Source organism: Nocardioides cavernae (assembly GCF_013410035.1).
Taxonomy (GTDB): domain Bacteria; phylum Actinomycetota; class Actinomycetes; order Propionibacteriales; family Nocardioidaceae; genus Nocardioides; species Nocardioides cavernae_A.
Map to the genome: position 1 here is coordinate 1 of NZ_JACCBW010000004.1, position 221,561 is coordinate 221,561.

Consider the following 221,561-nt stretch of genomic DNA (forward strand, 5'->3'; position numbering starts at 1 on the left):
AAGGCCAGCAGAACAACCGATGTCAACGGGGCATAACAAACTAATTCGTCGACTAATCAAACACACTGTTGAGTTCTCAAGAATCAGACGCACCCGATCCTCGCCAGCTGTGCTGGTCTGGTCGCGGGGCAACCTGCAGAAACTTACCGGGCGTGAGGCTCACCGTCAAACTGTGGGTCTGACGCTCGGTGGTGGTCGCAACTGGTCTCCGTTCCATCCAGCCTTCTGGCCGGGGAGCGGCGCCGCTTGCGGCGACAGGAAGAACATTAGACGACGTCTCGGGGTCATGCAAAACCGGGGGTGCCCTTCACGCAAAATCGCAGGTCAGCGGCCTGTACCGCGTCTCAGTGCCGCCGGGCGGTAGGTGCTGACCGTCGGATCTCCGGTGATCCAGAACCGCCACGGACGGTCGGCGGCGTGCCGCAACCCGACCCGGGGGCCGGTGCTGATGTCGCCCGCCGGAGTGCCGCGGGCGAGCTGCGGGCGTACTCCGTTGTCGGCGAGGTCGATGCCCAGGGTTCGGCACAGCCGGGCCGGGCCCCGCGCCAGCTCGCGGTCGCGGACCCCCGGGCGGCGGGCCCGCGCCACGTCGAGCCCGTCGACGACCTCCCCCGCACGCAGCAGCACGGCACCCGGGTCCCCGTCGGGACCGGTGACGAGGTTGGCGCAGTGGTGCATCCCGTAGACGAAGTAGACGTAGAGATGACCGGGCGGGCCGAACATCACGGCGTTGCGCGGCGTGCGCCCGCGGTAGGCGTGCGAGCCGGGGTCCGCGGGGCCGGCGTACGCCTCCACCTCGGTGAGGCGCACGGAGACACCGCCGTGGGTGAGGACGGCGCCGAGCAGCCGTGGCGCGACCTCGAGCGGGTCGCCCTCAGCCCAGGCGGGCACGGTGCGCGCCGCTCGCGGCGCGGAGCTCGTCGAGCTGCTCGCGGACGCGGACCGGTGCGGTGCCGCCACGGCCGGAGCGCGACGCGACGGACCCCTCGACGGTCAGCACCGACCGGACGTCGGGGGTCAGCGCCGGCGAGACGGCGGCGAGCTGCTCGTCGGTGAGGTCGGGCAGGTCGCAGCCGAGCTCCTCGCAGCGGCGTACGCAGGCGCCGGCGAGCTCGTGCGCGTCGCGGAAGGGCACGCCCTCGCGCACCAGCCACTCCGCCACGTCGGTGGCGAGCGAGAAGCCCTGGGGCGCCAGCTCGGCCATCCGGGCGGCGTCGAAGGTGAGGGTGGCGACCATCCCGGTGACCGCGGGAAGGAGCACCTCGAGGGTCTCGACGGAGTCGAAGACCGGCTCCTTGTCCTCCTGGAGGTCGCGGTTGTAGGCGAGCGGCAGGCCCTTGAGCGTGGCCAGCAGGCCGGACAGGTTGCCGATGAGCCGGCCGGACTTGCCGCGAGCCAGCTCGGCGATGTCGGGGTTTTTCTTCTGCGGCATGATGCTCGACCCGGTCGACCACGAGTCGTGGAGCGTCGCGAACCCGAACTCGCGCGTGGTCCAGAGGATGACGTCCTCGGCGAGGCGCGAGAGGTCGACCCCGACCTGCGCGGTGACGAAGGCGAACTCGGCGGCGAAGTCGCGTGCCGCCGTGCCGTCGAGGGAGTTGCCGGAGGACCCCGTGAAGCCGAGCTCGGCGGCGACGGCCTCGGGGTCGAGGCCGAGCGTCTGGCCGGCGAGGGCACCGGAGCCGTACGGCGAGTCGGCGGCCACGCGCGCGTCCCAGTCGCGCAGCCGTTCGACGTCGCGCACGAGCGGCCAGGCATGGGCGAGCAGGTGGTGGGCGAGCAGGACGGGCTGGGCGTGCTGGAGGTGGGTGCGGCCGGGCATGACGGTCTCGCGACCGGGTGCGACGTGCTCCCCCGCCTGGGTGGCGAGGACCTCGACGAGGTCGAGGACCAGTCCGGCGATCGTGCGGGCGTGGTCGCGCAGGTAGGCGCGGAAGAGCGTCGCGACCTGGTCGTTGCGGGAGCGTCCGGCGCGGAGCCGTCCGCCCACCTCGGGGCCGACCTCGTCGAGCAGCAGCCGCTCGAGCGCGCCGTGCACGTCCTCGTCGGACTCGGCGGGACGCAGGTCCCCGGCGGCGTACCGCTCCCCCAGCACCGCCAGGCCGCGCAGCAGCTCGGCGTGGTCGGCGTCGGTCAGCAGGCCGGCGCGGTGCAGGGCGTTGGCGTGCGCGCGCGAGCCGGCGAGGTCGTACGGCGTGAGCTGCCAGTCGAAGTGCGTGGAGCGCGACAGCGCCTGCAGCTCTGGCGACGGTCCGCTCGCGAAGCGCCCGCCCCACAGGGAGCCCTCGTTGGTCGTGCCTGCCTGTGCGTCTGCCATCAGTCGGTCCCGAACTCCATCGCCGCGCTCTCCAGCGCGCTCTCGTCGAGGTCGCCGTCGTCCGCCTGGGCGGCGGCCGCGGCGCCGGTGATCCGGTCGAAGCCACCGGCCTCGATGGCACCGTAGAGGGTGCCGTTCTCGACGAGGACCTGCCCCTGGTCGAGCGGCTGGTTGGCGTACTGCTCGAGCTTGGCGCGCGAGTCGGCGATGTCGAGGTTGCGCATGGTGAGCTGGCCGATGCGGTCGGTGGGCCCGAACGCGGCGTTCTCGGTGCGCTCCATCGACAGCTTGTCGGGGTGGTAGGAGAACGCCGGACCGTCCGTGCGCAGGACCGTGTAGTCCTCGCCGCGGCGCAGCCGCAGGGTGACCTCGCCGGTGACGAGGGACGCGATCCAGCGCTGGATGGACTCGCGGATCATCAGCGCCTGCGGGTCGAGCCACCGGCCCTCGTAGAGCAGGCGGCCGAGCTTGCGGCCCTCGTTGTGGTACTGCGCGACGGTGTCCTCGTTGTGGATCGCGTTGACCAGCCGCTCGTAGGCGGCGTAGAGCAACGCCATCGCGGGCGCCTCGTAGATGCCGCGCGACTTGGCCTCGATGATGCGGTTCTCGATCTGGTCGGACATGCCGAGGCCGTGGCGGCCGCCGATCGCGTTGGCCTCGTGCACCAGGGCGACGGGGTCGGAGTAGGCGACGCCGTTGATGGCGACCGGGCGGCCCTGGTCGAAGCGGACCGTGACGTCCTCGGTCTCGATGGCGACGGACGGGTCCCAGAACTTGACGCCCATGATCGGCTCGACCGTCTCGAGCGAGACGTCGAGGTGCTCGAGGGTCTTGGCCTCGTGGGTGGCGCCCCAGATGTTGGCGTCGGTGGAGTACGCCTTCTCCTGGCTGTCGCGGTACGGCAGGCCGTTCTCGGTGAGCCAGGCGCTCATCTCGTGGCGGCCGCCGAGCTCGGTGACGAAGTCGGCGTCGAGCCAGGGCTTGTAGATCCGGAGGTCGGGGTTGGCGAGCAGGCCGTAGCGGTAGAACCGCTCGATGTCGTTGCCCTTGAAGGTCGAGCCGTCGCCCCAGATGTTGACGTCGTCCTCGTGCATGGCGCGCACGAGCATCGTGCCGGTCACGGCCCGGCCCAGCGGCGTGGTGTTGAAGTAGGCCCGGCCGCCGGAGCGGATGTGGAAGGCGCCGCACGCGAGCGCGGCCAGGCCCTCCTCGACCAGCTGCGTCTTGCAGTCCACGGCCCGCGCCAGCTCGGCGCCGTACTGCAGCGCGCGGGACGGGACCCCGGAGATGTCGGGCTCGTCGTACTGGCCGATGTCGGCGGTGTAGGTGCACGGCACCGCCCCCTTGGCGCGCATCCAGGCGACCGCCACGGAGGTGTCGAGCCCTCCGGAGAAGGCGATGCCGACGCGCTCGCCGACGGGGAGGGAGGTGAGGACCTTGCTCACGGGACGTCCTTTTCGATGGGTGGTGCGACTTCGATGGGTGGTGCGACGGGTGCTGCGTGGTGGGGGTCGTTGGCCAGGTCGAGGAAGCGCTGGGCGAGGGCGTCGCCCCCGAGCGGGTCCCGCCCGATGACGAGGAGGGTGTCATCCCCGGCGATGGTGCCCAGGATCTCGCCCATCTCGGCCTTGTCGAACGCCGAGGCCAGGAACTGCGCGGCGCCGGGCGGCGTGCGGAGCACGACGAGGTTGGCGCTCGCCTCGGCGCTGACGAGGAGCTCGGCGCACAGCCGGGCGAGGCGGTCACGACCGGCGGCCGTCTCCCGCGGTGCCGCGACGGAGCGGTCGCCGCCCTCCCCCGGCACGGCGTACACGAGGGCGCCGTCGGCGCTGCGGACCTTCACCGCGTCGAGCTCGACGAGGTCGCGGCTCAGCGTGGCCTGGGTGACGCGGACGCCGTGGTCGGCCAGCAGGTCCGCGAGCTCGGTCTGCGAGCGGACCGGGTGGGCGGCGACGATGTCGATGATCCGCTGGTGGCGCGCGCTTTTGGTCAGCGGCGAGACGGCGGTCACGACGACCGCTCCAGCAGCCAGGTGAGGACCGCCTTCTGCGCGTGGCGGCGGTTCTCCGCCTCGTCCCACACGACGGACTGCGGGCCCTCGATGACCTCCTCGGCGATCTCCTTGCCGCGGTAGGCCGGCAGGCAGTGCATGACGATGGCGTCGGCCGCGGCGTGGGCGAGGAGCTCGTCGGTGACGCCGTAGGGCGGGAAGATGCGCAGCCGCTCCTGCGACTCCTCCTCGCGGCCCATGCTGACCCACGAGTCGGTGACGACGACGTCGGCGGACCGCACGGCCTCGACGGGGTCGACGGTGAGCTCCACCGAGCCGCCGGTGTCCTGGGCGATCTCGCGGGCCTTGGCGACGACGTGCGCGTCGGGGGTGAACCCGTCGGGCGCCCCGACGACGACGTGCATGCCGGCGGAGGCTCCGGCAAGGACCCAGGAGTTGCCCATGTTGCAGGCGCCGTCGCCGACGAACGCCGCACGGACGCCGGCGAGGCGGCCCTTGTGCTCGCGGACCGTCTGGAGGTCGGCGAGCAGCTGGCACGGGTGGAACTCGTCGGTGAGCGCGTTGAGGACGGGGACGCCGGCGTACGCCGCCATCGTGACGACGTCGGCCTGGTGGGCGGTGCGCCAGACGACGGCGGCCGCCTGCCGCCCGAGGATCCGAGCGACGTCCTCGACGCCCTCGCGGGAGCCCATGGCGGCCAGGCCCCCGTCGACGGTCATCGGGTTGCCGCCGAGCTCGGCGATGCCGGCCGCGAACGACACCTGCGTGCGCAGGGTCGGGCGGTCGAAGACGAGCGCCACGGTGCGCGGCCCGGCGAGCGGCTGGTGGTCGAAGGGCTCGGCCTTCATCCGGTCGGCGAGGTCGAGGACCTCGAGGAGCTCGGCCGGCGAGAGGTCGTCGTCGCGGAGGAAGTGGCGGGTCATGAGGAGGCCTCCTGGGCTGCGGCGCGGGCGGTGTCGAGGATCGCGGGAAGGGCCGCGTCGAGGGCGTCGAGGTCGTCGGACGTGACGACCAGCGGCGGGACGAACCGCAGGCGGCTGGGTCCGGTGGCGTTGAGGATGAACCCGGCCGCGCGTCCTGCCGCGACGGCGTGGGGGGCGTACGGCCCGTCGAGCTCGGCACCGCGCATCAGGCCGGCACCGGTCACCTCGACGACGCCCGGCTGCGTGCGGAGGATCGACTCGAGCTGGGTGCCGCGGGCGAGGGTGGCCTCGAGCAGGCCCTCGGCGACGATCGTGTCGAGGACGGCGAGCGCCGCGGCGGCAGCGACGGGGTTGCCGCCGAAGGTGGTGCCGTGGTTGCCGGGCTGCAGCAGGGTCGCGGCGTCGCCGCGCGCCACCGTGGCGCCGATCGGGATGCCACCGCCGAGTCCCTTGGCCAGGGTGACGACGTCGGGCGTGACGCCCTCGAGGAGCTGGTGGGCGAACCACGCGCCGGTGCGGCCGATGCCGGTCTGGACCTCGTCGAGCCACAGCAGCGCACCGTGGTCGTGGGCGATCCGCTGGGCGGCGGCGAGGTAGTCGGGCGACGGCACGACGACGCCGGCCTCGCCCTGCACGGGCTCGAGCACGACGGCGGCGACGGTGTCGTCGACCGCGGCCTCCAGCGCGGCCACGTCGTCGTACGCCACGAAGGTGACCTCGCCCGGCAACGGCGCGAAGGGCTCGCGGTAGGCGGCCTTGGAGGTGAGCGACAGCGCCCCCATGGTCCGGCCGTGGAAGGACCCCTGGGCCGCGACCACACGGGTGCGCCCGGTGCGCCGGGTCAGCTTGAGGGCCGCCTCGTTGGCCTCGGCTCCGGAGTTGCTGAGGAACACCCGGGCGGAGTCGTCCCAGCCGAGGAGCCCGACGAGGCGCTCGGCCAGGGCCACCTGCGGCTCGGTCGCGAAGAAGTTGCTGACGTGCCCCAGCGTCGCGAGCTGCGTCGTCACGGCCTCGACGAGCGCGGGGTGTGCGTGCCCGAGGGCGTTCACCGCGATGCCGCCGAGCAGGTCGACGTACTCCTTGCCGTCGACGTCCCACACGTGGGCGCCGCGGCCGCGGACGAGGGCCAGCGCGGGCGGGCCGAAGGTGTTCATCACGGCGCCGGCGTAGCGGTCCTGGACCGAGGTGCTCATGCCTGCTCCTCCGCCCCGTAGGGCTTGCGCATCTTGGTGGCGGCACCGGGCAGCACCTGCGTGCCGACGCCCTCGTCGGTGAAGATCTCGAGCAGCACGGCGTGCGGCTCGCGGCCGTCGACGACGGTCGCCCGCGGGACTCCCCCGGTGACGGCCTCGTAGCAGGCGCGCATCTTGGGCACCATGCCCGCGTCGAGCGTCGGGAGCAGCTCACCGAGGGCCTCGGGGCTGATCTCCTGGATGAGGTCGTCGGAGTTGCCGTAGTCGCGGTACAGGCCCTCGACGTCGGTGAGGACGAGCAGCTTCTCGGCACCGAGGGCGACGGCCAGAGCTGCGGCGGCCGTGTCGGCGTTGACGTTGTGCACCCGCCCGTGGACGTCGGGCGCGACGGAGCTGACGACGGGGACGCGGCCGGCCTCGATGAGGTCGAGCACCGCCTCGGGACGCACGTGCGCGACCTCGCCGACGAGGCCGAGGTCGACCTCCTCGCCGTCGACGACGGTGTTGGCGGGCTCGGCGGTGAACAGGCCGGCGTCCTCGCCGGACAGCCCGACCGCGAGCGCGCCGTGCTGGTTGACGAGGCCGACGAGCTCGCGCTGCACCTGGCCGACGAGCACCATCCGGACGACGTCCATCGCCTCGGGCGTCGTGACCCGCAGGCCGCCGCGGAACTCCGACTGGATCCCGAGCCGGTCGAGCATCCGGGAGATCTGCGGACCGCCGCCGTGGACCACGACGGGCTTGAAGCCGGCGAAGCGCAGGAAGGCGATGTCCTCGGCGAACGCGACCTTGAGGGAGTCGTCGGTCATCGCGTTGCCGCCGTACTTCACCACGATCGTCTGCCCGTGGTAGCGCTTGAGCCACGGCAGGGCCGCGGCGAGCGTGCGGGCCTTGACCGGGTCGGGGCGGCGCGGGTTCTGGCTGGTCTCGGTGGTGCTCGCGGTGTCGGTCATGAGCTGTAGGCGCTGTTCTCGTGGACGTAGGCGTGGGTGAGGTCGTTGGTCCAGACGGTGGCGCGGGAGTCGCCGGACTTGAGGTCGATCGTCACGGTGACCTCGCGGCCGGTGAGGTCGACGGTCGCGGGGTCCTCGGCCGGGGTGGACTGCCGGCACACCCAGGTGCCGTTCATCGCCACGTCGAGGTCGGCGGGGTCGAACTGCGCCTGCGTGGTGCCGATGGAGGCCAGGACGCGCCCCCAGTTGGGGTCGTTGCCGAAGATCGCGGCCTTGAACAGGATGCTGCGCGCGACGCTCCGGCTCACCTCGACGGCCTCGTCCTCGGACGCGGCGTGGAGCGTGGTGATCGCGATCTCGTGGTCGGCGCCCTCGGCGTCCTTGAGCAGCTGCATCGCCAGGTCGGTGCACGCCTGGGTCAGCGCAGCGGTGAAGTCCTCGGGGGTCGGCGTGATGCCGCTGGCACCGCTGGCGAGGACGGTCACCGTGTCGTTGGTGGACATGCAGCCGTCCGAGTCGAGCCGGTCGAAGCTGACGCGCGTCGCGGCGCGCAGCGCGGCGTCGAGGTCGGCGGCGGGGACGACGGCATCGGTGGTGAGCACGACCAGCATCGTGGCGAGCTGCGGGGCGAGCATGCCGGCGCCCTTGGCCATGCCGCCGATCGACCAGCCGGCACCCTCGACCACGGTGTTCTTGCTGACCGAGTCGGTGGTCATGATCGCCTCCGCGGCGCTCGCACCGCCGTCGGCGGAGAGCGCTGCCGTCGCCGCCTCGACGCCCGCGAGCAGGTCGTCGCGGTCGTTGGCGAGGCCGATCAGCCCGGTGGAGCAGACGACGACGTCGATCGCACCGATGCCCAGGCCGCCGGCGACCTTCTCGGCGACGGCGTGGGTGGTCTGGAAGCCCTCGGGGCCGGTGTAGCAGTTCGCGCCGCCGGAGTTGAGCACGACGGCCCTGACCGTGCCGTCCTTGACGACCTCCTGGCTCCAGAGGACCGGGTTGGCCTTGCAGCGGTTGGCGGTGAAGACGGTGGCGGAGTCGAAGGTGGGCCCCTGGTTGACGACGAGGGCGAGGTCCTTCGCGCCGGTGGACTTGAGTCCGGCCGCGACGCCGGCGGCGGTGAAGCCGCTGGGGTGGGTGACAGTCATGGAGCGAGTCCGATCGTGGAGAGCCCGGTGGCCTCGTCGAGGCCCAGGGCGAGGTTCATGCACTGGACGGCGGCGCCGGCGGTGCCCTTGGCGAGGTTGTCGACCACGGCCACCGCCACCAGTCGTCGTACGCGCTCGTCGACGGCGACCTGGACCTGCACGGCGTTGGAGCCGAGCACGGACTGCGTCTGGGGCCACTGCCCCTCGGGCAGGAGGTGCACGAACGGCTCGTGGTCGTACGCCGCGGCGTAGGCCTCGCGCACCGCGGCGAGGTCGACGCCGTCGACCAGCGGCGCCTGGACGGTCGCGAGGATGCCGCGCGACATCGGGACGAGGAGCGGGGTGAAGCCGACCGAGACCGGCACCCCGGCAACGGCGCTGAGGTTCTGCACGATCTCGGGCGTGTGGCGGTGCACGCCGCCGACGCCGTAGGCGCTCGCGTTGCCCATGACCTCGCTGCCGAGCAGGTGCGCCTTGGCGGCCTTGCCCGCACCGCTGGTGCCCGAGGCGGCGACGACGGTGACGTCGGGCCGGACCAGGTCGGCACCGACGGCCGGCGCGACCGCGAGCGTGGAGACCGTCGGGTAGCACCCCGGGACCGCGATCCGCCGCGCGCCGCGGAGCAGCTCGCGCTGGCCGGGGAGCTCGGGCAGGCCGTAGGGCCAGGAACCGGCGTGCTCACCGCCGTAGAACGCCTGCCACTCCCCCGGGTCGGTCAGGCGGAAGTCGGCCCCGCAGTCGACGACGACGGTGTCGTCGCCGAGTGCCTGCGCGATCGCCGCCGACTGGCCGTGCGGGAGGGCGAGGAACACGACGTCGTGCCCGGCCAGCTGGTCGAGGGTGGTGTCGGCGAGCACCCGGTCCGCGAGCGGCAGGAGGTGCGGCTGCAGCGCACCGAGGCGCTCGCCCGCGTTGGACCCCGCAGTGAGCGTGCCGACCTCGACGTCGGGGTGGCCGAGGAGCAGGCGCAGGACCTCGCCCCCGGCGTACCCACTGGCTCCGGCGATGGCTGCTGAGACGGACATGTGCATGACTATACATTGCCCTGCATGACTTGTCGCACCGGGCGGGTGGCGGGTCGCAGACCACCGGAAATGACGAGGCGTCCGTCGGCGCGGCTGCCCTACGGTGCCGGGGTGACCCCACTCCACACCCGCCTGTCCCCCGACGTCTACCTCGAGCACCTGCGCGCCGACTCGGCCCGTTTCCGCGACGTGCTGGCCGACTGCGACCCCACGGCACGCGTCCCCGCCTGCCCGGACTGGGACGCCGCGGACCTGCTGTGGCACCTGGCGACCGTGCAGCGATGGTGGGCCGAGGTGCTCGCCGCGCGACCTGCGCGGCCGGAGGAGGTCGAGCCGCAGCGACCGGAGTCGTACGCCGAGCTGCTGGCCACCTACGACCTCTGGTCCGCCGACCTGGCCTCCGTCCTCGCAGCGGCGGATCCCGGTGAGGAGGCCTGGAACTGGACGGACGACCACACCGTCGGCTTCATCCTCCGGCGCCAGGCGCACGAGGCGCTCATCCACCGCGTCGACGCCGAGCAGGCGGCGGGGGTTCCCTCAGAGGTCGACCCGGTCCTCGCCACCGACGGTGTCCACGAGCTCCTCGACGTGATGTACGGCGGGATGCCGCCGTGGGGCACCTGGACGCCCGGCGAGGGACAGGTCCGTGTGGACGTGACGGACACGGGCGCGTCGTTCTGGCTCCGCTTCGGCGTCTTCGACGGCACCCACCCGGAGAGCGGCAGGCACTACGGCGACGAGGAGGACTTCCACGTGGTCGCGGCGCCCGAGGACCCCGACGTCGAGCCGGACGCGGTCGTCGACGGCACGGCCCGCGACCTCGACCTGTGGCTGTGGAGCCGGACGGACGACGCCGGGATCTCCGTCGCAGGGGACCAGGGCGTGCTGGCCCGCTTCCGCACGGTCGTGGAGTCGCCGATCGACTGAGGCCCGGCCGCAGTCCCGCTCGACGGCCACGGGCCCTCGAGTCTCCGGGAGACTCGAGGGCCCGTGCGGCTCCGGCGTGGTGGATCAGGCGCGCTGGACGGCGCCCGTCCGCTCGGCGGCCAGCGCCACCGCGGCGTCGCGGGCGGCGGCGGCCTCGCCCTCCTTGAGCGTGCGGTCGAAGGCGCGGAGGCGCAGGGCGTAGGCCAGCGACTTCCTCCCCTCGCCGACCTGGTCGCCGGTGTAGACGTCGAAGAGGCGGATCGACTCGAGCAGCTCGCCCGCGCCCTCGCGGAGCGCGGCCTCGACGTCGGCGGCCGGGACGGAGGCGTCCACGACGAGGGCGACGTCCTCCTTGGCGACCGGGTAGGTCGAGAAGGTCGGCGCCGCGCGCAGGTGGACCGCCCTGCCGATCAGGACGTCGAGGTCGACCTCGGCCGCGACGGAGCGCTTCGGCAACCCGAAGGCCTGGCACACCGTGGGGTGCAGCTCGCCGGCGTGGCCGACGACCTCGCCGTCGACCGTGAGCTCCGCGCAGCGGCCGGGGTGCCACGGCGCGAGCTCGGCCGCCGACGCAGCCACCTCCAGACCCAGCGCCGCCGCCACCGAGCGGACCGCCTCGACGGCGTCGGCCCACGAGACGGGACGCGCGTCGCCCCACCAGCCGCCGGAGACCGCGTCACCCGCGGCGACGAGGCCCAGGTGGAGCGGCTGCGCGGGAAGAGCGGCGTCGAGGGCCGCGAACTCGTCGTCGGTCGGGCGCCGGTCCACCGGCAGGATGGCGGCCGGCCCCGCGTGCCGCGGCAGCGTGACGGTGCCCGTCTCGAAGATCGCGACGTCGGCGTTCCCGTGGCCGATGTTCCGGCCCGCGGCGCGCAGGAGCCCCGGCAGGAGGGTCGACGTCATGAAGCCGGCCTCGTTGCTGAGCGGGTTGGACAGCTGCAGCAGGTCGCGACGCGGGTCGTCGTCGGCCAGGCCGAGGGCGTCGAGGTCGGAGATTCCGACGAACGGGAAGCTCACGACCTCCACGAAGCCCTCGCCGGCGAGGGTCCGCCCGATGCGGCGCCGCAGCTGCTGCGCGCGGGTGAGGCCGCGACCCGACGGCGGGGTGGGCAGGACCGACGGGACGCGGTCGTAGCCGACGAGCCGGACCACCTCCTCGGAGAAGTCCTGCGCGTCCGTCAGGTCGGGACGCCACGGCGGCGGCGTCACGGACAGGGTGCCGGACCCCGACACCTCGCACCCGACGGCCCGCAGGCAGGCGACGGCCTGCTCCTCGGTGATCGGCATGCCGGACACGCGGGCGGCGAGGTCCCCGGGCACCTCGACCACCGGCGCCGTCGGCGGCGTGCCGACGACGGTCACCCCGGGCTCGGCCCGGCCACCGCCGTGCTCCACGAGCAGCTCGACGACGCGGTCCGCCGCGGCCTCGCAGATCGTCGGGTCCACGCCGCGCTCGTTGCGCTTGCCGGCCTCGGAGGTGATCTTGTGGCGTCGCCCGGTGCGGTACATCGACGCGGCGTCCCAGTGGGCGGCCTCGACGAGGATCGACGTCGTCGTCGCGGACATCTCCGTGGTCTCACCGCCCATGACGCCACCGAGGCCGATGATCCCGGAGTCGTCGGTGACGACCAGGTCGGCCGGGTCGAGCTCGCGCGTGGTGCCGTCGAGCGTGGTGAGGGTCTCGCCGTCGCGTGCGCGGCGCACCACGATCGGGCCGCTGACCGTGTCGGCGTCGTAGCCGTGGATCGGCCGCCCGGTCTCGAGCATCACGTAGTTGGTGATGTCGACGGCCAGCGAGATCGGCCGCATCCCGGCGGCCGTGATCCGCTGGACGACGTGGTCTGGGGTCTTCGCCGTCGGATCGAAGCCCGTGACCGTCCGCGCGACGAAGACCGGGCAGCCCTCGGGGTCCTCCACGGTGACGGGGTGGCCGTCGGCGTTGGCCGCCGGGGTGTCGCGCACCGCCGGGTCGCGGAAGCCGCTCGCGCCCTCGACCGAGACCAGCACCTCGCGCGCGATGCCCCGGATCGAGAGGGCGTACGCGCGGTCGGGGTTGATCTCGAGCTCGATCGTCTCCTCGTCGAGCCCCAGCACGGGACGTACGTCCTGGCCGGGCTCGCCCGCGTCCGCGGGCAGCACGATGATGCCGTCGTGGTCGTCGCCGAGGCCCAGCTCGCGGGCCGAGCAGATCATGCCGGCGGACATGTGGCCGTAGGTCTTGCGGGCGCCGATCTCGAAGCCCCCGGGCAGGACGCCACCGGGCAGCACCGTGACGACGAGGTCGCCGGGTGCGAAGTTGTGGGCTCCGCAGACGATGCCCTGCGGCTCGCCGGTGCCGTTGGCGTCGCCGACGTCGACGGTGCACCAGTTGATGGTCTTGCCGTTCTTCTGCGGCTCGGGCTCCATCGTCAGCACGCGGCCGATGACCAGCGGGCCGGTGATCTCGCGGCCGGGGCTCTCGACGGCCTCGAGCTTGAGGCCGGTGAGGGTGAGCCGGTCGGTGAGGTGCTCGGTCGTCGTGCCCGCGGGGACGTCGACGTGCTCGAGGATCCAGGACAGGGGTGCCTTCATCTCAGTTCTCTCCCTCAGATCTCGCTGCCGAAGGCAGAGGAGAAGCGGACGTCGCCCTCGAAGAGGGGGCGCAGGTCCTCGAGGTCGTGTCGGAACATGAACGACCGGTCGATGCCCATGCCGAACGCGAAGCCGCTGTAGACCTCGGGGTCGACGCCGCAGGCGACCAGGACGCGGGGGTTGACCACGCCGCAGCCGCCCCACTCGATCCAGCCCTCGCCACGACAGGTGCGGCACGTGGACGGGTCGACGTTGCGGCACACGAAGCACAGCACGTCGACCTCGGCGGACGGCTCGGTGAACGGGAAGTACGACGGCCGGAAGCGCGTCGTGATGCCGTCGCCGAACAGCTGCGAGGCGAAGTGGTCGAGCGTGCCCTTGAGGTGGGCCATCGTGATGCCCTCGTCGACGACGAGGCCCTCGACCTGGTGGAACATCGGCGAGTGGGTCGCGTCGTACTCGTCGGTGCGGAAGACCCGGCCCGGGCACACGACGTAGATCGGCGGCTTCCGGGTGAGCATCGTGCGGGCCTGCACCGGCGACGTCTGCGTGCGGAGCACGACGTGGTCCTCGGCCGGCTCGGTCCAGAAGGTGTCCTGCATGGTGCGCGCCGGGTGGTCGGGACCGAGGTTGAGGGCGTCGAAGTTGAGCCACTCGGCCTCGACGACCGGACCCTCGGAGACCTCGTAGCCCATCGCGACGAAGAGGTCGGCGATCAGCTCGGACTGCAGGGTGATCGGGTGCCGGCTGCCGCGGCGGCGGCGCGTGGTCGGCAGGGAGACGTCGACGGTCTCCTCGACCAGCATCCGCTCCTCGTGCTCGGCCTCGAGCACGGTCTGGCGCGCGGCGAGGGCCTGGTTGACGGCCCCGCGGGCCTGGCCGACGCGCTGGCCGGCCTCCTTGCGCGCCTGCGGCGGCAGGGCGCCGATCTCCCGGTTGGCGAGGGCCAGCGGGGAGCGGTCGCCCGTGTGGTCGAGCCGGACCTGCTTGAGGGCGTCGAGGTCGGGGGCGGCGGCGATCGCGGCGAGGGCCGCCTCGCGCATCGCCTCGACCTGGTCGGCCTTGAGGGGGGTCACTTCGACGGGGTCGTAGTCGGTGTTGGGGCCGGACATGGCTCTCTTTCGCGCAGCGCTACCGGTGTCACCGCAGGAGGCGATGGCCTCCCGGCGGTGTCAGACGTCGCCGCAGAGTCTAGGAGTGGAGGAGCGTCGGGTCGGACGGGGACTCCCCGGACCCGGTGGCGTCAGCTGCCCGACCGACCAGGTCCGGGGCGCAGAAATCGCAGGCTCGTGTCCACGTGCGTGACTCTACCCGTCGTAGGCCGCCCACACGCCACGGCATTCCGGGTCCCCGCCGATGGACCCCGAGGAGGCGGCGCCCGGGTCGGCGACGAGATCGAGGTCCTCCACGACCTCCTGGGCGCGGCTGCGCGAGAGGTTCCACGCGCGGGGGTCGGCCAGCACGTCGGCGTCCAGCTCGTCGTACGGGAGGAGGGCCAGGACGCAGCGCGCCGTCTCCGGGGGCAGCCGCTCGGCGACGACCGGGGCCGCGTCGGCCGACAGCGTCGCGAGGTAGGACAGGTCGAGCCTGCCGGTCGCCTCGTAGCGGTCGAGGTTGCGGCTCGCGACCCAGGCGTCGGGGTTGATGGCCGCGAGGCCGACGAGGGCGAGGGCACCCGAGGCCAGCGCGATCCGCGGCACCCAACGCCCCCGCCCCGCTAGACCCGCGACCATGATCGCGAGGACCACGAGGCCGAGCCAGCCCTCGAAGACGTCGACGAAGAGGCGCAGGGTCGTGAAGCCGTAGGCGTCCTGGTAGACCGCCATCCCCCGCAGGGCCGAGGCCACCACGACGAGGGTCAGCGTGCAGAGCAGCCCGAGGGAGCCGAGCAGCCACCGGCGGTCCTGGGCCGTGCGCCCGGCCCGGCGGGACGCGACCCACACGACGAGCACGGTGAGGGCGGTGGCCAGGGTGAGCTGGCCGAACCCCTGGTGCACGAAGTCGGCGTAGGTCAGACCGGTCGTCTCCTGGATGTAGTCCTCCCCGCCGATGAGCGCGCGGGCCTGGGCGGTGATGAAGGCGACGAAGACGGCGTCGACGACGAGGACGGGCACGAGCCACTCGAACCGGTTGGCGAGGGCCGCCGGGCGTCTGCCGGACCCGACCTCGACGTCGGCCGGGTTGAGCGCGAGGTACGCCGCACCGAGGGTGGCGGCGAACACGAAGCAGGCGACGAAGGCGCGACCGACGAGGTCGTTGAAGGTGAGGTTGGGGACGAGCTGGTCGACCCAGCCGCCGAAGACCGGGTTGGCGGTGGCGAAGATCGTGCCGAAGACGCCGAGGCCCAGCAGCGACCACGCGGTCGTACGCACCACGGCGGGTGTGCGCGTCCCGGTGCCGGCCAGGCGCAGCGAGCGCCCGAACCACGGCAGCCCGCGCAACGACGCCAGGGGCCAGGCCAGTCCGGAGAGGACGATCCCGCGCATCGTGCGCGCACCGGTCACCCCGGACAGGAAGACTGCCGTGGCTGCGAGGAGGCAGAGCATCTGGATCCACCAGGCGTCGAGGAGCGTCATGGGCAGGACGAGGAGCAGCGCCAGCCCGGCGCACGCGAGCGTCCACCCCTCGCGGCCGTGACGTGCGGTGACGAGGGCGGCGGCGCCGCACGCGATCGCGGCCAGCGTCCAGCTCACGCCGACACCGGTGAACGACAGGGCCAGGCCGGCCACCAGGCCCGCGACAGCGGAGGCGAGGACCGTGCGTGTCCCCGGACCCAGCTCACGCTCCGGCCAGAACCTGCCGAACAGGCCGTCGAGCGCGGGCTGCGGGACCTCTGCCGTGACAGGGGCGGGAGTAGCGGGCTGGGTCGGGATCGGGGTCGGGACCTGGGTCACGGCGGGCTCCTGGGACGGGGCGGGCGTCGGGCGTCCGGGCGGCGGGACGGTCGTGGGCACCTCGAGGCGCAGCCGCGCACCGCTGCCGCCCTCGGGGTCGAGGAAGCGGAGGGTGCCGCCGTGGAGCTGGGCGACCCAGCGGGCGACCGCGAGGCCGAGCCCGGTGCCGCCCGCGCCGTCGGTGCCGAAGCGCTCGAAGACCCGTTCGCGGTCCTCCGGGGCGACTCCCCCACCCTCGTCGGCGACCTCGAGCCACCAGCCGGCCGCGTCCCCCGGGCCGCCCGGGCCGCCCGAGACCCGGACGTCGGTGCCGGCCGGGGCGTGCCGCCCCGCGTTGTCGAGCACGTTGACGAGCAGCTGGCGCAGCCGCGCGGGGTCTGCACCCACGACGAGGTCGTCGGGCAGGTCGACGACGAAGGTCCCGGTGCGGCCCGCGGTGCCGACCTGGTCGACCGACTCACCGACGAGCGAGCGGAGGTCGACGTCCTGGCGGTCGAGGTCGACGACGCCGGCCTCGAGCCGGGACAGCTGCAGGAGGTCCTCCACGAGACGCCCGAGCCGCTGCGCCTCCTCGAGAGCCCCGCCGAGGTGGGCGGGGTCGGCGGGGACGACGCCGTCGGCGAGGTTCTCGAGCAGGGCCGTCATCGCCGTGAGCGGGGTGCGCAGCTCGTGCGACACCGTCGCGATGAGGTCGCGGCGCTCGCGGTCGACGGTGGCGAGGTCCTCGGCCATCCGGTTGAACGCGGCGGCGAGCTGACCGACCTCGTCGGTGGACGTGGTGTGCACCCGCCCCGAGTAGTCGCCGCGCGCCATCGCCCGCGACACCTCGGTCATCCGGCGCAGCGGCGCCACCATGCCGGCGGCCAGGAGCTGGGTCACCCCCAGGGCGAGGGCCACGCTGACGGGCAGCACCAGCAGGGCCGGCACGTCGGCGGCGGAGCCGAGCAGGGAGAGCAGCACGGCCGCCACGACGGACGCGGCGACGAGCAGGCCGAGCTTGACCTTGAGGCTCGAGACGGTGTCGAGCCACGCGCTCGTCGGGGTGGTCCTCACGGCAGGTCCTCGAGCGCGTAGCCGACACCGTGGACGGTGCGGATCCGGGCGGCGCCGACCTTGGCGCGCAGTGCCTTGACGTGGCTGTCCACCGTGCGGGTCGCGCTCGCGCTCCCCCAGGCGTCGCCCCAGTCCCACACCTCGCGCAGCAGCCGTTCGCGGCCCAGCACCTGCCCGGGCACCCGCGCCAGGCACAGCAGCAGGTCGAACTCGGTGGGCGTGAGGTGGACGGGCTCGCCCGCGACGGTCGTACGCCGCGCGCCGGGGTCGATCGCGACACCGCCGACCGCGATCACCGCAGGACGCTCCTCGGCGAGGGCCGCGGCCCTGTCGACGCGGCGGATGAGCGCCGCGACCCGCGCCACCACCTCGCGCATCGAGAACGGCTTGGTGAGGTAGTCGTCCGCGCCCACGCCCAGACCCACGAGCACGTCGGCCTCGTCGTCGCGGGCGGTCAGCATGAGCACCGGGACGGGGCGGGCGGCCTGGATCCGGCGGCACACCTCGAGCCCGTCGAAGCCGGGCAGCATCACGTCGAGCAGCACGACGTCGGGGCGTGCCGACGCGGCGAGCTCCACCGCCGACGGGCCGTCGAAGGCCTGCTCGACGGCGTACCCCTCGGCCCGCAGGCGCTGGGCCAGCGCGTCGTTGATGGTGCGTTCGTCCTCCACCACCAGGGCGGTGCGCGCGGGCGTCGTCGAGGTCATGGCACGACCCTAGGAGCCGGGGCGCGCGGACGAGGGGGACGACTCGTGAAGGTTGTGTGGAGGCGTGCGGCCGGGAGGTGCGGAGCGCCTACTCCGGGCGCTGGTCCTCGCGGGGCCAGTCCACGTGGACGCGGGCGCCGCCGCCCGGCACGTCGTCGATGGTCACCCAGCCGCCGTGGGCGCGCGCGAGACCGCCCACGACGTACATCCCGAGGCCGGTCCCACCGGACCCACCGGTGGTCCAGAACTTCGTGAACACGCGGCGCCGGAGCTCGGCGGGGATGCCCTCCCCCTCGTCGTCGACGGTGATCCGCACGCCGTCGAGCGCCTCGGAGGCGGCGAGCCGGACGGTGACCTGCCCCCGGCCGTGACGGATGGCGTTCTCGACCAGATTGGTGACCACCTGCGTGAACTTGTCGGGGTCGGCGAAGACGTCGGGCAGGCCGTCCTGGACCTCCACCCTGATCTCCCGGGAGGTCCCTGCCTCGATCGAGGCGACGACGCGGCCCACGAGCACCTCCGCCGAGGACTCGCGCGGGTAGAGCTGCAGCCGGCCGGTGTCGATGCGGGCCACGTCGAGCAGCTCCGCGATGAGCCGGGCGAGGCGGTCGGCGTCGGCGTTGACGGTCGTCAGCATGAGCTTGCGCTGGTCGTCGTTGAGCTTGTCCCACCGGTTCAGCAGGGCCTGCACGAAGCCCTTCACGCCGGTGAGCGGAGAGCGCAGCTCGTGGGCGACGGTGGCGACGAGGTCGGACCGTTCGCGGTCGAGGCGGGCGCGGCCGCGGCCGCTGCGCAGCCCCACCGCGATGCCCACCACCTGGCCGAGCGCTCCCTCACGGACGAGGGTCGCGGTGGTCAGGACCTCCTCGCCGGAGGCGTTGAGCCACGACTGCTCGGGCATCCCGCGCACGATCGAGATGCTGTCGAAGGGCCGGTTGACCGAGAGCCAGGTCCGGCCGTCCTGGTCGAGGAGTCGCAGCACCTCGGGCAGCGGCAGCCCGAGGGCCTCCTCGGAGCCGATGCCCAGCAGGGCTGCTCCCTGAGCGTTGAGGAGGGTCACGACGCCCTCCCGGGTCGCGCCGAGGATCCCGTCGGGGTAGTAGTCCGCGAGCGAGCGCAGGCGGCTGGGCGTGCTGTCGACCCGGCGACTGAGCTCCTCGGACATCTTCGGAACCCTAGTCGCGCAACGGCTTGGGGCGGCGCAACCCGGCGGCGCGCAGCGCGGCGACCAGCTCGCGCGACGTCACCGGGACGGCGCCGGCAGCGACCATCCGGTCGTAGTGGTCGTCCGGCACGTCGTAGTGGTCCCGGTCCCAACCGCGCCCGGGGATCCCGTGGGCAGCGGCGAACGCGTGCGCCTCGTCGTACGACGTGTCGCTGGCCAGGTGCGACCAGAGCCGGTCCCAGCGCGGGACGGCCGGCGGGTCGATGAGGATCATCGCCGTCGAGCCTAGGGCACCGGCAGCCGCGGATCGCACCGGCGCGCTCCCCGCAGGGGTCAGCCGCGCTGGGCCCGGGCGCTGGCGTACAGGCACACCGCGGCGGCCGTCGACAGGTTGAGGCTCTCGGCACGACCGTGGATCGGGATGGCGACCCGGTGGTCGGCGAGGGCCGCGAGCTCGTCGGGCAGCCCCCACGCCTCGTTGCCGAACAACCACGCGGTCGGGCCGGACAGGTCCGCGTCGAACAGGTCGACCTCGCCGGCGCCGTCGGCGGCGAGCACGGTCAGCCCGCGCTGCTGGGCCGCCCGGACCGCGGCTGCCGGATCCGGCTCGAGGGCGAGCGGCAGGTGGAACAGGCTCCCGACGGTGCTGCGGACCGTCTTGGGGTTGTAGGCGTCGACCGACCGGCCGGCCAGGACGACGGCGTCGGCGCCGGCCGCGTCCGCCGTACGGATCACGTTGCCAGCGTTGCCGGGGTCGCGCACGTCGGCGCAGATCGCGAGGAGGCGTGCGGACACGTCGAGCACCCGAGCGAGCGGGGCGTCGACGTGACGGCACAGCGCGACGAGCCCGGCCGGGCTGACCGCGTCGGACAGCGACGCGAGCGCGCGGTCGTCGACGACGGTGACGGTGGCGCCGGCGAGCAGGTCGGCGTGCTGCTCGACCGCGGTCGGGGTGGCGTACACCTCGACGACGCAGCCGTCGACCGAGAGGGCCCCCTCGACGGCCTTCGGGCCGTCGGCGAGGAAGAGCCGCCGCTCGGTGCGTACCGAGCGGCGGCTCAACTTGCGCGCCTCCTTCACCCGAGCGTTGCTCGCGGCGAGGGGCTGCACGTGGTTCAGGCGGAGACCTTGGGCGCGTTGACGTCCTCGGGCAGCGCAGCCCTGGCGGCCTCGACGAGCGCGGCGAAGGCCGGCGCGTCGTTGACGGCGAGCTCGGCGAGGATCTTGCGGTCGACCTCGATGCCGGCCAGGCCGAGGCCCTGGATGAAGCGGTTGTAGGTCATGCCGTTGGCGCGGGCCGCAGCGTTGATGCGCTGGATCCAGAGCTTGCGGAAGTTGCCCTTGTTCTTGCGGCGGTCGTTGTAGCTGTAGACCAGGGAGTGGGTGACCTGCTCCTTGGCCTTGCGGTAGAGCCGCGAGCGCTGGCCGCGGTAGCCGGCGGCGCGCTCGAGGGTGGTACGACGCTTCTTCTGGGCGTTCACTGCGCGCTTGACGCGTGCCATGGGTTACTCCTTGATGCTGGTGAAGACGGGGAACGGCGGCTGGGCCACCAGGTGGGATGGGTGGAGGCTCAGATGCCGAGCATCTTCTTGGCGCGGGCGACGTCGCCCTTCTCGAGCTCGACCATGCCGGCGTTGCGGCGGTGCTTCTTGCGGCTGCCCGTGGTCGGCGCGGACGCGAACGCAGCGCCGGACTTGCGGCCGGCCTGCAGGCGCATGATCTTGCCCGAGCCGGTCACCTTGAAGCGCTTCTTCGCGCCCGAGTGGGTCTTGTTCTTCGGCATGTGTCTGCCTCAACTTCCTTGTGCGTGCGTGGTTCGGGGTCTTCGTGGCGGGTCTTGGCAGACCCTGCTCAGCGGGGTCGTCACGGCTTCGCCGCGACGTGCTCGATCGAGCCCTTCGCTCAGGCCTCGATCTCAGGATCGAGGTTCTCGGAGCGGCGACGCTCCTTCTTCTGGGCGACCGGGCCGGCGGCGTGGGCCGCCTCGCGCTCGGCGTCCTCCTCGGCCTTGCGGTCGGCGCGCGCCTGCTCCTTGGAGGCGCGGGCGGCGTCGGCGTCGATCTTGGCGTCGGCCTTCTTCTTGTGCGGGCCGATGACCATCGTCATGTTGCGGCCGTCCTGCTTGGGCGAGGACTCGACGAAGCCCAGCTCCTGGACGTCCTCGGCCAGCTTCTGCAGCAGGCGGAAGCCCAGCTCGGGGCGGTGCTGCTCACGACCGCGGAACATGATCGTGATCTTGACCTTGTCGCCGGCACCCAGGAACCGCACGACGTGACCCTTCTTGGTCTCGTAGTCGTGCTTGTCGATCTTGGGACGAAGCTTCATCTCCTTGATGATCACGTTCGTCTGGTTGCGACGGGACTCGCGCGCCTTCTGGGCGTTCTCGTACTTGAACTTGCCGTAGTCCATGAGCTTGCAGACCGGCGGGCGTCCCTGAGGGGCGATCTCGACGAGGTCGAGGTCGGCCTCCTGGGCCAGCTTGAGTGCCTGATCGGTCGGCACGATGCCAACGGTCTCGCCGTTGGGTCCCACGAGCCGGACCTCAGGCACACGGATCCGGTCGTTGATGCGCAGCTCGGTGCTGATGTTGCCTCCAGTGACTTGATGGATGGGAGCCGGCACCCATCCACGGACTGGTGGCCCGGAAATGAACAATGGCTCCCGCTGTTGCCAAGCGGGAGCCAGTCGTCACACGTCACCCCTCACGGGGAAACTGCGTCCGCGTCTGTCCCTCGACAGCCGTGGCACTGGACCGGGACCCGACGACCTGTGGTGCAGGGCGGTCGATGCGGGTGGGAGACGGGTGGTGCTCGACTCCGCTTGGCGGGATCGGTGGCACCGGTGCTGCTGGTGCCACTGATCGGTCAACACGGAAGGTTAGCCGATCATTCCGCTGACGGCCCAATCCAGCCGTGACCCGTGCCCACCGCGACCAGTCGGAAGCCTGCGGCGAGCCGGGCCAGGTCGTCGCCGTCGACGACGTGGGTGACGGGGCCGGCGAGATCCACCACCAGCGCCTCGGCGCCGTCCTGGACCGCGGCCGTGGCGGCGGTGGCGGCCGTGACCGGGACCGGCCGGGCGTCGGGGTCCCACCGGGTCAGCGTCTCGGTGGACGTGAACGCGAGGAGCGCCTTGCTGCCGTCGGCCGCCTGGACGAGGACGGCCGCCATGTCCGAGGACTTGTCGTGGGCCAGGCCCCGCTCGTCGAGCTCCACCTCGCCGAGGACCGCCACGACCGGCACCAGCAGGCGGGCGTCCTGGAGGGCGGCGAGCACGGTGCCCGACGTGGCGGCACCGGCCGCGCGGGCCGCGAGCGCCTGCGCCAGGCGTACGTCGGCGGCACCGTCGTCGTCGGCGAACCCGGAGTCCGGGATCACCCGCTCCAGGGGTGCGGCGTCGTCGTGGGGCACGTCCACCATTGTCCCCGACGCGTGGACCGCTGTGGGACTCTGGGCCCGTGGAAGGGACAACCTGGGCCGCACTGACCGCCGCGCTGACCGTCGCCGGAGCCATCTGGACGTGGATCGCGTTCCGCCGCCGAGGAGCGGCCAACGGCCTGCGCGCCCTCGGCTTCACCCTGCTCCCCGCCGCCGCGTGGCTGACCGGGACCCTCGAGATGGTCGTCGAGATCGCCGGCTCCGTCACCGACTGGGCGACCAGCCTGGTCTTCAACGTCCTGACCTGGACCGGCGTCGGGCTCGCCGGGCTCGCGGTCGTCCTCTTCGTCGTCAGCGGGTTCATCCGCGACCGCCAGCTCGGGCGCGCCCAGCGCGGCACCGGTGCGACCGCGCGACCGGGCCGCACCACCGAGCTCCCCCCGGCGGCCGCGAGGAAGCCCGGCGGCTCACCGGTCGACGACGACCTCGCCGACATCGAGGCGCTGCTCCGCCGGCGGGGCATCGAGTGAGCGAGCACTTCGTCGACCGCAACCGCCTGTGGTCGCGCCTCAACGGCGCCGTCGCGTCCCTGCCCGAGCCCCCCGCCACGCCGATCGCCGTGGTCGACCTCGACGCGTTCGACACCAACGCCGCCGACCTCGTGCGCCGGGCCGGGGGCAAGCCGATCCGGGTCGCGTCGAAGTCCCTCCGCGTCCCCGCCCTGGTCCAACGCGCGCTGGCCCGCGACGGCTTCGCGGGCGTGCTGGCGTACACCCTCGCCGAGGCGCTGTGGCTGCACGAGGCGGGCGTCAGCGACGACATCGTCGTCGCCTACCCCACCGTGGACGCCGCCGCCCTGACCCGGCTCACGTCCTCGCCGTCCGCGGCCGCGGCGATCACCCTCATGGTCGACGACCCGGCCCACCTCGACGTCGTCGACGCGACCCGCACCTCGCTCGCGGTGCCGGTCCGCATCGCGCTCGACGTCGACGCCGGGCTCCGCCTCGGCGGCCAGCACATCGGCCCGAAGCGCTCGCCGCTCTTCGACACCGCCGACGTCGTGGCGCTCGCGCGCACGGTGGTGGGGCGTGCGGGCTTCCGGCTGGTCGGCGTGATGACGTACGAGGGCCAGGTCGCGGGCGTGCAGGACGACGTGCCCGACCAGCGCACCAGGTCGCTCCTGGTCCGGCGGCTCAAGCAGGCGTCGATGGCCCAGCTCGACGTCCGCCGCAGCGAGATCTCCGAGGCGCTGTCGCAGCTGACCGAGCTCGAGTTCTGGAACGGCGGGGGCTCCGGGTCCGTCGAGGCCACCGCGGCCGACGGCGCGGTCACCGAGATCGCCGCCGGGTCTGGACTGCTCGTCCCCGGGATCTTCGATCACTACGCCTCCTTCGAGCCGCGCCCGGCCGCGTACTTCGGCCTCCGGGTGAGTCGCAAGCCCACCCCGGCCATGGCGACGGTCCACGGCGGCGGGCTCATCGCGAGCGGCGCGACCGGGGCGGACCGCTCCCCCGTCCCGTGGGCCCCGCCGGGGCTCCACCTCACCGGGCTGGAGGGCGCCGGCGAGGTGCAGACGCCGCTGACCGGGCACCCGGCCGCGCTGCTGCGGATCGGCGACCTGGTCTGGTTCCGGCACGCGAAGTCGGGCGAGCTGTTCGAGCACGTGCGGGACGTGCACCTCGTGCAGGGCGACGCCGTCGCAGAGGTCGTGCCGTCGTACCGGGGCTGCGGGCTCGCGTTCTGATGCCCGCCGACCCGTCGGAGGTCGCCCGCGAGGTGGCCGACCGCGTGCTGGCACAGCCCCCGACCCTGGGCAGCGGACGGCTGGTCTGCGTCGACGGGCCCGCCGGCTCCGGGAAGACCACCGTGGCCGGGGCGCTCGCCGAGGCGGTGCCCTCTGCCGAGGTGGTGCACTGCGACGAGCTGCTGCAGGGGTGGCGCGGGCTCCCGGGGCTCGCGGCGACGGTGCAGGCCCTGGTGACCCCGCTGGCCGCGGGCCGGGACGGCGAGTGGCGGCGCTGGGACTGGCACGCCGACGACTGGGCCGAGACGCACCCGGTCCGACCGGGTGGGCTGCTCGTGCTCGAGGGGGTCGGCTGCTGGTCGCCGGCGATCGCCGACCACGTGGGCGTGCTCGTGTGGGTGGAGGCCGCGTCCGAGGTGCGGCTCGCCCGCGGCATCGAGCGCGACGGGGAGCAGATGCGGCCGCACTGGGAGCGGTGGCGGGTCGACGAGGACGCCCTGTTCGCCCGGTTGCGCACCCGGGACCACGCCGACCTGGTGGTGACGACGGACTGACGCGCCGTGTCTAGGGTGGCGGTCATGGTGTTCCCCAGCGGCGACCAGTTCGAGATCGCGGCGGCCGGCTACGTCGCCGTCGTCACGGAGAGCGGTGCGGCCCTGCGGGTCCTGCGCCACGAGGACCGCGACCTGGTGCTCGGGTTCGGCGAGGACGAGATGTCGAGCGGCGGGCGGGGCCAGCTGCTGATGCCGTGGCCCAACCGGATCCGTGACGGCCGCTACTCCTTCGGCGGACGGGAGCTCCAGCTCGGGCTCACGGATCCCGGCAAGGGCAACGCGTCGCACGGGCTCGCCCGGTGGGCGGCCTGGACCCCGGAGGAGCACACCGCGACGTCGGTGTCGCTGGTATACCGGGTGATGGCGCAGACGGGCTACCCCTGGACCCTCGACCTGCACGTCCTCTACGACCTGTCGGCCGACGGGCTCCGGGTGACCCAGACGGCGACGAACCTGTCCCCCGAGCCCGCGCCGTACGCCAGTGGCGCGCACCCCTACCTGCGCGTGGGCGACATGATCGAGGACCTCGAGCTCACCGTGCCCGCCCGCACGCGCGTGCTGGTCGACGACCGGCAGCTGCCGACCGGCACCGAGCCCGCGCGCGGGGCGTACGACTGGACGTCGCCGCGGCGCATCGGCGACGAGGTGCTCGACGACGGCTACGGCGACCTGGTCCGCGCGGACGGTCGGACGACGGTGACCCTGCGCGAGCCCTCCGGTGGGCGCGGCACCGCGCTCTGGGTGGACGAGCGCCACCGGTGGCTGCAGCTCTACACCGCACCGAGCGACGGCCCCCGGGCCGGGATCGCCGTCGAGCCGATGACCGCGCCGGCCGACGCCTTCAACTCCGGCACCGACCTGGCGAGCCTCGCTCCTGCCGGGACGAGCGGCGACGAGCTGTCGGTGTCGTGGGGCATCCACGTGCTCTGAGGAGCCTACCCCGCAGCGTCAGCGGCCGCCCGAGGGGTCGCGATCGATGAGCGCGCGCATCTCGCGCACGCCCTCGCGGGCGACGCGGCCGTCGGAGCCCTGGAACGCCATCGCGGAGATCGTGGTGCCGTCGGCGAGGTCGAGGGTCGCCCACGGGGCGCCCTCGGGGAGGTGGATCGCGACGACCTCTTCCCACGCGAGCGTGCGCGCCCTGAAGCCGTTGACCACGACGACCTCGTCCGTGCCCGCGGTCACCCGCGCCCGGCCGAGGGCCCACCCGATCGTCGCGAAGCCGCCGCCCATCACGAGGAGCGTGAGGCGTTGGAGGATGTTGAACTTGGCGCGGGTCTCGTCGTCGAAGCCGAACCAGGCGGCGGCGCACACCACGAGGAGCATCAGCCCGAAGCCGACGACCGCGAAGCGCACGCCCATGGGCCGCCAGGTGCGCGGCAGGGACGGGAGGCTGCGACCGTCGGAGGTCGGTCGGTCAGAGGCGGCAGGCATGGATGTCCGTCAGCAGGATGGCGCGGGCCCCGATGGAGTAGAGGTCGTCCATCAGGCGCTGCGAGCCGGCCCGGGGCACCATCACGCGCACGGCGACCCAGCCCTCCTTGCCGAGGGGCGAGATGGTCGGGCCCTCGCGTCCCGGAGCGAGCGCGGTCGCGGCGTCGAGGTGGACCTGCTCGATGTCGTAGTCCATCATCACGTAGCTGCGTGCGACGAGGACGCCCTCGATGCGGCGCCGGAAGATCTCGAAGTCGTCGGGGACCGCGCCGCCGCGCGTGACGAGGACCGCCTGCGACTCGAGGATGACGTCGCCGAAGGTGGCCAGCCCGGCCGCCCGCAGCGTCGAGCCGGTCTCCACCACGTCGGCGATCACGTCGGCCACCCCGAGCTGGATGCTCGTCTCGACCGCGCCGTCGAGGCGGGTGACGGTGGCGTCGATGCCGTGGCGGAAGAGGTAGTCCTCGACGACGCCGACGTACGACGTCGCGACGCGCAGGCCGCGGAGGTCCTCCAGCGAGGAGTAGCGGCCGGCGGGCCCGGCGAAGTGGAACCGCGAGCGCCCGAAGCCGAGGTCCATGACCTCGTCGGCCTTGGCGCCGGAGTCGAGGAGGAGGTCGCGCCCGGTGATGCCGGCGTCGAGGGTGCCCTCGCCGACGTAGAGCGCGATGTCGCGCGGGCGCAGGTAGAAGAACTCGACGTCGTTCTCGGCGTCGACCAGCGCGAGCTCCTTGGAGTCGGAGCGCTGGCGGTAGCCCGACTCCCGCAGGATGTCGGTGGCGGCCTGGGAGAGCGATCCCTTGTTGGGGACGGCGATGCGGAGGGTCACGGTCGGCTCACTCGGTGTGTGCTCTGAGCCGTGCTCAGAGGTGGGCGTAGACGTCGTCGAGGGTCAGGCCGGAGGCCAGCATGAGGACCTGCGCGTGGTAGAGCAGCTGGCTGATCTCCAGCGCCGTCGCGTCCTTGCCCTCGTGCTCGGCGGCCATCCAGGACTCGGCGGCCTCCTCCAGCAGCTTCTTGCCGATGGCATGGACGCCGGCGTCGAGCTGCTGCACGGTGCCGGACCCCTCGGGGCGCTCCGCGGCCTTGGTGGACAGCTCCGCCCACAGGTCCTCGAACGTCTTCACGGGACCAGCCTACGGCGCGGTCGACGGCGGTCGGTGCCCCGGTCCCGCGGACGGACCACCCCTTCGTGCGGTGGCGTCGTCGGAGGACCGCGCTACGGTCGGAGCATGACTGATTCGAACATGCATTCGGAGACCGACCCCGCCCAGGAGACCATCGGTGGCACGGAGGGTGACACCACCCGCAAGGACCCCGAGGACTGGGTCACCGGCGACGAGCCCATGACCGGCGCCCAGCGCAGCTACCTCGACACCCTCGCGCGCGAGGCGGGCGAGGAGCTGCCTGCCGACCTCACCAAGGCCGAGGCCTCGGAGCACATCGACCGGTTGCAGTCGAACAGCGACCGGACGAGCTAGACGCCGCGGACCGCCCGCACGACCCGCGCGGTGTCGAGTGCTGCCGCGGTGGCCTCCCAGCCCTTGTCCTCCGCCGAGCCCTCGAGACCGGCGCGGTCGAGCGCCTGCTCCTCGGTGTCGCAGGTCAGCACGCCGAAGCCCACCGGGATCGCGTGGTCGACGCTGACCTGCGTCAGTCCGTCGGTGGCCGCCGAGCAGACGTAGTCGAAGTGCGGCGTGCCGCCGCGGATGACCACGCCCAGGGCGACGACGGCGTCGTAGCCGGCCCGGGCGAGGGCGGCCGCGACGACGGGGAGCTCGAAGGTGCCCGGGACCCGGATCACCTCGGGCTCGCTGATGCCGTACGCCGCCAGCGCGCGCTCGGCGCCGGCGACCAGGCCGTCCATCACCTGCGTGTGCCAGGTCGCCGCGACGACGGCGACCCGGAGGCCGCTCGCGTCGTAGGGCCGGGCGGTGGGTGCACCCGCTCCGCTCATGGGGTCTCTCCTGTCAGGTCGGGCAGCTCGTGGCCCATCCGGTCGCGCTTGGTCAGCAGGTAGGCGAGGTTGTGGTCGTTGGGGTGCGGCGTCAGCGGCACCCGCTCGGCGACGTGGATCCCGAAGTCCTCGAGGCTCGCGGTCTTGTCGGGGTTGTTGGTCATCAGCCGCACCGACGTGACGCCGAGGTCGCGCAGCACCTGGGTGGCCGTGCCGTAGTGGCGGGCATCGGCGGGCAGCCCGAGGTCGAGGTTGGCGTCGACGGTGTCGCGGCCGCCGTCCTGGAGCTGGTAGGCCTGCAGCTTGGCGACGAGGCCGATGCCGCGGCCCTCGTGCCCGCGCAGGTAGACGACCACTCCCCTGCCCTCCTCGACGACGCGGGCCAGCGCCTCGTCGAGCTGGGGGCCGCAGTCGCAGCGCTCGCTGCCGAAGACGTCCCCGGTGAGGCACTCGCTGTGCACCCGGGTCAGCACGGGCTCACCACGCTCGACGGCGCCCGCGACGTCACCGTGGACCAGGGCGACGTGCTCGCTGCCGTCGATCGTGATCCGGTAGCCGTAGGCCGTGAACTGGCCGTGGCGGGTGGGCAACCGGGTCTCGGCGACCCGCTCGACGTGGCGCTCGTGGCGACGTCGGTGCCGGACGAGGTCCTCGATCGAGATCATCGCGAGGCCGTGCTCGTCGGCGAAGGCGCGCAGCTCGGGCGCCCGCTTCATGGTGCCGTCGTCGTTGACCACCTCGACCAGCACACCGGCCGGGGTGAGGCCGGCGAGCTTCGCGAGGTCGACGGCCGCCTCGGTGTGGCCGCGGCGGACGAGGACGCCGCCCTCGCGGTAGCGCAGCGGGAAGACGTGCCCGGGCCGGGTCAGCTCCCACGGCTCGGTCGCGGAGTCGGCGAGCGTACGGGCGGTGTGGGCTCGGTCGGCCGCGCTGATGCCGGTCGAGACGCCGTCGCGGGCGTCGACCGAGATCGTGTACGCCGTGCGCAGGCGGTCCTTGTTGTGCGGCGTCATCAACGGGATCTCGAGCCGTTCGAGCATATCGCCCGGCATCGGCACGCAGATCACGCCGCTGGAGTGACGGATCGTGAACGCCATCAGCTCCGGGGTCGCCCTGGCTGCGGCGAAGATGATGTCGCCCTCGTTCTCGCGGTCCTCGTCGTCGACGACGATGACGGCGCGGCCGGCGGCGATGTCCGCGATCGCGCGCTCCACGGAGTCGAGCCGCACTGCCTCGCTCATGCGGGGATCGCGTCCTTCTCCTCGACCGTGCTCGTGTCCGACACGGTGCGGGCGTCGCGCAGCCACACGACGAAGCCGATGACGACGAAGACGGCGTAGAAGAGGTACATGCCGGCCGTCGGGTAGTACTCCGCCTGGACGAGCGTCGTCACGCCGACGACGTCGACGAGGATCCAGACCAGCCAGAACTCGACCCAGCCACGCGCCATGCCGTAGGTCGCGAGCATCGAGCCGGCGAGGATCCACGCCTCGGTGGTCGGGCCCCACGAGCCGAGGACCTGCGTCAGCAGGACGTAGGCCGCGGCGTACCCGACGACGCCGAGGACGAGGAGCTGCAGCCGCTCGGCGTTCGTCGCCCACCGCGGCGCGATGGCGCCTCCGTCGGACGCGCCACCGGCGCTGCGCACCTGCGACCAGCGCCACCAGCCGTAGACCGACACGGCGGCGAAGAACACCTGGCGTCCGGCCTGGCCCCACAAGGGCTCGTCGATGTGGCCGGAGAGCTCGCCGGTGGCGAACACGGTGAAGAGCAGGACGTTGCCGACCAGCCCGATCGGCCAGGCCCAGACGAACCGCTTCATGCCGAGGATCGCGCTGGCGAGGCCGAAGAGGTTGCCGATCACCTCGCGGACGCCCAGCGCGCCGCCGGGCACGGGGATGGTGCCGTGCACCAGCCAGTCGAGCAGGTCGTTCATCAGTCGTCCTCGTTCTCGGGGTTGTCGGAGCTGCCGGGGTTGCCGTGGCCGGTCGTGCTGCCCGGGCTGGGGAGGTAGCCGCCGAGGAGCTTCTCGACGTGCTTCGCGATCACGTCGGCCTCGAGGTTGACCAGGTCGCCGACCCGTCGGGTGCCGAGGGTCGTGCGCGCGAGCGTCTCGGGGATGAGGCTGACGGTGAAGCTGGCGTCGCGGACCTCCACGACCGTGAGGCTGACCCCGTCGACGGTGATCGATCCCTTGTCGACGAGGTAGCGGGCGAGGTGGCCGGGCAGCGAGACCTCGACGACGTCCCAGTGCTCGCTCGGGGCGCGGGAGAGGATCCGGCCGACGCCGTCGACGTGCCCCTGCACGATGTGGCCACCGAGGCGCTTGTCCACGGTGACGGCGCGCTCGAGGTTGACGCGGTCGCCCGGGGCGGCGCCGCGCAGCGAGGTCTTGTCGAGGGTCTCCTGCATGAGGTCGGCGGTCCACCGGCCCTCACCGAGCTCGGCGACGGTCAGACAGCAGCCGTTGACCGAGATCGAGTCCCCGAGCCCGGTGCCCTCGAGCACCGTGCCGGCCTCGACGGTCAGACGGATGGCGTCGCCCTGGTCGGTGACCTCGGCGATGGTGCCGAGCTCCTCGACGATCCCGGTGAACATCTAGTTCCTCCTCAGCTGGGGGCGCATGGTCAGGCGGACGTTCGTGTCCTCGCCGTCGTGACCGTGGAGCACGGTCACGTCCGAGACGTCGAGGTGCACGGCGTCGGTGATCGTGGTGATGCCGAGGTCGGCGACGGCGCTGGCGCCTGCCCCGAGCAGCATCGGGGCGACGTAGGTGACGACCTCGTCGACGAGGCCGGCCGCCAGGAACGCCCCGGCCAGCGACGGGCCGCCCTCGAGGAAGACGTGCTGCCGGTCGAGGGCGTGGAGCCGGGCCAGCGCGTCCTCGGGGTCGCGGGTGCGCAGGTGCACGGTCTCGGCCCGGTCGTTGAAGACGCGGCGGCCGGGCGGCAGGTCGCGCAGCCCCATGACGGCGCGCAGCGGTTGCACCGCGACCGGCTGGTCGTGCTCGTCGCGGACGGTGAGCTCGGGGTCGTCGACCTCGACGGTGTGCGTGCCGACCAGCATGGTGTCGCACAGGCCGCGGAGCCGGTGGGTGTCGATCCGGGCGGCCCGGCTGGACACCCAGCGGCTGGTGCCGTCGGCCGCGGCGCTGCGTCCGTCGAGGGTGGTGGCGAACTTCCAGGTGACGAACGGCCGGCGGTGGGCGACCGAGAAGCTCCAGACGCGGTTGAGCGCCTGCGCCTCGTCGATCATCTCGCCGCCGACGACCTCGACGCCGGCCTCACGCAGCCGTGCCGCTCCGCCGACCGCGACCGGGTTGGCGTCCGGCTGGGCGAAGACGACGCGCACGACGCCCGCCGCGATGAGCGCCTCGCTGCAGGGACCGGTGCGGCCCGTGTGGTTGCAGGGTTCGAGGCTGACGACCGCGGTCGCCCCGCGGGCCGCTGCGCCGGCCTCGGCGAGGGCGGCGGCCTCCGCGTGGGGCGTACCGGCTCCGCGGTGGAAGCCCTCGGCGATCGTGGTGCCGTCGGGCGCGAGGAGCACACAGCCGACGCGCGGGTTGGGACCGAGGGGTACGCCCGGGGTGGCGGCGAGCGACAGGGCGCGCCGCATGGCGCTGCGCTCTGCCTCGCTGGTCGTCATCTCCGCCTCCGGTCCGGTGGTGCGGACTCTCGGGGGGCGGGCGGCGGGGCGCACCGTCCCCGAGGGGACACGGGCGAACCGTCAGCGTGCACTTCTCATCCGGACTGTGACCGTCGGTCCAGGAGTTCCACCTGGTCAACCGGCCACTGGCAGTGGTCGGGTCGCGGACTGTGACCGCCGGTGCGGATTTCCACCGCCCCCAGAGCACGCAAGCTCTAACGCCGGTAACTGTGCCACAGCGCGGCGCATTCCCTCGTCGCTGTCCGCGGGTGACGTGCGCAACACCTGCCGAGGGGATGCTCGGGCCCGGCTGGCACCTCCCGGAGCGTCAGACCTGGCCGAGGAAGCGGTCGAAGACCCGCGCGCCGAACTCGAGCGCGTCGACCGGCACCCGCTCGTCCACCCCGTGGAAGAGCGCGGTGAAGTCGAGGTCGGCGGGCAGCCGCAGCGGGGCGAAGCCGTAGGAGCGCATCCCGAGCTTGCGGAAGTGCTTGGCGTCGGTGCCGCCGCTCATGAGGTACGGCGCGACGAGGGCGTCGGGGTCCTCGGCGAGCAGGCTCCGGGTGATCGCCGTGACGAGGTCGCCGTCGTACGGCGTCTCCCACGGGTCCTGCTTGGACTCGAACGAGAACTCGATGCCGTCGCCGGCGAGCTCGTGCAGCGTGGCGAAGAACTCGTCCTCGTAGCCGGGGAGGAAGCGTCCGTCGACGGTCGCCTGCGCGTCGGTCGGGATCACGTTGGTCTTGTAGCCCGCCTGCAGCATCGTCGGGTTCGCGGTGTTGCGGATGACGGCGCCGAGCATCCGTGCGGCGTCCCCGAACTCCTCGACGAGGGCCTCGGCGTTCTCGGGCGTCGCCTCGGTCCCGGCCAGCTCGCCGACGGTCGCGAGGAGCACCTCCATCGTCGGGGTGAGCCGTACGGGCCACTGGTGGGCACCGATCCGCGCGACCGCGCCGGCGAGGCGGGTCACCGCGTTGTCGTCGTTGATCATCGATCCGTGGCCGGCGCGTCCGCGGGCCGTGAGCCGCATCCACGCCATGCCCTTCTCGGCGGCCTCGATGAGGTAGACGCGGCGTCCGCGGATCGTGGCGGAGAAGCCGCCGACCTCGCCGACGGCCTCGCTGCAGTCGGCGAGCAGGTCGGCGTGGTCGTCGACGAGGACCCCGGCGCCGTGGTGGCCGCCCGCCTCCTCGTCGGCGGTGAAGCAGAGCACCAGCTCGCGGTCGGGGGCCGCACCCGCGGCGGCGCGGGCGCGCACGACGCTGAGGAGCATGGCGTCGAAGTCCTTCATGTCGACGGCGCCGCGACCCCACACGTGGCCGTCGCGGATCTCGCCGCTGAACGGGTCGACCTGCCAGTCCGACGCCTCGGCGGGCACGACGTCCAGGTGGCCGTGGACCAGCAGCGGGGGGAGACCGTCCCCGCCACCCCAGCGGGCCACGACGTTGGCCCGGCCCGGCCGGCCCTCGATGACCTGGCTGTCGATGCCGACCTCGTCGAGGAGCGCTGCGACGTGCTCGGCGGCCTTCCGCTCCCCCGGCCCGTCGTCGGTGCCGTAGTTGGAGGTGTCGATGCCGATCAGGTCCTGGCAGAGCTGCACGACCTCCTTCGCGGGGTCGTACGAACGGTCCTGCGAGCCGGCCTGCGGACTGTCACTGGGCGCCTGTTCCATGCCGTCCATCCTGCCCCACGAGCAGGCACCAGCCCCGATTCGTTGCTGGGGTGGGGCTTTGCTACATTTCTCCAGCACTCGTCCGGGTGGCGGAATTGGCAGACGCGCTAGCTTGAGGTGCTAGTGCCCGTATTAGGGCGTGGGGGTTCAAGTCCCCCCTCGGACACCGACACAGCCCCGAGTCTCTGCAGGTCAGAGGCTCGGGGCTGTTGCCGTGCCGGCACCGACCGCGAAGATCTCCCGCCGATCCGCGTCATGCCGTGACAGATCGGTCGTCCCAGACGCTGAGGGCCCAGGTGACACAGTCCCCCGTGCTCCGACTCCCGCTGGCGCACAGGGATCCCCCCAGCGCTGCGTCACCTGGCCTCGAGCAGCGGCCCAGCCCGATCCCCCCGAGACGGCTGGGCCGCTGCTGTGCGCCGGACGTGCTCGACCGTGCTCGGCCGGCTCCAGGGCTTGCTGGACCTGGCCCTCGGCCTGCTCGACCTGGGCGTCTGACCGCCGGGCAGGTAGAACCTGTGGTGCACGGGCCGGCGACGCTGGGGGGTGTGGCCGGCCCGTGTCCCGCCCGCGGCGCGTCCGCATGGGGTCCAGCCCCCATCTTGGCGGCCGCAGCCCCTTCGGGTGCGTGGTCCGGGCCCGCGCGCCAGTAGGTTTGCGGCAACACCCGCCCCTGCCCACTCGACCCCCGGGACCGCTTCCGTGCTCATCCTCATCGCCGTCGTGCTCGCGACCGCGGTGGTGTCCCCGTGGCTGGTGCTGCGCGCCGGCAGCCGGGCGTTCGTGGCGATCGCCCTCGTCCCGCTCGCCGGCACCGTGTGGGTCGCGGCTCAGGGACCGGCCGTCCTCGACGGTCGCGGACCCGCGGAGCTCCACCCCTGGGTGCCGGGCGTCGGGATGGAGCTCGCCCTCGCGATGGGCACGCTGCAGTGGGTCATGGCGCTGGTCGTCCTGGGGATCGGCGCCCTCGTCCTCGCCTACTGCGCGTGGTACTTCGACGGCGACGACCTCGGCGTGCCCCGCTTCGCGGGCGTCCTGGTGGCGTTCGTGGGCTCCATGCTCGGACTGGTCCTCGCCGACGACCTGCTGCTGCTCTACGTCTTCTGGGAGCTGACCACCGTCTTCTCCTTCCTGCTCATCGGCCACGACCCCGGCAGGCGGGCGAGCCGCCGGGCGGCGATCCAGGCGCTGATCGTCACCACGCTGGGCGGCCTGGCGATGCTCGTCGGGGCGATCGTCGTGGCCCACGGGGCCGACACCTACCGCATCTCCCAGATCCTGGCCGACCCGCCCGCGGGGACGGCCGTCACCGTGGGTGTCCACCTCCTCCTCGTCGGCGCCGTGAGCAAGTCGGCGCTGCTCCCCTTCCACTTCTGGCTCCCCTCGGCGATGGCGGCGCCGACCCCGGTCAGCGCCTACCTGCACGCGGCGTCGATGGTGAAGGCCGGCGTCTACCTCGTCGCACTGCTCGCGCCCGCCTTCGCCGGCGTCGCCGGCTGGCGCGAGGTGCTGCTGGTCCTCGGGCTCGCGACGATGCTGCTCGGCGGCGTCCGCGCGCTGCGCCAGCACGACCTCAAGCTGCTCCTGGCGTACGGCACCGTGAGCCAGCTCGGCTTCCTCGTGCTCGTCCTCGGTGTCGGCACCCGCAGTGCGACCCTGGCCGGTCTCGCGCTGCTCCTCGCGCACGCGCTCTTCAAGGCCACCCTCTTCCTGGTGGTCGGCATCATCGACCACAGCACGGGCACGCGCGACCTGCGACGGCTGACCGGCCTCGCCGGCCGGATGCCCGCCGTGATGGTGGCCTCGGTCGTGGCCGCCGCCTCGATGGCCGGGCTCCCGCCGCTCCTCGGCTTCCTCGCCAAGGAGGGCGTCCTCGTCGCCCTCGTCGACGTCGCGCGCGAGGGCGACGGCACCGGCCTCGGCGCGGCGAACGGCTGGGCCCTCGTGGTGGGCGTGGTGCTGGGGTCGGTGCTGACGGTCGCCTACTCGGCCCGCTTCGTCTGGGGGGCGTTCGGCCGGCGCGAGGTCGAGGAGCCCCTCACCGTCCACGCCCCGGGCCCGGCCTTCGTCGCGGCCCCCGTCGTGCTCGCGGGCCTGACGGTCCTCCTCGGGCTGCTCGGCGGCCCCCTCACCTCGCTGCTGTCGGCGCAGGCCGAGGCCTTCCCACCGGGCGCCCACGAGCCCGAGCTGGTGCTGTGGCACGGCGTCAGCCTCCCCCTCCTGCTCACCGCCGTCAGCGTGGGTCTCGGTGTCCTGCTCTTCGTCGCCCGCGAGCCCGTCGCCCGGGCGCAGACGGCGCTCGCCCACGACTGGAGCCTCGAGCGGGCGTACCGCGGCGGCATGCGGCGGCTCGACCGCACCGCCGTCGAGGTCACGGGCGTGGTGCAGCGCGGGTCCGCGGCGGCGTACCTCGCCGTCATCCTCGTCGTCCTCGTGGCGCTACCCGGGTGGGCGATGGTCCGGGCGCTCGCCGGACCCGACCGGCTCACGATCGCCGCCTGGGACACCCCGGCCCAGGCGGTGGTGGGGGTGGTCGTCGTTGTGGCGGCGGTGCTCACGGTCCGCTCGCGGCGCCGCATCCGCGCGGTCCTGCTCGTCGGCGTCACCGGCTACGGCACGGCCCTGCTGTTCGTCCTGCACGGCGCGCCCGACCTCGCCCTGACCCAGGCCCTCGTCGAGACCCTCACCGTGGTCGTCTTCGTGCTGGCGCTGCGCCGGCTCCCGGAGTACTTCACCGACCGGCCACTCTCCCGGCAGCGCTACCTGCGCGCGGCGCTCGGCCTGGCCGTCGCCGTGGTGACGGCGGGCTTCCTGCTGGTCGCGGGGTCCGCCCGCACCTCGGACCCCGTGTCGCTCGCGCTCCCGCCCGAGGCGCTCGAGTTCGGCGGCGGCGGCAACATCGTCAACGTCATCCTCGTCGACACGCGGGCGTGGGACACCCTCGGCGAGCTGTCCGTGCTCGTGGCCGCGGCCACCGGCGTGGCCAGCCTCATCTACGTCAACGCCCGGGGTGCCGACATCCGGCGCGTCAAGGACATCCCCTACCCCGCCGACGTCACCAAGATCCCGACCGGGCGGGGCCGACGCGCCTGGCTGCCGGGGTCGCGGACCCTGGCGCCGGAGAAGCGCTCGATCATCTTCGAGGTCGTGGTCAGGCTCGTCTTCCACTCGTTGGTCGTGATCTCCATCTACCTCCTGCTCGCCGGCCACAACGCCCCGGGTGGCGGCTTCGCCGCCGGCATGACGACCGGCCTCGCGCTCGTCGTGCGCTACCTCGCGGGAGGGCGCTACGAGCTCGACGAGGCGGCTCCGGTGGACGCCGGGCGACTGATCGGCGGAGGGCTCGCGGTCGCCGCGGTGGCGGCGCTGTTCCCGCTCGCCTTCGGCGGGGTGGTGCTGCAGTCCGCGGTCGTCGACGTGCCGCTGCCCCTGCTCGGCGAGCTGCACCTGGTGACCTCCGTCCTCTTCGACGTCGGCGTCTACCTCGTGGTCGTCGGACTCGTCCTCGACCTGCTCCGCGCCCTGGGCTCGCACATCGACCGTGACATCCAGCGCGCGCGACGGCAGGCCGAGGCGGAGGTGGGTGCGGCATGACGGTCAACCTCACCCTCGCCCTCACCGCGGCGGCGCTGCTCGGCTGCGGGACCTACCTCGTGCTCGAGCGCAGCCTGACGCGGGTGCTGGTCGGGCTGGTCATGATCGGCAACGGCACGAGCATCGCGTTCCTCGTCGCGGGCGGGCCGTCGGGTCGCGCCCCGATCGTGGCCAAGGACGGCGACACCACCGGCCTCTCGGACCCCCTGCCCCAGGCGATGGTCCTGACGGCGATCGTGATCATGCTGGCGACCGTCGCCTTCGTGCTCGCGATGGCCTACCGCAGCTGGCAGCTCAACGGGCACGACGACGTGCAGGACGACGTGGAGGACGACATCATCCGCAGGCTCGCGACCAGCGACGTCACGTCGGAGGCCTACGAGGCCACGACCTCCGACTTCCCCGGCGACGACTCGAGCGGCGACCCCGGGCAGGGCCCGGACGACGACCCGCTGGTCGCCGACGAGGCGGAGATCCGGTCATGAACGCACTCGTCCCGCTCCCGGTGCTGCTGCCCGTCCTGGGCGCCGGCGCCTCCCTCGCGCTCCTCCACCACCCCCGCATCCAGCGGTGGCTCAGCCTGGGCGTGTTGTCCGCCGTCGTCGTGATCGCCGCCGTGCTGCTCGTCGAGGCCGACCGCAGCGGCCCGCAGACGGTGTGGATCGGCGCCTGGCCCGAGACGCTCGGCATCGTGCTGGTCGCCGACCGGCTGGCGGCGCTGATGCTGCTCGTCAGCGCGGTCGTCACCCTCGCGGTCCTCGCGTACTCCGTCGGGCAGGGCATGACCGAGGACGAGGAGGGTGCGCCGATCTCGATCTACCACCCCACCTTCCTGGTGCTCGTCGCCGGCGTCGCCAACGCGTTCCTCGCCGGCGACCTGTTCAACCTCTTCGTCAGCTTCGAGATGCTGCTGTTCGCAAGCTACGTCCTGCTGACGCTCGGCGGCACCGCCGCCCGCATCCGCGCCGGCACGATCTACGTCCTGGTCAACCTGCTCTCCTCGACGCTCTTCCTCATCAGCATCGCGGTCACGTACGCCGCCACCGGCACGCTGACGCTCGCCCACCTCACGCAGCGGCTGGCCGAGCTCCCCGACCACGTGTCGCTGATGATCCAGCTGATGCTGCTCACCACCTTCGCCATCAAGGCGGCGGTGTTCCCGCTGTCGCTGTGGCTGCCCGACAGCTACCCGACGGCACCCGCGCCGGTGACCGCCGTCTTCGCCGGCCTGCTCACCAAGGTCGGCGTCTACGCCATCCTCCGCGTCCAGACGCTGCTGTTCCCCTACAGCCCGCTGACCGACCTGCTGCTGTGCGCGGCCCTGCTCACGATGATCGTCGGCATCCTCGGCGCGATCGCGCAGTCCGACATCAAGCGCATGCTGTCCTTCACCCTGGTGAGCCACATCGGCTACCTCATCCTCGGCGTCGCGCTGGCCAGTCGCGCCGGCACCGCCGGGACGACGTTCTACGTGGTCCACCACATCACCATCCAGACGGCCCTGTTCCTGGTGCTGGGGCTGGTCGAACGACGAGCCGGCAGCACGGCCCTCATGCGCATCGGCGGCCTCGCCCGGATCGCCCCGCTGCTGGCCGTCCTGTTCTTCGTGCCGGCGATGAACCTGGCCGGCATCCCCCCGTTCTCCGGATTCATCGGCAAGGTGGGCCTGTTCCAGGCCGCCCAGGCCGACGGTGGCTGGCTCGCCTGGACGCTCGTCGGCGCGGGCGCCGTGACCAGCCTCCTCACGCTGTACGCCGTCGCGAAGACCTGGGCGGTCGCGTTCTGGCGCACCCCGCTGGAGGCGCACGAGGCGCTCGAGGCCATCGGTGCCGACGCCGCGGTGCCCGGGCACGACACGCACGCGCGCCAGCACCGTGGGCACGTCCACACCGCCCAGGGGACGGTGTCGCGCACCGACATCGAGGAGGCACGCCGGCTCGAGGACGACGACGCCCCCGACCGGGACTTCCACAAGCTGATCGAGGCGGGCGAGGACAACCGGCACTCACCGCTCGGCATGCTGGTCCCGGCAGCGGCACTGGTCGCGGTCAGCGTCGCGCTCACCGTCGTCGCCGGGCCCCTCTACGCCCTGGGCACCCGCGCCGCCGACGACCTGCACGACCGCACGGCCTACCTCACGAGCGTGCTCACCGAGGAGCAGCCGTGAGCCCGGTCGTGCGCACGCGTCGCGACGGGACCACCCGCTCGGCCCGCTACCGCGCCCTCCAGCCGGTCCCGCTCGCGTGGCTCGTGCTCGTGTGGCTGGCCCTGTGGGGCGAGGTCACGCCGCTGCTCCTAGCCGGCGGCGTGCTGGTCGCCGTGCTCGTCAGCCTCGCGTTCCCGCTGCCGCCGATCGACCTGGGCTCGCGCGTACGCCCCGTCGCCCTCCTGGTCCTCATCGGCCTCTTCCTCGTGGACGTCGTGCGCGCGAGCGTCCAGGTCGCGCGCGTCGTCCTCGCGCGCCGGCACGTGACCAACGCGGTGGTCGCGGTCGACCTCGAGACCAGCTCCGACTTCATCACCACCCTCGTCGCGAGCATGCTCTCGCTGGTGCCCGGCTCGGTCGTGGTCGAGGCGCGGCGGTCCACGCACACGCTCTACCTGCACGTCCTCGACGTCGCCGACGAGGCCGGCGCCGAGGAGTTCCGGCGTACGGCCCTCGCGCTCGAGCAGCGGGTGCTGCGCGCGCTGCCGCCCCGGCCGGCCCCACCCAGCACCCCGTCCACGACCCAGGAGCCCACATGACAGCCGTCCTGGTCCTGGCGGCCGCGCTGCTCGCGGTGGCGGCCGTCCTGCTCGTGGTCCGGATGACCATCGGCCCGACGATCCTCGACCGCAGCGTCGCCCTCGACGTCCTCGTGGCCGTCACCGTGTGCGCCACCGGGCTCCACGTCGCCCGCACCGGCGTGACGTACGCGCTGCCGATGCTGGTCGTGCTGGCGGGTTGCGGGATGGTCGGGGCCGTCAGCGTCGCGCGCTACGCGAGCCGCAGCGACGACCTCGGGGCCGGCGAGTCGGGCGAGGCCCGCAACGGTGGTGAGGGCCGATGAGCCGGACGGGCTGGACCACCGTCGCCGACGTGCTGGCCGCGGGGTGCATCCTGCTCGGTGCGCTGCTCGCACTGGTGGCGGCCATCGGCGTGCTGCGGATGCCCGACCTGCTGAGCCGGATGCACGCGGCGACGAAGCCGCAGGTCCTCGGGACCGTGCTCGTGATGACCGGAGTCGCCCTGCGGTTGCGGGACCCCTCCGTCGTGGGCCTGCTGATCCTGGTCGTGCTGCTCCAGATGGCCACGAGCGTCGTCTCGAGCCACATGGTGGGGCGCGCGTCGTTCCGTGCCGGGCAGGTCCGCCACGACCTCCTCGTCGTGGATGAGCTCAGCGACGAGCCGGTCCGCGACGAGCCCCGCGGCGCTCCCTGACGAGGGCCCCGCTCACGCCCCGGCGGCGCGTTCGCGTCGGCGACGCAGCGTCGCGGGCAGGGTGAGCACGATCCCCAGGAAGATCCCGAGGAACATCCCGATCGAGTTGGCGGCGACGTCGCGCGGGTCGGACACGCGTCCGGGGATCTGCCCCTGGACGCTCTCGATCATCGAGGTCAGCACGATCCCCGCGGCGAGCGCCACCAGCCAGAAGCGCGACCCCACGAGCAGGATCAGGAAGACGCCCAGCGGCACGAAGAGCCCGACGTTGGCGAGAAACTCGACCCGCTCGACGCTCAGCCGGCTGGTCAGCGGGTCGAGGTCGGGATAGCGCTCCAGCCGGTCGAGGATGCGCACGGCGAGACCGGTGTAGTCGGGCTGGTCCTGCCCCGGCGTGAGCGTCACCAGTCCGACGAAGCCCAGGTAGAGCAGCGTGAGCAAGCTGAGGAGCGGATGTCGGTGCAGCACGCCGCCATCATCCCGGTGGGCGACAAGGCTCAGCCGAACCGGACCCCGGTCAGCTCCTCGGAGACCTCCCAGAGGCGTGCGGCGTCGGCGTCGCGGCGCAGCGGCGCCCACAGGGCCTCGGGTCCGGGCGGTCCCCCGGCTCTGCCCGGCCACTGGGGCCCGTAGAAGCCGCCGTCGTCCCCGGTCGTCACAGCCATGAGCGCGGGCAGCTTCGCGGTCTCGACGGTCCCGACGAGCAGACCGCGTGCCGAGAGCCAGCGGATCACCTTCACGCTCGTCGTGTCGTCACCACGGCCGACCTCGGGGCGCGCGGCGAGCAGGCTCGTCGGTGCGACGCCCGGGTGGGAGACGTTGCTCGTGAGGCCCCAGCCCCCCGCCGCGCTGCGGCGGCTGAGCTCGAGGCCGAACAGGCCGCACGCGATCTTGGACTGGCGGTAGGCGCCCATGCCGTCGTAGGACCGCTCCCAGGACAGGTCGTCCCAGTTGATCGAGCCGCGTCGTGCGGCCACGCTCGCCTGGGAGGTGACCCGCGCGCGCCCCGCCCGCAGCAGAGGCAGGAGGCGGCCGGTGAGGGCGAAGTGACCGAGGTGGTTCGTCCCGAGCTGGAGCTCGTGCCCGTCGGCGGTGGTCTGCCGGTCCGGCGGCGTCATCACCCCAGCGTTGTTGATCATCAGGTGGATCGGCTCGCCCTCGGCCACCAAGCGCTCGCCCAGCGCCGCGACGGACTCCAGCGAGGAGAGGTCGAGGTCGTGGAGCACGAGCCGGGCGTGCGGCACCCGTCCGCGGATCACGGCGACGGCCGCCTCGCCCTTGGCGCGGTTGCGCACGGGGACCAGCACCTCGGCGCCGGCTGCGGCGAGGGCCTCCGCCATGCCGAGGCCCATGCCGTCGCTGGCGCCGGTGACGAGCGCACGGCGTCCGGTGAGGTCGGGGAGGGTGAGGTCGTACTGCCTGCGAGGCACGGCGGCTCCTGTCGTCCTGGGGTGGTCGCGGTCCAGCGTGGCCGACCGCCCGGCTCCCATCCACGGCCTGACGATCCGTGGATGGGAGCGGGCCGACCCGTCAGGATGGGCGGGTGATCGATCGTGCCGGCCTCGCCGACTTCCTGCGCAGGCGCCGGGAGGCCCTGCAGCCCGAGGACGTCGGGCTGCCGCGCGGTGCGCGCCGGCGTACGCCGGGGTTGCGGCGCGAGGAGGTCGCCGCGCTCGCCCACATGTCGAGCGACTTCTACTCCCGGCTCGAGCGCGGACGCGGCCCGCAGCCGTCCGAGCAGATGGTGGCCGCGATCGCGCAGGGGCTGCACCTGTCGCTCGAGGAGCGCGACCACCTGTTCCGGCTCGCGGGGCACCACCCGCCCGTGCGCGAGGCCGCGGGCGACCACGTCGCGCCGGGGATGCTGCGGATCTTCGACCGCCTCACCGACACCCCGGCCGAGATCGTCACCGAGCTCGGCGAGACGCTGCGGCAGACGCCGCTCAGCGTCGCGCTGGTCGGCGACCTGACCGGCTACACCGGCCCGGCGCGCAGCATGGGGTTCCGCTGGTTCACCGACCCGACCGCCCGCCGCCTGCACCCGCCCGAGGACCACGAGCACTACTCGCGGATGTACGCCTCGGGGCTGCGTGGCGTCCTCGCCCTCCGCGGCCCCGGCTCCCGGGCCGCGCACCTCAGCGAGCTCCTGCTCGAGCGCAGCGAGGAGTTCCGGCACTGGTGGGCGGCGCACGAGGTCGGCATCCGCCCGCGGGAGGTCAAGCGCTACGTGCACCCGGCCGTCGGCCTGCTCGAGCTGAGCTGCCAGGTCGTGCAGGACCCGTTCCAGTCGCACCACCTCCTGGTCTTCACCGCGACGCCCGGCACGCCCAGCCACGAGGGCCTGCGCCTGCTCGCTGCCGCCGACACCCCCTCCTGGGCCTGAGCGTCGGTGCCGTGGGCGACAGTGTCCACGTGCCCGCTCCTGCTCCTCGCGTCCACCTCACCCGCCTGCCGGGCGAGCGGGTGCGCGTCGGCACCGCTGGCGGCGAGCACGATCCCGACGTCGTCGAGGACGTGGACCTCGCCGAGCTCCCGGGCCTGGTCGCCGAGCGCGAGACAGCGCACGGCGAGGGGCCGGACGGCGGGCCGCGCTGGGTGTGGGACGACACCGCCCGGTGGTACCCCGCGCTCCTCGCCGCAGGTGTGCGCGTCGCGCGCTGCCACGACCTCCGGCTCTGCCGCCGGGTCCTGTCGCGGGCACCCGCGGTCGACCAGTCCCTCCTGCGGGGCGAGGACGCGGAACTGTGGGACGGGCTTGCGCCCGCGCAACCGAGCGAGCCCGTCCTGTTCAGCGCCGCCGCCGCGAGCGAGCACCTCGACGCCGCCGTCGAGGACGCCCGCCAGCTCGGCGCTGTCGCCGCGTCCCCCGACGCCGCGCGGCTCGCCCTTCTGCTGGCCGCGGAGTCCGCGAGCGCCCTGGTCGCCGCGGAGATGACCCACGCCGGTGTGCCGTGGCGCGTCGACGTCCACGAGGCGCTCCTCACCGAGCGCCTCGGCCCGCGCCCGCCGCGGGGCGCCCGCCCGCGCCTGCTCGCCGAGTGCGCCGAGGAGGTGCGGGCCCTGCTGGGCTCCCCCGGGCTCAACCCCGACTCGCGCCCCGACCTGCTCGCTGCCCTGCGCCGCGCCGGGGTGGACGTGGCCGATACGCGTGCCTGGACGATCCGGCGCATCGAGCACCCGGTGGCCGAGCCGCTGCTGCGCTACAAGAAGCTCTCGCACCTGTTCACCACCAACGGGTGGGCCTGGATCGACGAATGGGTCAGCGGCGGCCGGTTCCGGCCGGTCTACCAGCCCGCAGGCTCGGCCACGGGGCGCTGGTCGTCCAACGGAGGCGGAGCGCTCTCCTTCCCGGTGCAGGTGCGTTCGGCCGCCGTCGCGGACGAGGGCTGGCTGCTCGTGGTGGCCGACGTCGCCCAGCTCGAGCCGCGGGTGCTCGCCGGGATGAGTGGTGACCTCGGTCTCGCCCGCGCTGCACGCGGCGCCGACCTCTACCAGGGCATGGTCGACGCCGGTGCCGTCGCGTCACGCCAGGACGCCAAGCTCGGCCTGCTGGGCGCGATGTACGGCGCGACCAGCGGGGAGAGCGGGCGGATGGTGGCGGGCCTGACCCGTCGCTACCCGCAGGCGTTCGGCCTCGTCGAGGAGGCGGCGCGCGCAGGAGAGCGCGGCCAGGTCGTGCGTACGCTCCTCGGGCGCGGGTGCCCCGCCCTCGGCGGCTCGTGGGACGAGTCGCCCGACGCGCCGCCCGACGACCTCGACGCCCAGGACCGGCACCGGCGGGCGTACGGCAGGTTCACCCGCAACTTCGTGGTCCAGGGCACCGCCGCCGAGTGGGCGTCCTGCTGGCTCGCCGACCTCCGCAACCGGCTCTGGCGGCTCGGCGACGGCGACGCCCCGCTGGAGGGCCGGCCGCACCTGGTGTTCTTCCTGCACGACGAGGTCGTCGTCCATGCGCCCGCCCACCTGGCCGACGCCGTGGTGGCCGAGGTGGAGGCCGCAGCGGTCGCTGCCGGGACGCTGGTGTTCCGCGAGCACCCGGTCGACTTCCCCCTCAACGTCTCGGTGGTCCGCTCCTACGCCGAGGCCGGCAAGCCCGGCGGCACCGAGTCGTGATGTGAGCCTTCTCTCGGTCTCCGCGGGAACCGGCCGCCTCGGCTTGCTCGACGTCGAGATTCTTGGTCTGGTCGGCGGATGGCCACAGGAATCGAACACCCGCGCGACCTGCCCACACCCGACGTGCCCGACGATCCCCACCCCGCCCTCGACGCCGCCATCGGGTCCACGACCCCTCCCGAGCGCGGCCTGGACAAGGTGGTCTTCGGCGTCACGGCGCTGGTGAGCCTCGCCTTCCTGGTGTGGGGCTTCGTCAGCACCGGCAGCCTCGCCGACGCGTCGTCCGCAGGCCTGGCCTGGACGATGGAGAAGACCGGCTGGCTGTTCGTGCTCACCTCGAGCGCGTTCGTCGTGTTCGTGATCTGGCTGGCGCTCGGCAAGTTCGGCAACATCCCACTCGGTCGCGACGACGAGGAGCCGGAGTTCCGGACGGTCTCGTGGGTGGCGATGATGTTCAGCGCCGGGATGGGCATCGGCCTGATGTTCTACGGCGTCAGCGAGCCGATCACCCACTTCGTCACCCCGCCGCCCGGCACCGGTGAGGCCGGCAACCCCGAGGCGGCCCAGACCGCCATGGCCACCACGATGTTCCACTGGACGCTGCACCCGTGGGCGATCTACGCCGTGGTGGGCCTCGCCGTCGCGTACGGCGTCTACCGCAAGGGCCGGCTCCAGCTGATCAGCTCGGCCTTCGAGCCGCTGCTCGGGCACCACGCCCACGGGCTCGGCGGCAAGGCCATCGACATGTTCGCGATCTTCGCGACGCTCTTCGGCTCCGCCACCTCGCTCGGCCTCGGCGCGCTCCAGATCGAGTCGGGCCTGCGGATCGTCGCCGGCATCGGCGACACCGGCAACGCCGTCCTCGTCGGCATCATCGCCGTGCTCACCGCCGCCTTCGTGCTCTCCGCCGTCTCCGGGGTCGCCAAGGGCATCCAGTGGCTGTCCAACATCAACATGGTCCTGGCCGTCGCGCTGGCCCTGTTCGTGTTCATCGTCGGACCGACCGTCTTCATCCTCAACCTGGTGCCGACGTCGATCGGCAGCTACGTCGCCGACCTCCCGATGATGGCCGCGCGCACCGCCGCCGAGGGTGCCGAGACCAGTGACTGGCTCTCCACCTGGACCGTCTTCTACTGGGCGTGGTGGCTGTCCTGGACGCCGTTCGTCGGCATGTTCATCGCGCGCATCTCCCGCGGGCGGACCATCCGCCAGTTCGTCACCGGCGTGCTGCTGGTCCCCAGCCTGGTGAGCGTCGTGTGGTTCTGCATCTTCGGCGGCGCCGCCATCGACCTCCAGCAGGGCGGCACCGACATCGCCGGCGCGGGGGGCCTGGAGCAGCAGCTCTTCAGCACCCTCGAGTCCTTCCCGCTGGCGACGGTCTCCAGCATCCTGGTGATGGTCCTGGTCGGCATCTTCTTCGTCTCCGGCGCCGACGCCGCGTCGATCGTGATGGGGTCGCTGTCCGAGCGCGGCACCATCCACCCGAGCCGTCCGACGGTCATCTTCTGGGGAGTCGCCACCGGCGCGGTGGCCGCCGTGATGCTGCTCGTGGGCGGGGCCGACGCGCTGAGCGGACTGCAGACGATCACCGTCATCGCGGCGCTCCCGTTCGTGCTCATCATGATCGGGCTGGCCGTGGCGCTGGTGAAGGACCTCGCCCAGGACCCCCTCGTCGTCCGTCGCAAGTACGCCATCGAGGCCGTCGAGGCCGCCGTCATCACCGGCGTCACCGAGCACGGCGATGACTTCGTGATCGCCGTGGAGAAGGACCCCGAGGCGTCGCGGAACTAGGGTCGTGCGCATGAGCGTCGACCCCCTGCGCATCGGCTTCGTCACCGGCGCGACCCCGGACAAGTGGGCCCGCCACTGGCGCGACCGCCGCCGCGAGCCGCTGGAGCTCGTGCCGGTGACGGAGGCCGCACAGGTCGACGGCGTGCGCGACGGCAGCCTCGACATGGCACTCGTGCGGCTGCCCGTCGACCGCGACGGCCTGCACTGCGTCCGCCTCTACGACGAGCTGCAGGTCGCGGTCGCCTCGCGCGAGCACGTCCTCGCGGCGGCCGACGAGGAGGTCACGACGGCCGACCTCGTCGACGAGCAGCTCGTGCGGCCGCACCCGAGCGGCTGGACGCCGGAGGCCGACCAGCTCGACTGGCCACCCATGACCGAGCAGGAGGCGGTCGAGACGGTCGCCGCCGGCACGGGGGTCCTGATCGTGCCGATGTCGGTCGCGCGCCTGCACCAGCGCAAGGACGTCGTCACCCGCGTGGTGTCCGACCTCGAGCCCACCACCATCGCCCTCATCTGGCGCGTCGAGCGCGACGACGAGGTGACGCAGGCGTTCGTCGGCGTGACGAAGGGACGTACGGCCAACACCTCGCGCTGAGGCGCTCGCGGACGTCTGCCGCGCGCGCGACGGGGTACCGACAGCCCGACGGGCCGCTGTGGTGCGTCGCGGAGGAGGTGCACCATGCGCGTCGTCGTCACGGGCGCGAGCGGGAACATCGGGTCGGCGCTGCTGCGGCGGCTGGCCCGCGACGGTCACCACGACGTCGTGGGGGTCGTACGCAGGCCTCCCCCGCCCGAGACCCACCCCGGGGTGCGCTGGGCGGCGGTCGACCTGTCCCGCGAGGACACCGAGGTGCTGCGCGCGACGTTCCAGGGCGCCGACGCCGTCGTGCACCTGGCGTGGGGCTTCCAGCCGTCCCACCGCGAGGCCTACCTGCGGGCCCTCGGCGTCGGTGGCACCTCCCGGGTGCTCGACGCCGTGGCCGCCTGCGGCGTCCGGCACCTCGTCCACATGTCCTCGGTCGGCGCCTACTCGCCGAAGCGGGACGACGCGCCGGTGGACGAGTCGTGGCCGACCGGCGGGGTGCGCACGTCCATGTACAGCCGGCACAAGTCCGCCGCCGAGCGGCTGCTCGACCTCGCCGAGCAGGGCGACTCCGGAATCGTCGTGACGCGCCTGCGGCCGGGGATCGTCGGGCAGCGCGACGCCGGCAGCGCCCTGCTGCGCTACGGGCTGCCGGCCGTCGTGCCGGCCGCCGCCCTCCGTCACGTGCCGGTGCTGCCGCTCGACCGCGGCCTCTCGATCCCGCTCGTCCACGCCGACGACGTCGCCGACGCCATCGTCCGCGCGCTCGACGGCACGGTGCAGGGGGCGTTCAACCTCGCGGCCGCTCCGCCCGTCACCGCCGACACCATCGCGACGGCCCTCGGCGCACGACTGGTGCACGTCCCCTCGGCGGCGCTGCGCGCGGCGGTCTCGGCGTCGTGGCACGCCCACCTCCAGCCCCTCGACCCGGGGTGGGTCGACATGGGCTTCGCCGTGCCGCTGCTCGACACCACCCGCGCGCTCACCGAGCTCGGCTGGATGCCCTCGCACGACGCCACGTCCGTGCTCGCCGAGGTCGTCGAGGGGATGCGGGACGCCGCGTCGTCCCACAGCCAGGTCCTGCGACCGCGCACGGTCCTCGGCGGGCTCGCGCGCGCCGTGCGCCGCGGACCGGTCAGCAACCGCCGGGTGACCTGAGTCGCTCCCTACAGGCTGCTCTCCAGCCACTCGCCCAGCGCGACGGCAGAGGCCTCGACCATCGACGCCCAGTCCAGCGCGGACTCGTCGGCCGTGTCGGAGACGTGCTTGACCAGCCGGACGGGGACACCTGCCTGCTGCGCGGCCCAGGCGACGGCGTACCCCTCCATGTCGACGAGGTGCGCGCGCCCGGCGAGGGCGTCGCGCACGACCGGGTCGCTGACGAACACGTCCCCGGTGGCGAGCACGACCTCGGACGTGCCGACCACCAGCCGCTCCTGCGGGTCGTGGCCGAGGGAGCGGATCACGTCGGCGTTGATGTCGTGGTTGAGGACGACCCCGGGCTCGAACAGGCCGGACAGGCCCGGTCGCAACGCACCCGCGGTGCCGACGTTGACCACGGTGAGCCCCGAGAGGTGGTCGTACGCCGCGAGGGCGCGGGCCGTGGCCGCCGCGGCAGCGGTCTTGCCGATCCCGGTGATCAGCAGCGGCAGGTCCGGCGGGACGTGCGCGGCCTCGGCCGCCGTCGCCGAGACGACGAGGTGGCGCTCAGCCACGGTGCTTGCCGCGGCTGGAGTGGGGCGTGGCCATCACTGCGCGGACCGCGTCGGGGTCGAAGTGCTCGCCCAACCAGTCGAACAGCCCGCGCAGCACCTCCGGGTCGGCGACGTAGTCGTCGTAGTGCACGCGGTAGGCCGCGTCGCCGAGGCCCTCGGCCGCGGCGAGCATGGCGGCCTCGTTGCGGGTCACCTGCCCGAGCGGGTCGTCCTTGTGGGTCCAGTAGTTGCTGGCCGCGACGTCCGCGAGGTTGCGGGTGTTGATCACGAACCTCGCGCCCGGGAACACCTGTTGGAGGAACTCGAGGTAGTCGGGGAGGTCCTTGTCGTACCAGCGGATCTCCTTGTAGCCCGTGACCCGGGTGCCCGGCTCGGGCCGCAGCAGGGTGGCCTCGGCGAGCGCACGGATGTGCTCGAGCGAGGCCTGCTCGGGGTAGCCCTCGATGCCGAACCACGGGTGCGTCGGCTGGCTGGCCCGGGCCGCGTCCACGCGGGCGCGCTCCCGCAGGCCGCTGCGGTGGAAGTCGTAGAGGTGTCGCATCGCGTGGCGGTTCTCCCCGCGCAGCAGCCACCCGGGGATCGAGTTGAGGATGCCCATCAGCAGGGTCGAGCCCGACCTGCCGTAGGTCATCACGAAGACGTGGTCCATGGCCGGGCCGCTCACCAGGACCTGTCGAGCGGACGGCCCTCGTGGAACCCGGCGGCCGACTGCACGCCGACGAGCGCACGCTCGTGCAGCTCGGCGAGGTCGCGCGCACCGGCGTAGGTGCACGAGGAGCGCACGCCGGAGCAGATCTGGTCGATGAGGTCCTCGACGCCGGGACGCTGGGGGTCGAGGTACATCCGCGACGAGGAGATGCCTTCCTCGTAGAGGCCCTTGCGCGCCCGGTCGTAGGACGACTCCCCCGCGGTCCGGTGGGCGACCGCACGGGCCGACGCCATCCCGAAGGACACCTTGAACGGGCGGCCGTCGGCGTCGTGCACGAGGTCGCCGGGCGACTCGTGGGTGCCGGCGAACCAGGACCCGATCATCACGGAGGAGGCACCTGCCGCGAGGGCGAGCGCGACGTCGCGCGGGTGGCGTACGCCCCCGTCGGCCCACACGTGCCTGCCCAGCGCGCGGGCTGCGGTGGCGCACTCGAGGACGGCCGAGAACTGGGGACGGCCGACGCCGGTCATCATGCGGGTGGTGCACATGGCGCCCGGCCCGACCCCGACCTTGACGATGTCGGCACCCGCCTCGATGAGGGTGCGGGTGCCCTCCGCGGAGACGACGTTGCCCGCGGCGACGGGTACGGACGGGGCGAGGCCGCGGACCGACCGGAGCGCCTGCACCATGCGGTCCTGGTCGCCGTGCGCCGTGTCGACCACGAGGCAGTCCACCCCGGCCTCGAGCAGCTGCGCGGCTCGCTGCTCCACCTCGCCGTTGACCCCGACGGCGGCGGCGATCCGCAGGCCGCCCGAGGTGTCGAGCGCCGGCGCGTAGAGGGTGGCCCGCAGGGCGCCGAGCCGGGTCAGCACGCCGACCAGCGACCCGCTCCCGGACACGGCGACCGCCAGCGGGGCCTTGGCCCGCTCGATGGCGTCGTAGACCTCGCGCGGGTCGGTGCTCGACGAGACCGTCACGACGGACCGGTTCATCACCGACGACACCTGCGCGAACCGGTCGACCTCGGCGCAGTCGGACTCCGACACGACGCCGACCGGACGCCCGTCCTCGACGACGACCGCGGCCTTGTGCGCGCGCTTCGGGATCAGCGCGAGCGCCTCGGCGACCGTCTGGTCCGGGCGCAGCTCGATGGGGGTGTCGAAGACGTGGTGCCGCTGCTTGACCCACGCGACGACGTCGGCGACGACGGGGATCGGGATGTCCTGCGGGATGACGGTGATGCCGCCGCGCCGCGCCACCGTCTCGGCCATCCGCCTGCCCGCGATCGCCGTCATGTTGGCGACGACGAGCGGGAGGGTGGCCCCGGTGCCGTCGGAGGTCGACAGGTCGACGTCGTAGCGGCTGGCCACCGCCGAGTGGCGCGGCACCATGAAGACGTCGTCGTAGGTCAGGTCGTGGGGCGGCGTGGCGCCGTCGAGGAACTGCACGTGGGGTGACTCTACGCGGACGACGCGGCCGACCCGGGGAGCTTCCTCGGGCGCAGGCCCACGTCGGCGAGCTCCAGCTCGGCGAGCCGGCGCACGACCTCCGGGTCCCGCGCCCGCCAGGCCCCGGCCGGGTCGTCGCTGACGGTCGCCAGGACCCGCATGGGCTGGTGGGCCAGGGCTCGCAGCGCGAAGAGGTCGAGGTCCTCCTGCGCGTCGATGAACCTCGCCCCGGCCGTCGCCTCCCGGACGAACCTCCACCGGATGGGCAGGTGGATCGCCGCCGCGATGAGGATCGGGATCAGCGCCACCGACAGGCCGAGGAGCAGGGCCAGCCGCTCGACCGCCTCGACCGTGTCGCGTCCCGCCGACGCCAGGCCGTCGGAGGCGTCGGCCGCCCGGTCGAACGGCACGGACAGCTCGTCACCCACCAGGGGTGCCTCGCCCAGCCGACCACCTGCGTCACGGAGCTGCTCGGCCATCGACGTCGCCGCGGAGTCGGTCTGTCGCGCCGGACCGGCGAGCTGCTCCGTCCCGTCGTGGACGGCCACGCCGATCCACACCCACAGCACGAGCCAGGCGACGAACAGGACGTCGGCGAGCACCTGGAGGGTGCGACGGACCGGGGTGTCGGCGAAGAGCTTCATGCCCCACACTGTCGCGCATGGGTGCGTCCGGGGGAACGTCGTGGAGGTGACGTCGCCGACCGGCCGCACGTACGCGGTACGCCGTCGCTGGATGCCGTGGCCGCAGCGCATCCCCGTCGACCGCGAGACGGCCATCACCGTGCTCGCCGGCATCGAGCTGCTCCTCCGCGTCGTCCTCGTGCCGCTGGTGGTCGTGCTGCGGCTCGTGCGGGTCGTGCCGTGGGTGGTGGAGGTGCGCGACCTCGGCGCGCGCCGCGAGCGCGCCGTCGTGGACGCACCGGGCTTCCCCGTCATCGTGACCCGCGACCCGGTGTCCATGGGCGACGACGCCGTCGACGACACGCGCGTCCTCGACCTCGACGACCGCACCGCGCACCGACGCTCGCCGACCTCGTCACCGCGATCCGCGACCGCGGCCCGTTCGTCTCGATCTCCGGCGGCAGCACGACCTGGGTGCTGCGGGAGAGCACCCCGACGCGGCGCCAGGGCCGCCCCCTGGCCATCTTCGTGCTGCACGGCGCGGACCGACGGGTCGACGTGCACCCCGTGGGCGACACGGCCTTCCGGGTGGCGCGCGAGGGCCGGTTCCACCTCGAGTACCTGCTGACCCAGTCGGTCGAGCGCACGCGCGAGCTCATCGCCGCCGACCCCACGGGGAGGCGCTAGCTGCGCGAGGACCGGCTCCGGAAGCTGGGCCTCCTCGACGGGTCCTGATCAGCCGCCCTGGCCGGCGGCCGCGTCCTGCAGCGCAGCCCACGCCCGGTCGACGTCCGCCTGGGTCGTGCGCCAGCTCCCGACCGCGAGCCGGATCGCCGCCCGGCCCTCGACCGTCGTGTGGCTGAGGTATGCCTCGCCCGAGGCGTTGACCGCCTCCATGGCCGCCATCGTCTCCTCGTCACCGGCGCGCAGCCGGAACACGACGAGCGAGAGCGAGGGCTCGGTCACCAGCTCCCACCGGTCGTCCGCCGAAACGAGGTCGGCGACCCGGGCGGCGAGCGCCACCCCGCTGCGCACGTGCGCGCGGAGCCCCTCGAGGCCGTACGTCCTCAGCACGGCCCACAGCTTGACCGCGCGGAACCGGCGGCCGAGCTGGGGGTGCCAGTCGCGGTAGTCGACCACCTCCCCGGACTCGGTGGCGGCGTTGCGGAGGTACTCCGGGAGGATCGACAGGGCGCCGGTCAGCGCTGCGCGGTCCCGCACCCAGAAGGTCGAGCAGTCGAAGGTCGTGAGCAGCCACTTGTGCGGGTTCGTGACGAACGAGTCCGCCGCCTCGACACCCGCCAGGTGGCCGCGGTGCTCCGGGCACACGGCCGCGACGCCCGCCCACGCGGCGTCGACGTGCACCCACACGCCCCACTCGCGGACGACCTCGGCGACGGCGGCGACGTCGTCCATCGCCCCGGTCGACGTGCTGCCCGCGGCGACGTGGACCATGACCGGCCGCAGACCGGCCTCGACGTCCTCGAGCAGCGCGTCGCGCAGGGCGTCGACGTCCATCGCCTGGGTCGACGCGTCCACGTCGATGGTGCGCACCGCGTCCTCGCCCAGACCGGCCATCATGGCGGCCTTCACCAGCGACGAGTGCGCCTGCGTGGAGCCGTACACCCGCCAGCGCGTGCCGCCCACGCCGCTGCGGCGCACGGCTCCCCCGCTTGCCCGGTGCAGGGCGGAGAGCAGCGCGGTGAAGGTCGCCGTGGATGCCGTGTCCTGGATGACGCCGCCGCCGGGACCGTCGCTGCGGTAGGCCTCGGGCAGGCCGAGCGCCTCGGCGAGCCAGTCGAGCACGACCTGCTCGACCTCTGTGACCGCCGGGCTGGTCGCCCAGATCATCCCCTGCGCGCCGATGCCGCTGGAGACGAGGTCGCCGAGGATCGCGGCCGGTGAGGAGTTGGCCGGGAAGTACGCGAAGAAGCGCGGGTGCTGCCAGTGCGTGAGACCCGGGACGACCACCCGGTCGAGGTCGGCGAGCACGGCGTCGAACGGCTCCGGCGACTCCGGCGCGGAAGGCGGGAGCAGGCCACGTACGTCGCCGGGCGCCACCTGGGCACGCACGGGCAGGCCGTCGAGCGACGCCCAGTAGTCGGCGATCCAGTCGATGGTCGCGTGCCCCTGGCGACGGAACTCCTCGGGCGACATGTGCGCGCGCAGGGACTCGTCGGGCACGGACTGGTCGGGCACGGACTGGTCGGGCATGGGGTGAACGTACCGGTGGCAGTCAGGTGCTCGTACTCAGTGGGGATCGGGTAGTCGGGCAGGTCCCGCGCCGGAGAACTCCGAACAGGCTGCTGCCATGACCTCCAAGACCGACTCCACCGCCAAGAACACCACCGCCTTCGCCGCCCAGGCCGCGATCTCCTTCGGAGCCTCGCTCTTCGCGATGCTCCTCGCGATCTACTTCATGGAGGCCGACGCCTGGATCAAGGGCTTCCTGGCCCTCGGCACCCTCTACCTCACGACCTCGACCTTCACCCTCGCCAAGGTCGTCCGCGACCAGCAGGAGGACCAGCGGGTCTTCCACCGCATCGACCAGGCCCGTGTCGACAAGCTCCTCGCCGAGCACGACCCCTTCCGGTCCGTCTCCTGACCCGTCGAGCCCGTCGACCACGAAGCCCCTCCCGGAACCATCCGGGAGGGGCTTCGTGGCGTTCGCGGCGAGGCGTCCCTCACCGCCTCGGGCGCACGACCTTCAGCGTGGTGGTGCCGGCACGGTCCGCCATCGACCCGGTGACCTTCACGACGCGCCTGCCGGTCTTGCCCGTGACCTTGACCTTGACCGTGGCCACCCCGGCCGCGTTCGCGGACGCGGTGACCCTCGTGCCCCTGACGGTCACCGTCACGGTCTCGCCGCCGGCCAGGCCGGAGACCTTGAGGACGGCCTTGCTGCCCGCGGCCACCTTCTTCGGCGCCTTCACCCGCAGCGTCGTGGCCGGCAGGGTGACCCGGGCGGTCGGGGCCGAGGTGGCGGAGGCGTCGTGGTGACCGGGTGCACTGCTGGTCACGCGCATGCTGAGCGTGTGGCCGAGGTCGGCGCCGGAGACCTGGTAGGTGGTCGACGTGGCACCGGGGACGGGCGTCGTGCCGCGGAGCCACTGGTAGGCCGCTGTGGTGGCGGACCGGTCGGCGGTCACGGAGCCGGTGAGGAGCTGGCCGACCCGCGTCGAGCCGGTCACGGTCACGCCGGGGGCGCCGAGCGTGGCAGCTGCGACCGGGACCGGCGCGCTGTCGGCCGACACGTCGACGTAGCCGTTGCGCGAGGACGTGGCTCGTGCCACGACGCTGCGACCCACGAGACCGGGGGTGAGCTCCAGCGTGCCGCCCGTCGCGCCGGCGATCGGGGTCAGCGCCGCGCCGTCGCGGGTGAACCACGCGTACGCCGTCGTGTCGGCGGCAGGCGTCGTACCGCTCGCGGTGGCGGTGAGGGTCCCGCCGACGCGAGGCGTGCCGCCGACGGTGACGACCGGCGCCGTCGCGAACGTGCGACGCGCGACCGGGGCGGTCTGCCGGCTGGTCGCCGACGCCCCCACGAACCCAGACCTCTCGGCCGTCACCGCCACCTCGAGCGTGCCGCCCGCGAGCGCGTCGGCGGCGGTGGGCGTGTAGGTCGCGGAGTCGGTGCCGACGACCTTCGCGTCGCCGCCGGTGTGCAGTGTCCACTCGTAGTGGACGTCGTCAGGCGTGTCGCTCCACTCACCGGGCGTCGCGGTGAGCTCGGTGCCGAACTGCGGCGTGCCGGAGATGGTCGGCGCCGTGACGTTCTCGAGCGCCGCGTAGGTGATCAGGGCGCGGTAGCGGTCGACGTCGACGTCGACGGCCTGCAACCCGGCGCGGACGGGAGGCAGCACCTGGTGCTCGCCCGAGCCCCAGCGGATGACGGAGCCGTCGTCGAGGACGGCCGCGGACATCCACATGCCCGCCGACACGGCGACCGCACGACGACCGGCCGGGAGGGCCGGCACCTGGTCCTCGCCGTTCTGGTAGGAGCCCCACGTGACGATCTCACCGTCGTCGGTGAGCGCGACCGCGGTGAACACGCCGGCGTCGACGGCCACGAAGGTCTCGTCGGCGCGGTCGGCGGGGAAGGGCGAGGACTGGAAGTAGGTCCCGTCGAGGGCGTAGCCCGCGGACAGGATCCGCCCGTCGGACGTGAGGGCCACGGCACTGTCACTGTTGAGGGAGACGGAGACGATGTCGGAGGCGGCGACCTCGGCCTCGTCGAAGGTCCCCTCGCGGGCGCCCCAGTAGCGCAGCTCCCCGTCGGTGGTCACGCCGATGGCGGCGCCACCGACCGCCTCGACGTCACGGTACGTCTCGGCCATGTCCTCGTCGGGGACCGGCGAGCCGTCCCCCCAGGTGCGCAGCTGCCCGAGGTCGTCGATCGCGATGCCGAAGGTCGTCCCCGCGGTGACGTCGACGACGGGGCGGTCGAACTGCGGAGGCTGCAGCACGTGCGGCCCGCCGTACCCGGCGCCGGCACGGACCTGGCCGTCGAGCGTGATGCCGAAGGTCGCGTCGTAGGCGACCTCGACCGCCGTGTAGGTGCCGGGCGGCAGCTTCACGCCGCTTCGGGTCCACTCGTCGACGACGTACGCCGACGCGACCTCGTCGGGGCGCTCGGCGGCTGCTGGTCCGGCCACCGACACGGTGAGCGGCACGGCGAGGGCCGGGGCGACGAGGGCGAGCAGGGTCAGGTGGCGCGGGAAGCGCAGGTTCACGGGTCTCCTCGGGAGGTGGCGGAGCGGCGATTCCACCACCGTCCGCTCCGGCGCACCCGGGGTTCGACGAAACCACCTACCTTCGTAGGGGCCGCCGCTCGCTGGACCGGGACCCGCTCAGCGCAGCTCGGCGCTCGAGAGGCCCAGGACCCTCCGGGCCACGATCAGCTGCTGGATCTGCTGGGTGCCCTCGAAGATGTCGAGGATCTTGGAGTCGCGCGCCCACTTCTCCAGCAGCTCGGCCTCGCTGTAGCCGAGCGTGCCGCACAGCTGCACGCACGAGAGCGTCACGTCGGAGCCCACGCGGCCGGCCTTCGCCTTGGCCATCGAGGCCTCCAGCGAGTTGGGCTGCCGGTTGTCGGCCATCCACGCGGCCTGCATCATCAGCAGCTTGGCACCCTCCCAGTCGGCCTCGAGCTGGAGGAACTTCGCCGCGGCCGCGGACTGCGACTGCGCGGGCCTGTCGTAGTCGATGGCGACGCCCGCCTGCTCGAGCAGGTCGCGGGTGAGGTCGAGCGAGGCGCGGGCGCAGCCGACGGCCATGCCCGCCACCAGGGGACGGGTGTTGTCGAAGGTGGCCATCGCCCCGCCGAAGCCGGACCTCGTGTCGATCTCGGGCGAGCCGAGCAGGTCCTCGGCCGGCACCCGGCAGTCGGTGAAGGTGATCGCGGCCGTGTCGGAGGCGCGGATGCCGAGCTTGTGCTCGAGGCGCTCGACCTTCAGGCCGGGGTTGTCCTTGCGGACGAGGAAGGACTTGATCGCGGCGCGACCCTTCGACCTGTCGAGCGTGGCCCACACCACGACGCTGTCGGCGCGGTCGCCGGAGGTGACGTAGATCTTCTCGCCGTTGATGACGTACTCGTCGCCGTCGAGCACCGCGGTGGTGGTGATGTTGGCCGAGTCCGACCCGGTGCCGGGCTCGGTGATCGCCATCGCCGCCCAGGTGCCGGCGTAGCGCTCGAGCTGCTCCTCGTTGGCGACCGACGCGATCGCCGAGTTGCCGAGGCCCTGGCGCGGCATGGAGAGCAGGAGCGCGGTGTCGCCCCAGCACATCTCGGCGATGGAGAGCGCGGACGCCATGTTGGCGCCGTTGCGCACCGTCGTGGACTCGGCCGCCCGCTCGTCGCGCCGCACGCCGCCCGCACCCGCGCCGCCGGTCGCGCCGGTCTCGCTCACGCCGTCGATCAGCGCGGCCAGCATGTCGAGCTCCTTGGGGTACTCGTGCTCGGCGCGGTCGTACTTGCGCGAGATGGGGCGCAGCATGTTCATCGCGAGCTGGTGGGCCTGGTCGATCAGGCCCGCCTGCTTCCTCGGGGTCTCGAGGTTGATCATCAGACCATCACCACGCCTTCCATCACTCCGACGGCCCGCAGGTCGCGGTACCACCGCTCGACCGGGTGCTCCTTGACGAACCCGTGGCCCCCGAGCAGCTGGACGCCGTCGAGGCCGATGCGCATGCCACGCTCCGTGCACAGCTGGCGGGCCAGCGCGACCTCGCGGGCGAAGTCCTGGCCCCGCGCGGCCCGCGACGCGGCCTTCCACGTCACCAGCCGCATCGCCTGCAGCTCGATCGCGATGTCGGCCACCATGAAGGCCACCGACTGACGGTGGCTGATCGGCTCGCCGAAGGCCTCGCGCTCGTTGACGTAGTCCTTGACGTAGTCGAGCACCGCCTGGCCGGTGCCGACCGCGAGGGCGCACCACGCCAGGCGCGAGAGCCGCACGCACTCGGCGTACGCGATCGCGTCGGTGTCCCCGAGCAGCGCGTCTGCGCCGAGGCGTACGCCCGACAGGTGCAGGCGGGAGAGCCCGGCGGCGCGGACGCCCATCGACGGGTCGGCCTCGACCTCGAGGCCCGGCGTGCCGGACTCCACCAGGAACAGCGCCGGGGTGCCGTCGAGCATCGCGGCGACCACGAAGAGCTCTGCCTCGGCACCGCGTACGACGGCGGACTTCACCCCGTCGAGGACGTAGCCGTCACCGTCTCGCTGCGCGGTCGTGGACAGCGCGAACGGGTCGAACAGCACGGTCGGCTCGGCGATGGAGAGCGCGGCGACCGGGACGCCTGCCTCCCCTCCGTCGCCGGTGAAGGCCGGGAGGTAGGTCTGCTGTTGGGCCTCGGTGCCCCACAGCCCGATCGCGGTGGCCACGGCGCCGGGCGCGAGGGTCGCGACGGCGAGGCCCATGTCGCCGGTCGCGAGGGCCTCGGCGACCAGCGTGCCGGCCATCGCCGAGCGCTCCTCCATGATGCCGCCGAGCTCCTCGGGGACACCGAGCACCGGGAGGCCGACCTCCTGCGCGGCGGCGAGCACCTCGGCAGGCGCGGAACAGGCCTCGTCGGCGCCGGCGGCGGCCGGGCGCAGCACCTCGGCCGCCAGCTCTCGGACCACGTCGACCAGCATCTGCTCGTCCTCGGTGGGCGTCAGGTCGAAGACACCGCTCGAGGTCGCGCTCGCCGGCCGCGCGCCCTGGGACCGTGACCCCGCCCGTGCGAACCGGCGGCCGGCTGCCGTGGCGACCCGGAAGCCGTTGCGGGTCGTGGAGTAGACGACCTGCTCGGCCTGCCGGCGCAGTCCGACGCGGTCGATGAGGTCGCTCTGGGCCAGCTTGCTGACCGCCGCCACGGCGATGCCGATCGGGTCGCGCTCCTCGCGCGAGGACAACCCGTGGCGGCCGCCGGGCCGGAGGCTGTTCATGAAGGACATGGCCAAACTGTAACTCTGAGTTACACCCTTGGCCAGAGACGCTCCCGTGGTGCGGGTCACCCCACCCCTCCTCGCTAGGCTTCGCGCATGTCACGTGAGTCCGCCACCGACGTCCACGCGCCGCACGGCCCACTCCCCGAGGGTGGCACGGTGCGACCCATCACCCGGTGGGGCACGCCCGTCATGCACCGGCCACAGGCCGCGGTGACGACGTACGACGAGGCGCTGGCGTCCCTCGCGGCCGACATGGTCGCGACGATGTACGCCGCCGACGGCGTCGGGCTCGCCGCCTGCCAGGTGGGCGAGGACGTCGCGATGTTCGTGTTCGACTGCCCCGACGACGACGGCGTGCGCACCGTGGGCGTCGTCTGCAACCCCGTGCTCACGCTGCCCGAGGGCAAGGACCGCACGCTCGACGACGACGACGAGGGGTGCCTGTCGTTCCCGGGCTCGTTCGAGCCGTGCGCCCGCCCGTCGTGGGCGCGCGTCGAGGGCACAGGCCTCGACGGCGAGCCGGTCGGCTTCGAGGGCGACGGCCTGTTGGCCCGCTGCCTCCAGCACGAGACCGACCACACACTCGGCACGGTCTTCGGCGACCGCCTCTCGGCCAAGTCGCGCAAGAAGCTCGGCAAGAAGCACGACGCCGCCGCCGAGGACTACCCGCTGACCTGGCCCGCCGAGCCGGCCGCGCCCGCCGAGTGATGGCCGACCTCCGCATCACCCGGGAGAACGCCCGCTTCCAGCAGTGGGAGGCACTGCTGACGAACCGCAGCAAGCGACACCGCAACCGCGAGCTGCTCGTGCAGGGCGTACGCCCCCTGACCCGAGCCGTCGAGGAGGGCTGGCGCGTGCGCGCGCTGCTCCGGGCCGAGGGGTCGGGCTCGTCGTGGGCGGAGGACCTCTGGTCCTCCACCGACGCGGAGCGGGTGGTCCTCTCCCCCGACCTCCATGCCCGGCTGAGCGGCCGTGAGGACGGCGCCGAGCTCGTCGCGGTCGTCGAGATGCCCGAGGACGGCGTCGAGCGGCTGGCCGACTCCACCCGACCCCACGGTCCGGTCGTCGTCCTGGACCGGCCGACCAGCCCGGGCAACATCGGCACGCTCGCGCGGTCGGCCGATGCCTTCGGGGCGGCGGCGCTGGTCGTGACCGGCCACGCCGCCGATCCCTACGACCCGCAGGCCGTCCGGGCCAGCACCGGCTCGCTCTTCGCCCTGACGGTGCTCCGGGTGCCGGGGCCCGGCCCCGTCGTGGAGTGGGCCCACGCGCACGGCTACCGCATCGTGGGCACGGACGAGGAGGGCACCACGCTGGCCGAGGTCGACCTCACCGGACGTGTCGTGCTCGTCGTCGGCAACGAGACCCACGGCCTGTCGTCGGGCTGGCGCGCGGCGTGCGACGACGTGGCGAGCATCCCGATGGTCGGCTCGGCCTCGTCCCTCAACGCCGCGGTCGCCGGCTCGATCGTGCTGCACCACGCGCTGCAGCAGCGAGGCTGACGCGACGTGGAAGCAGTGCTCGACTGGCTCGTCCTCGTCATGCGCACCATCGGCTCGCCCGGCGTGGGGCTGGCCACCGCGCTCGAGACGGTGTTCCCACCCGTCCCGAGCGAGCTGGTGCTCCCTCTGGCGGGCTACACGGCCAGCCAGGGCCACTACAGCGTAGTCGCCGCCATCGTGTGGGCGACCGGCGGGTCGCTGGCGGGCGCACTCGTCCTCTACTGGCTGGGTGCCGCCTGGGGGCTCGAGCGCCTCGCTGCCCTCGCCGACCGGATCCCGCTGATGCACGCCGAGGACGTGCGCAAGGCCGTCGACTGGTTCGGCAGGCACGGGCGGGCCGCCGTGTTCTTCGGCCGTCTCGTGCCGGGGGTGCGCAGCCTCGTGTCGATCCCGGCCGGGGTCGACCGGATGCCGCTGTGGACCTTCTGCCTCTACACCACCGTCGGCAGCCTGCTGTGGAACAGCGCACTGGTGCTGGCGGGCTTCGAGCTCGGCGAGCAGTGGCACCTCGTGGAGGCGTACGTCGGCCCCGCGAGCAACGTCGTCTACGTGCTCCTGGCGATCGTGCTGGTCGTCGTGGCGGCACGCAGGCTCCGCCACCGCATCACCGGCGAGCGGCGGCGTAGCACGCCACCGCAGTAGCCGCGGCGACGTTGAGCGAGTCGATGCCGGCCGCCATCGGGATGATCGCGCGCCGGTCGGCGGACGCCTCCCACCGCGGGGAGAGGCCGTGGCCCTCCGAGCCGAGCACCAGCGCCAGCCGGCCGACACCCGCCACCGCCTCCTCGATCGGCACCGAGTCCTCGGACAGCGTGAGCGCGACCGTGGTGAACCCGCGCCGCGACAGCTCGGGCAGGGCGTCGTACCAGTCGGGCAGGCGGGTCCACGGGGTGCTGAACACGGCGCCCATCCCGACCTTGATGGAGCGGCGGTAGAGCGGGTCGGCGCACCGGGGTGCCAGGAGGACGGCGTCGAAGCCGAGGGCTGCCCCGGAGCGGAAGATCGCGCCCACGTTGGTGTGGTCGACGATGTCCTCCAGCACGAGCACCGAGCGCGCGCCCGCCAGGACGTCGTCGACCGGCGGCAGCTGCTGCCTGCGCAGCGACGCTAGGGCGCCGCGGTGCACGTGGAAGCCGGTGACCTGCTCGATCATCTCCTCGGAGAGCACGAAGCAGGGGCCGTCGCTGCGCTCGAGCACGTCGGCGAGGCCGTCGAGCCAGCGCGGCGCCATCAGGAAGGAGCGCGCGTCGTGACCGGCCTCCACCGCGCGTCGCACGACCTTGGCGCCCTCCGCAAGGAAGAGCCCGTGCTCGGCCTCGAGGTGCTTGCGCAGCTCGACGTCGCGCAGGTCGCGGTAGTCGGCGAGCCGCGGGTCGCCGGGGTCGCTGATCTCGACGACCTCAGCCACGGGCGTACCGGTCCGGTCGCGCCACGGCGACCACCTCCCCGACGACGATGATCGCCGGGGGCACCACGCGGTGCTCGGCGAGGTCGTCGGCCAGGGTGCCGAGGGTCGACAGGACGACCCGCTCGGTCGGCATGGTGCCGTCGACGACGACGGCGACGGGGGTGGCGGCGTCGCGGCCGCCCGTGAGCAGCGCGGTGGCGATCGCCGGGGCGTTGTCGACCGCCATGAGCAGGACGAGGGTTCCGCGGAGGCCGGCGACGGCGTCCCAGGCCACGAGGGACTCCGGGTGGCCGGGTGGCAGGTGTCCGGAGATGACGGTGAACTCGTGGGCCACGCCGCGGTGGGTGACGGGGATGCCGACCCGGGCGGGCACGGCGATGGCGGAGCTGAGCCCCGGCACGACCGTGACCGGCACGTCGGCGGCCGCACAGGCCAGCACCTCCTCGTAGCCGCGACCGAACACGAAGTTGTCGCCGCCCTTGAAGCGGACCACCCGCTTGCCCGCGCGGGCGCGGTCGACGATGACCTGGTTGATGTGGTCCTGGGAGGCCGACCGGCCGCGCGGCAGCTTGGCGACGTCGATCAGCTCGACGTGCGGGCCCAGCTCGTCGAGCAGCTCGCGGGGGGCGAGCCGGTCGGCGACGACGACGTCCGCGCTCGCCAGCGCGTGGCGGGCCGCCACGGTCACCAGCTCCGGCTCCCCCGGCCCGCCTCCGACCAGGACGACGCCGGGCGTGCGGTCGAGCGCGTCGGAGGCCGTGAGGTGCCCGTCGCGCAGGGCGGTGACGATGTCGTCGCGCAGGGCCGCGGACCGGCGCGGCTCGCGGTTGCCGAGTACGCCGACGGTGACGCTGCCGTGGTGGCCGACGGCGGGCGTCCAGGCGGTGCCGCCGAGGGCGTCGTCCGCACGCACGCAGAAGGTGTGGCGCGCCTCGGCGGCGGCCACCACCCGCGCGTTCACGTCGGCGTCGTCGGTGGCGGCGACGACGTACCACGCGCCGTCGAGGTCGGTCTCGGTGAAGTCGCGCAGCACCAGGGTGAGCTCGGACCCGAGGCCCTCGATCGCGGGCGTCACCTCGGGGCTCACCACCGTGACGTCGGCACCGCTCGCGATGAGCGCCGGGACGCGGCGCTGGGCGACGTGGCCCCCGCCGACCACGACCACCCTGCGGCCGGTGAGCACCAGCCCGGCGAGGTAGGGGTGGGGGTCCGGCGCAGTCGTGTCGGGCATCCGGACATTCTGTCTGGCCCGCACTTCCGGGCCGTCGCTAGGTTCGAGGTATGAGCATCGAGCGTCCCGTCAGCCCCGATCCCTACGACTACCTGCCCGCCACCGCCTCCTTCACCGTCACGAGCGAGGACGTCACCGACGGCGCGCCCCTCAAGGACGACCAGGTGGCCGACAAGGGCAACACCTCACCCCAGCTCAGCTGGTCGGGGGCGCCGGAGGGCACCCAGTCCTACGTCGTCACCTGCTTCGACCCGGACGCCCCGACGCCGAGCGGGTTCTGGCACTGGTGCCTCGTCGACGTGCCCGCGGACGTGACGTCGCTCGACACGGGTGCTGCGGCCGGGGAGCTGCCCGGCGCGGCGTTCCACGTGCGCAACGACGGCGGTGAGGCCGGCTTCATGGGTGCCGCGCCGCCGAAGGGCGACCAGGTCCACCGCTACTTCTTCGTGGTGCACGCCGTCCAGGAGGCGTCCCTCGGGGTCGACGCCGACGCCTCCCCCGCCGTGGTGTCGTTCAACCTGGCGTTCAAGACCCTGGGGCGCGCGATCATCCACGGGACCTACCAGCACTAGGCGGCACCTGCGGCACAGGCGGCACACCCGTCCCACCACCCCCACGAGCCTCGTGCTCTGGACCGAGAGGTCCAGACCACGGGGCTCTTTTTCGCGATTCGCCCCCCGCAGAAACCGTCAAGCCGTTTGGATTCCTACCGGACGGTTTCGAAGCTCTGCCCCAGAACCTTGACCAAACCCATGATGTACCGGGGATCTGGCCACGGGACTCGACAGTCAGCACACGTCGTGCGTATCTTCAATCGTAGTTTTTACAAAGATTGCCTCAAGATCCGTTCGCCCGTCGCGGTGCGGATCCCGCCCCCGGAGGAACCCCCGTGCAGCACCTTCGACGCACCACCCGCCTCGCGGCGCTCGGCGCCGCGGCCGCGCTGCTGTGCGGTGTCCCCGGGACGGCCGAGGCTAAGACGTGGTCCAGGACCTGGTCCGTGCCCGCCGCCGTGTCCGTGAAGGACGCGTCCGACCTGAGCAACAGCGACCTCGAGGACGCGCTCATGGTCGAGATCAACGAGGCGCGCGCGGCCAACGGCCTCCGCAAGATCTGGAACTTCGACGTGTGCACCGATGCCCTCGCCGAGCAGTGGGGCGAGCGCATCGCACGGACCGGTCGCTTCGAGCACCGCGACCAGGGCGAGATCATCCGCAGGTGTGACAACTCGTGGGCCGGCGAGACCCTCGTACGGGGCACGGCGCTCAGCCCCGGCGACATGGTCGACCTCTGGCTCGACTCCCCCGGCCACCGCGAGATCATCCTCAGCCCGCGCGCCCGCCGCGCCGGCGTCGCCATCACCAACGACGGCCAGGGACGCACCATCGGGGTCGTCAACCTGGTCCGCCACGGCTGACCCGACGAGGCAGGTGCACGGCACCCCACGGGTGTGAGACGATCCCCGGCCCCCTCGTGGGTGGGCCGGGGACGAACTCATGTCAGGGGGCTGTGCGATGACGGGCGGTGGGACGCTGCACCTCGCCGTCGCGACGCGGGCGTTCCGGCGCTACTCCACCTACCGGGCGGCCACGCTCGCCGGCATCTTCACGAACTCGGTCTTCGGGGTCATCTACTCCTACGTCTACCTCGCCCTGTGGCGGGCGAACGAGACGGCGGGCGGCTACGACGCGCAGGACGCGGTGACGTACGTCTGGCTCGGTCAGGCGCTGCTGATGACCATCGCCCTCTGGGGCGGCGGGACCACCGACGACCTCGCCGAGCGGATCCGCACCGGCGACGTGGCGATCGACCTCTACCGCCCCGTGGGCCTGGTGGGGTGGTACCTCGCGAGCGACCTCGGCCGGGCGGCGTACCACCTCCTCACCCGCGGGCTCGCGCCGACGGTCATCGGTTTCGTCGTCTTCGGCATCGCCCTGCCCGACTCCCCCGTCGCTGCTGCGGCGTTCGCGGTGTCGGTCGTCCTCGCCGTCGTGGTGAGCTTCACGATCCGGTTCCTCGTCGCGAGCACCGCGTTCTGGCTGCTCGACCAGTCGGGAGTGAAGGTGATGAGCGGCGCGTTCGCGATCTTCTTCAGCGGGATGATGCTGCCGCTGGTCCTCTTCCCCGGCTGGCTCGGCACCGTCGCGAACGGCCTCCCGTGGGCCTCGTACCTCCAGGTGCCGGCCGACATCTGGCTCGGCAAGCACCTTGGAGCGGACCTCCTCGTCGCGCTGGGCTTCCAGCTCGGCTGGGCCGTGCTCCTGCTCGCCGCCTGCCGGGGCGTGGTGCGCCTCGCGACCCGCAAGGTGGTGGTCCAGGGTGGCTGATGCGCCCTCCGTCGCCTCGCCCGCGCAGCACCTGCGCACCTACGGGCAGATCGCCTGGTTGTGGATCCGCGCCGCGTGGCAGTACCCCACCTCGTTCGTGCTGCTCGCCGTCGGCAACGGCCTGATCACCGGGCTCGACTTCGTGGGGCTGTGGATCATGTTCGCCCACCTGCGCGACCTGGCCGGCTTCTCGCTGCACGAGGTGGCCCTGCTGTACGGCAGCGCCTCGCTGGCCCTGGCGCTCGCCGACACCGCGATCGGGAGCGTCGAGCGCATCGGCACCTACATCCGCACCGGTCGCCTCGACCAGATGATGACGAAGCCGGTCCCGCTGCTGGTGCAGGTGTGCGCCGACCAGTTCACGCTGCGCCGGCTCGGCCGGCTCACGCAGGCCGCCGTCGTGTTCGGCTGGGCCTGCTCCTTCGTCGACTGGACCCCGCTGCGGGTCGTCGTGGCGGTGTCCATGCTCCTCAGCGGCGCGCTGGTGTTCTTCGGGCTCTTCGTCGGCTTCTCCTGCATCCAGTTCTGGACCACGGACGCCACCGAGTTCGCCAACGCCTTCACCTACGGCGGCGCCACCGTCACCCAGTACCCCCTCAGCATCTTCCCGCGGGAGGTGCTGGTCGGGCTGACGTTCGTCGTCCCGGTCGCGTTCGTCAACTGGTACCCCTGTCTCTACCTCCTCGGCCGCACCGACCCCTTCGGACTGCCGCAGGCGCTCCAGTTCGCCTCGCCCGTGGCCGGCGCGCTCACGATGGGCGCGGCGCTGCTGGTGTGGCGCACCGGCGTCCGCCACTACACCTCGACCGGGAGCTGACATGGCCGCCGACCCGTCCCAGCCCCTGATCGACGTGCGCGACCTCGAGCGCACCTTCGACGTGCGCCGCAGGGTCGAGGGCCGCCGTGGGCGGCTGCGCGAGTCCGTGCGCGCCGTGCACGACCTGACGTTCTCCGTCGACGCCGGGGAGATGGTGGGCTACATCGGTCCCAACGGCGCCGGGAAGTCCACGACGATCAAGATGCTCACCGGCATCCTGGTCCCCACCGGCGGCCGCGTCTCGGTCGCCGGTCTCGACCCCAGCCGCGACCGGGTCCCGCTCGCGCGGCGGATCGGTGTGGTCTTCGGCCAGCGCTCCACGCTCTGGTGGGACCTGCCGCTGCGGGACTCCTTCGACCTGCTCCAGAAGATGTACCGGATCGCCCCGGCGCGCTACCGGGAGAACCTGGACCGCTTCGTCGACCTGCTCGACCTCGGCGCCCAGCTCGACACCCCCGTGCGCCAGCTCAGCCTGGGCCAGCGGATGCGCGGCGACATCACCGCGGCACTGCTCCACGACCCCGAGGTGCTCTACCTGGACGAGCCCACGATCGGGCTCGACGTGGTGAGCAAGGGTCGCCTCCGCGAGTTCCTCCGGGCACTCAACGCGGAGCGCGGCACCACCCTGCTGCTCACGACGCACGACCTCCAGGACATCGAGGCGCTGTGCGACCGGGTCATCGTCATCGACCACGGCACCTCCGTCTACGACGGGTCCCTGGCGGGGCTTCACGCCGAGGGCGGGTCGTCGCGCACGCTCGTGGTCGACCTGGTCGACGAGGCGCCGCCCATCGTCGTCCCCGGCGCGTCCGTGCGACGGGTCGAGGGGCCGCGCCAGTGGCTGTCCTTCCCCGCCGACGCGAGCGCCGCGCCGGTGGTCGCCGCCGTCGCCGCGGCGTACGACGTCGCGGACCTCTCGATCCAGGAGCCCGACATCGAGGACGTGATCCGTGAGCTCTACTCGCGCGGCGGGTGAGCGCCCCGGGGTCGGGGCCGGGGCTCAGACGCTGCCGAGGCTCCGCGCGCGCTCGGCGTCGATCTCGGGCGAGGTGAGCGGCTGGCGCTCGAGGACCAGCATGGCGCGGTCGTCGTCACCACGGGCGACCTTCTTGAGCACGCGGCGCGGCAGTCCGGTGAAGCCCCGCGCGTCGACCGCCCGGAGCGCCTCGGTGCGCAGCCAGTCGATGCCCGCGTCGAGGTCCTTGTCCGCCGACTCGATGACGCCGTCGGTGTAGAACATCAGCGCCTCGCCGGGCTGCAGGCGTCCGGTGCTGGGGGTGAAGTCGGCGTCGTCGATCACGCCGAGCGCCATGCCCCGTGCGTTGTCGACCGACCAGCCCCGCTCGCCGAGGTGCCAGTGCAGCGCCGGCGGGTGACCCGCGCTGGTGATCGTGTAGTCGCCCGTCACCAGGTCCACCTTGACGTGCACGGCCGTGGCCAGCGACTCCTCCGACTCCTGGCGCAGCAGGAACGCGTTGGCCGCGGCCATCAGCTGGGCGGGCGGCAGCGCCCCGATCAGGCCGCCCAGCGCGCCTGCGAACTGGAGGGCCTGCGGCCCCACGGCGGTGCCCTTGCCACACACGTCGACCAGCGCCATCTCCAGCCAGCGCCTCTCGCGCAGGTCGGCGACGAGGAAGTCACCGGCATAGCTCGGCCCGTTGGCGGTGAGGGTCGCCGACTGCGTACGCCAGCCCGTGGGCAGCTCCGGGACGACCCCCTGCCGCTGCAGGCGGTCGCGCAGCTGGGTCAGCACGGCCTCGCTGAGCGCCATGGGCAGGCCCGAGCGCTGGCGGCTCGACTGGTAGATCGCCAGCAGCAGCGCGAGCCCGAAGATCGTCATGGCCGACTCGCGGCTCGCCGGGACGTAGTCCGACTCCATCGACGTCCACACCGCGATCGCGGCCAGCACGACCGCCAGGAGCACGAGCGGGACGAAGCGCAGGAGCATCGTGCCGACCATGAGGAACAGGAACCACATGGCGATCGGGACGACCACCTCGACGAGGGCACCGAGCAGCGTGGTCAGCCCCACCATGACGACCAGCACCCCCAGCAGGAACGCCTGGCTCCCGCGCGATCCGGTCCGCCAGCCGTCGACGCGCTGCTGGACGTACGACGCGACTCCGCGCACGACGGACCCCACAGCACTCGACACGGCGAAAGGGTAGGTCTCGACAGACCTTGCCCGAGGCCGAACCGGGAAAGTGAGACCTGATGGATAGGGTCGCGCCATGCCGCTGGTCCCGCTCCAGGCCGACATCCTCGGGCCCGACTACCGGGTGGAGACGATCTCGCTCCCGCCCGACACCGAGGGTCCGGTCGTCGCCACCCTCGTCACGCTCGAGCCCGAGCGGTCCAACGGACGCGCCGTCCTCCACGTGCACGGCTTCGCCGACTACTTCTTCCACACCGAGTACGCCGAGTGGTGGGCCGCACGCGGCTACACCTTCTACGCCCTCGACCTGCGCAAGTACGGCCGGTCCATCCGCGCGCACCAGACGCCCAACTACGTCGCCGACCTCGGCGAGTACCACGCCGAGATCGACCTCGCGTGGTGGCGCATCACCCAGCGCGACGGGCACCGCGAGGTCGTCGCCTCCGGCCACAGCACCGGCGGGCTCACGGTCCCCCTCTGGGTCCACGAGCGACGACCCGCCGAGCTCGTGGCGATGGTGCTCAACTCGCCGTGGTTCGACATGCAGGGGCCGGCGTGGCTGCGCAGCCCCGCGGCCCGCGTCGCCATCGAGCGCATCGGGACCAGCCGACCCCTGCAACAGATCCCGCGCCGGATCAACGGCGTCTACGGCCGTTCCCTGCACCGCGACCACGGCGGCGAGTGGGACTACGACCTCGACTGGAAGCCGCTGGAGTCCCGTCCCGTCTACGTCGGGTGGCTCCGCGCCATCCGCCGGGGCCACGCGATGCTGCACGACGGGCTCGACATCGGCGTACCGACCCTGGTGCTGTCCTCGGCGCGCTCGTGGTTCGGCGCGCAGACGGACGAGACCGCCGCCACCCACGACATCGTCCTCGACGTGCAGCAGATCCGGCACTGGGCGTCGTCGGTGGGACGCCACGTCACGTCCGTGGCGATCGAGGGGGCGATGCACGACGTGGTGCTGTCGCGACCCGGGCCGCGGGCGCAGGCGTACGCCGCGATGAGCACGTGGCTCGACGCGTGGGTGCCCCGACCCTCAGGCGAGCAGGACGACGAGGGCGGCGACGCCGACCACGGCGATCACCGCGCGTAGCAGCGTGGGCGGCAGGCGCCGCCCGACTCCGGCGCCGATCTGGCCGCCCACCACCGAGCCGAGGGCGATGAGCCCGGCGACCACCCAGTCGATGTCGGCGACCGCGATGAAGACCAGCGCGGCCACGGCGTTGACCAGGAGGGCGAGCACGTTCTTGGTGGCCGTGTGGCGCTGCATCGAGTCGGCCACGCCGATGCCGAGGATGGCCATCAGCAGGACGCCCTGGGCGGCCCCGAAGTAGCCGCCGTAGACGCCCGCCGCCGCGACGGCCGGCCAGACCCACCACACACCGTGGTCCGGGATGCCGCCGCGCGCCTCGGCCCGGGCCGCGACCGAGCGCTGGATGCGCGGCCCGAGGAGCACCAGCACCACGCCGAGGGCGATCAGTGCCGGGACGATGGCGTCGAACGCCGACGACGGGAGCCACAGCAGGAGCAGTGCCCCGACGATGCCGCCGAGCAGCGAGGCCACGCCGAGGCGCAGCACGCGCGAGCGCTGGCCCGCGAGCTCGCGTCGGTAGCCGAAGACCCCGGACATGCTGCCCGGCACGAGGCCGACGGTGTTGCTGACGTTGGCCGTGACCGGAGGTACGCCGAACGCGAGGAGGGTCGGGAACGTGATCAGCGTTCCCGACCCCACCACGGTGTTGATGGTGCCGGCGGCCACCCCCGCGAGGGTGATCAGCACGGCTTCTGCGGGACTCACTGGCCGGCGGGTGCTCCCGGCTCGTCAGGGTCCGTGCCCAGCGGGTCGGTGCCCAGCGGGTCGGCACCCAGCGGGTCGGTGCCCGCCGGGTCGGTGGTGCCCACGTCGAGCGACCGGGCGGACTTGCCCGGGTTGGCCGCGATCTCGGCCTCGGCGATCGCCTGCTGCACCGCCTCGCTGGTGGCCCGGGTCTCCGGGTCGTCCGACCCACGCGGCAGCAGCGGCTCGGTGGAGCCCATGTCGACGCGCTTGCGCGGCGTGGCGTCCTTGGGGATGCCGGCGATCTCGTGGATCGAGGAGCCGAGGCCCTCCATCGCCTTGGTGATCTCGGACGGGATGACCCACACCTTGTTGGCGCTGCCCTCGGCGATCTTCGGCATCATCTGGAGGTACTGGTAGGCCAGGAGGGACTGGTCGGGCTGGCCGTCGTGGATCGCCTGGAAGACGGTCTGGATGGCCTGGCCCTCACCCTGGGCGCGCAGGATCGCGGCCTCGCGGTCGGCCTGCGCGCGCAGGATCTGCGACTCGCGGTCACCCTCGGCGTTGAGGATCTGCGACTGCTTGTTGCCCTCCGCGGTGAGGATCGCGGACTGCCGCTGTCCCTCCGCGCTGAGGATGAGCGCACGCTTGTCGCGGTCGGCGCGCATCTGCTTCTCCATCGCGTCCTTGATCGACGGCGGCGGGTCGATGCCCTTGATCTCGACGCGGTTGACGCGGATGCCCCACTTGCCGGTCGCCTCGTCGAGGACGCCACGCAGGCCGTTGTTGATCTCCTCGCGGGAGGTCAGGGTCTGCTCGAGGTCCATGCCACCGACGATGTTGCGCAGCGTGGTCATCGTGAGCTGCTCGACGGCCTGGATGTAGTTGGCGATCTCGTAGGTGGCCGCCACCGGGTCGGTGACCTGGAAGTAGATGACCGTGTCGATGGACACCACGAGGTTGTCCTCGGTGATCACCGGCTGGGGCGGGAAGCTCACGACCTGCTCACGCAGGTCGATGAGGTAGCGCACCTTGTCGATGAACGGCACGACGATGTTGAGTCCCGCTGGCAACGTCCCCTTGTACTTGCCGAAGCGCTCGACGATGGCCGCGCGTGCCTGGGGCACGATCCGGACCGTCTTGGCGAGCATGACGACGACGAACAGGACGACGAGCAGGAGCAGGACCAGCAGTGCTGTTCCCATGGTTTCCCCCCGATCTCGGTTGAGCGTGTGTGGTGCGTGGGTGATGCGTGGGTGGTGCTGGTGCGGGCCCGGTGGCGCCCGGCTCAGGGCTCGAGCGTGGCCACCGGGTGGACGTAGGCGGTGGCGCCCTTGATCTGCAGGATCTCGACGGTCTCGCCCGGGGCGATCCGGAGGTTCTCGTCGTAGGGCAGGGCCGTCCAGACCTCGCCGCCGGCCTTGATCCGCCCCGGCGCCAGGCCGGTGATCTCCTCGGTCACCATCCCGCGGGTGCCGACGAGCTTGCCGTGCCCGAGCGCGAGCTCGGGCCCGGAGTGGAGCCGCTTGACGAACGACGGGCGTACGAGCGCCAGCATCGCGACGGACGTGGCGACGGCGGCGAGCAGGGTGAGCTCGAGTGGCAGGCCCACCAGCGCGGTGATCATGCCGACGACGGCCCCGGCCGCGAGCATGGCCAAGATCAGGTCGAGGCTGAACATCTCGGCCACGCCCAGCATGATCGAGAGAGCCAGCCAGGTCTCCCAGAGGTGGTCGCGGATCCAGTCCATGGCCCGACCCTATCCAGTCGGTGCGCGGGTCACGGCTGGGCGACCCGCTGGGCGGGGCGTCGACGTGCGGCGAAGCGGTCGTCCTCGCGTCGCAGGAGCAGCGGCATGCCGAAGGTCTCCGAGAGCGTCTCGGCCGTCACGACCTCCTCGACGGGGCCTGAGTCCACGACCCGTCCCCCGCGCAGCAGCAGGGCGTGGGTGAATCCGGGCGGGATCTCCTCGACGTGGTGGGACACCAGGACGGTGGCCGGGGAGTCCGGGTCGAGGGCGAGCTGCGAGAGCGTGGCGACGAGGTCCTCCCGGCCGCCCAGGTCGAGCCCGGCAGCCGGCTCGTCCAGCAGCAGCAGCTCGGGATCGGTCATCAGGGCGCGGGCGATCTGGACCCGCTTGCGCTCGCCCTCGCTGAGCGTGCCGAAGGTGCGGTCGAGGAGGTGGCCGGCCCCCACCTCGGAGAGCAGGTCGCCGGCGCGGTCGTGGTCGAGGTCGGCGTACTCCTCGCGCCAGCGGCCGACGACCCCGTAGGACGCCGAGACGACCACGTCGCGGACCAGCTCGCCGCGCGGGATGCGGTCGGCGAGCACGGCGCTGGTCAGGCCGATGCGCGGTCGCAGCTCGAAGACGTCGGTCGTGCCGAGGACGACGTCGAGGATCCCGGCGACGCCGGAGGTGGGGTGCAGCTGGGCGGCCGCGACCTGGAGCAACGTCGTCTTGCCGGCACCGTTGGGACCGAGGACGACCCAGCGCTCGTCCTCCTCGACGAACCAGTCGACCTCGTCGAGCAGCAGCGTCGAGCCACGGCGCACCGTGACCCCGGCGAACTCGATGACGGCGACCACGGGCGTCACCCTATCCAGCAGCCGTCACAGGACCGGGTCGGACACGGCGGACGGACGCGGCGAGTAGCCTCGCCCGCGATGTCGACGCCGTCCCCCGCCCTGCCGCACTCCGCCTCGCTGGCGTGGTGGCTGACGGCCTGGCTGCGCGGGCACGAGCAGACCGACCACGTGCTCGACGCGCTGTCCGTCGACACCCACCTGCTGCAGGGCGGGTCCGCGCTCGACCTGCTCGTCCGGGCGCGCGGCACCGGCGCGTCGCACGCGGGCGTCGCCCTCCCCGTCGAGGGGGACCTGCTCGGCCTGGGCGGACCGCGCGAGCTCAACGAGGCCGCGACCGAGGCGGGACAGGCCGTCGTGGTCGGTGACCTCGGGCTCGTCCCGGAGGAGCAGGGCGACACGGTGCAGTGGCGCCCCCTGCCCGCCGGCCGGCGCCAGCTGCCGGACGTCGGGGAGGCCGACCGCGCGCTGCGCGAGAGCCTGCTGGGTGCGGCCGCCGACCTCGCCGACCTCGACGTGGCGCGGTGGCGCCCCGAGGCGGCCGACGCCTTGATGAACCTCCACCACCGACCCGCGCTCGACGCGCCGCTCGGCACCCCGCCGCGGTGCGTGGACCTCGCCGCGCGGGGGCTGCAGGCGTGGGCGATCGTCGACCTGGCCCTCGTCGACGACGGCGGAGCACTGTCGTCGTACGAGGTGGAGCGGCGTCGTGGCCTGCTCCAGCCGCTCGGGCGGGCCGCGAGACGCGCGATCGTCGCCGCGTGCTCGCCCGAGGTGTGGCCGGAGGGCTACTAGCCGGGCGCCACCGTCAGGAGGTCGACCAGGCGCCGAGCACGTTGCCGGCCGGGTCGCTGAACTCGAAGCGCCGCCCGCCGGGGAACTCGTAGGGCCCGGAGGTGACGGCGCCGCCGGCCGCCAGCACCGCCGCGACGGTCGCGTCGAGGTCGTCGGAGTAGAGCAGGACGAGCGGACCGCCCGGGCCGGGCGTGCCGGTGCCGTTGAGGCCGCCGACCTCGCCGTCCCCCGATGCCGCGCGGATCCCGGAGTAGGTGGGACCGTAGTCGTTGAACGCCCACCCGAAGGCCTGCTCGTAGAACGCCCGGGCGGCGGCCATGTCGGAGACGTTGATCTCGATGTAGTCGATGGTGTGGTGGACCTGGCTCATGCCCCTGACGCTAGGGCGACCCACCGACAGCGGTCAGCCGCCGTACGGGGGCGGCGGCGGGTAGGCACCCCCGTAGCCGCCGTAGCCATCGCCGTAGGGCGAGGCGGGCGCCTTCGGGTTGGGGCCGTACTGGTTGTCGGGCCTGGAGTCGGTGCAGAACCAGACGATCAGCAGCACGACCGAGACCAGGAACAGGATCAGCCCGACGGCCGGGGCCAGGAAGAGGAGCGGCAGGGAGGCGTACACGAGGGCCTGCCACCAGCCACTGCGCCCGATGTCGTGCAGCCGTCGCGCCGCCGCCGCGAGCGAGGGCAGCAGCAGGGCCAGGCCGGTCACCGTGCCGACGACCCCGTTGCCCTCGTTGAACTCGTCCGTGCCGAGGGCGTGGTCGAGGGCGCTCGAGACGATCCCGACCAGGAACGTGAACAGCGCGAAGTACCAGAACTCGGAGCGCCGTGCGCGGCCCGAGAACGTGACGTACTTCGACAGGCACGTGCGCACTGCGGTGGTGAAGCCCATGGACCGGTCCCCCTGTGTCCGGGCGGCGCCGAGGACCGGACCCGCCAGCGGGAGCACCGTAGGGCATGCCGGGCAGCGGTGCCAGCACCACCACGGCGGACGCGGTCCCCGGGTGCGCCCGAGGCGCGGACCCGGCAGCGGAGGCGACACCGCCACGACTAGCCTTCGACCACGATGGAAGACGAGCCGAAGACCCTCTTGGTCACCCTCACCGGCAAGGACCGCCCGGGCGTCACGTCGACGATGTTCGCGGCGCTCGCCGCGGCCGGGGTCGAGGTCCTCGACATCGAGCAGGTCGTGCTGCGCCGCCGGCTCCTGCTCGGCATCCTCGTGACGGCGCCGCGCGACTGGAAGAGGTTGCGCGACGTCATCGAGCGCACCGCCGCCGAGCTGGGGATGAGCGTCGAGGTCGACCGCGGCGCCGGCGACAACCGCAGGCGCAACGGCGACCGCTCCCACATCACGCTCATCGGGCGCCCCCTCAAGGCGTCGGCGATGTCGGCGATCGCCGGACGGATCGCCGACTCGGGCGCCAACATCGACCGCATCGAGCGGATGGCGCGCTACCCCGTCACCGCGATCGAGCTGCACGTGTCCGGCGCCCCGGCGGACCGGCTGCGCCCCCTGCTCACGGCCGAGGCCGCCCGGCAGGGCATCGACTTGGCGGTCCAGCGCGAGTCGCTGCACCGTCGCGGCGTCCGGCTGATCGTGATGGACGTCGACTCGACCCTCATCCAGGGCGAGGTGATCGAGATGATCGCCGCCCACGCCGGGCAGGAGGCCGAGGTCGCGCGGGTCACCGAGGCCGCCATGCGCGGTGAGCTCGACTTCGAGCAGTCGCTCCGCGAGCGGGTGGCGCTGCTCGAGGGCGTGCCCGCGTCGGCGCTCGACGAGGTCTACGACTCGATCGTCCTGGCGGCGGGGGCGCGGACGATGGTGCGCACCCTGCGTCGGCTCGGCTACCGCTTCGCCATCGTCTCCGGCGGGTTCACCCAGATCACCGACCGCCTCGCCGCGGACCTCGGCATCCACTTCGCCCGCGCCAACGAGCTCGAGATCGTCGACGGCCGGCTGACCGGGCGCATCGTCGGCGACGTCGTGGACCGGGCCGGCAAGGCCGCGGCGCTGCGCGAGTTCGCCGCGGAGGTCGGCGTACCGCTGGAGGCGACGATCGCGATCGGCGACGGCGCCAACGACCTCGACATGATCGACGCGGCCGGCCTCGGCATCGCCTACAACGCCAAGCCGATGGTGCGCGACGCCGCGCACACGTCCGTCAACGTGCCCTACCTCGACACCGTGCTCTACCTGCTCGGGATCTCCCGCGAGGAGATCGAGGAGGCCGACGCCGAGGTCGGGATCGTCACGCCCTCGCCGCCGCTCATCGACTGACCGGCCGACGGCCGATGGCGACGCAGCCGCCCGTCTCCTCGTCCACCACGACCTCGGTGGCCAGTCCGGCGTCTCGCATCGCCCCCGTCGTCAAGCCGTCCTGCCAGGTGCTGGTCTCCATGAGCAGCACGCCTCCCGGCACGAGCCAGTCCGTCGCCCCCGCGGCGAGGCGGCGGTGGAGGTCCGCGCCGTCCGCTCCCCCGTCGAGCGCGGTCCGCGGCTCGTGGTCGCGGGCCTCGGGCGGCATGTCGGCGATCCGGTCCGTCGGGACGTAGGGCGCGTTGGCGACCAGGACGTCCACGCCGGCGCGCAGCGATGCCGGCAGTGCGTCGTAGAGGTCACCCGCGTGGAGGTCGGCCAGGGGAGCGTTGACCGCGGCGCACGCCAGCGCTCCGGGATCCAGGTCCGCGGCGTGCACCTCGGCGGCCGGCGGCAGCGAGGCCGCCACCGGTGCGACGCCGCAGCACATCTCCACCACCACGGGTCGCCCGGCGCGGGCGGCGACCTCCGCGAGCGCCGTACGCGCGAGGAGCTCGGTGCGCCGGCGCGGCACGAACACCCCCGGCGCCACGACGAGGCGGCGGCCGAGGAACGCGACCCAGCCGAGCACCAGCTCCAGCGGCTCACCGGCCTCGCGTCGAGCCACGAGCGCCTCGAGGTCCGCGCCGGTCGCTGCTGCTGCGAGCAGGGCCGCCTCGTCCTCGGCCCACACGCATCCCGCCGCTCGCAGCCGGTCGACGACCGCTCCGGGAACGGGTCCGCTCATCCGTCCCCGACGTGGAAGGCCTCGAGCCGACCCGTCCCGGGCGCGAGGTCGGCCCACGGTGCATCGACCGCGAAGACGGCGAGGGTCGAGGTCGGGAAGCCCCGCGTGATCAGGTCGGTGGTGGCGTCGGCATCCCCGTCGCCGTCGTCCAGCAGCTCGGCGACGTAGGCCACCGTCGGGTTGTGCCCGAGAACGACGAGCGTCGCCACGTCCGGGTCGGTCTCGCGGACGAGGTCCATCGCCGCGTCCGGCCCGGCTGCGTAGAGCGCCGCGACGAAGTCGGGCACGAGGTCCCACCCCGCCCCGCCGGCCAGGTCCGCCCAGGTCTCACGGGTGCGCAGCGCGTCCGAGACGAGGGCCGCGTCGGGGACGATCCCGCGCGATGCCAGCCAGCGGCCTGCCTCCTCGGCGTCGGCATGCCCCTGCGGTGCCAGCGCCCGCTCGTGGTCCGACGGACCGCCCGCCTCCGCCTTGCTGTGACGTACGACGACGAGTCGCCTCACCATGCTGTCGCCTGCCTTCCCGACTGACTCCTGCATCCTCCAACCCTTCCAGCCGCTAGCCTGCCTGTCATGCCCCACGGACCACTCATGATCATCGGTGGTGCCGAGGACAAGGTGCGCAAGCCGACCATCCTCAAGCACTTCGTCGCCCTCAGCGGCGGCAGGGACGCCCGCATCGCCGTGATCCCGACCGCATCCTCGCTCGGCCGCGAGGTCGTGGACGTCTACGACGCGCTGTTCACCAAGTTCGGTGCCGCCCGGGTCGACGCCGTACGCCCCGAATCCCGCGAGCAGGCCCACGACCCCGCGCTCGTGAAGGCCCTTGACGAGGCCACCGGGGTGTTCATGACCGGTGGCAACCAGCTCAAGCTGTCCTCGATCGTGTGCGGCACGCCCGTCGGCGACGCGATCGTCCGTGCCCACGAGCGTGGTGCGGTCGTGGCCGGCACGTCGGCGGGCGCCAGCATCCAGTCGTCCCACATGGTCGCCTTCGGCGTCGGGGGCGCCACCCCGAAGCAGCGGATGACGCAGGTGGCGGCGGGCCTCGGCCTGGTCGACGCGGCCGTCATCGACCAGCACTTCGACCAGCGCAACCGCTACGGACGCCTGCTGATGATCGTCGCGCAGAGCCCGCAGCTGCTGGGGATCGGCGTCGACGAGGACACCTGCGGCCTCGTCGAGGACGTGGACGGCGACCTGCTGATGCGCGTGCTCGGCAAGGGGGCGGTGACGATCTTCGACGGCTCGCGGATGGTCTCCAACGCCCACGAGGCCAAGCGCTCGTCCCCGCTCCTGGCCAGCGGCGTCGTGTTCCACACGTTGCCCGAGGGCGCGGTGTTCAACCTGTCCACGCGCACGCTGGTGCCGCAGGAGCCGGTCGTCGACGCCGAGGACGCGGACGAGCTCGCCGAGGCCAGCCGCGACCTGCGCGAGCTCGCGCGTGACATCGCCGCGGCCGACGCCACGCCCGCCGCGGTCGCACGCCGCCTCAGGAAGCGGCGTACCCCCCGTTCGTCGTAGAGCACCCCGCCCACCCCCAGGGAGACATCCATGAGTGAACGCCCCACGCCGGACCTGGAGATCGTCGAGACGCGGGTCTACCGCGGCCCCAACGTCTGGTCCTACGACAAGTCGATCCACCTCGTGGTCGACCTGGGCTCGCTCGAGCAGTTCCCCACCAACACCATCCCCGGCTTCACCGACGACCTGGTGCAGATGCTGCCCGGGCTGCGCGAGCACTCGTGCTCCCGGGGGCGCCGCGGCGGCTTCCTCGAGCGGCTCAACGAGGGCACCTGGCTCGGCCACGTCGCCGAGCACGTCGCGCTCGCGCTGCAGCAGCTCGTCGGCCACGACATCCGCCGCGGCAAGACCCGCCAGGTCAAGGGCGTCCCCGGCCGCTACAACATCGTCTACGGCTACATCGAGGAGAACGTCGGCCTCACCGCCGGCCGGCTCGCCGTACGGCTGGTCAATCACCTCGTCGAGGGCGACCCGGACTTCGACTGGGAGACCGAGCGTGACGACTTCATCCGGCGCGCCGAGCGCACCGCGTTCGGGCCCTCGACCCAGGCCATCGTCGACGAGGCGGTCTCCCGCGACATCCCGTGGATCCGGCTCAACCAGTACTCCCTCGTCCAGCTCGGCCAGGGCGTCCACGCCAAGCGGATCCGCGCGACGATGACCAGCGAGACGTCGTCGATCGCCGTCGACATCGCCTCCGACAAGGACCTCACCACCAAGCTCCTCGGCGCGGCCGGGCTCCCCGTGCCCAAGCAGGAGTCGATCCGCACCGAGGAGGGCGCGGTCGCCGCCGCCCGCCGCATCGGCTACCCCGTCGTGCTGAAGCCCCTCGACGGCAACCACGGCCGCGGCGTGTGCCTCGACCTGCAGAGCGAGGAGGACGTACGCGCGGCGTTCCCCGTCGCGGCGGAGCAGTCGCGCCGCGGCAACGTCATCGTCGAGTCGTTCGTCACCGGCAAGGACTACCGCTGCCTCATCATCGACGGCCGGATGGTCGCGATCGCCGAGCGCGTCCCCGCCTCGGTGACCGGCGACGGGACGTCGACGGTCCAGGAGCTCGTCGACCTCACCAACGCCGACCCGCGCCGCGGGGTGGGCCACGAGAAGGTGCTCACCCGGATCAAGGTCGACGACGCCGCCGTCGAGGTGCTGGCCGACCAGGGGCACACGCTCGAGTCCGTCCCGGCGGAGGGCGAGATGGTCAAGCTCGCGCTCACCGGCAACATGTCGACCGGCGGCATCTCGATCGACCGCACCTTCGAGGCCCACCCGGAGAACGTCGAGATCGCCGAGGAGGCCGCCCGCATGGTCGGCCTCGACATCGCCGGCATCGACTTCATCTGCCCCGACATCACCCAGCCCGTCCGCGAGACCGGCGGGGCGATCTGCGAGGTCAACGCGGCCCCCGGCTTCCGGATGCACACGCACCCGACGATCGGCGAGCCGCAGTTCATCGCGAAGCCGGTCGTCGACATGCTCTTCCCGCCCGGCGCCACGTCGCGGATCCCGATCGTCGCGGTGACCGGCACCAACGGCAAGACCACCACCAGCCGGATGATCAGCCACATCTTCAAGGGGATGGGCCGCAAGGTCGGCATGACGTCCACCGACGGCGTCGTGATCGACGAGCGCCTCCTCATCCGCGCCGACGCCTCGGGCCCGCGGTCGGCCCGCATGGTGCTGCAGAACCCGCGCGTCGACTTCGCCGTCTTCGAGGTCGCCCGCGGTGGCATCCTCCGCGAGGGCCTGGGCTACGAGCGCAACGACGTCGCCGTGGTCCTCAACGTGCAGCCCGACCACCTCGGGCTGCGCGGCATCGACACGGTCGAGCAGCTCGCCGACGTCAAGGCCGTCATCGTCGAGGCGGTGCCGCGCGACGGCCACGCCGTGCTCAACGCCGACGACCCGCTGGTGCGCGAGATGCGCCGCAAGTGCTCGGGCCAGGTCGTGTGGTTCTCGATGGACGAGCCCGGCAGCGAGACGCGCGAGATGATCGACGCGCACTGCCGCCGGGGCGGCAAGGCCATCGTGCTCGACCCGAGCGAGCGCGGCGAGATGATGGTCGTGCTGCACGGCCGCCGCTCGATGCAGCTCGCGTGGACGCACCTGCTGCCCGCGACCTTCAACGGTCGCGCCCGGATGAACGTGCAGAACTCCCTCGCGGCCGCCGCCGCGGCCTTCGCGGCCGGCGCGCCGCTGCACGACATCCGGCAGGGCTTGCGCACCTTCTCGACCAACTACTACCTCTCCCCCGGACGCCTCAACGAGGTCGAGGTCAACGGCGTCAACGTCATCGTCGACTACTGCCACAACGCGCCCGGCATGCGGATGCTCGGCGACTTCGTGGACCGCGTCGGCGAGTCGCTCGAGTCCTCCCACGACCTCGCCCGGCCGTCGCGCATCGGCATCATCGCCACCGCCGGCGACCGCCGCGACCAGGACATGCGCGAGCTCGGCGAGATCGCCGCCCAGCACTTCGACGTCTGCATCGTCCGCGAGGACGTCGCGCTCCGTGGCCGTCAGCGCGGCGAGGTGGCGGCACTGGTGCTCGAGGGCGTCCACTCCGCGATGGCGGCGGGCGCCCGCTGCAAGCAGGCGGAGCTGGTGCTGGAGGAGATCGAGGCCGTACGCCACGCGATGAGCCGCGCCAACCGCGGCGACCTCGTCGTGGTCTGCGTCGACAAGCACGCCGAGGTGATGTCGGAGCTGGAGAACTGGTCCGACCAGGCGTACGCCGGCGCCGGGGCGTCGTCGGAGGCGCCGGCCGCCGACCCCGACTTCACCCCGCCCGTCGAAGAGCCGGCTGAGTGAGGGTCCTCGACCTCGCCGGACTGCCCCACCGGTCCGTCGAGGCACACGGCAGCCGGGGCTTCTCCGTCGGCGCGTTCGGCCTCGGCGCGGACACCCACCTCGTCGCGGTCACGCTCGTCCCGGGCGGGGTCATCGGGCGTCACCCAGCGCTGGCTCGCCAGCTGCTGGTGGTGCTGTCCGGCGAGGCCGAGGTCAGCGGCGCCGAGCTCGACGTGCGCCGCATCGGACCGGGCCAGGGCGCCGTGTGGGAGACCGGCGAGGTCCACGAGACGCGTTCCCCTGCTGGCATGACCGGGATCATCGTCGAGGGCGACCTCGACATCGGTGCGCCCGGTGAGCAGGTGGACCCCGGCGACGTCTAGGTCCGTCGCGCGCCGCGGGTCCCACGCCCCGGCCTCCCGAGGACGGCGCGCGGGCGTACGGGCGGTGCGTGACGCACGTTTTCGCCCCGCAGAACGTGGCTCACTCACCGCCCAGCGCCGGGCGGGCGTACGGGCGGTGCGTGACGCACGTTCTCGGCCGCCAGAACCTGCCTCACTCACCGCCCAGCGTCGGACGGGCGTACGGGCGGTGCGTGACGCACGTTCTCGGCCGCCAGAACCTGCCTCACTCACCGCCCAGCGGCGGGCCGGCGTACGGGCGGTGCGTGAGCCACATTTTCGACCCGCAGAACCTGCCTCACTCACCGCCCACCGGCGGGCGGGCGTACGGGCGGTGCGTGACGCACGTTCTCGGCCGCCAGAACCTGCCTCACTCACCGCCCCGCGGCGCGCACCTTCGCCGAGAGGATCTCGGGGCTGTCCGGGGTGCCACCGTGGGCGGCGATCCAGTCGTACGCCTGCTGCCGCTCGGCGTGGCACATGAGGCCGACGACGTCGCCGGGCCGGGCCCGGGCGACGAGCGCGGCGAGGCACTCCACCTCGGTCTCGTAGGTGTCGATGTCGGTGACGCCCACGCGCGCGGCCCCGGCACGCAGCAGGGCGTCGATCTCCTCCATCGTGCGACCGCGCAGGTAGTGCGCCTTGTGGCCGATGGCGACCACGTCGCTGCCCTTGGCGCCGATCTCGCCCAGCGCGTCGATCAGCTCGTCGGTGCGGTCCCCCACGGCGCCGAGGCCGAGGAGCAGGCGCGCCCCGGGACGGCGTACGCCCGACATGATCTCGAGCAGCGCCTCGAGGCCGGCCTCGTTGTGGGCCAGGTCCATGACCACCGAGACGCCCTCGCCGCCGGAGGCCGGCAGCGAGAAGAAGTTCATCCGGCCCGGGTTGTGCTCGGCGTCGGGGCGGAACGAGCGCAGGCCCTCGACCACGCGCTCGCGCGGCAGCCCGATCGCGAGGGCGGCGGAGGCGGCGGCGAGGGCGTTCTCGATGTTGAAGCGGGACAGCCCGGCCAGGGTCATCGGCACGTCGACCAGCTCGACGAGCGGGTCGGGGTCGGCGCCGGGCCGCAGCACGGTGATCCAGCCGTCGATGACGGTCGTCGCGCGTCCTCCGCCGTGGCCCAGCACCTCGCGGACCGCCGGCGAGTCCGGGTCGCGGCTGAACACCCACGGCTGCGCCTGCACGACCGACTGCATCGCGAGGACACGGGGGTCGTCGCCGTTGAGCACCGCCCAGCCGTCCTTGCGGGTGATCCGCGGGACGACGGACTTCACCTCGGCGAGCTGGTCGACGGTGTCGATCCCCTGCATCCCGAGGTGGTCGGCCGTCACGTTGGTCACGACCGACACGTCGTTGCGGGTCACGCCGATGCCCTTGAGCAGGATGCCCCCGCGGGCGGTCTCGGTGACGGCGAGCTGGACCCCCTCGAGCCCCAGCGCGCGCCCGGCGCCGGACGGGCCCGAGTAGTCGCCCGCCTCGACGAGCACGCCGTCGCGGTAGACACCGTCGGTGTTGGACCAGCCGACCACCAGGCCGCTCGTGCGCGCGACGTGGGCGATCATCCGGCTCGTCGTGGTCTTGCCGTTGGTGCCCGTGACCGCGACCACCGGGATCGACGGGGTGATCGTGGTGGGGCGGTCGCCCCGAGGAGCCGCGGCGACCTGCGCGGCGGCTGTGCTGACGGCTGCGTCCACGTCGGGGGCCGGCAGGGCGTCGAGGACGTGCGCGACGGCCTCGCCCAGCGCCCGCGCCCGCCCGCGGTTGCGCCACGGGAACGCGACCACGACGACGTCGGGGTCGGAGGTCGGGCGTACGCGCACCGCGAGGCGGCGCGTGCCGGCCTCGCTCGCGACCGCCCGCACGAGCCGCTCCACCGCGCGCAGCGCGAACCGCTGCCGGAAGCCCGACCCGGCCGCCCCCGGGCGGGTGGTCCGCAGACCGATCCGCCGGGCGAAGCGCAGCACCGGCTCCTCGCCGGCCTCGGTGATGGTCGAGACGTCGAGCGTGAGCTTGACCGCGGCGCGAGGGAAGTAGAGGTTCGGTCCTTCGAGGATGCGCAGCTCGACGAGTGAGGTCACCCGGGGAAACTAGCGGATCTCAGGACCCGTTCAGAGGCCCATCGCGTGGAAGCCACCGTCGACGTGGACGATCTCGCCCGTCGTCGCCGGGAAGAAGTCGCTCAGCAGGGCGCACACGGCCCGGGCGGTCGGGGTGTGGTCGGTCTCGTCCCAGCCGAGCGGGGCGCGGTCCTTCCACGACGACTCGAGGTCCTCGAAGCCGGGGATCGCCTTCGCGGCCAGCGTCTTGAGCGGGCCGGCCGACACGAGGTTGCAGCGGATGCCCTCGGGACCCAGGTCGCGCGCGAGGTAGCGGGAGGTGTTCTCGAGCGCCGCCTTCGCCACGCCCATCCAGTCGTACGCCGGCCACGCCGTGGTCGCGTCGAAGGTCAGCCCGACGATCGATCCGCCGGGCTGCATGAGCGGCTTCGTCGCGACGGCGAGCGACTTGAGGGAGTACGCCGAGACCTGCACGGCCTGCGCCACGTCGTCCCAGGGGCCCTCCATGAACTTGCCGCCCAGCAGGGTCTCCGGGTTGCCGTACGCGATCGAGTGCACGACACCGTCGAGGCCGTCGACGTGCTCGCGCACCTGGTCGGCGAGGCCGGCGAGGTGGTCCTCGTCGGTCACGTCGAGCTCCAGCACCGGCGGCTCCTGCGGGAGCCGCTTGGCGATCCGGCGGGTGATGCCGAGCGCGCGGCCGAAGTTGGAGATCAGCACCGTGGCGCCCTGCTCCTGGGCGACCCGGGCGGTCGCGAAGCCGATCGAGCTGTCCATCGTGACGCCGGCGACGAGGATGCGCTTGCCGTCGAGGATTCCCATTGCGTGTGCCTTCTCTCGGGGTCGTAGGGGGTCAGTGGCCCATGCCGAGGCCGCCGTCGACCGGGATCACGGCCCCGGTGACGTAGGCCGCGCCGTCCGAGGCCAGCCAGGTGACCGCGGAGGCGACCTCGGTCGTCGAGGCGTACCGGCCGAGCGGGACCTGCGCCTTGATCATGGCCTTCTGGTCGTCGGTGAGGACGTCGGTCATGTCGGTCTCGACGAAGCCCGGCGAGACCACGTTGGTGGTGATGGAGCGGCTGCCGAGCTCACGGGCCAGCGAGCGGGCGAGGCCGACGAGCCCGGACTTGGAGGCCGCGTAATTGACCTGGCCGGCCGAGCCGAGCAGGCCGACCACCGACGAGATCAGGATGATCCGTCCGCGACGCAGCCGCAGCATCCCCTTGGCCGCGCGCTTGGCGAGGCGGAAGGTCCCGGTGAGGTTGGTGTCGATCACCGAGGACCAGTCGTCCTCGCTCATCCGGAGCAGCAGGGTGTCCTTGGTGATGCCGGCGTTGGCGACGAGCACCTCGACCGGTCCGTGCGCCTCCTCGACCTGGGCGAAGGCCGCCTCGACGGCCTCCGGGTCGGTGATGTCGCAGCGGACGTCGAGGGCGCCCTCGGGGGCGCCGCCGTTGCGGGTCGTCACCGCGACCTTGTCGCCCTGGGCGATGAAGGCCTCGGCGATCGCACGGCCGATGCCGCGGTTGCCACCGGTGACCAGCACGGAACGGGGGGTGCTCGGGTTCTCGCTCACGTGGCCGACGCTAGTGATTACTCGGGGGTACGCCGAAACAGGCCCGCCGCACGGGGAGCCGTCACTCGTCCTCGAGCCGGAAGCCGACCTTCATGCCGACCTGGAAGTGCTCGACCGCGCCGTCCTTGGCCTGGCCGCGGATCTGGGTGATCTCGAACCAGTCGATGTGGCGCAGCGTCTTGCCCGCCCGCTCGATGCCGTTGCGGACGGCCTGGTCGATGCCGTCCGGAGAGGTCCCGACGATCTCGGTGACGCGGTAGGTGCGGTTGGTCATGGGCTCCTCCTGCGGGCCGGCCGGCCGGGTCCGTCCCGGGCTGGTCTGCTGAGACTAGCGACGTAGGATCGAGACATGGCCAAGCAGGACGCGGTGCGCATCACGACCGCTCGCAGCAGCGCCGCCGCCGACATGCGCTCGCGGCAGTGGCGGTACGCGGTGTCCATGAGCATCCGCATGGTCTGCTTCTTGGCCGCCGTGATGGTCGGTCCCGGCATCCTGCGCTGGGTCCTCGTCGCCGGTGCGGTGTTCCTGCCGTTCCTCGCTGTCGTCATCGCCAACGCCAGCGACCAGCGCGACGACGGATTCACCTTGCCGAACGGCCAGTACACCCATGAACTGACGGCAAGGGACGACGAACGCTGAGGAAAGTCCCGTCGAGACCGGCCCGGGGATGTTTGGTTTTCATCCAGTCCCGTGCCATGATCGCTGACGCGAACGCAGCATCCCCCGTCTGCGTGATCGCGTCGAGGTGCCGGACAGCTTCCCCCCGTGGCTGTCCGGCACCTCTCATGTGACGGCACCGACCTGCCCGACCCACCCCGGAGGTGAGCCCCGTGGAGCTCGACCGTGACATCTGCTCGGCCAAGGGCTGCCAGGCCGACGCCGTGTGGGACCTGCAGTGGAACAACCCCAAGATCCACACCCCCGAGCGCCGCAAGTCGTGGCTCGCGTGCGACGAGCACCGTCAGTCGCTGTCGGACTTCCTCGGAGCGCGCGGGTTCCTGAAGGACGTCGTGCCCCACCGGCCCGCCGGCTGACCCTGCGGACCCGCCACCTCGGCGACCAGTTCACGCGTTCGCCGGACGCCCACCGCGAGGCGGACCTAGCGTGGTCCCACCAGGGATCGCGACCGGCGGCCCGCCGTCGAGGGGCCCTTCCATGACGTCCTCACGCTCGTCCCGCCTGCGCGACCTGGCCGTGGTCGGCACCACCGCCGCCGTCCTGGGGGGCCTCGTCGTGACGGCCGGCCCGGCGACCCTGGCCGCAGCCGACCGGCTCATCACCGGCAAGGACATCGCGAAGTACAGCATCGGGCCCAAGAACCTCGCCCCCGACTCGGTGCAGGGCATGACGGTCCGCAAGAACGCGATCACGGGTCGCCATGTCCGCGACGGTTCCATCACGGCCGCCGACCTCGACGCCGGCCTGCAGGGCGTCGTCGGTCCCGCCGGCCCCGCGGGACCTGCGGGACCCGCCGGACCGGCGGGTGCCGCGGGCAGGGACGGCAAGGACGGCAAGGACGGAGCGCCCGGACCCTCGGGCCAGGCCGAGCCGGACGGCGTCGCCACCTGGACGATCCACCACGAGCAGAACGGCGACACCACCGTCAACCGGACCTCCGCCGACAAGGTCCCCGCCGGCGCCCTGATCGAGCCGCTGGCCTACAGCTTCGAGGGCGACGTCTCGAGCTGCGACGCCGGCCCGTTCTTCGGCAACGGCTGGACGTTCGGCACCAAGGGCTCCACGGCGTTGGTGAGCGGCTACCACGCGTCCTCGACCCCTCCCACCGCGACGATCGTGCAGACCATGGGCTCGGCGGACACGTCCCTGACCTTCACCCTGTCGTGCTGGGCCGGTTCGTCAGCGATGCCGACGCCCGCGGCGGTGCCGTCGTTCGACGCCAGCATGACGTTCCAGTGGACCGTCCGCGACACCACGACCACGCGCACCTTCAACTGACCGCCCGGCGCGCCCGGCCGGTCCGTCGGCGGAGCTAGCCGCCGATCGCCGACATGGGGCGGTCGGGCTGGAGGAACGTCTCGTCGTCGATGCCGTGGCCGGCCCGCTTGCCGCGCATCGCGACCACCCAGCGCTCGGCGATCTCGTCGTCGCTCGCACCGGAGCGGAGCGCGGCGCGCAGGTCGGACTCCTCGCGGGCGAACAGGCAGTTGCGCACCTGGCCGTCGGCGGTGAGGCGTACGCGGTCGCAGTCGCCGCAGAACGGGCGCGTCACCGACGCGATGATCCCGACCGTGGCCGGCCCACCGTCGACGTCGAAGAGCTCGGCGGGGGCGCTCCCCCGCGGTGCGCCGTGCGGCGTGAGCGTGAACTCCGCGGACAGCGCCTCGTGGATCTCGTCGGCGGTCACCATCGCCGCGCGGCTCCAGTCGTGCTGGGCGTCGAGCGGCATCTGCTCGATGAAGCGCAGCTCGTAGCCGTGCGTGACCGCCCACCGCAGCAGCTCGGCGGCCTGGTCGTCGTTGGTGCCGCGCAGCAGGACAGCGTTGAGCTTGACGGGGCCGAGCCCGGCCGCCTTGGCGGCCTCGAGGCCCTCGATGACGTCGTGGAGCCGGTCGCGGCGGGTGATCGCTGCGAACGTCTCGGGCCGCACGGAGTCGATGCTGGCGTTGATCCGGTCGAGTCCCGCGTCGGCGAGCGCCTGCGCGTTGCGCGACAGGCCGAGGGCGTTGGTGGTCAGCGACGTCTCGACGCCGAGCGCGTGCGTACGCCCGACGATGTCGACCAGCCCGCGGCGCAGGAGCGGCTCGCCGCCGGTGAACCGCACCTCCCGGATCCCGAGGCGCTCGACGCCGATGGTGATCAGCCGGACGACCTCGTCGTCGGTCAGCGTCTGCTCCGTCGGCAGCCAGTCGAGGCCCTCGGCGGGCATGCAGTAGTTGCAGCGGAGGTTGCAGCGGTCGGTGAGCGAGACCCGCAGGTCCGTGGCCACGCGGCCGAAGCGGTCTGCGAGTGGTGTCGTCACGGTCACAACTGTAACGAGGCCCCGTCTGGGGCTCAGGACCAGCCGGATAGCCTCGGCTGGTGCACTCCCTGCGGTTCCTGTTCTCGCGCCGCTGGATCGTGTTCGCGCTGGTGGTCGTCTTCCTCGCGTGGGTCGCGTGGCGGCTCGGCGAGTGGCAGTTCCACCGCCTCGAGGACCGCAAGGACCGCAACGCGATCATCGAGCGCAACGAGGAGGCCGGCCCGTCCCCGGTGGAGGACGTCCTCGCGCCCGGTCGCCCGGTCGCCCGACCGGACGAGTGGCGGATCGTCGAGGCCACCGGGACCTACGCCGTCGACGACACCGTGATCGTGCGCTACCGCACCCGCGAGGGCGAGGCGGGCGTGAACGTGGTGGTGCCGCTCGAGCTCGCCGACGGGACGAGCCTGCTCGTCGACCGCGGCTGGTACGCCACCGACAACCGCGGTGCCACCCGCGAGGACGTGCCGGCACCGCCCCCGGGTGAGGTGACCGTGACGGGGTGGGTCCGCCAGGACGCCGAGGGCGACAGCACGCAGGTCACCGACAAGTCCACCCGCGCCGTCGACAGCCAGGAGATCGCGCAGGCCCTGGACCGGGAGGTGCTCGGCGGGTGGGTCGACCTGCGCTCGGAGTCCCCCGAGCCCGCGACCGCGCTCCTGCCGGTCGAGCTGCCCGAGCTCGACAACGGCCCGCACTTCTTCTACGGCCTCCAGTGGTGGTTCTTCGGTGCGCTCGCGATCTTCGGGTTCTTCTTCCTCATCTACGACGAGGTCCGCGGCGGCCGCGGGCCCGGCCCGTCCCCTGCTCGCGGCCCGGCCGAGCGCACGCCGACGCCGACCGCCCCGCCGAAGAAGAAGCGGCGGACCTGGCGGGAGATGCTCGAGCCGGACGACGAGCCCGACGTCCCCGGGGGCGCGGAGCCCTCAGAGCGCCCGCAGCAGGCCACCGTCGACCGGGAGCATCACGCCCGTCAGGAATGACGCGGCCGGCGACATGAGGAACGCGGCCACCGCGCCGAACTCCTCGGGCTCCCCGTAGCGTCCGAGCGGGATCGACGCCTCCGCGGCACGCCGCGCAGCCTCGGGGTCGCCCGTCGAGGCGTCGAGCTCGGCGACGCGGTCGGTGGCGATCCGGCCGGGCAGCAGCCCGTTGACGCGTACGCCCCGAGGGCCGAGCTCGTCCGCGAGGGTCTTGGCGACCATCGCGAGCCCCGGGCGCAGGCCGTTGGAGATGGCCATCTCGGGAAGCGGGGCCCGCACGCTCGACGACAGGACGAGCCCGAGGGCGCCCCCTGCCGGCAGAGCGGTGCCGACCTCGCGCGCGAGGCGTACGGCTCCGAGGAAGACCGACTCGAAGGCGGAGGTCCACTGCTCGTCGGTGGTCGCGGTGACCGGGCCCTTCGGCGGCCCGCCGACGCTGATGAGCGCGCCGTCGACGCGCCCCCAGGCGTCCCGCCCGGCGGCGAGCAGCCGCGCCGGGGCGTCCCGGTCGGCGTTGTCGACGGTGACCGCCACGGCGGCGTGACGGCCGGCGCGCTCGTCGAGCTCGGCCGCCGCCCGGCCGAGGGACTCCTGCGAGCGTCCCGACAGCACGACCCGCGCTCCCTCCGCGACCAGTGCCTCCGCGCTGGCCCGGCCGAGCCCGCGCGCCCCACCGGTGACGATGTGGACGCGGTCGGTCAGCTGGAGGTCCATCCACACAACCTAACCGGCTGCAGCACCGAGCTCGTCAGCCCGGGAGGTCGACCTTCTCCGCGCGGAACTGCGTCGCGTGGAGGGTGGCGTAGAGGCCCCCCGCGGCGAGCAGCTCGGCGTGGGTGCCGGACTGCACGACCCGGCCGTCGTCGAGGACGAGGATCAGGTCGGCGTTGCGGACCGTCGAGAGCCGGTGCGCGATGACGAGGGACGTGCGGCCCTCGAGCGCGGCGTCCAGCGCCTGCTGCACCGCGGCCTCGGACTCGCTGTCGAGGTGCGCCGTCGCCTCGTCGAGGACGACGATGGCGGGCGCCTTGAGCAGCAGCCTGGCGATCGCGAGCCGCTGCCGCTCGCCGCCGCTGAGGCGGTAGCCGCGGTCGCCCACGACCGTGTCGAGGCCGTCGGGCAGCGCACGCACCAGCGGCGCGATCTGCGCCGCCTCGAGCGCCGCCCACACCTCGGCCTCGGTGGCCTCCGGGCGGGCGTACTGCAGGTTGGCCCGGATGGTGTCGTGGAACATGTGGGCGTCCTGGGTGACGTAGCCGACGACGTCCTCGAGGGACTGCAGGGTCACGTCGCGCACGTCGTGCCCGCCGACCCGGACGGCGCCCGCCCCGACGTCGTAGAGCCGCGCGACGAGGTGGGTCACCGTGGTCTTGCCGGCCCCCGACGGGCCGACCAGGGCGACCATCTGGCCGGGCTCGGCCGTGAAGGTGACGTCGTGGAGGACCTCGCCGCTGTCGCGGGACTCGGTGCGCGCGACGGTCTCGAGCGAGGCGAGGGAGATCTCGTCGGCACGCGGGTAGGTGAACGCGACGTGGTCGAACTCGAGGCGGGAGGTCGAGGCGGGGAGCGCGACCGCGTCGGGCTTCTCCTGGATGAGCGAGGGCAGGTCGAGGACCTCGAAGACGCGGTCGAAGCTGACCAGGGCGGTCATCACGTCGATGCGGACGTTGGACAGGCCCTGCAGTGGGCCGAGCAGCCGGGTGAGCAGGACCCCGAGGGCCACGATCGTGCCGACCGAGAGGTCGCCCCGGATGGCCAGCCAGCCGCCGATGCCGTAGACGAGCGCCGTCGCGAGGGACGGCACGAGGGTCATCGCGGCGAAGAAGATGCGGGTGAGGAGCGAGATGCGCACGCCCAGGTCGCGCACGACGGCGGCCTTGCGGGCGTACGCCACGTCCTCCTCCTCGCGCCGCCCGAACAGCTTGAGGAGCATCGCGCCGCCGACGTTGAACCGCTCGGTCATCGCGTTGCCGAGGTCGGCGTTGCCGTCCATCTGCTGGCGCGACAGGGCGGCGAGCCGGTTGCCCACCATGCGCGAGGCGAGCAGCAGGATCGGGAACAGCGCCAGGCAGAGCAGCGTCACCGGCCAGCTGAGGAACAGCATCGTCACGCCGACGACGACGGCGGCGATGATGTTGGAGACCGTGCCCTGCAGCGTCGAGGTGAACGCGCGCTGGGCGCCGATCACGTCGTTGTTGAGCCGGCTGACGAGGGCGCCGGTCTGGGTGCGGGTGAAGAACGCGAGCGACTGGCGCTGCACGTGCGCGAACACCTGGGTCCGCAGGTCGTAGATGAGCCCCTCGCCGATGCGGCTCGACAGCCACCCGGTAATCAGTCCGAACGCCGAGTCCAACACGGCGACGAGCGCGACCAGGACGGCAAGCCAGACGACGAGCGAGGTGTTCCCCGTCTGGACGCCGTCGTCGATGATCGCCTTGAGCAGCAGCGGGGGCAGGACCACCAGTGCCGCGTCGACGACCGTGACACCGAGGAAACCTGCGATCAGGCGGCGGTGGGGTCGCGCGAACGACAGCACGCGCCGCACCGTGCGGCGCTCGATCTTCTGCTCGACGACGCTCCGGTCACTGCGCAGGAAGCGCCACGGCGGCCCGCCGGCCCCCGGTCCCATCGACATGCATGCTCCTTCGTCCGTCCGTCACAACCGACGGCGCGGAGGCATTGTTCCTCGCGGTGTCCGCGCGCCCGACGGGGTGAGTCACCCGAGCGCGGCGGCCACCGCGCGGAAGCGACGGACCTGGGCCTCCCGCTCGAGGCGGCGCTGCTCGTCGAGGTCCCGGTCGGCCGCGCCCTGCAGGAGGGCCTTGGTGGCGGGGACGACGCCGGACATCGGCGCGACGAGGGCGGCGACGAGGTCGGCCACGGCGGCGTCGAGCTCGTCGGACGCGTACGCCCCCGTGGCGAGCCCGATCCGGACGGCCTCGTCGGCCCCGACGACCCGCGCCGTGGCGCAGATCTCCAGCGCGCGGGAGTAGCCGACGTGCTCGACGAGCGGCTTGGTGCCGGTGAGGTCGGGGACGAGGCCGAGCGCGGACTCCTTCATCGAGAACCTGACGTCGTCGGCGACGACGCGGAGGTCGCACGCGAGCGCGAGCTGGAAGCCGGCGCCGATGGCGTAGCCCCGCACCTTGGCGATCGAGACGAAGCGCGGGTCGCGCAGCCAGGTGAAGCCGCGCTGGAACTCCTCGATCCGCGCCGACGCCTCGTCGTCGCTGAGCGCCAGCAGCCCGATGACGCTCTCGCCGTCGCCCCCGGCCGCCGAGGGGTCGAGCATGGCGCGGTCGAGCCCGGCGGAGAAGGTCTCGCCCTCCCCCGTCACCACGACCACGGCCACGTCGTCGGGCAGGGTCCGGCCGATCTCACCGAGGGCGATCCACATCGCGGGCGTCTGGGCGTTGCGCACCTCGGGCCGGTCGAGCGTGATGGTCGCGACGGGGCCGTCGACGTCGAGCCGGAGCCCGACGGCGGCGAGGTCTGCTGGAGTCATGGCTCTCCTTGGTGGTCGAGTAGCGAGCGCTCGCGAGCGTATCGAGACCGGCGAGGAGCTAGGCGAGGGACACCAGGTCGGCGTACTCGTCGCTCCACAGGTCCTCGTCCCCGTCGGGCAGCAGCAGCACGCGGTCGGGGTCCAGCGCGCGCACGGCGCCCTCGTCGTGGGTGACGAGGATGATCGCGCCGGTGTAGCTGCGGATCGCGTGGAGCACCTCCTCCCGCGAGGCCGGGTCGAGGTTGTTGGTGGGCTCGTCGAGCAGCAGCACGTTGGCGCTCGAGACGACGAGGATCGCCAGCGCGAGCCGGGTCTTCTCGCCGCCGGAGAGCACACCGGCGGGCTTGTGCGCGTCGTCGCCGGAGAAGAGGAACGACCCGAGCACCGAGCGCGCCTGGGTGTCGGTGAGCTCCGGCGCGGCGCTGTGCATGTTCTCCAGCACGGTGCGGTTGACGTCGAGGGTCTCGTGCTCCTGGGCGTAGTAGCCCATCTTGAGCCCGTGACCGGCGACCACCGACCCGGTGTCGGGCTGGTCGACGCCCGCGAGGATGCGCAGCATCGTGGTCTTCCCGGCGCCGTTCAGCCCGAGGATCACCACCCGGCTCCCCCGGTCGATCGCGAGGTCAACGGCGGTGAAGACCTCCAGGGAGCCGTAGGACTTCGACAGCTCCGTGCCCATGAGCGGGGTCCGGCCGCACGGCGCGGGCTCGGGGAAGGCGATCCGCGCGACCTTGTCGGCGGCGCGCTCGCTCTCGATGCCGGCCATCATCTTCTCGGCCCGCTTGAGCATCGACTGCGCGGCCTGGGCCTTGGTGGCCTTGGCGCGCATCTTGTTGGCCTGGTCGGTGAGCACCTTCGCCTTGTTCTCGGCGTTCTGGCGCTCGCGCTTGCGGCGCTTCTCGTCGTCCTCGCGCTGGGTGAGGTAGTTGTGCCAGCCCATGTTGTAGACGTCGATGACGGCGCGGTTGGCATCGAGGTGGAAGACCTTGTTGACCGTCGCCTCGAGCAGCGCGTTGTCGTGGCTGATGACCACGAACCCGCCGCGGTGCGCCTTGAGGAAGTCGCGCAGCCACACGATGGAGTCGGCGTCGAGGTGGTTGGTCGGCTCGTCGAGCAGCATGATCTCGGCGCCGGAGAACAGGATGCGGGCCAGCTCGACACGACGGCGCTGTCCGCCGGACAGGGTGCCGATCGGCTGGGCGAGGATGCGCTCCTCGATCCCCAGCGCCGCCGCCATCTGCGCGGCCTCGGACTCCGCGGCGTAGCCGCCACCGGCATGCAACTCGGCGTCGGCGCGCGACCACCGGCGCATCCCCCGCTCGTGGACCTTCGGGTCCTCGCTGGCCATGTCGACCTCGGCCGCACGGAGCCGGCGTACGACCTCGTCGAGGCCGCGGGCCGAGAGGATGCGGTCGCGCGCGATCACCTCGGGGTCGCCCACCCGTGGGTCCTGCGGGAGGTAGCCGATGTCGCCGCTGCGCAGGACCTGCCCCGAGGCGGGCTGTCCCTCGCCGGCGAGGATGCGGGTGAGCGTCGTCTTGCCGGCGCCGTTGCGCCCCACGAGGCCGACCTTGTCGCCCGCGGCGATCCGGAAGGTGACGTCCTCCATGAGGAGCCGCGCGCCGGCTCGGACCTCGAGCTTCTGGGCGGTGATCATCGTGGCGCCATCCTACGAAGGGGTGGCTCCCGGAGCCCCATCGGGAGCCGTTCGCGCTACATTGCGCGCAGGCTGTCCAGTCCTCTCCCCGCCCGGGACGAACCGCTGAAAGGCGACCACCATGCGCTTCAACCCGAAGTCCGACATCAGCGGCGGGCGCGTCCGTGACGCAGGGGGAAGCGGCGGCGGTGGCGGCGGCGGGATGCGGCTCCCGCTGCCGGGCGGCACCCGCGCCGGCGGCGGCATCGGTGGCCTGATCATCATCATCCTCTTCGTGGTCCTCACGCAGTGCGTGGGTGGAGGTGGCGGTCTGCCCAGCCCGGGCGGCGGCACCAGCCAGCAGGGCCAGTCGCAGCCCGACGGCATCGACACCGGTGACGAGCGCTACGCCAACTGCAAGACGGGCGCCGACGCCAACGACGACCCCGACTGCGCCCGCCTCGGAGTGGCCGTGTCGCTGGAGGACTACTGGTCCGAGACGTTGCCCGACCAGGGCGGCGTCGACTTCCAGCCCGCCACCATCAACACGTTCGCGGGCGGGATCAACACCGGGTGCGGCCAGGCCACGTCGCAGGTGGGGCCCTTCTACTGCCCGGCCGACCAGCAGGTCTACCTCGACACCACGTTCTTCGCCGACGTCCTCGAGGGCCAGCTCGGCGGGCAGGGCGGCGACTTCGTCGAGCCCTACGTCCTCGGCCACGAGTACGGCCACCACATCCAGAACCTCATGGGCACCATGGGCAAGGTCCGCACCCAGCAGGGGGCCGACTCCGACGCCGTACGCCTCGAGCTCCAGGCCGACTGCTACGCCGGCATGTGGACCAGGTACGCCGAGGACAGCGAGCTGTTGACCCTCGACGACGGCGACATCAGCGAGGCGCTCGACTCCGCCAAGGCGGTCGGCGACGACCGGATCCAGCAGCAGTCGGGGCAGCGGGTCGACCCGGAGGGTTGGACGCACGGCTCGTCCGAGCAGCGGATGGCGTGGTTCACCACCGGCTACGAGCAGGGCACCCTCGACGCCTGCGACACGTTCTCCGCCGGCCAGCTGTGAGCACGGGCCGAGGCCCGGCCCCGGCGCTCAGCCCAGCAGGGCCTCGATGTGGTCCACCTGCCGCTGCATGGCATGGATGTACGGCGCCACGCTGGGGTGGCGGAACTTCCCGGCCAGCGCACCCTCGCCATCGGCGACCCGCGCCAGTGCCCAGTCGAGGCGGGTCAGGGCGGTGTAGACGGCCATCACCCGGGCGCCGGTGAGCACCTCGTCGGGCGAGGCCAGCCCGGCGGGAAGCGCGTCGGTGTACGCCTGCACGAGGGGTTCGACCTCCTCCCGGGTCGCCAGCGACAGGTAGCCGAGGTCGGCACCCACCGGACCGCGTCCGAGGTGGGCCCAGTCGATGGCTATGGCCCCGTCCCCGCCGGGCGTCCGCCCGGGGATGTTGGCGGCCGAGGGGTCGCCGTGCTGCGCGACCTGCGGGAGCGCGTCGGACCGCTCGAGCCAGACGCTCCGGTGCGACCAGAGGTGGTCGGCGATGTCGGCCACGGGCGTGCGGGCCAGCGTCCGCCACCCCCCGCGCCGCTCGACCAGGGCGAGCCGGCTGCGGAGCTGGTCGCGCGCCAGCCAACGGTGGGCGCCGAGGTCGACGGCGGCGAACCGGCCCAGGCACGCGGCGAGCCACGGCCCGGGTGCGTCGTGGGACCCGACCCGCTCGTGGACGAGGGTGATGCCCTCGTCGTCCTCGTCGACCCGCACGACGGGCGCCTCGCGGAGCCCGGGGGCCGCGGCGACCACGCCGCTGAGCGCGACGTCGGCGGCGCGGCGCCAGTAGTTCACGTCGCCGGGCAGCAGCGCGCCGGGGACGTCGTGCGGGTCGGGGTGGCGCAGCCGCTTGACGACCACCTCGCGACCGAGGTGGGTCGCCGACCAGACGCCGTCGGTGGCCGGCCCGGCCCCCGGGAGGGGCCGCCAGCCCGGCTCGGGTTGCCACATAGGCAGGACGCTAGCCGATGTCGCGACCGCGGTAGCGCCACCAGGCGCCCTCAGCTCCGGCTAGGCGTTGACGACCTCGACCCGGATCGACTGCGCGTCGACGACGGCGCGGTCGAGCACCGCCCGGCGCGGGTCCGGCACGGCGAGCCACGGCGCGACGACCCGCACCGACGACAGCCGCTGGTCGGCGAGCACGGCGTCGACGGCGACGTGGTCACCACCGGTGACGACGACGGGGACACCGGCGAGGATGCGTGCCGCGTGGTCGGCCGCCGCCTCGTACGCCTGGCGCGCCTGGTTGTCGCGACGGCGGGCGAAGCGCTGCTGGCTCTGCCCACCCGCCTTGGTCCGCCCCTGCACGTGGCGCTGGCCGATCTTGTGCTCGACCACCGCGGGGCCCTGCAGCCGCGCGACGGCGAACCCGCCCTTGCGCACCAGCAGCACGCCCCAGGCGTCAGGCGGCACCACGGCGGCGGCGAGGGCGGCGGCGTCGGGCGGTCCGGCGTACGGCTCGGCGAAGGGCAGGCGGGCGACGAAGTGGGAGCCGTCGACGGCCGCACCGCGGAGCGCCCCGTCGCCGACGGCGAGCTCGGCCCCACCGTGACCGGTCGAGAAGTTGCCGACCCAGCGCTCCCAGCGCGCGGACGGGACGAGGACCTCGGGCACGCGTCGAACCTAGCCTGCGGGCACCTCGGGGCGGGGCACCGTCACCCCGCCGGGCAGCACCAGCTCGGCGGGGTCGTGGCGGGCGTACGCACCCGGTGTCATGCCGTGCGCCCGGCGGAACGCGCGGTTGAAGGCCGCCTCCGACTGGTAGCCGACGCGCTCGGCGACCCGGGCGAGCGAGAGCCTGCGCTCACGGACCAGCCGCGCCGCGAGGTCCATGCGCCACGCGGTGACGTAGCCCATCGCCGGCTCGCCCAGCGTCTGGCGGAAGCGGTCGGCGAAGGCGGAGCGGGACATGCCGGCCTCGGCCGCGAGCGAGGCCAGGGTCCACGGTGCGCCGGGCTCGGCGTGGAACGCGGCGAGGGCGAGGCCGACCTGCGGGTCGCGCAGGCCCGCGACCCACCCGCGGTCCTGCGCGCCGGACTCCAGCCACGACCGGACCGCCTGGACCACGAGGACGTCGGCGAGCCGCGCCGTGACCACGTCGCTGCCCGGCCGCGGGCTGCGCGACTCCGCTCCGATCACGTCGAACGCGGCCCGCATCCAGTCGGCGTCGCCGTCCGTGCCTGCCGGCAGGATGGCCGGGAGGCTGCGCAGCAGGCGCGCCACGCCGAGCCCGCTGAACGAGACCGCTCCGCACACCAGCTCGCACGGCTCCCCCGGGCCCGGGATGTCGAGCCGCTCGTAGCGCTCGCCCAGCTCCACCCGCGGCAGGTCGAAGAGCGGTGTCGCCCGGCTGCCGGGGGCGTCGAGGATGACGTGGCCGGCACCCGTGGGCACGAGCGCCATGTCGCCCTGCCCCATCCGCAGGGTCTCCCCGTCGACCTCGAGCACGAGCTCGCCGGCGGTCACGAGGTGGAAGACCACGGTGCCCGGGAGGGGAGGGATCTCGATGCCCCACGGGGCGCGGAGCAGCGACACGGCGTAGAACACCCCGCTCATGCCGAAGTCGGTGAGCGTGTCGGTGAGGAGGTCACGGTCCACGCGCTCAGCATCCTCCCTGCCGGACGATCGAGCAAGGGATGCGGTCGATCCGGCATTGATCGTCCGACCCCGCGGTACCAGTCTGGACTCATCACCGGAACAGGTCCGGGCACACCGATGGAGGAGCGTCATGAGGGTTCTCGTTGTGGGAGCAAGCCGCGGCACCGGCGCGGAGCTGGTCGAGGAGCTGGCCGAGCGGGGTCACGTGGTCACCGCGTTCTCGCGCCGAGCGGGAGCACACCCCGAGGGCGTGCGGACCGTGACGGGCGACGTGCTGGACGCGGACGCCCTCGGCAAGGCGATGGTCGGGCAGGACGCCGTGGCGGTGACGCTCGGCATCCCGGACAACCCCTTCCGGGTACGGCTGACCCGGCGCGCGAGCTCGCGGCTCGACGTCCGCTCGGCCGGCACGCGAGCGGTGCTCGACGCGATGGGCGAGCACGACGTCCCACGCCTCGTGGTCCAGTCGACCTACGGCATCGGCGACACCTACCGGCACCTGCCGCTCGCGCTCAAGGCGTTCTTCACGCTCGGCATCCGGCCGCAGGTCCGCGACCACGAGCGCCAGGAGGAGGTGGTCCGCGAGAGCGGCCTCGCGTGGACGATCGTGCGCCCGACGGTCCTGCACGACGAGGCGACCGACGCGCCCGCCCACGTCAGCACCGACGACCTCGCACCGACGATGAGGGTGTCGCGCCGCCAGGTCGCGCGGGTCGAGGCGGACGCGATCGAGGACGACTCGCGTCACGCGCAGGTGCTCTCGGTGACGGCGGCCGCCTGAGGATGTCACGATCGGCCCCCGGGTCGCGCTAGCCTCCGCGGCATGCGCGTTCCGGGGGCCGAGAGCGGCTGGGGGTACGTCCTCCTCGTCGGGGGCGCGCTCATCGTCTGGTCCCTGGCGCTGGATGCGAGCCTCGGGTCCGAGCGCCGGATCGCGGTGTGGTGGGTCCGCAGCGTGCGACGGCTCGGCGCGTGGGCAGGCCCTGTCTCGTTCCTCCGCTCGACCGTCCTGCTCGCGCTCTACGCGATCGTCGCCTGGCTGGGCGACCTGCTGGCGGGGCGTCTCGGCGACCCGTTGTGGGCCCTGGTCGTCTCGGGACCCGCCATGGTGGCGTACGCCCCGGTCGTGCTCGCCATGACGCCGTTCGACGTCGTCGACGTCCAGCTGTGGCGGTCCCAGCTGTCCGCCGTCGGCGCCGAGGCCCGCGAGCAGCGCGCCGTCGCGTGGTGGGCAGGGCTGCCCGCCCTCGCGGGGTTCATGGCGATCATGCTCACCCTGATGTCGATCTTCGTCGACTGACCGCTTCCGCGGCCCGGGCCGTCAGAGGAAGTCGAACGGGTCGAACTCGTCGATCGGGATGATGCGGATCCGCGGCAACGAGGAGTTGAAGGCCCCGATGTCGTACTCCAGGTCGATGATCCGCAGCCCGGGGAGGTTGCGGAACTGCGAGTTCATGAACTCGCCGAACCCGACCACGCCGACCTGACGGCTGCCGTCGCACAGCGCGGAGACCTGGTCGACGAAGTCGCCGTCGTGGCTGACGAGCACGACGTCGGCCGGCCGGTCGACCAGCGCCTCAGCGGTGCGCTGGATCGCGATGTCGACGATCTTGCCCTCCCCGCTCAGCGGGATCGGCTTGAACCCGATGGCGAGCAGCGCCTGGACGAAGCTGGTCGGCAGCTCGGTGCTGGCGGCGAGGAAGAACAGGCCGGTGACGTCCTGTTCGAAGGCCCGCTCGGCCCACTCGAGCAGCCGGTCCCAGCGCGGCCGCTCCTCGGGGCGGGGGCGACGACCCAGGATGGAGGTGCCCAGGGTGGCGTCGATGTTCTCCCCGTCGACGAGGAGGTAGGTCATCCGCTCGGCCATGCGAGGACTCTCCCACACGGTCGGCGGGACGTCCGGTCAGGGACGCTCAGGGCTGGTAGACGACCTTGAACGACTCCACGACGCGGTCGCCCTCGACGTCCACGTCCGTGACCTCCACCAGTGCACGCGGCACCCCCGACCCGTCGCAGAGGATCGACAGGACGCCGGTCTCCGGCAGCTCGTCGCCGTAGTCGGCGGTCGACGCGGTGGTGCTGCCCAGCTCGTCGGCGAGCACCTCGGCGACGAAGGCGTCGGACTCCCCCGCGGAGTCGCCGAAGGCCCATGCCGGCGGGGGGACGGACTCGAGGGTGGTCGGCCCGAAGTAGGTCGGAGCGGCGTTGAGCTTGGCGTGGTAGCGAGCGAGGTCCCAGAAGACCCGCAGCTCCTCGTGGTCGAACTCGACATCAGCGGCGGGGTCGACCTCGGGCGGCTCCATGCACGGAGCCTAGCCAGTCAAGCCACGTCGGCGACGTACGACGCGAACGCCCGCGCCTGGTCCATCGAGCCCGGCCGCGGCGCGGATGCCGGGTCGAGCCCGAGGTCGCGGTCCGCGAGCACCTGCTGCAGCAGGGGCCGCCAGCGCGGGTCGGCGTGCATCATCGCCCACCGCAGGGCGTCGCGCTTGCTCGCGACCGCCCCGGTGCGGACCGTGTAGAGGCTGCGACTCGCCTGCACCACGAGGTAGCGCTGGCACCACGCGACGCTCGGCGAGCACCAGGCGAGGACGTCGTCGGCCAGCGTGGCCAGGCCCGCGCGGGCACAGTCGCGGAGCACCGTGTCCGGCACCGGTTCGACGAGCCGCTCCGGGCACGGTCCGACGAGCGTGATGCCGTGCTCGCGGAGGATCCAGCGGGTCCACGGCTGGTTGCAGTGGGTCGACCAGATCATCTCGTCGGAGCCGTGGTCGACGTAGAGCCACTCCCGGCCGAGACCCGCCGTCGTGCGCAGGTCGGACGCGACGGCGTACGACCCCTCCAGGTGTCCGTGCCAGAAGCCGCCGCGGCGCGGGAGCTGCCGGTGCACCTCCCGCAGCGCGGCCTCCTGCGCCGCGTCGGGCCGCCCGCGCACCACGACGAGGAAGTCGCAGTCGCTGTGGCGGTCACCGGCGCCGAGGGCGAACGAGCCCTGCAGGTAGGCCCCCACGAACGAGTCGCCCAGGATCGCCTGCGCGTCCGTGACGAGCTCGTGCAGCACGCCGTTGAGGTCGGCGAAGCGGGTGGGGTGGGGGTTCAGCACGCAAGGAGTGTGCGCGCGGCACGTGTCCCCGCGCCACGCAATATCTGCAGGTCAGACGTTGAACCCGAGGGCCCGCAGCTGCTCGCGGCCGTCCTCGGTGATCTTGTCCGGGCCCCACGGGGGCATCCAGACCCAGTTGATCGCGACGTCGCCGACGAGGCCCTCGAGGGCCGACTCGGTCTGGTCGGTGATCACGTCGGTCAGCGGGCAGGCCGCCGAGGTGAGGGTCATGTCGAGCACGGCGTTGGCGTGCTCGTCGAGGTGGACGCCGTAGACGAGGCCGAGGTCCACGACGTTGATCCCGAGCTCGGGGTCGACGACGTCCTTCATCGCCTCGGTGACGTCGTCCACGGTGACGGTGGAGGTGCCCCCGCCCTGGGTGGCCTCGGGGACCTCGGGCAGGTCGCTGTGGTCCGGCTGGGTCTCGGTCATGAGGAGGCTCCTTCGGTCGTGGCCTGGGTGGTCGCGTCCTTCCACGCCATCCAGGAGAGCAGGGCGCACTTCACGCGCGCGGGGAACTTGGCGACGCCGGCGAACGCGATGCCGTCCTCGAGGACGTCCTCGTCCGGCTCGACCTGCCCCTTGCCCTGCATGAGCTCGAGGAAGGTCTGGTGGATCGCCATGGCGTCGCCGACGGGCTTGCCGATCACGAGGTCGGTCAGCACGGAGGCCGAGGCCTGCGAGATGGAGCAGCCGACCGAGTCGTAGGACACGTCCTCGACGACGGGGCCGTCGGGACCCTCGGCGAGGTGCACCCGGAGGGTCACCTCGTCGCCGCAGGTCGGGTTGACGTGGTGCACCTCGGCAGTGCCGGCGGAGGACGGGTCGCCCCTGAGTCCCTTGTGGTGCGGGTTCTTGTAGTGGTCCAGGATGATCTCCTGGTAGAGCGCGTCGAGGTCGGTGCTCATCGGTCCACCTTGAAGTAGCTGCGGGTGTGGTGGAGGGCCTCGACGAGCGCGTCGATCTCCGCGGGCGTCGTGTAGAGGTAGGACGACATCCGCGTCGAGCTCTGCACGCCGAAGCGGGCGTGCGCCGGCTTCGCGCAGTGGTGGCCCGCGCGCACCGCGACACCGCGCGAGTCGAGGACCTGCGCGATGTCGTGCGGGTGCACGCCGTCGAGCTCGAACGAGATCGCGCCGCCGCGCTGGGTGGCGTCGAGCGGTCCGAGCACCGTCAGCCCCGGGACGGACTGCAGGCCCTCGAGGGCGTACGCCGTGATGGCCTGCTCGTGCGCGTGGATGGCGTCGAGCCCGATGTGAGCGAGGTAGTCGACCGCGCAGCCGAGGCCGATGGCCTCGACGATCGGCGGCGTGCCGGCCTCGAACCGGTGGGGCGCCCTGGCGAACGTCGAGCGCGCCATGGTGACGGTCTCGATCATCTCGCCACCGCCGTGGAAGGGCGGGAGCTCGTTGAGCAGCTCCTCACGGCCCCACAGCACGCCGATGCCGGTCGGGCCGCAGACCTTGTGGCCGGTGAAGACCAGGAAGTCGCACCCGACCTCCTGCACGTCCACGGCGAGCTGCGGCGCCGCCTGCGAGGCGTCGACGACGGAGTACGCCCCGACCGCCCTCGCCCGCGCCGCCAGGTCGGCGACGGGGTTGATCGTGCCGAGCATGTTGGACACCCAGGTGAACGCGACGACCTTGGTGTGCTCGTCGACCAGCCGGTCGGCGTCCGTCAGGTCGAGCCGGCCGTCGTCGGTCAGGCCGAACCAGCGCAGCTCGGCGCCGGAGCGCTCGCAGGCCAGCTGCCACGACACGATGTTGGAGTGGTGCTCCATCTCGGTGATGACGACGTTGTCGCCCGGGCCGAGCTCGATGGTGCGGGCCAGCAGGTTGAGCGCCTCGGTGGCGTTCTTGGTGAAGACGACCTCGTTGCGCGAGGGCGCGTTGAGGAACGCCGCCACCTTGTCCCGCGCCCCCTCGTAGGCCTCCGTCGACTCCGCGCCGAGCTGGTGCATGGCGCGGGCGATGTTGGCGTTGTGCCGCTCGAGGTGGTCGACCATCGTGTCGATGACGACCTGCGGCTTCTGCGAGGTGTTGGCGCTGTCGAGGTAGACCAGCGGCGCACCGCCCGCGAGCGTGCGCTCGAGGATCGGGAAGTCCTTGCGGATCACGTCGAGATCCGGGAGCAGTCCTTGCATCGTGGTCCTCCTCTCCTGGTGCAGTGGTGGGGGCAGGTCAGGCCGTGGCGGCCTTGACGTAGCGGTCGTAGCCGTTGGCCTCGAGCTCGTCGGCCAGCTCCTTGCCGCCGGACTCGGCGACCTTGCCGTCGACGAACACGTGGACGTGGTCGGGCTCGATGTAGCGCAGGATGCGGGTGTAGTGGGTGATCAGCAGGACACCCTTGCCCTCACGCGCGCGGAAGCGGTTGACGCCCTCGGAGACGATCTTGAGCGCGTCGATGTCGAGGCCGGAGTCGGTCTCGTCGAGGACGGCGACCTTGGGGTCGAGGAGCTCCAGCTGGGCGATCTCGTGGCGCTTCTTCTCACCACCGGAGAAGCCCTCGTTGACCGAGCGCTGCGAGAACGACGAGTCGAGGTTGAGCGCCTCGAGGGCGCCGTTGACGTCCTTGACCCAGGTGCGCAGCTTGGGCGCCTCGCCGTCGATGGCGGCCTTGGCCGTGCGCAGGAAGTTGGCGACGGAGACACCCGGGACCTCGACGGGGTACTGCATCGCGAGGAAGAGGCCGGCGCGGGCGCGCTCGTCGACGGAGAGCGAGAGGACGTCCTGGCCGTCGAGGGTCACCGAGCCACCCGTGATGGTGTACTTGGGGTGGCCGGCGATGGAGTAGGCGAGCGTCGACTTGCCGGAGCCGTTGGGCCCCATGATGGCGTGGGTCTCGCCGTCCTTGATGGTGAGGGTGACGCCCTTGAGGATCTCCTTGGGGCCGTCCTCGGTGTCGACGGTGACGTGCAGGTCGGTGATGACGAGCTTGCTCATGCGGGGGTGACTCCGTTCAGGGTGGTCTCGGTGTCGACGTAGACGTCTCCGTCGCGTACGTCGACCGGGAAAGTGGCGACCGGCTCGGTCGCCGGGAGGTTGGTGGGCTTGCCGGTGCGCAGGTCGAACATCGACCCGTGCAGCCAGCACTCGATCTGGCAGCCGCCGTCGGTCCGCTCGACCTCGCCCTCGCTGAGGGCGACCTCGGCGTGGCTGCAGGTGTTCTCGATGGCGAAGACCTCGTCGCCGTCGCGGGCGATGGCGAGGTCGTACCGCCCGAGGGTGACGGCGAGCGCCTGGTCGGCGGCCACGTCGGACAGCGCGCACGCGCGCTCGAAGGTCACTGGGCGATCTCCTTGAGGACGTTCTTGGCGAGCTCGCCCTCGACCGTGGTGAGCAGGCGGTCGGCGATGGACGGCACGCCGACCTTGCGGATCAGGTCGTTGAAGAAGCCGTGCACGACGAGTCGCTGGGCCTCCTGCTCGGACACGCCGCGCGACTGGAGGTAGAACAGCTGCTCGTCGTCGAAGCGGGCGGTGGTCGAGGCGTGACCGGCGCCCTCGATCTCGCCGGTCTCGATCTCGAGGTTGGGCACGGAGTCCGCGCGGCAGCCGTCGGTGAGGACGAGGTTGCGGTTCTCCTCGTAGGTCTCGATGCCCTCGGCGACCTTGCGGATCAAGACGTTGCCGATCCAGACCGTGTGCGCGCCCTCACCCTGCAGTGCGCCCTTGTAGACGACGTTGCTCCGGGTGTGCGGGGCGTTGTGGTCGGCGAACAGGCGGTGCTCGATGTGCTGGCCGGCGTCGGCGAAGTAGAGGCCGAGCAGCTCGGCGGAGCCACCGGGACCGTCGTAGGTCACATTGGCGTCCATGCGGACGACGTCGCCACCGAACGAGATCGCGGCGTGCTTGTAGGTCGCGTCGCGCCCGACCAGCGCCTGGTGGTGCGCGAGGTGGACGGCGTCGTCGGCCCAGTCCTGGATCGACACCACGGTGACGTCGGCACCGTCACCGACGACGATCTCGACGACCGCGGCCATGGCCGCCGAGCCCTCGTGGTTGATCACGACGACGGCGCGGCTGTGCGCGCCGAAGCGCATCGCGACGTGACCCGCCTCGGTGTTGGTGGCGTCCTCGCCCTCGAGCGAGATCACGATCGGCTCGGCGACCTCGAGGTCGGCCGGGACGTCGACCAGCAGGGAGGCAGGGACCTCGGCCAGGACCCGCGCCGCGAAGCGCGTGTTGGGGGCCCAGCCGGAGATGCCCCGCAGCCCGCGGGCCTCCTCGCCCGAGACGCCCTCGACGCGTACGCCCTCGGGCGTGTTCCACGTGCAGGAGGTCGTGCTGCGGTTGAACGGGGCGTCCCCGTGGAGGTCGCGCAGCCGCTTGAGCGGGCTGAAGCGCCAGATCTCCTCGCGCCCGGTGGGCACGGGGTGGTCGGCGACGTCGAAGGAGCCCACCGGGTTGAGGTGGCTCTCGATCGCACCCTGCTCGGGCGCAGCCTGCTCCAGGGCGGAGCGGACGGAGTCGGTGGTGACGGTCACTGCTCTTCTTTCTTCGTTCTGTGCGTCGTGCTCGGCGTCGTGCTCGGGACGGGGGACGTCGGCGTCAGCCGACGGCGCCCTCCATCTGCAGCTCGATGAGTCGGTTGAGCTCGAGGGCGTACTCCATCGGCAGCTCCTTGGCGATCGGCTCGACGAAGCCGCGCACGATCATCGCCATCGCCTCGTCCTCCTCCATGCCGCGTGACATGAGGTAGAAGAGCTGGTCGTCGGAGACCTTGGAGACGCTCGCCTCGTGGCCCATCGACACGTCGTCCTCGCGGATGTCGACGTAGGGGTAGGTGTCGCTGCGGCTGATCTGGTCGACCAGGAGCGCGTCGCACAGCACGTTGGACTTGGAGCCGTGGGCGCCCTCGTTGACCTGGATGAGGCCGCGGTAGGACGTACGACCGCCGCCGCGCGCCACCGACTTGCTCAGGATGGACGACGAGGTGTGCGGCGCCGCGTGCACCATCTTGGCGCCGGCGTCCTGGTGCTGGCCCTCGCCGGCGAAGGCGATGGACAGCGTCTCGCCCTTGGCGTGCTCGCCCATCAGGTAGACGGCGGGGTACTTCATGGTGACCTTGGAGCCGATGTTGCCGTCGACCCACTCCATCGTCGCGCCGGCCTCGCAGGTCGCGCGCTTGGTGACGAGGTTGTAGACGTTGTTCGACCAGTTCTGGATGGTCGTGTAGCGGACGCGGGCGCCCTTCTTGACGACGATCTCGACGACTGCCGAGTGCAGCGAGTCCGAGGAGTAGATCGGGGCCGTGCAGCCCTCGACGTAGTGCACGTAGGAGTCCTCGTCGGCGATGATCAGCGTCCGCTCGAACTGGCCCATGTTCTCGGTGTTGATCCGGAAGTAGGCCTGGAGCGGGATGTCGACGTGCACGCCCTTGGGGACGTAGATGAACGAGCCGCCCGACCACACCGAGGTGTTGAGCGCGGCGAACTTGTTGTCACCCACGGGGATGACGGTGCCGAAGTACTCCCGGAAGAGGTCCTCGTGCTCCTTCAGGGCGGTGTCGGTGTCGACGAAGATGACGCCCTTCTCCTCGAGGTCCTCGCGGATCGAGTGGTAGACGACCTCCGACTCGTACTGGGCCGCGACACCGGCGACGAGGCGCTGCTTCTCCGCCTCGGGGATGCCGAGCTTGTCGTAGGTGTTCTTGATGTCCTCGGGGAGGTCCTCCCACGAGGTGGCCTGCTTCTCGCTGGAGCGGACGAAGTACTTGATGTTGTCGAAGTCGATCGTCGACAGGTCCGAGCCCCACGTCGGCATGGGCTTGCGGTGGAAGAGCTTGAGGCCCTTGAGGCGCAGGTCGAGCATCCACTGCGGCTCGGACTTCTTGCCGGAGATGTCGCGCACGACGTCCTCGTTGAGCCCACGCGTGGCGGTGGCACCCGCCGTGTCGGAGTCGGACCAGCCGAACTCGTACTTGCCGATGCCCTTGAGCTCCGGGTTGAGTTCCTCGATCGAGGTCATGACTGCTCCTTCTTCGGTACGGGCGTGCGGGTCTGGGGGATGCAGGTGGTGCAGACGCCGTCGCCGTGGGCGATCGTCGCCAGACGCTGGACGTGGGTGCCGAGGACCGCGGCGATGGCCTCGGTCTCGGCCTCGCAGAGCTGCGGGAACTCGTGGGCGACGTGGGACACCGGGCAGTGCTGCTGGCACAGCTGCTCGCCGACGACGGGGAGCTCGCGTACGGAGGCGGCGTAGCCGTTCTGGGTGAACACCTTCGCCAGCGCCTGGGCCGGGCTCAGGTCGGGGTCGAGCGCCATCACCGCGGCGTAGTCGCGCTCGACGAACGCCACGCGGCGCCGGGCGAACTCGACGACGGCGTCCTCGCCCTGCGTCTCGGCGAGGAAGCGCATCGCCTGGACGGCGAGGTCGTCGTACTGCTGGTCGAAGCTGTCGCGACCGGCCTCGGTCAGCGCGAAGACCTTCGCCGGGCGCCCCCGGCCCCGGGTGCCGTAGACCTTCGGCTCGCGCGACTCCACGACGCCCTCGGCCGCGAGGTGGTCGAGGTGGCGGCGCACCGCGGCGGGGGTCAGGACGAGCCGGCGTGCGAGGTCGGCGGCGGTCGAGGGGCCGTTCTCCAGGATGGCGCGGGCCACGCGGTCACGCGTGGGAGCGTCCCCGTCACGGGTCGCCGCCGTCCTGGTGAATTCCACAACGCCAGTGTGACGTTATTGCCCCACGCCGTTCAAGCAAGGGTCGCCTAAGTGACCTGTGCCACCGCGCGCCGCCCGAGGAGCTCGCGCCGGGTCGCCGCACCTAGACTTCCAGCGTGCCACCCGCCTCCCCCGCCGTCGTCATCGACGGACTGGTGATGAGGTACGGCGACAAGGTGGCGGTCGACGGGCTGTCGCTCGAGGTGGCCCGCGGCTCGGTGACCGCGGTCCTCGGCCCCAACGGGGCCGGCAAGACGACGACCCTCGAGACCTGTGAGGGCTACCGCGTCCCGCAGGGGGGCACCGTCCGCGTGCTCGGGCTCGACCCCCAGCGCGACCGCGCCGCGCTCCTGCCGCGCATCGGCGTCATGCTGCAGAGCGGCGGCGCGTGGAGCGGGGCTCGGGCCGTCGAGATGCTGGAGCACCTCGCCGCGCTGCACGCCCACCCCCTCGACACCTCGATGCTGGTCGAGCGTCTCGGGCTGGGCGACTGCGGGCGTACGCCCTACCGCCGGCTGTCCGGCGGCCAGAAGCAGCGGCTGGGGCTCGCCCTCGCGCTGGTCGGTCGACCCGAGCTGGTCTTCGTCGACGAGCCCACGGCCGGCATGGACCCGCAGGCGCGCCGCACGACCTGGGAGCTGCTGGAGGAGATCCGCGGCGACGGCGTGACCGTCGTGCTGACGACGCACCACATGGACGAGGCCGAGCACCTCGCCGACCGCATCCACATCATCGACCGGGGCACGGTCATCGCCAGCGGCACGCCGTCCGAGCTCACCCGCGGCGGGCGGTCCGCCACGATCCGGCTCGTCGTCAACCGGCCCTTCCCCGAGGGCGCTCCCGAGTCGCTGCGGGCCGACCTCGGGCCCGGGACCGAGGTGCGCCAGCTCGACGACGTCAGCATGCTCATCCACGGCCCGGCGGACGGCACCACCCTCGGGCGGGTGTCGCGGTGGTGCGAGGCGCACGACGTCCTCCCCCAGACCCTCACGCTCGGCCAGCGCACGCTCGAGGACGTCTTCCTCGAGATCACCGGACGGGAGCTCGCCTCGTGAGCGTCGGGACGTTCTCCCCGGCGCCGGGCGGGGCCTCGCTCGCCCGGATGGTCCTGGCCCAGTCCCGGATGGAGGCGCGGCTCATGCTGCGCAACGGCGAGCAGCTGCTGCTCGCCATCGTGATCCCGGTCATCGTCCTGGTGGGCGGCGTGCTGGCCGCGGGGCGCATCGGGATCGACCTCGACGGCCACCGCGCGGTCGACGTGCTCACTCCCGGCGTGCTCGCGCTCGCCGTCATGTCGACCGCGTTCACCTCCGTCGCCATCGCCACCGGCTTCGAACGCAGGTACGGCGTCATCAAGCTGCTCGGCTCGTCGCCCCTGCCGCGCCACGGCCTGCTCCTCGGCAAGGTCCTCGCCCTGCTCAACGTGGTCGCGCTCCAGCTCGTGGTGCTGGTCGTGGTCGGCCTCGCGCTCGGGTGGGAGCCCACCCTCGCGCACCCGCCGCGCACGATGCTCGGGGTGGTGCTCGCCGTCGGGCTCGGCACGGCGGCGTTCGCCGCGCTCGGGCTGCTCGTCGCCGGGGCGCTGCGGGCCGAGGCGACGCTGGCCCTGGCCAACCTCGTCTACCTGCTCCTGATGGCCGGCGGCGGGGTGGTGCTGCCCGCCAGCACCTACGGCGCCGCCGAGGCGCTGATCCGGTGGCTGCCCTCGGGTGCCCTCGGCGAGGCGATGCGTGCCACGCTGGTGGACGCCCGGATCGACGTGAGCGCCCTGCTCGTGCTCGCCGCCTGGGCGGTGGCCGGCACGGTGCTGACCGCACGGACCTTCAAGTGGGAGTGATGACTGCGCTGCTCGACCGGCTCTCCCGGTACCTCTGGCCCCTCGCGATCGCCAACCTCGTCGCCAACATCGGCATCGTGGTGACCGGCGGCGCCGTACGCCTCACCGGCTCCGGGCTCGGCTGCCCGACGTGGCCCCGCTGCACGGACCAGTCCTACGTCGCGCACGGCGAGCTCGGCCTGCACGGCGCGATCGAGTTCGGCAACCGGTTGCTCACCTTCGCGCTCGCGGCCATCGCGGTCGCCTGCTTCCTCGCCGCCCTCGGGGCCCGGCACCGGCGCGCGACCAGGCTCGCCTTCGTCGTCGGCCTCGGCATCCCGCTGCAGGCGGTGATCGGCGGCATCACCGTGCTCACCGACCTCAACCCGTGGATCGTGTCGGGGCACTTCCTGCTGTCGATGGCGATGGTGATGGTCTGCATCGCACTGCTGGACGAGCTGCGGAGCCCGGATCGCGGCCCCGCTCCCCCGCTGCCGCGCGCGCTGGCGTGGGCGACCCTCGCCTCGGGATGGGTCGTGCTCTACCTCGGCACGGTCGTGACGGGAGCCGGGCCGCACGCCGGCGACACGGAGTCGCCCCGCAACGGGCTGGACCCGGCCACTGTGTCGCACGTGCACGCCGTCTCGGTCTACGTGCTGGTCGCGCTGACCGTGGCCCTGCTCCTGGTCGCTGTGCGCGGCGGCCACGCGTGGCTCGCGCGGGTCACGGGCCTGGTGCTCGTCATCGAGCTGCTCCAGGGCCTGCTGGGCTGGGTGCAGTACTGGTTGGACCTGCCGGTCGCGCTCGTCGCGCTGCACATGCTCGGCGCCGGGCTGCTGGCCGCAGGGCTCGCCCGTGTCGCGCTGGCGGTCCTGCCGCACCGGGCCGCCGCCGAGGCGGAGGCCGGCGGCGAGCCGCAGCCCCACGCTGCGACTCGCCTGACCTAGCCCTCCCAGGACTTGTCGGAGCGGTCAGCGCCCGATCTTGCGGGCGAAAATGACCGTCCGCTTGGAGTAGTCGTCCGCCTTGCAGGCCACCAGCACGATGCGCGCCGGCCCGGAGACGGAGTAGAGCGAGCCCATCCGGCGCTTGGCCGACCAGAACTCGCGCTTGGTGACCTCGAACCGGCACCCGGCGACCTTGATGACGTCGCCGCGACGCAGCTGGCCCCACCTGTCGGCGACGCCGTTGCCGGAGCGCCAGGCGTGACCGGCGTAGACCGTGCTGCCCGTGGGGTCGCACGGCGGGTCACCCTTGGACCAGGTGTAGACAGCGCCGCGCAGCCGGGGCCCGACCGCGAGCGTGTCGTTGCGCGCCGGCACCTTAATGACGACCGCGTCGGTGCCGGTGCGGTCGATCCGCAGCCGGTCAGGAGCGGCGTGTGCCGCACCCTGACCAGCCAGGACGGTCGCCACCAGGGCCACGAGGACACCGGTGCGAGCGAACGCCCTCCGGATCATCGAGCCCCGGTGTTGGGGGCGACCTGCGGCGCCTGGGCGCACGCCTTGTTGGTGAAGCTGAGCTTCCAGACCTGCTTGCCGCGCAGCTTGAACGACGCGTCGGCGGCGACGGCCCGCACGGTGACGGTGCGCTTCGTGGCCTTGATCCAGGCGCCCTGGCGCACGACCTTGCCCTGCGCCTTGTAGACGACGCCGTTGCGCTTGATCACCTTGAACATGTCGCTGGTGCGACCGCACTTGTCGATCGTGCGGACGTTGGCGGAGACGACGCGCACCTGGGCGGGCAGCACCTCGGGCGGGTTGGTCACCGGCGGCGTGACCACCGGCGGCGTGACGACCGGCGGCGTGGGTGTCGGGCACGGCTGGTTGCTGTCGACCGGCGCCGGGTAGGTCACCGAGGTCTGGCCGTTGGTGAACTGGTAGCCCGGGGTGGTCGTCACCGTGAGGCTGCCGTCCGGGTTGGTCGTCGAGGTCCAGGGACCGGTCGGGACCTGGCCGTAGTGGGCGTTGCCCGGGCCGCAGTCGTCGACGACGGGCACCGTCGGCTGGTCGACCTTCTTCACCGCGCAGTTGTCGGCGAACTTGGACACCGCGATGCTGCCGGAGCTGGTGTTGGTGTTATTGTTGTCCCACCGTGCCGCGAGCGTCAGCGTCAGCGGCTGCGACGGCTTGGTGGTGACGGTCTCGGTGCGGTAGATCGTCTGGCGCGAGGCGAGCCGCGTGCCGACCGGGACCGCGTTGGTCCTCGTGGAGCTGGTGACGGTCTCGGGCACGGTCTCGCTGTTCTCGACCCGCCACGTGACGGTCCAGCCGCCACCGGTGGCGCACGTGACGTCACCGCTGATGGTGTTGTGGTGGGCGCTGGCGGCTCCCGCGATCCCCACGACCGCGAAGCCGACCCCGACCGTCAACGTCATGACGCGGGACACGGCCCGTGGCAGGCGCCCCACGCGCGTGCCGGTGTCTCCCTCGGTCGCTGCTGCGACCGTTCCCCTGAGTGCTGCGAACATGCTGGTAGAACCCCCAGTTCCGTGAGGGGATGGCCCGATGCCTCCCCATCCGCACGATTCAACGACGGACGGTGGCCTAGAAACACGGCACGTAGTCTCAAGATGATGTCTAGGGTTCTTCATTTCCCCAGCGAGATCTTCGATCGTGCGCTAGCGGCTCAGCAGCGGGTCCAGGGCGACGGCGACGAAGAGCAGCGACAGGTAGAGGTTCGAGGCGTGGAACAGCCGCATGGGGTTGATCTCCCCGAGCGCCTCGGACGCCTTGGTGCGTGACCACATGCGGTGCGCCTCGACGAGGAACACCACGCCCAGGACGGCGGCGAGGGCCGGGTAGACGAGGCTGGTGCCGGCGACCGGCCACAGCAGCAGCGAGGTCGCGACCATGACCCAGCTGTAGACGACCACCTGCCGCCCCACCTCCGCGGCGGGCTTGACGACCGGCAGCATCGGGACGTCGACGTTGCGGTAGTCCTCGCGGTAGCGCAGCGCCAGCGCCCACGTGTGCGGCGGCGTCCAGAAGAAGACCACGAGGAAGAGCACGACCGGCGTCCAGGCCAGCTCGCCGGTCACGGCCGTCCAGCCGATCAGCGCCGGGAAGCACCCGGCGAGGCCGCCCCACACGATGTTCTGGGTGGTGCGGCGCTTGAGGATCATCGTGTAGACGAGCACGTAGAACGCGTTGGCCAGCACCGAGAGCGCCGCGGAGAGCCAGTTGACCCAGAGCGCCAGCACGACGGTCGACAGCACGGCGAGCACGGTCGCGAAGACGAGCGCCGAGACGGGCGAGACGATGTGGCGCGGCAGCGCGCGGCGACGCGTACGCCTCATCTGCTCGTCGATGTCGCGGTCGTAGACGCAGTTGTAGGTCGACGCCGAGCCGGCGGACAGGGCGCCGCCGACGACGGTGGCGGCCACCAGGCCGAGGGACGGGATGCCGCGCTCGGCGAAGAACATCACCGGCACGGTCGTCAGCAGCAGGAGCTCGATCACCCGCGGCTTGGTGAGCCCGACGTAGGCACCGACGACGTCGCGCCAGGTCTTCGGACCGTCCGGCGCCGCACCGTCGTCACCGCCCGACGGCCGGGCGGACGCAGCAGCGTTCGGACCGGCGTGGGACACGGTGGGCAACCTCGGGATGACGGTGGCGGATAGGACGAGGGGTGGTGGGAACCGGAGGTGACGGACCAGCAGCGATTCCGGCTTTCGGGACCACCCTCGGGCGGGGTCGAGTCTACTCGGCCACGGCGATAGGCTCGCAGTCGAGGCCACCCCGGGGACCTGTGATCCTGCCTTCACCCCATCCCGAGAGGAACTGCGTTGACCGAGAAGTCCGCCCTGCCCGCCACGCTCGACTGGAGCGACATCGACGACAAGGCCGTCGACACCGCCCGCGTGCTGGCCATGGACGCAGTGCAGAAGGTCGGCAACGGCCACCCCGGCACGGCCATGAGCCTGGCCCCTGCGGCCTACCTGCTCTTCCAGAAGGTGATGCGCCACGACCCGGCGGACCCCGAGTGGGTCGCCCGCGACCGCTTCGTTTTGTCGTGCGGGCACTCCAGCATCACCCTCTACACCCAGCTCTTCCTCGGCGGCTTCGGCCTCGAGCTCGACGACCTCAAGGCGCTGCGCACCTGGGGCTCGAAGACGCCCGGCCACCCCGAGCTCGGCCACACCGCGGGTGTCGAGGTGACGACCGGCCCGCTCGGCCAGGGCGTCGGCAACGCCGTCGGCATGGCCCTGTCGGGACGTCGCGTGCACGGGCTGCTGGACCCCGGTGCCGCGCCCGGCGAGAGCCTGTTCGACCACTACGTCTACGCCCTCGCCTCCGACGGCGATCTCCAGGAGGGCGTGAGCTCCGAGGCCAGCTCGATCGCCGGCACCCAGAAGCTCGGCAACCTGACGGTCATCTACGACCGCAACCGCATCTCCATCGAGGGCGACACCGACATCGCCTTCACCGAGGACGTCGCCGCGCGCTACGCCGCCTACGGCTGGGACGTGCGCGTGGTCGACTGGACCAACGGTGGCACCGAGTACGTCGAGGACGTCGAGGCGCTCTACACCGCGATCCGCGAGGGCCGCGAGGTCCTCGACCGGCCGACGCTCATCGTCCTCGACACGATCATCGCCTGGCCCGCCCCCAACGCGCAGGGCACCGAGGCAGCGCACGGCAGCGCGCTGGGCGCCGAGGAGGTCGCCGCGACCAAGCAGGTGCTGGGCTTCGACCCCGAGAAGACCTTCGAGATCCCGTCGGGCGTCCTCGAGCACACCCGGCAGCTGCGCGAGCGCGGCGCCGCCTGGGGTGCCGAGTGGGACGAGGCGTACGCCGCCTGGTCCGGCGCCAACGCCGAGGCCGCCGAGCTGCTCCACCGGCTCAAGCGCCGCGAGCTGCCCGTCGACCTCGCCGACGCGATGCCGTCCTTCGACGCCGACGCCAAGGGCGTCGCGACCCGCTCCGCCTCCGGCAAGGTGATCAACGCGCTCGCGCCGGTGCTGCCCGAGCTCTGGGGCGGCTCCGCCGACCTCGCCGGCTCCAACAACACCACGATCACCAGCGCGCCGTCGGTCGGGCCCGAGGTCGCCGAGGTGGGCGAGTGGAGCACCGACCCCTACGCCGGCCGCGTGCTGCACTTCGGCATCCGCGAGCACGGCATGGGCGCGATCATGAACGGCATCGCGGCGGACCGCCTGACGCGCGTCTTCGGCGGCACCTTCCTCACCTTCTCCGACTACATGCGCGGCTCGGTCCGGGTGGCGGCGCTCAGCCGGCTGCCGGTCACCTACGTCTGGACCCACGACTCCATCGGGCTCGGCGAGGACGGCCCGACCCACCAGCCGATCGAGCACCTCGCCGCGCTGCGGGCGATGCCCGGCCTCGACGTCGTACGCCCGGCGGACGCCAACGAGACCGTCGCCGCGTGGCAGGCCATCCTCGGCCACACCGACCGGCCCGCGGCCCTGGCGCTCACCCGGCAGAACGTCCCGGTCTTCCCCCGCGGCGACGACGCCGACAGCGGGAAGCGCTGGGGCTCGACCGAGGGCGTCGCGCGGGGCGCCTACGTGCTCCTCGACTCCGAGAAGGCGACGCCCGACGTCATCCTCATCGGCACCGGTTCCGAGGTCCAGCTCGCCGTCGAGGCGCGCGAGCTCCTCGCCGCCGACGACATCGACGCGCGCGTGGTGTCGATGCCGTGCCTCGAGTGGTTCGAGGCCCAGGACGAGGCCTACCGCGACATGGTTCTGCCGCCCACCGTCAAGGCACGCGTCTCGGTCGAGGCGGGTGTCCGCCAGGGCTGGCGCGAGATCGTCGGCGACAACGGCCGCATCGTCTCGATCGACCACTACGGCGCCTCGGCCGACTACGCGCGCATCTACACCGAGTTCGGCATGACCGGGCAGGCCGTCGCCGACGCCGCACGCGACAGCGTCGCCGTCGTCCGCGCCTGACCACGGCCGACCCGGACCACCAGACCACTTCCACGGGAGGAATCGCATGAACGACCGCCTCAAGGCCCTGGCCGACGCCGGGGTGTCCATCTGGCTCGACGACCTGTCCCGCGAGCGCCTCGAGACCGGCAACCTCGCCGAGCTCGTCCAGAGCAGCCACGTCGTCGGGGTCACCTCCAACCCGGCGATCTTCCAGGCCGCGCTGGCCGACGGCGAGCGCTACGACCCGCAGGTCCGTGAGCTCGCCGCCCAGGGGGCCGATGTCGACCGGGCGACGCTGGTGATCACGACCGACGACGTGAGAGAGGCCTGCAAGGTCATGCGCCCGGTGTTCGACGCCACCGACGGCGTCGACGGCCGCGTCTCGATCGAGGTGTCCCCCGGCTTCGCCCACGACACCGAGCAGACCGTCAAGGAGGCTGCGATCCTCTACGAGACCGTGGACGAGCCCAACGTGATGATCAAGATCCCCGGCACCGAGGAGGGCTGGCCGGCCATCACCGAGACGATCGCCGCCGGCATCTCCGTCAACGTGACGCTGATCTTCGGTCTCGAGCAGTACCGCAACGTGATGGAGGCCTACGTCTCCGGCCTCGAGAAGGCCGCCGACAATGGCCACGAGCTCGCCGACATCCACTCGGTCGCCTCGTTCTTCGTCTCGCGCGTCGACTCCGAGATCGACAAGCGGCTCGAGGCGACCACCGACGGACCGGGCACCGACGCGGCGCTGCGCGGCAAGGCCGGCGTGGCCAACGCCCGGCTCGCGTTCAAGATGTACGAGGAGTTCTTCACCGGCGAGCGCTGGGAGGCGCTCGCGGCCAAGGGCGCGCGCAAGCAGCGTCCGCTGTGGGCCTCGACCGGGGTGAAGAACCCCGACTACGACGACACGATGTACGTCGTCGACCTCGTGGTGGAGGACACCGTCAACACCATGCCGGAGAAGACCCTGGACGCCGTCGCCGACCACGGCGAGGTGCGCGGTGACCGCGTACGCCCGTTCTACGACGACGCCGCCGCGCACATGCAGGCGCTGGCCGACGCGGGCATCGACTACGACGACGTGATCGAGGTCCTCATCAAGGAGGGCGTCGACAAGTTCGTCGTGGCGTGGGACGAGCTGCAGACCACCCTGGCGGCGTCGCTCGAGGCCGCACGGGCATGACGGCGGGCGGGCCGGTCGATCCCACGACCACAGCAGCGTGGGCCGAGCTGGCCCGCCTTTCCGACGGCTACACGCTCGACCTCCGCTCCGCGCTCACCGCGGAGCGGGTCGAGCAGCAGACCCTCGCGGCCGGTGACCTGCACGTCGACCTGTCGAAGAACCTGTTCGACGGCGACGTCGAGACCGCCCTGCTCGCGCTGGCCGAGCAGGTCGGGCTCGACGACCGACGCCGCGCCATGTTCGCCGGCGAGCCCATCAACGTCACCGAGGACCGCGCCGTGCTGCACACCGCACTGCGGTTGCCGGCCGACGCGTCGCTGACGGTGGACGGGCAGGACGTCGTCGCCGACGTGCACGAGGTGCTCGACCGCGCGTACGCCTTCGCGGAGCGAGTGCGCTCCGGTGCGTGGACCGGCGTCACCGGCAAGCGGATCGCGACCGTGGTCAACATCGGCATCGGTGGCTCGGACCTCGGGCCCGTGATGGCCTACGAGGCGCTCGAGCCCTACCGCCAGGACGGGCTGACCTGCCGCTTCATCAGCAACATCGACCCGACCGACGCCGCGCAGAAGCTGTCGGGCCTCGACCCGGAGACCACGCTGTTCATCGTCTCCAGCAAGACGTTCGGCACCCTCGAGACCCTCACCAACGCGCGCCTGTGCAAGGCCTGGCTGCTCGAGCACCTGCCGTCGGGCAGCGATCCGGGGGCCGCGGTCGCGCGGCACTTCGTGGCCGTGTCCACCGCGCTCGACAAGGTCGCCGACTTCGGCATCGACACCGACAACGCCTTCGGCTTCTGGGACTGGGTCGGCGGCCGCTACTCCGTCGACTCCGCCATCGGCCTGTCCCTCGTCATCGCCATCGGGCCCGACCGGTTCGCCGAGCTGCTCGCGGGCTTCCACACGATGGACGAGCACTTCCGCACGGCGCCCGCCGCCGCCAACGTCCCACTCCGGATGGGGCTGCTCAACGTCTGGTACGCCAACTTCCTCGGCGCCCACACCCACGCCGTCCTGCCCTACGCCCAGCTGCTGCACCGGTTCCCGGCCTACCTCCAGCAGCTGACGATGGAGTCCAACGGCAAGGGCGTGCGCTGGGACGGCACCGCCGTCGCGTACGACACCGGCGAGGTCTTCTGGGGCGAGCCCGGCACCAACGGGCAGCACGCCTTCTACCAGCTGATCCACCAGGGCACCCGGCTGGTGCCTGCCGACTTCATCGCCTTCGCGCGCCCGGCGTACGCCCTCTCCGACGGCGACACCGACGTGCACGAGCTGTTCCTGGCCAACTTCTTCGCGCAGACCAAGGCCCTCGCGTTCGGGAAGACGGCCGACGAGGTGCGTGCGGAGGGCGTGGCCGAGGAGCTCGTCACGGCGCGCACCTTCCCGGGCAACCGTCCGACGACCTCGATCATGGCGCCGGCGCTGACGCCGTCGGTGCTCGGGCAGCTCGTCGCCCTCTACGAGCACATCACGTTCGTCGAGGGCGCCGTCTGGGGCATCGACAGCTTCGACCAGTGGGGCGTCGAGCTCGGCAAGCAGCTCGCCCAGCAGCTCGGTCCCGCCGTCTCGGGCGACGCCGGCGTCCTGGCCGAGCAGGACGCGTCGACGCAGTCGCTCATCACGTACTACCAGGAGAACCGAGACCGATGACCTACACCAACCCGCTCCGGGACCCGCAGGACCGGCGGCTGCCCCGCATCGCCGGACCCTGCGGGATGGTGCTGTTCGGCGTCACCGGCGACCTGTCGCGCAAGAAGGTCATGCCGGCCATCTACGACCTCGCGAACCGCGGCCTGCTGCCGCCGGGCTTCAGCCTCATCGGCTTCGCCCGGCGCGACTGGGCCGACCAGGACTTCGCGCAGATCGTCCACGACGCCGTCAAGGAGCACGCGCGTACGCCGTTCCGCGAGGAGGTCTGGAACCAGCTGTCCGAGGGCTTCCGCTTCGTGCCCGGCAACTTCGACGACGACGAGGCCTTCGACCAGCTGCGCCGGACGGTCGAGGAGCTGGACCAGAAGCGTGGCACCGGCGGCAACATGGCGTTCTACCTCGCCATCCCCCCGGGCTTCTTCGGCACGGTGGTGGGCCAGCTCAAGGAGCACGGGCTCGCCGACCCGGGCCCGGACCAGTGGCGCCGAGTGGTGGTCGAGAAGCCGTTCGGCCACGACCTCGAGTCCGCCCGCGAGCTCAACGAGACCCTGGCGGGCGTCTTCCCGTCGGGGTCGGTGTTCCGGATCGACCACTATCTCGGCAAGGAGACGGTCCAGAACATCCTGGCGATGCGCTTCGCCAACAACATGTTCGAGCCCATCTGGAACTCCAACTACGTCGACCACGTGCAGATCACGATGGCCGAGGACATCGGCATCGGCGGCCGTGCCGGCTACTACGACGGCATCGGCGCCGCGCGTGACGTCATCCAGAACCACCTCCTGCAGCTGATGGCGCTCGTCGCGATGGAGGAGCCGGTGGCGTTCGACGCCGAGAGCCTGCGGATCGAGAAGCAGAAGGTGCTCGCCTCCGCCACGCTCCCGCCGCGGCTCGACCTCACGACCGCACGCGGGCAGTACATGCCCGGCTGGGCCGGGGGCGAGAAGGTCATCGGCTTCCTCGAGGAGGAGGGCATCAAGAAGACCTCCACGACCGAGACCTTCGCCGCGATCACGGTCAACGTCGAGACCCGGCGCTGGGCCGGAGTGCCGTTCTACCTGCGCACCGGCAAGCGGCTGGGCCGCCGGGTCACCGAGGTCGCCGTCGTGTTCAAGCGCGCGCCGCACCTGCCGTTCACCTCCACCGCCACCGAGGACCTCACCCAGAACGCCCTGGTCATCCGGGTGCAGCCCGACGAGGGCATGACGATGCGGTTCGGCTCCAAGGTCCCCGGCACCGCCATGGAGATCCGCGACGTCAACATGGACTTCGCCTACGGCGGCTCCTTCACCGAGGCGAGCGCCGAGGCCTACGAGCGGCTCATCCTCGACGTCCTGCTCGGCGACCCGCCCCTCTTCCCCCGGCACGAGGAGGTCGAGCTGTCCTGGCAGATCCTCGACCCCGTGATCCAGCACTGGGCGCGCAAGGGCACGCCGGAGCCCTACGACTCGGGCACGTGGGGCCCGGAGTCCGCCGACAAGATGCTCGCCCGCGCGGGCCGTACGTGGAGGAGGCCGTGACGATGACCTCACCCCACGCTGTTCCCAGCCTCCCCCGCTTCGCTCCTCCGCCCGCCACCACCGAGGGAACCCCGAGATGATCGAGCTCACCGACACCAACGCGTCGAAGATCGCCGCCGAGTTCGTCAGGGCGCGCACCCGGGCCGGGAGCCCGGCGATGGGCATGGTGATGACGCTGGTCATCGTCGCGCCCGAGGAGGACGCCGCCGAGGCGATGCTGGCCGCCAAGCGCGCCTCCCGCGAGCACCCCTCGCGCGTCCTCGGCGTGATCCTCGGCGACGCCCGCGGGGCGGCCCAGGTCAACGCCCAGGTCGGCAGCGGCGACGGCTGGGGCGGTGAGACCGCCCTCATCCGGCTCAAGGGCGAGGTGGTCAAGCACGCCGAGTCCGTGGTGCTGCCGCTGCTGCTGCCCGACTCCCCCGTCGCCATCTGGTGGCCGACGTCGGCCCCGGCCGACCCGGCGTCCGACCCGCTCGGCGCCCTCGCCCAGCGGCGGATCACCGACTCCGCCTCGGTGTCGCGGGGCAAGTCGACCGCGATGCGCACGCAGTGCGAGGCGTACGCCCCCGGCAACACCGACCTGAGCTGGACCCGCCTGACCCCGTGGCGCGCGCTGCTCGCGGCCGCGCTCGACCAGCACCCGCTCAAGGTCACCGGCGCCAAGGTGACCGCCGAGCGGATCAGCCCGAGCGCCGACCTGCTCGTGGCCTGGCTCGCCGACCGGCTCAAGGTCGAGGTGACCCGGGGCAGCTCGGACGGCCCCGGCATCACGGAGGTCTCGATGGACACCAAGGAGGGCCCGATCCGCATCTCGCGCGCCGACGGACGACTTGCCACGTTCTCGTCGCCGAACCGTCCCGACCGCCCGGTCGCGCTCAAGCGGCGCGAGGTGCCGGCCCTGCTGTCGGAGGAGCTGCGCCGCCTCGACGAGGACGACGTCTACGCCGAGGTCGCCTCGCGCCTCGTGACGCTGAAGAGGTCGAAGTGAACGCCGCTGCGGAGGTCCGCCGCCACGACGACGCCGACGTGCTCGTCGGCGACGTCGCCTCGGCGCTGCTCGACCGGATCGAGTCCGCCCAGGCCCGCGGCGAGGTGCCGCACATCGGCCTCACCGGCGGCAGCATCGCCGAGGACCTGCACCGCGAGCTCGCCCGCCGTGCCCCCGACTCGTCGGTCGACTGGTCGCGCATCGTCTTCTGGTGGGGCGACGAGCGGTTCGTCGCCTCGGACTCCCCCGACCGCAACGCGCTGCAGGCCCGCGAGGCCCTGCTCGACCACGTGGCGGTCGATCCCGCGCACGTGCACGCCGTCCCCGGCAGCGACGAGGTCGCCACCGCGGAGGAGGCGGCCGAGGCCTACAGCGCGACCATGCGCTCGGAGGGCGCAGGCTTCTTCGAGGTCCTGATGCTCGGCATCGGCCCCGACGGGCACTGCGCCTCCCTCTTCCCCGGCCACCCGGCGCTCGAGGCCCGTGACGCCATCGCCGTCGCCGTGCACGACTCCCCCAAGCCGCCGCCGGACCGCGTCACCCTCACGTTCGAGGCGATGGAGCGCTGCCGTGCGGTGTGGTTCATCGCGAGCGGAGCGGGCAAGGCCGAGGCCGTCGCGCGCGCCCTGGCCGACGAGGGGACCGTCGCCGAGACGCCCGCCCGGGGCGTACGCGGTGACGAGACGGTGTGGTGGCTCGACGAGGACGCCGCGTCGGCGCTCTGACCACGAGGCGCGGTCAGCGCAGGGAGGCGTCGAGCTCGGACATCAGCCGGGCGACCCGGCTGCGCCCGGCCGGTGCGGCGGGGTAGCGGCTGAGCACGTCGCGGACGACCGCGCCCGCGCGCGAGCTCGCTGACGCGAGGACCTCGGCGGCGGCAGCCTCCCCCGCCAGCAGCTCGGCGATCCGCGCCTCCGACGCCGTGGCGCGCAGGACGTGGCCGACCTGCGTCGCCCGCGCGATCGGGTGGAGGTACGCCGCCGACGCCGCGTCGCCGCAGGCCCGGGCCGCGAGTCGGGCGGCCTCGTCCGTCGCCTCGCGCGCTGCCCGATGGGCGTCGAGCGAGGTCACGCGCTGCAGGCGCGACCGGGCCGCACCGGCGACGAAGACCCGTGCCGCGTCGAGCGCGGCGCGAGGGCGTACGTCGTCGGGGTGCGCACGCTCGAAGACCGGCAGCACCGCTTCGGCACTGCCGACGACGAACGCCGCGACGGCACGGAGCTCGTCCGTCGTGAGGTCGAAGTCGCCCGACCCCGCGCTCAGAAGATGATCTCGCCGGCCTTGCGACGGCTGCGCAGCAGCGCCACGGCCTCGTCGAGGATGTCGGCCGCCTCGGTCTCGCTGCGACGCTCCTTCACGTAGGCGAGGTGCGTCTTGTAGGGCTCGATCTTCGGCGCCGGCGGCGGGTTCTCGCTGTCCAGGCTGGCCGGGAGGCCGCACTTGGGGCAGTCCCACGAGTCCGGCACGGAGGCCTCGATCGCGAACGTCACCACCGAGCGGTGGTCGTGACTGCAGAAGTAGGTGACGGTCTGCCGGGGAGCGGCTTCGCCGCGCTCCGCCTCACCCATGGGACCGGCTCCGACCCGACTACCGCGGATCGCGTTTCCACCACCAGCCACGAGGACTCCTTCGCATGAACCTTCAGAGGGGGATCAGTTGCCCTGGTAGGCCATCAGCAGGCCCAGGGCGACAATGCAGGCAAACCAGATGACGCCGACGCCGATCGTGAACCGGTCGAGGTTGCGCTCGGCGACCGACGACCCCCCCAAGCTGCTGGAGACGCCGCCACCGAACATGTCGGACAGGCCGCCACCGCGGCCCTTGTGGAGGAGCACCAGCAGGATCATGATCGCGCTCGTGATGACGAGCAGGACGGTGAAGAGCTGAATCACGGTCGGAAGCCTACGTCACGTCGGGTGGGAACCCGTGGGGGCCTCACAGCACGGGCATGTCGTAGAAACGGCAGATCCCGCCGAACTCGTCGACCTGCAGGCTCGCACCGCCGACGAGGCAGCCGTCCACGTCCGCCTTCTCCATGATCCCGGCGACGTTGGCGGCCTTGACCGACCCGCCGTAGAGGATCCGGAGACCGTCGGCGGCCGCGTCGCCGTGCACCGCGCGCACGCGCTCGCGGATGGCGGCGCAGACCTCCTGCGCGTCGTCCGGGGTCGCCACCTCGCCGGTGCCGATGGCCCACACGGGCTCGTAGGCGACGACGAGACCGGCGACCTGCTCGGCGGTGAAGCCGTCGAGCGAGCCCTCGACCTGCGTGAGCGTGAACGGGACGTGCTCGCCGGCCTGGCGCACGTCGAGACCCTCGCCGACGCACACGATGGGCGTCATGCCGGCCTGCAGGGCCTTGTGGGCCTTGGCGTTGACCAGCTCGTCGGACTCGTTGTGGTACATCCGGCGCTCGCTGTGGCCGACCACGACGTAGGAGCAGCCCAGCTTGGACAGCATGCCCGCGGTGATCTCACCGGTGTAGGCACCGCCGTCGTGCACGGAGATGTCCTGCGCGCCGTAGCGGATCGCGAGGCGGTCGCCGTCGACGAGCGTCTGGACCGAGCGGATGTCGGTGAACGGCGGCACCACGACGACCTCGACCTTGCCGAAGTCGTGGCGCTTGTCGGACAGCGTCCAGGCGAGCTTCTGGACCAGCACCACCGCTTCCTGGTGGTTGAGGTTGGCCTTCCAGTTGCCGGCCATCAGGGGTGTGCGCTTCTCAGCCACGGGTCAGTCCCTCTCGAGTACGGCGATGCCCGGGAGCTCCTTGCCCTCCAGGAACTCCAGCGACGCGCCACCGCCGGTGGAGATGTGGCCGAAGGCGGCCTCGTCGAAGCCCAGCTGTCGTACGGCTGCGGCCGAGTCGCCGCCGCCGACGACGGACAGGCCGTCGACCTTCGTCAACGCCTCGGCGACCGCGCGGGTGCCGGCGGCGAAGGCGTCGACCTCGAACACGCCCATCGGGCCGTTCCAGAACACCGTCCTGGCGTCGGCGAGCGCGGCTGCGAAGGCGGCTGCCGACTCGGGCCCGATGTCGAGACCGAGCGCGTCGGCGGGGATCTCGGACGCCGCGACCACGCGGGGCTCGGGCTGGCGATCACCCGACGGGAACGCGGTGTCCACGACGACGTCGCTGGGCAGCACGATCTCGACACCCCGGTCCGCCGCCTCGGTGAGGTAGCGGGTGCAGGTGTCGAGCTGGTCGGCCTCGAGCAGGCTCTTGCCGACCTCGTGGCCCTGGGCCTTGAGGAAGGTGAACACCATCCCGCCGCCGATGAGCAGCTTGTCGGCCTTGTCGATCAGGTTGTCGATCACGCCGAGCTTGTCGGAGACCTTGGACCCGCCGAGGACGACGACGTAGGGACGCTCGGGCTGCTCGGTGAGCCGGCGCAGCACGTCGACCTCGGCCGCGACCAGGCCGCCCATCGCGGACGGGAGCCGCAGCGCGACGTCGTACACGCTCGCCTGCTTGCGGTGGACGACGCCGAAGCCGTCGGAGACGAAGGCGTCCGCCAGCTGCGCGAGCTGGTCGGCGAACGCACCGCGCACGGCGTCGTCCTTGCTGGTCTCGCCGTCGTTGAAGCGGACGTTCTCCAGGACGGCGACGTCGCCGTCCTGGAGACCGGCCACGGTCTCCGTCGCACTCGCACCGACGGTGTCGGTGGCGAACGCCACCGGGCGCCCGAGCAGCTCGGAGAGCCGGCTCACCACCGGCTCGAGCGAGTACTTCGGGTCGGGCGAGCCGTCCGGGCGGCCCAGGTGGGCGGTGACGACCACCCGGGCGCCCGCGTCGGACAGCTGCTGGATGGTCGGCACGCTCGCGCGGATCCGGCCGTCGTCGGTGATGTCGGTACCGTCGAGGGGCACGTTGAGGTCCGAGCGGACCAGGACGCGCTTGCCGGTCAGGTCACCCAGCGAGGAGATGTCGGACATGGGTCAGAGCGAGGATCCGACGTGGGTGATCAGGTCGGCGAGGCGGTTGGAGTAGCCCCACTCGTTGTCGTACCAGCCGAGCACCTTGACCTGGTTGCCAATGACCTTGGTCAGCGGAGCGTCGAAGATGCAGGACGCCGGGTCGGTGACGATGTCGGTGGAGACGATCGGGTCGGTGGAGTACTTGAGGAAGCGACCGTCGGCGGCCGCCTTCACGATCTCGTTGACCTCGTCCACGCTGGTCTCGCGCGACGCCTCGAAAGTGAGGTCGGTGGCCGAGCCGGTGGGCACCGGGACGCGCATGGCGTAGCCGTCGAGCTTGCCCTTGAGCTCGGGGAGGACCAGGCCGATGGCCTTCGCGGCGCCGGTCGAGGTCGGGACCATGTTGAGGGCCGCGGCGCGGGCGCGACGCGGGTCCTTGTGGATGTTGTCCTGGAGGTTCTGGTCCGCGGTGTAGGCGTGGATCGTCGTCATCAGGCCCTTGTTGATGCCGAGGCCGTCGTTGAGGGCCTTGGCCATCGGCGCGAGGCAGTTGGTCGTGCAGGACGCGTTGGAGATGACGGTGTGCGCGGCCGGGTCGTAGAGCTCGTGGTTGACGCCCATCACGATGGTGATGTCCTCGTTGGAGGCGGGCGCCGAGATGATGACCTTCTTGGCGCCGGCGTCGACGTGGGCCTTGGCCTTGGTCGCGTCGGTGAAGAAGCCGGTGGACTCGACGACGACGTCGACGCCGAGGTCGCCCCAGCTGAGCGCGCTCGGGTCGCGCTCGGCGGACACGGCGATCTTCTGGTCGCCGACCACGATCGAGGTGTCGTCGCTCGAGACGTCGGCGTCGAGGCGGCCGAGGATCGAGTCGTACTTGAGCAGGTGGGCGAGCGAGGCGTTGTCGGTGAGGTCGTTGACCCCGACGATCTCGATGTCGGCGCCCGAGGCGCGGACGGCGCGGAAGAAGTTGCGCCCGATGCGGCCGAAGCCGTTGATGCCTACGCGAACAGTCATGGTGTTTGTCTCCTTCGAAGGGGCCTTCGGTGACCCCGTGGACGATCTGGCCTTTGGTGACCGGTTCCGACCCTATCGGTTGCCGGGAAGCCTCGAACCCGCAGTCTCCCGCGGTACGGACAGGTAACTTGGATCGTTCCAATCGGTGGGACGCCGGTCACATCCCGTGGTTGGACGGCAGATGAGCTCTGCGCCCGAGATCCGTGCTTCGAGGTGGAGATCTCCACCTCGAAGCAGGGCGGTCACCGGATGTCCGGGGACCGCCCGACCGACCCTCAGGCGTCCTCGGCGAGCATCTCCGGGGTGAGCGACGCCTCGGTGTCGGGGATGCCGAGCTCCTCGGCGCGCTTGTCGGCCATGGCGAGCAGGCGGCGGATCCGGCCGGCGATGGCGTCCTTGGTGAGGACCGGCTCGTGCAGCTGGCCGAGCTCCTCGAGCGAGGCCTGCTTGTGCTCGAGCCTCAGGTGGCCGGCCTGGCGCAGGTGGTCGGGGATCTCCTCGGCGAGGATCTCGAGCGCGCGCTCGACCCGGGCCCCGGCGGCGACGGCCGCGCGGGCGGAGCGGCGCAGGTTGGCGTCGTCGAAGTTGGCCAGCCGGTTGGCCGTGGCGCGCACCTCGCGGCGCATCCGTCGCTCCTCCCACGCCATGAGGGACTCGTGGGCGCCCAGTCGCGTGAGCAGCGCCCCGATGGCGTCGCCGTCGCGGATCACGACGCGGTCGACGCCGCGCACCTCGCGCGCCTTGGCGGAGATGCCGAGGCGGCGGGCCACGCCGACGATGGCGAGGGCGGCCTCGGGGCCGGGGCAGGTGATCTCGAGGGAGGACGACCGGCCGGGCTCGGTGAGCGAGCCGTGCGCGAGGAACGCGCCGCGCCAGGCGGCGACCGCGTCGCACCCGCCCCCGCTCACGACGGCGGGCGGCAGGCCGCGTACGGGTCGGCCGCGCTGGTCCAGCAACCCGGTCTGGCGGGCCAGGGCCTCGCCGTCCTTGGTCACCCGGACGATGTAGCGGCTGCCCTTGCGGATCCCGTTGCCCTGCACCATGACGACGTCGGAGGGGTGTCCGTAGACCTCGGAGATGTCCTTGCGGAGCCGGCGCGCGGCGGCGCCGGTGTCGAGCTCGGCCTCGACGACGATGCGCCCGCTCACGATGTGCAGGCCCCCGGCGAAGCGGAGCATCGACGCGACCTCGGCCTTGCGGCAGCAGGTCTTGGTGATCTGGGTGTTGGCGAGCTCCGCCTTCACCTGTGCCGTCATAGCCATGTGGCGAATCCTGCCATGCAGGTCAACGACCCTCGGACGGGTCCGCTCACACCCCGTCGACGATGCCTCGGAAGGCGTCGGCCAGCCGGTCGGGGTCGTGCCGCGGCTCCCCCGGGACGGCGATGTCGGCCACGACGAGCCGCGCACCGCGGTCGGTCACGGCACGGTCGAGCGCGGCACGGCCGTCGGCGTGGTCGCCGGCGATGGCCAGGGCGGTGGAGTCGACGAGGACGGAGTGGACGGTGAGGTCGGGCGCGTGCTCGAAGAGCGCCTCGAGGTGGTCGACGGGCCCGAACCCCGTGGTCTCCCCCGCCTGCGCCTCCAGGTTGAGCACGACGACCAGTCGTCCCTGCGTGTCGGCGAGCGCCTGGCGCAGGCCGGGCACCATGAGGTGCGGGATGACCGAGCTGAACCAGGAGCCCGGCCCGAGGACCACCCACTCGGCGGCGAGGATCGCGTCGACGGCCTCGGCGCACGCCTGCGGGTCCGCGGGGACGAGGGCCACGGACTCGATCTGGCCCGCGGTGGTGGCGACCTCGACCTGCCCGCTGACCACGGTCACCGCGTCGGGCGCCGCCGGGTCGGTGCCGCGCACCCGCGCGGTGATGTCCATCGGGGTGGTGGCCATCGGCAGCACCCGCCCGTGCGCGCCGAGCAGCCGACCGACCCAGTCGAGCGCGCGTACGTGGTCGCCCATCAGCTCCCAGAGGCCGACGATCAGGAGGTTGCCGACGACGTGACCGTTCATCTCGCCCTGGCCCGCGAAGCGGTGCTGGATGACGTCGGCCCAGGTGCGGCCCCACTCGTCGTCGCCGCACAGGGCGGCGAGCGCCATCCGGAGGTCGCCGGGGGGCAGTACGCCGAACTCGCCGCGCAGCCTGCCGGACGAGCCGCCGTTGTCGGCCACCGTGACGATCGCCGTCAGGTCGTCGATGGTGAGGTCGTCGTGCAGGCGGCGCAGCGCCGAGAGCGTGGCGTGCAGACCGTGCCCGCCCCCGAGGGCGACCGCGGCCTGCGCGGTGTCGCGCGCCACCTCACTCCCTGCCGAGGTCGCGGTGGGCGGTGCTGACGTCGTAGCCGGCGCTGCGCAGGCGCGCCGCGATCTCCTCGGTCGTCGCCACGCTGCGGTGCTTGCCGCCGGTGCACCCGACGGCGACCTGCATGAAGCGCTTGCCCTCGCGCAGGTAGCCCTCGGCGACCGTCGACAGGACCGGGAGGTACTGCTCGAGGAACTGCGCCGCGCCGGGTTGGGAGAGGACGAAGGCCGAGACCTCCGGGTCGCGACCGTTCTGGGGGCGCAGCTCGGGGACCCAGTGCGGGTTGGGGAGGAACCGCATGTCGGCCACCCAGTCGGCGTCGACGGGGATGCCGTACTTGAAGCCGAAGCTGATCACGGTGACCTTGAGCCGGGTCGACGCAGCCGTCCCGAAGAGCTCCGCGATCCGGTCCTGGAGCTGGTGGACGTTGAAGTTCGACGTGTCGAGCAGCACGTCGGCGTCACCCCGGATGTCGGCCATCACGTCGCGCTCGCGCCGGAGCCCGTGGAGCAGGCGGCCGCCGCCCTGGAGCGGGTGCGGGCGCCGGGCCGCCTCCTGCCGACGGACCAGCACGTCGTCGGTGGCCTCGAGGAACAGCAGCGTCGTCGGCCGCCCGGTGACCTGCTGGTGGCGGTTGGCCTGCAGGGAGTCGAAGAACGACCCGGACCGGACGTCGACGACCACCGCGATCGGCTGGTGGATCCCCCGGCTGTCGTCGACGAGGCGCACCACGTCGCGCACGAGGGTCGGCGGGAGGTTGTCGACCACGAAGTAGCCGAGGTCCTCCAGCTCCTTGGCGGCGGTGCTGCGGCCCGCACCGGTCATGCCGGTGACGATCACCAGCTCGCCGGGCGTCGCGTCGTCCGTCAGGGACATCACTCGTCCTCCATGATCTCGCCGGTGGCGGTGTTGACCGCCGGTGCCGTGGCGGCAGTCTTGCGGGTCGCGTCGGCCTTCGCGACCGCCTCCTTGATCGCCGTCGCCGTGCGCGGCCCGATGCCCGGTACGAGGGCGATCTGGTCGACCTCGGCCTCGCGGAGCTTCTTGAGGGAGCCGAAGTGCTTGAGGAGCGTCTTGCGGCGCACCTCGCCGAGGCCGGGCACGTCGTCGAGCGTGCTCTCCACCATCGACTTGGAGCGACGGTTGCGGTGGTGGGTGATCGCGAAGCGGTGCGCCTCGTCGCGGATGCGCTGGAGGAGGTAGAGCCCCTCGCTGGTGCGGGCCATGATCACCGGGTCCTCCTCCCCCGGCAGCCACACCTCCTCGAGCCGCTTGGCCAGGCCGCAGACGGGGACGTCGGTGACGCCGAGCTCGGCGAGCGCCTGCTGGGCGGCCGCGACCTGCGGCGGCCCGCCGTCGACGACGACGAGCGAGGGGGCGTACGCGAACTTCCGCGGGCGGCCCGTCTCCGGGTCGACGAGGAGGGGCCGCTGGGCGTCGTCCGGCTGGGCGTGCGAGGCCGAGGCACGCCCCGAGGTCCCCCGAGGAGCATCGTGGACCTCGACACTCCGGGCCTGCTCGTCGAGCAGCCGCTTGAACCGGCGGGTGATGACCTCGTGCATCGACGCGACGTCGTTCTGGCCGTCGACGCCGCGGATCACGAAGCGGCGGTACTCGGACTTGCGGGACAGCCCGTCCTCGAAGACGACCATCGACGCGACGACCTCGGTGCCCTGGAGGTTGGAGACGTCGTAGCACTCGATGCGCAGCGGCACCTCGTCGAGCGTGAGCGCCTGCTGGATCTCCTCGAGCGCCCGGTTGCGGGTCGTGAGGTCGCTGGCGCGCTTGGTCTTGTGGAGCGCGAGGGCCTGGGCGGCGTTGGTCGCGACCGTCTCCTGCAGGTCCTTCTTGTCCCCGCGCTGGGGCACCCGGATCGCGACCTTGCTGCCGCGCCGCTCGGTGAGCAGCTCCTCGAGCACGTCGTGGTCGGGCGGCAGCGCCGGGACCAGCACCTCGCGCGGGATGCTCTCTCCCCCCTCGTCAGCACTGACGCCGCCGTAGAGCTGCAGGAGGAAGTCCTGCACCAGCTCGGGCGTACCGCCCTCGTCGGTGCGGTCGGCGACCCAGCCGCGCTGCCCACGGATCCGGCCGCCGCGGACGTAGAAGATCTGGACGGCCACCTCGAGCGGGTCCTCCGCCAGGGCGATCACGTCGGCGTCGGCGCCGTCCCCGAGGACGACGGCCTGCTTCTCCAGTGCCCGCTCCATCGCTCCGAGGTCGTCGCGCAGCCGGGCGGCCTTCTCGAAGTCGAGCGCCTCGCTGGCGGCGTACATCTCCTTGCGGATGCGCGCCATGAACGGCTTGGTCTGGCCGCCCATGAAGTCGCAGAAGTCGTCGACGATCCGGCGGTGCTCCTCCTCGCTGACGTTGCCGACGCACGGCGCGGAGCACTTGTCGATGTAGCCCAGCAGGCAGGGCCGGCCGATCTGGCTGGACCGCTTGAAGACGCCGTTGGAGCACGAGCGCATCGGGAAGACGCGGAGCAGGATGTCGACGGTCTCGCGGATCGCCCACGCATGGCTGTAGGGGCCGAAGTAGCGGGTGCCCTTGCGCTTGGCGCCGCGGCCGACCATCACCCGCGGGAACTCGTCGCCGACAGTCACCGCGAGCCACGGGTAGGACTTGTCGTCGCGGTACTTGACGTTGAAGCGCGGATCGAACTCCTTGATCCAGCTGTACTCGAGCTGGAGCGCCTCGACCTCGGTGTCGACGACGGTCCACTCGACGCTGGCGCCGGTGGTGACCATCGTGGCCGTGCGGGGGTGCAGGTTGGCGATGTCCTGGAAGTAGGACGACAGCCGCGGACGCAGGCTCTTGGCCTTGCCGACGTAGATCACGCGGCCCTTGGCGTCGCGGAAGCGGTAGACGCCCGGCTTGGTGGGGATCGACCCGGGAGCGGGTCGATAGGAGCTCGGCGTGGCCACCCGACAACCCTACGGGCGGCCCCCGACACCGTGGTGTCGGTGGGCCGCCCGCATCGGTTCAGCGCGCTGCGTCGTGCGTCACTTGATCTTCTTGGGCCTCGACTTCGACGAAGCCTTCTTGAAGCCCTTCTTCTTGCCGGTCACCTTCACCGACACCTTCTTGCCCTTCAGCCCGCGGGTCACGGCCAGCTTCTTGGACGTCGCGCCACGGATCGCCTTCTTGCCGACGAACCACTGGTAGGAGAACCTCGTGGCGTTCGTCCAGCCCTTCGCCCGGGCGACGAGCCGCTTGCCGACCTTGGCCTTGCCGGTGATCTTCGGCCGCTTGGTCACGAGCGTGCCGATGCGCACCTTCCTGGTGGTCGACGAGCGTACGTAGCTGCTGGTCGCGTAACCGGCCGCGCGCGGGTACTCACGGACCTGGATCCGCTTGCCGAGGTCCTTGGCGGTCAGGCGGTAGGTCGAGGCGCTCGCGCCCTTGATCGTCTTGCCGTTGCGCGACCAGACGTAGGTGGTCGAGTAGTCGCCGGGCTTGGTGCCCAGGTAGTTCACCCAGTCGAGCCCCGACGCGGTGAGCGTACGGCCCACGCGCGGGGAGCCACTGATGCTGACGACGCCCGTCGTGCCCTCGCGGCGGTACCAGGAAGCGGGCTGCACGGTGACGGGCGCCGACGTCGCCGTCGGGCTCGGGTTGCGGCCCACGGCGTAGCCGGTCACCTGGACGCTGAGCTGGCCGCCGGCCATGGCGACCGTGGGGGCGAAGGTCGGGTCGTCGGCCTGCGGGACCGGCTGCCCGTTGAACAGCCACTGGTAGCGGTACGCGGTCGCACCCGCGACCGCGCCGCCCGCCGAGACGGTGCGCAACGGCTCGGCGGTGCCTGCGACCGACGCGCTGCCGGCCGGCAGCGGCGGCTTCTGGGTCCGCGTGACCTGGACCGTGTTGGCCCCGGTGGCGGCCACGACGATGCTGCCGCTGGCGTTGGACCAGCTCTCGCCGGCCTGGAGCGCCCCGTCGCCGCCCTGCACGTCGAGCAGGAACGACCCGCGTTCCTCGTTCTCGCGCTCGAGCACGAGGCCCTTCGCGTAGGACTGGCCGTAGGACGCGACCGCGCCGAGGCCCTTGGCGTAGAACGCCCCGGCGTCGGCGCCGGCGCCGTCGCGGTAGTCGACAAAGGTCCGCTTGCCGGTGTCCGGGTCGATGAAGACGACGCTGCGCAGGCCCGTCGCCGCCGTCCGGGAGCCGATCGCCGTCGCGCCGAGGCCGTTGCTGGCGTCGGCGTACTCACCGGCGGCGACGACGCCCTGCTCCCACCGGAACACGGTCCCGAGGACGGGGCTGGTGTGGCCGGCGGGGTCGGAGCCCATGAGCTCGTAGAGGCCGCCGTACTCGGCGCGGGCGTTGGTGGAGTGCTGGAGCCCGACGTTGTGGCCGTACTCGTGCTCGAGGGTGCTCTGCATGCCCCCGTTGCCCCGCTCGAGGACGATGACGGGGCCGCCGCTGTTGAGGGAGACGCCGCGGCGCGCGCGGCCGACGGCCTCGTCGAAGAAGCAGGCCGACGGCACGACGATCACGAGGTGGTTGGGGCTGTCGCCGGTGAAGTCCACGCCCGGGTAGACCCGCGCGGCGACGTCGCGGTAGATCGCGTCGAACTGCGCGCCGCCGGCGCCGAGGCCGCAGCCACCGGCGACCGACGCGGCCGCGGAGTCGGCCACGGCCATGCCGGTGACGGTGGACCAGGCCGGGATGACGCCTGCGGACTCGCGCACCCAGTACTGCTGGGCTGCGTTGACCTGCGCGACGAGGTCGGCGTCCGGGACGCTGAAGGCGCCGAGGTTGGTGAGCTTCACCAGGTAGGTGGCGTGGGCGGCGGGACCGGCGGCGGGCCGCGGCGACACGACGCGCACGTCGCGGGCGGTCACCCCGTCGGGCCGGCGCTCGGCGCGGTCGAGGGCGGCGCTGCGACGCGCACTGGTGGTCAGGCCGCCGCCGGCCGTCCCGCCCGGGACGACCAGGTCCCCGCTGAAGGCCGAGCCCGGGTCGGCCTCGAAGCCGTCCGCGAGACGGATCACGCGACCGTCGCGGGTCTCGACGGAGTAGGTGTCGGGCTGGCCGCCCTCACCGGCGAGGACGCGGACCGTGCCGCGGACCTCGACGACGTCGGCGCCACCGGCACGAGGCGCGGTCGGTGCCGCCACCCCGGCGCTGGGCGCCATCAGTGCGGTCGCGGTGACCGCCACGGTCGCGACCGTGAGACGTGTTCGTACAGACATGCGTGTGCTCCCCCGTGCTTGCCCCGTCACGCGCCCGTAGGTCGGGCGCGTCGGAAGCATCATGGCCCATCGGGGCCACCGGGAAACATCGGCACGGGATCCGCGCGCGACCAGCCGACCGGCGTACGCCGCCGGACGTGCACCGTCGGGATCAGGCGAGCGAGATCGAGTCCCCGTCGACCGTGATCTCGACCGCCTCGAGCGGCGAGCTGGCCGGCCCCGAGAGGGGCGAGCCGTCCTCGAGCGAGAACTTGCTCAGGTGGCACGGGCACGGGATGTCGCCCTCGCTGCTGGACTCCACCAGGCAGCCCTGGTGGGTGCAGACCGCGGTGAACGCCTTGAAGTCACCCTCCGTCGGCTGGGTGACGACGACCTTGGAGGCCGCGACGACGAAGCAGCCGCCGACCGGCACGTCGGACGCGCTCGCGAGCGCGTCGGCGCCGGGGGTCGAGGTGCCGTCGGAGCTGGGCGCGGCCTCCGACGGGCTGGGGCTCGACTCGTCCGTGGCCGACGAGGCCGGGGTGTCCGGGGTCGAGTCGTCCGAGCCGCACGCGGCGAGGACGGGGACACCGACGGCGATGGCGGCAGTACCGGACAGGGCGCGACGTCTGTTGATGGCGGTCATGGCGGGACCCTAGCCAGCAGACCTGTGAGCAGGCTGAGACGACAGTGTCGATCCGGTGACGCTCAGCCGGACTTCTTCGCCGCCCGCTTCGCCGGCGCCTTCGTGGCGGTGGCCTTCTTCGCAGGCGCCTTCTTCGCAGGCGCCTTCTTCGTCGTCGCGCGGGACGTCGGAGCGGACTTGGCCGCCACGGCCTTCGGGCGCCGCGGCTTGCCCGGCTGCTGGGCGCCCCGGCCCTCCAGGATCGGGCGCAGGAAGGTGCCGGTGTGGCTGGCCCCCACCTCGGCGACCTCCTCCGGGGTGCCCTCGGCGACGACGGTGCCGCCGCGCGAGCCACCCTCGGGCCCCATGTCGACGAGCCAGTCGGCGGTCTTGATGACGTCGAGGTTGTGCTCGATCACCAGCACCGTGTTGCCCTTGTCGACCAGGCTCGACAACACGCCCAGGAGCTTGCGGATGTCCTCGAAGTGCAGCCCGGTGGTGGGCTCGTCGAGCACGTAGACGGTGCGGCCCGTCGAGCGCTTCTGCAGCTCGCTGGCGAGCTTGACGCGCTGCGCCTCGCCGCCGGAGAGGGTGGTCGCCGGCTGCCCGAGGCGGACGTAGCCGAGGCCGACCTCCTCGAGGGTCGTCATGTGGCGCGCGATCGCCGGGACCGCGGCGAAGAAGTCGGCGGCCTCCTCGATCGGCATGTCGAGGACCTCGGCGATGGTCTTGCCCTTGTAGTGCACCTCGAGCGTCTCGCGGTTGTAGCGGGCGCCGTGGCACACCTCGCACGGGACGTAGACGTCCGGGAGGAAGTTCATCTCGATCTTGATCGTGCCGTCACCGGAGCATGCCTCGCAGCGCCCGCCCTTGACGTTGAACGAGAACCGACCCTGCAGGTAGCCCCGCATCTTGGCCTCGGGCGTGGACGCGAACAGCTTGCGGATGTGGTCGAAGACGCCGGTGTAGGTCGCCGGGTTGGAGCGCGGCGTGCGGCCGATGGGCGACTGGTCGACGTGGATGACCTTGTCGACGTGCTCGAGGCCCGTGATCTTGGTGTGGCGCCCCGGGACCGCACGGGCGTTGTAGATCTGCTTGGCGAGCGAGGTGTAGAGGATGTCGTTGACGAGCGTCGACTTGCCGGAGCCCGACACGCCGGTGACGGCGCAGAAGACACCGAGCGGGAAGCTCACGTCGACGTCCTGCAGGTTGTGCTCGCGCGCCCCGTGGACGACGAGCTCGCGACCCACCGTGCGCGGGCGGCGGACCGCGGGGACCGGGATCTCGCGGCGACCGGAGAGGTACTGGCCCGTCATCGAGTCGGGGTGGGTCAGCAGGTCCTCGACGGTGCCGGAGTGGACGACCTGGCCGCCGTGCTCGCCCGCGCCCGGACCGATGTCGACGACCCAGTCGGCGACGCGCACCGTGTCCTCGTCGTGCTCGACGACGATCAGGGTGTTGCCGAGGTCCTTGAGCCGGACCAGCGTCTCGATGAGGCGCTGGTTGTCGCGCTGGTGCAGACCGATCGACGGCTCGTCGAGGACGTAGAGCACGCCCACCAGGCCGGCGCCGATCTGCGTCGCGAGGCGGATGCGCTGGGCCTCGCCGCCCGAGAGCGAGCCGCTGGGCCGGTCGAGCGAGAGGTAGTCGAGACCCACGTCGAGCAGGAACTGGAGCCGCTCCTGGATCTCCTTGAGCACCCGCTCGCCGATCTGGCGCTCGCGCACCGACAGGTCGACGGTGCGCAGGTAGTGGGCGGCCTCGTTGATCGGGAGCGCGCAGACCTCCGCGATGTTCTTGCCGCCCTCGTCGCGGGCGCCGAGGGTCACCGACACGGAGACCGGCTTGAGACGCGTGCCGTGGCAGGTCGGGCAGGGCACCTCGCGCATGAAGCCCTCGAACCGCTCGCGGCTCGTGTCGGACTCGGCCTCGCGGTGGCGGCGCTCGACATAGGGGCGTACGCCCTCGAACGCCGCGTAGTAGGCGCGCTGGCGGCCGTAGCGGTTCTTCGTGACGACGTGGACCTTGGTCTTGTGCCCCTCGAGCAGGGACGTGCGCGCCTTGGGGGTGAGCTGGTCCCACGGCGTGTTGAGGTCGAAGCCGAGCTCCTCGCCGAGCGCGTTGACGAGGCGGAGGAAGTAGTCGGCGACGTGCGCGCCGCTCCACGGTGCGATGGCTCCCTCGCCGAGGGTGGCGCCGGGGTCGGGCACGACCAGCTCGGGGTCGACCTCCATCTTGGTGCCGAGGCCGGAGCAGACCGGGCACGCGCCGAAGGGCGAGTTGAACGAGAACGAGCGCGGCTCGAGGTCGTCGGTGTCGATGGTGTGGTCGTTGGGGCAGGCCATCTTCTCGGAGAACTTCATCTCCCGGCCCGGGTCCTTGGCGTCGAGGTCGACGAAGTCGAAGACCACCAGCCCGCCCGCGAGGCCGAGCGCGGTCTCCACCGAGTCGGTGAGGCGGCGCTTGGACGACTCCTTGACCGCGAGGCGGTCGACGACGACCTCGATGGTGTGCTTGAGCTTCTTGTCGAGCGTCGGCGGGTCGTCGAGCGTGTGGGTCTGGCCGTCGACGCGGGCCCGGCTGAAGCCCTGCTGCTGCAGCTGGCGGAAGAGCTCGACGTACTCGCCCTTGCGGCCCCGGATGACGGGTGCCAGGACCTGGAAGCGCCGGCCTTCCTCGAGGGCGAGGACCCGGTCGACGATCTGCTGCGGCGTCTGACGCTCGATCGGCGCACCGCACGTCGGGCAGTGCGCGCGGCCGGCGCGGGCGTACAGCAGGCGGAGGTAGTCGTAGACCTCGGTGATCGTGCCGACCGTGGAGCGCGGGTTCTTCGACGTCGACTTCTGGTCGATGCTGACCGCGGGGCTGAGGCCCTCGATGAAGTCGACGTCGGGCTTGTCCATCTGCCCGAGGAACTGGCGTGCGTAGGCCGACAGCGACTCGACGTAGCGACGCTGGCCCTCGGCGAAGATCGTGTCGAAGGCGAGGCTGGACTTGCCCGACCCGGACAGGCCCGTGAAGACGATGAGCGAGTCGCGCGGGAGGTCGAGGGAGACGTCCTTCAGGTTGTGCTCGCGGGCGCCCCGGATGATGAGCTGGTCGGCCACAGTGGTCCTCGTCGAGGTAGATCGGTGGAGTCGAACACATGTTCGTCTCGGACGCGCGTCACGGTCAAGCGGACGCACCGCTCCACCCTAGGACCCCCCACCGACAACGGGCTCATCCGTCACCCACGGGGGTGGACACGCGGAGGTGGCACGATGACCACGTGACAGACGACCAGGGCGAGCTGCCCGAGCTCATCGCCATGGCCGACCAGGCGCTGGTGCGCACCGTGGACGGCCTCTCCGACTCCCAGTATGCGGAGCCGTCGCAACTGCCCGGCTGGACCCGCGCGCACGTGGTGGCCCACGTCACCCTCAACGCGGAGGCGCTGGCCGGGGTGCTGCACGGAGCCCACGTGGGGAGCCCGCAGCCGATGTACGCCTCGCAGGAGGCGCGGGACGCGGACATCGCCGCGCTCGCCGGCGCCTCCACGGCCGACCTGCGCGAGCGGTTCCTCGCAGCCACCGGCACGTTCACCGAGGCGCTCGGCGCGATGCACGAGGGCGACTGGAAGGGACGCTTCGAGCGGACCCCGGGCGCGCCCGGCATCCGGCTGGCCAACGTCCCGCTGATGCGCCTGCGCGAGGTCGAGATCCACCACGCCGACCTCGACGCCGGCTACACGGCCGCCGACTGGTCGCCCCGCTTCTGCCGGGTCCTGCTGGACTCGCTGACGAAGTTCGACACCGAGCAGCCCTTCGAGGTACGCCCGACGGACCTCGACGGCACGTGGCGCTACGGGGACGGGGACGGAGGCCCCGTCGTCAGCGGCACGGCCGGCGCGCTGGGCTGGTGGCTGACGGGACGCGGCGCGGGCGAGGGGCTCGCGTCGGACAGCGGGGTCCTCCCGCGGATGGAGGCATGGTGAGCGACATGGTGAGCGGCGACTCCTACACCGGTGAGGTGTCCCCCGGCGGTGACCCCGACGTCCGCACGCTCGGGTGCCTGACCCTGACCAAGATCGCGGTCGACCCCGAGATGTCCAACAACTGCTACCTGCTCCACTGCACCGAGACCGACGACGTCGTCCTGGTGGACGCCGCGGCGGAGCCCGCCCGGTTGCTGGAGCTGATTGGCGAGCGGAGGCTGGCCGCCATCGTCACCACGCACCAGCACTGGGACCACCACCGCGCGCTGGCGGCCGTGAAGGCGGCGCACCCGGCCGCCACCGTCGTGGCCGGCGCTCCCGACGCCGACGCGATCGAGGAGCAGACCGGGGTCACGGTGGACCGTCGTGTGGGCGAGGGCGACACCGTGTCCGTCGGCACGTGCGAGCTGACGGTCGTCCCGGTGGCCGGGCACACGCCCGGGTCGGTCTGCCTGCTGCTCGACGACGGGCGGGTCGCACCCTCGCCGCACCTCTTCACCGGCGACTGCCTGTTCCCCGGCGGCGTCGGCGCGACGTTCGGCGACGCCGAGAAGTTCGTCCAGCTGCTCGACGAGGTCGAGACCAAGCTGTTCGGCCGGCTCCCGGACGAGACGTGGTTCTACCCCGGGCACGGCGACGACGGCGTGCTGGGAGACGAGCGGCCGCACCTCGGGGAGTGGCGAGAGCGCGGGTGGTGAGCGTGGGTGGCTCGCGTCCGCGTGGCAGGCTGGGAGCATGAGCACGCGTGAGCTGACCCTGGCCGACTTCGAGCAGACCGTGAGCGGCGAGGGCATCGTCCTGGTCGACTTCTGGGCTGCGTGGTGCGGCCCGTGCCGCCAGTTCGCCCCGGTCTACGAGAAGGCGTCGGAGGACAACCCCGACATCGTCTTCGGCAAGGTCGACACCGAGGCCGAGCAGCAGCTGGCGCAGATGGCCGCCATCACGTCGATCCCCACGCTGATGCTGTTCCGTGACGGCGTGCTGCTCTTCAACCAGGCGGGCGCCCTGCCGCCGCAGGCCCTCGCCGGCGTCATCGACCAGGCCCGCGAGCTCGACATGGACGCCGTGCGCCAGGAGGTCGCAGCCGCGCAGGAGGCCGCGGCCAACGCGCCCCAGGACGAGGTGGGCCTCGACGAGTTCGCCGCCGCGCACAGCCAGGGCGCCTACGTCGTCGACGTCCGCGAGGCCGACGAGGTGGCCGGCGGGCGGGTGCCGGGCGCCGTGCACATCCCGATGAACGACGTCCCGGCCCGCAGCGGCGAGCTGCCGACGGACCGACCCGTCTTCGTCATCTGCCAGTCGGGCGGCCGCAGCCGCCAGGTCGTGGACCACCTGCGGGCGCAGGGCGTGACGGCGATCAACGTGGCCGGCGGCACCGGCGGGTGGGCCAAGCGCGGGTGGCCGCTGGAGGCCTGACCTCCCCGGCCTCAGAGCATCCGGCGCAGGATCGCCGGTCGCAGGTTGGTCGACAGGTGCGAGGCCAGCGCGACGAAGAACGCGACGTGCGCGCCGACGTGCAGCGGCAGCCACGCGTCGTCGCCGGTCGCGACCAGCGCGATCCCGGACAGCGGCACCAGCACCAGCAGGACGATCAGCGCGCGCTCGGTCCAGTGCACCTGCGTCCGCCGGGCCGCGCCGAGGTGCTCCGACCACGGTGGCAGGCCGGCCACCCGGCGCACGACGGGTCGCAGCACACCGAGGCCGAGGACCAGCAGGCCGAGGAAGAGGTGCACCTCGGCGAGGTCGAGACCTCCGCCGAGCAGGTCGTAGGTGTCGGCGCGCGCCTCGCACGCGTCCTCCAGCCGGTCGAGCCGGTCCTCGAAGGCGTCGGACGTGTCGCCGCCGCTGAGGTCCTCCCCCGGCGGGTCGCAGTCGTCGAGGTCGAGGTTGTAGCCGACCGCGAACTGGGCGGCCACGGCGGTGACGGTGAGCCAGTGCACCAGCTTCTGCGACGCGCGGTAGCCGCGCGGCTCGTCGGTCGTCGGCATCCCGGGATGCTAGCGAGCGACGGACCCGGCACGCCGTCCGGCACGTCCCTGAGCGTGGGATAGCCTCGGCGCGTGCTGATCAGCGACTCGCGGAAGGTCCTCTTCGTCCACGTCCCCAAGACGGGTGGCGTGTCGGTCGAGGAGACCGTCAAGGAGGCGTGCCCCGACGCGCGCAAGGCCCGGGTCCCGATCGGCCGGCACGCGACGCTCGGCAAGATCATCAAGCACGAGCCGCAGGTCATCGACTACTGGACCTTCGGGTTCGTCCGCAACCCGTGGGCGCGGATGGTGTCGTGGTACTCCATGATCTCCGCGTGGGACCGGCGCCACGGCCCCCGCAGCGGCAAGCCGCAGGACGTGAAGCACGGGTCGATGCGCGACGGCAACGACATGTGGCGCGCCGCGGCCGCGTACGCCGACTTCGCCGAGTTCGTGATGCGCGGCACCGAGGAGCTCCCGCGGGTCGGCGTCCCGCAGATCAGGTACCTCAGGGCGCCGAAGCACGGGCGCGAGGTCGACTTCATCGGCCGCACGGAGAGCTTCGTCGCGGACCTCCAGCAGGTGCAGGTGCAGCTCGGCCTCGAGCCGACGACGCCAGCGCACAAGAACAGGTCGAAGCACGGCACCTACCACGACTACTACACCGACGAGACGCGTCAGCGGGTCGCGGAGGTCTACGCCGAGGACATCGACCTCTTCGGCTACACCTACTGACTCAGGACAGGCCCGGGAGACGCGTCCCGCGCGCGCCCGACCACTCCCCGGTCGCCTCGAGCCGACGCCACACGTCGTACTCGGGAGCGAAGTGCGCGACCAGCGCCTCGCGGGTCGCGAACCCCAGCTCGCCCCTCCCGGCCGTGGAGGCGTTGCGCCGCTCGACGTCCAGCGTCGCGCCGACCCGTGCACCGAACCACGCCGACCAGACGTCGGGGTGCTCGACGCTGAACACCCGGTCGACCGCGACGGCGCCCTGGGCGTGGAGGAACCTCGCGGGCCGCCCCTTCGGCACCGGGGCGTCGTCGTCGCCGGCGAGGTAGTGGAGGGCGAACTCCTCGAAGGTCATGTCCGCGGTCGACTGCCGGCTGTCGTCGCGGGCGCGGTAGCGCCACCACGACTCGAGCCAGGCGATCGGCTCGCGGAACATCGACACCAGCTCGTACGACTCGCGCGGGTGCCCCTGCTCGGCCAGCTCGTGGGCCTTGGTGTGCACGAAGCCGCGGGCCGGGAGGTGCTTGCGACCCGGCGGTGACGACACGACCTCGGTGGCGTACGGCGACAGCGCGCGCTCCAGGGTGGTGCTGGCCGTCTTCGGCAGGGCGAGCAGCACGAAGTCGCGGCCCGGCCCGAGCCCGAGGAACGTCATCACGCGCCCGATCATCCCCCACCCGGTCCCGCGCGGTGGCACCTGTCACCGGTGCGTGGGCTAGCCTCGCGCCGTGCTCATCTCCGACGCCAGGCGCGCGCTGTTCGTGCACGTGCCCAAGACGGGCGGGGTCTCGGTCGGCGTGGCGTTCGAGCGCTGCTGCCCCGACGCCCGGAGCAAGGCGCCCGGCGTCCACCCGGCGCTCGGCCGGCACGCGCCGTACGCCCGGATCCTGCGCGCGGAGCCGCAGGTGGCCGACTACTGGTCCTTCGCGTTCGTGCGGAACCCGTGGGCGCGGATGGTGTCCTGGTGGTCGATGATCGACGACTGGAACCGCGCATGGGGTCCCGCGAGTGGTCGGCCGCAGGGCGAGGGGGCCACCCGGATGCGCGGCAACGACATGTGGCGCGCGGCGGCGGCGTACTCCGGCTTCGAGGAGTTCGTGCTGCGCGGCCCCGACGAGCTGCCCCGCGTCGGACGACCGCAGGTGGAGTACGTCCGCGCGCCCGGCCGCGAGGTCGACTTCGTCGGACGGACGGAGAGCTTCGCCGACGACCTCGCGACCGTCGAGCGGCGCCTCGGCGGTGACCCCGTGCACGTCCCGCACCGCAACAGGTCGCCGCACGGCAGCTACCGCGACTACTACACCGACGCCACGCGGGCGAAGGTCGCCGAGGTCTACGCAGCAGACCTCGACGCCTTCGGCTACACGTTCTGAGCCGTCCGGTCGTCCGGGCCCTTCCGCATCCGCGCGAAGACTGCGAGATTGCCGTCCGTGGACGTACTCGACGGCTGGACCCGCACCGAGCACACGGCCGACGTCGCGGGCAGGGCGACGACGCACCCCGTCTGGCGACGAGGGACGGGACCCGGGATCGTCGTGGTCCACGAGATGCCCGGTCTCACCGCAGGCGTGGTCCGCTTCGCCGAGGAACTCGTCGAGGCCGGGCACACCGTCCTGCTCCCGCACCTGTTCGGCCCCGCCGGCCGGGAGTTCAGCAACCTGGACGTGGCGCGGGTCTTCCCGCGGATCTGCGTGAGCCGTGAGTTTACGAAGCTCGCGCGCGGCGTGACCACGCCCGTGGCGGGCTGGCTCCGCTCGCTGGCTCGTGAGCTCCACGCCGACGTCGGCGGGCCCGGCGTCGGGGCGCTCGGCATGTGCTTCACGGGCGGGTTCGCGCTGGCGATGATGGTCGACGACACAACGGTCGCGCCGGTCGTGTGCCAGCCGAGCACACCGTTCATCGGCCTGCCGGGGCGGGCCGCGGACCTCAACCTGTCCCCCGCCGACGCGGAGGCCGTACGCCGTCGCGCCGCCGACGGGTGCAAGGTGCTCGGCATCCGCTACGCCTCGGACCCGCTCGTGGGCACCCGCCTCGACACCCTCACCTCACTCGTCGGCGACGCCTTCATCCGGGTCGAGCTCGACGGCCGGGGTCACTCGACCGTCACCGAGCAGCGCTCGCAGGTCGCGGTGGACGCGGTGCTCGACTTCTTCGCGGAGCGCCTGTCGTGACCGCGTACGACCCCGACTTCCTCGACGTCCCGCTCGCGCCACCGGAGTCCCCCGAGGGCAGTGACGTGCTCGACTACACGCACTTCACGCTCCAGATGCACCGCACCCGCCGGCTGGCGTCCTGGGTGGCGTGGAACATCGACGGCCTCACGCTGTTCTCCGGCGACGACATCAGCAGGTCGGGCCAGGACTTCCGCGCCGACCCCCGGATCCCGCGCTCCCAGCAGACCCTCGACGAGGCGTACGCCGACAACGAGCTCGACCGCGGTCACCTCGCGCGGCGCTCGGACCTGCTGTGGGGCACCCTCGCCGAGGCGAGGCAGGCGAACTCCGACTCGTTCTTCTTCACCAACATCACGCCGCAGCACCAGGACTTCAACCAGTCCGGGCGCGGCGGCGTGTGGGGCCTCCTCGAGAACGCGGTCCTCGCCCAGGAGGGCCTCACCGACCGGCGCCTGTCGCTCCTCGCCGGCCCCGTGCTTGCCGACGACGACCCCGTCTACCGCGAGGTCGTCCAGGTGCCGCGCGAGCACTGGAAGGTCGTCGCCTACCGCCTCGACGGGGAGCCCCGGTTCCGGTGCTTCCTGCTGTCCCAGGACCTCGACGGCGTCGTCGGCCTCGACTTCCTCGACGCGTTCGACACCTACCTCGTGCCGCTCGACCTGCTCGAGGAACGCACCCGGCTGCGCTTCCCGAGCCTGCGCGCCCTCGGGACCGGGGAGCCCGGGGCGCGCAGCGTGGCGGGACCAACGCTCGTCACCGACGTCGACGAGGTGGGCTGGTAGCTTCTGCACCCCGCGGCGTGGCCCGGGAGGAAGGGCAAGCTGCTGCTTCTGCACGACCAGCACGACCACGTGCTGCTCATCCAGGCGCCGGTCGACGTGCACGAGGACTGGCTGCTTGACCGCGCGTCCCGGCCTCCGGGCGGCCCGGGTCTTCGATGACTCGCGGACTGATCAGTCCGCGATGGGTGCCGGGGGGCCGATCCGGGAGGTGCGGGCAGCATGAGCACGGCGTGTCGCCCAGCCTGCTCCGCGTGTCGGCCTCGACCGCTCGTCGAAGCGGCCCTCCGCGGCACCTCAGGACAGGTCGACCACGACGACAGTGTGGTTGTCCGGCTCCCCCGCCGCCTCGACGGCGGCGGCGACGTCGTCGGCGACCCGCTGGGCGGGAGCGGGCGACGCCAGCAGGGGGGCCAGGTCATCGACGACGGCGTGAACCCCGTCCGTCGTGAGGACGAGCCGGTCACCGGCGCGGAGGTCCACCGTCGCCGTGTCGGCGACGACGCCGGGGACCAGGGCGCGGTTGAGCAGGCTGCGGTGCGGGTGCGAGCGGTACTCCTCGGGCGTGAGCTGGCCGGACTCGACCAGTGCGGCCGCCACGGTGTGGTCGTGGGTGAGCCGCCGCACCTCGCCGCCGCGCACCAGCCAGGCCCGGCCGTCGCCTACGTGGGTGAGGGAGGCGGTCGCGCCGTCGATCGACACGGCGGTCAGGGTGGTCCCCGAGGTCGGCGCGTCGGGGAGCGTCTGCTCGACGTCGGCCGTCACGGTCGCAACGGCGGCGTCGAGGCCCCTGGCTGCGAACGCCTCGAGCGCCGCCGTGGACAGGTCGGACCGCTCGCCGAAGCCGTCGGCGACGGCGACCAGCCTGGGCGCCGCGAGGAGCGCGTCCTGCTGGTGCGTACGCCCGCCAAGGCGGTGGCTGGTGCCGATCGCGGCCTGCAGCGTGTCGGTGGTGGTGGTCATGGGTGGTGCCTCGCTCTCGATCTGGTCGACGAGGGCGGAGACGATCTCGCGGCGGCTGGCCGTGTCGTGCTCGACCTGGAGCCAGTACGCCCGGACCAGCCGCGCGGCCATGCTCGGCGGCGCGCTGACGACCGCGTCGATCCTGGCCAGCGGCATGCCGACCAGCCGCAGCGTCGCCACCAGGCGCGCCCGCTCGAGCTGCTCCGGTGCGTAGCGGCGGTAGCCCGTGGACGGGTCCACCTCCGCGGGCCGCAGCAGCCCCAGGTCGTCGTACAGGCGCAGCGCCTTGGGCGTCAGGCCCGACTCGCGGGCGAAGTCGCCGATCGTCAGCAGGTCCGTCATCGTCCCCATCCTCCCCGGTGTCGGTCACCGGTGCGACGACCCTCCGGCCTGCCCCTGGGACAAGGTCAAGGCGCACCACGCGGGATTCGCGGACCGTCGGACCAGGCTCTCGTACTGACGAGTAAGTTGGACGCGTGAGCTTCCTCAGTCGCCAGACCGTCATCGCCGCCCTCACCGCGAACGCGCTCAGGCCGCCGCGGGGCCAGCGGGCGGGTGTGCCCGCGTTCGCGGCGGGCTGGGTGTTCGGCGAGATGGCGCCCCAGATGCTGGCGCTGACAGCGCTCGACGCCGCCACGCACCTCACCCGCCGCCGCCGTGCCGGGGTCCGGGGCACGGCGGCGATCGCCCTCGCCGGCGCGAGCGCGCTCGGCATGGCGCGCATGATCCGGCAGAGCCGACAGGCCAGGGACGGATTCGAGGACGCACTCGTCGAGGGGCTCGGCGTGGACTACGTCGAGCAGCTCGACGAGGTGCCCTCCCCGGCCGACCTGGCCACGCCGTGGCGGCGGCTGGCCCGGCCGTTCAGCTTCGCCGACGACGGCGTGAAGGTGATCAGCAACCTGCCCTACACCGAGGCCGGCCGTCGCGGCCACCTCGACATCTACCTCCCGGCCGGGGAGGACGCCATCAAGGACACGCCGGTGCTGCTGCAGGTCCACGGCGGCGCGTGGACCCTCGGCGCGAAGGAGCACCAGGGCCGCCCGCTCATGAACCAGATGGCCGCCAAGGGCTGGGTGTGCGTGGCCATCAACTACCGCCTCGCACCCCGCGACCCGTGGCCGGCCCACATCGTCGACGTGAAGCGCGCCATCGCCTGGGTCAAGGACAACATCGCCGACTACGGCGGCGACCCCGACTACCTCACCATCACCGGCGGCTCCGCGGGCGGGCACCTCGCCGCGCTCGCGGCCCTGACCCCCGGCGACCGGGCCTTCCAGCCGGGGTTCGAGGAAGCCGACACCAGCGTCCGCGCCGCAGTTCCGTTCTACGGGGTCTACGACTTCGCCGGCTCCACCGGTCTCGCCAACGCCATCGGGATGCGTGACGGCTTCCTGGGCCCCCGCGTCATGCAGACGACCTGGACCGACTCCCCCGACCTCTACGAGGCCGCGTCACCGATCCTGCGCATCACACCGGACGCCCCCGACTTCTTCGTGATCCACGGCGAGCTCGACACCCTCGTGTCGGTCGACCAGGCCCGGCTGTTCACCGCCGAGCTGCGGCGCACGTCGGGGCGGTCGGTGGTCTACGCCGAGCTCCCCGGCGCCCAGCACGCCTTCGACGTCTTCCACTCCATCCGCAGCGCCCATGCCATCCGGGCGGTCGACCGCTACCTCACGTGGCACTGGAACACCTGGCGCCACGGGCTCGAGGCCGACAGCGGGGTCGACCCCGAGGAGATCTCGGAGCGGGACGAGCGCGACGACCGGAACTCCGCCTGACTCCCGCCCCGACCCGAGGTGCGCCATCATGTCGTCATGACGACCGCGACCTCCTCCGTGACGGGCAGCGCCGACAGCCGCTCGGCACGGGCGGACGCGCTCCTGCTGTCCGGCACGGTCGTGGCGGCGGTCCTCGCCTTCGCGGTCCTCGCGGCGCCGTACCTCGTGGAGGGCTTCGTCCCGCCCGTCGGCCTCGACGCACTCTGGGGGCTGGGCGGGTCGCTGTCGCTGGTCCTGGCACCGGTCGCCGCCGCGCTCGCCGGGGCCGCGAGCGGCTGGACGCTGTGGCGCCGGGACGACCTGGCCGGCACCGCGCGCGGCCTGCACCTGCTGGGCGTCGCGGTCTCGCTCGCGTTCGTCGCCGTCCTCGTCTCGGAACCCGGCCGCGCGCTCGTCGCGTGGTGGCAGGACTGACGCCTGCGCTCCGGGCTCGGGCGGACGAACTAGGGTCGCCGTCGTGATCCCGGACGACCTGCTCGCCCATGCCCGTGCCGCGAAGGGCTTCATGCCCGAGGACGAGGGGTCCTGCCTGCACCGCTGGGCGCGCGAGCAGCTGCCGCACGGCCCGGCGCTCGAGGTGGGGACCTACTGCGGCAAGTCGGCGATCTGGCTGGGCGCGGCCGCACGCGAGGTGGGCGGCGCGGTCTTCACCGTCGACCACCACCGCGGGTCGGAGGAGAACCAGGCGGGCTGGGAGCACCACGACGACACCCTCGTCGACGGTGAGCTGGGCGTGATGGACACGCTGCCGACGTTCCGGCGGACCATCGCCGCCGCCGGTCTCGAGGACCAGGTCGTGGCCGTCGTGGGGCGCTCCGGGACGGTCGGCGCGTGGTGGCGCACCCCGCTGTCGCTGCTCTTCATCGACGGCGGTCACGGCGTCGAGCCGGCGCGCACCGACTACCTCACCTGGCCGCGCTGGGTCGCCGCCGGTGGCGTGCTCGCCATCCACGACGTGTTCCCCGACCCGGCCGACGGCGGCCGTCCGCCGTACGAGGAGATCTACCTGCCCGCGCTGGCGAGCGGGGCGTTCAGCGAGGTCGACGCGGTGGGGTCGATGCGGGTCCTACGCCGTACGGCGGGCGACGCGGGCGACCTCGTCGCCTGACCCGTCCGGGGCGCAGCCGCACTCCAGCCCGATCGCGGCGAAGGGGGGCGCCAGCGTGGTGCCGCGCATGATGTCCGCGCCGGGCGTGCCGTCGGCCAGGGCGTCGACGGCGAGGATCACGGCCGCCGCCGTGTAGGTGGTCTGCTCCGACGGCCAGTTCACGCCCTCGGGGAAGACGTAGCCGGTCCAGTACGCCCCCTCCGCCGTGCGCAGGTGCTGCATGTCCGCCAGCAGCTGGCGGGCCCGCGCGCGGTCGCCGATAGCCTCGAGCGCGAGCACCAGCTCGCAGGTCTCGGCGCCGGTCACCCACGGGTTCGCGGAGACGCACCGGATGCCGAGCCCGGGCTCGACGAAGGTGTCCCAGCGCTCGGCCAGCAGGGCGTACGCGTCGGGTCCGCGGACCGCTCCGCCGAGGACCGGGTAGTACCAGTCCATCGAGAACGTCGACTTGTCCAGGAACAGGTCGCGGTGCTCGCGCAGCGCGTGGCCCAGGCGACCGCCGGCGAGCTCCCACTCGACCTGCGGCTCCCCCACCAGGTCCGCGAGGGCGACGCCCGCGCGCAGGGAGTGGTAGATGCTCGACGAGCCGGCGAGCAGCGCCTCCTCGTTGACCGGCCCCGGCGCCGCGTCGCGCCACTCCTGCGACCAGGCGACGCCGCCGAACGGCAGCTGGAGGGACACCACGAAGTCGAGCGCCCGGCGCACCGTCGGCCACATGAGCCGTACGAACCCCTCGTCGCGGGCCACCAGCCAGTGGTGCCAGGTCGCGACCGCGACGTAGGCCGACATGTTGGACTCCCCGGAGTGGTCCTCCACCTCCCCGGCGACGATCTTCATCGGCCAGGACCCGTCGGGCCGCTGGCGGTCGCGGGCCCAGGCGAACGCCCGCTCGGCGGCCTCCCGCCGACCGCCCACCATCAGGGCCATCGCCGACTCGAGGTGGTTCCAGACGTCGGTGTGCTCACCGGTCGTCCAGGGGATGGCGCCCGACGGCTCCTGCATGCCCTCGATGGTCGCGGCGGTCTGCTCGACCTGTGCGCGGGTCAGCACACCGGACGGGACGGCCTGCTCGCTCATGCCGGCCCGGGAACGGGCTTGCGGAAGTAGAGCACCAGGCTCTTGCCGATGAGGGGGTCGAGGACCTTGCCGGCGTACTGCAGCACCTTGGGGTTCTCCATGATCTCCCACACCAGGAGCTTGTGGTAGGCCTTCGCGAGGGGGTGCTCGTCGTTGGTGACGCCGACCGCGCACTTGATCCACCAGTACGGCGTGTGCAGCCCGTGGGCGTGGTCCCTGCCCGTGAACACCATCGCGTCGCCCGGCGTGCCGTCGTTGGAGCGGCCGGCCTTGGTGACCTTGTCGACGAGCTCCTCGGCGGTGTAGATGCGGACGTGGCCGCCCTCGGCGTTGTGGTAGTCGTCGGAGAGCTTCCAGTTGACGATCTCGGGCAGCCACCGCGGCACGGAGACGGCGAGCGTGCCGCCGGGGCGCAGCACCCGCACGAGCTCCTTGATCGCGTCGACGTCGGCGTGGATGTGCTCGAGCACCTCGGAGGCGACGACACGGTCGAACTCGCCGTCGGCGAACGGCAGGGCGAGGGCGTCACCCTCCTTGACGTCGGCCTCGGCGCCGTCGGGCACCTCGCCCGCCTCCCGCATCGCGGTGAACCACTCGCGGACCGTGGCCAGCTCGTCGGCGTCCTGGTCGAACGCGATCACGTCGGCGCCGCGCTTGTACATCTCGAAGGCGTGCCGACCCGCGCCGCAGCCCATGTCGAGCACGCGGTCGCCCGGGCGGAGGCCGAGCCGGTCGAAGTCAACGGTCAGCACGGTGGGTCTCCTGGTCACGCTGGTCACGCTCGGTGTCGAAGGAGGCGATCGCCTCCTCGTAGGCGGCGGCGGTCGCCTCGGCCACCGCACGCCAGCTGAACATCTCCTCGACGCGGGCGCGGCCGGCCGCGCTCATCGCCGTACGCCGCTCCGGGTCGTCGAGGAGCGCGGCGATCGCGTGCTCGAGCTCACCGACGTCGCCGGGGGTGACGAGGTCGGCGCAGACGCCGTCGGGGCCCACGACCTCGGGGATCGCGCCCGCCCGCGACACGACCAGCGGCGTGGCGCACGCCATCAGCTCGGCGGTCGGCAGCGAGAAGCCCTCGTAGAGCGACGGCACGCAGGCGACCTCGGCGGAGCCCATCACCTCGACGAGCTCGGCGTCGCTGACGCCGTTGACGAAGGTGACCCGGTCGGCGATGCCGAGCTGGTCGATGAGCTGCTCGGTGCGCCCGCCCGGCTCGGGACGGGTCACCAGGACGAGCGAGACGTCGCGTTCGACGGCGAGCTTGGCGAACGCCTCCAGCAGGGTCGCGATCCCCTTCATCGGCGCGTCGGCGCTGGCCATCGCGAGGATGCGTCCCGGGACGCGCGGCGCGGTCGGGGGCGCGAACACGTCGTCGACGCCGAGCAGGATGGTGCGCATCCGGGCCGGGTCCACACCGAAGTCACGGGCGACGTCGCGGGCCGACGACTCCGACGGCGTGAGCACCATGCGGTAGCGCTTGGCCACCTTGGTCTGCATCCGCAGGAAGCCGTACCACCGGCGCAGCGTGAGCCGCTTGCGCCATCCCGGCGCGGTCTGGAGGTCGATCCTGCGGTCCATGGTGATGGGGTGGTGGATCGTGGCGACGACCGGCAGGCCGTAGGACTCCAGCGCCAGGATCCCGGTGCCCAGCACCTGGTTGTCGTGGGCGACGTCGAAGTCGGCGGCACGGTCCCGCATCAGGCGGGCGATGCGCGAGCTGAAGGTCTTCGGCTCGGGGAACCCGGCCGTGCACATCGTGAGGAACTCCTCGACGTCGATCCGGTCGCGGAACTCGCGCAGCCGCGGCACCCGGAACGGGTCGGGCTCTCGGTAGAGGTCGAGGCTCGGCACCTTCGTGAGCGCGACGCCGTCGTCGAGGTCGGGGTAGGGCTGCCCGGAGAACACCTCGACCTCGTGGCCGAGACGTACGAGCTCGCGACTCAGGTGACGGATGTAGACGCCCTGGCCGCCGCAATGAGGCTTGCTCCGGTAGGACAGCATGGCGATGCGCACCCGCTCATTATGCCTACTGATCGGTAGGCGACTCGCGCACCGGGGTCAGGCCTCGCTCGAGTGCCCGGGGAAGACGTGTGCGGCGGGGTCGAGCACCACGGCGGCGTTGTTGACCGCCGTCGCGGCCTCGCCGAACCCGACGGCGATGAGGCGCACCTTGCCGGGGTAGTCGGTGATGTCGCCGGCGGCGAAGACCCGGGGCAGGTTGGTGCGCATCGACGAGTCGACCACCACGTGCCGCTTGCGGGTCTCCAGGCCCCACTGCTGGATCGCGCCGAGGTCGGCGATGAAGCCGAGGGCGGCCACGAGCGCCTGGGCCCTGACCGTGCGGGGCTCCTCGCCGTCGACGCTGATCTCCACCTCCTCGAGGTGACCGTCGCCGCGGAGCTCGGTGACCTGGGCGTTGGTGACGATCCGCACGCTGGAGTCCTTGACCGCCGCGACCGTGCGCTCGTGGGCGCGGAAGGCGTCGCGGCGGTGGACCAGGGTGACGGACGCGGCGACGGGCTCGAGGTGCTGCGCCCAGTCGAAGGCGCTGTCGCCGCCACCGACCACGACCACGTCCTTGCCGGCGTACGGCGCGAAGCTGGGCACGAAGAACTCCATGCCGCGTCCCACCCAGCCGTCGCCCGCCGGGAGGGGCCGCGGGCTGAACTTCCCGATCCCGGACGTGATGAGCAGTGCCCCGGCGCGGACCCGGGTCCCGTCGTCGAGCGTGACGACCACGTCGTCGTCGCCGTGCTCGAGGGTGGTGGCGGTGCGGTCGAGGAGGTACGTCGGGTCCGCGGTCGCGGCCTGGGCGACGAGCCCCTCCACCAGGTCGCGGCCCTTGACGCTCGGGAAGCCGGCGACGTCGAGGATGGCCTTCTCGGGGTACATCGCAGTGATCTGGCCGCCCAGCTCCGGCAGCGAGTCCACCACCGCCACCCGCATCCCGCGGAACCCCGCGTAGTAGGCGGAGAACAGTCCCGTCGGGCCCGCGCCGATGATGAGGAGGTCGGTCGTGACGTCGTCCACGTGTGCGATCCAATCGTCTGGGCGGCGGTCCCACAAGGGTCCGCCGATCGGGGCGGGATGTCGTCTACAGGGCGTCCAGCTCGCTGACCTTCCACTCGCCGTCGACCCGGCGCAGGCTCACCAGCACCCGGTCGAGGTCCAGCGTGGGCTCCTCCAGGTCGTCGCCGTCTGTGCTCTGGTTGACGAAGACGAGCACCCGGGCGTCCCGCGACGTCGCCGTCACCAGCGCGGTGTCCACCACCTCCGCGGTCACCACCGTCCGGTCGCGGCGGCTCGAGGTCGTCACCCCGGCCATGGTGCGGTCGTACCGGTCCTGCATCGCCGGCGTCATCAGGTCGCGGGCGGCCGCCTTGTCGTCCGCGAGGGTGTCCCAGGAGAAGCTGTACGCCGCGGTGGCCGCCTCGGCCGCGCGGTCCCTGACCTCCGCCTTGACGGACGTCGAGACCACCGCCGCGGCGGAGGCGTCGGCGCTCACGACGTCCGGGCCGCCCGCCTCGGGCGCGTCGGCCAACAGCCATGCCAGCGCGAGGCCGGCCACGCAGACGAGTGCCGCGAGCGCCGGCAGCCACTTCCTCCCACCCATGCCGATCACCTCACGAACTGCACGTTGCTCGTGAGCCACCGGTCGCCCTCACGGACGAGCTCGAGGCGCAGCCGGTAGTAGCGGACCTCGCCCTCGCTGCCGGTGCCGGTGTTGGTGACCCGGCTGTTGGCAGCGACCAGCACGGTCGCCGACTCCTCGTCCTGGTCGCCGACACCGAGCGCCACGACCTCCGCGGTGGACGTCGCCTTCGTGCGCACCGCCTCCGCCTCGAGGGTGTCGCGCTGCGCGGCGTACTGCTCGGCGAACTCACCCGTCGCCCCCTCCAGGACGGCGTCGACGAGCGGACCCATGTCGCGGTGGTCCACGGTCAGGAACGCCAGCGCCTCCGCGCGTGCAGCGGCGGCGACGTCCTGCTGGTCCGCCGTCAGCTGCTCGTCCACGGCGTCGCGCGAGGTCACGACGAGACCGATCGCGACGAGGAGGCCGACGAGCACGACGGCCAGCAGCGCTCCCAGCCACCGGCTCGCTCGTGCTCCCACGCCGCGAACCTAGCCCAGCCGGCCGCCGACGTGCGGCTCATCCGTCTCCCTAGACTGCGTTCTCGTGACCCACCCGCTGCGGCACCTGACCGCGCACCCGTCGGCGATGCTGCTGCTGGCCCAGCTCGCGCAGGTGCTGGCGTACCCCTTCCTCGGCGAGTCCCGGGTCGGCGGGGCGATCCTGGGGGTGATCGGGATGCTCGCCGTCGGGTCCGCGGTCCTCGCCGTGCGGCGTACGCCCAACGTCAGCCGCGTCGTGTTCTTCCTGGGCGCGCCGACGATCGTGTTCACCCTGCTCGAGGCGATCTTCTACGAGACCGACGCGATCGTCCTCGTCTCGGGCCTGCTGCACGCGCCGTTCTACTTCTACGTCTCGTGGGCGATGCTGCGCTACCTGTTCCACGACGACATCGTCACCACCGACGAGTACTACGCGACCGGGGCCGCCTTCACCGTGGTGGCGTGGGGCTTCACCTACCTGTACGCCGCCGTGCAGGTCGTGTGGCCCGACTCCTACATCAACGGCGAGGGCTTCGACCGCTCGTGGTTCGAGCTGCTCTACCTGTCGTTCTCGACCCTCACCAGCGTGGGTCTCTCCGACATCGTCGCCGTCGGCGAGCAGGCACGCGCACTGCTGATGGTCGAGATGATGGTCGGCGTCTTCTACGTCGCCATGGTCGTGGCCCGCATGGTCGGGCTGACCATGATGCGCAGCCGGCGCTGAGGTCCACCGACCTCAGTCGTCGGACTCCTCGTCCTCGTCGTCGTCGTCGTCGAGGAGCCCTTCCTTCTCGGCGGCCTCCACGATGCGGCGCACGTTGTCGATGCTGCCGCAGTCGGCGTCGAGCTGGGCGTTGCGCTCGGTGGCGAAGGCCTTCCCGAGGTCGGCGCGCACCTGCTCCCCGACCTCGTCCCGCGCCGGGTTGAGGATCGTCAGCTCCTCCTCGGTGAGGTGGTGGTTGAGCGCCGTCGCGAGCTCCTCCACGGCGTCGTCGAACGCCTGGGTGTCGGTGCCCTTCAGCTCCAGCACCTTGAGCATCGCCTCGTGGCCCTCGGCGTGCTCCTCCTCACCGTGCTCGGCCTCGTGCTCGGTGATCGCGTCCTTGCGCCGCAGGGTGGGGTAGACGTACTTCTCCTCGGCCTCGGCGTGCGCGACGTGGAGGGCGGCCAGCGCGCGGCGTACGGCGTCGCGGTCCGAGGTGCTGTCGCGCAGCTGGCGCATGAGGGACTCGAAGCGCCGGTGGTCCTCGAGGATCAGGTCGATGACGTCGCCGGAGATCGGCCTGCCGAGGTCGATGGGGGTGCTCATGGGGCCGACCGTAGCGACCCGCCCCAGCGGGAGACCTCACCCCTGCGGGTCCGTGCCTACGATGGGCTGGTGCCAGGTATCGAGGTGTGGAACCAGTTCGACCACGACCCGCGCAGCCCCGCCAACCGGACCCTCCGGGCGTCGGACCGCGATCGCGCGGTGATCGAGACGGTCCTGGCCGACGCGTTCGCCGAGGGCCGGATCACCCGTGCGGAGTACGACGAGCGCAGCGAGGCCGTCCTGTCGAGCCGCACCCTCGGGGAGCTCCTCCCCCTGGTGCGGGACCTCCCCGTGTCCCAGGCACCTCGCAGCGACATCCCCGTCGAGGCCGCGCGCGCCTACGTCCTCGAGCGGCGGCAGGCCGTGTGGGGCTTCCTGTCCGCGTCACTGATCTGCTGGGTCATCTGGTTCGCGACCGGCTGGGGCGGGGGCGGGTTCAACCCGCAGTTCCCGTGGCCGTTGTTCGTGATGCTCGGCACCGGCCTGAACGCCGGGCGGGTGGTCTTCCAGAAGCAGGAGATCATCGCCGAGCAGACCCGGCGGCTGGAGAAGAAGGAGCGCAAGGAGGTCGAGCGGCGCGAGATCCGCAGGAACGTCGACGGGTTCTGAGGGCTCGGGGCCGTCTCTTCACTTCGTCGCTTCCATCATCTGGCGGAGCTCCTTCTTGAGGTCTCCGATCTCGTCGCGCAGCCGAGCCGCCACCTCGAACTGCAGGTCGGCGGCCGCCTGCTTCATCTGGTCCGTCAGCCCCTGGATGAGCTCGGCGAGGTCGGCGGAGGGGATGCCGGCGGTGTCGGGCGCCTCGGAGTGGATCTTCGACAGCGCCGGGGTCGGCGACTTGCCGGCCTTCACCCCGCCCGCGCGGCCCTTCTGGCCGACGTCGGCCCAGGTCTTGAGCAGCGCCTCGGTGTTCTCGTCCTCACGCGCGAGCATCTCGGTGATGTCGGCGATCTTCTTGCGCAGCGGCTGTGGGTCGATGCCGCGCTCGGTGTTGTAGGCGACCTGGATCTCGCGACGACGGTTGGTCTCGTCGATCGCCGCCTCCATCGACGGCGTGATCTTGTCGGCGTACATGTGGACCTGGCCCGACACGTTGCGCGCCGCGCGGCCGATGGTCTGGATGAGCGACTTGTCGGAGCGCAGGAAGCCCTCCTTGTCGGCATCGAGGATCGCCACCAGCGACACCTCGGGCAGGTCGAGACCCTCACGGAGCAGGTTGATGCCGACCAGCACGTCGTACTCGCCCATGCGCAGCTCGCGCAGCAGCTCGATGCGGCGCAGCGTGTCGACCTCGGAGTGGAGGTAGCGGGTGCGGATGCCGGCGTCGAGGAGGTAGTCGGTGAGGTCCTCGGACATCTTCTTGGTCAGCGTCGTCACCAGGACGCGCTCGTTCTTGTCCGCACGCGTGCGGATCTCGTGGATCAGGTCGTCGATCTGGCCCTTGGTCGGCTTGATCACGACTTCCGGGTCCACGAGCCCGGTCGGGCGGATGATCTGCTGGACGGTGTTGTCCACGCCTCCGACCCGGTCGAGCTCGTAGTTGCCCGGGGTCGCGGACAGGTAGACCGTCTGTCCGATCCGGTCGACGAACTCGTCCCAGCGCAGCGGACGGTTGTCCATGGCGCTCGGCAGCCGGAAGCCGTGGTCGACGAGGTTGCGCTTGCGCGACATGTCGCCCTCGTACATGCCGCCGATCTGCGGCACCGCCACGTGGGACTCGTCGACCACGAGCACGAAGTCCTCGGGGAAGTAGTCAAGGAGGGTGTTGGGGGCGCTGCCGGGCTTGCGGCCGTCCATGTGCATCGAGTAGTTCTCGATGCCCGAGCACGAACCCACCTGGCGCATCATCTCGACGTCGTAGGTGGTGCGCATCCGCAGGCGCTGCGCCTCGAGCAGCTTGCCCTGCTTCTCGAAGACCGCGAGCTGGTCGGCGAGCTCGAGCTCGATGCCGGTGATCGCCTTCTCCATCCGCTCGGGACCGGCGACGTAGTGGGTCGCGGGGAAGACGTGGAGCTCGGTGTCCTCGGAGATGACCTCGCCCGTGATCGGGTGCAGCGTCATCAGCCGCTCGATCTCGTCACCGAAGAACTCGATGCGGATCGCGAGCTCCTCGTAGACCGGGAAGATCTCGAGGGTGTCGCCACGCACCCGGAAGGTGCCGCGGGTGAACGACATGTCGTTGCGGGTGTACTGGATCTCGACGAGACGACGAAGCACCGAGTCACGGTCGTGCTCCTCGCCGACCTTGAGCCGCAGCATCCGGTCGACGTACTCCTGCGGGGTGCCGAGGCCGTAGATGCAGGACACCGTCGAGACCACGATCGTGTCGCGCCGCGTGAGCAGGCTGTTGGTCGCGCTGTGCCGCAGCCGCTCGACCTCCTCGTTGATCGAGGAGTCCTTCTCGATGTAGGTGTCGGTCTGCGGGACGTAGGCCTCGGGCTGGTAGTAGTCGTAGTAGGAGACGAAGTACTCGACCGCGTTGTCGGGGAACAGCTGGCGCAGCTCGTTGGCGAACTGGGCGGCCAGTGTCTTGTTGGGCTGGAGCACCAGCACCGGGCGCTGGAGCTGCTCGGCGACCCAGGCGACCGTGGCGGTCTTGCCGGTGCCGGTCGCGCCGAGCAGGACGACGTCCTTCTCCCCGCCCTGGATCCGCCCGACGATCTCCTTGATCGCCGCCGGCTGGTCGCCGGAGGGCTCGTAGTCGGAGACCACCTTGAAGGGGGCCACCCGCCGCTGGAGATCAGTGACTGGACGCATGCGTCGAGCCTACGACCCGCCACCGACAGCGCACCCGTGAGCGGGGCGTGACCCGGTCGTGACCCGGCTCGTCCAGACTTCCAGCATGGGCGTACGACGGGGGTGGGCGTTGGGTGCCGCCGCGCTCGCGCTGGCTGCGACGGCGTGCTCGGCCGGCGGCGCGAGCCGGGACCGCACGCCCGACGTCGATCTCGCCGGCACGTGGCTGCTGGTGTCCGGGCGTACCCCCGACGGCCCCCTCGCGGTCACGTCCGACACGCACGTGTCCCTGACGTTCGACGAGGACAGCATGGGCGGGAAGGCGGCGTGCAACGACTACGGCGCCGACCACACGCTCGACGGCAGCTCGTTCGACATCCCGGGTTCCGGGATCGAGCAGACGCTGATGGGCTGCGGCACGGCGCCGGAGGAGCTCGACCGTACCTACTTCGCCGCCCTCATCGAGGTCGACACCGTCGAGCGCGACAGCGACGAGCTGACGATGACCGGGCCGGGCGTCGAGATCGGTTTCCGCCTCGCGGAACCGTGGCCGCGCGCGGCGGTCGTGGGCCACCGGTGGCGGCTCGTGACCTGGATCGACGAGTCCGGTGAGCGCCACCGGCCGCAGTGGGAGCGCGGGCTCCGTCCCTTCGTCCGGTTCGGCGACGGCGGGGGCTCAGGCGGTCGGATCGCGGCGAGCAGCGGCTGCCGCGTCCTGGAGGGGCGCTGGCGGATGTGGCTCGGCGCACCGCACCTCACCCGTAGCGAGTGGCGCGGGCGCTGCCCCGACCGGCTGATGGACCAGGAGGTGGCCGTCGGCAACGCGCTGTCCGAGCCGGTCTTCGAGGTGCGCCGCCGGGGCGGAGGTGCGGAGCTCGTCATCGGTTACGCACACGACAACAGTCCGGCCGAGGTCGTCTACCGTCGCTGAGCCTCAGCGCACGCGGTCGAGCGTGACGACCCGGACCCCGCCCGCGAGGTCGACCTGGTCGACCGGCTCGAACCGGGCGTGGGCGAACGGCCCCTCGAACAGCCGCGTGCCGTCGCCGATCACCGACGGGTTGACCTTGAGCACGAGCCGGTCGACCTCGGGGAGCAGTGCGTGCGCGAGCGTCCCGCCGCCGACGAGCCAGATGTCCTTGCCCTCCTCGGCCTTCAGCTGGCGCACCCGCTCCAGCGGGTCGCCGGCGACCACCTCGACGGGCAGGTCGCTGCGGTCGGCGAGGGTCGAGGAGACGACGAGGTGCCGCAGGTGCGGGTAGGCGTCGTCGAGTCCGGCGGCCAGGCCGATCTCGTAGGAGCCCCGACCCTCCACCACGGTGTCGAAGGCCTCGCCCGGTCCCTCGATCCCCAGCGCCTCGCGGGCCGGGCCGGGCAGCGTCTCGGGCCAGGTGGCGACCAGGTGCTCGACGAGGTCGGGGGTCACGGGGAACCACTCCGAGCCGCTCGGGTCACCCCCGTCGGGACCGGCGATGAACCCGTCGAGGGTGACGGCGACCAGGTAGACGAGACGACGCATGCGGACATCCTGCCGATGCGTACCCTCGCTGCCATGCCCCACCCCGGCCAGCCGCCCGACCGCGTGCTCGACCTGTTCGCGGCCGAAGGCGTCCTGGAGCCGCTGACCGGAGGCCGCGGGCTGAGCTGGCGGGCGGGCGACCTCGCCCTCTCCCCCGGCCACGACGAGTCCGAGGCGTGGCTGGCGCCCGTCCAGGCGAGGCTGGCCGTACGCCTCGACGAGCAGGTGCCGCGCTCCCTGCGCCTCGCGCTGCCCGTCCCCGCACGTGACGGCAACCTGACCGTCGACGGCTGGGCCGCCACCCGCTACGAGCCCGGGTCCGTGCCGTGCCGCGACCTGCCCACGCTGCGTGCGACCGCCCACCTCCTGCACGCGCACCTCGCCAGCGCCGTGCCGGAGCGCCCCGCCGGCCTCGACAGCCGCGACGACCGCTACGCGACCGCCGAGCGGCTTGCCTTCGACGGTTCGGCGGTCGAGTCGGGACGAGTTACGCCGGCGGCGGGGCTCGTCGCCGACCTCGCCGCCGCCCTCGACGACACCGACCTCGGTCGCGAGCAGCTGGTCCACACCGACCTCGCGAACAACGTCCTGCTCGACGCGGCGGGCGTGCCCCTCGTCATCGACTTCTCCCCCGCGTGGCGGTCACCGCTGTGGGCCGAGGCAGTGTGCGTGCTCGACGCGGTGCTCTGGCTGGGGGCGCCCGCCGAGGCGTTGGACGGGTGGCGGACCGGTGCGCCGCGGCAGGCGATGCTGCGGGCCGTCCTCTTCCGCGTGCTCTCCGACCGGCCGTGCTACGTCGGGCGTTACGCCGCGCTGGGTCTGGTCTGAGGAACGTGGGCAGCGCCCGCTGGTCGTCGATGGATAGGTTGTGCGCGTGACCGTCGCCCGCACGCTGACCGCCGCCCGGCGCAGCCTGCTCGCCCTCCTCGGCCTGCAGATCGGCCTCGCGGTCGCCCTCTCCCTCGTCGACTCCTACCGCCGCCGCGGCAAGAAGCCGAAGCCGTTCCCCGTGACCCGCCCGGAGACCGTCCCGATGGGCGCCGGCGACATCACGACCTACACGTTCGGCCGTGACCTCTACGACGACATGCTCGCGGCGATCGACGGCGCCAAGAAGCAGATCCTCTTCGAGACCTACATCTGGAAGGGCGACGAGATCGGGTGGAAGTTCAAGACCGCCCTGTCCGCCGCCGCCGACCGGGGCGTCGACGTGCACTGCGTCTACGACGGCTTCGCCAACATGGTGGTCTCCCCCGCCTTCAAGCGCTTCTCGCCCCGGCTCAAGGTGCTGCGCTACCCCGTCTGGACGGCCGGGTTCCGCTTCTGGGACCTGCGCCGCTACGGCCGCAACCACCGCAAGATGCTGATCGTCGACGAGGAGGTCGCCTTCCTCGGCGGCTACAACATCGGCTCGGCGTACGCCACCGAGTGGCGCGACACGCACGTGCGGATCACGGGTCCGGGCGTGTGGGACATGAAGCGCGCCTTCGCCGACTTCTGGAACCTCAACCGCCGGCACCGGTTGCGGCGCAACGAGCGCCCGCTGCTGATCGAGACGGCGTCCGACTGGGACCCGCAGATCCGCGTGCACAAGAACATCCCGCGCCAGTGGAGCTTCCCGATCCGCAGCATGTACCTCGAGGCGATCCAGCGCGCGAGCCGCAACGTGTGGCTGACCACCGCCTACTTCCTGCCCGACCAGGACTTCGTCGACGCGGTCGCGGAGGCAGCCCGCCGCGGGGTGGACGTACGCGTCCTGCTGCCGCTGAAGTCCAACCACATCGTCGCCGACTGGATCTCGCGCGGCTACTACGGCCAGCTCCTCGCCGCCGGCGTACGCATCCTGCGGTTCAAGGACGCGATGGTCCACGCCAAGACCGCGACCATCGACGGCAGCTGGTCGACCGTCGGCACGGCCAACATCGACCGGCTGAGCCTCCAGGGCAACTACGAGATCAACCTCGAGGTCATCGACCCGGCCTTCGCCGCGGTGATGGAGCGGGTCTTCGCCGTCGACGAGTCCAACTGCCTCGAGCTCACCCTCGCCGAGTGGGAGGCGCGCGACCTGAACCGGAAGTTCACCGAGAGCTTCCTGGCACCGTTGCGCCCGCTGCTCTGAGCGGAGCCGGTCGTCAGCGCGTCGGCAGGTGGGTCGGGACGCTCATCCGCGGACCGCGCCGCGGGCGGGAGCGACCGCCGGCGATCGCCATCGCCGCCGCCCGGCCACGCTGCGGACGGTAGGGCTCGAGGAGCGCGCCCATCTCCTCGTCCGTGATGTCGTGGCCCACCAGCGCCCAGCCCACCCAGTTGGCGAGGTGGTAGTCGCCGAAGCTCACCGCGTCGGCGTCGCCGAGGGCGCGCATCCGGACCTCCGCGCTCGTCCAGACCCCGATCCCCCGGATCGACGTCAGCCGGCGTTCGGCCTCCTCCGGCGCCGCCGAGATGCGCTCGAGGGACGACGCCAGCCGGCACGCGGTGACCATCGTCCGCGACTGGGCCGGCTGGACCCCGAGCCGCAGCCACTCCCACGACGGGATCGCGGCGATCGTCGCCGGCGTCGGCTGCACCATCAGCCGCAGCTGGGCGACCGGACCGGGCGCGGGCTCGCCGTGGCGCCGGACGAGCTCGCGGAACGAGCCGAACGCCTGCTTGCCGGTGACCTTCTGCTCCAGGATCGACGGCACCAGCGACTCCATCACCAGGCCCGTCCCGCCGATGCGCCAGTGCCGGTGGGTGCGCCACCCCTCGGCGACCTCGGGGTGGTGGTGCGCCTCGAAGCCGCTCGGGTCGTCGTCGGCGCCGAGCAGGGCAGGCATCCGCTCGAGCGCCCAGTCGGCGCCCGGGCCCCACGCGCGACCGTGCACCTCACCGGCCGACGCCCGCGCCTCGACGCACAGCGAGGCGGGGCCCACGGGCGTACGCATGGCGCGAAAGATGCGTCCGTCGTCGAGGTGTCGCTGCGTCGGGTCGCCGGCACCGCGGCGTTGCGGGCGCAGCACCTGGGCGGGTGAGCACGGCCAGTCGGGCACCCAGGTGCGGGTGCGCGCGTCCTGGGTGACCATGCCCCGACGGTAATCGAGGCCACCGACTACGTTGCACCCATGGGCGAGACTCCGAACCACCGCGACCTCGAGGACGGCATCCAGAAGGACTTCTCGAGGTCGATGTCCTACGGCGACTACCTCCGCCTCGACGTGCTCCTCTCGGCCCAGCAGCCCCTGTCCGACCCGCCCCAGCACGACGAGCTGCTCTTCATCGTGCAGCACCAGACGAGCGAGCTCTGGCTCAAGCTGATGGTCCACGAGCTGCGCTCCGCGCGGGCCCTGCTCCGCACCGACGACCTGTCCCCCGCGCTCAAGCGGCTGGCGCGCATCAAGCACATCCAGCACACGCTGACCGACCAGTGGTCGGTGCTGGCGACGCTGACGCCGTCGGAGTACGCCGAGATCCGCCCCTTCCTGGCGACCAGCTCGGGCTTCCAGTCGGCGCAGTACCGCGAGGTCGAGTTCCTGCTCGGCAACAAGAGCGCCGACATGGTGAAGGTCCACGCGCACGACGCCGACGCCCAGGACGTCCTCGCCGAGCTGCTGCACGAGCCGTCGCTCTACGACGAGTTCCTCGCCCACCTCGCCCGGCAGGGGTACGCCGTCCCGTCACGCCTGCTCACCCGGGACTTCTCCCAGCCGCACGTCTCCGACAGCGAGCTCGTCGACGTCTTCGCCGGGGTGTACGCCGCCCCCGGCGAGCACTGGGGCGTCTACGAGACCTGCGAGGAGCTCGTCGACGTCGAGGACGCCTTCCAGCAGTGGCGCTTCCGCCACCTGCAGGTCGTCCAGCGCACCATCGGCCACAAGGTCGGCACGGGTGGGTCGTCGGGGGTCGACTTCCTCCGCCGGGCCCTCGACCTGACGTTCTTCCCCGAGCTCTACGAGGTGCGGACGCGGATCGGGCAGTAGGGGCAGCTGGACCTCTCAATGCAACGACCCGGAATCGTCCGGAACCCGCGCCACCCTGTCCTCATGACCACCTACACGGACACCGACGAGTTCGCGGGCGCGACCTTCGCCCAGACGAGCTTCGCGGGCGCGACCATGCGGTTCTCCGACGTCAGCGGCGTGACCATGCGCAGCGTCGACGTCGACGGGCTCGACATCGACAGCCACGACCTGTTCCTCGGGTCCCTGACCGTGAACGGCGTCGACGTGGTGCCGTTCGTCGAGGCCGAGCTCAACCGGCGCTTCCCGGGGCGCGAGCTCCAGGGCTCCGAGACGCCCGAGGGACTGCGGGAGTGCTGGGTCGCCGTGCAGGCGGCGTGGCAGGAGACCGTGGACGCTACGCCGCGCGACCTGTGGGACTCGCACGTCGAGGACGAGTGGTCGCTCGTGCAGACCCTGCGACACCTGGTCCTGGCGACCGACGCGTGGCTGCGCGGCGGGATCCTGCGCGTCGAGCAGCCGTTCCACGAGATCGGTCAGCCCTTCACCGGCGCCGCGGGGATGGGCTTCGACATGTCCGTCCTGCGCCAGGACGAACCCACGCACGACGAGGTGCTGGCGGTCCGGGCCGAGCGACAGCACCTGGTGACGGACTTCCTCGCCTGCGCGACACCGGACCTGCTGGCCGAGGAGCGCGGCAACCCGTGGGGCGGCGGCGACTGGAAGCCCACGGTCGGCGATTGCGTGCGCGTGATCCTCGAGGAGGAGTGGGCGCACCTGCGCTACGTACGCCGCGACCTGGCGCTGCTCACGCGGGCGGGGTGAGGCCACCCGCCCGCGCGTCAGACCATCAGAGCAGTCGACCGCAGGTCGGCCACGGCGACCGGCCACGCTGCTGGTAGAGCAGCTTCGCGCGGTAGGTCTGCTCAGCAGCCGAGGCAGAGGTGGGGACGCCGGAGCCACCGACGCTGCGCCACGTGCCGACGTCGAACTGGTAGAGGCCGTAGTAGCCGGCCGGGTTGACGGCGTTGGGGTTGCCGCCGGACTCGCAGTTGGCGAGCGCCCCCCAGTTGAGCCCGTCGGTGCCGGGCACCGACCACGCCCTGCGACCGACCAGCACGCGGCGCGGCTTCGGCTTGGTGACGAGATTCTTCTTCACCACGCGGTACTTCACCGGCTCGCCGTTGTGCAGCGTCTGCACGGCGACGACCTTGCGCACGCCGGCGCGACCGGTGCTGACCACCTTGCGCGTGCCGGGCTTCAGCTTCGTCGTGGAGACCTCGACGGTGCCCTTGCGGACCTTCTTCAGCTTCGTCCTGCGCTGCTCGACGACCTGCGTCAGCCGCACGACGTCACCCTCGCGGACGCGCTTCTTGGCGCCGGACACCTTGCGTCCGTCGCGCAGCACCGCGACGAGGTCGTCGGAGCCGACCGGCACGCCATGTGCCTCGAGGACCTGGCCGGGCCACGCCCGGGGAGGCGTCGCTACCTCGACGGGTGCCTGGTCGGCCACCTCGAGGCGTACGCCGACGGCCTCGCGGCTTGTCTGCGCGGACGCGCTGCCGGGGACCAGGCTCATCGCCAGCGCAGCCGTGGCCAGGCCGGCGAGGGCACGGGGCCGTGTGGCTCGCGGTCGGTGGGAGTGGGCGGGTGTGGTGGTGGCACGCACGTGCTTCTGACCTCACGGGGGTTGGGGGTACGCCTCCGGGGCGCTCGGACGCGACGCTCGCGGGGGTGGGGCGTCGAGGCCGCGACGCGCGTCCACCTCGCGACGGGAGGTGCCTCGACCACGTCGAGGAGCGGTGCCAGCGGCTCCACCACGAGAACATTTCGGACCGGGCATGTCGAATCGTGGAGCCGTGGTCCGCGCGACCGGGGTCGGCCGAACGGCCGAGATCGAGTCGTCCTCACGGCGGGCAGGACGGGCCCGGCGTGCCGATCCGTCCGCGCCTGCGCCCCGTCATCGTCGAGGTGCACACCCGACGAGAGGAAGCACCATGAGCGCCACCACCACGACCACCGGGACGCCCGTCACCACGGCCGCCCTCCACGAGCAGCCCGCGACGATCAGGACGAGGCTCGCCGCCGCCTGGACGGCCTTCATGTTCCTGTACATCTACGTCGACTACCTGCACCTCTACAAGCCCGGCGCGATCGAGGAGATCCTGTCCGGCGTCGTCTTCGAGTTCGACATCAGCCAGACCTTCGTGGTGACCTCTCTCACCCTCGTGTCGGTGCCGATGTCCATGATCCTGCTGTCCACGACCCTGCCGGCCCGTGCGAGCCGACTGCTCAACCTCGTCGTGGCCACGCTCTACGTGCCGGTCTCGGTCTTCAACCTGGCGGGCGAGTCCTGGTGGGGGTTCTACGGCCTCGGGGTCCTGATCGAGGTGCTCCTGCTGGCGTACATCCTGCGCTCCGCCTGGGCGTGGCCGCGCGCGACGGCGTAGCGGGTCTACCCGGCCCGCTCCACCGTCGTCACGACGCTGGTGACGGAGGGGCGGGCAGGAGTGCTCGAGAAGCCGAAGCGGCACGGCGGGTCCACCGGGGCGAGGTCGCCCGGAGCGACGCCTCGCCACTCCCCTTCGATCGAGGTGACCGACACGACCGACGTCGCGCCGTACCACTCGCGCCGGTCACCGCCGGCCGTGCCGCGGGTGCGGACGCCGCGCAGGACCACGCGTGCGACGGGGTCGACGAGGCTGCACCACGCCGGGGAGGTCGCCACCCGGGCCGGCACCAGGGTGAGGGCCGTGCCGAGCGGCGTACGCCCACCGACGTCGAGGCGCAGCGACAGCGACGGGGTCGAGACCTGCCACCCGGTGGGCGTGTCGGTCACCGCGACGGGCTCGATCACCTCCTCGTCGAAGGAGTAGGTCGCAGCGACGAACTCGCGGACGCGGTCGGTGGGCGCGAGCAGCACCCGGTGGCCGGCGGCGTCCTCCACCATCACGTCGGCGAAGGGCCCCCACGGCGAGTCGTCCCAGCGACCGACGACGACGCGTGTGCCGGAGGTGCTGCCGACGCCGGCGATCCGACCGGTGAACCGCTCACGCACCCTGCCGGGCCTCACGGCGCGACGAGCCCGTCAGGAGATCGGCCGTCGGCGGCGAGCCCGGACGCCACACCGGCGCGGTCCTCGTCGGAGCGGTTCTGGCTGAGCTTGGCCTTCGCCTCGACCGACGACACGACCAGCTCGACCCCGACGATCGGGCGCAGGTTCTTGTCGATGTAATCCTCCGGCGCGTCGGCGACCGCCCACGGCGCCGGGCGCGAGGACTCGTGGGCCTCGGTCAACCGGGTGACCAGGCCGCGCACCCACTCCGCGTCGTCGTGCACGTGCACCGCCCCACGCAGGTGCACGACGGAGTAGTTCCACGTCGGCACCACCCTGCCGTGCTCGGCCTTGCTGGCGTACCACCCCGGCGAGACGTACGCGTCCGGCCCGGTCACGACCGCGAGCGCGGGCGAGCCGTCGACGACGCGTCGCCAGTGGGCGTTCGCGCGGGCGAGGTGGCCGACCAACCGGTCGCCCTCCCACAGCACGGGCAGGAAGGTCGCGTCGGGCAGCCCGTCGTCCCCGACCGTGACGAGCTGCGCGGTGGCGACGGACGCGACGAACGGGCGTACGTCGTCGGCGTCCATCACGTTGAAGCGCGGCACGTAGAGCTGGGCGTCGGGCATGGACCCATCCTGCCCGTTCGGGGGCTGCCGGTGTCGGTGGCGGGCGGCAGGATGGATCCATGCTGCTCGCCGAGCTCGTCGCCACCTCCGCCGCGGTCGCCGCCACGCGGTCCCGCAAGGCCAAGGTCGCGGAGCTCGCCGACCTCCTCGGCCGGGTGGAGCCGGCCGAGCTCGAGGTCGTCGTGTCCTACCTCGGCGGCACGCTCCGGCAGCGGCGCACGGGCCTGGGGTGGCGGGGCGTGAGCGCCCTCCCGGAGCCCGCCGACCAGCCGACGCTGTCCGTGCTGGAGGTGCACGAGGCCTTCGAGGCGATGTCCCACATCGCCGGGGCCGGCTCGCAGGCGGCACGCAAGGAGGCGGTGGCCGACCTGTTCGGGCGCGCCACGGCCGACGAGCAGGCATGGCTGCGCGCCATCGTCACCGGCAACGTCCGGCAGGGGGCGCTCGACGCGGTCACGCAGGAGGCCGTCGCGCAGGTGGCCGACGTGCCGCTGACCGCGGTGCGGCGCGCGGCGATGCTGGCGGGATCGACCGTCGCCGCGGCGGAGGCGGCCTTCGAGGGCGAGGAGGCGCTGGCCGCGATCGGCCTCGAGGTCGGGCGTCCGGTGATGCCCATGCTCGCCTCGAGCGCGCCCGACGTGGCGGCCGCGATGGCCGGGCTGTCCCCCGACGGTGCGACCGAGGTCGCGATCGACGCCAAGCTCGACGGGATCCGCATCCAGGTCCACCGCGACGGCGACGACGTCCTCGTCGTGACCCGCTCGCTCGACGACATCACCGGCCGGCTGCCCGAGGTCGTCGAGGTCGCGCGGTCCCTGCCCGCCGAGCGCTTCGTCCTCGACGGCGAGGCCCTCGCCCTGGGCGAGGACGGCCGGCCGATGGCCTTCCAGGACACCGCGAGCCGGACCGCCCAGGACGCAGGCGTCCCGGTCACGCCCCACTTCTTCGACCTGCTCCACGTCGACGGCCGCGACCTCCTCGACGCCCCCGGCCACGAGCGGCTCGCCGCACTCGACGCGCTCGTCCCCGAGCAGCACCGGGTCCGACGGCTCGTGACCGCCGACGCAGGCGCCGCCGACGCCTTCGCGACCGAGACGGTCGCCGCCGGCCACGAGGGCGTCGTGCTCAAGGACCTCTCCGCCCCCTACGCCGCGGGACGTCGCGGCTCGGCCTGGGTCAAGGTCAAGCCGGTCCACACCCTCGACCTCGTCGTCCTCGCGGTCGAGTGGGGCTCGGGCCGCCGGGAGGGGTGGCTCTCCAACATCCACCTCGGCGCCCGCGACGACACGTCACCGACGGGTTTCGTGATGCTCGGCAAGACGTTCAAGGGGATGACCGACGAGATGCTCGCCTGGCAGACCGAGCGCTTCACCGACCTCGCCCTCTCCCCCGCCACCGTCCGCGACAGCTGGGTCGTGGACGTGCGTCCCGAGCAGGTCGTCGAGATCGCCTTCGACGGCCTGCAGCGCTCGACCCGCTACCCCGGCGGCCTCGCGCTGCGCTTCGCCCGCGTTCTGCGCTACCGCGACGACAAGACGGCCTCGGAGGCCGACACCATCGAGACCGTCCGCAGCCACGTCGCGGGCTAGTCGCGCGGCTTCGGCAGGCGGCAGCCCGGCACGTCGAGGTCGAGGGTCCGGCCCTCGGCCAGGCACCCGAGCAGCAGCGCGGTCTGCTGGCCGTAGTTCATCTGCCTGCGCGTCACGACGTGGCCGCGCCGGTCCTCCTCGCACGCCGAGTCGACGCACTCCCGGCCGCCGGCGTAGCCGGTGTTCGCGACGCCCACCACGAGCCCGGTGCCGCGGTCGACGATCGGCGAGCCCGAGTAGCCGCCACGGATCCGGCACCCGTCGCGGGCCGGCAGGCGGATCGAGCGCGACCAGTCCCACACCTGCTCGTGCAGGCGGTACGCCGTGCCCCGCGTCCGGCAGGTGCGCTGCTCGGTCCAGTAGCCCGACGGGATCCGCACCCGGTCGCCGCGCGCCGGCCCCTGCGTCGCCAGCACGAGCGGGATGACGCCGTCGGCCGCCAGGTCGGCGTACGTCTCGCGCAGCGACAGCACGGCCACGTCGGTGCGGAACATCGTGGCGTACTGCAGGCGCACCGCCCGCACGGTCGTCGCGACCCGGCCGTCGCCGTCGAGCAGGTCGATGCGCGTCCGCCTCCTCTCCCCGACCAGCACCTCGCGGGCGTCGAGGAACGGGACGCGCACGCAGTGGCCGTTGGTGAGCACGACCGCGCGGTCGGTGTCGAGGGCGCCCGGCCACCGGATCACCGCGCCGGAGCAGCCGGGCAGCGCGGCCGTACCGGCGTAACGACCCTCCGACGAAGCCTGTGCCGGGAGGGCCGGGAGCACCGCTGCGGCCACCACCCCGACGACCACACCGACCATCGCGAGGGCCAGGGCGAGGAGGGGCGTACGGGCTCCGGGACGCGGCATGCCCGCATCGAACCACACACGGCGGTGGGCGCCGCCCTCCCTAGACTGACCGCCATGAGCACCGACGCGACGCCCTCGACGGCACCCGGCCGCGGCGGCACCGCGGCCGCGCGGCGCCGGCAGCGCGAGGCGGAGATCATCACCGCCACCCGCCAGCTCTTCGACGAGCGCGGGGTCCGCGACGCGCAGATCGAGGACATCGCGCGGGCGGTGGGCATCAACCGCGCGATCATCTACCGGCACTTCACCGGCAAGGAGGAGCTGTTCAGCCTCACGCTCGTGCAGTACCTCGACGAGCTGCGGGTCGCGCTGGAGGGTGCGGCTGCGACGACCGACGACCCGCGCGCCCAGCTCGTACGCCTGGTGGAGGCCTTCGTCGACTACGGGCTCGCCCACCCGGCCTTCGTCGACTGCGCGCAGGCGATCATGCGGCGCCCCGGCACCGACCTCCTCGAGGAGGTGAGCGAGTCCGCGATGTACCGGCTCGGGCAGGCGATCAGCGGCTGCCTGTCCGTGCTGACCGGGACCATCACACGTGGCGCCGAGAGCGGCGAGTTCGACGTCGACGACCCCGAGCTGCTCGCCAACATGCTGTACGCCAGCGGCCTGGGCACGCTGCAGCTCGGGCGGGTGGCGATGCTGGTCGCCGAGGAGGCGCCGGGCGTGCCGCGCATCAGCCGGATCACCGGGGAGCAGGTGCGCGACCACATGGTCGCCTCGGCGTTGTCGGTCGCCGCCGGTCCGGTGCGCTGAGCGCGGGGGCCGCGACCGCCGGACCGCGACTGCCGGGCTCAGCGCGAGAGGTGCTTGGCGCGGGCGAAGCAGAACACGCCGTACGCCGCGATGCCCAGGGCGATCACGACGAGCAGCACCTGGCCGAACGGCTGCTCGAGGACGGTCTGGAGCGCCTGGTCGAGGCCGCCCGACTTCTTCGGGTCGTGGGTGATCGCGGCGTAGCCGAACAGGCCGCCGACGACGGCGATGGCGACGCCCTTGGCGATGTAGCCGGCCTTGCCGAGCTTGACGTAGGCCGAGCCGTCCTTGCCGGACTGGCCCTGCGCGTCGAGGTGCTCACGGAACTTCTCGGTCCAGCCGCGGTAGACCAGCGAGCCGCCGTAGCCGATGATCGCGAGGCCGACCAGGCCCACGATCAGCTGGCCGCCGGGGAGCTGCATGAGCTTCGCGGTCGTGGAGTCGGTGCCGCCCTTCCCCCCGCCGGAGCCCGTCGCGGTCTGCACGGCGCTCCAGCCGATCGCACCGTAGATGACCGCCTTGCCGAGCGAGCCCGCGCGCTTGCGCCAGCGCTTCGCGTCGTCGGACTCGTCGTCGAAGCCGAAGCCGAACTCCAGCAGGCGCCACAGCACCAGCAGGAACATGCCGATCGCCACCAGCCACACGAGGACCCCACCGAGCGGCTGCTCGGCGAGGTAGTGCAGCGCCCCTGAGTTGGAGGCCTGGTCCTCCTTCTCACCGAGCGCGAGCTGGAGGGCCAGCCACCCGACGAGCAGGTGCACGACGCCGTAGGCGACGAGCCCGGCACGGATCGCATGGTCCATCCACGTGCTGTCGTGGGCCTTTTCGGCGGACCGGCTGGAGGCGTTCATGGCGCCAACCTAGGACGTACGGACGGCCCTCGCGAGCCGGTACCCGCCCGTGGGGGTGTGACCTCAGACGAGGCTGGCGCGGTCGCGCTGGACGGAGCCGAGCAGCCCGTTGACGAAGGCCGGCGACTCGTCGGTCGAGAGGTCCTGCACGAGGTGCAGCGCCTCGCTCACCGCGACCGTGTCCGGCACGTCGGCGTCGCCCCACAGCAGCTCGTAGACGCCGATGCGCAGGACGTTGCGGTCCACCGCGGGCATGCGACCGAGGGTCCAGCCCTTGCTGTAGGTGGTGAGCACCTCGTCGATGCGCTCACGGTGCTCGACGACGCCCCGCACCAGCGTGCCGGTGTAGTCGTTGGTCGGGCCCTCGCCGGCCTCGATGGCGCGCTCGAGCGCCATGACCGGGTCCTCGGAGCGGAGCTCGGAGGCGAAGAGGATGTCGAGCGCGCGCTTGCGCGCCTTGGAACGGGCAGCCACTCGGGTCAGGCCTTGACGCGGCCGAGGTAGGACGAGTCGCGGGTGTCGACCTTGACCTTCTCGCCGGTGGTGAGGAACAGCGGGACCTGGATCTGGTGACCGGTCTCGAGCGTGGCCGGCTTGGTGCCGCCGGTCGAGCGGTCGCCCTGCAGGCCCGGCTCGGTCTCGGAGATCAGGAGCTCGACGGAGGCGGGGAGCTCGATGAAGAGCACGCGACCGTCGTTCGTCGCGACGATCGCCTCCTGGTTCTCCAGCATGAAGTTCTTGGCGTCGCCGACGATCTCGGGCGCGACCTCGAGCTGCTCGTAGGTGCTGGTGTCCATGAAGACGTAGGACGAGCCGTCGTTGTAGAGGTACTGCATGGTGCGCTTGTCGACGTTGGCGGTCTCGACCTTGGTGCCGGCGTTGAAGGTCTTGTCGACGTTCTTGCCCGACTCGACGTTGCGGAGCTTGGTGCGCACGAACGCCGGGCCCTTGCCGGGCTTGACGTGCTGAAACTCGACGACGGCCCAGAGCTGACCCTCGATGCGCAGGACCATGCCGTTCTTCAGGTCGTTGGTGCTTGCCATGTCTCTGATGTCCGCCTTCGTCGAGTTGTCAAGGAGTCCGTGTGGCCGAGGCGTGCCCGGCACGACGGACCAGTCTAGTGGCGAGCCGCGAGCGCCATGAAATGCTGGGCCTGCGGGCTACGGTGGCACGCATGCGAGTCACCATCTTCGGCGGACACGGCAAGATCGCCCTCCTCCTGGCACCCCTGCTGGTCGAGGCCGGCCACCGGGTCACCTCCGTCGTCCGCAACCCCGACCACGTCCCCGACGTCGAGGCGACCGGCGCGACGGCTCTCGTCTCGTCGGTGGAGGACGCCGACGAGTCCACGCTCGCCGGCATCCTCGACGGGCAGGACGCCGTCGTGTGGTCCGCCGGCGCCGGCGGCGGCGACCCCGACCGGACGTACGCCGTGGACCGCGACGCCGCGATCCGCTCGATGGACGCCGCGCTGGCCGCCGGCGCGCGACGTTACGTGATGGTGTCGTTCTCGGGCGCCGACCCGGAGACGCTCGTGCCGGAGGACAACCCGTTCCGGCACTACCAGGACGCCAAGATCGCCGCGGACGACCACCTGCGGAGCACCGACCTCGACTGGACGGTCCTCGGACCCGGGACGCTCACGCTCGAGCCGGGCGGCGGGTCGGTGAACCCGGACGCTGCGTTCGGCGACGGCGACACCACGTCGCGCGAGCTCGTCGCCCAGGTCGCGCTGGCGGTGCTGACCGACGAGCGGGCCCACGGCAGGACGCTGGTGTTCGGCGACGGCGACGTCCCGATCGACGACTGGCTCGGCGCCCTCTGAGGCACTAGCGGGTCGGGTCGACGATCGTCATCCCGGCCACGGTCGCGCGGTCGAACCGCGGCAGGAGCGCCGCGGCCTCGTCGAGCCCGATCACGCGCTCCACCAGCAGCTGCGGCTGGAGCGCACCGTCGGCGATGAGCCCCATCATCCCCGGGTAGTCGGCAGCCGCCATGCCGTGGCTGCCCAGGACGTCCAGCTCCCAGCCGATGACGCGCGCCATCGGCACGCGGGGGTGCCCCTCGACCGGCGGCAGGAGGCCGACCTGGGCGAGCCGTCCGCGGCGGCGCAGGCTCAGGACCGCGTCCGCACAGGTCTGCTCGCTGCCGACCGCGTCGACGGCGACGTGGGCGCCGCCGGGGACGAGGTCGTGGACCGCCGCCGCGACGTCCCCGCCGTCCGCGCCGTCCGCGAGGAGGGTGTGGTCGGCGCCCAGCCCGGCCGCGACCGCGAGCGCCTCGGGGTTGCGGTCGACCGCGACGACGTGGGCGCCGACCGCGCGGGCGATCATCACCGCGCTGAGCCCCACGCCACCGGCGCCGACGACGACGATCCACTCACCGGCGCGGAGCGCGGCCCGCCCGACGACCGCGCGGTAGGCGGTCGCGAAGCGGCAGCCCAGGCTCGCGGCCGTCGCGTCGTCGACGTCGTCCGGGATCGCGACCAGGTTGGTGTCGGCCGCGTGCAGGGCGACGAGCTCGGCGAACGACCCCCCGTGGGTGAAGCCCGGCTGCTGCTGGTCGGGGCACACCTGTGCGTTCCCGCTCGCGCACCACTCGCAGTCGCCGCAGCCGCACACGAACGGGACGGTGACGCGGTCGCCGACCCGCCAGCGGGCCACCCCGGCGCCGAGCTCGACCACCGTGCCCGCGAGCTCGTGGCCCGGGACGTGCGGGAACGCCACATCGTCGTCGTGCCCGGCCCACGCGTGCCAGTCACTGCGGCACACGCCCGTGGCCGCGACCCGGACGACCACACCCCCCGGCGGTGCCGTCGGCGGCGCGACCTCCTCGACGGTGGGCCGGCCGCCGGCCCGCGGGATGACGATCGCACGCATGGGCGCCCACGCTACTGGCGTACGGCCTCCGCGTGCCCCGCGCCCCCTGCGTCCCCCACGCCCGGCTCGGGCTCGTCCGCCGAAGCGTCCGCCGTCGTCATCGACGTCGGCATGCGGCCGCCGCTCCCGGCGCCGGCCGCCCCGTCGCGCACCATCATCGGACGTACCTCCTCGGTCGGACCGCGCTGATCGTGTGCAGCACCGCGTCGCGGCGCGCGGCGCGTACCTCCCCCAGCTTGACCTCGCACGACCAGCACCGGTCGACAGCGACGCAGCACGTGGCGTCCCTGACCTCGGCCTCGAGCTGGTCGGCGTGTGCGCTCCTGCTCACGACGCTTCGCATGTCTTCCCTCCCCCGACCCCGCACCGCGCGGTGTCGGGGTCGAGTCTCGCCACGCAGCCGGGGTCGCGACATCGGCAGTCCTACGGATGTCTGGACCACCTCGAGGTCGCCGGGTCAGCCGGCGAGGCCGGCGAGCAGCCGCGGCAGCTCGCCCGGCAGCTCCCGCGCCAGGTAGCCGACCGGGCCCACCCGCTCGGCCAGCCGGTCGCCGGCCGTGGCGTGGAGGTACGCCGCCCACACCGCCGCCTGGGCCGGCTCGGCGCCGCGCGCCAGCAGGCCGGCCGCGATCCCGGCCTGCACGTCTCCGGACCCCGCGGTCCCGAGGCCGGGGTTGCCCGCCTCGACCCGCCACACGTCGCCGCCCGCGACGACGACCTTGACCTCTCCACCGCACAGGACGACCGCGCCGGTGCGGTCGGCGAGCCGTACCGCGGCCGACACCAGGTCGTCCTCGACCTCGTCGTCCTCGACCTCGAGGCAGCAGGCGAGCTCTCCCGGGTTGACGGTGAGCACGACGGAGGCGTCGAGGGCGGCCACGTCGTCGTGCCGTCCGGTGACGTACGCCGTCGCCAGGGCGTCGAGGACGACCGTCTGGCCGAGACGCGGTGCGACGGACTCCACCAGGGCCTCGGCGGCGTCGGTGTCGCTGAACCCCGGCCCGAGCAGCACCACGCCGGAGCCGACCACGTCCACGACGCGGTCCGCCTCGCGGGGGCTGATCGACCCGTTGTCGTCCTCGGCGAGGCCGGTCACCATGAGCTCGGGCGAAGCCGCGGCGAGCAGACCGGCCCGCGACTCCACGGTCGCGAGCTGCACCTTCCCGGCGCCCACCCGGAACGCCCCCTCGACGGACAGCAGTCCAGCGCCCGGCGTCTCGCGGGAGCCGGCGACGACGACCAGACGTCCCCGCTCGTCCTTGTCCGACCCGAGGGCGGGCAGCGGCCAGGCGCGCAGCAGGTCCTCGTCGACGCGCGTGCCGTCAGCCATCGCTGGCCTCGCCGCCCCGGTCGTCCTCGGCCGTCCGCTCGGCGGGGCCGGGCTCGAGGTGGCCGTCGTCGGCGAAGGTGTCGAGCACGAGCCCCGAGTCCCGCCTGCGGTAGCGCGTCACCGACGCGTTCGGGATCTGCGTCGTGCGGTCGATCTCGAGCAGCTCGGCCTCCTCGATGCCCTCCAGCGCGTAGCGGAACGACATGATCACGGCCTGGTGGGTGAAGAGCCACACGCGCTGGCCGTCGTACCCCTCGCGCAGGTCGGCGAGCAGGCTGCGCACCCGGAGCACGACGTCGGCCCAGCTCTCGCCGGAGGGCGGCTGGTAGTAGAACTTGCCGACGTACGAGCGGCGCTCGGCCTCCTCCGGGTGACGGGCCCGGATGCCCTTGCCGGTCAGCCCGTCGAGGAGCCCGAGATCGCGCTCGCGGAGCCGCTCGTCGAGCAGCAGGTCGACGTCGAGCTCCCCCAGTGCCGCCCGGGCGGTGTCCGCCGCCCGGCGGTAGGGCGAGCTGACGACGAGGTCGGGCCGCGCGGCGGGGGCCAGCCCGCCGACCCAGCGCCCCAGGGTGCGGCCCTGCTCCACGCCGTTGCTCGACAGCTCGACGTCGGCGTCGCGCGCCGGCAGGTCGAGCCGTTCGGCGTCGGCGTCCCTGGCTGCGCTGTCCGCGAGGTTGCCCGCGCTCTCACCGTGCCGGACCAGCACGATCTCCGCCGGTCCGCGCCTGCCGTGCAGCATACCTGTCAGCCCCACTGTCGCCTCCTCGTCCCACCTGCGCCGGTCGTGTGCCGTCCCGTTACCCCACGACCGGCCAGCGGATGCGTACGCCGGGCCCCGCCGTCGTCGTTACGCTCGCCCCATGCTCCCGACCGTCCGCCGCGCCGTCGGAGCCGACGCGGAGGGGCTGTCACGCCTCGCGGCGCTGACCTTCCCGCTGGCGTGCACACCCCGGACCTCGGCCGACTTCCTGGCGACGCACATCGCGACGCGACTCGACCCGGACAGCTTCCGCCGTCACCTGGCGGACGCCGCGTGCGTCCTGCTGCTCGCAGAGGTCGGGGACGGCGCGGACCCGGTGGGCTACACGATGCTGCTCGCCGGTGAGCCCGACGACGAGGACGTGAGGGCCGCGCTCCGGCTCCGGCCCACCGTCGCGCTGGAGCGGTTCTACGTCCATCCCGACCACCACGGGTCCGGAGTGTCGGACGTCCTGATGCGGCACACCCTCACCGCAGCCGCCGGGACGGGCGCGGCCGGCGCGTGGCTCGGGGTCAGCGAGGAGAACGGCCGGGCGAACGCCTTCTACGCCAGGCACGGCTTCGAGGCGGTCGGTCGCAAGACGTTCCACATCGGCGACGCCTCGGAGGACGACGTCGTCCGTGAGCGCCCGCTCGCGGACCTCAGCGGGCGGCGAGGAACGTCCGCACCCGGTCCAGCATGAGGGCGGTCGCGTCGGCGTCGTAGGCGTCGAGCGACGAGTCCAGGAACAGGTGCTCGTCGCCGGGGTAGACGAACAGCTCGGCCAACGGCGTCGAGGCGGTCAGCTCGCGCGCCGCCGGGAGGTCCTCGTCGAAGAACTCGTCGCCCTCCTTGCCGTGGACCTGCACGGGCACGCCGTCGGGCCACGACTCCCCGAACTCCGAGACCGGGAGGCACGAGCACAGCAGCAGCGCGCCGCGGGCACCGGCGGTCGTCTGCGCGAGTCGCTGCGCGATGGTCACGCCGAAGGAGATGCCCGCGTAGACCAGGTCGGGACCGAGGTCGGCGGCGGCCGACGCGCCGCGCTCGCGCAGGGCGTCGAAGCCCGCCTCCTTGGCGAAGGCGAACCCCTCCTCGATGCTGGCGAAGGTGCGGCCGTCGAAGAGGTCGGGCGTGTGCACCGTGTGGCCGGCGCCTCGCAGCTCGTCGGCGAGGGCGCGCACGCCGTCGGTCAGCCCCTGGATGTGGTGGTAGAGCAGTACGTCAGCCATCGGTCGGTGTCTCCCCGCAGAATGATCCAAGTATCTCGAACGTTCGACGATGCTAGTCTCATTCGTCATGGAGGACAACCCGCCCGGGTACGCGCTCGCCGATCGCCTGGCGCTCACGACCCCCGCCCAGGTCCGGGCGATCGGGCACCCGCTGCGCACCACGGTCCTCCAGCTGCTGCACGAGCGCGCCGCGACCGTCACCGAGCTCGCCGAGGCGGTCGGCCGCCCGAAGAGCACGGTCGCCCACCACGTCGACGTGCTCGCCCGCGAGGGCCTGGTGCAGGTCGTGCGCACACGGCGGGTCCGCGCGGTGGAGGAGCGCTTCTACGGGCGTACGGCGCGGATGTTCTTCGTCTCGCCGGAGCCGGCCGCGTCGGGCGAGGCGATGCCGACCGACTTCAACGACTTCGAGGTCGCCGCACGCGAGTCGGCGCCGGCCTTCGCCGAGGGCCGGCTCTGGGGGTTCATCCGCCACGCCCGGATCTCCGAGGAGCAGGCCTCGGAGTTCTGGCAGCGCATGGCCGCCCTCGTCGAGGAGTTCGACCACCTCCCGCGTGCGGGCGAGACGGTCTACGGCTTCGCGGTCGGCGTCTACCCCACCGACCACCCGTCGCTCCCGGCGGAGGAGCCGTAGGCCGGCGGGTCGGAAGCCGCGCGAGCACGTGCGGCGGTCATGGCCCTCGCAGCCGGCTGTGGGGGACCACATGCGCCGCACGTGCGGGCGCGCGCACCGCTGCCCGGCCCGGCCGCCGTCACCCTGTGCCGACCTACAGGTCGACCTCGCCCACGATGCGGGTCACCGCGTCGCCCGAGACCCAGACGCGGTCGTCGGACGCCTCAAGCCGTACCCGCCCCTCCCGGCCGATCACGCTGCCCTGGCGCGCGGTGTACGCCGCCGGCAGGGCGCCCGCGCCGATGAGCCACTGCGCGAGCCCGGCGTTCGCACTGCCGGTGACCGGGTCCTCGCCGAAGTCGCGTCCGTCGGCGTAGAACGCCCGCACCTCGACGTCGGCGCCGAGGTCGGCGGCGTCGGTCGCGTCCCACCGGCCGAGGACCGTCACCTTGAGGTCGGTGAACGCCGCGACGTCGGGCACCACGTCGAGCGCCGCACGTGCGGTGCCGAGGTCGACGCCGACCCAACCGGGTCCGTTGTCGATCCACGCCATGTCCTCCACCGCCGCGTCGGCGATGCCGAGCGCACGCACGATGCGGGTGCGCAGGTCGGCGTCGACCGCGCCCGAGCGGCGCAGCGGCGGGGCCGCGAACCCGAGGCGGGGCGTCCGGCGTACGTCCACCAGCCCGGCGCCGCACTCCTGCACGATCGTGTCACCACGCGGCACCCCTCCCGCCTCGAGCCACGCGTGTGCGGAGCCGATCGTGGGGTGGCCGGCGAACGGCAGCTCTCCCCCGGTGGTCCAGATCCGCACGCGGTAGTCGGCCGCCGGGTCCGTCGGCGCGCAGAGGAAGGTCGTCTCGGAGAGGTTGGTCCAGCGCGCGAAGTGGGCCATCTGCGCGTCCGTGACGCCGTCCGCGGCGTGCACGACGGCGAGCGGGTTGCCGAGCCACGGCACGGAGCTGAAGACGTCGACCTGGCGGAAGGGCAGCACCGGACGATCCAATCAGCCGTGCGCGGCCCAGCGACGGGCGGCCTCGTCGGCGGCCGCGGAGACGAGCGCGGCCAGCTCGGGGCGGTCCGGCACGGGGAAGGACACGTACGGTCCGCGACCGCCGGCGACCGGACGTCCGTAGGCCTTCGCGGCGAGCGAGCCGTCGGGCAGCATCCGGATGGTCAGGGACTGCAGCTCGAACTCCTCGTCACGACGCGTGTCGCGCCAGCGGAGCTCCTCGGGGATCACCACGTTGATGGCCAGGGCACTGACGTCGACCGACACGTCCATGCAGTGATCGTGCCAGAGCCCCACCCTCGTCATGACCTCCGACGTCATGGCCCTCGCGCGCCGCGTCGGGCGCGGGCTAGGACCGCGTGGGCAGGGAACGGTCCGGCCCGGCCGGCGACGGACGCCTCGTGACGACCATGGCGACCAGAAGGGCGCAGCCCCAGGCCGCGAAGAGCGGGTCCCAGAGGTAGGCGTGACCGACCATGCCAGGGCGGTCGAAGCCACCGTCGGGGACGATCGCCCCGGCGAGCACGAGGTTGCCGACGACGGTGTTCAACCCGCCCCAGGCCAGCAGCACGAGCGCCCCGACCCAGCAGGCCGCGCGGACGAGTCGGCGCGCGGGCCATCCGCGCCGGGCGACGACCATCGGGAACCACGCCGCGACCAGCTTGACCACACCGATCGGCACCAACGCCCACTCCCACCCGGCGAACGCCTCGACGATCCGGGTGCCCAGCGTCTCGACGAGCCAGCCGCCGCCGAGCCCCCAGTAGAGGCTGAAGCCGGCGTGGAGCGTGCCGAGCAGGCCGGCGACGAGCAGTGCCGCCCGACCGGTCCCGACCGGTCCGGTCACGGGGTGGGGCCGGCGAGCAGCTCCAGCGCCTGTCGGTAGCCGTCGATGCCCTGCCCGGCGATCGTCGCCACCGCGTGCGGCTCGACGACCGAGGTGTGCCGGAACTCCTCCGCACGCTGCTTGGGGTCGGAGATGTGCACCTCGACCAGCGGTGCGACCAGCTGGGCGCAGGCGTCCCACAGCGCGAGGGAGTAGTGCGTCCACGCGGCGGCGTTGAGGACGACGGGCACGACGTCGTCGGCGGCCGCGTTGAGCCAGTCGAGGAGCTCGCCCTCGTGGTTGGTCTGGCGGACCTCGACCTCGAGGCCCAGCGCGGCACCCCACTCCACGCACTGCCGCGCCAGCTCGGCGTGGGTGGTGTGCCCGTAGATCTCCGGCTGGCGACGGCCGAGGCGGCCGAGGTTGGGGCCGTTGAGCACGAGGACCCTGCGGCTGCCGCTCACGACCCGCCTCCGATCGCGGCGTACGCCGCACGCAGGTCGTCCTCGGACGGCCCGGCGAGGATGCGCGGCGCGGCGAGGTCGTCGAGGACCACGAAGCGCAGCTGGTTGCCGCGCGCCTTCTTGTCCACCCTCATCGCCGCGAGAAGGTCGTCGAAGGACGCAGCGTCGTACGTCGTGGGCAGGCCGACGCGCGAGAGCGCGGCACGGTGCCGGTCGACGACGGCGGCGTCGAGGCTGCCCGCCCGGGCGGCGAGCTCGGCGACGTAGACGCAGCCGATCGCCACGGCCTCCCCGTGGCGCACGGTGTAGTCGCTCGTGCGCTCGATCGCGTGGGCGAGGGTGTGGCCGTAGTTGAGGACCTCGCGGCCGGGATGGCCGTCGGCGCCGCCGCTCTCGCGAAGGTCGTCGACGACGACGTCGACCTTCACCCGGATCGCCCGCTCGACGAGCTCGCGCAGCTCGGGAGAGCCGGCGGTCAGGGCCGCCGGGTCGGTGCGCTCCACGATGTCGAGGATCGCCGGGTCGGCGATGAAGCCGCACTTCACGACCTCGCCGAGGCCGGCCACGAGCTCCTCGCGCGGCAGCGTCTCGAGCAGGGACAGGTCGCACAGGACGCCGGCCGGCTCGTGGAAGGAGCCCACCAGGTTCTTCCCGGCGCCGGTGTTGATGCCGGTCTTGCCCCCGACCGCGGCGTCGACCATGGCGAGCAGGGTCGTGGGCAGGTGCACGACGCGCACCCCGCGCAGCCAGGTGGCGGCGACGAAGCCGCCGAGGTCGGTGGTCGCTCCCCCGCCGATCGTGACGACCGCGTCGGAGCGGGTGAATCCGGCCTCGCCCAGCGCCTCCCAGCAGTCCGCCGCGACGGGCGCCGTCTTCGCGCGCTCCCCCTCGGGCAGTCCGAGGGCCAGGACGTCGTAGTGCTCGACGAGCGCGTCGACGACCGGGTCGGCCAGCGCGCCCAGCGTGCCGGCGTACAGCACCGCGACGCGCTCGACGGAGTCGCCGAGCAGCGCGGGGAGCCGGTCGGCGAGCCCGCGGCCGACGACGACGTCGTAGGGCGCGGCCCCGCCGACGTGCAGGACGGTGTCGCTCATGCCAGCAGCTCCCGGATCCGGGCCGCGACCTCGTCGGGCGTGCGGTCGTCGGTGTCGACGACGTGGGTGGCGACGGACTCGTAGACCGGGGTGCGCTCGTCGAGCAGCGCCTTGATGCGGGCACGGACGTTGCCGAGCAGCAGGGGCCGGCCGGTGCCGAGCCCGACCCGCTTGACCGCGTCGGAGAGGCCGACGCGGAGGAAGACGACGGGTACGCCCGACAGCAGGTCGCGCGTCTCGGCTCGCAGCACCGCTCCCCCGCCCAGCGCGAGCACGCCGTCGTGCTCGGCCACCGCCTCGGCCACCGCCGCGGCCTCCAGGTCACGGAAGTGGTCCTCGCCCGACTCGACGAAGATGTCGGAGATCTCGCGACCGGTGGTCGCCTCGATGTCGGCGTCGGTGTCACGCACGGCGACCCCCCACGCCTCGCCCAGCAGGCCGGCGACGGTCGTCTTGCCGGCGCCCATCGGACCGACGAGCACGACCCGAGGCGTCACCTGAACCTCAGCGTGTCGAGGTAGGACTCGGCGTTGCGGCGCGTCTCCTGCACCGAGTCGCCACCGAACTTCTCCACGACCGCGTCGGCCAGCACCAGCGCGACCATCGCCTCGGCCACGATGCCGGCCGCCGGGACCGCGCAGACGTCGGAGCGCTGGTGGTGCGCGACCGTGGCCTCGCCCGTGGCGACGTCGACGGTGCGCAGCGCCTTCGGCACGGTCGCGATCGGCTTCATCGCGGCACGCACCCGCAGCACCTCACCGGTGGACATGCCGCCCTCGATGCCGCCGGAGCGACCGGACGTGCGGCGCAGGCCGTCGTCGGTGGGGACGATCTCGTCGTGCGCCTGCGAGCCGGGGGTGTCGGCGAGCTCGAAACCGTCGCCGACCTCGACGCCCTTGATCGCCTGGATGCCCATCATCGCGGCGGCCAGTCGCGCGTCGAGCCGCCGGTCCCAGTGGACGTGGGAGCCGAGGCCCGGCGGAAGCCCGTGCACGACGACCTCGACGACCCCGCCGAGCGTGTCGCCGTCCTTGTGGGCCTGGTCGATGCGGGCGACCATCGCGGCGCTCGCCTCCGGGTCCAGGCAGCGCACCTCGTCGGCGTCGAGCCGCTCGACGTCGTCGGGCGCCGGGACGAGCCCGGCCGGTGCCCTGACGCCCCCGAGCGACACGACGTGGGACACGATGCGGGCGCCGACGGCCTGCTCGAGGAAGTTGGAGGCGACGCGACCGAGCGCCACGCGGGCGGCCGTCTCGCGCGCCGAGGCGCGCTCGAGGATCGGGCGGGCCTCGTCGAAGTCGTACTTCTGCATGCCGACGAGGTCGGCGTGGCCGGGCCGCGGACGGGTCAGGGGCGCGTTGCGGGCGAGGGCCTCCAGCTCCACCGGGTCGACGGGGTCGGCCGACATGACCTTCTCCCACTTCGGCCACTCGGTGTTGCCGACCTCGATCGCCACCGGTCCGCCCTGCGTCTCACCGTGGCGGACACCGCCGAGGACGCGGACCTGGTCCTGCTCGAACTTCATCCGCGCGCCGCGGCCGTGACCGAGTCGACGGCGGGCCAGCGACTCGGCCAGGTCGTCGGAGGTGACGCGGACGTGCGCGGGGAGTCCCTCGAGGATCGCCACCAGCGAGGGACCGTGGGACTCGCCTGCAGTGAGCCATCGGAGCATGGCGCCAGTCTCTCAGCCCCAGATGCGCCCGGCGATCGCGGTCCCCCAGACGAGACCCAGCAGGGCGCCGCCGACCATGAACGGACCGAACGGGAACGACCGCTTCAGCAGGGTCCGGTCGCGCCTGACGGCCACCACCGCGAGGGCCGGGACGGCGAACAGGATGAAGCTCACCCACACGCCGACGGCGAACGCCCCCCACCCGACCCACCCGAGCACGAGCCCGATCGGTGCAGCCAGGCGTACGTCCCCGAAACCCATCCCTGCGGAGCGCACCGCCCACAGGACCCAGAAGAAGGAGCGGGCCGCGATCGAGGCGAGCAGGGCGCGCACGAGTGCGTCACGCTCGTCGGTCGCGAGCCCGACCACCGTGACCAGGACGAGCAGGGCGAGGGTCGCCGGGACGACCACGACCCGGGGCAGCAGCTGGGTGTGCCAGTCGACGACCGACAGGGCGACCCCCAGCGGCACGAGCGGGACCAGCCACAGCAGCGACCAGTCCAGCCCCGTGGCCCCGCCGACCAACGCCCCGGACGCCGCCGCGACGAGCGCGCTGCGCCAGCCCAGACCGGGGCGGGCGGCGATGTCGGCGTAGAGCATCTTGCCCGGCTCCCCGTCCGGCTCCCCGTCCGGCTCCCCGTCGTCACTGGCCGCGGGCGCGGGTTCGGGCAGGCGTGCGACCAGGCTCGGCACCAGGAGGCCGCCGATCCCGGCGAGGACCGCCGTCAGGAGGGCGGCGAGCAGGCTGTCGTCCACGAGGAGGAATCTAGGCGGGATCGCGCGCGGAGAGGGCGCGTTCGCCCGCATCGCGCATCGCGTCGAGAGGCGCGGGCAGGCCGGTGAACAGCTCGAACTGCAGCGCTGCCTGGTGCACGAGGAGGTCCAGGCCGCCCACGAGGGTGCGACCGGAGGCGAGGGTGGCCGCGGCGAGCGGGGTGGGCCAGGGGTCGTAGAGGACCTCGAAGACCACCGGTACGCCACCGCACCGGGCCACGAGGGCGTCGGTCTGCGCGCCGGCCGGGATCGTCGCCACGACGACGTCCGCCTCGACCGCCGCGTCCCCCTCGAGCGACGAGGTGCGGACCTCGACGCCGCCCGGGTGCGCCCGGAGGGCGTCGACGGTCTCCCGGGCGCGGGAGGCGTCGCGGACGAGGAGCTCGAGGGTGCGTACGCCGAGGTCGGCGAGCGCGAGTCCGACCGAGGTCGCGGTCGCGCCACCCCCGAGGACCGCCGCGGTGGCGAGCGGGGCTGTCGTACGTTCGCGGATCGCCGCCGTCGCACCGGGCAGGTCCGTGTTGTCACCCACGCGGGAGCCGTCGTCCTCGAGCAGGAGCGTGTTGGCAGCACCGGCGAGCCGCGCGCGGTCGGTGAGGTGGTCGACGAGCGGGAGCACCTCCCGCTTGAGCGGCATCGTCAGCGAGAGTCCTCGCCACTCCGGGCCGAGGCCGCCGAGGAAGGCCTCGAGCCCGCCCGCGGCGACGCGGTGCGCGTCGTAGGCCCAGTCCAGGCCGACCTCGGCATAGCCGGCCCGGTGCAGGACCGGCGACAGCGAGTGGGCGACGGGATCGCCCAGGACGCCGCAGCGCCTCAGCACCGGTCCGAGGTGTCGCAGTAGGCCTTGTACTCGGCGCGGCCCTCGAGGAAGCCGTCGTAGGTCTCGTAGAACTTGGTCTCGCCGGTGGAGAGGTCGACGGTGACGTAGTAGTACCAGCCGCCCTCGGCCGGGTTGGCCGCCGCCGCGATGGCGTCGTCACCCGGTGCCTCGATCGGCGTCGGCGGCAGGCCGGCGTTGATGCGGGTGTTGTAGGGCGTGTCCTCGGCCAGCTGCTCGGGCGTGAGCTCGGTCGACCCGGGTGAGAGCCCGAGGCCGTAGGCGATCGCGGCGTCGATGCCGAGCGTGCCGTTGGTGCCACCCTTGTCGCCGGGACCGTCGAGGCGGTTGTAGATGACACGGGCGATCTTGGGCATGTCGTCGCCCCGGCCCTCGGCCTCGATGAGCGACGCGATGATCATGAGCTCGCCCGGCGTGTGCCCCAGCTCGGCGGCCTTGGCCTCGAGGTCGGCCTCCTCGGCCGCCTCCTGCCAGCGCGCGACCATCATCTTGAGGATCCCGACCGGCTTCATTCCCGGCTTGATCTCGTAGGTCGCGGGGAACAGGTAGCCCTCGGCGTTGCCGTCGGCGTACTCGGGGAGACCGATCTTGCCGGACTGGAGCGCCCTGGTGAACGCGCGCTCGGGGAAGTCGGTGCCCTCGGCGAGGATCGGCACGATCTCGGTGAGCCGCAGGCCCTCGGGGATCGTGACGGTCGGGAAGCCGATGAGGTTGGCGGGGTCGACCAGGACGTCCTTGACGTCGGAGGCCTTCATCTCCTTCTGGAGCTCGTAGGCGCCGACCTGGATGCCGCTGCACTCGTCGCCGCAGGCGTCGATGAAGGCCTGCACGGACGCCGTGACGCCGTCCTCCTTGAGGTTGCGCCCGATCTGGGCGGTGACGTCGCCCTCGTTGACGGTGAACTCGACCGAGCCCTTGCCGGGGCCGGGGTAGTCCTCCGGGCCCTGGAACTGGTCGGCGACCCAGGAGACGCCCTGGGTGAGCGCTACGTAGAACCCGCCGAACAGCACGGCGAGCGCGACGAGGACGGCGAGGCAGCCCTTCATGCCGCGGCCCTTGCGTCGCCTGCCCCCGGGTACGTAGTCGTAGGTCTCGTCCTCGAGCTCCTCGGGACGGGCCTCGTGCTCACTCATCTGTCTCTGTCACCTCGACGATCTCTCCCGGTGCCTGTCCACTCGACCTCTCGGTGTCGAGGGCAGTCTGCAGGATCAGCACGGCCGCTGCCTGGTCCACCACGGCACGCCTCTTCGCACCGTGCCGGCCCTGCTCGCGCAGGATCGACTCGGCCGACACCGTGGTCAGTCGTTCATCGCACAGTCTGACGGGTACGGGGTGGACCCGGCGAGCCAGCCTCGCCGCGAGCGCCCGCGCCTTGACGGCCGCGGGGCCCTCCGAGCCGTTGAGCGAGCGCGGCAGGCCGACCACGACCTCGACCGCCTCGTGCTCGGCGACGAGCTGCGCGAGCCGACGCACGTCACCCTTGCCCGTGCGTACGGTCTCGACGGGGGTGGCGAGGAAACCGGACGGGTCGCTGCGCGCGACACCGATCCGGGCATCGCCCGGATCGACGCCGACCCGCACTCCGAAGCGCACTCCCTGCCGCCGTCCGGTTCAGCCCTGCGCCGCGCGCTCGGCGACCTGCGCGGACACCAGCGCCAGCGCCTCGTCGATGCGCGTGGCGTCGGTGCCGCCGCCCTGCGCGACGTCGTCCTTGCCGCCGCCCTTGCCGCCCAGCAGCGGCCCGACCGCGCGGACGAGCTCGCCGGCGGACAGGCCCCGGGCGCGGGCCTCGTCGTTGGTCGCGGCCACCACCGACACCTTGCCGTCGGCCTGACCGATGATCACCACGACGCCGGGCTCGCCCTGGGGCAGGCGACCGCGCACGTCCATCGCGAGGTTGCGCACGTCGCCACCGCCGGCGCCGTCGGCGCGGTGGGCGACCAGCCGCACCGGGCCGACCTGGGCGGCTCCCGCGGCGAGGTCCGCGCTGGCGCCGAGGAGCTGGGCGAGGCGGGCCTTCTCCAGCTCCTTCTCGGCCGCGCGGAGGCGCTCGGTGAGCCCCTGGACCCGGCTGACCAGGTCGTCGGGCTGCGTCTTGAGCAGGCCGGTGAGCTGGGCGACCACGTCGCGCTCCCGGGCGAGGTAGCCGAAGCCCTCGACGCCGGTCAGCGCCTCGATGCGTCGGTTGCCCGAGCCCACGCTCGTCTCGCCGGTCACCACGACGGTGCCGATCTGGGAGGAGTGGTCGACGTGGGTGCCGCCGCAGAGCTCGCGCGACCACGGGCCGCCGATCTCGACGACGCGGACCTTGGTGTTGTCGTAGGTCTCGCCGAAGAGCGCGATCGCGCCCCAGTCCTTGGCCTGCTCGAGAGTCATGTAGTCCCACGACACGGCGAGGTCGGCCCGCAGCGCCTGCTGGGAGACGAGCTCGATGTCGCGGACCTGCTCGGGCGTGAGCGCCTGGGTCCAGCCGAAGTCCAGACGGAGGTAGCCGGGCCGGTTGTAGGAACCCGACTGCAGGGCGGAGGGGCCGAGCACCTCACGCAGGGCCGCGTGCACCACGTGCGTGCCGGAGTGGGCCTGACGGGCGCCGGTGCGCCACTCGGGGTCGACGCGCGCGTGCACCTCGCGCCCGGCCTTGAGCTCGCCCTCCAGGACGCGGACCTGGTGCACGACGAGGCCCTTGATGGGCCGCTGCACGTCGACGACCTCGAGACGTCCGCCGTCGAAGACGATCGTGCCGGCGTCGGCGACCTGGCCGCCGGACTCGGCGTAGAACGGCGTGCGGTCGAGCACCAGCTCGCCGACCTCGCCCTCCCCCAGCCGCTGGACGGACGCGCCGCCGCTGAGCAGCGCCAGCGGCCGCGACTCGGTCTCCAGCGTCTCGTAGGCCAGCCACTCGGTCGGTCCGTGCGCGTCGTAGATGCCGCGGTAGACGGCCGTGTCGCCGTGCGTGCCCTTCTTGGCGCGGGCGTCGGCCTTCGCGCGCTCCCGCTGCTCGGCCATCAGGCCCCTGAAACCCTGCTCGTCGACGGTGAGGCCCTGCTCGGCCGCCATCTCGAGGGTCAGGTCGATCGGGAAGCCGTAGGTGTCGTGCAGCGCGAACGCCCGCTCGCCGGACAGTGTCGCGCCGCCCGTCTGCTTCACCTCGGACGCAGCCTGGTCGAAGATCTGGGTGCCGGCCTGGAGCGTCTTGCGGAAGGCGTCCTCCTCGGCGAACGCGACCTGCGAGATGCGCGGCCAGTCCGTGAGGAGGTTGTCGTAGGTCTGCCCCATGACGTCGCGCGAGACCGGCATCAGCTCGGGCAGCACCCGGTCCTCGCAGCCGAGCAGCCGCATCGAGCGCACCGCGCGCCGCAGCAGCCGCCGCAGGACGTAGCCGCGGCCGTCGTTGCCGGGCGTGACGCCGTCCCCGATGAGCATCATCGAGGAGCGGACGTGGTCGGCGACCACGCGGAAGCGGACGTCGTCGTCGTGGTCGGCGCCGTAGGTCTTGCCGGTCATCTCCTGGGCCTTGGCGATCACCGGGTAGACGACGTCGATCTCGTACATGTTGGCCTTGCCCTGCAGGAGCAGCGCGACGCGGTCGAGGCCCATGCCGGTGTCGATGTTCTTCTTCGGCAGCGAGCCCGAGATGTCGAAGTCGGACTTCGAGCGCACGGCGCTCAGCTCGTCCTGCATGAAGACGAGGTTCCAGATCTCGAGGAGGCGGTCCTCGAGCTCCACCGGCATGTCGGGCCCGAGCGTGGCGGGGTCGAAGTCCGGGCCGAACTCGGGGCCGCGGTCGTAGAGGATCTCCGAGCACGGGCCACCGGGTCCGGGCACGCCCATCGACCAGTAGTTCTCGCGCGGGCCGAGCTGCACGATCCGCTCGCGCGGGAAGCCCGTGACGTGCATCCAGTGCTCGATGGCCTCGTCGTCGCCCACGAGCACCGACGGGTAGAGACGGTCGCGGTCCAGGCCGTAGCCGCCGTCCGCGATGGGCTTGGTGATCAGGTCCCACGCGAGCTCGACGGCGCCCTGCTTGAAGTAGTCGCCGAACGAGAAGTTGCCGCACATCTCGAAGAAGGTGCCGTGCCGGGTCGTCTTGCCGACGTCCTCGATGTCGGGCGTGCGTACGCACTTCTGGATGCTCGTGGCGCGGACGTAGGGCGGCGTCTCCTGGCCGAGGAAGTAGGGCTTGAACGGCACCATCCCGGCCGGGACGAAGAGGAGGTTCGGGTCGTCGGCGAGCAGCGAGGCGGAGGGCACCACGGCGTGTCCGGCGGCCTCGAAGTGCGCGAGGAAGCGGCGGCGGATCTCGGCGGTGTCCATCAGGGCAGGTCCTTCGTCTCGTGGCTGTACGTGCGGTGCGGGGTCGGGGTGCTGTCGGGGTCGGCCGGGCCGCTGAGCTCCGGCCTCCCGTGGGGCCGGAGGCCGAGCTGCTCGCGCAGCTCGGCTTCTCGCTCGGTGCGGCCCTGGTGGACCTCCTCGGCGAACAGCCGCGCGCCCGCCTGCCAACCGCGTACGCGGTCGCGCAGGCCGTCGGCGGTGAGGGCCTCGGCGGCACGGCGGGCTCGGGCGGCGGCGTACACCCCGACCCCCGCCCCGGCGACGAACCAGAGTGGGCGACCCATCAGGCGACGTCCTCCCCCACCGGGTCCGAGGTCGCGGCGCGCACGGCGGCACGCTCGCGCGCGCGGAACTCGCGCAGCGCCTGCTTCATCTCCGCGCGACGCTCGCGTGTGGACCGCCTGGCCTCCTGCCGGGCCGCGAACCGGATCCGGTTGCGCGACTCCGGCGACAGGGCTCGTCGCAGTCCGTGGGTCCAGGACGCGGCCTTGACCACGGTCTCCCGGGCGACGATGTCGGCGAAGAGCCGCCCGTCGATGGGTCGTGCGACGGGGACCGCGGACGCGGGCTCCTCGACGTCGGGCGCGATCGAGGTGATCAGGTAGTGGGCGACGTCGTCACCGTCAGGCGCCGCGGAGGGCGCGGAGGGCGTGGGTGCGGTCACCGGTCGCTCGAGCAGGGCGAGGCGCTCACCGAGCGCCGCGGCGCTGGCCTCGGCCGCGGAGGCGCGACGCTGGGCGCGCAGGGCCAGCAGCAGGGCGACGAGCGCCACCACCCCGGCTGCGACCAGCACCACCTGCTCCGAGCTCACCGGGACACCCTATAAGTCACGGCGAGCGGGTCGCCTCACCGCACGACGTAGAGGTCCTTGTAGTTGGGGGTGCCCGACGACCCGTCGCCCGACGGGTTGCCGATGTCCTCGCCGAATGCGAAGAGCCGGTTGACGTGGGCGGTCGGGATGATCGGGAAGTAGTCGGTGAGGATCCGCTCGTCGAGCTCGCCCCACGCGGCGGGCTGGGCCTCGATCGGGAGCTCGACGATCTCGTCCATCGCGGCGTCGATGGCCGGCTCGTCGAAGTGGGCGGTGTTGTAGGGGGCACCGCCCTTGAGGAGCGGTGGGAGCAGCGCCGACCCGCTGGGCCACGTCGGGCACCAGTTGACGGCGCGCAGGTTGAGCTTCTGGTTGACCTCGTTGTCGGGATCGAGCCAGATGCCGTAGAGCGGCTGCTGCACCGGGATGCTGCGCACCTCGAAGCCGCCGGTCTCCAGGCCGGTCACGACCTGGGCGTGGGCGGCGCTGGCCACGACGTCCGTCTCGTCGTAGGCCATCGTGATCTCGTAGGGCTCGTCGGCGAACCCCGCCTCGGCCAGCAGCGCGCGCGCCTTGACCGGGTCGTAGGTGATCTGCTCGCCGTCGACCTGGAAGTCCCGTCGGCCGGCCATGCCCGGCGGCATGATCGTCCCGGCCGGCTGGCGGGTCACGCCCGGCACCTCGCCGGCGGCGATCCACGTGTCTCGGTAGGGGTAGGCGTAGGCGAGCGCCTTGCGTACCCGGACGTCGGTGATCCTGCGGTAGTCGGGCGTGAGGGTCGTGATGCACTGCGACGCCTGCTGGACGAGCCGCTCGCCGAGCCGTGACTGTGCCTCGCCGTAGCGGTCGGCGCCGACCGACGTCGACAGCGCGGCGCGGCCGGCCGGGCTGCCCGAGAGGAGGATCTCGTCGACCTTGGCCTGGTCCTGGCTGAACTTGAACACGAACCGGTCGGCGTACTGGTGCCGGCCGGGGTCCGAGCCCGGGTCCCAGGCGTCGTTGCGGACCAGCACCAGCTCCTCCTCCGGCTCCCAGCGCTCCACCTCGTAGGGGCCGTTGGCCATCGGGTGGTGGGCGTAGCGCACCGGGTCGGAGGCCGCGCCGAACGGCACCGGGCCCATGGCCATGGCCGCAGCCAGGTAGTCCATGTCGGGGAACGGCACGTCCATCGAGATGGTGACGTCCTGGCCGACGACCCGCACGCCGTCCCAGTCCTCGCACCGCGGGTCCGCCTCGGAGTAGGGGCCGTCGTAGTCGTCGGCGCCGGCGAAGTAGCGGGTGGAGTACTCGGTGCCAGGACCGAACGCGAACACCTCGGTGTCGAGCGTGCGACAGATGCCGAACGCGACCTCCTGCGGCGTGACCGGGCTGCCGTCCTGCCACGTGGCGTCGTCGCGGATGGTGAAGGTCCACTCGGTGAAGTCGTCGTTGGGGGTGCCGAGGTCGACGGCCAGGTCGGGCACCAGCACCGGCTCGCCGCGCTCGCCGCGGACGAACTGGGTCAGGGAGCGGCTGACCAGGGCCTGCTGGATCGGGTTGGACGTGGCGGACCAGGCCTCGGCCGGGTCGAGGGTGTCGGGCCCCTGGGCGCCGGGGAGGTAGACCGTGATGGTGCCGCCCGTGGTCGCGCCGTCGACGGCGCGGGCCGGCCCACGGCGACGCGGGTCCTTGGTACCGGCGGGCTGCACGCCGAAGGTCCGGGCGGTGGCCTTGCCCGGCCTGTCCGCCTTCCACGTCGGACCCCCGGTGCACGCGGCGAGGGTCACGAGCGACGCCCCGGCGAGGACGGCGCCCACGAGCGCGCCCCTCATCCCGTGCCTCGCACGATCCGCCGGATCCGCTCCCAGCGCTCCCTGACGGCGGCCTCGGCACCCAGGCTGGTCGGCGCGTAGTAGGAGGCGTCGGCGAGCACGTCGGGGAGGTACTGCTGCTCGGCCACGCCGAACGGCTCGTCGTGGGGGTAGGCGTAGCCCTTGCCGTGGCCGAGGCCCTTCGCTCCGCCGTAGTGGGCGTCGCGGAGGTGGGGCGGGACCTGGCCGATCTTCCCCGACCTGACGTCGGAGAGCGCCGCGTCGATCGCGCTGATCACAGCGTTGGACTTGGGGGCGATCGCGAGGTGGATGGTGGCCTGGGCGAGGTTGATGCGCGCCTCCGGCATGCCGATCAGCTGGACCGCCTGCGCGGCGGCGACGGCGGCCTGCAGCGCGGTGGGGTCGGCGAGGCCGATGTCCTCGCTGGCGTGCACGACGAGTCGCCGGGCGATGAAGCGGGGGTCCTCCCCCGCCTCGATCATCCGGGCGAGGTAGTGCAGCGCGGCGTCCGGGTCGGAGCCCCGGATCGACTTGATGAACGCCGAGATGACGTCGTAGTGCTGGTCACCCTGCCGGTCGTAGCGCACCGCGGCCTGGTCGACCGCCGTCTCCGCGGTGGCCAGGTCGATCACGTCGAGGCCGTTGCTGGCGGCCGCGCCGGCCGCCGCCTCGAGGTAGGTGAGGGCACGTCGCGCGTCCCCGCCGGCGAGGCGTACGAGGTGGGCGCGGGCGTCGTCGTCCAGCGCGGTGCGGCCCGCCAGTCCTCGCTCGTCGCCCAGCGCCTGGTCGATGACCTCGGCCACGTCGTCGTCGGTCAGCGACTGCAGGCGCAGCAGCAGGCTGCGCGAGAGCAGCGGGCTGATGACCGAGAAGAACGGGTTCTCCGTCGTGGCGGCGATCAGGGTCACCCAGCGGTTCTCGACACCGGGCAGGAGGGCGTCCTGCTGGGCCTTGGTGAACCGGTGCACCTCGTCGACGAACAGGACCGTCTCCTGCCCGCCACGCGCGAGCTCGGCCCGCGCGCCGTCGATGGCGGCGCGGACCTCCTTGACGCCGGCCGCCACCGCGGAGACCTCGACGAAGCGGCGCCGCGTCTGCTGGCTCACGATCGCGGCGATGGTGGTCTTGCCCGTGCCGGGCGGCCCCCACAGCAGCAGGGACATCGACTGGTCACCCTCGATGAGCCGACGCAGCGGCGAGCCCGCGGCCCGCAGCTGCTGCTGGCCGACGAGCTCGTCGATCGTGCGCGGGCGCATCCGCACCGCGAGGGGTGCGGAGGCGTGGGTGTTGGCACCCAGGGACCCCGCGCTGGGCACGCCGGACCCGGGCGCGGGTGCACCCGCGCCCGGGACCTCGAACAAGCCTTCCACGTCGCTGAGTATCTCCCGGGGCACCGACAGGATCGGCGGGAACCCCAGGTCTGGTCAGGCGCCGGTGGTCTGCTTGGTGGTGAGGTCGTACCAGGTCTTCTCGTAGCCCGGGATCGTGAGCTGCGTGTTGGTGGGCGTGGCGCCGGGGACCGGGCTGCCCTGGTCGTCGACGCCGAGGAGCTGCGTCGTCACCGGGGTGGCCGGGTGGGCGCCGAGCTCGCCGGCGAAGTGGCAGGCGACCTTGTGGCGCTTGCCGATCTGGAGCAGCGGCGGCTCGACCTTCGCGCAGATCTCCTGGGCGAACTGGCACCGCGTGCGGAACCGGCAGCCCGAGGGCGGGTTGATCGGGCTGGGCACGTCACCCTCGAGGCGGATCCGCTCGCGGCGCCCACCGACCGCGGCCTGCTTCACGTCGGGCACCGCGGAGAGCAGGGCCTGCGTGTAGGGGTGGTGGGGCTTGCCGTAGATCGTCTCGCGGTCGCCGATCTCCACGATCTTGCCGAGGTACATCACGGCGATCTCGGGACAGAAGTGGCGCACGATCGCGAGGTCGTGGGCGATGAAGAGGAACGCCACGTCGAACTCGGACTGGATGTCCTGGAGGAGGTTGACGACCTGCGCCTGGATCGACACGTCGAGCGCGGACACCGGCTCGTCGGCGACGAGCACCTTGGGGTTGAGCGTGAGCGCGCGGGCGATGCCGATGCGCTGGCGCTGGCCGCCGGAGAACTCGTTGGGGTAGCGGTTGTAGTGCTCGGGGTTGAGCCCCACGATCTCGAGGAGCTCCTGGACGCGCGGGAGGACCTTGTCCTTGGGGACGATCTTGTGCACCTCGAGCGGCGCACCCACGATCGTGCCGACCGTGTGGCGCGGGTTGAGTGAGGTGTAGGGGTCCTGGAAGATCATCTGCACGTCGCGGCGCAGCGGCTTCATCTCCTTGTTGGAGAGCTTCGCCAGGTCGTTGCCCTCGAACATCATCGAGCCGCCGGTCGGCTTGTAGAGCCGGGTGATGAGGCGGCCGGTGGTGGACTTGCCGCAGCCGGACTCGCCGACGAGGCCGAGCGAGCCGCCCTTCGGCACCTCGAACGAGATGCCGTCGACGGCCTGGACGTGGCCGATGGTGCGGCGCACGAGTCCCGAGGACCGCACCGGGAAGTACATCTTCAGGTTGTCGACCGTCAGCACCGCGGGGGCGTCGGGGTCGAGCTCGGAGGCCGTGTGGCCGTGCTCGACCAGCGTGGCGAAGTCGAGGTCCTCGGGCAGCAGCTCGTGGTCGTTGGTGACGTCGTGGTCGGCGTCTGGCTGGCGCAGCTGCCGCTCGCCCGTCTCGGCGGCGTTCGCACCCACCTCGGTGGGCTCGATCTCGGCGCGCGCGTTGGGGTCCTGCGTCATCGGGTCTCCTCGACGAGGTCGGGGGCGATCTCGGGCAGCACTTCGTCCTGGTAGACCGCGATCGGGTCGGCGAGGTGGCAGCGCTTGAGATGGGCCGTGCCCGAGCTGGCCGGAAGCAGCTCGGGGAGCTCGGTGACGCACAGGTCACCGGGGACCTTGTCGGAGTGCACGCACCGGGGGTGGAAGGAACATCCGGACGGCGGGCGCAGCAGGCTGGGCGGGTTGCCGGGGATGGGGATCAGTCGGGCGTCGGTCGACGCCGACAGGTCGGGGATGCTCGAGAGCAGGCCCCACGTGTAGGGCATCTCCGGCGTGGTGAGGATCTGCTTCGCCGTGCCGTACTCCACGCACCGGCCGGCGTACATCACCAGGACGTCGTCGGCCATCTCGGCGATGACGCCGAGGTCGTGGGTGATGATGATGACGGCGGAGTTGAACTCCCGCTGGAGGTCCTGGAGCAGGTCGAGGATCTGCGCCTGGACGGTCACGTCGAGGGCCGTGGTCGGCTCGTCGGCGATGAGGAGGGACGGGTCGTTGATGAGGCCCATCGCGATCATCGCGCGCTGGCGCATGCCGCCGGAGAACTGGTGCGGGAAGTCGTCCACGCGCCGGTCGGGCTGCGGGATGCCGACGCGGTCGAGCATCTCGATCGCCTTGCGCCGTGCGTCGCGCTTGGACGCGCCCGAGTGGTGGACGAGGTAGGCCTCCTCGAGCTGCCCGCCGATCTTGTAGAACGGGTGCAGGGCCGCGAGGGCGTCCTGGAAGATCATGGCCATCGAGTTGCCGCGCAGGCCGCGCATGCGCGACTCGCTCAGGCCGACCACCTCGGTGCCGCCCACGCGGATCGAGCCGGAGATCTGGGCCGACTTGGTGTCGTGCAGGCCCATCACGGCCATGCTCGACACCGACTTGCCCGACCCGGACTCGCCGACGATGCCGAGGGTCTTGCCCTTGGCCACGGAGTAGGACAGGCCCTGCACCGCGGTGACGGGGCCGTCCTCGGTCGGGAAGGTGACCTTCAGGTCCTCGACCTGGAGGAAGGGACCGTCGGCCTCCGCCGCGGCGGCGGCGCTCGACTGGGTCATGGGAACGCTGGTCACGAAAGCCTCACCCTCGGGTCGAGGACGGAGTAGACGACGTCCACGAGCAGGTTGGAGATGATCAGGACGACGGCGCTGAAGAGGGCGGTCGCCTGCACGACGGGCAGGTCACGGCCCTGGACGGCCTGCAGGCTCCACCAGCCGATCCCCTGGATCTCGAAGATCCGCTCGGTGAAGATCGTGCCGGCCAGCAGCGTGCCGAAGTCGATGCCGAAGATGGTCACGACGGGCACCAGCGCCGCCCTCAGGCCGTGCTTGTAGACGATGGTCCGCGCCGGCAGGCCCTTGGCCTTGGCCGTGCGGATGTAGTCCTCGCTGAGTGCCTCGACCATGGCACCGCGGGTGAATCGGGTGTACTGGGTGCAGCCGAAGATGCCGAGCGCCACCCACGCGAGGAACAACCCGCTGAACCACTTCCACGGTCCCTCGGAGAAGAAGCTGAAGTAGCCGGTGTCGCTGAACAGGGGCACCGGGAAGGTGAGGGTGAGGTAGAGCCAGGTCAGCAGGGCGAAGAGGTAGTACGGGATCGAGCTGATGAACAGGAAGCTCGAGACCAGGGCCTTGTCGGTGACGGTGCCACGCCGGCGCGCCGCGGCGACGCCGATGGGCACTCCGAACAGGAGGTAGAGGAACGCACCGCCGATGGCCACGGAGAAGGTCGCGGGCATGCGCGAGACCAGCTCCTCCTTGACCGGCTGCTTGGTGCGGAAGCTGACGCCGAGGCACGGCGCCGAGCACTGGTACTCGGAGGAGGCGATGGTGATCGTGCGTCCGACGAAGACGCCCTTCACGAACTTGCCGTACTCCTCGTAGACGGGGTTGTCGTAGCCGAGGGTCTTCTCGTAGACCTCGAGACGCGCCGGGGTGCACCGGTTGCTGGTCTCGCGGTCGCAGACGGGCTGTGCGGGGCTCGAGGGGCCGTACCAGAACAACAGGAAGATCGCCATCGAGACCAGGGCCACGACGAGGACTCCCGAGATCAGCCGCTTCACGACATACGCAAACATCGCTGGTCACTCTCCGGGGATGGTGGATGAGTCGGACCCCCCGGCGAAACAGCCTACTGGGTCCGGGCTGGCGAGTGGGGGCTCCCGGTCAGGGAGCCCCCACCCGTCAGAGGTAGTGCTGGGGACTACACGGTGCTCCAGGTCCGAGGACCTGTGGTGAGCGCCAGGATCACTGCATCACGTACAGGTCCTTGTAGTTCGGCGCACCGATCGAGCCATCGCCCGTCGGGTTGCCGACCTTGGTGCCGAAGACGAACAGGTCGTTGCGGAACGCGGTCGGGATGATCGGGAAGTACTCCGTCATGATCTTCTCGTCCAGGTCGCCCCAGGCAGCGGCCTGGTCCTCGAGCGGGAGGGTGTTGATGTTGTCCATCTCGTCGTTCACCGAGGGCTCGTCGAACAGGGCGGTGTTGTAGACGGCACCACCCTTGAGCAGCGGCGGGAGCATGGTCGAGCCGGCCGGCCAGTCCGAGCACCAGTTGACGCCACGGAGGTTCAGCTGCTTGTTGACCTTGTTGTCGGGGTCGAGCCAGATGTTGTAGGGCGACTCCTGGACCGGGATGGCCTTGACCTTGAAGCCGGAGGCCTCGAAGCCCTTGGTGATCTGGTCCTGCGTGGCCTTGGCCAGCGGGTCGACCTCGTAGTAGACCATCGTGATCGGGTACGGCATCTCGGCACCCGACTCCTCGAGGAGGGCCTTGGCCTTCTCCGGGTCGTAGGTGATCTGCTCACCGTCGACCTGGAAGTCCTTCTTGCCGGCCATGCCGGGGGGCATGACGGAGTTGGCGGGAACGCGGGTCACACCCGGGACCTCGCCGCCGGCGATCCAGACGTCCTCGTAGGGGTACGCGTAGGCGAGCGCCTTGCGGATGTTGATGTCGGTGATCTGGGTGTAGTCAGGCGTCAGCGTGGAGACACACTGCGACGTCTGCTGCACGAGACGCTCACCGAGCTGGCCGTTGGCGTCGTTGTACTTGTCCGAGCCCAGCGAGGTGGAGACGGCGGTCTGGCTGTCGGCGTTGTCCGACAGCATGATCTCGTCGACCTTGGCCTGGTCCTGGTTGAACTTGAAGACGAACGAGTCCGCGTACTGGTGGCGACCCGGGTCCGAGTCAGCCGACCACTGGTCGTTCTTCACGAGGACGAGCTCCTCGTTGGGCTTGTAGCTGTCGACCTTGTAGGGGCCGTTGGCGAGCGGCTGGGTGCCGTAGTTCGGCGGCTTGGAGGCGTTGCCGAGCGGAGCCGGGCCCATCGCCATGAAGGCGCCCCAGTAGTCCATGTCCGGGAACGGGACGGACATCTTGATGGTGATGTCCTGGCCGTCGACCGAGACGCCGTCCCAGTTCTCGCACTTGGGGTCCTTGCTGGTGTACGGACCCTCGTACTCCTCGGCACCAGCGAAGTAGTGCTTGGAGTACTCGGTGCCCGGACCCGACGGGAACGCCTCGGAGTCGAGCGAGCGGCAGATGCCGAACGCGACCTCTTCGGCGGTGACGGGCTTGCCGTCCTCCCACGTCGCGTCCTCACGGATGGTGAAGGTCCACTCCGTGTAGTCCTCGTTGGGGGTGCCGAGGTCGGTGGCGAGGTCGGGGATCAGCACGGGCTGGCCCTCCTCGTCACGCGCGTACTGGGTCAGCGAACGGCTCGTCAGCGCCTGCTGGATCGAGTTGCCGGTGACGGACCAGCCGCCGGTCGGGTCGAGCGAGTCGGGGCCCGGGTCGCCGGGGAGGTAGACCGTGATGGTCCCGCCCGGGGTGGCGCCTTCGACGTCGGCGGCGGGACCCTGACGCTCAGCGTCCTTGGTGCCCCCCTCCTGGTCACCGAATTCGCGGTCGGAGCCCGACCCGGTGCCACCGTCATCCGACGACCCGCCGCCACAGGCGGCGAGGGTCAGAAGGGCGGCACCAGCGACGAGCGCGAGCGGCTTGTTCCGCTTCATGCTGTCCAGCCTTTCTTTCTTGTTCTCACCGAGGACGGCGTCTCCGGCGACGTGCGTGTGACCCGCGACAGGGCCGAGCGCAGGGCTCAGCGGCGGGTCTTGGGGTCCAGGGCGTCGCGTACGGCGTCGCCGAGGAGGTTGAGGGAGAGCACCAGCGCGACGATGCCGAGCAGCGGCTGCCACAGGTACTGCGGGTACTCGCGGAAGTAGGTCGGGGTCGCGGCCTTGAGGATCGTCTGGCCCCACGAGACGCCGTCGGTGACGCCGATGCCGAGGAAGGCCAGGCCCGCCTCCAGCGCGACGAACGACGGGAGCATGAGGGAGACGCTGATGATGATCGGCGCCGCCAGGTTGGGCAGGAGCTCCTTGAAGAGCACGCGGGACGTCGGCATGCCCATCACGCGGGCGGCCTGCACGAACTCGCGCTCACGCAGCGCGAGGACCTCACCGCGGATCAGGCGGGCGGTGCCCATCCAGCCGAACATCGCGAGCACGCAGATGAGGCTGAACTTCTGGATCGTCGCGTAGTTGTCGGACAGCGCGAAGCGGTCGTTGAGGATCGGCGCGAGCGTCAACGCCGCGAGGAGGAACGGGATCGTGAGGAACATGTCGATGAAGAACGACAGGACCTTGTCGACCGTGCCGCCGAGGAAGCCGGCCAGCAGGCCGACGATGACGCCGACGATGCTCGCCACGACGGTCGCGACGGTGGCGATCATCAGCGAGATCCGGCAGCCGTGCAGCCAGTAGGCGAGGTTGTCCTCACCGGTCCGCGGGGCGACGCCCATCGGGTGCTCCCACGTGAACGGACCGTTGGGCGGGCCCATCGTCGGCTTGGGGAGCCCGTTGTTGAGGCCGTCGACGTACTGGCTGGCCAGCCCCGTCTCGAGCGAGACGCCGAACAGCTTGCTGATCGTGCCGGCGAACACCGCGCAGATGATGAAGAACAGCACGACGATCGCGCAGACCACGGCGATCTTGTCCCGCGACAGACGCCCGAGGGCGATCCGCAGCGGGGACTTGCCGGAGATCTCCTTGGCCTTCTGGCTGTTGGGATCCTGCTGCTCCGGCTCGCTGCTCAGCGAGCCCAGCGTCTCCGGCCCTGCGGTCTCTGCCGACATGCTCTCCCCATCTGGTTCGGGACTGTCCCGGCACCGGCACGGGGGTCACCCGAGGCCTGCGCCGAAACGGGACTCTATGTGACCTGTGACGCGGGGACGATCACCAGCGGGTAACGATCCCGTTACGACGCGTTGTGCCCCCGTCAACCGATTTGTGCGGGATTCCTGCGGGAGATCACTCCTCAGGCGGGAGGTCCTTCGCGGGGGTCGCATCCACACCGGCTTCCTTGCGCTGCTCCGCCGTGATGGGTGCAGGCGCCGCCGTGAGGGGGTCGTAGCCGCCACCGGACTTCGGGAAGGCGATGACGTCGCGGATCGACTCGCTGCCCGCCAGCATCGCCACGATGCGGTCCATGCCGACGGCGATGCCGCCGTGCGGCGGCGCGCCGAACTTGAAGGCGTCGAGCAGGAAGCCGAACTTCTCCTGCGCCTCCTCCTCGCCGATGCCCATCACCGAGAAGACGCGCTTCTGGACGTCGCCGCGGTGGATACGGATGGACCCGCCGCCGAGCTCGTTGCCGTTGCAGACGATGTCGTAGGCGTACGCCAGAGCGCTGCCGGGGTCGGTGTCGAAGGTGTCGAGGAACTCGGCCTTGGGGCTGGTGAAGGCGTGGTGGACGGCCGTCCAGGCCCCGGCGCCGACGGCGACGTCGCCGCTCGCGACCGCGTCGGAGCTCGGCTCGAAGAGCGGGGCGTCGACGACCCAGGTGAACGCGAACGTCGACTCGTCGAGCATGCCGCCGCGACGGCCGATCTCGAGGCGCGCTGCGCCGAGCAGCGCACGGCTGCTCTTCACCGGGCCCGCGGCGAAGAAGATGCAGTCGCCCGGGCTGGCGCCGACGTGGGCCGCGAGGCCGTCGCGCTCGGCGTCGGTGAGGTTCTTCGCGACGGGCCCTCCGAGCTCGCCGTCCTCCGCGACGGTGACGTAGGCCAGGCCCTTCGCGCCGCGCTGCTTGGCCCAGTCCTGCCACGCGTCGAACTGGCGCCGGGGCTGGCTGCCGCCACCGGGCATCACGACGGCACCGACGTAGTCGGCCTGGAAGACCCGGAAGGTGGTGTCCTTGAAGTACTCGGTGCACTCGACGAGCTCGAGGCCCATGCGCAGGTCGGGCTTGTCCGAGCCGTACTTCTCCATCGCCTCGGCGTAGGTCATCCGCGGCAGCGGACGCTGGATGGTGTGGCCCGCCTGGGCCCACATCGCCTCGAGCACGTCCTCCATCAGCTCGATGACGTCCTCCTGGTCCACGAAGCTCATCTCGATGTCGAGCTGGGTGAACTCGGGCTGGCGGTCGGCACGGAAGTCCTCGTCGCGGTAGCAGCGCGCGATCTGGTAGTAGCGCTCCATGCCGCCGACCATGAGCAGCTGCTTGAACAGCTGCGGGCTCTGCGGGAGGGCGTACCAGCTGCCGGGCGAGAGGCGCGCCGGGACGAGGAAGTCGCGGGCGCCCTCGGGGGTGGACCGGGTCAGCGTGGGCGTCTCGACCTCGACGAAGTCGCGGGCGTCCAGGACGTCGCGGGCCGCCTTGTTGATCTTGCTGCGCAGGCGCAGCGCGGCGTTCGGACCGGAGCGGCGCAGGTCGAGGTAGCGGTGCTTGAGGCGCGCCTCCTCGCCGACCTCACCGCCCTTGTGGCCCTGCGCGTCGTCGATCGGGAACGGCAGCGGGGCCGACTCGGACAGCACCTCGAGGTCCGAGGCCACGACCTCGATGTCACCGGTGGCGAGGTTGGGGTTCTGGTTGCCCTCCTTGCGGGCCACCACCTCGCCGGTGACCTTCACGCAGAACTCGCTGCGCAGGCTGTGCGCGACCTCCTCGTCGCGCACGACGACCTGCACCACACCGCTGCGCTCGCGCAGGTCGAGGAACGCCACGCCACCGTGGTCGCGACGCCGCGCCACCCATCCGGCGAGGGTGACGGTCTGGCCGACGTGCTCGGCGCGCAGGGCGCCGGCGTCATGGGTGCGGATCACTGGATCTCCTCGATCTCGACGGTGCTGATGACGGTGGGCCGCAGGTCGGCCTCGGGCGGGGTCCAGGTCGAGGGATCTGCCTCGACCTGGTCACCGGTGCGGATGTCCTTGACCTGGCTGGTGCCGTCGGCCTGGACGAACCACACGTAGGGGATACCTCGCCGCTCGGCGAAGCGGATCTGCTTGCCGAACTTCGCGGGGCTGGGCGCGACCTCGCAGGGGATGTCGCGCGAGCGGAGGGCGGCCGCGACGCCGGTGCTGCTCGCGCGGTCCTCCTCGGTGTTGAGCGCGACGAGCACGGCGCTCGGCACGGGGCGGCTGCCCGCCAGCACGCCGTCGGCGATCAGCGGGACCAGGGTGCGCGAGACGCCGAAGGAGACGCCGACGCCGGGATAGGTCGTACGCCCGTCGCTGGCAAGCGCGTCGTAGCGCCCTCCCCCGCCGACGGACTTCAGCCGTTCGTAGCCGTCCATGAAGATCTCCACCACGGTGCCGGTGTAGTAGTCCAGGCCACGCGCGATGCGGAGGTTGGCCTCGACCGCGACGCGGTCGCCGGCCACCGCCCGGCAGCCCTCGACGACCGCCGCGAGCTCCTCGAGGCCCTGGTCGAGCAGCTCGTCGGTGACGCCGAGCGCGCGGACCCGCTCCACGAACGAGCTGTCGGGGACCCGGATCGTGGCGAGCTCGAGGCACCGCTCGGCCTGCTCGGGCGTCGTGCCGACACGCTCGACGAGCATCCTGGCCACCTCGTCGGCGGGCAGCTTGTCGAGCTTGTCGATGACGCGGATCGCGTCGGTGACGTCGTCGATGCCGAGACCGCGGTAGAAGCCCTGGATGAGCTTGCGGTTGTTGAACTGGAAGGACACGCGCGGGATCGGCAGCCGGGCGAGCGCGTCGACCATCACCGACATCACCTCGACGTCGTGGTGGAACGGCAGGTCGTCGCGACCCACGATGTCCACGTCCGCCTGGGTGAACTGCCGGTAGCGGCCCTCCTGGGGTCGCTCGCCGCGCCAGGCGGGCTGGACCTGGAAGCGCCGGAACGGGAACTCGAGGTGGCCGGCGTGCTCGAGGACGTAGCGCGCGAACGGCACCGTGAGGTCGAAGTGGAGGCCGAGGTCGGCCTTCGCGTCGGGCTCGGCGGCGATCCGCTGGAGGACGTAGATCTCCTTGTCGACCTCGCCGCCCTTGGCGAGCCGGTCGATCGGCTCGACCACGCGGGTCTCGATGTTGGCGAAGCCGTGCAGCTCGAAGGTGCGCGACAGCGACGCGATGACCTCGCGCTCGACGGCACGCTGGGCAGGCAGCAGCTCGGGGAACCCGCTCAGCGGGCTGATCTTGCTCATCTCATCGGTCCTGGTGCAGGTCTTGGAGGAACGGGTTGGTGGCGCGCTCGCGCCCGATCGACGTCTGCTCGCCGTGGCCCGGCAGCACGACGACGTCGTCGGCGAGAGGGAGCACCTTGGCGGCGAGGCTGCGCAGCATCGCCGCGTGGTCGCCGCCGGGCAGGTCGGTGCGCCCGATCGAGCCGGCGAAGAGCAGGTCGCCGGAGAACATGACCTCGGAGACGTCCTGCTGGGCGTACGGCGAGCGGAAGGTCACCGACCCCTCGGTGTGACCGGGCGTGTGGTCGACGACGAACCGCAGACCGGCCAGCTCGAGCTCGGCGAGGTCGCTCAGCTCGCGCACGTCGTCGGGCTCGGCCCACGTGTAGTCACCGCCCAGCAGCATGGCGGTGGTCTCGGGGCTCATCCCGGCCATCGGGTCCGACAGCAGGTGACGGTCGTCCGGATGGATCCAGGCCGTGGCGTCGTAGGTCCCCGCGACGGGGGCCACGCTCCACATGTGGTCGACGTGCCCGTGGGTGACCAGGACGCTGACCGGCTTGAGACGGTGCTCGCGCACCACCTGGGCGACGCCGTCGGCGGAGTCCTTGCCCGGGTCGATCACCACGCACTCCGAGCCGGCACCCGTCGCGACGACGTAGCAGTTGGTCCCCCAGGGTCCGGCGGGGAAGCCAGCGATGAACACAGGTGTCAGTCCTTGCCTGTCGTACGGGGGGTCGGCGCCCGGCGGGTCGCGCTCAGGTGGGAAGCCTACCGAGGGCCGTCCGCGGCATGACTACGATGGGCGACCATGAGCTCCGACAAGCAGTCCGCAGACGCCGCGGCCCCGGCTGAGATGCCCTGGGGTCGGGTGGCCGAGGACGGCACCGTCTATGTCCGCACCGCCGATGGGGAGCGTTCCGTCGGGTCGTACGAGGCCGGCACGCCGGCCGAGGCCCTCGAGTTCTTCACCAAGCGCTTCGAGGAGCTGGAGGGGAAGGTCCACCTGCTCGAGCAGCGCGTGGCGTCGGGGCGGCTGGCCCCCGAGGAGGCGACCTCCTCCATCAAGGCCCTGCGCGAGCAGGTGGTGGACGCGCACGCGGTCGGCGACCTCGTCTCGCTCGCCGCGCGCCTCGACGCACTGGCTCCGGTGGTCGCGGTCCAGCGGGCGGCCCGCAAGGAGGAGCGTGCCCAGCGCAGCGCCGAGTCCAAGGCGGAGAAGGAGAAGCTCGTCGCCGAGGCGGAGCGCCTCGCCGAGGGCACCGACTGGCGCAACGGCGCCAACCGGCTGCGCGACCTGCTCGCCACCTGGAAGGAGCTGCCGCGCCTCGACCGGGCGACCGACGACGCCCTGTGGCGCCGGTTCTCGACCGCGCGGACGACGTACACCCGCCACCGCAAGGCGCACTTCGCCGAGGAGCACGAGCGCCGCGACGCCGCGCGTGCGATCAAGGAGCGGCTGGCCGCCGAGGCCGAAGCCCTCTCCTCGTCCACCGAGTGGGGCCCGACCGCGGGCAGGTACCGCGACCTGATGCGCGAGTGGAAGGCCGCCGGCCCCGCGCCGCGCGAGGTCGACGACAAGCTCTGGCAGCGCTTCCGCGGCGCGCAGGACACCTTCTTCGGTGCCCGCGACGCCGCCAACGCGGCGCTCGACGAGGAGTTCGCCGCCAACGCCGAGGTCAAGGACGCGATCCTCGTCGAGGCCGAGGCGCTCGTCCCGCAGCTCGAGTCGGGTGGGGCCGACCTCGAGGCCACCAAGAAGGCCTTCCGCGACCTCGCCGACCGGTGGGACGCCGCGGGCAAGGTGCCGCGTGACCGGATGAAGGAGCTCGAGGGCCGGATGCGGAAGGTCGAGCAGGCCATCCGCGCCGTCGAGGACGAGCAGTGGAGCCGCAGCGACCCGGAGAAGTCCGCGCGGGCCGACGACATGATCGGCAAGCTCGAGGCGGGCATCGCCGAGACGCAGGCTCGGCTCGACAAGGCCACGGCCGCCGGCGACGCCAGGCGGGTCAAGGACCTCGAGTCCGAGCTCGCCAAGAAGCAGGCGTTCCTCGACATGGCGCGGAAGGCCGCGGCCGATTTCGGCTGACCCGGCCGCTCCGCTGCCAGTGCGGCTGCCAGCGCGGCTGCCAGCGGCTCAGGCGGTGACGCGGTAGGCGTCGAAGACGCCAGGCACGGCGCGTACGGCGCGCAGCACGCCGTCGAGGTGGGCCGCGTCGGCCATCTCGAAGGAGAACCGGCTCTTGGCGACCCGGTCGCGGGTCGTCGACAGCGTGGCGCTGAGGATGTTCACGTGGGCGTCGGAGAGCGCCATCGTGATGTCGGACAGCAGGCGCGCGCGGTCGAGCGCCTCGACCTGGATGTTGACCAGGAACGTCGACTGCGACGTCGGCGCCCACTCGACCTCGAGCACCCGCTCGGGCTGTCCGAGAAGGCTGGAGGCGTTGGTGCAGTCCTTGCGGTGGACCGACACTCCCCCGCCCTTGGTGACGAAGCCGAGGATCGGGTCGGGCGGCACGGGCGTGCAGCACTTCGCGAGCTTGACCCACAGGTCGTCGACGCCGGGCACGATCACCCCGGAGTCGGTCGGGCCGCGCTTGGCCGCGGTGCGTGAGCGCCCGGTGATGCTGACGCCCTCGGACATGTCCTCCTGGGCGCCCTCGTCACCGCCGTGGAGGTCGATGACGCGCCGCACCACGGCCTGCGCGCTGAGGTTGCCCTCGCCGACGGCGGCGTAGAGCGCCGATACGTCGGCGTGGTGGAAGTGCTCCGCGACGAGCGCGAGGACGTCGTGCGTCATCAGGCGGTTGAGGGGCAGGCCCTCCTTGCGCATGAGCTTGGCGATCTGGTCCTTGCCGCGCTCGATGGCCTCCTCGCGCCGCTCCTTGGTGAACCACTGCCGGATCTTGGAGCGGGCGCGCGGCGACTGCACGAAGTTGAGCCAGTCGCGCGAGGGGCCGGACGTCGGGGACTTGGAGGTGAAGACCTCGACCACGTCGCCGTTGTCGAGGGTCGACTCCAGCGGCACGAGGCGGCCGTTGACCCGCGAGCCGATGGTGTGGTGGCCGACCTCGGTGTGAACGGCGTACGCGAAGTCGACGGGCGTGGAGCCCATCGGCAGCGCGATCACGTCCCCGCGCGGGGTGAAGACGTAGACCTGCTGCTGGTTCATCTCGAAGCGCAGCGACTCCAGGAACTCCCCCGGGTCCTCCACCTCGCTCTGCCAGTCGAGCAGGGTCCGCAGCCAGGTGAGGTCGTCCTTGTCGCCGAGACGGTCGGTGTCGACGCCCGCCTTGGTGTTCTCCTTGTACTTCCAGTGCGCGGCGACGCCGTACTCGGCGCGACGGTGCTGGGCGAACGTGCGGATCTGCACCTCGACGGGCTTGCCCTGCGGGCCGATGACCGTCGTGTGGAGCGACTGGTACATGTTGAACTTCGGCATCGCGACGTAGTCCTTGAACCGGCCCAGGACCGGGTTCCACCGGGAGTGGATGACGCCGAGCGCGCTGTAGCAGTCGCGGTCCTCGTCGACGAGGATCCGGATGCCGACGAGGTCGTAGATGTCGGAGAAGTCGCGGCCGCCGACGATCATCTTCTGGTAGATCGAGTAGTAGTGCTTCGGTCGGCCGGTCACCTTCGCGTTGATGCGCGAGGACTTGAGGTCCTGCTCGATCTCGGTGACCACCTCGGTGAGGAACTGGTCGCGCGACGGCGCCCGCTCGGCGACCATCCGCACGATCTCGTCGTAGATCTTGGGGTGCAGCGTCGCGAACGCGAGGTCCTCGAGCTCCCACTTGAGGGTGTTCATGCCGAGCCGGTGCGCCAGCGGGGCATAGATGTCGAGGGTCTCGCGCGAGGAGCGCTCCTGCGACTTCGCCGGGACGTAGCGGAGCGTACGCATGTTGTGCAGGCGGTCGGCGAGCTTGATGACGAGCACCCGGATGTCGCGGGACATCGCCACGATCATCTTGCGGATCGTCTCGGCCTGCGCCGAGTCGCCGTACTGCACCTTGTCGAGCTTGGTGACGCCGTCGACGAGCAGGGCGACCTCGTCACCGAAGTCGGCGCGCAGCTCGTCGAGCGTGTAGGGCGTGTCCTCGACCGTGTCGTGCAGCAGCGCCGCGACGAGCGTCGGCTCGGTCATGCCGATGTCGGCGAGGATCGTGGTGACCGCGAGCGGGTGCGTGATGTAGGGGTCGCCGCTCTTGCGCATCTGGCCGGTGTGCCACTTGTCGGCGACGGCGTACGCCCGCTCGAGCAGCGCCAGGTCGGCCTTGGGGTGGTTGGCCCGCACGGCACGGAACAGCGGCTCGAGGACCGGGTTGGAGGAGGGCGGGCGGGTGCCCACGCGGGCGAGACGGGCCCGCATCCCGCGCGCGGTCAGGGCCGGCCTGACCTCCTGCGCCGGTGCCTGCTCCTCCGCCATTGCACCAGTCTAGTGACGACGGTCCAGCGGGGCGCGGGCAGCCGTCAGATCGTCAGCAGGGTGGACACCGGCAGGTCGCCGGTGAGACGGCGCGGGTCGAGGAACGACAGCTCCATCAGGACGGCCACGCCGGTGGCGATGCCGCCGCAGGCCTCGACGAGCTGACGGGTCGCGTCGACGGTGCCGCCGGTGGCGAGGACGTCGTCGACCATGAGCACCCGCTCGCCGGGCGCGATGCCGTCCTGGTGGACCTCGAGGGTCGCCTCGCCGTACTCGAGGGCGTACGACACGGCGTGCGTCGCGCGCGGCAGCTTGCCGGCCTTGCGGATCGGGACGAACCCGACACCGAGGGCGAGCGCGACGGGCGCGGCCAGGATGAACCCGCGCGCCTCCATCCCGACGACCTTGTCGACCACGACGCTGCCGTGGTCGTCCCTGCCGGCCGCGGCGAGGGCGGTGATGATGGCCGAGAAGGCGTGGTGGTCGGCCAGGACGGGCGTGATGTCCTTGAACGTGACGCCCTGCTCGGGCCAGTCGGCGACGTCGACGGTGAGGCGGTCCAGCGCCTCCTGCGCCGTGCGCCTGTCAGGCATCGCCGGGCTCGCCGAGCACGTCGGTCGGGGAGTCGATCCTCGCGATGGCGGCGCGGGCGATCTCGATCCGGGTGCCGGGGGCGATCTCGAGGGTGGCCCGGTCGTCGGCGACGGTGACGACGGTGCCGTAGATGCCGGACGACATCATCACGCGCTGGCCGACCTCGATGCTGTTCTGGAGGGCCGTGACCTCGCGCTGCCGGCGCTGCTGCGGCCGGACCACCATGAACCAGAACAGCGCCAGGATGGCGACCAGCGGAAGAAGGGCGACGAGGTCGTTCACGGCGGGGGTCTCCTCGAGTTCTCGGGGCGATCGTGGGGGTCAGCGCCGAGGAGTCTACGGGGGCGCCCGAGGAGGCTCAGACGTCGTCGAACAGCGTCGAGTCGACCACCCGGTCGGGACCGGACACCGGCGGCGGCGTCAGGCCGAGGTGGTGCCAGGCCGCGGGCGTCGCGATCCGCCCGCGCGGGGTGCGGGCCAGCATGCCCGTGCGGACGAGGAACGGCTCGGCGACCTCCTCGACGGTCTCGCGCTCCTCCCCCACCGCCACGGCGAGGGTCGAGACGCCCACCGGCCCGCCGCCGAAGCGGCGGCAGAGCACGTCGAGGACGGCCCGGTCGAGCCGGTCGAGGCCCGACTCGTCGACCTCGAAGAGGTCGAGGGCGGCCTGGGCGACGGGCAGCGTGAGGACGCCGTCGGCCCGCACCTGGGCGTAGTCGCGCACCCGGCGCAGCAGCCGGTTGGCGATGCGGGGGGTGCCGCGCGAGCGGGAGGCGATCTCGCTGGAGCCCTCCGCGGTCAGGTGCACGCCGAGCAGCCCCGCCGAGCGGTGCACGATCTGGTCGAGCTCGTGCGGCTCGTAGAACTCGAGGTGGGCGGTGAAGCCGAAGCGGTCGCGCAGCGGCCCGGGGAGCAGCCCGGCGCGGGTGGTGGCGCCGACGAGGGTGAACGGCGGGATCTCCAGCGGGATGGCGGTGGCGCCCGGACCCTTGCCGATGACGACGTCGACGCGGAAGTCCTCCATCGCCATGTAGAGCATCTCCTCGGCCGGGCGCGACATCCGGTGGATCTCGTCGACGAAGAGCACGTCGCCCTCGTTGAGGCCCGACAGGATCGCGGCGAGGTCGCCGGCGTGGGTGATCGCGGGGCCGCTGGTGAGCCGCAGCGGCGTGCTCATCTCGGCGGCGATGATCATCGCGAGGGTGGTCTTGCCGAGCCCGGGCGGGCCCGACAGCAGCACGTGGTCCGGCGCCCGGCCCCGGCGGCGGGCGGCCTCGAGCACCAACCCGAGCTGGTCGCGTACGCGGGCCTGGCCGACCACCTCGTCGAGGGTCTTGGGACGCAGCGCCGCCTCGACCGCGCGCTCGTCGCCGTCGGCGTCGGCGTCGGTGAGCCGCTGGAGGTGCGCGTGCTCCGCCTCGGTGAGGTCGTCCTCGACGTCGTCCCAGTTCACCGGGGGCTCACGCCCTGCTCAGGGTGCGGAGCGCCGCGCGGAGCAGGGCACCGACGTCGGGGCGCTCGCCGGCCTCGGGGGCGACGGCGTCGACCGCCTTCTCCGACTCCTTGGCCGACCAGCCGAGCCCGACCAGGCCCTGCTGCACCTGGTCGCGCCAGGCCTCCTGCGGGGCCGGGGTGGTGGCCGGGTGGTGCACGCCGACGGGCGGGCCGATGCGGTCCTTGAGCTCGAGGATGATCCGCTGGGCGCCCTTCTGGCCGATGCCGGGGACGCGGGTGAGGGCCTTGACGTCCTCGGTGGTGATGGCGCGGCGCACGTCGTCGGGGCTCATCACCGCGACGATCGCCTGCGCGACCTTGGGTCCGACGCCGGAGGCGGTCTGCACGATCTCGAAGATCGACTTCTCGTCCTCGTCGAGGAAGCCGAAGACGGTCAGGCTGTCCTCGCGCACGACCATGCTCGTCGGCAGCGTGGCGGACTGGCCGACACGCAGCGTGGCGAGCGTGCCGGGCGTGCACATCAGCTCGAGCCCGACGCCGCCGACCTCGAGGACGGCGCTGGACAGGGTCACGGCGGCGACCTCGCCGCGGACGAAGGCGATCATCGGGTCCTCACGGGGTAGCTGGTGCGTCGTGGTCCGGCCTTGGCCACCGCGGCCTCGAGCCGGGTGCTCGCCGAGCCGCGCCAGACGTGGGTGATGGCGAGGGCCAGCGCGTCGGCGGCGTCGGCGGGCCTGGGGAGCTCGGGGAGCCGGAGGATGCGGACGACCATCGCGCCGACCTGCGCCTTGTCGGCCCGGCCGTTGCCGGACACGGCGGCCTTGACCTCGCTCGGGGTGTGCATCGCGATGGGCAGGCCGCGGCGGGCTGCCACGACGAGCGCGATGCCGCTGGCCTGGGCGGTACCCATGATGGTGCTGGAGTCGGAGCGGGCGAAGACCCGCTCGACCGCGACGGCGTCGGGCCGGTGCTCGTCGAGCCAGGCGTCGAGGCCCTTCTCGATGGTCACCAGCCGCTCGGCGACCGGCAGCGTGGAGCTCGTCCGGATCACCCCGACGTCGACCATGGACAGCGGGCGTCCGACGCTGCCGTCCACGACGCCGACACCACACCGGGTCAGGCCGGGGTCGATGCCGAGCACGCGCACGCCGCCACCCCTCTCCGACCGGTCCGTCCGAACATGTGTTCGTCCGGCCACGCTATCCCGCGGCGGGGGCGGGTGGGCGTACGACACGCGGCCGGGGTGCGGGTGTGGCAAGCCTGGCTCTGCCCCTGTAACGCCGGGTTAGTGGTTGTACCCACCCTGACGCATCCGGGTGGGTACAACCACTAACCCGGCGTTACAGCCCCGGATCAGCGGCGCCGGACGCGGTACGGCGCGAGGTCGTCCGTGGCCGTCCCGAAACGCGCGCAGGTGTCCGCGTACTCCCGGGCGACCCGTCGCTGTGCGGCGTGTCGGTTCGCGAAAAGGTCGGCGTGCGTGATCCGGGAGATGCCCAGCTTGAAGCCGGCGATGAAGTCGTGCCGGTGCTTCTCCCGCGCCAGGACGACGGCCGGATCCAGTCCTGTGAGGTTGTCGGCGGCGTACTTGAGCAGCCCGTCTGCTTCGATCATGTGTCGACGGACGCCCATGTCCACGAAGACCGTCGTGTCGCCGTCGCTCAGTCCGACCTGCAGGTCGGGACTGCCGATGCCGAGCTCGAGCACGAAGTCGCGCACGAGTGACTCCAGATAGCTCTCCGCGCGGCGGTCCGCATGCTCCACGCACCAGCGCATGCACCGGCTGTGCGGCCAGCACGACATCGTGGCCAGGACGTCGCGCAGTCCGGCTCGCGTCACGCCGGCGCGCATCGCCGCGTCGCAGGCAGCCAGGCCGTGGGCGCGCCCGTGCTCACGCACCATGTCGAGGGCCGTCCGCGCCCGGCCGAGTAACGGCAACCCCTCGACGTGCACCTGGTCCTCGGAACGGTACGGCGCGAGGTGGTGCTTGACCCCGGCTCGCACCGCGTCCCCGTGGACCTTCGTCCGGGTCACGTGGACGAGCGCCGTGCGCGGGTCAGGCGCTCCCATCCCGAGGACGATCGCCGCCGAGTCGTGGCTGTAGAGCCGGGTCTCGGACGTCGACGTCATGTCCGCCGCACGGATGCGCAGCAGCGGTCGGGCGCGGTACGGCTCAAGTGCTTCCCACGCGTCCGCGTCTGCGTACACCCCGCGGCGCAGCCGGACGAGGACGCCAGACGCCAGCAGCTGTCGTACGTCGTTGGGGCCCAGCCCGGCGACGGAGAGCTGCCGCGAGGTCACGAGGCCGTGCTGGTGCTGCATCAGGGCGATGACGGGGAGGTACATGCCGATCGAGCATCGGCAGGTGGTCCGACGTCACCGGCCACGACGGCGCCGACCCTGTGGACGAAGGAGATGCGGCCGGGATTGTGGACGACCTGTGGCCCTCGCCGCGCGCTGTAACGCCCGGTCAGGAGCTGTATCCACCCCGATGCATCCGGGTGGGTACAGGCACCAACCCGGCGTTACAGCCGTAGGGGCCAGCCAGCCGCGCGCTGTCAGGCGTCGGCGGCCTCGAGCTCGGACATCACGTCGGCGGGGATGTCGACGTTGGTGAAGACGTCCTGCACGTCGTCGAGGTCCTCGAGCGCGTCGACGAGGCGCAGGACCTTGCCGGCGCCGTCGGCGTCGACGGGGATCTCGAGACTGGCGACCCACTCGACGTCGGCGGAGTCGTAGTCGATGCCGGCGTCCTGCAGGGCGGTACGGACGGCGACCACGTCGGTCGCCTCGCTCTGGACCTGGAAGGACTCGTCGAGGTCGTTGACCTCCTCGGCGCCGGCGTCGAGGGTCGCCTCGAGGACGTCGTCCTCGCTGACCTCACGCACCGCGCCGTCGTGGTCCTGCGACTTCGGGACCACGACCACGCCCTTGCGGGCGAAGAGGCGCGACACCGAGCCGGGGTCGGCCATCGTGCCGCCGTTGCGGGTGACCGCAGTGCGGACCTCCATCGCGGCGCGGTTCTTGTTGTCGGTGAGGCACTCGATGAGGAAGGCGACACCCTGCGGGCCGTAGACCTCGTAGGAGATGCCGGTGTAGTCGACGCCGCCGGACTCCGCACCCGAGCCGCGCTTGACGGCGGAGTCGATGTTCTTGTTGGGGACCGAGCTCTTCTTCGCCTTCTGGATGGCGTCGTAGAGGGTCGGGTTGCCGGCGGGGTCGCCGCCGCCCTGCTTCGCCGCGACCTCGATGTTCTTGATCAGCTTGGCGAAGAGCTTGCCGCGCTTGGCGTCGATCGCGGCCTTCTTGTGCTTGGTCGTTGCCCACTTGGAGTGGCCTGACATGAGTACCTCTGTCTGTCGCGTGTCTGTCGCGTGTCTGCCGTGGTCGTCAGGTGGCCGAGCGCACCAGGTCCACGAACATGCCGTGGACCCGGTGGTCGCTGCCGACCTCGGGATGGAACGAGGTCGCCATCAGGGGGCCCTGACGGACCGCGACGATCCTACCCGCGGCCGGTCCGTCCTCCACCCGAGCCAGCACCTCGACGTCGTCGTCGACCGACTCCACCCACGGCGCGCGGATGAAGACGGCGCGGACCGGGTCCGCGAGCCCGCTGAACCGGAGGTCCTCCTCGAAGGAGTCGACCTGCCGTCCGAAGGCGTTGCGGCGCACGGTGACGTGCAGCCCCCCGATGGTCTCCTGGCCGGCGGCGCCGTCCTCGATCCGGTCGGCCAGCATGATCATCCCCGCGCAGGTGCCGAAGGCGGGCAACCCGGCGCGTACGGCCTCGCGCAGCGGTGCGAGGAGCTCGAAGATCGACGCGAGCTTGATCATCGTGGTCGACTCGCCGCCCGGGACCACCAGCCCGTCGCAGGCCGCGAGCTCCGCAGGGCGCCGCACGGTGATCGGCTCGGCGCCGAGGGAGCGCAGCGTGGCCAGGTGCTCGCGCACGTCGCCCTGGAGCGCGAGCACGCCGATGGTCGGGTGGGTCACCAACCGCGCTCGGCGAACTGGATCGAGCGGGCGGGCTCGTCGACGTTGAGGCCGACCATCGCCTCGCCCAGGCCGCGGGAGACCTGGGCGACCACGTCGGGGTCGTCGTGGAAGGTCGTGGCCTTCACGATCGCCTCGGCGCGCTGGGCGGGGTTGCCGGACTTGAAGATGCCGGAGCCCACGAAGACGCCCTCGGCGCCGAGCTGCATCATCATCGCCGCGTCGGCCGGGGTCGCGATGCCGCCCGCGGTGAAGAGCACGACCGGGAGCTTGCCCGCGGCCGCGACCTCCTTGACCAGCTCGTAGGGCGCCTGCAGCTCCTTGGCCGCGACGTAGAGCTCGTCCTCGGCCATGGCGTGCAGACGGTTGAGCTCGCCGCGGATCGTGCGCATGTGGGTGACCGCGTTGGACACGTCGCCGGTGCCGGCCTCGCCCTTGGAGCGGATCATGGCCGCACCCTCGGTGATCCGGCGCAGCGCCTCACCGAGGTTGGTCGCCCCGCACACGAACGGCACGTTGAAGGACCACTTGTCGATGTGGTGGGTGTAGTCGGCCGGGGTCAGCACCTCGGACTCGTCGATGTAGTCGACACCGAGCGACTGCAGGACCTGCGCCTCGGCGAAGTGGCCGATGCGGGCCTTGGCCATGACGGGGATCGAGACGGCCTCGATGATGCCGTCGATCATGTCGGGGTCGCTCATGCGGGAGACGCCGCCCTGGGCGCGGATGTCGGCCGGGACCCGCTCGAGGGCCATCACGGCGACGGCGCCGGCGTCCTCGGCGATCCTGGCCTGGTCGGCGGTGACGACGTCCATGATGACGCCGCCCTTGAGCATCTCGGCCATGCCGCGCTTGACGCGGCTCGTGCCGTGCTCGACGGGGGTCTCGGGGGTGTGCTGTGACATGGCTGGATCGTAGTGCGGCCCCGCCCCGCGGCACGCGGTGGGCCAGACCTGGTCGAGCCCTTGATCAGTCGCGCGAGGCGGCGCGGTCCAGCGCCTGGCGCCGCACGACCCAGATGCGCTGCCCGACGGTCACGGTGGCCGCGATCGCGAGCGCCCACAGCGCCACCTCGAGCAGGATCCACAGGTCGAGCAGGTCGGCGAAGAACGCCGGCACCAGCATGCCGACCAGACGGTCGGGCCGCTCGGCGATGCCGACCTTGGCGTCGTAGCCGAGGTGGTCGGCCTTCGACCGGGCGTACGACGTGACGGCGCCCATGACCAGGATGACGAGGCACAGGCAGAGGTAGAGCCGGCTCTCGTGGTGCCAGGCGAAGAACAGGGCGAGCCCGGCGAAGAGCGCCCCGTCGGCCACCCGGTCGAGCGTGGAGTCGAGGAACGCGCCGAAGTCGTCCGTACGCCCGAGCTTGCGTGCCATCGCCCCGTCGACGAGGTCGCTGAAGACGAACGCGGTGATGAACAGGACGCCCTCCCACACCATCCCGCGGGGGAAGAAGAACAGGGCGCCGAGGCTCACGCCGAGCGTGCCGACCAGCGTCACCACGTCGGGGCTGATGCCCAGGCGGATGAAGAGGTTGATGAAGGGCGCGAGGACGACGCCCTGCCAGAACTGCTTGAACCGATCGAGCACGGCGGCAGGCTACCGGGCGGCCCTCACCCGCGCGCCAGCAGCGCCGCGCTCACGTCCGACACTGCCGCGGGGGCACCCGTCACCGTCCAGTCGACCCCGCCGGCGCTGACCACGACCGAGTCACCGCCCGCTCCGCGGACGATCGCCGCGCCGGGGAGGCGGTCCCAGTCGGCCACCGAGTGCTGGAAGAGGACGTCCCACTGGCCCGCGGCGATGGCCGTGCAGTCCATCGTCCCGGACCCGAGCATGCGGAGCGTGCCGACCTCGCCGAGCGCGCGGGCGAACGCATCCCCCACCTCGCCCGTCCACAACGGCGGGTGGAGGTAGGTCACCGCGCACCGTGCCTCACGGGGCGTGTCGGGCAGCGGGGCGAGCGGGACGCCGTCGCACGTGCTGGGCAGGTCGGGCCCACCGACCCAGGTGCGGAGGCTCGCCGGGTGGTGGACGGCACCGAGGAGGACGTCGTCCTCGTCGTGGAGGGCCAGCGCGGTGCACCACCAGTCGCTCCCCCGGGCGAAGTTGTAGGTGCCGTCGACGGGATCGATGACCCAGGTACGGCCGGACGTGCCGGGGCGGACCGTGCCCTCCTCCCCCATGATCGCGTCCTCGGGGCGCTCGGCGGCGAGCCGCTCGACGACGAGGCGCTCCGCTGCCGTGTCGGCCTGGGTGACGATGTCCGAGCCGCTCGTCTTGCGCGTGACCTCGAGCCCGCCGCTCCGGGTGCGGGCGGCCAGCGCTGCCGCCTCCCGGACGAGGTCGACGGCGAGCGCGGCGTCGGCGCGCAGGTCAGGCATCGGCCCACGCGGCGGCGAGCAGGTCGCGCGTGTCCTCGAGGAGCTGCGGGAGGATCTTGGCGCCGCCGACGACGGTGATGAAGTTGGCGTCACCGGTCCAGCGCGGCACGACGTGCTGGTGGAGGTGGTCGGCCAGCGACCCCCCGGCGGAGCGGCCCAGGTTGAGGCCGACGTTGAACGCGTCCGGCCGGCTCACCGCGCGGATCGTGCGCAGCGCCTGCTGGGTCATCGACATGAGCTCGCCGGACTCCTCGAGCGTCAGGTCGGCCAGGTCGGCGACGTGCCGGTAGGGCAGCACCATCAGGTGCCCCGGGTTGTAGGGGTGGAGGTTCAGCACGGCGTACGTCGACCCGCCGCGCGCGACCACCAGCGACTCCCCGTCCGGGTGCCCCGGGATCGCGCAGAACGGGCAGCCCTCGTCGTCGACGGCGGAGCGGACGTACGCCATGCGGTGGGGGGCCCAGATCCGCTCGAGCCCGTCGCCGCCCGTCCCGTCACTCATGCCGCGATCCTAGGGTGGGCGCATGACGTCGATCCGACCGGCCGTGCCCGCCGACATGGCCGCCGTCGCCGACCTGTGGCACGACGGCTGGCACGACGCGCACGCCGGTCACGTCCCCGAGGGGCTGACGGCCGCGCGGACGCGCGAGGCGTTCCACGGGCGTACGCCGTCGCGCGTCGACGACACGACGGTCGCGGTCTCCGGCTCCGGCGAGCTGCTGGGCTTCGTGATGGTGGTCGACGACGAGGTGGAGCAGCTCTTCGTCTCGCGCTCCGCCCGGGGCTCCGGCCTGGCCGCCGTGCTGCTGGCGGAGGCGACGGCGCAGGTAGGAGCCGCCGGGCACGACGAGGCGTGGCTGGCCGTCGTGGTGGGCAACGCGAGGGCGCGGCGGTTCTACGACAAGCACGGATGGGCCGACCGTGGCGACCTTCCCTACGAGGTCACCGCAGGAGGCGAGACGTTCATCTCGCCGTGCCGGAGGTACGTGAGGTCCGTCCGCGCGTAGCCGCTCACGGGCCGAGGACGTACGCCGAGTCCGGTGCCGGGTAGCCCCACGAAAGGAGGCGGCCGAGCGTGGCGCTGGAGCCGCCGTCGCCGGCCGTCACGGCCACCGTCGCGTTCACCGGGCGTGACCAGGACGCAGCGACGCGCTCGCCGATCCGGCCGTCGGCGCCGACCCGGAACGAGGTGGCACGGACCGACGAGGTGTCAGCGCCGCGCTCGCGCGCGACCCAGGCGAGCGCGCCGCGGCCCGAGGCGGTGACCGACAGGTCCATCCCGACCCCGGACTCGACGGCGTAGGTGAGCGTCGCCGTCGGCTCGAGGCCGCGCACCGTGGGGCGGGACTGCGCCTCGGTCCAGGTCGCGAGCGAGGCCGTGGCGGTCCCGGGTGCGCTGCGCGCCTGCCAGGCCGCGACGACCACGCCGTCGGACGTGAGGGCCGCCCGGCCCGTGAACACCTGCTGCGTCCACCGGGGGGCCCTCCACGTGCGGGGGGCGGCCGGCCTGCCGGACAGCAGCAGGACCCGGTCCTCGAGCCCGCGCAGCTTCCCGGTCGAGCGCGACTCGGTCACCGTGGCCGCGAACCGGCCGCCGACCATGTCGATGCCGAGCGGCGTGATGCCGCCGTCGGGGTAGTGCTGGGTGGACCTCCGGGTCCACGCACGGGTCGCGCGGTCGTACGTCTCGATCCGGAGGCGCCCGGCGTACCAGGAGCCCGGCTCGATCTCGTCACCCGCGCCCCGCAGGACGACGACGTCCCCCGCGTCGTTGATCGCCGCGACGATGTCGTCGCCCGACGACCCGATCTCGCGACGCCGGACGTCACGCCACCCGAGGTCGGTGTGGTAGCTGGTGATGTGGTGCGGACGTCCGGCGTACTCGATGTCGGTCGCGAAGACGGCGAACTGGCCCCGCGGCGAGTAGTCGACCGACCCGAGCGAGGCCGTGCGCTTGACCTTCCACACCCAGCCGTCGTCGCCGGTCCACACGAGCTCGGCGAGGGTGGTCGGCGGGTCCTCCAGACCGGTCCTCGTCGCGCACTGGACGGCCACGGCCACGTTGCCACCGGCGGTGGCCGCCTCCACCGGGGCGCATCGCTCCGCACGGCTGACCGTCGTCACCGCTCGCGTCGGTCCCCACGTGCCGTCGGCGGCGCGACGCCGGTCGTAGATCGTCGCGTCGTCGTCCCCGCCGACGGAGATGAGCGCCGTCGACCCGTCGTCGAGCGCGACGGCGAGCGCGTGGCCCCCCACCTCGTCCGGGGCCGTCCAGGTGTCGGGCGCCGCGTTCGCCGGGGACGTCGCGACCGCCGCGGTCATGGCCGCGGTCACGGTCACGGTCACGGTCGCGGCCAGCGCGACCAGGGCGGTCGAACGACGGAGCAGGTGCATGCGGACCTCCGGGACGGGTGGTGCGACGGTACGCCCGTCCCGGCGTCTCGTGGCGGCGAGGCCGCGGTCTCCGTCCCGCGCGTCGAACCAGTGCGCGGCGTCCACGGCCCGAGCCTCGGGCTCGTCGACGGGCGCAGGCCAGGGTCCGCGCATGCCTGCGCTGCCGCCGAGGAAGGTGCCGGATGCCTGGTGGCTCCTCGCCGGGCCCACGACCGGGATCGTGGTCGGCAGCGTGCTGGGTGCGGTCGTGGGTTTCCTGACGACCCCGCCCGACGGCGTCGGACCCCTGGTGGGAGATCCGGTCGGATCGGCGGTCCTCGGCGGTGTGGTGGGCCGGACGCTGGGAGTGTTGGCGGGGCTCGTCGTAGGCGCCGTGCTCATGGTCGTGGACGGACGCGACCGACCCACGTCGACCGCCCGGACTCGCGCGGCCGTCGTCGCTGCGCTGTGCTGCCCAGCCGTCCTGCTCCTCGTGGCGAGCATCGCGCGCGTCGAGCTGGGCGGACGGGACATCGCCCCGCTGGCGGTCGTGACGGTCGCCGCGGCGGTTGCGTTCGCCTGGGTGGCTGGGCGGGCGCCGGACCGGGCGTGACGCCACGCCGACCCAGCGGCACGCACCTTCGTTGAGGCGATGCTGGTCATCGAGGTGATTTGTGCATCGGTCACCGCAAGACGCAGCCCGGCAAGACCCGCAGCGCGGTCGCCTCAATCAGATGCAAACTGCCACGACGTGTTCGACGGGATGCCTGTGCGGGCTCAGGCGCCGGCCCAGGACATCGGTCGGTCCTGACGTCCCACGGTGGCCGTGGCCCGGTGCCGACACTCACGGACGTGCCTGTGGCCCCGCCGTCGTGGTGAGTGGCGGGGTGTGGGGCGGGGTCATCGTCGGCGGGGTTGCGGGATGTCGGGTGGGTCGTCGGCTAATGCTCGGGTGCCGGTCCGGTCGCGTCGGAAGCGGTGGCCGTGGGGGCTGGTCCAGTCGTACGTCCCGGGTGCGGTGGTCTCGTAGTGCCAGGAGCTGTGGGTCTTGAGGCGATGGTGGGTGCGGCACAGGGGTGCGAGGTTCGACGTCGAGGTGGGTCCGCCGGCGTCGTACGGGGTGACGTGGTCGAGGTCGCAGCGGCGGGCTGATCTCGTGCACCACGGGAACACGCACGTCTTGTCGCGGAGGATGACGGCTTCGCGGATGCGGGTGGTGGGTTCGTAGGCCGGGGTGGTGAGCTCGGTGTTGAGGTCGATGACGGGGCGGATGGTGACCTTGGTCCGGGTGTCGGTGCACCAGTCCTTGACGTGGTCGAGCAGGATCAGGCGTTGGCCTTCCTCGAGGCGGCCGGTCGCGTCCAGGATCGGGCCGTCCGGGGTCGGGCTGGCGTTGAAGTGGGCGTGGAGGACGACCTCGCGGGCATGCGGGAGGTCGGGTCTCGATACGCCCGCTCGTTCCTCACGGGCTACTCGACCACCTTCGTTGGTGTTGAGGTCGAGGCTGGTCTGGGTGCGGGCCAGGTCACCGAGCGCGGCGGAGCGGCGGACGTCGAGCGACGCCTCCGAGCCGAGGGCCTTCATCGTCGCGGCGCCATGGGCCAGTGCCCGGTCCAGGTCGAGGGCGTCGGCGATGTCGAGCTCGGCCTCGAACCTCATCGTGCCGGCGTAGTGGACGTCCTCGTTGTGCAGTGTGGCGTGGCGGGGGTCGACGTGCTGCCACCCGTCCTCCGGGTCGTCGGTCGGATCAGCGTCGGCGAGGTCGTACCGCTGGATCGCTTCCGCAACCAGGCGGTCCAGCTGCGCTGGCCCGACCCGACCGGCCACCGCGGCGACCTGTGAGTCGACGAAGGCTGCCGCCTCGACCGTCAACGGAGGTGAGGAGTGGATCGTCGTCTCGGCGACCGACCTCGCGCGCCACGCCGGCACCGCTCCCGACTGCACGCCAGTCCACAGCCGTGGCAGTCGGTGGCGCAGCTCGAGCGCGTGCCCGACCAGGCGCTTCGCCGACGTGGTCGAGACCCCGAGCACCGCGCCGAGCTCAGCGACGCAGAACTCCGCCACCAGGGGCGTACCCGGACCGGCGATGGGTTCCTCGTGCTCGCACCCCGGCACGGAGAACGACGCCGCGGAGTGGATCGACTTCGGCGGGTGCAGGTCAGCCCACCGCGCGGCGAGATCGAGCTGACGGGCAGCGGCAGCGTTCTCGACGTCGCGGGCCGCGCGGATCGCGGCGAGCAGGCCGGCAGCGGAGAGGTCGTCGTCGACCTCCGCTGCGGCCCGCTCCAGCATCTCGATCATGTGTTCGATTATATGTGAGCGGTCCGACAGTCGCCCGGGGCTGCGCGTCAGGATCGGGTGTGGTTTCGACACGGGCGCTTGGCGCCCTGCTCAACCAGCGCAGCGGGCGCGGACCGCCCTGCCCCACCAGCGGCAGACGGCGCGGCCGCTTAGGCTCGGGACGGGCGGGCGCCCCTGCCCTGCCAACGGCAGACGGCGCGGCGTTCTCGGCACGGGCGCGGAACGCCCTGCCCAACCAGCGCAGCGGGGCGCGGGGCGCCCTGCCCCACCAACGGCAGGAGGGCGCGAGCGCCCTACTGCACCCAGGCCCTCGCGAGCCGCTCCACGACCTCGGTGAGCCGCTCCGGGGACGTGGCGAAGTTGAGCCGGACGTGCCCGGTCGCGCCGGGCGCGTAGGACGCACCGCTGCTCACCATCACGCGGCCGCGCTCGAGGGCGACGGCGGCGGCGTCGTCGTGGCCGTAGGCGGACGCGTCGAGCCAGGCGAGGTAGGTCGCCTCTACCGGGCGCATCCGCACGTCGGGCAGGTGCTCGGCGAGCAGGGTGGCGAGCAGGGCGCGTTGCTGGTCGAGCCGCTCGACGAGCGACGCGAGCCAGGGGTCGCCGAGGTCGTACGCGGCGCGCGCCGCCACGACCCCGAGTGGGGACCACGAGTCGTTGCGCGACATGGGTTGCGCGTCGAGACGGGCGCGGTCGGCGGCGGAGGGCACGACGAGCTGTGCGCAGCGCAAGCCCGCGGTGTTGAACGCCTTGGAGGCCGCGACGACGGCGACGGCGTGGTCGTGGGTGCCCTCGATCGCGAGGTAGGAGACGTGCTCGGCGCCGGGCAGCACGAGCGGCGCATGGATCTCGTCGCTGACGACGCGCGCGCCGTGGCGTACGACGACGTCGCGGATCCCCTCGAGCTCGGCGCGGGTGAACGCCCGGCCCCACGGGTTGTGCGGCTGGGTCAGCAGCAGCGTCCCGGCCCCCTCGGCGAAGACGCGGTCGAGGCGGTCGAGGTCGATCTCGGCACGCTCGGCGTCGGCGGGCACCTCCAGCAGGTGCTCGGCGCGGCCGGTGACCCCGGCGAGCCCGTGCTGCGCGTTGTAGCCCGGCGTCGGGAAGACGACGCCACCCGGGCCGCTCAGCACGTCGAGCGCCACGCGCACCCCGGCGGTCACGTCGACGACCTCGCGCACCGTCTCCGGCTCGGGCGCCCAGCCGAAGTGGCGACCGGCCCAGCCGGCGTACGCCTCCCCCAGTGCCGGGTCGCGCTCGAGCGGGTAGCCGGTGATGCCGGCGGCAAGGGCGTCGTGCACCGCGCCCATCACGACCGGGTCGACGGCGTAGTCCATCTCCGCGACCCAGGCCGGGAGCACGTCGTCGGGCACGCCCCACTTCAGCGGCAGCGCCCGCCGGGCCTGCTCCTCGGTGAGGTCGACGACCGGTCGGCGCTCGGGCGCGACCACCGGGACGTCAGACCTGCTCGCGCGACGCCACGGCGCGCGCGACGCGTTCGATCGCCTCGGCCAGCGGCACCCCGTTGTCCTGGCGACCGTCGCGGTAGCGGAACGACACGGCGCCCGCCTCCACGTCGTTGTCGCCCGCGATCATCATGAAGGGCACCTTGGCCAGCTGCGCGTTGCGGATCTTCTTCTGCATCCGGTCGTCGGAGTCGTCGACCTCGACCCGGAGGCCCTGCGCCTTCATCTGCCGGGCGATGTCGAACAGGTAGTCGTCGTGCCGCTCGGCGATCGGGATGCCCTGGACCTGGACGGGCGCGAGCCAGGGCGGGAAGGCGCCGGCGTAGTGCTCGACCAGGACGCCGATGAACCGCTCGATCGAGCCGAACTTGGCCGAGTGGATCATCACCGGCTGCTGCCGGCTGCCGTCGGCGGCGACGTACTCGAGGTCGAACCGGTCGACCGCCGGCTGGTTGAAGTCGTACTGGATGGTCGACATCTGCCAGGTGCGGCCGATGGCGTCCTTGGCCTGGACGGAGATCTTCGGGCCGTAGAACGCGGCGCCGCCGGGGTCGGGGACGAGGTCCACGCCGAACTTTCGCGCCGCGGTCTCGAGCACCGAGGTGGCGGTCTCCCACTGGTCGTCGGAGCCGATGAACTTGTCGGGCTTGGAGTCGTCGCGGGTCGACAGCTCGAAGTAGTAGTCGTCGAGGCCGAAGTCGCGCAGCAGGCCGGTCACGAAGGTCAGCAGGTGCTCCACCTCGGCCGGCGCCTGCTCCGGGGTGACGTAGGAGTGCGAGTCGTCCTGGGTCATCGCGCGCACGCGGGTCAGGCCGTGCACGACGCCGGACTTCTCGTAGCGGTAGACCGACCCGAACTCGAAGAACCGCAGCGGCAGCTCGCGGTAGGAGCGCTGCCGCGAGCGGTAGATGAGGTTGTGCATCGGGCAGTTCATCGCCTTCAGGCGGTACTCGGCGTGCTCCATCTCCATCGGCGGGAACATGGTGTCCGCGTAGTAGGGCAGGTGCCCCGAGGTGTGGAACAGCCCGTCCTTGCTGATGTGCGGGGTGCCGACGTAGTCGAAGCCCTCCTCGAGGTGCCGACGGCGGACGTAGTCCTCCATCTCCCGCTTGATCACGCCGCCCTTGGGGTGGAAGACCGCCATGCCCGAGCCGATCTCGTCCGGGAACGAGTAGAGGTCCAGCTCGCGACCGAGCTTGCGGTGGTCGCGGCGCTCGGCCTCCTCGATGCGGTGGAGGTGCTCCTCGAGCGCCTCCTTGGACTCCCACGCGGTGCCGTAGATGCGCTGGAGCTGCTTGTTCTTCTCGTCCCCGCGCCAGTAGGCCGCGGCGCTGCGCATCAGCTTGAAGGCCGGGATCCGCTTGGTGGTCGGCAGATGGGGGCCGCGGCACAGGTCGGACCACTTGGCCTCGCCGTTGCGACCGATGTTGTCGTAGATGGTGAGCTCGCCGGCACCGACCTCGACGCTCGCGCCCTCGGTGTCGGAGGCGCCCGCGCCGCCCTTGAGACCGATCAGCTCGATCTTGTAGGGCTCGTCCTTGAGCTCGTCGAGCGCCGCGGCGTCGGTGGTGACGCGACGCTCGAAGCGCTGGTTCTCCTTGATGATCTTGCGCATCGCGGACTCGATCTTGACCAGGTCCTCGGGCACGAACGGGGTCTCGACGTCGAAGTCGTAGTAGAAGCCGTTCTCCACCGGCGGGCCGATGCCCAGCCTGGCGTCGGGCCAGATCTGCTGGACCGCCTGTGCCATGACGTGCGCGGTCGAGTGCCGCAGGATGTC

General features: G+C 72.4%; 231 protein-coding genes, 1 tRNA gene and 1 riboswitch (1 of these 233 running past the window's edge). Of the genes, 76 read left to right on the top strand and 156 right to left on the bottom strand.

Annotated elements, in window-relative coordinates; genetic code table 11:
• Positions 1–324: 324 nt before the first annotated feature.
• Genes F4692_RS16555 through argC form a run of 9 tightly spaced genes read right to left on the bottom strand, consistent with a single transcriptional unit; the run spans position 325 to position 9,570 of the window.
• Complete coding sequence (locus tag F4692_RS16555; protein ID WP_179620838.1) at positions 325–891, bottom strand: DNA-3-methyladenine glycosylase; 567 nt, start codon at positions 889–891, stop codon at positions 325–327.
• Complete coding sequence (argH, locus tag F4692_RS16560) at positions 875–2,317, bottom strand: argininosuccinate lyase (protein WP_179620839.1); 1,443 nt, start codon at positions 2,315–2,317, stop codon at positions 875–877. Before argH ends, F4692_RS16555 begins: the two co-directional genes overlap by 17 nt.
• Entirely contained in the window at positions 2,317–3,762 is a 1,446-nt protein-coding gene (gene argG, locus F4692_RS16565) for an argininosuccinate synthase (RefSeq protein ID WP_179620840.1), read from the bottom strand. The genes argH and argG overlap by 1 nt, the downstream gene beginning before the upstream one ends.
• Positions 3,759–4,328, bottom strand: coding sequence for an arginine repressor (locus tag F4692_RS16570; protein ID WP_308645352.1), 570 nt, complete (start codon positions 4,326–4,328; stop codon positions 3,759–3,761). Before F4692_RS16570 ends, argG begins: the two co-directional genes overlap by 4 nt.
• The gene (gene argF / locus F4692_RS16575; RefSeq protein WP_179620841.1) at positions 4,325–5,251 is read right to left on the bottom strand and encodes an ornithine carbamoyltransferase; all 927 of its coding nucleotides are present in this window, start codon (positions 5,249–5,251) and stop codon (positions 4,325–4,327) included. The genes F4692_RS16570 and argF overlap by 4 nt, the downstream gene beginning before the upstream one ends.
• The gene (locus F4692_RS16580) at positions 5,248–6,444 is read right to left on the bottom strand and encodes an acetylornithine transaminase (RefSeq protein WP_179620842.1); all 1,197 of its coding nucleotides are present in this window, start codon (positions 6,442–6,444) and stop codon (positions 5,248–5,250) included. The genes argF and F4692_RS16580 overlap by 4 nt, the downstream gene beginning before the upstream one ends.
• The gene (argB, locus tag F4692_RS16585) at positions 6,441–7,397 is read right to left on the bottom strand and encodes an acetylglutamate kinase (protein ID WP_179620843.1); all 957 of its coding nucleotides are present in this window, start codon (positions 7,395–7,397) and stop codon (positions 6,441–6,443) included. The genes F4692_RS16580 and argB overlap by 4 nt, the downstream gene beginning before the upstream one ends.
• Entirely contained in the window at positions 7,394–8,545 is a 1,152-nt protein-coding gene (gene argJ, locus F4692_RS16590) for a bifunctional glutamate N-acetyltransferase/amino-acid acetyltransferase ArgJ (protein ID WP_179620844.1), read from the bottom strand. Before argJ ends, argB begins: the two co-directional genes overlap by 4 nt.
• Positions 8,542–9,570, bottom strand: a complete 1,029-nt coding sequence (gene argC / locus F4692_RS16595) for an N-acetyl-gamma-glutamyl-phosphate reductase (protein WP_179620845.1) — start codon at positions 9,568–9,570, stop codon at positions 8,542–8,544. The genes argJ and argC overlap by 4 nt, the downstream gene beginning before the upstream one ends.
• A 111-nt stretch (positions 9,571–9,681) precedes the next feature.
• Here argC and F4692_RS16600 point away from each other — a divergent pair, with 111 nt between their 5' ends.
• Complete coding sequence (locus F4692_RS16600) at positions 9,682–10,497, top strand: maleylpyruvate isomerase family mycothiol-dependent enzyme (RefSeq protein WP_308645353.1); 816 nt, start codon at positions 9,682–9,684, stop codon at positions 10,495–10,497.
• Between the two features lie 84 nt (positions 10,498–10,581).
• Here the strand turns inward: F4692_RS16600 and pheT are convergent, their stop codons facing one another.
• From pheT to F4692_RS16655, 11 genes are all read right to left on the bottom strand, one after another.
• Positions 10,582–13,068 (bottom strand): phenylalanine--tRNA ligase subunit beta, encoded by a 2,487-nt coding sequence (pheT, locus tag F4692_RS16605; protein WP_179620847.1) that lies wholly within the window; start codon positions 13,066–13,068, stop codon positions 10,582–10,584.
• A gap of 14 nt (positions 13,069–13,082) precedes the next feature.
• Positions 13,083–14,180 carry a phenylalanine--tRNA ligase subunit alpha gene (gene pheS / locus F4692_RS16610; protein WP_179620848.1) on the bottom strand — a complete coding sequence of 366 codons (1,098 nt, stop codon included), beginning with the start codon at positions 14,178–14,180 and terminating at the stop codon, positions 13,083–13,085.
• 195 nt (positions 14,181–14,375) lie between these two features.
• Positions 14,376–17,015: a DUF4153 domain-containing protein gene (locus F4692_RS16615; protein WP_179620849.1), complete on the bottom strand. Its 2,640-nt coding sequence runs from the start codon at positions 17,013–17,015 to the stop codon at positions 14,376–14,378.
• Positions 17,012–17,722 (bottom strand): response regulator transcription factor, encoded by a 711-nt coding sequence (locus tag F4692_RS16620; protein WP_179620850.1) that lies wholly within the window; start codon positions 17,720–17,722, stop codon positions 17,012–17,014. The genes F4692_RS16615 and F4692_RS16620 overlap by 4 nt, the downstream gene beginning before the upstream one ends.
• An 88-nt stretch (positions 17,723–17,810) precedes the next feature.
• Entirely contained in the window at positions 17,811–18,887 is a 1,077-nt protein-coding gene (locus F4692_RS16625) for a sensor histidine kinase (RefSeq protein ID WP_179620851.1), read from the bottom strand.
• 10 nt (positions 18,888–18,897) lie between these two features.
• Positions 18,898–19,161: a DUF4031 domain-containing protein gene (locus tag F4692_RS16630; RefSeq protein WP_179620852.1), complete on the bottom strand. Its 264-nt coding sequence runs from the start codon at positions 19,159–19,161 to the stop codon at positions 18,898–18,900.
• A gap of 59 nt (positions 19,162–19,220) precedes the next feature.
• Positions 19,221–20,006, bottom strand: a complete 786-nt coding sequence (locus F4692_RS16635; RefSeq protein WP_179621129.1) for a TrmH family RNA methyltransferase — start codon at positions 20,004–20,006, stop codon at positions 19,221–19,223.
• Complete coding sequence (gene rplT / locus F4692_RS16640) at positions 20,003–20,389, bottom strand: 50S ribosomal protein L20 (RefSeq protein WP_179620853.1); 387 nt, start codon at positions 20,387–20,389, stop codon at positions 20,003–20,005. The genes F4692_RS16635 and rplT overlap by 4 nt, the downstream gene beginning before the upstream one ends.
• Before the next feature lie 68 nt (positions 20,390–20,457).
• Positions 20,458–20,670: a large ribosomal subunit protein bL35 gene (locus tag F4692_RS16645; protein ID WP_090971167.1), complete on the bottom strand. Its 213-nt coding sequence runs from the start codon at positions 20,668–20,670 to the stop codon at positions 20,458–20,460.
• A gap of 119 nt (positions 20,671–20,789) precedes the next feature.
• Positions 20,790–21,509, bottom strand: coding sequence for a translation initiation factor IF-3 (gene infC / locus F4692_RS16650; protein WP_308645354.1), 720 nt, complete (start codon positions 21,507–21,509; stop codon positions 20,790–20,792).
• A gap of 263 nt (positions 21,510–21,772) precedes the next feature.
• Positions 21,773–22,297, bottom strand: coding sequence for an SseB family protein (locus F4692_RS16655; RefSeq protein ID WP_308645355.1), 525 nt, complete (start codon positions 22,295–22,297; stop codon positions 21,773–21,775).
• Positions 22,298–22,344: 47 nt separating this feature from the next.
• On the opposite strand from F4692_RS16655, the gene F4692_RS16660 reads away from it, so the two are divergent.
• From F4692_RS16660 to F4692_RS16675, 4 genes are read left to right on the top strand one after another with little or no spacing between them, the layout of a single operon-like run.
• Positions 22,345–22,794 (top strand): cellulose synthase, encoded by a 450-nt coding sequence (locus F4692_RS16660; protein ID WP_179620855.1) that lies wholly within the window; start codon positions 22,345–22,347, stop codon positions 22,792–22,794.
• Positions 22,791–24,008, top strand: a complete 1,218-nt coding sequence (locus F4692_RS16665; RefSeq protein WP_179620856.1) for an amino acid deaminase/aldolase — start codon at positions 22,791–22,793, stop codon at positions 24,006–24,008. Before F4692_RS16660 ends, F4692_RS16665 begins: the two co-directional genes overlap by 4 nt.
• Positions 24,008–24,562: a nucleoside/nucleotide kinase family protein gene (locus F4692_RS16670; RefSeq protein ID WP_179620857.1), complete on the top strand. Its 555-nt coding sequence runs from the start codon at positions 24,008–24,010 to the stop codon at positions 24,560–24,562. Before F4692_RS16665 ends, F4692_RS16670 begins: the two co-directional genes overlap by 1 nt.
• Before the next feature lie 24 nt (positions 24,563–24,586).
• A complete protein-coding gene (locus F4692_RS16675) occupies positions 24,587–25,492 on the top strand; it encodes an aldose 1-epimerase family protein (RefSeq protein ID WP_179620858.1) in 906 nt (301 codons plus the stop codon).
• An 18-nt stretch (positions 25,493–25,510) separates the two neighbouring features.
• On the opposite strand, the gene F4692_RS16680 is transcribed toward F4692_RS16675, so the two are convergent.
• From F4692_RS16680 to F4692_RS16690, 3 genes are read right to left on the bottom strand one after another with little or no spacing between them, the layout of a single operon-like run.
• Positions 25,511–25,996: a PH domain-containing protein gene (locus tag F4692_RS16680; protein WP_179620859.1), complete on the bottom strand. Its 486-nt coding sequence runs from the start codon at positions 25,994–25,996 to the stop codon at positions 25,511–25,513.
• Positions 25,980–26,825 carry an ATP phosphoribosyltransferase gene (hisG, locus tag F4692_RS16685; RefSeq protein WP_179620860.1) on the bottom strand — a complete coding sequence of 282 codons (846 nt, stop codon included), beginning with the start codon at positions 26,823–26,825 and terminating at the stop codon, positions 25,980–25,982. The genes F4692_RS16680 and hisG overlap by 17 nt, the downstream gene beginning before the upstream one ends.
• Before the next feature lie 34 nt (positions 26,826–26,859).
• Positions 26,860–27,123 carry a phosphoribosyl-ATP diphosphatase gene (locus F4692_RS16690; RefSeq protein WP_129424718.1) on the bottom strand — a complete coding sequence of 88 codons (264 nt, stop codon included), beginning with the start codon at positions 27,121–27,123 and terminating at the stop codon, positions 26,860–26,862.
• A gap of 105 nt (positions 27,124–27,228) precedes the next feature.
• On the opposite strand from F4692_RS16690, the gene F4692_RS16695 reads away from it, so the two are divergent.
• Positions 27,229–27,477, top strand: coding sequence for a DUF3072 domain-containing protein (locus F4692_RS16695; protein ID WP_179620861.1), 249 nt, complete (start codon positions 27,229–27,231; stop codon positions 27,475–27,477).
• Here the strand turns inward: F4692_RS16695 and ribH are convergent.
• The 6 genes from ribH to F4692_RS16725 form a co-directional block, all read right to left on the bottom strand.
• Positions 27,474–27,953 carry a 6,7-dimethyl-8-ribityllumazine synthase gene (gene ribH, locus F4692_RS16700; RefSeq protein ID WP_179620862.1) on the bottom strand — a complete coding sequence of 160 codons (480 nt, stop codon included), beginning with the start codon at positions 27,951–27,953 and terminating at the stop codon, positions 27,474–27,476. The genes F4692_RS16695 and ribH overlap by 4 nt on opposite strands.
• The gene (locus F4692_RS16705) at positions 27,950–29,194 is read right to left on the bottom strand and encodes a bifunctional 3,4-dihydroxy-2-butanone-4-phosphate synthase/GTP cyclohydrolase II (protein ID WP_179620863.1); all 1,245 of its coding nucleotides are present in this window, start codon (positions 29,192–29,194) and stop codon (positions 27,950–27,952) included. The genes ribH and F4692_RS16705 overlap by 4 nt, the downstream gene beginning before the upstream one ends.
• Positions 29,191–29,889 (bottom strand): nicotinamide riboside transporter PnuC, encoded by a 699-nt coding sequence (gene pnuC / locus F4692_RS16710; protein ID WP_179620864.1) that lies wholly within the window; start codon positions 29,887–29,889, stop codon positions 29,191–29,193. Before pnuC ends, F4692_RS16705 begins: the two co-directional genes overlap by 4 nt.
• Positions 29,889–30,551, bottom strand: coding sequence for a riboflavin synthase (locus F4692_RS16715; RefSeq protein ID WP_179620865.1), 663 nt, complete (start codon positions 30,549–30,551; stop codon positions 29,889–29,891). Before F4692_RS16715 ends, pnuC begins: the two co-directional genes overlap by 1 nt.
• Positions 30,552–31,598, bottom strand: coding sequence for a bifunctional diaminohydroxyphosphoribosylaminopyrimidine deaminase/5-amino-6-(5-phosphoribosylamino)uracil reductase RibD (gene ribD, locus F4692_RS16720; RefSeq protein ID WP_257030001.1), 1,047 nt, complete (start codon positions 31,596–31,598; stop codon positions 30,552–30,554). It lies immediately after the preceding gene.
• Between the two features lie 82 nt (positions 31,599–31,680).
• Positions 31,681–31,810, bottom strand: a riboswitch (FMN riboswitch).
• Between the two features lie 116 nt (positions 31,811–31,926).
• A complete protein-coding gene (locus F4692_RS16725) occupies positions 31,927–33,270 on the bottom strand; it encodes a M20/M25/M40 family metallo-hydrolase (RefSeq protein ID WP_179620866.1) in 1,344 nt (447 codons plus the stop codon).
• Positions 33,271–33,350: 80 nt separating this feature from the next.
• On the opposite strand from F4692_RS16725, the gene F4692_RS16730 reads away from it, so the two are divergent.
• From F4692_RS16730 to mnhG, 7 genes are all read left to right on the top strand, one after another.
• Positions 33,351–33,436: transfer RNA gene (locus F4692_RS16730), tRNA-Leu, on the top strand.
• 536 nt (positions 33,437–33,972) lie between these two features.
• Positions 33,973–36,864: a Na+/H+ antiporter subunit A gene (locus F4692_RS16735; protein WP_179620867.1), complete on the top strand. Its 2,892-nt coding sequence runs from the start codon at positions 33,973–33,975 to the stop codon at positions 36,862–36,864.
• Positions 36,861–37,349: a Na(+)/H(+) antiporter subunit C gene (locus F4692_RS16740; protein ID WP_179620868.1), complete on the top strand. Its 489-nt coding sequence runs from the start codon at positions 36,861–36,863 to the stop codon at positions 37,347–37,349. The genes F4692_RS16735 and F4692_RS16740 overlap by 4 nt, the downstream gene beginning before the upstream one ends.
• Positions 37,346–39,031 carry a Na+/H+ antiporter subunit D gene (locus F4692_RS16745; RefSeq protein WP_179620869.1) on the top strand — a complete coding sequence of 562 codons (1,686 nt, stop codon included), beginning with the start codon at positions 37,346–37,348 and terminating at the stop codon, positions 39,029–39,031. Before F4692_RS16740 ends, F4692_RS16745 begins: the two co-directional genes overlap by 4 nt.
• Entirely contained in the window at positions 39,028–39,609 is a 582-nt protein-coding gene (locus F4692_RS16750; RefSeq protein ID WP_218858705.1) for a Na+/H+ antiporter subunit E, read from the top strand. Before F4692_RS16745 ends, F4692_RS16750 begins: the two co-directional genes overlap by 4 nt.
• The gene (locus F4692_RS16755) at positions 39,606–39,914 is read left to right on the top strand and encodes a monovalent cation/H+ antiporter complex subunit F (RefSeq protein WP_179620870.1); all 309 of its coding nucleotides are present in this window, start codon (positions 39,606–39,608) and stop codon (positions 39,912–39,914) included. Before F4692_RS16750 ends, F4692_RS16755 begins: the two co-directional genes overlap by 4 nt.
• The gene (mnhG, locus tag F4692_RS16760) at positions 39,911–40,285 is read left to right on the top strand and encodes a monovalent cation/H(+) antiporter subunit G (RefSeq protein WP_179620871.1); all 375 of its coding nucleotides are present in this window, start codon (positions 39,911–39,913) and stop codon (positions 40,283–40,285) included. Before F4692_RS16755 ends, mnhG begins: the two co-directional genes overlap by 4 nt.
• A gap of 12 nt (positions 40,286–40,297) precedes the next feature.
• Here mnhG and F4692_RS16765 read toward each other — a convergent pair whose 3' ends face one another.
• Together F4692_RS16765 and F4692_RS16770 are read right to left on the bottom strand one after the other, a co-directional pair.
• Entirely contained in the window at positions 40,298–40,753 is a 456-nt protein-coding gene (locus F4692_RS16765; protein ID WP_179620872.1) for a VanZ family protein, read from the bottom strand.
• A 29-nt stretch (positions 40,754–40,782) separates the two neighbouring features.
• A complete protein-coding gene (locus tag F4692_RS16770; RefSeq protein ID WP_179620873.1) occupies positions 40,783–41,715 on the bottom strand; it encodes an SDR family oxidoreductase in 933 nt (310 codons plus the stop codon).
• Between the two features lie 113 nt (positions 41,716–41,828).
• On the opposite strand from F4692_RS16770, the gene F4692_RS16775 reads away from it, so the two are divergent.
• The 5 genes from F4692_RS16775 to F4692_RS16795 all read left to right on the top strand — a co-directional run bounded on the left by F4692_RS16775 (position 41,829) and on the right by F4692_RS16795 (position 47,930).
• Entirely contained in the window at positions 41,829–42,668 is an 840-nt protein-coding gene (locus F4692_RS16775) for a helix-turn-helix transcriptional regulator (protein ID WP_179620874.1), read from the top strand.
• An 11-nt stretch (positions 42,669–42,679) separates the two neighbouring features.
• Positions 42,680–44,398, top strand: coding sequence for a bifunctional 3'-5' exonuclease/DNA polymerase (locus F4692_RS16780; RefSeq protein WP_218858707.1), 1,719 nt, complete (start codon positions 42,680–42,682; stop codon positions 44,396–44,398).
• A gap of 78 nt (positions 44,399–44,476) precedes the next feature.
• Positions 44,477–46,189 carry a BCCT family transporter gene (locus tag F4692_RS16785; RefSeq protein ID WP_179620875.1) on the top strand — a complete coding sequence of 571 codons (1,713 nt, stop codon included), beginning with the start codon at positions 44,477–44,479 and terminating at the stop codon, positions 46,187–46,189.
• A 10-nt stretch (positions 46,190–46,199) separates the two neighbouring features.
• Positions 46,200–46,784 (top strand): LysR family substrate-binding domain-containing protein, encoded by a 585-nt coding sequence (locus F4692_RS16790; RefSeq protein WP_179620876.1) that lies wholly within the window; start codon positions 46,200–46,202, stop codon positions 46,782–46,784.
• 84 nt (positions 46,785–46,868) lie between these two features.
• Positions 46,869–47,930 (top strand): NAD-dependent epimerase/dehydratase family protein, encoded by a 1,062-nt coding sequence (locus F4692_RS16795; RefSeq protein WP_179620877.1) that lies wholly within the window; start codon positions 46,869–46,871, stop codon positions 47,928–47,930.
• 8 nt (positions 47,931–47,938) lie between these two features.
• On the opposite strand, the gene F4692_RS16800 is transcribed toward F4692_RS16795, so the two are convergent.
• From F4692_RS16800 to F4692_RS21335, 4 genes are read right to left on the bottom strand one after another with little or no spacing between them, the layout of a single operon-like run.
• Positions 47,939–48,487, bottom strand: a complete 549-nt coding sequence (locus F4692_RS16800; protein WP_179620878.1) for a nucleosidase — start codon at positions 48,485–48,487, stop codon at positions 47,939–47,941.
• Positions 48,480–49,136, bottom strand: a complete 657-nt coding sequence (locus tag F4692_RS16805; protein WP_179620879.1) for a sulfotransferase family protein — start codon at positions 49,134–49,136, stop codon at positions 48,480–48,482. Before F4692_RS16805 ends, F4692_RS16800 begins: the two co-directional genes overlap by 8 nt.
• A gap of 11 nt (positions 49,137–49,147) precedes the next feature.
• Positions 49,148–50,584, bottom strand: coding sequence for a GuaB1 family IMP dehydrogenase-related protein (locus F4692_RS16810; protein WP_179620880.1), 1,437 nt, complete (start codon positions 50,582–50,584; stop codon positions 49,148–49,150).
• A gap of 11 nt (positions 50,585–50,595) precedes the next feature.
• Positions 50,596–51,228, bottom strand: a complete 633-nt coding sequence (locus tag F4692_RS21335) for a hypothetical protein (protein ID WP_179620881.1) — start codon at positions 51,226–51,228, stop codon at positions 50,596–50,598.
• Positions 51,229–51,681: 453 nt separating this feature from the next.
• On the opposite strand from F4692_RS21335, the gene F4692_RS16820 reads away from it, so the two are divergent.
• Entirely contained in the window at positions 51,682–51,894 is a 213-nt protein-coding gene (locus tag F4692_RS16820; RefSeq protein ID WP_179620882.1) for a hypothetical protein, read from the top strand.
• 48 nt (positions 51,895–51,942) lie between these two features.
• Here the strand turns inward: F4692_RS16820 and F4692_RS16825 are convergent, their stop codons facing one another.
• Positions 51,943–53,421, bottom strand: coding sequence for a pyridoxal phosphate-dependent decarboxylase family protein (locus F4692_RS16825; protein WP_218858709.1), 1,479 nt, complete (start codon positions 53,419–53,421; stop codon positions 51,943–51,945).
• A gap of 97 nt (positions 53,422–53,518) precedes the next feature.
• Here F4692_RS16825 and F4692_RS16830 point away from each other — a divergent pair, with 97 nt between their 5' ends.
• The gene (locus F4692_RS16830) at positions 53,519–53,812 is read left to right on the top strand and encodes a YiaA/YiaB family inner membrane protein (RefSeq protein ID WP_179620883.1); all 294 of its coding nucleotides are present in this window, start codon (positions 53,519–53,521) and stop codon (positions 53,810–53,812) included.
• Between the two features lie 79 nt (positions 53,813–53,891).
• Here the strand turns inward: F4692_RS16830 and F4692_RS16835 are convergent, their stop codons facing one another.
• From F4692_RS16835 to F4692_RS16845, 3 genes are all read right to left on the bottom strand, one after another.
• Entirely contained in the window at positions 53,892–55,940 is a 2,049-nt protein-coding gene (locus tag F4692_RS16835) for an RCC1 domain-containing protein (RefSeq protein WP_179620884.1), read from the bottom strand.
• Positions 55,941–56,057: 117 nt separating this feature from the next.
• Positions 56,058–57,272 carry an acyl-CoA dehydrogenase family protein gene (locus F4692_RS16840; protein WP_179620885.1) on the bottom strand — a complete coding sequence of 405 codons (1,215 nt, stop codon included), beginning with the start codon at positions 57,270–57,272 and terminating at the stop codon, positions 56,058–56,060.
• Positions 57,272–58,645 (bottom strand): acyl-CoA dehydrogenase family protein, encoded by a 1,374-nt coding sequence (locus tag F4692_RS16845; RefSeq protein WP_179620886.1) that lies wholly within the window; start codon positions 58,643–58,645, stop codon positions 57,272–57,274. The genes F4692_RS16840 and F4692_RS16845 overlap by 1 nt, the downstream gene beginning before the upstream one ends.
• A gap of 87 nt (positions 58,646–58,732) precedes the next feature.
• On the opposite strand from F4692_RS16845, the gene def reads away from it, so the two are divergent.
• From def to F4692_RS16860, 3 genes are read left to right on the top strand one after another with little or no spacing between them, the layout of a single operon-like run.
• Complete coding sequence (gene def / locus F4692_RS16850) at positions 58,733–59,347, top strand: peptide deformylase (RefSeq protein WP_179620887.1); 615 nt, start codon at positions 58,733–58,735, stop codon at positions 59,345–59,347.
• Positions 59,347–60,141 (top strand): TrmH family RNA methyltransferase, encoded by a 795-nt coding sequence (locus tag F4692_RS16855; RefSeq protein WP_179620888.1) that lies wholly within the window; start codon positions 59,347–59,349, stop codon positions 60,139–60,141. The genes def and F4692_RS16855 overlap by 1 nt, the downstream gene beginning before the upstream one ends.
• Positions 60,142–60,147: 6 nt before the next feature.
• Positions 60,148–60,783, top strand: coding sequence for a DedA family protein (locus F4692_RS16860; RefSeq protein ID WP_218858710.1), 636 nt, complete (start codon positions 60,148–60,150; stop codon positions 60,781–60,783).
• Here the strand turns inward: F4692_RS16860 and F4692_RS16865 are convergent.
• Both F4692_RS16865 and cobA read right to left on the bottom strand, forming a co-directional pair.
• Positions 60,746–61,549: a TrmH family RNA methyltransferase gene (locus F4692_RS16865; protein ID WP_179620889.1), complete on the bottom strand. Its 804-nt coding sequence runs from the start codon at positions 61,547–61,549 to the stop codon at positions 60,746–60,748. The genes F4692_RS16860 and F4692_RS16865 overlap by 38 nt on opposite strands.
• Positions 61,542–62,780, bottom strand: coding sequence for a uroporphyrinogen-III C-methyltransferase (gene cobA, locus F4692_RS16870; protein WP_179620890.1), 1,239 nt, complete (start codon positions 62,778–62,780; stop codon positions 61,542–61,544). Before cobA ends, F4692_RS16865 begins: the two co-directional genes overlap by 8 nt.
• 50 nt (positions 62,781–62,830) lie before the next feature.
• Between cobA and F4692_RS16875 the strand changes: the two genes are divergently transcribed.
• The 5 genes from F4692_RS16875 (at position 62,831) to F4692_RS16895 (ending at position 66,900) form a co-directional block, all read left to right on the top strand.
• Entirely contained in the window at positions 62,831–63,352 is a 522-nt protein-coding gene (locus tag F4692_RS16875; RefSeq protein ID WP_179620891.1) for a YbhB/YbcL family Raf kinase inhibitor-like protein, read from the top strand.
• Positions 63,353–63,669: 317 nt separating this feature from the next.
• On the top strand, positions 63,670–64,197 hold the full coding sequence (locus tag F4692_RS16880; RefSeq protein ID WP_179620892.1) for a CAP domain-containing protein: 528 nt from the start codon (positions 63,670–63,672) through the stop codon (positions 64,195–64,197).
• Positions 64,198–64,294: 97 nt separating this feature from the next.
• The gene (locus F4692_RS16885; protein WP_179620893.1) at positions 64,295–65,107 is read left to right on the top strand and encodes an ABC transporter permease; all 813 of its coding nucleotides are present in this window, start codon (positions 64,295–64,297) and stop codon (positions 65,105–65,107) included.
• Positions 65,100–65,924: an ABC transporter permease gene (locus F4692_RS16890; protein WP_179620894.1), complete on the top strand. Its 825-nt coding sequence runs from the start codon at positions 65,100–65,102 to the stop codon at positions 65,922–65,924. Before F4692_RS16885 ends, F4692_RS16890 begins: the two co-directional genes overlap by 8 nt.
• A 1-nt stretch (position 65,925) precedes the next feature.
• Positions 65,926–66,900, top strand: a complete 975-nt coding sequence (locus F4692_RS16895) for an ABC transporter ATP-binding protein (RefSeq protein ID WP_179620895.1) — start codon at positions 65,926–65,928, stop codon at positions 66,898–66,900.
• A gap of 24 nt (positions 66,901–66,924) precedes the next feature.
• Here F4692_RS16895 and F4692_RS21635 read toward each other — a convergent pair whose 3' ends face one another.
• Entirely contained in the window at positions 66,925–68,079 is a 1,155-nt protein-coding gene (locus F4692_RS21635; protein ID WP_179620896.1) for a PP2C family protein-serine/threonine phosphatase, read from the bottom strand.
• Positions 68,080–68,155: 76 nt separating this feature from the next.
• Here F4692_RS21635 and F4692_RS16905 point away from each other — a divergent pair, with 76 nt between their 5' ends.
• Positions 68,156–69,175, top strand: coding sequence for an alpha/beta hydrolase (locus F4692_RS16905; protein WP_179620897.1), 1,020 nt, complete (start codon positions 68,156–68,158; stop codon positions 69,173–69,175).
• On the opposite strand, the gene F4692_RS16910 is transcribed toward F4692_RS16905, so the two are convergent.
• The 4 genes from F4692_RS16910 to F4692_RS16925 form a co-directional block, all read right to left on the bottom strand.
• Positions 69,119–69,880, bottom strand: coding sequence for a sulfite exporter TauE/SafE family protein (locus tag F4692_RS16910; RefSeq protein WP_179620898.1), 762 nt, complete (start codon positions 69,878–69,880; stop codon positions 69,119–69,121). The two genes, F4692_RS16905 and F4692_RS16910, sit on opposite strands and share 57 nt — an antisense overlap.
• Entirely contained in the window at positions 69,877–71,064 is a 1,188-nt protein-coding gene (locus F4692_RS16915) for an SPFH domain-containing protein (RefSeq protein ID WP_179620899.1), read from the bottom strand. The genes F4692_RS16910 and F4692_RS16915 overlap by 4 nt, the downstream gene beginning before the upstream one ends.
• 83 nt (positions 71,065–71,147) lie before the next feature.
• Entirely contained in the window at positions 71,148–71,609 is a 462-nt protein-coding gene (locus F4692_RS16920) for an NfeD family protein (protein WP_179620900.1), read from the bottom strand.
• A gap of 29 nt (positions 71,610–71,638) precedes the next feature.
• The gene (locus tag F4692_RS16925) at positions 71,639–72,445 is read right to left on the bottom strand and encodes an ABC transporter ATP-binding protein (RefSeq protein WP_179620901.1); all 807 of its coding nucleotides are present in this window, start codon (positions 72,443–72,445) and stop codon (positions 71,639–71,641) included.
• 78 nt (positions 72,446–72,523) lie between these two features.
• On the opposite strand from F4692_RS16925, the gene F4692_RS16930 reads away from it, so the two are divergent.
• Positions 72,524–73,237, top strand: coding sequence for a hypothetical protein (locus F4692_RS16930; RefSeq protein WP_179620902.1), 714 nt, complete (start codon positions 72,524–72,526; stop codon positions 73,235–73,237).
• A 13-nt stretch (positions 73,238–73,250) separates the two neighbouring features.
• On the opposite strand, the gene F4692_RS16935 is transcribed toward F4692_RS16930, so the two are convergent.
• Both F4692_RS16935 and F4692_RS16940 read right to left on the bottom strand, forming a co-directional pair.
• Entirely contained in the window at positions 73,251–73,607 is a 357-nt protein-coding gene (locus tag F4692_RS16935) for a VOC family protein (protein WP_179620903.1), read from the bottom strand.
• 33 nt (positions 73,608–73,640) lie between these two features.
• Positions 73,641–74,126, bottom strand: coding sequence for a DUF805 domain-containing protein (locus F4692_RS16940; protein ID WP_179620904.1), 486 nt, complete (start codon positions 74,124–74,126; stop codon positions 73,641–73,643).
• Positions 74,127–74,300: 174 nt separating this feature from the next.
• Between F4692_RS16940 and serB the strand changes: the two genes are divergently transcribed.
• On the top strand, positions 74,301–75,518 hold the full coding sequence (serB, locus tag F4692_RS16945) for a phosphoserine phosphatase SerB (protein ID WP_179620905.1): 1,218 nt from the start codon (positions 74,301–74,303) through the stop codon (positions 75,516–75,518).
• On the opposite strand, the gene F4692_RS16950 is transcribed toward serB, so the two are convergent.
• Both F4692_RS16950 and F4692_RS16955 read right to left on the bottom strand, forming a co-directional pair.
• Positions 75,508–76,284, bottom strand: a complete 777-nt coding sequence (locus F4692_RS16950) for a putative protein N(5)-glutamine methyltransferase (RefSeq protein WP_179620906.1) — start codon at positions 76,282–76,284, stop codon at positions 75,508–75,510. The two genes, serB and F4692_RS16950, sit on opposite strands and share 11 nt — an antisense overlap.
• On the bottom strand, positions 76,281–76,823 hold the full coding sequence (locus tag F4692_RS16955; RefSeq protein ID WP_257030002.1) for a SixA phosphatase family protein: 543 nt from the start codon (positions 76,821–76,823) through the stop codon (positions 76,281–76,283). Before F4692_RS16955 ends, F4692_RS16950 begins: the two co-directional genes overlap by 4 nt.
• 33 nt (positions 76,824–76,856) lie before the next feature.
• Between F4692_RS16955 and F4692_RS16960 the strand changes: the two genes are divergently transcribed.
• Genes F4692_RS16960 through F4692_RS16970 form a run of 3 tightly spaced genes read left to right on the top strand, consistent with a single transcriptional unit; the run spans position 76,857 to position 80,980 of the window.
• Positions 76,857–77,807 (top strand): cyanophycinase, encoded by a 951-nt coding sequence (locus tag F4692_RS16960; RefSeq protein WP_179620907.1) that lies wholly within the window; start codon positions 76,857–76,859, stop codon positions 77,805–77,807.
• A gap of 30 nt (positions 77,808–77,837) precedes the next feature.
• The gene (cphA, locus tag F4692_RS16965) at positions 77,838–80,618 is read left to right on the top strand and encodes a cyanophycin synthetase (protein WP_179620908.1); all 2,781 of its coding nucleotides are present in this window, start codon (positions 77,838–77,840) and stop codon (positions 80,616–80,618) included.
• Positions 80,615–80,980: a hypothetical protein gene (locus tag F4692_RS16970; RefSeq protein ID WP_179620909.1), complete on the top strand. Its 366-nt coding sequence runs from the start codon at positions 80,615–80,617 to the stop codon at positions 80,978–80,980. The genes cphA and F4692_RS16970 overlap by 4 nt, the downstream gene beginning before the upstream one ends.
• Positions 80,981–81,372: 392 nt before the next feature.
• Here the strand turns inward: F4692_RS16970 and F4692_RS16975 are convergent, their stop codons facing one another.
• The 4 genes from F4692_RS16975 to F4692_RS16990 form a co-directional block, all read right to left on the bottom strand.
• Positions 81,373–83,076 carry a Mur ligase family protein gene (locus F4692_RS16975; RefSeq protein WP_308645356.1) on the bottom strand — a complete coding sequence of 568 codons (1,704 nt, stop codon included), beginning with the start codon at positions 83,074–83,076 and terminating at the stop codon, positions 81,373–81,375.
• A gap of 30 nt (positions 83,077–83,106) precedes the next feature.
• Positions 83,107–83,877 carry an enoyl-ACP reductase FabI gene (gene fabI, locus F4692_RS16980; RefSeq protein WP_179620910.1) on the bottom strand — a complete coding sequence of 257 codons (771 nt, stop codon included), beginning with the start codon at positions 83,875–83,877 and terminating at the stop codon, positions 83,107–83,109.
• 31 nt (positions 83,878–83,908) lie between these two features.
• Positions 83,909–84,631, bottom strand: a complete 723-nt coding sequence (fabG, locus tag F4692_RS16985) for a beta-ketoacyl-ACP reductase (RefSeq protein WP_179620911.1) — start codon at positions 84,629–84,631, stop codon at positions 83,909–83,911.
• A 61-nt stretch (positions 84,632–84,692) separates the two neighbouring features.
• Positions 84,693–84,905: a dodecin gene (locus F4692_RS16990; protein ID WP_179620912.1), complete on the bottom strand. Its 213-nt coding sequence runs from the start codon at positions 84,903–84,905 to the stop codon at positions 84,693–84,695.
• A gap of 75 nt (positions 84,906–84,980) precedes the next feature.
• On the opposite strand from F4692_RS16990, the gene F4692_RS16995 reads away from it, so the two are divergent.
• From F4692_RS16995 to F4692_RS17005, 3 genes are all read left to right on the top strand, one after another.
• Positions 84,981–85,271 (top strand): DUF3099 domain-containing protein, encoded by a 291-nt coding sequence (locus F4692_RS16995; protein WP_179620913.1) that lies wholly within the window; start codon positions 84,981–84,983, stop codon positions 85,269–85,271.
• A gap of 191 nt (positions 85,272–85,462) precedes the next feature.
• Positions 85,463–85,666, top strand: a complete 204-nt coding sequence (locus tag F4692_RS17000) for an acetone carboxylase (protein ID WP_179620914.1) — start codon at positions 85,463–85,465, stop codon at positions 85,664–85,666.
• 121 nt (positions 85,667–85,787) lie between these two features.
• Positions 85,788–86,588: a hypothetical protein gene (locus F4692_RS17005; protein WP_179620915.1), complete on the top strand. Its 801-nt coding sequence runs from the start codon at positions 85,788–85,790 to the stop codon at positions 86,586–86,588.
• Positions 86,589–86,622: 34 nt separating this feature from the next.
• Here F4692_RS17005 and moaA read toward each other — a convergent pair whose 3' ends face one another.
• Entirely contained in the window at positions 86,623–87,612 is a 990-nt protein-coding gene (gene moaA / locus F4692_RS17010; RefSeq protein ID WP_179620916.1) for a GTP 3',8-cyclase MoaA, read from the bottom strand.
• A 59-nt stretch (positions 87,613–87,671) separates the two neighbouring features.
• Between moaA and F4692_RS17015 the strand changes: the two genes are divergently transcribed.
• The gene (locus tag F4692_RS17015) at positions 87,672–88,592 is read left to right on the top strand and encodes an SURF1 family cytochrome oxidase biogenesis protein (RefSeq protein WP_179620917.1); all 921 of its coding nucleotides are present in this window, start codon (positions 87,672–87,674) and stop codon (positions 88,590–88,592) included.
• On the opposite strand, the gene F4692_RS17020 is transcribed toward F4692_RS17015, so the two are convergent.
• From F4692_RS17020 to abc-f, 4 genes are all read right to left on the bottom strand, one after another.
• Positions 88,536–89,306 (bottom strand): SDR family oxidoreductase, encoded by a 771-nt coding sequence (locus tag F4692_RS17020; protein ID WP_179620918.1) that lies wholly within the window; start codon positions 89,304–89,306, stop codon positions 88,536–88,538. The genes F4692_RS17015 and F4692_RS17020 overlap by 57 nt on opposite strands.
• 34 nt (positions 89,307–89,340) lie before the next feature.
• Complete coding sequence (locus tag F4692_RS17025) at positions 89,341–91,221, bottom strand: ABC transporter ATP-binding protein (RefSeq protein WP_374757308.1); 1,881 nt, start codon at positions 91,219–91,221, stop codon at positions 89,341–89,343.
• An 87-nt stretch (positions 91,222–91,308) separates the two neighbouring features.
• Positions 91,309–92,097 carry an enoyl-CoA hydratase/isomerase family protein gene (locus F4692_RS17030; RefSeq protein WP_179620920.1) on the bottom strand — a complete coding sequence of 263 codons (789 nt, stop codon included), beginning with the start codon at positions 92,095–92,097 and terminating at the stop codon, positions 91,309–91,311.
• Between the two features lie 58 nt (positions 92,098–92,155).
• Positions 92,156–93,754 carry a ribosomal protection-like ABC-F family protein gene (gene abc-f / locus F4692_RS17035; protein ID WP_179620921.1) on the bottom strand — a complete coding sequence of 533 codons (1,599 nt, stop codon included), beginning with the start codon at positions 93,752–93,754 and terminating at the stop codon, positions 92,156–92,158.
• 121 nt (positions 93,755–93,875) lie between these two features.
• Between abc-f and ypfJ the strand changes: the two genes are divergently transcribed.
• A complete protein-coding gene (ypfJ, locus tag F4692_RS17040; protein WP_179620922.1) occupies positions 93,876–94,808 on the top strand; it encodes a KPN_02809 family neutral zinc metallopeptidase in 933 nt (310 codons plus the stop codon).
• 27 nt (positions 94,809–94,835) lie between these two features.
• Here the strand turns inward: ypfJ and F4692_RS17045 are convergent, their stop codons facing one another.
• From F4692_RS17045 to F4692_RS17055, 3 genes are read right to left on the bottom strand one after another with little or no spacing between them, the layout of a single operon-like run.
• The gene (locus F4692_RS17045) at positions 94,836–95,744 is read right to left on the bottom strand and encodes a phosphotransferase (protein ID WP_179620923.1); all 909 of its coding nucleotides are present in this window, start codon (positions 95,742–95,744) and stop codon (positions 94,836–94,838) included.
• A gap of 60 nt (positions 95,745–95,804) precedes the next feature.
• Complete coding sequence (locus F4692_RS17050) at positions 95,805–96,410, bottom strand: acVLRF1 family peptidyl-tRNA hydrolase (RefSeq protein WP_179620924.1); 606 nt, start codon at positions 96,408–96,410, stop codon at positions 95,805–95,807.
• Between the two features lie 9 nt (positions 96,411–96,419).
• Positions 96,420–97,394 carry an AraC family transcriptional regulator gene (locus F4692_RS17055; RefSeq protein ID WP_179620925.1) on the bottom strand — a complete coding sequence of 325 codons (975 nt, stop codon included), beginning with the start codon at positions 97,392–97,394 and terminating at the stop codon, positions 96,420–96,422.
• A 130-nt stretch (positions 97,395–97,524) separates the two neighbouring features.
• Between F4692_RS17055 and F4692_RS17060 the strand changes: the two genes are divergently transcribed.
• Positions 97,525–98,175, top strand: coding sequence for an NAD(P)-dependent oxidoreductase (locus tag F4692_RS17060; protein ID WP_179620926.1), 651 nt, complete (start codon positions 97,525–97,527; stop codon positions 98,173–98,175).
• A 42-nt stretch (positions 98,176–98,217) separates the two neighbouring features.
• On the top strand, positions 98,218–98,694 hold the full coding sequence (locus F4692_RS17065) for a hypothetical protein (RefSeq protein ID WP_179620927.1): 477 nt from the start codon (positions 98,218–98,220) through the stop codon (positions 98,692–98,694).
• Between the two features lie 21 nt (positions 98,695–98,715).
• Here F4692_RS17065 and F4692_RS17070 read toward each other — a convergent pair whose 3' ends face one another.
• The 11 genes from F4692_RS17070 to F4692_RS17120 form a co-directional block, all read right to left on the bottom strand.
• Positions 98,716–99,261: an NYN domain-containing protein gene (locus tag F4692_RS17070; RefSeq protein ID WP_179620928.1), complete on the bottom strand. Its 546-nt coding sequence runs from the start codon at positions 99,259–99,261 to the stop codon at positions 98,716–98,718.
• A 46-nt stretch (positions 99,262–99,307) separates the two neighbouring features.
• On the bottom strand, positions 99,308–99,697 hold the full coding sequence (locus F4692_RS17075) for an ASCH domain-containing protein (RefSeq protein ID WP_179620929.1): 390 nt from the start codon (positions 99,695–99,697) through the stop codon (positions 99,308–99,310).
• Positions 99,698–99,714: 17 nt separating this feature from the next.
• Positions 99,715–100,497: an aminoglycoside adenylyltransferase domain-containing protein gene (locus F4692_RS17080; RefSeq protein WP_218858712.1), complete on the bottom strand. Its 783-nt coding sequence runs from the start codon at positions 100,495–100,497 to the stop codon at positions 99,715–99,717.
• A 51-nt stretch (positions 100,498–100,548) separates the two neighbouring features.
• Positions 100,549–100,929, bottom strand: a complete 381-nt coding sequence (locus tag F4692_RS17085; RefSeq protein WP_179620930.1) for a metal-sulfur cluster assembly factor — start codon at positions 100,927–100,929, stop codon at positions 100,549–100,551.
• On the bottom strand, positions 100,926–101,405 hold the full coding sequence (sufU, locus tag F4692_RS17090) for a Fe-S cluster assembly sulfur transfer protein SufU (RefSeq protein ID WP_179620931.1): 480 nt from the start codon (positions 101,403–101,405) through the stop codon (positions 100,926–100,928). The genes F4692_RS17085 and sufU overlap by 4 nt, the downstream gene beginning before the upstream one ends.
• The gene (locus F4692_RS17095) at positions 101,402–102,640 is read right to left on the bottom strand and encodes an aminotransferase class V-fold PLP-dependent enzyme (protein ID WP_179620932.1); all 1,239 of its coding nucleotides are present in this window, start codon (positions 102,638–102,640) and stop codon (positions 101,402–101,404) included. Before F4692_RS17095 ends, sufU begins: the two co-directional genes overlap by 4 nt.
• A 37-nt stretch (positions 102,641–102,677) precedes the next feature.
• Positions 102,678–103,439, bottom strand: a complete 762-nt coding sequence (gene sufC, locus F4692_RS17100) for a Fe-S cluster assembly ATPase SufC (protein WP_179620933.1) — start codon at positions 103,437–103,439, stop codon at positions 102,678–102,680.
• Positions 103,436–103,783 carry a non-heme iron oxygenase ferredoxin subunit gene (locus F4692_RS17105; protein WP_179620934.1) on the bottom strand — a complete coding sequence of 116 codons (348 nt, stop codon included), beginning with the start codon at positions 103,781–103,783 and terminating at the stop codon, positions 103,436–103,438. The genes sufC and F4692_RS17105 overlap by 4 nt, the downstream gene beginning before the upstream one ends.
• Positions 103,780–104,982, bottom strand: coding sequence for a Fe-S cluster assembly protein SufD (gene sufD, locus F4692_RS17110; RefSeq protein WP_179620935.1), 1,203 nt, complete (start codon positions 104,980–104,982; stop codon positions 103,780–103,782). Before sufD ends, F4692_RS17105 begins: the two co-directional genes overlap by 4 nt.
• A 64-nt stretch (positions 104,983–105,046) precedes the next feature.
• A complete protein-coding gene (gene sufB, locus F4692_RS17115; protein WP_179620936.1) occupies positions 105,047–106,465 on the bottom strand; it encodes a Fe-S cluster assembly protein SufB in 1,419 nt (472 codons plus the stop codon).
• Positions 106,462–107,154 carry a helix-turn-helix transcriptional regulator gene (locus F4692_RS17120; RefSeq protein ID WP_179620937.1) on the bottom strand — a complete coding sequence of 231 codons (693 nt, stop codon included), beginning with the start codon at positions 107,152–107,154 and terminating at the stop codon, positions 106,462–106,464. Before F4692_RS17120 ends, sufB begins: the two co-directional genes overlap by 4 nt.
• Before the next feature lie 116 nt (positions 107,155–107,270).
• On the opposite strand from F4692_RS17120, the gene F4692_RS17125 reads away from it, so the two are divergent.
• Genes F4692_RS17125 through F4692_RS17135 form a run of 3 tightly spaced genes read left to right on the top strand, consistent with a single transcriptional unit; the run spans position 107,271 to position 109,917 of the window.
• Complete coding sequence (locus tag F4692_RS17125; protein WP_308645357.1) at positions 107,271–108,209, top strand: ABC transporter ATP-binding protein; 939 nt, start codon at positions 107,271–107,273, stop codon at positions 108,207–108,209.
• Positions 108,206–108,991: an ABC transporter permease gene (locus F4692_RS17130; protein WP_308645358.1), complete on the top strand. Its 786-nt coding sequence runs from the start codon at positions 108,206–108,208 to the stop codon at positions 108,989–108,991. Before F4692_RS17125 ends, F4692_RS17130 begins: the two co-directional genes overlap by 4 nt.
• Positions 108,991–109,917, top strand: a complete 927-nt coding sequence (locus F4692_RS17135; RefSeq protein WP_179620938.1) for a COX15/CtaA family protein — start codon at positions 108,991–108,993, stop codon at positions 109,915–109,917. The genes F4692_RS17130 and F4692_RS17135 overlap by 1 nt, the downstream gene beginning before the upstream one ends.
• Positions 109,918–109,941: 24 nt before the next feature.
• Here the strand turns inward: F4692_RS17135 and F4692_RS17140 are convergent, their stop codons facing one another.
• The 3 genes from F4692_RS17140 to F4692_RS17150 all read right to left on the bottom strand — a co-directional run bounded on the left by F4692_RS17140 (position 109,942) and on the right by F4692_RS17150 (position 112,559).
• A complete protein-coding gene (locus F4692_RS17140) occupies positions 109,942–110,430 on the bottom strand; it encodes a class F sortase (protein ID WP_179620939.1) in 489 nt (162 codons plus the stop codon).
• A complete protein-coding gene (locus tag F4692_RS17145; RefSeq protein ID WP_179620940.1) occupies positions 110,427–111,440 on the bottom strand; it encodes a hypothetical protein in 1,014 nt (337 codons plus the stop codon). Before F4692_RS17145 ends, F4692_RS17140 begins: the two co-directional genes overlap by 4 nt.
• Before the next feature lie 150 nt (positions 111,441–111,590).
• Positions 111,591–112,559, bottom strand: a complete 969-nt coding sequence (locus F4692_RS17150) for a heme o synthase (protein ID WP_179620941.1) — start codon at positions 112,557–112,559, stop codon at positions 111,591–111,593.
• A gap of 198 nt (positions 112,560–112,757) precedes the next feature.
• Here F4692_RS17150 and tkt point away from each other — a divergent pair, with 198 nt between their 5' ends.
• From tkt to pgl, 6 genes are all read left to right on the top strand, one after another.
• A complete protein-coding gene (gene tkt / locus F4692_RS17155) occupies positions 112,758–114,887 on the top strand; it encodes a transketolase (protein ID WP_179620942.1) in 2,130 nt (709 codons plus the stop codon).
• A gap of 46 nt (positions 114,888–114,933) precedes the next feature.
• Positions 114,934–116,049, top strand: coding sequence for a transaldolase (gene tal, locus F4692_RS17160; RefSeq protein ID WP_179620943.1), 1,116 nt, complete (start codon positions 114,934–114,936; stop codon positions 116,047–116,049).
• A complete protein-coding gene (gene pgi, locus F4692_RS17165; protein WP_179620944.1) occupies positions 116,046–117,701 on the top strand; it encodes a glucose-6-phosphate isomerase in 1,656 nt (551 codons plus the stop codon). Before tal ends, pgi begins: the two co-directional genes overlap by 4 nt.
• Entirely contained in the window at positions 117,698–119,221 is a 1,524-nt protein-coding gene (zwf, locus tag F4692_RS17170) for a glucose-6-phosphate dehydrogenase (RefSeq protein WP_179620945.1), read from the top strand. The genes pgi and zwf overlap by 4 nt, the downstream gene beginning before the upstream one ends.
• Before the next feature lie 76 nt (positions 119,222–119,297).
• Positions 119,298–120,209 carry a glucose-6-phosphate dehydrogenase assembly protein OpcA gene (locus F4692_RS17175; protein WP_179620946.1) on the top strand — a complete coding sequence of 304 codons (912 nt, stop codon included), beginning with the start codon at positions 119,298–119,300 and terminating at the stop codon, positions 120,207–120,209.
• On the top strand, positions 120,206–120,934 hold the full coding sequence (gene pgl / locus F4692_RS17180; RefSeq protein ID WP_179620947.1) for a 6-phosphogluconolactonase: 729 nt from the start codon (positions 120,206–120,208) through the stop codon (positions 120,932–120,934). The genes F4692_RS17175 and pgl overlap by 4 nt, the downstream gene beginning before the upstream one ends.
• Positions 120,935–120,947: 13 nt before the next feature.
• Here pgl and F4692_RS17185 read toward each other — a convergent pair whose 3' ends face one another.
• The 13 genes from F4692_RS17185 to uvrA all read right to left on the bottom strand — a co-directional run bounded on the left by F4692_RS17185 (position 120,948) and on the right by uvrA (position 136,349).
• Complete coding sequence (locus F4692_RS17185) at positions 120,948–121,472, bottom strand: putative immunity protein (protein ID WP_179621141.1); 525 nt, start codon at positions 121,470–121,472, stop codon at positions 120,948–120,950.
• Positions 121,469–121,828 (bottom strand): RNA polymerase-binding protein RbpA, encoded by a 360-nt coding sequence (locus tag F4692_RS17190; RefSeq protein ID WP_179620948.1) that lies wholly within the window; start codon positions 121,826–121,828, stop codon positions 121,469–121,471. Before F4692_RS17190 ends, F4692_RS17185 begins: the two co-directional genes overlap by 4 nt.
• A gap of 33 nt (positions 121,829–121,861) precedes the next feature.
• Positions 121,862–122,101, bottom strand: a complete 240-nt coding sequence (secG, locus tag F4692_RS17195; RefSeq protein ID WP_179620949.1) for a preprotein translocase subunit SecG — start codon at positions 122,099–122,101, stop codon at positions 121,862–121,864.
• Between the two features lie 43 nt (positions 122,102–122,144).
• Entirely contained in the window at positions 122,145–122,915 is a 771-nt protein-coding gene (gene tpiA, locus F4692_RS17200) for a triose-phosphate isomerase (RefSeq protein ID WP_218858745.1), read from the bottom strand.
• A 27-nt stretch (positions 122,916–122,942) separates the two neighbouring features.
• Positions 122,943–124,145: a phosphoglycerate kinase gene (locus F4692_RS17205; protein WP_179620951.1), complete on the bottom strand. Its 1,203-nt coding sequence runs from the start codon at positions 124,143–124,145 to the stop codon at positions 122,943–122,945.
• 3 nt (positions 124,146–124,148) lie between these two features.
• Complete coding sequence (gap, locus tag F4692_RS17210) at positions 124,149–125,144, bottom strand: type I glyceraldehyde-3-phosphate dehydrogenase (protein ID WP_179620952.1); 996 nt, start codon at positions 125,142–125,144, stop codon at positions 124,149–124,151.
• 275 nt (positions 125,145–125,419) lie between these two features.
• The gene (whiA, locus tag F4692_RS17215; RefSeq protein WP_179620953.1) at positions 125,420–126,406 is read right to left on the bottom strand and encodes a DNA-binding protein WhiA; all 987 of its coding nucleotides are present in this window, start codon (positions 126,404–126,406) and stop codon (positions 125,420–125,422) included.
• A gap of 46 nt (positions 126,407–126,452) precedes the next feature.
• Positions 126,453–127,439, bottom strand: coding sequence for a gluconeogenesis factor YvcK family protein (locus F4692_RS17220; protein WP_179620954.1), 987 nt, complete (start codon positions 127,437–127,439; stop codon positions 126,453–126,455).
• A gap of 1 nt (position 127,440) precedes the next feature.
• A complete protein-coding gene (gene rapZ / locus F4692_RS17225) occupies positions 127,441–128,319 on the bottom strand; it encodes an RNase adapter RapZ (protein WP_179620955.1) in 879 nt (292 codons plus the stop codon).
• Entirely contained in the window at positions 128,319–130,367 is a 2,049-nt protein-coding gene (gene uvrC / locus F4692_RS17230; RefSeq protein ID WP_179620956.1) for an excinuclease ABC subunit UvrC, read from the bottom strand. Before uvrC ends, rapZ begins: the two co-directional genes overlap by 1 nt.
• A 78-nt stretch (positions 130,368–130,445) precedes the next feature.
• Positions 130,446–132,605 (bottom strand): hypothetical protein, encoded by a 2,160-nt coding sequence (locus F4692_RS17235; RefSeq protein ID WP_179620957.1) that lies wholly within the window; start codon positions 132,603–132,605, stop codon positions 130,446–130,448.
• A gap of 184 nt (positions 132,606–132,789) precedes the next feature.
• On the bottom strand, positions 132,790–133,263 hold the full coding sequence (locus tag F4692_RS17240; RefSeq protein WP_179620958.1) for a Rieske (2Fe-2S) protein: 474 nt from the start codon (positions 133,261–133,263) through the stop codon (positions 132,790–132,792).
• Positions 133,264–133,325: 62 nt separating this feature from the next.
• On the bottom strand, positions 133,326–136,349 hold the full coding sequence (gene uvrA / locus F4692_RS17245; protein ID WP_179620959.1) for an excinuclease ABC subunit UvrA: 3,024 nt from the start codon (positions 136,347–136,349) through the stop codon (positions 133,326–133,328).
• A gap of 161 nt (positions 136,350–136,510) precedes the next feature.
• Between uvrA and F4692_RS17250 the strand changes: the two genes are divergently transcribed.
• From F4692_RS17250 to trxA, 3 genes are read left to right on the top strand one after another with little or no spacing between them, the layout of a single operon-like run.
• Complete coding sequence (locus F4692_RS17250) at positions 136,511–137,215, top strand: maleylpyruvate isomerase family mycothiol-dependent enzyme (protein WP_179620960.1); 705 nt, start codon at positions 136,511–136,513, stop codon at positions 137,213–137,215.
• Positions 137,209–137,913, top strand: coding sequence for an MBL fold metallo-hydrolase (locus F4692_RS17255; RefSeq protein ID WP_257030004.1), 705 nt, complete (start codon positions 137,209–137,211; stop codon positions 137,911–137,913). The genes F4692_RS17250 and F4692_RS17255 overlap by 7 nt, the downstream gene beginning before the upstream one ends.
• 37 nt (positions 137,914–137,950) lie before the next feature.
• Positions 137,951–138,631 carry a thioredoxin gene (trxA, locus tag F4692_RS21640; protein ID WP_179620961.1) on the top strand — a complete coding sequence of 227 codons (681 nt, stop codon included), beginning with the start codon at positions 137,951–137,953 and terminating at the stop codon, positions 138,629–138,631.
• 11 nt (positions 138,632–138,642) lie between these two features.
• Here trxA and F4692_RS17265 read toward each other — a convergent pair whose 3' ends face one another.
• A complete protein-coding gene (locus F4692_RS17265) occupies positions 138,643–139,203 on the bottom strand; it encodes a cytochrome b/b6 domain-containing protein (RefSeq protein ID WP_179620962.1) in 561 nt (186 codons plus the stop codon).
• 72 nt (positions 139,204–139,275) lie between these two features.
• On the opposite strand from F4692_RS17265, the gene F4692_RS17270 reads away from it, so the two are divergent.
• A complete protein-coding gene (locus F4692_RS17270) occupies positions 139,276–139,917 on the top strand; it encodes a sulfotransferase family 2 domain-containing protein (protein ID WP_179620963.1) in 642 nt (213 codons plus the stop codon).
• 1 nt (position 139,918) lies between these two features.
• Here F4692_RS17270 and F4692_RS17275 read toward each other — a convergent pair whose 3' ends face one another.
• Entirely contained in the window at positions 139,919–140,569 is a 651-nt protein-coding gene (locus F4692_RS17275) for a sulfotransferase family protein (protein ID WP_179620964.1), read from the bottom strand.
• Between the two features lie 70 nt (positions 140,570–140,639).
• Between F4692_RS17275 and F4692_RS17280 the strand changes: the two genes are divergently transcribed.
• Genes F4692_RS17280 through F4692_RS17290 form a run of 3 tightly spaced genes read left to right on the top strand, consistent with a single transcriptional unit; the run spans position 140,640 to position 142,867 of the window.
• Positions 140,640–141,284 carry a sulfotransferase family 2 domain-containing protein gene (locus tag F4692_RS17280; protein WP_179620965.1) on the top strand — a complete coding sequence of 215 codons (645 nt, stop codon included), beginning with the start codon at positions 140,640–140,642 and terminating at the stop codon, positions 141,282–141,284.
• Between the two features lie 57 nt (positions 141,285–141,341).
• Positions 141,342–142,082: a dienelactone hydrolase family protein gene (locus tag F4692_RS17285; protein ID WP_179620966.1), complete on the top strand. Its 741-nt coding sequence runs from the start codon at positions 141,342–141,344 to the stop codon at positions 142,080–142,082.
• Positions 142,079–142,867: a DNA/RNA non-specific endonuclease gene (locus F4692_RS17290; RefSeq protein ID WP_179620967.1), complete on the top strand. Its 789-nt coding sequence runs from the start codon at positions 142,079–142,081 to the stop codon at positions 142,865–142,867. Before F4692_RS17285 ends, F4692_RS17290 begins: the two co-directional genes overlap by 4 nt.
• Positions 142,868–143,161: 294 nt before the next feature.
• On the opposite strand, the gene F4692_RS17295 is transcribed toward F4692_RS17290, so the two are convergent.
• Positions 143,162–144,169, bottom strand: coding sequence for a MerR family transcriptional regulator (locus F4692_RS17295; RefSeq protein WP_179620968.1), 1,008 nt, complete (start codon positions 144,167–144,169; stop codon positions 143,162–143,164).
• Positions 144,170–144,303: 134 nt separating this feature from the next.
• Here F4692_RS17295 and F4692_RS17300 point away from each other — a divergent pair, with 134 nt between their 5' ends.
• Genes F4692_RS17300 through F4692_RS17310 form a run of 3 tightly spaced genes read left to right on the top strand, consistent with a single transcriptional unit; the run spans position 144,304 to position 146,719 of the window.
• Positions 144,304–145,611, top strand: a complete 1,308-nt coding sequence (locus F4692_RS17300) for an alpha/beta hydrolase (protein ID WP_179620969.1) — start codon at positions 144,304–144,306, stop codon at positions 145,609–145,611.
• A 36-nt stretch (positions 145,612–145,647) separates the two neighbouring features.
• Positions 145,648–146,025, top strand: a complete 378-nt coding sequence (locus tag F4692_RS17305; protein WP_179620970.1) for a hypothetical protein — start codon at positions 145,648–145,650, stop codon at positions 146,023–146,025.
• A 43-nt stretch (positions 146,026–146,068) separates the two neighbouring features.
• Entirely contained in the window at positions 146,069–146,719 is a 651-nt protein-coding gene (locus F4692_RS17310) for a class I SAM-dependent methyltransferase (RefSeq protein ID WP_308645360.1), read from the top strand.
• Here the strand turns inward: F4692_RS17310 and F4692_RS17315 are convergent.
• The 6 genes from F4692_RS17315 to F4692_RS17340 all read right to left on the bottom strand — a co-directional run bounded on the left by F4692_RS17315 (position 146,678) and on the right by F4692_RS17340 (position 151,909).
• On the bottom strand, positions 146,678–147,796 hold the full coding sequence (locus F4692_RS17315) for a prenyltransferase/squalene oxidase repeat-containing protein (RefSeq protein WP_179620971.1): 1,119 nt from the start codon (positions 147,794–147,796) through the stop codon (positions 146,678–146,680). The genes F4692_RS17310 and F4692_RS17315 overlap by 42 nt on opposite strands.
• Entirely contained in the window at positions 147,793–148,548 is a 756-nt protein-coding gene (locus tag F4692_RS17320; RefSeq protein WP_179620972.1) for a class I SAM-dependent methyltransferase, read from the bottom strand. Before F4692_RS17320 ends, F4692_RS17315 begins: the two co-directional genes overlap by 4 nt.
• Positions 148,535–149,809, bottom strand: coding sequence for a glycosyltransferase family 4 protein (locus tag F4692_RS17325; RefSeq protein ID WP_179620973.1), 1,275 nt, complete (start codon positions 149,807–149,809; stop codon positions 148,535–148,537). The genes F4692_RS17320 and F4692_RS17325 overlap by 14 nt, the downstream gene beginning before the upstream one ends.
• Positions 149,810–149,854: 45 nt before the next feature.
• Positions 149,855–150,826, bottom strand: coding sequence for an NAD(P)/FAD-dependent oxidoreductase (locus tag F4692_RS17330; protein ID WP_179620974.1), 972 nt, complete (start codon positions 150,824–150,826; stop codon positions 149,855–149,857).
• Positions 150,827–150,890: 64 nt separating this feature from the next.
• A complete protein-coding gene (locus tag F4692_RS17335; protein WP_179620975.1) occupies positions 150,891–151,409 on the bottom strand; it encodes a hypothetical protein in 519 nt (172 codons plus the stop codon).
• Between the two features lie 5 nt (positions 151,410–151,414).
• On the bottom strand, positions 151,415–151,909 hold the full coding sequence (locus F4692_RS17340; protein WP_179620976.1) for a hypothetical protein: 495 nt from the start codon (positions 151,907–151,909) through the stop codon (positions 151,415–151,417).
• A gap of 64 nt (positions 151,910–151,973) precedes the next feature.
• Between F4692_RS17340 and F4692_RS17345 the strand changes: the two genes are divergently transcribed.
• Entirely contained in the window at positions 151,974–152,633 is a 660-nt protein-coding gene (locus F4692_RS17345; RefSeq protein WP_308645361.1) for a potassium channel family protein, read from the top strand.
• Between the two features lie 12 nt (positions 152,634–152,645).
• Here F4692_RS17345 and F4692_RS17350 read toward each other — a convergent pair whose 3' ends face one another.
• The gene (locus F4692_RS17350) at positions 152,646–153,218 is read right to left on the bottom strand and encodes a hemerythrin domain-containing protein (RefSeq protein ID WP_179620977.1); all 573 of its coding nucleotides are present in this window, start codon (positions 153,216–153,218) and stop codon (positions 152,646–152,648) included.
• A gap of 69 nt (positions 153,219–153,287) precedes the next feature.
• On the opposite strand from F4692_RS17350, the gene F4692_RS17355 reads away from it, so the two are divergent.
• On the top strand, positions 153,288–153,827 hold the full coding sequence (locus F4692_RS17355; RefSeq protein ID WP_218858717.1) for a DUF1707 SHOCT-like domain-containing protein: 540 nt from the start codon (positions 153,288–153,290) through the stop codon (positions 153,825–153,827).
• An 18-nt stretch (positions 153,828–153,845) separates the two neighbouring features.
• Here F4692_RS17355 and uvrB read toward each other — a convergent pair whose 3' ends face one another.
• Entirely contained in the window at positions 153,846–155,975 is a 2,130-nt protein-coding gene (gene uvrB / locus F4692_RS17360) for an excinuclease ABC subunit UvrB (RefSeq protein WP_179620978.1), read from the bottom strand.
• A gap of 85 nt (positions 155,976–156,060) precedes the next feature.
• Between uvrB and F4692_RS17365 the strand changes: the two genes are divergently transcribed.
• Entirely contained in the window at positions 156,061–156,885 is an 825-nt protein-coding gene (locus tag F4692_RS17365) for an META domain-containing protein (protein ID WP_179620979.1), read from the top strand.
• A gap of 3 nt (positions 156,886–156,888) precedes the next feature.
• Here the strand turns inward: F4692_RS17365 and F4692_RS17370 are convergent, their stop codons facing one another.
• On the bottom strand, positions 156,889–157,473 hold the full coding sequence (locus F4692_RS17370) for a dihydrofolate reductase family protein (RefSeq protein WP_179620980.1): 585 nt from the start codon (positions 157,471–157,473) through the stop codon (positions 156,889–156,891).
• 33 nt (positions 157,474–157,506) lie between these two features.
• Here F4692_RS17370 and F4692_RS17375 point away from each other — a divergent pair, with 33 nt between their 5' ends.
• Together F4692_RS17375 and F4692_RS17380 are read left to right on the top strand one after the other, a co-directional pair.
• Positions 157,507–158,301 carry an aminoglycoside phosphotransferase/kinase family protein gene (locus F4692_RS17375; protein WP_179620981.1) on the top strand — a complete coding sequence of 265 codons (795 nt, stop codon included), beginning with the start codon at positions 157,507–157,509 and terminating at the stop codon, positions 158,299–158,301.
• A gap of 46 nt (positions 158,302–158,347) precedes the next feature.
• Positions 158,348–159,592: a phospholipase D-like domain-containing protein gene (locus F4692_RS17380; protein ID WP_308645362.1), complete on the top strand. Its 1,245-nt coding sequence runs from the start codon at positions 158,348–158,350 to the stop codon at positions 159,590–159,592.
• A 13-nt stretch (positions 159,593–159,605) separates the two neighbouring features.
• On the opposite strand, the gene F4692_RS17385 is transcribed toward F4692_RS17380, so the two are convergent.
• On the bottom strand, positions 159,606–160,535 hold the full coding sequence (locus F4692_RS17385; RefSeq protein ID WP_179620982.1) for a DNA-3-methyladenine glycosylase family protein: 930 nt from the start codon (positions 160,533–160,535) through the stop codon (positions 159,606–159,608).
• Between the two features lie 39 nt (positions 160,536–160,574).
• Here F4692_RS17385 and F4692_RS17390 point away from each other — a divergent pair, with 39 nt between their 5' ends.
• Both F4692_RS17390 and F4692_RS17395 read left to right on the top strand, forming a co-directional pair.
• Entirely contained in the window at positions 160,575–161,429 is an 855-nt protein-coding gene (locus tag F4692_RS17390) for a tryptophan 2,3-dioxygenase (protein ID WP_179620983.1), read from the top strand.
• A 63-nt stretch (positions 161,430–161,492) separates the two neighbouring features.
• Positions 161,493–162,233 carry a DinB family protein gene (locus F4692_RS17395; protein ID WP_179620984.1) on the top strand — a complete coding sequence of 247 codons (741 nt, stop codon included), beginning with the start codon at positions 161,493–161,495 and terminating at the stop codon, positions 162,231–162,233.
• A 25-nt stretch (positions 162,234–162,258) separates the two neighbouring features.
• On the opposite strand, the gene F4692_RS21355 is transcribed toward F4692_RS17395, so the two are convergent.
• A complete protein-coding gene (locus tag F4692_RS21355) occupies positions 162,259–162,987 on the bottom strand; it encodes a resuscitation-promoting factor (RefSeq protein WP_179620985.1) in 729 nt (242 codons plus the stop codon).
• 418 nt (positions 162,988–163,405) lie between these two features.
• Here F4692_RS21355 and F4692_RS17405 point away from each other — a divergent pair, with 418 nt between their 5' ends.
• Positions 163,406–163,858: a DUF6326 family protein gene (locus tag F4692_RS17405; protein ID WP_179620986.1), complete on the top strand. Its 453-nt coding sequence runs from the start codon at positions 163,406–163,408 to the stop codon at positions 163,856–163,858.
• 5 nt (positions 163,859–163,863) lie between these two features.
• Here F4692_RS17405 and F4692_RS17410 read toward each other — a convergent pair whose 3' ends face one another.
• Both F4692_RS17410 and F4692_RS17415 read right to left on the bottom strand, forming a co-directional pair.
• Positions 163,864–164,466 (bottom strand): hypothetical protein, encoded by a 603-nt coding sequence (locus F4692_RS17410; protein WP_179620987.1) that lies wholly within the window; start codon positions 164,464–164,466, stop codon positions 163,864–163,866.
• Positions 164,467–164,477: 11 nt separating this feature from the next.
• Positions 164,478–165,092, bottom strand: coding sequence for an FMN-binding negative transcriptional regulator (locus F4692_RS17415; RefSeq protein ID WP_179620988.1), 615 nt, complete (start codon positions 165,090–165,092; stop codon positions 164,478–164,480).
• A gap of 59 nt (positions 165,093–165,151) precedes the next feature.
• Between F4692_RS17415 and F4692_RS17420 the strand changes: the two genes are divergently transcribed.
• Positions 165,152–166,681, top strand: a complete 1,530-nt coding sequence (locus F4692_RS17420) for an ATP-dependent DNA ligase (RefSeq protein ID WP_179620989.1) — start codon at positions 165,152–165,154, stop codon at positions 166,679–166,681.
• On the opposite strand, the gene F4692_RS17425 is transcribed toward F4692_RS17420, so the two are convergent.
• Positions 166,678–167,532, bottom strand: coding sequence for a S1 family peptidase (locus tag F4692_RS17425; protein ID WP_179620990.1), 855 nt, complete (start codon positions 167,530–167,532; stop codon positions 166,678–166,680). The genes F4692_RS17420 and F4692_RS17425 overlap by 4 nt on opposite strands.
• A gap of 54 nt (positions 167,533–167,586) precedes the next feature.
• On the opposite strand from F4692_RS17425, the gene F4692_RS17430 reads away from it, so the two are divergent.
• A complete protein-coding gene (locus tag F4692_RS17430; protein WP_179620991.1) occupies positions 167,587–168,285 on the top strand; it encodes a TetR/AcrR family transcriptional regulator in 699 nt (232 codons plus the stop codon).
• A 38-nt stretch (positions 168,286–168,323) separates the two neighbouring features.
• On the opposite strand, the gene F4692_RS17435 is transcribed toward F4692_RS17430, so the two are convergent.
• From F4692_RS17435 to efp, 3 genes are all read right to left on the bottom strand, one after another.
• Positions 168,324–169,136, bottom strand: coding sequence for a DUF1206 domain-containing protein (locus F4692_RS17435; RefSeq protein WP_179620992.1), 813 nt, complete (start codon positions 169,134–169,136; stop codon positions 168,324–168,326).
• A 63-nt stretch (positions 169,137–169,199) separates the two neighbouring features.
• Positions 169,200–169,610, bottom strand: coding sequence for a transcription antitermination factor NusB (gene nusB, locus F4692_RS17440; RefSeq protein WP_179620993.1), 411 nt, complete (start codon positions 169,608–169,610; stop codon positions 169,200–169,202).
• A 5-nt stretch (positions 169,611–169,615) separates the two neighbouring features.
• Entirely contained in the window at positions 169,616–170,179 is a 564-nt protein-coding gene (efp, locus tag F4692_RS17445) for an elongation factor P (RefSeq protein WP_179620994.1), read from the bottom strand.
• A 131-nt stretch (positions 170,180–170,310) separates the two neighbouring features.
• On the opposite strand from efp, the gene F4692_RS17450 reads away from it, so the two are divergent.
• On the top strand, positions 170,311–170,961 hold the full coding sequence (locus F4692_RS17450; RefSeq protein WP_179620995.1) for an SDR family oxidoreductase: 651 nt from the start codon (positions 170,311–170,313) through the stop codon (positions 170,959–170,961).
• Between the two features lie 4 nt (positions 170,962–170,965).
• On the opposite strand, the gene F4692_RS17455 is transcribed toward F4692_RS17450, so the two are convergent.
• From F4692_RS17455 to F4692_RS17475, 5 genes are all read right to left on the bottom strand, one after another.
• Positions 170,966–172,015 (bottom strand): alcohol dehydrogenase catalytic domain-containing protein, encoded by a 1,050-nt coding sequence (locus tag F4692_RS17455; RefSeq protein WP_179620996.1) that lies wholly within the window; start codon positions 172,013–172,015, stop codon positions 170,966–170,968.
• 11 nt (positions 172,016–172,026) lie between these two features.
• A complete protein-coding gene (locus F4692_RS17460) occupies positions 172,027–172,173 on the bottom strand; it encodes a hypothetical protein (RefSeq protein ID WP_179620997.1) in 147 nt (48 codons plus the stop codon).
• Complete coding sequence (locus F4692_RS17465) at positions 172,170–172,346, bottom strand: hypothetical protein (protein WP_179620998.1); 177 nt, start codon at positions 172,344–172,346, stop codon at positions 172,170–172,172. Before F4692_RS17465 ends, F4692_RS17460 begins: the two co-directional genes overlap by 4 nt.
• A 126-nt stretch (positions 172,347–172,472) precedes the next feature.
• Complete coding sequence (locus F4692_RS17470; protein ID WP_179620999.1) at positions 172,473–173,345, bottom strand: NAD(P)H-hydrate dehydratase; 873 nt, start codon at positions 173,343–173,345, stop codon at positions 172,473–172,475.
• Positions 173,338–174,099 (bottom strand): histidine phosphatase family protein, encoded by a 762-nt coding sequence (locus tag F4692_RS17475; RefSeq protein WP_218858718.1) that lies wholly within the window; start codon positions 174,097–174,099, stop codon positions 173,338–173,340. Before F4692_RS17475 ends, F4692_RS17470 begins: the two co-directional genes overlap by 8 nt.
• A 106-nt stretch (positions 174,100–174,205) precedes the next feature.
• Between F4692_RS17475 and F4692_RS17480 the strand changes: the two genes are divergently transcribed.
• Positions 174,206–174,787 (top strand): GNAT family N-acetyltransferase, encoded by a 582-nt coding sequence (locus F4692_RS17480; protein ID WP_179621000.1) that lies wholly within the window; start codon positions 174,206–174,208, stop codon positions 174,785–174,787.
• Here the strand turns inward: F4692_RS17480 and F4692_RS17485 are convergent.
• Positions 174,747–175,316, bottom strand: a complete 570-nt coding sequence (locus F4692_RS17485) for a dienelactone hydrolase family protein (protein ID WP_179621001.1) — start codon at positions 175,314–175,316, stop codon at positions 174,747–174,749. The genes F4692_RS17480 and F4692_RS17485 overlap by 41 nt on opposite strands.
• Positions 175,317–175,365: 49 nt before the next feature.
• Here F4692_RS17485 and F4692_RS17490 point away from each other — a divergent pair, with 49 nt between their 5' ends.
• Complete coding sequence (locus F4692_RS17490) at positions 175,366–175,950, top strand: ArsR/SmtB family transcription factor (RefSeq protein WP_257030005.1); 585 nt, start codon at positions 175,366–175,368, stop codon at positions 175,948–175,950.
• Between the two features lie 133 nt (positions 175,951–176,083).
• On the opposite strand, the gene F4692_RS17495 is transcribed toward F4692_RS17490, so the two are convergent.
• The 24 genes from F4692_RS17495 to F4692_RS17610 all read right to left on the bottom strand — a co-directional run bounded on the left by F4692_RS17495 (position 176,084) and on the right by F4692_RS17610 (position 201,492).
• Complete coding sequence (locus tag F4692_RS17495) at positions 176,084–176,923, bottom strand: PhzF family phenazine biosynthesis protein (protein WP_179621002.1); 840 nt, start codon at positions 176,921–176,923, stop codon at positions 176,084–176,086.
• Between the two features lie 12 nt (positions 176,924–176,935).
• Positions 176,936–177,214, bottom strand: a complete 279-nt coding sequence (locus tag F4692_RS17500) for a hypothetical protein (protein WP_179621003.1) — start codon at positions 177,212–177,214, stop codon at positions 176,936–176,938.
• A 76-nt stretch (positions 177,215–177,290) separates the two neighbouring features.
• Positions 177,291–177,788 (bottom strand): DUF3995 domain-containing protein, encoded by a 498-nt coding sequence (locus F4692_RS17505; RefSeq protein ID WP_179621004.1) that lies wholly within the window; start codon positions 177,786–177,788, stop codon positions 177,291–177,293.
• A complete protein-coding gene (locus F4692_RS17510; protein WP_179621005.1) occupies positions 177,785–178,231 on the bottom strand; it encodes a type II 3-dehydroquinate dehydratase in 447 nt (148 codons plus the stop codon). Before F4692_RS17510 ends, F4692_RS17505 begins: the two co-directional genes overlap by 4 nt.
• A complete protein-coding gene (aroB, locus tag F4692_RS17515) occupies positions 178,228–179,325 on the bottom strand; it encodes a 3-dehydroquinate synthase (RefSeq protein ID WP_179621006.1) in 1,098 nt (365 codons plus the stop codon). The genes F4692_RS17510 and aroB overlap by 4 nt, the downstream gene beginning before the upstream one ends.
• The gene (locus F4692_RS17520; RefSeq protein WP_308645363.1) at positions 179,322–179,822 is read right to left on the bottom strand and encodes a shikimate kinase; all 501 of its coding nucleotides are present in this window, start codon (positions 179,820–179,822) and stop codon (positions 179,322–179,324) included. The genes aroB and F4692_RS17520 overlap by 4 nt, the downstream gene beginning before the upstream one ends.
• Positions 179,819–180,997 (bottom strand): chorismate synthase, encoded by a 1,179-nt coding sequence (aroC, locus tag F4692_RS17525; protein WP_179621007.1) that lies wholly within the window; start codon positions 180,995–180,997, stop codon positions 179,819–179,821. Before aroC ends, F4692_RS17520 begins: the two co-directional genes overlap by 4 nt.
• Before the next feature lie 12 nt (positions 180,998–181,009).
• Positions 181,010–181,753 carry a prepilin peptidase gene (locus F4692_RS17530; protein ID WP_179621008.1) on the bottom strand — a complete coding sequence of 248 codons (744 nt, stop codon included), beginning with the start codon at positions 181,751–181,753 and terminating at the stop codon, positions 181,010–181,012.
• A 10-nt stretch (positions 181,754–181,763) separates the two neighbouring features.
• Positions 181,764–182,591 (bottom strand): shikimate dehydrogenase, encoded by an 828-nt coding sequence (locus F4692_RS17535; protein ID WP_308645364.1) that lies wholly within the window; start codon positions 182,589–182,591, stop codon positions 181,764–181,766.
• Positions 182,585–183,742 (bottom strand): endolytic transglycosylase MltG, encoded by a 1,158-nt coding sequence (gene mltG, locus F4692_RS17540; protein ID WP_179621009.1) that lies wholly within the window; start codon positions 183,740–183,742, stop codon positions 182,585–182,587. The genes F4692_RS17535 and mltG overlap by 7 nt, the downstream gene beginning before the upstream one ends.
• Positions 183,735–184,202, bottom strand: coding sequence for a Holliday junction resolvase RuvX (gene ruvX / locus F4692_RS17545; protein WP_179621010.1), 468 nt, complete (start codon positions 184,200–184,202; stop codon positions 183,735–183,737). The genes mltG and ruvX overlap by 8 nt, the downstream gene beginning before the upstream one ends.
• An 18-nt stretch (positions 184,203–184,220) precedes the next feature.
• A complete protein-coding gene (alaS, locus tag F4692_RS17550) occupies positions 184,221–186,923 on the bottom strand; it encodes an alanine--tRNA ligase (protein ID WP_179621011.1) in 2,703 nt (900 codons plus the stop codon).
• A complete protein-coding gene (locus tag F4692_RS17555; protein WP_179621012.1) occupies positions 186,923–187,225 on the bottom strand; it encodes a DUF6167 family protein in 303 nt (100 codons plus the stop codon). Before F4692_RS17555 ends, alaS begins: the two co-directional genes overlap by 1 nt.
• Positions 187,225–187,752: a hypothetical protein gene (locus F4692_RS17560; protein WP_179621013.1), complete on the bottom strand. Its 528-nt coding sequence runs from the start codon at positions 187,750–187,752 to the stop codon at positions 187,225–187,227. The genes F4692_RS17555 and F4692_RS17560 overlap by 1 nt, the downstream gene beginning before the upstream one ends.
• Before the next feature lie 35 nt (positions 187,753–187,787).
• Positions 187,788–189,563: an ABC transporter substrate-binding protein gene (locus F4692_RS17565; RefSeq protein ID WP_179621014.1), complete on the bottom strand. Its 1,776-nt coding sequence runs from the start codon at positions 189,561–189,563 to the stop codon at positions 187,788–187,790.
• A complete protein-coding gene (locus tag F4692_RS17570; protein WP_374757306.1) occupies positions 189,560–190,933 on the bottom strand; it encodes a replication-associated recombination protein A in 1,374 nt (457 codons plus the stop codon). The genes F4692_RS17565 and F4692_RS17570 overlap by 4 nt, the downstream gene beginning before the upstream one ends.
• A 54-nt stretch (positions 190,934–190,987) precedes the next feature.
• Positions 190,988–192,325, bottom strand: a complete 1,338-nt coding sequence (locus F4692_RS17575; RefSeq protein ID WP_179621015.1) for an ABC transporter ATP-binding protein — start codon at positions 192,323–192,325, stop codon at positions 190,988–190,990.
• On the bottom strand, positions 192,322–193,410 hold the full coding sequence (locus F4692_RS17580; protein ID WP_179621016.1) for an ABC transporter ATP-binding protein: 1,089 nt from the start codon (positions 193,408–193,410) through the stop codon (positions 192,322–192,324). Before F4692_RS17580 ends, F4692_RS17575 begins: the two co-directional genes overlap by 4 nt.
• Before the next feature lie 11 nt (positions 193,411–193,421).
• Positions 193,422–194,432 (bottom strand): ABC transporter permease, encoded by a 1,011-nt coding sequence (locus F4692_RS17585; RefSeq protein ID WP_179621017.1) that lies wholly within the window; start codon positions 194,430–194,432, stop codon positions 193,422–193,424.
• Between the two features lie 169 nt (positions 194,433–194,601).
• The gene (locus F4692_RS17590; RefSeq protein WP_179621018.1) at positions 194,602–196,371 is read right to left on the bottom strand and encodes an ABC transporter substrate-binding protein; all 1,770 of its coding nucleotides are present in this window, start codon (positions 196,369–196,371) and stop codon (positions 194,602–194,604) included.
• 86 nt (positions 196,372–196,457) lie between these two features.
• Positions 196,458–197,492 (bottom strand): ABC transporter permease, encoded by a 1,035-nt coding sequence (locus F4692_RS17595; protein WP_179621019.1) that lies wholly within the window; start codon positions 197,490–197,492, stop codon positions 196,458–196,460.
• A 175-nt stretch (positions 197,493–197,667) separates the two neighbouring features.
• A complete protein-coding gene (gene aspS, locus F4692_RS17600) occupies positions 197,668–199,461 on the bottom strand; it encodes an aspartate--tRNA ligase (RefSeq protein WP_179621020.1) in 1,794 nt (597 codons plus the stop codon).
• Positions 199,458–200,807 (bottom strand): histidine--tRNA ligase, encoded by a 1,350-nt coding sequence (gene hisS, locus F4692_RS17605; protein WP_179621021.1) that lies wholly within the window; start codon positions 200,805–200,807, stop codon positions 199,458–199,460. Before hisS ends, aspS begins: the two co-directional genes overlap by 4 nt.
• Position 200,808: 1 nt before the next feature.
• Positions 200,809–201,492, bottom strand: a complete 684-nt coding sequence (locus F4692_RS17610; RefSeq protein ID WP_179621022.1) for an MBL fold metallo-hydrolase — start codon at positions 201,490–201,492, stop codon at positions 200,809–200,811.
• Positions 201,493–201,597: 105 nt separating this feature from the next.
• Between F4692_RS17610 and F4692_RS17615 the strand changes: the two genes are divergently transcribed.
• Positions 201,598–202,875: a DUF349 domain-containing protein gene (locus F4692_RS17615; RefSeq protein WP_257030006.1), complete on the top strand. Its 1,278-nt coding sequence runs from the start codon at positions 201,598–201,600 to the stop codon at positions 202,873–202,875.
• Between the two features lie 48 nt (positions 202,876–202,923).
• On the opposite strand, the gene F4692_RS17620 is transcribed toward F4692_RS17615, so the two are convergent.
• The 13 genes from F4692_RS17620 to F4692_RS17680 form a co-directional block, all read right to left on the bottom strand.
• Positions 202,924–205,212: a RelA/SpoT family protein gene (locus tag F4692_RS17620; RefSeq protein ID WP_257030007.1), complete on the bottom strand. Its 2,289-nt coding sequence runs from the start codon at positions 205,210–205,212 to the stop codon at positions 202,924–202,926.
• 44 nt (positions 205,213–205,256) lie between these two features.
• Positions 205,257–205,805 carry an adenine phosphoribosyltransferase gene (locus F4692_RS17625; protein WP_179621023.1) on the bottom strand — a complete coding sequence of 183 codons (549 nt, stop codon included), beginning with the start codon at positions 205,803–205,805 and terminating at the stop codon, positions 205,257–205,259.
• Positions 205,798–206,088 carry a preprotein translocase subunit YajC gene (gene yajC, locus F4692_RS17630; protein ID WP_179621024.1) on the bottom strand — a complete coding sequence of 97 codons (291 nt, stop codon included), beginning with the start codon at positions 206,086–206,088 and terminating at the stop codon, positions 205,798–205,800. Before yajC ends, F4692_RS17625 begins: the two co-directional genes overlap by 8 nt.
• Before the next feature lie 76 nt (positions 206,089–206,164).
• Positions 206,165–207,259, bottom strand: coding sequence for a Holliday junction branch migration DNA helicase RuvB (gene ruvB, locus F4692_RS17635; RefSeq protein ID WP_179621025.1), 1,095 nt, complete (start codon positions 207,257–207,259; stop codon positions 206,165–206,167).
• A gap of 7 nt (positions 207,260–207,266) precedes the next feature.
• On the bottom strand, positions 207,267–207,866 hold the full coding sequence (gene ruvA / locus F4692_RS17640; RefSeq protein ID WP_179621026.1) for a Holliday junction branch migration protein RuvA: 600 nt from the start codon (positions 207,864–207,866) through the stop codon (positions 207,267–207,269).
• On the bottom strand, positions 207,863–208,408 hold the full coding sequence (ruvC, locus tag F4692_RS17645) for a crossover junction endodeoxyribonuclease RuvC (protein WP_179621027.1): 546 nt from the start codon (positions 208,406–208,408) through the stop codon (positions 207,863–207,865). The genes ruvA and ruvC overlap by 4 nt, the downstream gene beginning before the upstream one ends.
• A gap of 206 nt (positions 208,409–208,614) precedes the next feature.
• On the bottom strand, positions 208,615–209,607 hold the full coding sequence (locus tag F4692_RS17650; protein WP_179621028.1) for a type IV toxin-antitoxin system AbiEi family antitoxin domain-containing protein: 993 nt from the start codon (positions 209,605–209,607) through the stop codon (positions 208,615–208,617).
• A 212-nt stretch (positions 209,608–209,819) separates the two neighbouring features.
• Positions 209,820–210,605, bottom strand: a complete 786-nt coding sequence (locus tag F4692_RS17655) for a YebC/PmpR family DNA-binding transcriptional regulator (protein ID WP_179621029.1) — start codon at positions 210,603–210,605, stop codon at positions 209,820–209,822.
• A gap of 46 nt (positions 210,606–210,651) precedes the next feature.
• On the bottom strand, positions 210,652–211,257 hold the full coding sequence (gene pdxT, locus F4692_RS17660; RefSeq protein WP_179621030.1) for a pyridoxal 5'-phosphate synthase glutaminase subunit PdxT: 606 nt from the start codon (positions 211,255–211,257) through the stop codon (positions 210,652–210,654).
• Positions 211,251–212,159 carry a pyridoxal 5'-phosphate synthase lyase subunit PdxS gene (gene pdxS, locus F4692_RS17665; protein ID WP_179621031.1) on the bottom strand — a complete coding sequence of 303 codons (909 nt, stop codon included), beginning with the start codon at positions 212,157–212,159 and terminating at the stop codon, positions 211,251–211,253. The genes pdxT and pdxS overlap by 7 nt, the downstream gene beginning before the upstream one ends.
• 64 nt (positions 212,160–212,223) lie before the next feature.
• Positions 212,224–212,847 (bottom strand): phosphatidylinositol phosphate synthase, encoded by a 624-nt coding sequence (gene pgsA / locus F4692_RS17670; protein WP_179621032.1) that lies wholly within the window; start codon positions 212,845–212,847, stop codon positions 212,224–212,226.
• Positions 212,848–212,870: 23 nt separating this feature from the next.
• Positions 212,871–213,641: an inositol monophosphatase family protein gene (locus F4692_RS17675; RefSeq protein WP_179621033.1), complete on the bottom strand. Its 771-nt coding sequence runs from the start codon at positions 213,639–213,641 to the stop codon at positions 212,871–212,873.
• Positions 213,634–214,143: an HIT family protein gene (locus F4692_RS17680; RefSeq protein ID WP_179621034.1), complete on the bottom strand. Its 510-nt coding sequence runs from the start codon at positions 214,141–214,143 to the stop codon at positions 213,634–213,636. Before F4692_RS17680 ends, F4692_RS17675 begins: the two co-directional genes overlap by 8 nt.
• Before the next feature lie 22 nt (positions 214,144–214,165).
• On the opposite strand from F4692_RS17680, the gene F4692_RS17685 reads away from it, so the two are divergent.
• Positions 214,166–214,648 (top strand): GNAT family N-acetyltransferase, encoded by a 483-nt coding sequence (locus tag F4692_RS17685; RefSeq protein ID WP_179621035.1) that lies wholly within the window; start codon positions 214,166–214,168, stop codon positions 214,646–214,648.
• Between the two features lie 4 nt (positions 214,649–214,652).
• On the opposite strand, the gene F4692_RS17690 is transcribed toward F4692_RS17685, so the two are convergent.
• Positions 214,653–216,140 carry a hypothetical protein gene (locus F4692_RS17690; RefSeq protein WP_179621036.1) on the bottom strand — a complete coding sequence of 496 codons (1,488 nt, stop codon included), beginning with the start codon at positions 216,138–216,140 and terminating at the stop codon, positions 214,653–214,655.
• A gap of 46 nt (positions 216,141–216,186) precedes the next feature.
• Between F4692_RS17690 and F4692_RS17695 the strand changes: the two genes are divergently transcribed.
• Complete coding sequence (locus F4692_RS17695) at positions 216,187–216,627, top strand: hypothetical protein (RefSeq protein ID WP_179621037.1); 441 nt, start codon at positions 216,187–216,189, stop codon at positions 216,625–216,627.
• 287 nt (positions 216,628–216,914) lie between these two features.
• Here F4692_RS17695 and F4692_RS20735 read toward each other — a convergent pair whose 3' ends face one another.
• From F4692_RS20735 to thrS, 3 genes are all read right to left on the bottom strand, one after another.
• On the bottom strand, positions 216,915–218,315 hold the full coding sequence (locus F4692_RS20735) for an HNH endonuclease signature motif containing protein (protein ID WP_218858720.1): 1,401 nt from the start codon (positions 218,313–218,315) through the stop codon (positions 216,915–216,917).
• Positions 218,316–218,608: 293 nt separating this feature from the next.
• A complete protein-coding gene (locus F4692_RS17705) occupies positions 218,609–219,766 on the bottom strand; it encodes a MalY/PatB family protein (RefSeq protein ID WP_179621038.1) in 1,158 nt (385 codons plus the stop codon).
• A gap of 7 nt (positions 219,767–219,773) precedes the next feature.
• Positions 219,774–221,561, bottom strand: the 3' portion of a protein-coding gene (gene thrS, locus F4692_RS17710) for a threonine--tRNA ligase (RefSeq protein WP_179621039.1). It continues 204 nt past the right edge of the window; only the last 1,788 of its 1,992 coding nucleotides appear in the window; its start codon lies beyond the right edge, outside the window; its stop codon occupies positions 219,774–219,776.

Excerpts from the sequence above, each read along its gene's own strand:
- argH (WP_179620839.1), bottom strand. The coding sequence starts at position 2,317 with ATGGCAGACGCACAGGCAGGCACGACCAACGAGGGCTCCCTGTGGGGC.
- argF (WP_179620841.1), bottom strand. The coding sequence starts at position 5,251 with ATGACCCGCCACTTCCTCCGCGACGACGACCTCTCGCCGGCCGAGCTC.
- F4692_RS16580 (WP_179620842.1), bottom strand. The coding sequence starts at position 6,444 with ATGAGCACCTCGGTCCAGGACCGCTACGCCGGCGCCGTGATGAACACC.
- argB (WP_179620843.1), bottom strand. The coding sequence starts at position 7,397 with ATGACCGACACCGCGAGCACCACCGAGACCAGCCAGAACCCGCGCCGC.
- argJ (WP_179620844.1), bottom strand. The coding sequence starts at position 8,545 with ATGACTGTCACCCACCCCAGCGGCTTCACCGCCGCCGGCGTCGCGGCC.
- argC (WP_179620845.1), bottom strand. The coding sequence starts at position 9,570 with ATGTCCGTCTCAGCAGCCATCGCCGGAGCCAGTGGGTACGCCGGGGGC.
- pheT (WP_179620847.1), bottom strand. The coding sequence starts at position 13,068 with ATGAAGGCACCCCTGTCCTGGATCCTCGAGCACGTCGACGTCCCCGCG.
- pheS (WP_179620848.1), bottom strand. The coding sequence starts at position 14,180 with ATGTCCGGCCCCAACACCGACTACGACCCCGTCGAAGTGACCCCCCTC.
- F4692_RS16620 (WP_179620850.1), bottom strand. The coding sequence starts at position 17,722 with ATGACCTCGACGACGCCCGCGCGCACCGCCCTGGTGGTGGAGGACGAA.
- F4692_RS16625 (WP_179620851.1), bottom strand. The coding sequence starts at position 18,887 with ATGTCCGAGGAGCTCAGTCGCCGGGTCGACAGCACGCCCAGCCGCCTG.
- F4692_RS16630 (WP_179620852.1), bottom strand. The coding sequence starts at position 19,161 with ATGATCCTCATCGACCCGCCGGCCGTCCCGCGCTGGGACCGGCTCTGG.
- rplT (WP_179620853.1), bottom strand. The coding sequence starts at position 20,389 with ATGGCACGCGTCAAGCGCGCAGTGAACGCCCAGAAGAAGCGTCGTACC.
- F4692_RS16645 (WP_090971167.1), bottom strand. The coding sequence starts at position 20,670 with ATGCCGAAGAACAAGACCCACTCGGGCGCGAAGAAGCGCTTCAAGGTG.
- F4692_RS16670 (WP_179620857.1), top strand. The coding sequence starts at position 24,008 with ATGCCCGCCGACCCGTCGGAGGTCGCCCGCGAGGTGGCCGACCGCGTG.
- F4692_RS16675 (WP_179620858.1), top strand. The coding sequence starts at position 24,587 with ATGGTGTTCCCCAGCGGCGACCAGTTCGAGATCGCGGCGGCCGGCTAC.
- F4692_RS16680 (WP_179620859.1), bottom strand. The coding sequence starts at position 25,996 with ATGCCTGCCGCCTCTGACCGACCGACCTCCGACGGTCGCAGCCTCCCG.
- F4692_RS16695 (WP_179620861.1), top strand. The coding sequence starts at position 27,229 with ATGACTGATTCGAACATGCATTCGGAGACCGACCCCGCCCAGGAGACC.
- ribH (WP_179620862.1), bottom strand. The coding sequence starts at position 27,953 with ATGAGCGGAGCGGGTGCACCCACCGCCCGGCCCTACGACGCGAGCGGC.
- F4692_RS16705 (WP_179620863.1), bottom strand. The coding sequence starts at position 29,194 with ATGAGCGAGGCAGTGCGGCTCGACTCCGTGGAGCGCGCGATCGCGGAC.
- pnuC (WP_179620864.1), bottom strand. The coding sequence starts at position 29,889 with ATGAACGACCTGCTCGACTGGCTGGTGCACGGCACCATCCCCGTGCCC.
- F4692_RS16715 (WP_179620865.1), bottom strand. The coding sequence starts at position 30,551 with ATGTTCACCGGGATCGTCGAGGAGCTCGGCACCATCGCCGAGGTCACC.
- ribD (WP_257030001.1), bottom strand. The coding sequence starts at position 31,598 with ATGACGACCAGCGAGGCAGAGCGCAGCGCCATGCGGCGCGCCCTGTCG.
- F4692_RS16725 (WP_179620866.1), bottom strand. The coding sequence starts at position 33,270 with ATGGAACAGGCGCCCAGTGACAGTCCGCAGGCCGGCTCGCAGGACCGT.
- F4692_RS16740 (WP_179620868.1), top strand. The coding sequence starts at position 36,861 with ATGACGGTCAACCTCACCCTCGCCCTCACCGCGGCGGCGCTGCTCGGC.
- F4692_RS16745 (WP_179620869.1), top strand. The coding sequence starts at position 37,346 with ATGAACGCACTCGTCCCGCTCCCGGTGCTGCTGCCCGTCCTGGGCGCC.
- F4692_RS16755 (WP_179620870.1), top strand. The coding sequence starts at position 39,606 with ATGACAGCCGTCCTGGTCCTGGCGGCCGCGCTGCTCGCGGTGGCGGCC.
- mnhG (WP_179620871.1), top strand. The coding sequence starts at position 39,911 with ATGAGCCGGACGGGCTGGACCACCGTCGCCGACGTGCTGGCCGCGGGG.
- F4692_RS16785 (WP_179620875.1), top strand. The coding sequence starts at position 44,477 with ATGGCCACAGGAATCGAACACCCGCGCGACCTGCCCACACCCGACGTG.
- F4692_RS16790 (WP_179620876.1), top strand. The coding sequence starts at position 46,200 with ATGAGCGTCGACCCCCTGCGCATCGGCTTCGTCACCGGCGCGACCCCG.
- F4692_RS16795 (WP_179620877.1), top strand. The coding sequence starts at position 46,869 with ATGCGCGTCGTCGTCACGGGCGCGAGCGGGAACATCGGGTCGGCGCTG.
- F4692_RS16805 (WP_179620879.1), bottom strand. The coding sequence starts at position 49,136 with ATGGACCACGTCTTCGTGATGACCTACGGCAGGTCGGGCTCGACCCTG.
- F4692_RS21335 (WP_179620881.1), bottom strand. The coding sequence starts at position 51,228 with ATGAAGCTCTTCGCCGACACCCCGGTCCGTCGCACCCTCCAGGTGCTC.
- F4692_RS16825 (WP_218858709.1), bottom strand. The coding sequence starts at position 53,421 with ATGCCCGACCAGTCCGTGCCCGACCAGTCCGTGCCCGACGAGTCCCTG.
- F4692_RS16830 (WP_179620883.1), top strand. The coding sequence starts at position 53,519 with ATGACCTCCAAGACCGACTCCACCGCCAAGAACACCACCGCCTTCGCC.
- F4692_RS16840 (WP_179620885.1), bottom strand. The coding sequence starts at position 57,272 with ATGATCAACCTCGAGACCCCGAGGAAGCAGGCGGGCCTGATCGACCAG.
- F4692_RS16845 (WP_179620886.1), bottom strand. The coding sequence starts at position 58,645 with ATGTCCTTCATGAACAGCCTCCGGCCCGGCGGCCGCCACGGGTTGTCC.
- def (WP_179620887.1), top strand. The coding sequence starts at position 58,733 with ATGTCACGTGAGTCCGCCACCGACGTCCACGCGCCGCACGGCCCACTC.
- F4692_RS16855 (WP_179620888.1), top strand. The coding sequence starts at position 59,347 with ATGGCCGACCTCCGCATCACCCGGGAGAACGCCCGCTTCCAGCAGTGG.
- cobA (WP_179620890.1), bottom strand. The coding sequence starts at position 62,780 with ATGCCCGACACGACTGCGCCGGACCCCCACCCCTACCTCGCCGGGCTG.
- F4692_RS16875 (WP_179620891.1), top strand. The coding sequence starts at position 62,831 with ATGAGCATCGAGCGTCCCGTCAGCCCCGATCCCTACGACTACCTGCCC.
- F4692_RS16885 (WP_179620893.1), top strand. The coding sequence starts at position 64,295 with ATGACGGGCGGTGGGACGCTGCACCTCGCCGTCGCGACGCGGGCGTTC.
- F4692_RS16895 (WP_179620895.1), top strand. The coding sequence starts at position 65,926 with ATGGCCGCCGACCCGTCCCAGCCCCTGATCGACGTGCGCGACCTCGAG.
- F4692_RS16905 (WP_179620897.1), top strand. The coding sequence starts at position 68,156 with ATGCCGCTGGTCCCGCTCCAGGCCGACATCCTCGGGCCCGACTACCGG.
- F4692_RS16915 (WP_179620899.1), bottom strand. The coding sequence starts at position 71,064 with ATGGGAACAGCACTGCTGGTCCTGCTCCTGCTCGTCGTCCTGTTCGTC.
- F4692_RS16920 (WP_179620900.1), bottom strand. The coding sequence starts at position 71,609 with ATGGACTGGATCCGCGACCACCTCTGGGAGACCTGGCTGGCTCTCTCG.
- F4692_RS16930 (WP_179620902.1), top strand. The coding sequence starts at position 72,524 with ATGTCGACGCCGTCCCCCGCCCTGCCGCACTCCGCCTCGCTGGCGTGG.
- F4692_RS16935 (WP_179620903.1), bottom strand. The coding sequence starts at position 73,607 with ATGAGCCAGGTCCACCACACCATCGACTACATCGAGATCAACGTCTCC.
- F4692_RS16940 (WP_179620904.1), bottom strand. The coding sequence starts at position 74,126 with ATGGGCTTCACCACCGCAGTGCGCACGTGCCTGTCGAAGTACGTCACG.
- serB (WP_179620905.1), top strand. The coding sequence starts at position 74,301 with ATGGAAGACGAGCCGAAGACCCTCTTGGTCACCCTCACCGGCAAGGAC.
- F4692_RS16950 (WP_179620906.1), bottom strand. The coding sequence starts at position 76,284 with ATGAGCGGACCCGTTCCCGGAGCGGTCGTCGACCGGCTGCGAGCGGCG.
- F4692_RS16955 (WP_257030002.1), bottom strand. The coding sequence starts at position 76,823 with ATGCAGGAGTCAGTCGGGAAGGCAGGCGACAGCATGGTGAGGCGACTC.
- F4692_RS16960 (WP_179620907.1), top strand. The coding sequence starts at position 76,857 with ATGCCCCACGGACCACTCATGATCATCGGTGGTGCCGAGGACAAGGTG.
- cphA (WP_179620908.1), top strand. The coding sequence starts at position 77,838 with ATGAGTGAACGCCCCACGCCGGACCTGGAGATCGTCGAGACGCGGGTC.
- fabI (WP_179620910.1), bottom strand. The coding sequence starts at position 83,877 with ATGGGAATCCTCGACGGCAAGCGCATCCTCGTCGCCGGCGTCACGATG.
- F4692_RS16990 (WP_179620912.1), bottom strand. The coding sequence starts at position 84,905 with ATGACCAACCGCACCTACCGCGTCACCGAGATCGTCGGGACCTCTCCG.
- F4692_RS16995 (WP_179620913.1), top strand. The coding sequence starts at position 84,981 with ATGGCCAAGCAGGACGCGGTGCGCATCACGACCGCTCGCAGCAGCGCC.
- F4692_RS17005 (WP_179620915.1), top strand. The coding sequence starts at position 85,788 with ATGACGTCCTCACGCTCGTCCCGCCTGCGCGACCTGGCCGTGGTCGGC.
- F4692_RS17020 (WP_179620918.1), bottom strand. The coding sequence starts at position 89,306 with ATGGACCTCCAGCTGACCGACCGCGTCCACATCGTCACCGGTGGGGCG.
- F4692_RS17025 (WP_374757308.1), bottom strand. The coding sequence starts at position 91,221 with ATGGGACCGGGGGCCGGCGGGCCGCCGTGGCGCTTCCTGCGCAGTGAC.
- F4692_RS17030 (WP_179620920.1), bottom strand. The coding sequence starts at position 92,097 with ATGACTCCAGCAGACCTCGCCGCCGTCGGGCTCCGGCTCGACGTCGAC.
- abc-f (WP_179620921.1), bottom strand. The coding sequence starts at position 93,754 with ATGATCACCGCCCAGAAGCTCGAGGTCCGAGCCGGCGCGCGGCTCCTC.
- ypfJ (WP_179620922.1), top strand. The coding sequence starts at position 93,876 with ATGCGCTTCAACCCGAAGTCCGACATCAGCGGCGGGCGCGTCCGTGAC.
- F4692_RS17045 (WP_179620923.1), bottom strand. The coding sequence starts at position 95,744 with ATGTGGCAACCCGAGCCGGGCTGGCGGCCCCTCCCGGGGGCCGGGCCG.
- F4692_RS17060 (WP_179620926.1), top strand. The coding sequence starts at position 97,525 with ATGAGGGTTCTCGTTGTGGGAGCAAGCCGCGGCACCGGCGCGGAGCTG.
- F4692_RS17065 (WP_179620927.1), top strand. The coding sequence starts at position 98,218 with ATGCGCGTTCCGGGGGCCGAGAGCGGCTGGGGGTACGTCCTCCTCGTC.
- F4692_RS17070 (WP_179620928.1), bottom strand. The coding sequence starts at position 99,261 with ATGGCCGAGCGGATGACCTACCTCCTCGTCGACGGGGAGAACATCGAC.
- F4692_RS17075 (WP_179620929.1), bottom strand. The coding sequence starts at position 99,697 with ATGGAGCCGCCCGAGGTCGACCCCGCCGCTGATGTCGAGTTCGACCAC.
- F4692_RS17085 (WP_179620930.1), bottom strand. The coding sequence starts at position 100,929 with ATGACCGAGACCCAGCCGGACCACAGCGACCTGCCCGAGGTCCCCGAG.
- sufU (WP_179620931.1), bottom strand. The coding sequence starts at position 101,405 with ATGAGCACCGACCTCGACGCGCTCTACCAGGAGATCATCCTGGACCAC.
- F4692_RS17095 (WP_179620932.1), bottom strand. The coding sequence starts at position 102,640 with ATGCAAGGACTGCTCCCGGATCTCGACGTGATCCGCAAGGACTTCCCG.
- sufC (WP_179620933.1), bottom strand. The coding sequence starts at position 103,439 with ATGAGCAAGCTCGTCATCACCGACCTGCACGTCACCGTCGACACCGAG.
- sufB (WP_179620936.1), bottom strand. The coding sequence starts at position 106,465 with ATGACCTCGATCGAGGAACTCAACCCGGAGCTCAAGGGCATCGGCAAG.
- F4692_RS17135 (WP_179620938.1), top strand. The coding sequence starts at position 108,991 with ATGACTGCGCTGCTCGACCGGCTCTCCCGGTACCTCTGGCCCCTCGCG.
- F4692_RS17140 (WP_179620939.1), bottom strand. The coding sequence starts at position 110,430 with ATGATCCGGAGGGCGTTCGCTCGCACCGGTGTCCTCGTGGCCCTGGTG.
- F4692_RS17145 (WP_179620940.1), bottom strand. The coding sequence starts at position 111,440 with ATGTTCGCAGCACTCAGGGGAACGGTCGCAGCAGCGACCGAGGGAGAC.
- tal (WP_179620943.1), top strand. The coding sequence starts at position 114,934 with ATGAACGACCGCCTCAAGGCCCTGGCCGACGCCGGGGTGTCCATCTGG.
- pgi (WP_179620944.1), top strand. The coding sequence starts at position 116,046 with ATGACGGCGGGCGGGCCGGTCGATCCCACGACCACAGCAGCGTGGGCC.
- zwf (WP_179620945.1), top strand. The coding sequence starts at position 117,698 with ATGACCTACACCAACCCGCTCCGGGACCCGCAGGACCGGCGGCTGCCC.
- F4692_RS17175 (WP_179620946.1), top strand. The coding sequence starts at position 119,298 with ATGATCGAGCTCACCGACACCAACGCGTCGAAGATCGCCGCCGAGTTC.
- tpiA (WP_218858745.1), bottom strand. The coding sequence starts at position 122,915 with ATGGCCGGCAACTGGAAGGCCAACCTCAACCACCAGGAAGCGGTGGTG.
- F4692_RS17205 (WP_179620951.1), bottom strand. The coding sequence starts at position 124,145 with ATGTCCGACATCTCCTCGCTGGGTGACCTGACCGGCAAGCGCGTCCTG.
- gap (WP_179620952.1), bottom strand. The coding sequence starts at position 125,144 with ATGACTGTTCGCGTAGGCATCAACGGCTTCGGCCGCATCGGGCGCAAC.
- whiA (WP_179620953.1), bottom strand. The coding sequence starts at position 126,406 with ATGGCTATGACGGCACAGGTGAAGGCGGAGCTCGCCAACACCCAGATC.
- rapZ (WP_179620955.1), bottom strand. The coding sequence starts at position 128,319 with ATGTCCCTGACGGACGACGCGACGCCCGGCGAGCTGGTGATCGTCACC.
- F4692_RS17240 (WP_179620958.1), bottom strand. The coding sequence starts at position 133,263 with ATGACCGCCATCAACAGACGTCGCGCCCTGTCCGGTACTGCCGCCATC.
- F4692_RS17255 (WP_257030004.1), top strand. The coding sequence starts at position 137,209 with ATGGTGAGCGACATGGTGAGCGGCGACTCCTACACCGGTGAGGTGTCC.
- trxA (WP_179620961.1), top strand. The coding sequence starts at position 137,951 with ATGAGCACGCGTGAGCTGACCCTGGCCGACTTCGAGCAGACCGTGAGC.
- F4692_RS17265 (WP_179620962.1), bottom strand. The coding sequence starts at position 139,203 with ATGCCGACGACCGACGAGCCGCGCGGCTACCGCGCGTCGCAGAAGCTG.
- F4692_RS17295 (WP_179620968.1), bottom strand. The coding sequence starts at position 144,169 with ATGACGGACCTGCTGACGATCGGCGACTTCGCCCGCGAGTCGGGCCTG.
- F4692_RS17305 (WP_179620970.1), top strand. The coding sequence starts at position 145,648 with ATGACGACCGCGACCTCCTCCGTGACGGGCAGCGCCGACAGCCGCTCG.
- F4692_RS17315 (WP_179620971.1), bottom strand. The coding sequence starts at position 147,796 with ATGAGCGAGCAGGCCGTCCCGTCCGGTGTGCTGACCCGCGCACAGGTC.
- F4692_RS17335 (WP_179620975.1), bottom strand. The coding sequence starts at position 151,409 with ATGGGTGGGAGGAAGTGGCTGCCGGCGCTCGCGGCACTCGTCTGCGTG.
- F4692_RS17350 (WP_179620977.1), bottom strand. The coding sequence starts at position 153,218 with ATGAGCACCCCCATCGACCTCGGCAGGCCGATCTCCGGCGACGTCATC.
- uvrB (WP_179620978.1), bottom strand. The coding sequence starts at position 155,975 with ATGCGTCCAGTCACTGATCTCCAGCGGCGGGTGGCCCCCTTCAAGGTG.
- F4692_RS17365 (WP_179620979.1), top strand. The coding sequence starts at position 156,061 with ATGGGCGTACGACGGGGGTGGGCGTTGGGTGCCGCCGCGCTCGCGCTG.
- F4692_RS17370 (WP_179620980.1), bottom strand. The coding sequence starts at position 157,473 with ATGCGTCGTCTCGTCTACCTGGTCGCCGTCACCCTCGACGGGTTCATC.
- F4692_RS17375 (WP_179620981.1), top strand. The coding sequence starts at position 157,507 with ATGCCCCACCCCGGCCAGCCGCCCGACCGCGTGCTCGACCTGTTCGCG.
- F4692_RS17385 (WP_179620982.1), bottom strand. The coding sequence starts at position 160,535 with ATGGTCACCCAGGACGCGCGCACCCGCACCTGGGTGCCCGACTGGCCG.
- F4692_RS17390 (WP_179620983.1), top strand. The coding sequence starts at position 160,575 with ATGGGCGAGACTCCGAACCACCGCGACCTCGAGGACGGCATCCAGAAG.
- F4692_RS17395 (WP_179620984.1), top strand. The coding sequence starts at position 161,493 with ATGACCACCTACACGGACACCGACGAGTTCGCGGGCGCGACCTTCGCC.
- F4692_RS21355 (WP_179620985.1), bottom strand. The coding sequence starts at position 162,987 with ATGAGCCTGGTCCCCGGCAGCGCGTCCGCGCAGACAAGCCGCGAGGCC.
- F4692_RS17405 (WP_179620986.1), top strand. The coding sequence starts at position 163,406 with ATGAGCGCCACCACCACGACCACCGGGACGCCCGTCACCACGGCCGCC.
- F4692_RS17415 (WP_179620988.1), bottom strand. The coding sequence starts at position 165,092 with ATGCCCGACGCCCAGCTCTACGTGCCGCGCTTCAACGTGATGGACGCC.
- F4692_RS17420 (WP_179620989.1), top strand. The coding sequence starts at position 165,152 with ATGCTGCTCGCCGAGCTCGTCGCCACCTCCGCCGCGGTCGCCGCCACG.
- F4692_RS17425 (WP_179620990.1), bottom strand. The coding sequence starts at position 167,532 with ATGCCGCGTCCCGGAGCCCGTACGCCCCTCCTCGCCCTGGCCCTCGCG.
- F4692_RS17430 (WP_179620991.1), top strand. The coding sequence starts at position 167,587 with ATGAGCACCGACGCGACGCCCTCGACGGCACCCGGCCGCGGCGGCACC.
- F4692_RS17435 (WP_179620992.1), bottom strand. The coding sequence starts at position 169,136 with ATGAACGCCTCCAGCCGGTCCGCCGAAAAGGCCCACGACAGCACGTGG.
- efp (WP_179620994.1), bottom strand. The coding sequence starts at position 170,179 with ATGGCAAGCACCAACGACCTGAAGAACGGCATGGTCCTGCGCATCGAG.
- F4692_RS17450 (WP_179620995.1), top strand. The coding sequence starts at position 170,311 with ATGCGAGTCACCATCTTCGGCGGACACGGCAAGATCGCCCTCCTCCTG.
- F4692_RS17455 (WP_179620996.1), bottom strand. The coding sequence starts at position 172,015 with ATGCGTGCGATCGTCATCCCGCGGGCCGGCGGCCGGCCCACCGTCGAG.
- F4692_RS17460 (WP_179620997.1), bottom strand. The coding sequence starts at position 172,173 with ATGATGGTGCGCGACGGGGCGGCCGGCGCCGGGAGCGGCGGCCGCATG.
- F4692_RS17470 (WP_179620999.1), bottom strand. The coding sequence starts at position 173,345 with ATGGCTGACGGCACGCGCGTCGACGAGGACCTGCTGCGCGCCTGGCCG.
- F4692_RS17480 (WP_179621000.1), top strand. The coding sequence starts at position 174,206 with ATGCTCCCGACCGTCCGCCGCGCCGTCGGAGCCGACGCGGAGGGGCTG.
- F4692_RS17485 (WP_179621001.1), bottom strand. The coding sequence starts at position 175,316 with ATGGCTGACGTACTGCTCTACCACCACATCCAGGGGCTGACCGACGGC.
- F4692_RS17490 (WP_257030005.1), top strand. The coding sequence starts at position 175,366 with ATGCTAGTCTCATTCGTCATGGAGGACAACCCGCCCGGGTACGCGCTC.
- F4692_RS17500 (WP_179621003.1), bottom strand. The coding sequence starts at position 177,214 with ATGGACGTGTCGGTCGACGTCAGTGCCCTGGCCATCAACGTGGTGATC.
- aroB (WP_179621006.1), bottom strand. The coding sequence starts at position 179,325 with ATGAGCGACACCGTCCTGCACGTCGGCGGGGCCGCGCCCTACGACGTC.
- aroC (WP_179621007.1), bottom strand. The coding sequence starts at position 180,997 with ATGCTCCGATGGCTCACTGCAGGCGAGTCCCACGGTCCCTCGCTGGTG.
- mltG (WP_179621009.1), bottom strand. The coding sequence starts at position 183,742 with ATGAGTGAGCACGAGGCCCGTCCCGAGGAGCTCGAGGACGAGACCTAC.
- alaS (WP_179621011.1), bottom strand. The coding sequence starts at position 186,923 with ATGGACACCGCCGAGATCCGCCGCCGCTTCCTCGCGCACTTCGAGGCC.
- F4692_RS17555 (WP_179621012.1), bottom strand. The coding sequence starts at position 187,225 with ATGGGTCGCCCACTCTGGTTCGTCGCCGGGGCGGGGGTCGGGGTGTAC.
- F4692_RS17565 (WP_179621014.1), bottom strand. The coding sequence starts at position 189,563 with ATGAGGGGCGCGCTCGTGGGCGCCGTCCTCGCCGGGGCGTCGCTCGTG.
- F4692_RS17575 (WP_179621015.1), bottom strand. The coding sequence starts at position 192,325 with ATGACGCAGGACCCCAACGCGCGCGCCGAGATCGAGCCCACCGAGGTG.
- F4692_RS17580 (WP_179621016.1), bottom strand. The coding sequence starts at position 193,410 with ATGACCCAGTCGAGCGCCGCCGCCGCGGCGGAGGCCGACGGTCCCTTC.
- F4692_RS17585 (WP_179621017.1), bottom strand. The coding sequence starts at position 194,432 with ATGTTTGCGTATGTCGTGAAGCGGCTGATCTCGGGAGTCCTCGTCGTG.
- F4692_RS17590 (WP_179621018.1), bottom strand. The coding sequence starts at position 196,371 with ATGAAGCGGAACAAGCCGCTCGCGCTCGTCGCTGGTGCCGCCCTTCTG.
- F4692_RS17595 (WP_179621019.1), bottom strand. The coding sequence starts at position 197,492 with ATGTCGGCAGAGACCGCAGGGCCGGAGACGCTGGGCTCGCTGAGCAGC.
- hisS (WP_179621021.1), bottom strand. The coding sequence starts at position 200,807 with ATGAGCAAGATCAGCCCGCTGAGCGGGTTCCCCGAGCTGCTGCCTGCC.
- F4692_RS17615 (WP_257030006.1), top strand. The coding sequence starts at position 201,598 with ATGAGCTCCGACAAGCAGTCCGCAGACGCCGCGGCCCCGGCTGAGATG.
- F4692_RS17620 (WP_257030007.1), bottom strand. The coding sequence starts at position 205,212 with ATGGCGGAGGAGCAGGCACCGGCGCAGGAGGTCAGGCCGGCCCTGACC.
- F4692_RS17625 (WP_179621023.1), bottom strand. The coding sequence starts at position 205,805 with ATGCCTGACAGGCGCACGGCGCAGGAGGCGCTGGACCGCCTCACCGTC.
- ruvA (WP_179621026.1), bottom strand. The coding sequence starts at position 207,866 with ATGATCGCCTTCGTCCGCGGCGAGGTCGCCGCCGTGACCCTGTCCAGC.
- F4692_RS17650 (WP_179621028.1), bottom strand. The coding sequence starts at position 209,607 with ATGTACCTCCCCGTCATCGCCCTGATGCAGCACCAGCACGGCCTCGTG.
- F4692_RS17655 (WP_179621029.1), bottom strand. The coding sequence starts at position 210,605 with ATGTCAGGCCACTCCAAGTGGGCAACGACCAAGCACAAGAAGGCCGCG.
- pdxS (WP_179621031.1), bottom strand. The coding sequence starts at position 212,159 with ATGTCACAGCACACCCCCGAGACCCCCGTCGAGCACGGCACGAGCCGC.
- F4692_RS17675 (WP_179621033.1), bottom strand. The coding sequence starts at position 213,641 with ATGCCTGACCTGCGCGCCGACGCCGCGCTCGCCGTCGACCTCGTCCGG.
- F4692_RS17680 (WP_179621034.1), bottom strand. The coding sequence starts at position 214,143 with ATGAGTGACGGGACGGGCGGCGACGGGCTCGAGCGGATCTGGGCCCCC.
- F4692_RS17685 (WP_179621035.1), top strand. The coding sequence starts at position 214,166 with ATGACGTCGATCCGACCGGCCGTGCCCGCCGACATGGCCGCCGTCGCC.
- F4692_RS17695 (WP_179621037.1), top strand. The coding sequence starts at position 216,187 with ATGCCTGCGCTGCCGCCGAGGAAGGTGCCGGATGCCTGGTGGCTCCTC.
- F4692_RS20735 (WP_218858720.1), bottom strand. The coding sequence starts at position 218,315 with ATGATCGAGATGCTGGAGCGGGCCGCAGCGGAGGTCGACGACGACCTC.